This is a genomic window from Halobaculum sp. P14 (genome assembly GCF_051195155.1).
GTDB lineage: Archaea > Halobacteriota > Halobacteria > Halobacteriales > Haloferacaceae > JBNTKA01.
In genome coordinates, this window is record NZ_JBNTKB010000003.1 from 1 (window position 1) to 223423 (window position 223423).

The window sequence follows — 223423 nt, forward strand, 5'->3', positions numbered from 1 at the left end:
TGCTCGGCGCCGCGCTGCTCGCGATCCGTCGCGACTAACGTGAACAACGACTGACCGGCGAAACCGGTCACTCAACTTCAGTCCGCTTCACGCGGACCTTTTCTTTCGGACGCTCCCGCCCCACAGCCGCAGCACTCGAAAACAAAGAGTCGCGAATACTGTCGACAAGATGTTTCCGGCTGCTTCCCCGGTACTACTGCTCGACTCGCCACTGATGACGCGGATGAACCCAGTCCCACGAACTGACGTCGACTTCGTCGAAGTAGTCGCCGCGGCCGGCGTAGCGAATCTCCTCAGGGGCGTCGCGGGCGAGGTCGTCGACGCCGTCGGCGTCGAAGGTCGCGGCGACGACGTGGTTCCAGAAGTAGTCCCAGTAGAGCGCGACCTCGCAGTCGTCGATGAGACCCAGCAGCTCGTAGCGGCCTTCGTCGGCGTCGGTGAGGTGGCGCGTCATGGCGAACGCGTCGCTCGGTGAGCGGTGTTCGGCGATAGTCCAGGCAAGTTCTCCTTTCAGACGGTTTCCGGTGGGAGTCGAGTACTGCGACATCAACTCAGCGGTGGGGATACGGGGTAAAAATCGCGAGCCATGGGCAGAGCGGAAGTGAAAGTAAAGCCGGCTCTCAGGGTGTTATTCCGGAGAACCGACGGACCACGTCGCAGGTTCGTAGGTGAGCGGGAGTTCGTCGGTCGCGATGATCTCGGCAATCTCCTCGGCGGAGAGGCCGCCACGGTCTTCGGCGGCGGCAAGCAGCTCGCCGATTACGCCGCGGCCGGGCTCGACTGCGTTCCCGCCGACGAGCCGGAGGTAGGCCCGGCAGGCGTCGTCGAGCGCTTTCGCCTTGGTGTTCTGGTCGGTACACGCTTCGAGGTCGTCGAGGAGTACGTCACGGCGTCCGGAGAGACGCCAGCGGAATGAGTCGGGCATTTCTGAACACAGACCCCGATTCGGTGGGGTTCTGGAGTAACGCAAACCTGATTCGCATATAAAGTATGCATCACGGCCGGCCAGATCACGCCGACTCGCCGAGCGCTGGACCGTCGCGACCGCCGAAAACTGAACACGCGGTTCTCGCCGAGTTCGCGATTCGTGTTCAGTTTCGGGGAAGCCGATGTGCGGACGTGCAACCGCGGGGAGCAGACTGGTTAGAGGTGTTTGTCAAGCCAGCCAGTATCCGGGGAATACGATTCATCCATTAGGAGTACTACTACGATCAAAATGAGGCGGAGAGAATTGTGGGAAGATCAATAAATGGAATAGAGGTGAGAAAAGTCGAGATATCTGAAATAGAAAAGAAAGCATATGGCTAACATTACTCTTCCTGGCCCTTTGTGCTTCAGTCGGTCAAGTAGTGTACTTAAGCAACGATGAAGTATGATTGAATAATCTTGTTCAGGCCACAACTCTATTCCTAATCTGAGGGGCGGATATACATAAAATAATACGATAGCTGGACCTGACAGATCGAGGGTCATAATGGCCAAATTAACGAACTTCGCAGAGAGTGATTCGGAAGCTAGCCATACGAAATATGCAAGTCCTACACAAAGAATGGCGCTGTATATATTAAAATAACTCTGTTGGACGCGCCGTTCTACCTCGGTTAATCGCTTATCATTTTGGATTATCCATTCATCTATTCCTGGCCTATCATTGAACAATCCTGTTTCAGGTTGGGCCTTTTGTTTTGATATTGGTAACATGCCGTCACTTGTTAGTGCTGCTACAGCGTCGATGACTGAATGAGAAATAAAACCAAGAATCAATAAAATTAGGAACGGGATTGTGAATCTCAACATTCTTGATGCGTACCAGATGTCGTTGCTAGCGTTCCCGGAATCACCAAGAGATCCAAAAATCAGTACATCAGCGGAAAGTTTCGGGAGGCTTCCCTGGGCTGTGGCGAGTGCGACAATAACGCTTAAAGAAATCAATACTACCCGTATTATCTGTTGAGATTGTTCTCTAAGCCTTCTATAGCTCTCGACTTGTTCTTTAAGTAGAAGTTCTCTCTCAGAGGTATTCAGCGACTCCAGATCGTCCTTCTGTAACTCCCTTTTCATGAGTAGCAAGGATTACTAGTTTCATATAAGTTTCACCATTACTGGAGGATTAGGATCGGTCTATGGTGGGGGGCAGATGTAGTTCGTCGAAAAGTACGGTGCTGAAACGAGATAGACTATGGATCTCCAGGTGTCCGAACTTCGGCGGTGTTTGATCCTTCTTCGCAGACCCAGGGGAGTTCGTCGCCGTCCTCGATGCCGAGTTCGTCGACGATCTTCGAGGGGATCGTGACCGTGACCGAGCCGTTGTGTTCCTGAACCGTCCGCGTGTCGGCGAATAGCCGGGAGATTCCGGACATAGATTATCCCCCGGGCGCCCCCCTATAATACGGTAGTCACACACGGGAGTCCCCCGGGAAGCACCCGTGTAGCCCCTATATTTTCCCGATTTGATAGGAGCGCGGTGTGTCGAGACGGTCAACGGTCGACCGTCTCGGTAGCTCCGGGTCGGCGGCCGGGAAGGCATCATGACCCGAAAACACGGGCGGAAGCGCCCGCATCCCTCCTTTTCGGAGGGGACGGGAGGCGAACAGAGCGAACGAACGAGCCGTAGCGCTCGGCAGGCGCCATGACCACGGACAGCCCGGCGTCCTCGGAGGACGCCGCAGACGAGTTCGAGGAGCACCGCGTCCGTCGCAGCGACGAGCGAGTGCTGTCGCTGTCGCTCGGCGACGTCGCACGCGTCGACGAACGCCTCGGCGACCTTGTCGGGAGGGCCGGGACGTGACCGACGTCGTTCCGGTGCGGATCTCCGAGTACGTCAACCCGGACGAAGCGGAGATCGACGACTCCGGCGACGTGCCGTACGTCACGAACCATGACGAGCTGGAGACGCGGGACGTAATCCGCGCGTTCAGCCGCGACTCGGTCGAGGCGAACAACCTCACGTCGAGAATCGTCACCGAAGACGATGCCATGTGGCGCGACGAGTTCGCCGACCTCGAACTCGGCGACGAATTCGCGGTCCACGAGGCCAGCGAGAGGGCCGAGGCGTGAGCAGCATCCTCGACGAGAAGCACGTCCATCTCATCGGCTACGGCGCGCTCGCGCTGATTCTCGGTACGTCGACGTGGAGTAGCCCGATGGGCCGATGGACCGGCGTCATGTACGGCGGCTTCGCTATCGGGGTAACGGTCGCCGCGTTCGGTATCGGCATCCGGAAGGGGCTCAGCGACGCCGCTGGCGTCGTCCGTGCGTGGCTGGGGTCGGAGGAGCAGGGCGACGAGGAGGTGCCGCAGGCGACGCCGGACGGTGGCCGTGCGGTGGAGCCGGCGACGCCGGCGGAGGTGCTGGACGCGGCCGAGGAGTACGGTATCGAGAACGTCCGCGCTGACCGCGTGACGGAGGCGCTGGAGCAGGCGGCAGAGACGGGTGGCGACCGGAACCGCCGAACGAACACATGAAACTCAACAGACAGACGTTTCTGACGCTCGCGGCCGTGTTCCTGGTCGTGGTGTCGTCAGGCGTCGCCGCAGCGGCGTCGGCATCGTACGGGACGAACCCCGAAGCAGACTCACATCCGGACACGAAGGCGGTCGAGGACCGGCTGACCATCGAAACGCACGACCGCGAAACGATGGGGTGGCTGGAGTACGAGGGAGACAACGGCAAAATCAGGCAGATCAACGCCTACGTGAACGGCACGGAGTCGGGCGCGAAGGTCAGCTACCGAGCTGACCGGATCGACGCGGAGGCGCTCGGCATGTTCCCGCGCGTCTCCGGCGAGGAGAACAACTCGGTGACGTGGCTCGACACGTCGAACTGGACGACGTCGAGCGGCGTCTCGGTCAGCGACACGGACGGCGCGACGGCGACCGGCGTCCGGTCGGTGAAGATCGCGTCGAACGGGTCGTTCGGCGCGTCGACGACCGGGTCGGCGACGTTCGACAAGCCGGCGATCACGTCGGACGCGGAGAAGCGGTACCTCCAGTTCGTCGGGAACGTCGACAGCCTCGAATCCGGCGCGGAGGTCGCGGTGCAGGTCCGTGACGGCGGCGGGGACTACGTCGAGGCCGTGATCAACTCTTCGCGTGACGCGACGGCGCAGGACGTCATCGCGAACACGACGGCGTCCGGCGTCGTCTACCAGGAGCAGCTCGGCCAGCTCGCGGTGAAGGGCTCGGGCGACGGCTCGCTGGACGCGGTGACTGAGGTGCGCGTCGTGGTTCGCGGCGGCGACGGTGCCGTGACCATGACGGGCCTGAACGTCGAGAAGAAGAGCCGCTGGGACTTCGGCGAAGAGCGCGTCCTCGACACGTCGACGGACGACTCTGGCGACTACAAGTCCAGCACGGTGTACTCGCACACCGGCGGCGAGATCAACGCGTCGAGCCTGCAGGGGCTCGGCGAGACGTTCTCCGCGGCGACCATCGGGGACCTGCAGTACCTGAACGTCGAGTACCGGATGCAGGACGACCCGGCGCACTCGGAGATCGCGTTCGAGAAGGCCGGGAACTACCCGAACTACAAGCACAAGCTGGTGCTGAGCCACCGGTTCACGATTCCGACGGCGTACGACATCACGCACGGCGAGATCGTGCTGAAGACGCGGCAGTCGTTCCTGTCGGACCGGTACCTGCGGCTCCGCTACGCCGAAGGCGTCGGTGACACGAAGGACAGCGAGATCTCGTCCGACGCGTGGATCGACCTGACCGGGTCGCTCGGTGAAGAGGGCACCTGGATCACCGTGGACAGCTCGGTGCAGCCGGGGACGTCCTACGAGTTCCAGCTGACGACGCTGCTGCTGGACGACCAGTACAAGGCGCTGCAGCCGACCGCCGGCGGTGGCGGCGGGTTCTGGGGGTCGTCGAGCGGCGGCGGCAACCCGTTCATGAGCCTCTACAACTGGATCGCGGGCGGGGTCGTCGGGCTGATGACGATGCTCGGCCTCGCGAAGGCTCGCGGAGGGTAATCGTATGGCAAACGGACCGCGGCTGGATCAGGCGAAGTCGTACATCTCGCTGGCGAACTCGTACGGCGGGTTTGCGGAGTCGTTCGTGAACGGCGCTGGCGGGCTGGTCGTGGCGTTCTTCACGATCGCTATCGGGATCGGGGAGGCGTTCGCGAACCTGATCATCAACCCGGTGGACGCGTTCGCGTTCGTGACGGGGCAGTCGATTCGGGCGATCTTCGGAGGACCGGCGCGGTTCCTGCAGAGCGCGTGGAACACAGCGGCGGCGTCGCTGGGGATGGACCCGTGGACCAGCCTCGGGCCGTTCGTGGTCGTCGTGGCGGTCCTCGCTGCGATGATCGCGCTGGGGATCGTCGTGTGGGGGCTCGACGCGGCGAACTTCGACACGCCGACCGGGATGGACCTGCCGTTCATCAACCTCGACGAAGGGGGCGACCAGGACGACGAACAGTAACCATGCTCAGGAGCCCCACACCACGGAGGTCGACGTAGATGCCGCCCCGGACACGAATCGGAGCCGGCGGATTCGAGGTCAAGCCGGGCGATTTCATCGGCTCTAACGGCATCATGATCGGCAAGCTGGTGTCGACGCTGCTGGGGGCTCTCTGGCTGGTGTTCGCAGCCGGCTGGATTACTCTCATCCGCGCGATTGTCCGGCTGCATCTGGTACCGATCAACGCCGCAGCAAGCCTCTACGCCGGCATCATACGGACTCTCGGCGGTCAAGCGTCACAGACGGCGCGGCTCGCCTGGGGCGAGGCGTTCCGGGCGGCTGTCGAAGCGTCTCCGATTCTCGCGCCGGCGATCATGAGCGCGGAGATTATCGTCGTCGTCCTGATCCTCGCTGCTGCGCGGCAGAGGTGGGGACTGTGAGTGCCCAGAGTTCCGGCGGGAGCAACCTCCCCGCTTGGGCGGCACCCCTCGGGGGTGCGACTGCGGGCGGTGTGACGCTCCTGTCGAACCCGGAACTGTGGGTGAAGACGATTCTCCGGAAGTGGGTCGTCGGCGGCATCCTCGACGCCGCGACGTACGTGCTCGGCTGGCTCGTGTTCGGCTACGAGAAGTCGACGAACATCATCCTGGACGCGGTGCCGATTCTGCGGACGCCGTACCAGCTGGTCGAGTCGGCGATCACGGGCGCGATTGTCACCGTGTTCGGCGCGGTTCGGTCGGTGGTCGAGCTGACCGGGCTCGCCGGGCCGCCGGCGGTCGCGGTGACGGTCGTGCTGCTGGTGTCGATCGTCCTGGCGCTCGGCTGGGGTCTGTTCTCGGTGATTCCGGGGAGCGACGCGATCGAGGACGGAGTCGGGGTGTTCACGAAGTGAACTCGAAGCATATCGCGGAGGTCGCGACGGCGCTCGCCGGGAATCTGTGGGCGTGGTTCGCGGCGACGGAACAGATCTGGTTCCCGACGGTCGGGGCGTACGTCCGGTGGATCGCGCCGGCGTACAACCTGCCGGATCTGCGCGGCCCGCTGGCGTTCCTGACGCTGTGCTACATCGGGCTGCGGCTGGGGGACCTGTGGAGTAAAAACGACAGTCTGGAGGACCTGGTATGACAGAACAACGGAGACCGAGACGTATCGACAACGGAGGTGAGGCGTGATGCCGGTGGACGTCGTCGGCTGGGTCACGTCGCACGTCACGCTCGTCGTCACGGCGCTGCTGGCCGTCGTGGTGCTGTACTGGCTGGCGGAGGCCGTCGACGAGGCGGAGGACCACCTGGAGGCCGCGTCTGGCTTCGCAGGCCGCGCGAAGCAAGGGACGGGCGGCACGCTGAACGTGCTGCTGGTCGCGTTCGTGTCGGTCGTCGGGTGGGCTGCGACGACGTTCAGCACCGCGGCGGAGTTCTGGACGATGCTGGTCGACGTCGCGCCGCAGATGCCGGTGCTGACGGCGTCAGTGATCACGATCGGGCTCGGAGCGGTCGGGCTGAGCGACGTGATCGTGCTGGAGCCGCTGCACTTCATCGGCATCTCGGCGGTGCTGGTGGCGCTCGGCCTCCTGTACCGCCGCGGATTCGGCCGTGACCGGGGTGATCTCGGGTGAGGCGCGCCGCCGCGGTCCTGCTGGTCGTGCTGCTCGTCGGCGGCGCCGTCGCACCTGCCGCGGTCGCTCAGTCTGACGGCGGGAGCGCGGCGGCCCGTAACCTCACGCTGGAGGAGCTGGTGCCGGGCGGGACGAAGCCGGCGAACGCGCCGGCGTCGATCCGGCAGAACGGCCGCTACGGCGAGTTCGCAGTGAAGAACCTGCCGACGGGTCTGCTGGTGAACGAGGCGGAGGACAGCCCGTCGTGGCGGTACATGGAGCCCGGGACGACGGTGAACCGGAACTACATCCAGCTGTGGTCGAAGCGCCCCTACGGGGCGGACAGCGAGCAGTACGTCGTCGAGATCGCTCACTACCGGGTCGGGCAGGAGACCGTGACGGCCGAGGACGGCTCGACGTCGACGCGGAAGGCTGCGGTGAACGTGACGCGGTACAGCCGTACCGTGGACTTCAGCGGCGGCTACGACTTCGCGAAAATCAGCCTGAACGACCACTACAACCAGAAGGTGCGGACGGTGATGTGCGTCCGCGGGCCGAACGAGCCGAGCTGCCTGGAGAACCCGGGCGACACGCGCTGGACGTTCTACCACAAAAGCTCGAAGGCGACGCTGCCGATCGAGACGAACAGCGCTGGCGCGCGGCTCGCCTGGGGGATCACGGCGCTGCTGCTGCCGTTCTTCGGGGCGACCGTGACGACGCTGTACGGCGGCCGGAAGGCGGTCGAGCGAGCGAAGGCCGGCCCGCAGATCAGCGCGATCTGGTGGGTGCTGACCGCGGTCGCGGGGATGCTGTTCCTCGTGCTGGCGTGGGACTGGCTGTCGGCGACGCTCATCCGGGCGCCGTACCTCGTGAGCGCCGCTGGCGGCATCCTGCTCGGCGTGATCGCGGTCGAGTGGTTCGGCCGGACGACGTACGGAGCCGGGTTCCTCCAGTTCCACCTGGACGACGGCTTCGACCCGACGGACCCCGAGTCCGTCACTGAGGCGGTCGAGGACGGCGGGCACGCCGAGGCGGCCGAGGAGGCCGCAAAGAGCGGCGACCCGCAGGAGGCGCCGGGCGTCCTGAAGGCGACGTTCACGGTCGCGAAGTTCGCCCGCGGCGACACCGGCGAGCGCTCGTCGATCAGGAAGGGCCTCCGGAAGTTTTGGGCGCGGGCACGCGGCGCGTCGTCGGACCTGGAGACCGACGGGAACATGCAGACGCGGATCGACGTGGACGGCCCGATCGAGGAGCTGTACCTGCTCGACCCGGAGGACGACGACCCGCTGGAGTACGAGCCGGAGCATCACTCGATCGAGTTCCCGGACCTCGTGACGTACGAAGAGACCGAGGACGGCGAGACGGTCCGGAAGCTGCATCCCGTGCCGTGGATCGCCGGCGGCGCAGCGCTCGGGTTCTCCTGGCTCGCGGGCGCACTCGCGGCCGGAAGCGGGCTTCTCGGCCTGTTCGTCGGCGGCCTGTCGCTGTTCGCGTTCAAGATCGCGAAGCCGCGCGACGGGAAGCTGGCGGCGAACCTCGCGCCGATTCACTACCACCACGCCGTCGCGTCGATGCTGACGCACGCCCGCGGGCTGGCGGACGCCAAGTCGTGGGACGACTGGTACCGCCGGTACACCGAGTCCGAGGCCGACTCGCACGCTGACCGGAAGGAGCTGCTCGACGACCGGAGCGAATCGCAGATGGAGCAGCTGTTCGACCGGTACGTGAACGACGGCGCCGGCGACGACCCGATTCGGGAGTCGGCCGACGGCGAGGAGGCGCCGGCCGATGACTGAAGCGGCGGTCGACGTCGACGGCGTCGAAGGGCCGGCGGACGGCCTGCGAGCTGTCTTCGAGGCCGTCGAGGACGCGGACGCGTGGGGTGGTGACGAGCAGCGCCGCGCGCTGCACGACCGGCTGGAGGACGCCGGCGTGGACCATCCGACGCGGCCGGCGACGGCGAAGCTGACGCACGACCAGATGGATCTGCTCGTCGACCTGCTGAATGGCTTCGGGAGCCGCGGGGAGCTGCTGGAGTGGCAGCAGGACCTCGTGATTCAGACGGTCGGGCAGCTGGAGGACAGCTGGTACTCGCGGGTGGCGTCGAGCGCGCCGACGGTGTCCGCGCTGCTCGGCGAACCGTGGGGGACGACGGACGACATGCCGCCGGCGCTCGCCCGCGAGGTGCGGCGCGGAATCGCGGCGAAAGACCTGCTGCCGGCGTTCCACGCGGGGCACGCGGTCGCGCGGTGGGCGGCGGTCGAACGGGTCGACCACCTCGACGACGACGGCGAGGGCGACGACATCGACCCGATTGACCCGCGAGAGCAGCAGTACCCGCTGATGCGGCCCGCCTTCGGCGAACTGGACGGGCAGCAGGAGGCGGCGCTGGCGGATCTGCTGGAGGGGTTCGAGACGGCGGAGGAGTTGCTGGCGTGGGCGCATCGCGTCACGTCGGCGAGCTACGCGGAGATCGAGCGGTCGACGGTGACGGCGCCGTACTTCGAGCAGCCGCTGCGGCGGCGGCTGCTGGGGACGTCGCCGACGCCGGAGGAGACGTTCGTCCGGGAGTCGTGGGCGTCCGAGTACCTGCTGCCGGCGTTCAACCGCGCGGCTGACGCGCTGGGGAAGCGCGCGCAGGAGGTCACGGCCGCCCGCGGGTTCCGCGGCGAGACTGGATCTGGATCTATCACATGAGCACGAACGAACCGGAGCCGGCGTCTGTTACCGGCACGACGGAGGAGTACAGCATGCTGGAGGTCGTTCAGGACCCGGACCTGCTGAAGGCGCGGGTCGAGGGAGCAGCGGCGCCCGGCATCGAGAAGACGCGGGAACTGACCGGTGACGACCGTGCGCACAGCGTCGGCGAGAACATGCGGCGGGCGTTCGGGTTCCGGTGCTGGTCGAACGTCTTGGAGGACCTGGAGCACATGGATCATCCGGCGATCGAGGACGGCAGCCACCCGATCATCCATCATCCGCGGGCGTTCCTGGACCACCTGGTCCACATCGACGACATGGACAAGCTGCGGCTGGAGCACGACGACCTCTCCGGGCTGAGCAAGGAGCGGCAGGCGATGTTCCGGTGGCTCCAGGAGCACCCTGGAATCGTCTCGGACCTCCGGATCGGCGGGACGGACTGGGGCGCGTTCGGGCCGAAGGGGAGCGGGAAGTCGACGATGGCGATCGCGCTGCCGGTGATCCGGAACCTGGAGATCAATCAGGACGCCGTGGTGTGGCGCGGCAGCTCCGCGCGGTCAGAGTGGCTGCCGGTCCGCGCCTGGACGCGGCTGTGCCTCCCGGCTGGCATCGAGGTGGAGGCGACGCTGGAGCCGCCGAGCGACCAGATGGAGCCGATCGAGATCGACCTGGAGGAGATGGTGCACGAGGTCGTCCGGTACTCGTCGATTCGGGAGCTGAACCACGAGGTGCTGAAAGAGGGGATGCTGCACGTCGTGTATCCGGACCCGCGGTTCCGCGGCGCGACGCAGGCGTACCGGGAGGCCGACGAGATTCAGGAGGTCGAGCACGTCAGCGCGTGGGACGTCGCACGAGGCTCGCCGGACGACGACGAGGACCTCGGGCCGCAGGACGTGACGCCGTCGGAGATGTGGTGGTTCGCGTGGGCGATCGACAAGATCGACAACGGGCCGCCGATCTGGACGACGCTGCTCGCCGACGAGATCGGGAACTGGATGCCGGAGCACGCGAGCAACGAGTACCACCGGCTGCACGACCGAATCAGCGCGTACCGGGACAAGTACGTCGACGCCCGGAGAAACAAGTTCAGCCAGTTCGGGATCGGCCACGACCCGGAGGATCTGCACAACCTGATGCGGAAGAAGATGCGCTGGCAGATCACTATGGCCGGCGCCGACAACCCGACGGGGAAGACGGTCGGGATGGGCGAGGCGCCGATGGAGCGGAACTACGCGAAGCGGATGCGGCTCGGTCAGGCACTGTCGTGGAACAGTCAGAACTACGCGGAGTTCAGCTGGTCGGATATCCCGTCTCAGTTCAAGGTGCCGGGGCAGCTACACATCCGGTTCCCGGAGGTTCAGGAGGTGCTCGCCGGATGCTGACCGTCGGGATACCCCGGGTTTCGCCGGTCGGGGCGGCTGCTGGAAAGGATTCCGCGCAGGTCCGCCGGATTCGGCGGCGTCGGTGGTTCTCTACGGCGCTGACTGAGAATCTGCGCCGTCGGTCGCCTGCAGCGACTACGCGCCCGCGCGTAGAAAAGGGAATACAGTCAACCCCCCACCCTGGTCAGAGGTGGTTGGCGTGAACCCGCGCCAGGTCGCCTCGGTCGTCGCTGCGGTGCTGCTCGTCGCGACCGCGGCGCTCGGCCCGATCGGCTTCGCAGCGTCGGCGGCAGCGGCGCCGGACGGGTTCGTGACGCTGCCGGACAGCAACGTCCAGGAGGACCTGCCGGTCGGCACGTCAGCGTCGCTGCGCGCGTCCGACCTGGAGGGCTCAGTCATGGCGTCCAGCCACGCGTCGAGCCTCCAGGTCGTTGTGACGACGCCGGATCGGGCCAGCAGCTACGTCAACGGCACGACGGTCGGCGGCGGTGGCGGCGTGGCGCTGATCTTCATGGACGACACGAACCACCAGGGCCGCCGGGTCGCGGTCCCGGCGGACGCGGTTCGTGAGGCGGTCGGGCACGTTCCGGAGGTCGTGCACGGCGTCCACGAGGACGGTTCCTCTTGGACGTCGCCGGTGGACGCGCGGAACGGCCTGCTGATCTTCGAGATCCCAAAGTTCTCCGCGAACTCGGTGACGTTCGAGGGGACCGCGTCGATCACGGCGTCGCCGGCGGTCGACGGGTCGAGCTACAGTTACGAGCTGGGCAGCCCGGACATCGTCGACGACTACCAGATCAACGTGACCGGGTCGACGGCGACCGCGTGGGACAACGAGTCCGCGACGGCGCTCAGTGACGGCGATACGATGTCGTTATCGGTCGGCGGTGACGGTGAGCCGACCGGGCCGAGTGCTGGCGAACCGGTCGTTCGGTTCACAGGCCGTTCCACATCGGTCAGTGATTCGTTCAGTGGAACGGGGGCGCAGGACGGAGATACCACGTCGTTCAGTATCTCTGGAGATGATGTTACGAATGGGAAGGTCACATTCACGGGGAAGGTGACGACGAGCAACGGCGACGTCTCTGGGTCCGGAGTCTCGCCGGGTGAGACGGTGTCGGTCGCGAACCCTGGCAATATCGCTCCGACCGGTCCCGGGCCGAACGGCGATCCGGAGTTGACACTGACGGCGCAGTCGGGCACGCAGACCGTCCCATCGCTCAACGAGGACAGCTACAAGGCCGTGCTGGGGGCCGACCGGAGTGGCGAGGTCCAGATTAACAACGTAGGGGGTGTGATAACAGAGGTACGGATTAACGTGTTCTCGGGGTCGACAGGCGCTTACTCGGATATTTACATCGTAAAAGGTGAGGGCGTCGACGGGACCACCGGCGAGGGGACGCAGGTTGCGAGCGACGTTCAGTTTGCGTCGTCCGGTTGGACGACTGTGGACGTGCAGGACGTGGTCGTCGGCAGCTCGCAAACCGTGACCGTCGAGTTCCGACCTGGGGCCTCAGCTTCCGACCTGGCGCAGATCTGGACTGATTCCTCGTCGTCGACGTCGACGATGTCGGCCGGCACGGCGAGTGACCCGAACCTTCAGAACGCGTGGGGGCATGTTCGGCTGACGACTGGCCCAACGGTGTCAGCGACGGTCGACGGGACGACTCACAGCTACGGTGCGGTTGCCCCTGGACAGTCGGAGACGCTGGAGGTGCCGCTGGCGGCATCCACGTCATCCATCGATTTCACGGGCGCCGGGACAGCGTTCAATTGGACGCTCGCCAAAACCGATCGGAACGCGACCGAGAACCCTGGAGTGGATCTGGACGGCGATGGGAGCCCAGAGGGTCAGTACACGGGCGTGTTGCGACAAGGGGATACAGCGACCGTTGCACTGAGCGGCCTGACTACCGGGTCACAGACCGCGACGTTCCTGTCTGCTGGAGCTGGGTTCGACTGGACGATCGCGTTCGACCGGCTGGAGTTCAGCGAGAACCCGGGCGTCGATATCGACGGTGACGGGACGCCGGACGCGAACTATCAGGGCATCCTCGAACCGGGGGAGACGGCGACGGCGGACCTGAGCGGGCTGTCGACGTCGACGACGCAGCTCACCGTGCAGACCGCGGGGAGCACGATTGTCGACACGGCGGTGCTGTTCGAGGAGCGGACGCTAACGACGAATCCGCGGGTGATCGTGAACGGGCACGAGACCGGCGGTGCGGCGGTTGGGACGCTGGCTGACGGGGAGACGGCGAGTCTCGACACGGATACGTCGTGGATCGTGGACGGGACGAACAACGTCTCGGTGCAGGTTGGCGACGGGACGCTGTCGAGCGACGCGCCGACGCCGCAGGTCGGGCTGAACTACTCGCACAGCGCGGAGGTGCTGGTGTCGACGAGCTACGTGGGCGGGTCGTGGGTCGAGCGGTACAACGTGAGCTACACGTTCAGCGGCGACCGAGAGGACCCGACCGTGACGGTGCCGTTCTCGAACACCATCTACGACATCCGGACCGTCGAGCAGCGCGTCGGCGACGGCGCGTGGACGTCCGTGCCGTCGTCGGACTGGACGCTGCAGAACGGGACGACGCTGGTCGTGCACGTGTCGGACGCTGACGGGTCGACGGGCGTCGAGGCGGGCGACACGATCGCGCTCCGGACGACCGGCTACAAGGCGAACGCGGTCGACGGGTCGATCACCGTCACGGACCCGACGACGCCGGCGGACGCGACGCTGGACGCCGGTATCCGGATCGACAGCGTCGGCGACCAGTTCCGGATCGGCGTCGGCGGCACCGAGTTCGGAGACCGGCTGCACTACGCACACAGTGAGAGCTGGAAGTCGCCTGCTGAGACTGCGGTAATCGGTGCTGACGGGACGCAGGCGCTGTTCTTCCCGAACGCGAAGGCTGGCGGGTCGGCGCGGATCACGACGCTGCCGGTGAAGCCGATTCCGGCGAACGGCGATGTCGGCGTGTCTGTCGTGGATGCTGACGGGCCGGTGCTCGCGGTCGGCCCGGGGAACGCCGGCGCCGGGTCGGAGGTGACGTTCCGGTACCTGGGGTCCAGCGCTGGCGAGACGTACGGACTGTACTCGCTGGACGCGAAGCGTTACGTGGACAAGTCGGAGGCGGGGGCGGCGTTCGTGGACCTCGTGGACGACGACAGCGAGGAGCAGCTGGCGATCAAGCAACCGTCCAGCGACGGCCTGTCGGGTACCGGGTCCGGCGGCGGCGTCGGCGGCAACGTGGACGTCTCGGGCTCCGGAATCTGGAGTGAGGACGGCCCGGGCGTCCTGTTCCGAGAGATCGCGGTGGTCGTGGCGTGGGCGGCGCTCGTGCTGCTGCTCGTCGCGGCAACTGCGCGGTCGAGCCTCACGGGCCGGCGCCGGTGGGCCGCGGTCGGAGTGGTTTCGCTGGCGTCCGGCCTGTTGTCGCTGGAGATCCTCCGGCCGGGAACCGTGTCGAACGCGGTCTCCGGCGGGCTCCAGGAGATCATTCCGCTCGCCGGGCTCGCCGCGATCGGGATCATCGGCTACTCGATCGTGTCCTGGTGGCAGGCGCGGCAGGCGGAAGCCTCGACGCCGGAGACGAAGGTGTCTCTGAACCTCGGGAGGTTGAAGTAGGATGCTGGAGGATGTCGCTGCTCGGGTGTTCGAGGCGCTGGGTCTGCGAGGCGTCTCGACGGTCGCGCTGGTGCTGCTGGTGTCGGTGGTGCTGTACGCGCACAAGGCGGCCTCAGCGGGCCGCCGGGTCGTCCACGTGGGTTCGACGGCGCAGCACGATGCGAAGGTCGTGGCGGGCGTCCTCGCGCTGCTGCTGGTGGCTGGCGTCCTGTCGGCGGACCTGGAGCGTGGGCAGGAACTCTTGCGGCTCGGTCGAGAGCATCTTCGTCGAGCCCGGCTGCTCCAGCGGCTCGTGGAACTCGTGTCCTGAGTTTCTCGCTGACTCGTTATTCGCGTCCGCACGAGGGCACGGAAGTCCCGTTCAGGTTACCGAGATGTTGGTTCACGTGGCAGCTACGAGTTCAAATGAGTTTCATCAGGACAAGATGTTATTAGATTCCAATGTCAGATGTGGGCCATGGACCCCGAAGATGTCGTTTCAAGATTTGCAAGGCTATATGAGGAAAAGAATGAGTACATCTTGGAGAAAAATTTGATAGCGTATGAAGATAGGCCAATTCTACCACTGAGAGAGGCAATCCGGACTCGCAAGCAGGACGACTCGACGGGTCTTCTGATTCAGGGTCTCCAGATTGGTGACGGAAGATTTCAATTCACTAAGCGTGATGATCTTCCGGGTATCTCAGATCTAAGTATCGAGAACTTGGTTGAGCTCCCTGTCTCTCTACTCATAGATTTGCAAAGTTCCGTTTCAGGTGATGCTCGCGTATATTGGGAACATACGTATTCAACGTTCGATCGAGCTATACACTTGGGAAGAAGAACGGCTCCATTAGAGTTAGATATCTGGTTGGAAGTCAAATACTTATTTGACCTGGCACTCTGCGACATGGAGGTTTCCGGATACTCTCATGCAGAAAATGTTCTGGGGAACTCTGAGAATATTGCGGCATATCTATCATATCCAATATTAGAAGGACTACTCAAAAATTTGCTCAGTTGTGTAGACCAAAACGGATGTGTAATCGATTCTAACACTATTGAAAGGGTTAGTCAGGGAGGTGGGTACTACGACGCAGGGGACGAATGCCACAATCTGACCGACCTTCTTTGCCACTATGAATTCAACTATGCCCCCGGCCTTGTCTGTGAGGCACTTTCAGAATTTAGGAGCAACTTGTCAGAATTTGACAAGGAAAACGGAGAAGATGAGGCATACGGTATAATTACTGATTGGCGGGGTTCTGCGATGCACGGGGAATTAGTTACTGACGTACAATATGGAATACTCATAAACCTGATTTGTATGATACTATGGGGGGAGGTAATACAAAATTAGACCTCCATCGGCTGCACGGGTTTACTTCGGACATAGCGGACTTTGTCGGCACCGCGGCCGCCGCGACGGTCGAGAAAGCCGTTCTCTGCGAGTACAGTGAGGTGCTGGCGGACGGTGCGTTCGCCTGCTCCTGCTTCGTCAACGATCTCGTCGACGGTGAAGGGTTCCGGCCGGCGGAGCGCGACGATCCAGATTCGGTCGGTGATGCTCGGCTCGACCATGTGCGGCCCGACGGTGCGTCGTCACTTAGTGGTATCGCATATATCTGCAAAGGGTTGCTGATTTGGGCGCGGTGGCCGAAGGGGTGCGGTCTGTATTTTTGCTTCCCCCCGTAGGGGGGTGCCCTTAGGCACACTCCCTAAGGGGTGCTGCCCGCCGGGCGAAAACACCGGTCAGTTGACACTGCTGTTGCTCCCTGAACCTACCACGAATCGGATGCTTCTGAGGGGATTACTGTCGCGTCAGGCCGAAAAGAAGGGTCGAACGGTAGTGATGCCTCTCACGAGGGCCGCTTCAGCCGGGGATCTCGAACGTCTTCACGGCGTGCTCCTCAACGTCGATATCGAAGCCGGCGCGCTCGACGGCGGCCTGGATCTGTTCGGGAGTCCAGGAGGAGCCCGCTTCGATCATGCGGCGCACCTGCTCGATCGCGTCGACGACCGTCTGGCCGCGGAACGTGCGGGCGAGCTTCTCGATCGCCTGCTCGGTGGCCTCGCTCGGGTCGTGTCGGAGCAGCGTGTTCGCGTCCTCGATGTGCTCGGTGCCGGACTCGTCGTTCCAGCGGACGCGCTTCGGGAAGTGACCGGGCGCCTTGCCGGCCTTCCGCCACGCCTCGAAGCCGTCCGTGGTCACGTCGCCGGCGGTGACGGGAGCGTGCGTTCCCTCTTCGGGGTGCGGGAGGCAGGAGCCGAGGTGCAGCTCGTGGCCGTCGTTCTCGACGACTGCGTCCCACTTCTCGCGCCAGTTGTCGAACGGGTCTCCGGCGGTCCGCTGGTACGCGTCCTTCTCCAGCACCGTATCGGCGGCTCGGACGGCGTGGTCAACAGCGTTCTCGACGGTCGTCACGGTTCGACCGAGGATCTCCTCGAACTGTTCGCGAAGATGCGCCGAGTTGAACGAGATAACGCCATTCTGGGACTCGATCGCGTCGCCCATCCGGCTGAGCCAGCGGTAGACCGTGGTTTCGCTGGTCTCGGACTGCTCAGCGAGGTCGTCGTATCGGGCGCGGCCGCCGTCCGCGACGAGCTGCTCGGTGAGCGAGAGATCGGAGGTGGTCATGCGCTGGAAGGACCGGACCAGCATCGACTCCTGGGAGCGCTCGATCTGGGGCGTCGGGTCGTCGGCGAGGTCGACGTCGAACCGGGTAGGGCGTGGCGAGAAGTGCCAGTCCTCGACGAACGCCGGGACCTCGTCGTTTGCTGTTCCGGGTGCGTTCGGGTCGATCGGGATGCCGGACCACGCCAGGAGGTTCACGAGTCGCTCGTGGAGCTGTTCGCCGAGGTCGTGCCGCCGGCTCCAGGGGACGGTGCTGTCGTTGATTCGGTGGTTGCTGACCTTCCGCTGGAATAGGGCGCCAAACTTCGGGTGGTACAGCGGGTCGTCGGGGTCGGAGTGCTCGTGTTCGGGGTGGTAGGACTTGATCTGCGTCCCCCAGTTGTGGCCGGGAATCAGGATGTTCGCGCCGGCCTGGTCGATGAACAGCCGGTGCATGTAGCCCTGCACCTCGCTGTTGTCCCACAGGTACGCGCCCTCAGTCCCCTCCTGGTCGGAGAGCAGCATCGCGAGCTGGTGGAAGGCGCCGCCCATCCGCGTGAGTTTCTCCGAGAGCGACCGGGAGAGCCGCAGATACCGCTCGTACGTGCTGATGTTCGAGGTCGGAAGCGGCTGGGTGAAGTAGTCCTCATCCCAGTCCTCGCCGGCGACCTCCGCGAGGACCTGGCACGCACAGCGGAGGAGGTGCGGGTACTCGTCCGGTTCGAGGTTCGAGCCGTCAGCGTGCACGTTGAAACCGCGGTCCGGCTGATGGTCGTGGTCGAACGGCGAGCGGATTCTGTTTCCGGTGTCGACGTGCGTCATCTCTGCGTACCGCGGTCGGACGTGGAACCCGACGCTCCGTTCTCCGATGCCGTCGACGTGGATGCGCGGCTCCCACATGCCGCGGTCTTGGTCGAGGCCGAAGTCGGGGTGCGGCGCGATCTTGCCCGCGGGGTTCCCGTCGTCGTCGGTTCCGTAGTAGAGCGAGACCTCGACCTCTTCGCGCGGGTCGTCGTCTGCTGGGTCCGCTTCGGAGATCGGGTGCGGCTCGACGCCGTCGAGCCACGGGATGCGGGCCTCGAAGGTGCCGCCGCCGTCCAATTTTCGGATGAACTTACAGAGCGCCCAGTACGGCGCCATGTTGTCGGCGAGCGAGCCGGCGGTCGCGAAGTTCAAATCCGCCGTGACCTCGTGCGGATTCGTCGAGACGACCGGCGCGTCGGGGTTCGGACGGGTCGTCATTCCGCGTCCCCTCCGTCGGTCGCGACAGCGTCCGGCGTCGCGTCTCCCTCCGTCTGTTCAGCATCGTCGGAGCGTTCCCACGCGGGGATTCCGACCCGTTCAGCCCAGCACGGGAGGTCTCTCTCGGGCAGGTCGTCCCATTCGGGGTGCTGGTCGCGGATCGAGTCCGCCGCCGCCTGGAGCTGCTCGCGGCTGGGGCGTTCCCCGTTGGCTTCGAGGTCGTCGATCCGGTTCTCCAGGAGCGAGATCACGGCGTCGCGAGGCCCGCGGTCCAGCGCGCGCTCGACGGCGATCCACGCTCGGGCGGTTGCGATGCTGTCGATGCCGCGGATTCGGGCTTTCGCCAGCATCATCGCGTCCGGTCCGCCGAGTTCGTCGCGGTCGAGGAACCGCGCGGGGTCCTCGCCGAGATCGTCTCGGAGCCGCGGGAACTCCTCGCGGTCGTCGTGGTCGGCTGGGGAGTTCTCACTCGGCATGTTCGCCTCCGTTGAGCAGGCGCTCGCAGCTCGGGCAGGCAGGGACGCCGGCGACGAGACGAAGGTTCTCGGTTTCGCCGCAGCCGCGACAGACGCCGTCGACCTCGGTCACCAGTCGTCACCTCCGAACACGGAGGGCCAGCCGAGTTTGGCGACCTGTCCGTCTGTGTTGCCGCTGTCGTACCACCGTCCTCGGAGCAACTCGTCGACGAGCGACGCCGGGACCAGGACGACGTCGAGGAGGACGCGGTTCAGTCCCTCGCGGTAGACCGCGAGTGCGTAGTAGGCCGCGTCCTGGACGAGGGACGCGTGCTGTCCGGTGTCGCCTCCGCGGAAGTACCAGCGTCCGGGGGTGTTGACGGAGCCGTTGCTGGTCTGCTCGCGCGCGGCTTTGATCTCGACCTCGGCGCCGCGCGGTAGCAGCGGCGTTCCGCCGAGGCGGGTACCTGCGTGGCCGTCGATGACCTGGACGGCGACGGCGTCGTAGTGTTCAGCAGCCGAATCAGGGACGGCGCGGAGAGCCTGGACGGATTCGACGACGAGCGCCTCGACGTCGGTGCCGATGCGCTTCGCAGCGGCGAGCGCGGGGGAGTCGTCGTCGGTGCTCACCGCTGCTCACCTCGGAGATGCTGGACCGACGCGTGAACGCTGTACGTGGCGTCGTCAAGTGAAATGACGGTGACGAGCGTGTCGTCTTTCCGGATGAGGACGGTGCTGGAGGGGTCGTGGTACCGGACCTCGTCGCCGTCGAGCCCGTGGCGTCGGACGGGCGTGGCTTCGAGCCACGCACCGTGCGGGTCGAGGCGCGCGTCTGCGGTACGTTCGAGCCACCGGGTCCGGGCGTGTTCGGAGACGCGGAGGCTCACTCGTCCACCTCCTCGCCGCCGTCGGCGGCGATCTCGGAGTAGTAGTGGCCGCCGCCGTCAGGGAAGCGCTCGGGGCGACGTGGGCAACCGGCGTGGTGGCCGAATTCGCCGGGGAGGCTGCTGGACTGTGATTCGGTGCAGCGTGCGCGGCAGTGCGGGCAGCGGAACTCTCCGTCGCCGTCGGTCCCGAGCGTGGCTCGGTTGCGGCTGGAGAGTTTCACGCCAACCCCTCCGTGAGCGAGTCGCTGGTCGGCGTTTTATCCGGAGGGTTACCTCTCGGGAATGATAAGAAACGGCTAAGATGTGGATGGGGTCGGAGGGATTTGAACCCCCGATTGACTGATATCTCCGGTCGCGCCTCGGTCCTCCAGAGGGTCGTCGTCGCGGCCGATGATCAGTCGGTCGCTCGGTATATCAGTCTGGAGTTCGTCACCGGGCGGTCTGCCTCTGGAGTCAGTCGCCATACCTGGCTTGGCCACGACCCCGCTCGCGTCTCGTCGTTGGCCGGAGCACCCTAAAGGAATTTCGATTGTGTCGGGCGGTCAGTCGCGGTCGGTGTCGCTCCAGCCGCAGTCTTGGCACTTGTAGCCCGTGACGAACTCGGTGACTGACGGCATGTAGCCGACCTGGAGGACGTCGCCGCCGCAGTCGGGGCAGTCGCGGTCGGCGTCATCGATGGCTTCGGCTTCCATGACGGAGCCGTCTTCGATGAGTTCGGCGAGCTTTTTCGGCGTGACCATGCGGCCTTCGACGACGCGGTTGCTCATGCGGGTTCCGTGGCGGCGCGGCGCCTAAAACTCGCGGGTCTCGCCGTCCGGCGGCGGAGTCCCGACCGGGTCAACTGGGTTGGTCGTGGCGGCCAGGTCGGCCGAGTCAGTTCCGGCCGGCTACAGCCACGGTGCGCGGGACGGCTGGTCGCTGCTCTGGTCGTCGTCGGCGTCGACGGGGTCGATGCCGGCGTTCGGTTCGGGAGTCGGGTCGGCCGTGTCGACTGCGGCGTCGGCTGCGGGGTCGTCGGCGCCGCCGTCGGTGGTCGCGACGCCGTCGGCGTTCGTCGGGGCGCCGGGCGGCGCGGAGTCGGGTGACGGGTCGTACGAGAAGACGGCGGTGACGCAGAGCACGGCGAGTGCGACCGGCGCCTCCGTGTCGATGCCGACGTTGGCGATGGTGAGTGCGAGCGTGCCGAGCGCGACGGCGGAGCCGAACCGGAACCGGTCGATGTCGACGTGGTCGCGGAGCCGGTCGCCGGCGAGCGCGACGGCGAGCGCGAATCCGACGCCGACCGCGGCGGCCGCGGCGGCGCGCAGCAGCAGTCCGAGTTCCGGCTCGAAGATGAGCTTCGCGCCGGCCGGCTGGACGGAGGCGAGCAGCCCGAGGCCGATGATGGCGCCGGGACGCGGCAGGTACTCGCCGATCTCTGCGCTCGCGGTCTTCGCGGCGACCGCGACGATGACGAGCGCCGCGAACCGGTGGAACACGACCGGGTCGATGAACGTCCGTATCGACTGGGCGAGCGCGGCTTCGACGGCGGCGACCGGAATCAGGACGGCGCCGAGCAGCAGAATCGACAGGGCGTTCTCGCGGGGCGTCCCCTCCATCTCGGCGAGGACGACCGCGACGGTGGCGGAGCCGCCGAAGATGAGGACGCCGGTCTCGACGATGCCGAACGGGACCGTGAGCGCGCCGGCGATGACGAGCGCCGGGAAGATCCCGTCGACGAGCGGGAGCGCCATCACGGTCGCGAGCAGCCGGGTCGGGCCGCTGACGTGCCGTTCGAGCCGGAGGGCGACTGGGTGCCGTGAGGTGCTCATCTCAGCGGGCGGGGCGGGCCTCACCGGCGGCCTGACGGCGATCGGGATACGAGTCCGCGTGCGCGTGTGAGCGGAATCCGAACCCGAAGAGCCAGCAGCGGCCTTCGATTCCGAGGTTCCCCTGCGGTTTGGTCTGCCGGGTAAATGTGGAGAGCGCGGCGTCGACGCTCACCTGACCGACAGTACCGGTACCGTAGCGGGACTCGGAGTCCATACACGAAACACGTTCGACTGACACAATAAGCGTTGCGTGGGACACGGCCGCACAGCACACGAAGAACGACGGAGGGATTTAAAAGTGAGGTATCGATTTTCAACTTCTCGTCCGGAATCGGCGTCGAACAGTCGGCCATCGGCACCGATTCGGGCAACCTTTGCACCGGTCGTCGGTCGCGCGCGGCTGTGACGCCGTCCCGTGCGAGAACGTGGCGTAGCCGCCGGCGCTCGCAACGTTTTTGCGGTGGGCGCAAGCACCGTTGATATGGCGAACGACGACCGACCATTCTCGCAGAAACTGGAGGTGCCGGAGGCGCTGACGTTCGACGACGTCCTGTTGCGCCCGAAAGAGAGCCGCGTCGAGCCCGACGAGGCCGACGTGTCGACGCGCGTCTCGCGGAACGTCGAACTCAACATCCCCGTGCTGTCGGCGGCGATGGACACCGTCACCGAGAGCGACCTCGCCGCCGAGATGGCGCGCGAAGGCGGCCTCGGCGTCCTCCACCGCAACATGACCGTCGAGGAGACCGCCGCGGAGGTCGAGCGCGTCAAGCGCGCCGACGAGCTCGTCATCCGGCGGGAGAGCGTCGTCACGGCCTCCCCCGACCAGACCGTCAGCGAAGTGGACACGATGATGGGCCGCGAGGGCGTCTCCGGCGCGCCCGTCGTCGACGACGACGACCGCGTGCTCGGCATCATCTCCGCGACCGACATCCGGCCGTTCCTCGAAGTCGGCGAGTCCGACGCCGTCAAGGAGGCGATGACGGACGAGGTCATCACTGCCGGCGAGGACGTCACCGCCCGGGAGGCGCTCGAACTGATGTACGACCACAAGATCGAGCGCGTCCCCGTCGTCGACGACGACGACCGGCTGGTCGGCCTCGTCACGATGCAGGGCGTCCTCGCCCGCCGCGAACACGAGAACGCCGCCCGCGACGACGACGGCGCGCTGCTCGTCGGCGTCGCCGTCGGCCCGTTCGAGGAGGAGCGCGCCGTCGCCGCCGACGAGGCCGGCGCCGACGTGCTGTTCATCGACTGCGCGCACGCGCACAACCTCAACGTCCTCGACTCGGCGCGCGCCATCAAGGACACCGTGGAGGCGGATGTCGTCGTCGGCAACGTCGGCACCCGAGAGGCCGCCGAGGCGGCCGTCGACTTCGCGGACGGCCTCAAGGTCGGCATCGGCCCCGGCTCCATCTGCACCACCCGCGTCGTCTCCGGCGCCGGCATGCCGCAGATCACGGCGGTCTCGGAGGTCGCGGACGTCGCCGCCCCCGAGGGCGTCCCGGTCATCGCGGACGGCGGCATCCGGTACTCCGGCGACGCCATCAAGGCCATCGCCGCCGGCGCCGACGCCGTCATGCTCGGCTCGTACTTCGCCGGCACCGACGAGGCGCCGGGCCGCGTCATCACGATGAACGGGAAGCGCTACAAGCAGTACCGCGGCATGGGCTCCGTCGGCGCGATGTCCGAAGGCGGCGGCGACCGCTACCTCAAGGACGCCGAGGAGGACGAGGAGTTCGTCCCCGAGGGCGTCGAGGCGGCGACGCCGTACAAGGGGCGGCTCTCCGACGAACTCCACCAGCTCGTCGGCGGCATGCGCTCCGGGATGGGGTACGTCGGCGCCGAGACGCTCCCCGGCTTCAAGGAGCGCGCCGAGTTCATCCGCGTCTCGCAGGCCGGCCAGACCGAAGGCCACCCGCACGACGTCACCATCACCGACGAAGCACCGAACTACACCCCCGAGTAGCGCCGCGTTCGGGCCGCCCTCGGGCCGCGTCCGGTCGTGTCGCATCCGGCGTTCTGCCGCGGTTCGGTCGAGCCGTTCGCCGCCGGAGCCTCAGCCTGGTTCGGCGTCGACTGACGCCCGAATCCCCCGCGTTCCCGGCTGGCGTCCCGGGCCGCGAGAGTCGAACGCTTTTCAGGGCGACCCGCCTACGTCCGGTAATGGCCGCGATTCCGTTCCACTACGTCGACCTGCGGGCGTTCTGCTACGCGACGGAGGACGAAAAGCGCGTAGAGGACGCGCTCCGGACGTTCCTCCCCGAGGAGTACGACGTGGAGCGCGTCGAGAACGAGGGACACCACGGCGACCGCATCGTCGTGCTGTCCGCGCGCGTCGAGAACGCCGACGACGTCCGGCACGTCCTCTCGGTGCTCTCGGCGCTCCCCGAACTCGACCGGGTGCAGTCCGAACTCGACGAACGCGTCGACCAGAACAACTCGCTGTTCTTGCGGCTCGACAAGCAGGCCGCGTTCGGCGGCGAGCCCCGTCTCGGCCCGGGAATCACGCTGCGCGCGAAAGTCGAAGCGTACCCGGCGAAACACGAGGCGGCCGTGGAGAACGCCCGCGACACCCTCGAACTGCTCGCCGAAGAGGACGGGCCGCGCCGCGACGCCGAGGCGTAGCGCCGGCTCGGTTCGACCCGGAGCGCCGGCTCAGTTCTTCCACTTGATGGAGCAGCCGCGGCTCGGCATGTCGTCGTGGCTCACGTCGTCGCCGGCGAGCACCGCGTCGATGGCGTCGCGGACGTAGACGTGCTCCGGTTCGTCGTCGGGGTTCAGCGCGTCGTCCAGCCGGCCGTGGTACGCCAACTCGAAGCCGTCGCCGGTGTTCCGGAACAGGAACGGGTCGGGGGTGCAGACCGCGCCGTACGCCGACGCGACGGCCTGCGACTCGTCGCGGAGGTATGCGTCGTAGTCGACGCGGCCCGACTCGACGTACTCGCGCATCTTCTCGAAGGAGTCCTCCGGGTAGGCGTCGTCGTCGTTCGGATTGATGCCGACGACGGCGCAGTCGTCGTACTCGTCGGCGAGGCGGTTCAGCAGGTCGAACTTCGCTTGCGCGTACGGGCAGTGGTTGCAGGTGAACACGACCAGCAGCGCGTCGCTGCCCGCGAAGTCGTCGAGGGAGTGCCGTTCGCCGTCGACGCCGGGCAGTTCGAACTCCGGCGCCGCGTCGCCGCGGCCGAGCTCCGAGTCGGACTCGGTCAACACCATACCGCCGTGTTCGTTCGAGCGCACGAAAACCTTCTCGCCGACCGGTCACCGGGCGCCAGTCCGGACAGTCGCCGGACGCCGCCTCGGTTGTTCGCCGTCACAGAACTATTCGCCGGCGACGAGGACGACGGCGACGGCGGCGAGCGCGATGCCGGCGAGTTTCCGCGCCGTGACGGGCTCGTCGAGCGCGACGATGCCGACGGCGGCGGAGGCGACGAAGAACATCGCGAACACCGGCGCGACCAGCGACACTGGCCCCATCGACAGCGCCCGGTAGTACGACAGGATGCCGACCGCGAGACAGAACCCGGCGGCGACGACGTAGCCGATCTTCGGGTCGTCCAGGTACGTCATCAGCCCCTCGCCGCTGACGGTGATGACCGCGAACGTCGCGACGACGAGCACGACGTTCGCGACGAGCGCCGCGACGTTGCTCGGAATCGGGTTCGTTCCGCTGGTCGCGACCCGCATCAGCGGCGCGACCATCGAGTACGACAGGAAGGCGACGACGGCCCACGGGAGGTAGTTCATCGGTTCGTGGTCCACGGCGACGACTGAAAGCCGTTCGGAGTCGGCCGGAGCCGCGCCGCACAGCCGCGCCGGACAGCGGCGTCGCACGCGGCGCGGCGTCCGCGGCGTCCCCGCCCCGCGTCCACCCGGTCGTCGCGTCGGGGCCGAACAGTTGCGCCGGGCGAAACCGCTTTCCCCGGGGGCGGATACCCGGAACCATGGACGAGCAGACGCGCTCCTTGCTCGACGCCCTGGCCGCGAACGCCCGCGAGTCCGCCGCGGACCTCGCACGGCAGACCGACCTCGACGAGGCGGAGGTCGAAGCACGCCTCGACGAACTGGAGGCGGCGGGCGTCCTCCGCGGCTACGCGGCGCTCATCGACTGGGACCGGACGGACCAGCAGCGCGTCGCCGCCATCGTTGAGGTGAACGTCCAGCTCGACCGCGAGACGGACTACGACGACGTCGCACGCCGCATCGCCGAGTCCGGCTACGTCGACTCGCTCCGGCTCATGTCCGGCGACTACGACTTCGCCGTCCACGTCTCCGCCGACTCGATGGGCGAGGTGTCGCGGTTCGTCTCCGAGGAGGTCGCGCCGCTGCCGGCGGTGACGAAGACGGTGACGCACTACGTGATGGAGACGTACAAAGAGCGCGGCGTCCCGTTCACCGACGGGGGCGACGACGACCGGCTCTCAGTGACGCCATGACCGGCGACCCACCGCGCCGCGCCGACGGCGCCGGCGTCGGCGAGGCGGCCGGCAGCCGGTTCACGCCCGCCGACCGCGTCACGCAGGTCGCGCCATCGGGCATCCGGAAGTTCTTCGAAATCGCGGAGACCCGCGACGACGTCATCTCGCTGGGCGTCGGCGAACCCGACTTCACGGCGCCGTGGCCCGCCCGGTCGGCGGCCATCCAGTCGCTCGAACGCGGCCAGACGAGCTACACCGCGAACCGCGGCACCCGCGAACTCCGCGGCGCCGTCGCCGAGCGCGTCGCCCGGTACGGCCACGACTACGACCCGGACGAGGAAATCCTGGTGACGACCGGGGCGTCCGAGGCCGTCGACCTCGCGCTGCGGGCGTTCGTCGACCCCGGCGACACCGTCGCGCTCCCCGGGCCGACGTACGTGTCGTACGAGCCAGGCGTCCGGTTCGCCGGCGGCGACCCGCTGACGGTGCCGACGTACCACGACGACGACTGGTCGCTCACCCCGGAGGCCCTCCGGGACGCCGGCGCCGACGACGCCGACGCGCTGGTGCTGTGTTACCCGAACAACCCGACCGGCGCGACGATGTCCGCCGACGAGATGGACGCGGTCGCGGAGTTCTGCGTCGACAACGACCTGCTGGTGCTGTCGGACGAAATCTACGCGGCGCTCACCTACGGCGGCGACCACGAGTCGGTCGCGACTCGGCCCGGGATGCGCGAACGCACCGTCGTCGTCAACGGCTTCTCGAAGGCGTACGCGATGACCGGGCTCCGGCTCGGCTACGCGATGGCGCCGCCGGACGCCGTCGAGGCGATGACGAAGGTGCACCAGTACGCGATGCTGTCGGCGCCGACCACGGCCCAGCACGCCGCAGTCGCCGCCATCGAGCGCTGCGACGACGAGGTCGCGTCGATGCGCCGCGAGTACGACCGGCGGCGGCGCTACCTCACGTCCCGGCTCCGCGAACTCGGCCTCGACGTCGCGGACGCCGGCGGCGCCTTCTACGTGTTCCCGAGAATCACCGACGTCCACCCCGACGGCGACGACGAGGCGTTCGCGGAGACGCTGCTGCGGGAGGCCGGCGTCGCCGCCGTCCCCGGGTCGGCGTTCGGCGAGACCGGCGCCGGCCACCTCCGGCTGTCGTACGCGACGTCGATGGACGGCCTGAAGGAGGCGACCGCGCGGCTGGAAGCGTTCCTCGACGACCGCGGGGACTGAGGCGACGCTGCGACGGCGGCCGCGGTTCGTCCGTTCCCGGAACCGGCGCGGCGACGGCGGCCGCGGAACGCACGTCGCCGGAGCCGACGCGGAGCCGTCCGCGGCCGAACAACCGCTGACTCGATGTTCAGCGTTCCACCGGACTTACGACGACCGCCGCGTGATCTGTTCACATGGAGTTCGCGCTCAGCGACGAGCAACGACAGCTCAAAGAGGAGGTCCGGCGGTTCGCGGAGAACGAAATCGCGCCCGTCGCCGCCGAACACGACGCCGAGGAGTCCTACCCGACGGAGGTGGTGGAGAAGGCGGCCGACATGGGGCTGTTGGCGCCGCACGCGCCGGTCGAGTACGGCGGCGTCGGCTACGACGCCTTCGAACTCGCGCTCATCACGGAGGAGCTGTTCGCCGTCGACCCCGGCATCGGCCTCTGCGTCTCCTCGGCCGGCTTCGGCTCGGAGGCGCTCGTCGCGTTCGGCACCGACGAGCAGAAGGAACGCTTCCTCCGCCCGGTCTGCGAGGGCGACGCCGTCATGGGCGCCGCCATCAGCGAGCCGCACGCCGGCTCCGACGTGTCGTCGGTGTCGACGCGCGCCGAGAAGGACGGCGACGAGTGGGTCATCAACGGCACCAAGATGTGGATCACGAACGGCTCCGTCGGCGACCACTTCGTCGTGCTCTGCGAGACGGACCCCGACCAGGACGACCGGTACCTCGGCTTCTCCCAGATCGTCGTCGAGGCGGACCGCGACGGCTTCGAGGCCGACAAGATCACCGGGAAGCTCGGCATCCGCGCGAGCGACACCGCGGAGCTGCTGTTCGACGACGTCCGCGTCCCCGAGGAGAACCTCGTCGGGTCGCGCGGCATGGGGTTCCCCCAGCAGATGCAGTTCTTCGACGAAACCCGGACCGCAGTCGCCGCACAGGGCGTCGGCATCGCCCGCGGCGCCGCCGAGCGCGCCCTCGAGTACACGCAGGAACGCGAGCAGTTCGGCCGCCCGGTCGCCGAGTTCCAGGCGGTGCAACACGAACTCGCCGAGGCGTTCACCGACCTGCGCGCCGCCCGGAACCTCACCTACGAGGCGGCGTGGAGCGTCGACAACGACGCCGAGAAGCTCACGCGGCTCGCGTCGATGGCGAAGGAGTACGCCTCCCGCGTCGCCGTCGACGTCGCCGACACTGCCGTCCAGCTGCACGGCGGCGCCGGCTTCGTCAACGACCACGACGTCGAGCGGTTCTACCGCGACGCGAAGATCACGCAGATCTACGAGGGCACCACGCAGATACAGAAGAACATCATCGCCCGCGAACTGCGCGAGAACGGTCCGTAACGCCGCACGCCAGTCCTATTCGCGACCGCGATTCGGTTCGGTCGCCTCAGAAGTCGAACGTCGGGCCGCCGTCTTCGCTGTCCTCGTCGCCCTCGCTTTCTTTGTCGCCGTCTTCGCCGTCCGTCTCCGCGTCCTCGCCGTCGGCCTCCTCGGCGTCCGTGCCGATGTCGCGGAACATGCGCTCGAAGTCGCCGTGGTCGCCGAGTTCGTCGACGGTCTGGTCGAGCTCCTCGCGGAGCTCCTTCACCCGGTTTTCGAGTTCGCGGTACTCCTCGGAGTTCTCGAGCGCTGTCCGGCCCTTCTCGGACTCCAGGACGGCTTTCTTCGAGGCGATGGCGAACAGTTCCTGGACGCGGGAGTCGTACTGGCTGCGGCGCAACAGCCCCTCGACGGTGTCGACGAGCGCCTCCCGCGTCACCGGCTTGACGAGGTAGTCGTCGAACCCCATCGCGACGATGTCGAAGTCCGGCTCGACGGCGGTGACCATCGCGACGCGGCAGTCGATGCCGCGGTCGCGGACCGCGACGAGCACCTCGTCGCCCGACAGCCCCGGCATCCGTCGGTCGAGGAGGACGGCGTCGACGTCGTCGTCGAGCTGTTCGAGCGCCTCGCGGCCGCCGTAGGCGGTGCGGACTGTGTACTCGTCGCCGAGCCACGCGGCGTAGAGGTTCGCGAGGTCCGGTTCGTCCTCGACGACGAGGACGACGGGCGAGTCGGTCGACGCAGGGCCTTTCTCACTCATGATACGGCGGGGCGGTTCGTACGGTTCTGACAGACCGGGACATATCAAGATACCCCTTGGGCGTCGCTCCGACGCCGGCCCGCAGCAACCGACCTTGTTCGCTTCGCCCTTCCATCACGTGTCTCCTTCCCCTCCCGGTACGTAAATCATGTCCCTCGCCGGGTCAGTCCGTACAGAATTACCGGCACCACTGTCCGACTCCGAGACGCGTCCGCCGTCGGTCGGACGACCGCACGGTGACGACGTCGGTTCCGTTTACGGGACGGGTCGCTGCGCGGTCTGCGGAACTGCGCCGCTGTTGCCGGTCTGCGGAACTGCGCCGCTGTTGCCGGTCTGCGGAACTGCGCCACGCCGGTCCGCGAGGCGGCGTCGCTCCGACGGATTCGGACGGGCAGGAAAAGCGCGGTGCGGCGCTACTCTTCGTCTTCGTCGGCGGCTTCGAGCTGGTCGGCGGGGACGCCCTGCTCTTGGCCCTCCTCGAAGCTGACCGTGTAGGTGGCGTCGCCGAACATCGTCTCCATGACCTGCGTCACGGTCCCGGTTTCGCCGTCGTGTTCGCTGTGCTCGTCGTGCAGGACGACTCGGTCCTCCTTGTCGAACTCGGTCATACCTCCCGCTTTACGGCCGCCGTACAAAAGGCCGCTGAAAGGCGTCGGCACGGCCCGAGGCGCGCCCCGGCACTCCGCTCGGCACTCTGTCCGTCCGGCGGCGGAGTCCGCCGGCGTCGAAGCCTCTTTTTCCGGCCGGAACGAACCGCAACGTATGCGTCCAGTACAGCCGACCGACCACCCTCCGGCGACGCCGCCGCCATGACCGGGCTCGACGACCTCTGGTTCCTCGCGGACGAGGCGCGGCAGACAGCCGAGCGCGCCGCCCACCGCCTCGACGCGGAGTACGACGACTACCTCAGGTGGGAGCGCAGCAGGACCGTCTCGCGCGCCCGGTTCCGGACGCTCGCCGACCGCGTGAAGCGGACCGGCGCCCCGTTCGGCGCGCACACCGTCGTCTACCGGTCCGACGGCGACCTGCTTCTGGTCCGGCACGACGGCGTCGACAAGTGGGTCGTCCCCGGCGGCGGCGTCCGCGACGACGAGACGTTCCGTGAGGCCGCCGAACGCGAACTCGCCGAGGAGGCCGGCGTCGACGCGGAGTACGACGGCCTCGCCATCTGCAACCGCGTCGCCGTCGCGTGCGACGACCACGAACTGTGGGGGGTCCTCCCGGTGTTCGCCGCTGAGGCCGACCCGGACGCGACGCCGGAGGTGCGCGACCCGGACGACGAAATCTCGGCCGCGTCGTGGTTCTCGACGCTCCCGGCCGACACGCGCGACCGCGCCGACCTCCAGGCGTGGCGCGAAAAACAGGGGTTCGCGTAGCCGCGCCGCGCCGTCAGTCCGCGGTCGACGGCGCCCGGTGGAACGGCTGGGCGGCGATGGACTCGCGGAGCTCCGGCAGCGACCCGCGGCCGTGGTCGGACATCGCGGTGACGACGGCGAACACCTCCTCGCGGCTCACCTTGACGCCCTCGCCGTTGACCGCGCGTTCGGGGTGCGCCGACAGCTCCCGGAGCGTCCCGACCGACAGCAAGAACGGGATGGCCCACGCCTGCAGCGTGTTCCCGTCGACCAGCGGGACGTGTTCGAGGTACGTCTGGGCGTCGTCGAGACAGCTCCGCGCGAACGACGCGGTGCGGCCGACGACCGACGCGGCGCCGTCGCGGTGTTCCGGGTCCGTGACGGCCTCCTGCGGGACGTCCTCCTCGGCGAGCCACTCCGCGGGCAGGTAGACGTTGTTCTCCTCTTCGAAGTCGTCGTGGACGTCCTTCGCGACGTTGACGAGCTGGAGCAGCAGCCCGAACTCCTCGGCGGTCTCGGCGAGCCGGCGGGCGCGCTCGTCACGGACGTCGCCGCGGGTGAGCAGGTTCGTGATGAGGTTCCCGACGGTGCCGGCGACGTAGTAGCAGTACTCTTCGAGCTCCTCGCGGGTCCGGATGCGGAGCCCGCCGGTGTCGGCGTACCGCTCGACGAACGTCGCCATCCCGGTCGCCATCTCGCGCGCCGGCGGAACGACGGCCGCGCGGACGTCCTCGGGGAACGCCTCGAACGTCGCGAACACCCGCTCGACCTCGTCGACGGTCTCCCAGTCGGCCGAGCGGTCGTCCGCCGGCGGCAGGTGGTCGTCGATGTCGCGGCGGAAGTCGGCGGCGGTCGTGTCGTCGTCGGGGTCGAGCGCGGCGTCGTAGGTGCGCAGCAGCTCGGCCTGTTCGTCCGGCGGGATGCGGTCGGTGTCCTCGACCGTGTCGGCGATGCGGCAGACGAGGTAGCCGAGGCAGATGTACGACGACATCGGCTCGTCGAGCACGTCTACGGTCAGTGCGAACGTCCGTGAGACGCCCTGGACTGCGTCGTGACACCACGCGAGGTCGGCGCCGGGGTCGTTCACGGAGGGGCGGTCGGCGTCGGACATTCGGATGAACGTGTCTACGGAAGCAGGGTTAAAAAGTGGTGCGGGGCGACTGGCTGTCGAGCCGCTGTCACGAACGGCGGCGTCGACGCCGACTCACCGCGTCGCTCGCCGCGTCAGCGCCGCCGCAGACGGTAGTTCAGCGAGTTGCCACCTCCGGCTGCCCGGCCCGCGGCGTTCGACCGGCCCGCCGCCGACCCACCGGAAACTCCTAATCCTGGCGGGCCGCAGACACGGACATGGATTTCGGACTGTCGACGGAGCAGCAGCAGATTCGCGACGTCGTCGCCGAGTTCGTCGACGAGGAGGTCGTCCCGCGGGCGGCCGAAATCGACGAGACCGACGAATTCCCGGCGGACCTCGTCGACCAGATGGCGGAGCTCGGCCTCATGGGGATGCCGTTCCCGGAGGAGTACGGCGGCGCCGACCTCGACTACCACAGCTACGCCATCGGGCTCGCGGAGGTTTCGCGCGGCTCCGGCGGCCTCGGCACGGTCGTCGCGGCGCACACGTCCCTCGCCGGCAACATGCTGTACGCCTTCGGCGACGAGGACCAGAAACAGGAGTACCTGACGCCGCTCGCCGAAGGCGACGACGTCGGCGCGTTCGCGCTCTCGGAGGCCGGCGCCGGCTCCGACGTCCCGGCGATGGAGACGACCGCGGAGCGAGACGGCGACGAGTACGTCGTGAACGGCGGGAAGCTCTGGATTTCGAACGGCTCGGTCGCGGACACCGTGACGCTGTTCGCGAAGACCGACCCGGACGCCGGCAACAAAGGCATCTCGTCGTTCGTCGTGCGGCCCGAGGAGGACGACGGCTTCATCGTCGAAGGCACCGAGCACAAACTCGGCGACAAGGGCTGTCCGACCGCCGAACTCCGGTTCGACGACATGCGGCTCCCCGAGGACCGGCTCCTCGGCGACGAGGGCGACGGCTTCGTGCAGGCGCTCAAAACCCTGAACGGCGGCCGCATCACCATCGCCGCCCGCGGCGTCGGCATCGCCCGCGCCGCGCTGGACGCCGCCGCCGACTACGCGACCGAACGCGAGCAGTTCGGCGGCCCAATTTCGCAGTTCCAGTCCATCCAGCACAAGATCGCGGACATGGACACGAAGGTGCAGGCCGCAGAGCTGCTGATGCACAAGGCCGCGGACCTGAAGATTCGCGGGCAGCCGTTCATCAAGGAGGCCGCGCAGGCGAAACTGTACGCCTCGGAGGTGAGCCGCGAAGTCGCCAACGAAGCCATCCAGATTCACGGCGGCTACGGCTACACGAAGGACTTCCCGGTGGAGCGGTACTACCGGGACGCCAAGCTCAACGAGATATACGAGGGCACCAGCGAGATTCTGCGGAACACCATCGCGAGCGAAGTCCTCGACGAGTAGTCGGCGAACAATCACCGAGCGGTCGGCGAACAGTCACCGAGTGGTCGGCGAACGTCGCCGGGTAGTCGCTGAGCGGTCGGCGAATCGTCCGCGAGCAGCCGCGGAGCGGTCGGCGCGGCGGCGACGCCGCGCTACTCGGAGAACTCTGCGGGCGTGTTGAGTTCGACGCTGCCGGAGAGGTCCCGCTGCGGGAACGGGATTTCGATGCCCTCCTCGTCGAACCGCTCTTTGACGTTCTTCACGTACTCGGCGCGGGTCTTCACGAAGTCGGCGCGCGACGGGTTCGCGATCCAGACGCGCGACTGCAGGCCGACGTAGCTGTCGGCGAGTTCGGTGAGCCGGACGGACGGCGCCGGGTCCGAGAGGACGTCGGGGTGGCGGTCGGCCTCCTCGACGATGATTTCGGTGGCGGCGTCGATGTCGTCGTCGTAGCCGATGCCGAACACGAACTTCAGCCGGAGCGTGTCTTTCGCGACCGGGTTCTTGATGACGCCGTCGGTGAGATGGGAGTTCGGGACGGTCAGCAGTTCGTTGTCGAAGGTGCGGACGCGCGACACCCGGAACGAGATGTCCTCGACGATGCCGGAGTTGCCGTCCCACTCGATCCAGTCGCCGATGCGGAACGGCCGGTCGGTGAAGATGAAGACGCCGGCGACGAAGTTCTTGATGACGTCCTGCAGCGCGAAGCCGATGGCGAGCGTCGCCGCCGCCGCGATGGTGGCGAGCGACTGCAGGAAGTCGCCGTAGCCCGCGAAGCCGAACGCGACGGCGACGCCGACGAACACGACGGCGACGTTCGCGACCTTCTTCAGCGGCTTTTTCGCGTGGGGCTCGAGGCCGCGGCGGTCGAGCACCCGGTCGACCAGCGGAATCACGAACGTGCGGCCGACGACGTAGAACACGACGAGGACGATGAGGAACGTGAGCGCTGCGCCGAGCACCGCGGCGATGTCCACCGGGACGCCGAGGCTCCGGAGGAACGCCGCGACCGGCTCCGACGGGTTCGCGTTCCGCGACGTCGTCGGCGTCTCCGTCGCCTGCAGCAGCACGCTCATCTGTGAACGACGGCCGTGTTACCGCGGGTCTCCACGAGGTCGGCGTCGACGCGGTCGGCGAGGTCCGCGGCGAGTTCGTCCACGTCGGTGCCGCCGCGGGCCGCCCGGAGGAACTTCACTTTCACGAGGTCGGCGTCTTTCAACTGGTCGTCGAGTTCGTCGACCACGGCGTCGACGCCGTTCTTCCCGACCCACACCGTGACGTCGAGGTCGTGTGCCCGCTTCCGCAGGTCCTGGTCAGTCATACACAGTTGTTCCGCGGGCGGCGGTTTGAAACTTTACCCTCGCCGGTCGGAGCCGCGGGGATTCGGCGTTCACGGCGGACTGCGGTCGACTGCACGTCACCGTCGCGGCGGCTGCGGCTCACGGCGACGCCGCCGAGCCGGCTCGACTCACGCGCTGCGTTCCGGCCGGTACGGGTACCGAGCGGTCGCGCCGCAGCCGCACCGAATCACGACGTGGCTTCCCTCCTGCAGCCGGACGCGGCAGTTCCGGCCGGGGACCAGAAACGCGTCACACCGGTCGCAGGTGAACCGCTCGAACCGACGCGGCACGCCGCAGCGGTGCCGCTCGGCGAGGCGGCGAGCGAGCCGAACGTACTCCTTCGCACGCTCCGGCTCCCCGCCCTTCACGGCCTCCCGCGACAGCTCCGCGAGCCGGTCGATGCGCTCCTCCGCGATGTCAGCCATCTCGTCTCTACGCGTCGGCGGCGCCGCCGGATAGCGCTTGCGGGTCGCGAGAGGCAGCTTCAAGGCGGACTCCCTCGGAGGTGTGGCCGTGTTACGTTCGTTCGACGGGACGGAACCGGACGTCGCCGAGTCGGCGTACGTCGACGACGCCGCGGTCGTCATCGGCGACGTCGTCGTTGAGGCGGACGCGAGCGTCTGGCCGAACACGTCGCTGCGCGGCGACAGCGGCCGCATCGTCGTCGGCGAGGGCGCGAACGTCCAGGACAACGCCGTGCTGCACGAGGACGCCGTCCTCGAACCGGCGGTCACGGTCGGCCACAGCGCGGTCGTCCACGCCGCCACGGTCCGCGAGGGCGCGCTCGTCGGCATGAACGCCGTCGTCCTCGACGACGCCGAGGTCGGCGAAGACGCCGTCGTCGGCGCCGGCGCCGTCGTCACCGAAGGGACCGAGGTGCCGCCGGAGACGCTCGTCGTCGGCGCGCCCGCCGAGCCGAAACTGGAGCTCGACGACCCCGCGACGCGGGCGACCGCCGAGCACTACGCCGAACTCGCCGACCGGTACGAGGCGACGTCCGAGCGGCTGGAGTGACCGACTGCGGCGCGGTGCGGCCGACGCGGGTGTACCGCGGTCGACGTGGGTACCGCGGCCGCCGCCGGCGCGTCGCCGCTGCCCGCGCCAATCCAGCAGCCTCAAGGCCGGACGACGAGAACGCCGCGGCAGACACACCGTGCGCGTCCTGAACTACCTCGAACTGGAGTCGCGGCTGGAGCGCGCCGGCATCGGGACGGCGCACGACCAGCAGGTCGAGGCGCTCCGGCGGGCGCGCGACGCCGGCGCCGACGTCGACGTCGTGGAGTCGCCGTGGCGCGGCGACGGCCCGGTTTCGGGGCTGCTCGGCGGCGTCGGCGGCGCGCTCGCCGGCGACGGCGCGCTCCGCGAGTACGACGTCGCGCACTGCAACCTCATCGGCCCGGGGAGCGTCGCGGTCGCGCGGCACGCGAAGCGGCACGGCCGGCCGCTCGTGCTGCACTGTCACGTCACGAGCGAGGACTTCCGCGAGAGCTTCCGCGGGTCGAACGCCGTCGCGCCGGCGCTCCGCCGCTACCTCCGGTGGTTCTACTCGCAGGCCGACCTCGTCCTCACGCCGTCGGAGTACACGAAGCGCCAGCTCGCAGACTACCCGGTGGACGCGCCGATTCGGGCGATGACGAACGGCGTCGACCACGGCTCCGTCGCGGGCCACGAGGCGCTCCGCGAGGAGTACCGCGACCGGTTCGACCTCGACGGGACCGTCGTGTTCGCAGTCGGCTCCGTCTTCGAGCGGAAGGGCCTCACCGCGTTCTGCCGGGTCGCCGAGCGGCTCGACCACGACTTCGTCTGGTTCGGCACCGTCGACTCCGGGCCGCAGGCGTCGCCGACGGTCCGCAAGTGGACGAGCGACCCGCCGGAGAACGTGACGTTCACCGGCTGGGTCGACGACAAACCCGGCGCGTTCGGCGCCGGCGACGTGTTCTTCTTCCCGACGAAAGAGGAGAACCAGGGCATCGTCGTGCTGGAGGCGATGGCGTGCGGGAAGGCGTGCGTCCTCCGGGACATCCCGGTGTTCCGCGAGTACTTCGAGGACGGCCACGACTGCGTGCTCTGCGAGGACGAAGACGAGTTCGCGGCGGCGCTCGACCGGCTCGCCGCAGACCCCGACGAACGCGAGCGGCTCGGCGCGAACGCCCGCGAGACGGCCGCCGAACACAGCCTCGACCGCGTCGGCGACCGCCTCGTCGACACCTACGCGGAACTGCTCGACGACGCCTGACGACCGACACGCGCCGCGCGGGCCGCCGTTCGCCGCTTCGCCGTTCACCGTTTTCCGTTCGCCGTTCGCGCCGCCGGAGCCGTCGCGCGCCGCGAAGACGCAAGGCATTACCTCCCGCTCTGAAAACCTGGAGTGAATGCAGACCGTCGCCGCCTTCACCGACACGTATCTGCCGACGGTGAACGGCGTCACCTACACCATCCAGACGTGGCGCGAGCGGTGGGAGGACCGCGGCGGCCGGATGGACGTGGTCTACCCCGGCACCGACGAGTACGACCCGGAGTCCGGCGAGCACCCGGCGCGCAGCGTCCGGTTCCCGTTCTACGAGGGGTTCCGGGCGGCCGTCCCGAGCGTCCCGTCGGCGGTCCGCGACGCCGACGTCGTCCACGCGCACACCCCGTTCGCGCTCGGCCTGTCGGCGCTGTACCTGTCGCGCCGCATCGACGCGCCGCTGGTCGCCTCCTACCACACCCCGACGGCCGAGTACGCCGACTACCTCGCCGGCGGCCCGGCGGCGACGGCCATCGAGGGCGCGGCGAAGCGCTACGAGCGGCTCTACTTCGCCCGCGCGGACGCCGTCGTCGTCCCGAGCGACCCGGCCGGCGACCACCTCCGCGATATCGGCGTCGACACCCGAATCGAGGTCGTCCCGAACGGCGTCGACGTCGACACCTTCCGCCCGGTCGACGACGCCGGCTTCCGCGAGACGTACGGCCTCCCGGACGGCCCGCTGGTCGGTTACACCGGCCGGCACGGCTTCGAGAAGGAACTCCCGGACATCATCCCGGCGGTCGCCGCCGCCGACACCGACGCGACGCTCGTGTTCGGCGGCGACGGCCCCGCCCGCGACGCGCTCGAAGCCGCGGCCGCCGAACACGACGTCGACGCCCGGTTCCTCGGCTTCCTGCCGCGGGAGGACCTCCCGGCGTTCTACTCGTCGCTCGACGCGTTCCTGTTCCCGTCGCCCGTCGAGACGCAGGGGCTCGTCGCGCTGGAGGCGAACGCCTGCGGCACGCCGGTCGTCGGCGTCGACGCCGGCGCGCTCTCGGACACGGTCGTCGACGGCGTCACGGGCTACCGGTTCCCGCCGGGGGACTCTGCCGCGTTCGCGGACGCCATCGACCGGACGCTCGCCGAACGCGACCGGCTCTCGACGAACTGTCTCGACCGACGGGACGCCGTCAGCGTCGAACACGCCGTCGACCGACTCGGCGACGTCTACGACGGCCTCTGAGCAGCAAAAGTGGGTGCGGTTCGGCGGGTCGCAGCCGGCAGCCGCGGTGGCCGGTCGCGACGCCGCGTCGTCAGTCGTCTTCGACGGCCTGCGCGATGCGCTGCAGCTGCCGGGTCACGTCGCGGACCTCGTCGCGGAGCTGACGCACCTCGCGGACGAGTTCCTCGTTGCCGGCGCTCTCCTCTTCGCCGCCGGGGCCGCCGCCCATCCCGGGCGGACCGCCGCCCATGCCGCCGGGGCCGCCTCCGCCGCCGCCCATCATGCCGCCCATCATCTGCGCGAACGGGTTGCCGCCGCCCATGCCGCCGCCGCCTCCGCCGCCCATCATCTCCTCGGGGCTCGGGGCGCCGCCTTCGCCCTCCTCGCGCTCCTGTTCGCGTCGCTCGCGAATCTCCTCGACGCGCTCGCGGAACGACTTCTCCTCCTCTCCGGACTCGGACTCGGATTCCTCGGGCTCGTCGTCTGCCATGCGTCCCGGTTTGTGCGGAGCCCCGAAAAGGGTTGTCTCTCCACCGCTCGCCGCCGCCCGAACCACCACCACTCACCCCTGCTCGCCGCCCCGCGCTGCGCCTCGACCCCTCGGCTGGCCGCCCGGTTCGTCGGCGTCGACGGCGCAGACCGGGTGGCTGTCACAATCCGTGTGTTCTTCCCTGTCGACCCCTGAGGTCGCTGCGTGTTCACGGACCGGTCCGCGGACGTCGCCGACCGAACGCCGCACCGAGGCTACGGCGCGGCCGTGACGCCGGGCGTCGACGGGCCCTGCGTCCTCGTGACCGGCTACGGCGACGAGAACCGGCTGCTGACGTGGCGCGACGGCGCCCTCCGGGACGTCGCGTCGTCGGCCGTCGCTGACCCGGGCCGCCACGCCATCGGGGTCGCCGCGGCGGACCTGGACGCCGACGGCGACGAGGAGCTGTACGTCCACAACACCGACGAGTTCGGCGGGCACACCCGCGATACGGACCTGCTGCTCGACCCGGTGGACGGCTTCCCGGACGCCGACGGCGCCCGGTGGCGCGACCTGTTCGGCCTCGGCGTCAACGCCGACCGCGGGAACTTCCGCGCCGGCCGCTCGGTCGCCGCGCTCGACCGCTACGGCACCGGCCGGTACGGCGTCTTCGTCGCCTCCTACGGGGCGCCCTCGCGGTTTTACGAGCTGGGCGACGACGGCGAGCTCTCGGACATGGCGTCCGCCGTCGGCCTCGACGTCGACGCCTGCGGCCGGTCGCTGCTCGCCGGCCCCGTCGTCTCCGACCGCATGGACCTGTTCGTCGGCGTCGAACGCGGCCCGAACCGGCTGTTCCGCAACGACCGCGGGCACTTCGAGGACGTCGCCGCCGCCGCCGGCGTCGACGACCCGGACGGCGACGCGCGCGGCGTCACCTACGCCGACGGCGGCGTCGCCTGCGGCAACTGGGAGGGGCCGAGCAGGCTGTTCACGCCGGACGCAGACGGCGGTCCCGCCGACGGCGGCCGCTTCGTCGACGCGGCGCCGCCGGCGTTCGCCGCGCCGACCCGCGTCCGCACCGTCGTCGCCGCCGACTTCGACAACGACGGCCGCGACGAACTGTTCGTTCACGCCATCGGCGCCGAAAACAGGCTGTTCCGCCGCGAACGCCCCGTCGACGCGGACGCCACCACCGCCGGTGCCCCCGACGCTGCGGACACCGACGGCGCGTCCGGCGGCTGGACCCGCATCGACGCGGGGCCGGCCGCGGAGCCGAGCGGGCTCGGCACCGGCGCCGCCGTCGCCGACGTCGACGGCGACGGCAGCCTCGAACTCCTCTTGGTGCACGGCGAACTCGCCGCGCAGCCGCTGACGCTGTTCGGCGCCGACGGCGACGGCGACTGGCTGCGAATCCGGCCGACGACGCAGTACGGCGCCCCGGCGCGCGGCGCCGCGGTCACCCTCGAAACCGACGCGTGGACGAAGACCCGCGTCGTCTGCGCCGGCTCCGGCTACCTCTGCCAGATGGAGCCGGTCGCCCACTTCGGCCTCGGCGACGCCACCCCGGAGCGCGCCACGGTTCGGTGGCCCGACGGCCGCGAAACCGAGCTGTCCGCGCCGACGCCGCGGCGGGAACACGAGATTCCTCACCCGATGGCGCCGCGGTTCTGACGGCGCCGGCGGCGACGGACGCCGTTCGCGGCGCGTCCGGGCCGCTATCACCACCGTTTTGCGGTCGCCGACCGGAGCGCCGGTATGGACGACGGCGACCGGCTCGGCAAGGCGGACCGGGGCTTCTTCGACGACGTGGTGTACCCGAACCTCGGCGCCGACCGCGACGACGTCGCGCTCGGCCCGCAGCACGGCGTCGACTTCGGCGTCCTCGACGTCGGCGGCCGCGCGCTCGTCGCCGCGACCGACCCGCTGTCGGTGCTCCCCGACCTCGGCTTCGAGCGCGCCGGCCGGTTCGCCCTGGCGTTCGCGCTCGCGGACGTCGCCGTCGCCGGCGTCGCGCCGACCCACATCTGCCCGTCGTTCGCGCTCCCCGCCGGCATCACCGACGATGAGTTCGCGGCGCTGTGGACCGCGATGAGCGACGAGTGCGCCGACCTCGGCGTCGCCGTCGCGACCGGCCACACCGCGCGCTACCCGGCCGCGTCGTACCCGTGGGTCGGCGCCGCGACGGTGCTCGGGGTCGCCGACCACGACGACCTGGTCCGGCCCGACGGCGCCCGGCCGGGCGACCGCGTCGTCGTCACGAACGGCCCGGCGGTCGAGACCGCGGGGCTGCTCGCGACGCTGTACCCCGAGGCGTTCGCGTCGCTCGACGAGTCGACGCTGCGGGACGCGCAGGCCTGCCTCGACGAGGTCGGCGTCGTCCGCGACGCGCTCGCCGCCGCCGACGCAGGCCGCGCCGCGTCGACCGATTCCGACGGCGACTCCGGCGGCGTCACCGCGATGCACGACGCCACGGAGGGCGGCCTCCGCGGCGCGCTCTGTGAAACCGCCCGCGCCGCCGGCGTCCGGTTCGACGTCGACGCCGACGCCGTCCCGTCGCTCCCCGGCGCGGTCGCCGCCTGCGAGGCGCTCGGGCTCGACCCGTGGAACTGCACGACGTCCGGGACGCTCATCGTCACTGTGCGCCCCGGCGCCGCCGACGCCGTGGTCTCGGCGCTGACCGACCGCGGGACGCCGGCCGCCGTCGTCGGCGACGTCTCCGCCGGCAGCGGCGTCTACGTCGACGGCGACCGCGTCGAACCGCCCGCCGAGGACGAGTCGTGGGCGGCGTACGAGGCGCTCAGCGGGCAGCGATAACGGCCGGACGGCTGCGGCTCACGGCGCTCTTACTCGCGCCGCCAGTCATCCAGGTACGCGGCCTGTTCGTCGGTGCGGTCCTCGACGGGAACGCCGACGGCGTCGGCTTTCTTCCGGGCGACTTCGCGGTCGAGCCGGTCCGGGACGGCGTGGACCGCCGGCGACAGGTCGGCCTCGACGAGTTCGCGGCCGGCGACCGTCATCATGGCGAACGTCGAGTCCATCACGGCGGCCGGGTGGCCCTGGCTGTACGGGCCGCTGAGGTTCACGAGGCGCCCCTCGGCGAACAGGTTCAGCCGGCGGCCGTCCGGCAGGTGAAACCGGGTGACGCCGGCGCGCGGCGTCGACGTCGACTCGGCGAGGCCGCGGAGGGCGTCCACGTCGATTTCGACGTCGTAGTGCCCGGCGTTCGCGAGCAGCACGTCGTCGTGCATCTCCCGGAAGTGCTCCTCGCGGACGACGTCCCTGACGCCGGTGGCGGTGACGAACACGTCGCCGTCGGCGGCCGCGTCGGCCATCGACGCGACCCGGTGGCCGTCCATGTGCGCTTCGAGCGCCTTCCGCGGGTCGACCTCGACGACGACGGTGTGCGCGCCGATTCCGCGCGCCTTCTCGGCGACGCCGCGGCCGACGTGGCCGTAGCCGGCGACGACGACGGTCTCCCCGGAGACGATGCGGTTCGCGGTGAGCTGGACGTTCGAGACGGCGGACTCGCCGGTGCCGTGGACGTTGTCGAACCGGCGCTTCATCGGCGTGTGGTTCACGGCGAACGCCGGCACGGCGAGCACGTCGTCGGCCGCCATCGCTTCGAGCCGGTGGACGCCGGACGTGGTCTGCTCGGCGACGCCGACCACCGAGTCGAGCGCGTCGCCGTGGCTGTCGTGCAGTTTCGCGGCGAGCACGCAGCCGTCGTCGAACAGCAGGTCCGGCTCCCGGTCGAGCAGCCGGTGGTGCTGTTCGTCCAGTTCCGCCTCGGTCATCCCCTCGGCGGCGAACGCTTCGAGCCCCGGCTGGTCGTCGAGGTGGTCGATGACGGCCTCGTGGCCGCTGTCCGGGTCGCTGCCGGTGAACAGCACGTCCGCGCCGCCGGCCGCGACCGTCTCGATGAACACCCCGGTCTTCGGTTCGAGATGCGACGCGACCGCCGCCGTCATCCCCGCGAACGGCTCCGCCCGCCGCAGGTCGTCGGCGAGTCCGCGGAGCAGCGGCGTCGACTCGCGCGTCCACGCCAGCGGGTCCGCGCCCTCCGGGCCGGTGAGCTCCACCTCCTTCATCGACGGGGCGTACGCACGGTTCCGTGGTAAGACTGCGGGCTGCTGCGAGCCCCGGCGCGAGCGCGCGCCGCGGGCGACCCGGCCGCCGGTCAGTCGGCGTCGAGTTCGCAGAGCCGCGCGGCGAGGCTGCGGAGCTCGGCTTCGACGCCGAGTTCGTTCAGCCAGCGCGGCGGGAGCGCGTCGGCGCCGAACCGGGCGCCGGCGACCGCTCCGGCGACGGCGGCGACGGTGTCCGCGTCGCCGCCGCGGCTCGCCGCCCTGGCGATTGCGTCCTCGGCCGAGTCGGCGGTGAGGCCGTCGTGCAGCGCGGTTTCGAGCGTGTGGACCACGTAGCCCGAGTTGTCGAGCGACACGGCAGCCGGGTCGTCGGCGGCGGCGAGCGCGTCGCGGATTTCGGTCGGCGCGTCGCGGTCGGCGGCGAGCGACAGCGCGGTGCCGAGCGCCGCCGCCGGCGCCGCGCCGGACAGCAGGTCCGCGACGACGGCGGTGAGCGCGACGCACGACTCGACACAGCGCGGGTCGGCGTGCGTAATCGCCGACGACGCGGCGGCCGCCTCGGCGAGCCGGCGTCGGTCCGACCGGAACGCGACGGCGTACGGCGCACAGCGCATCAGGCTGCCGTTCCCGGCGTTCTGCCCTTCGGGCCGGTCGGCCCAGACGGCGTCGCCGGCGTCGCGCCAGTCGGCGCCGTCGCGGATGCGGCCGAGCGCGTCGGCGGTCATCCCGCCGACGTCGAACGGGTCGCCGTCGAGCCAGTCGACGAACCGGCGGGCGACGTCGGCGCCGTCGAAGCCGCCGTTCTCGGCGAGCGACCGCGCGATACACAGCGCCAGCTCCGTGTCGTCCGTCACCGTCCCGGCCGGCTGGCCGTGCGTTCCGTCCCCGAGCATCTCGGTGACGCGGCCGTGTTCGGCGGCGACGCTGGACTGCGTCCGGAACTCCACGGGCCGGCCGAGCGCGTCGCCGCACGCCAGTCCGAGCAGGCAGCCCGCGGCTCGCCGCTCCGTCTCCGTGTCGGTCATACTCGGCCGGTCGCTCCGCCCACAGAAACCGGTTTCGCGCCGCCGGCCGGCCACTGCCGGGACGCGTTCGCCGCCGGGCGGGTCGGCTCAGGCGCCGGCGGCGACGAGCAGGGCGCCCGCGGCGACGCCGACGATGGCCGCGCGGCGCGAGACGGCGTCCTCGGCGGCGAGCGCGACCGCGCCGACCGCGACGGCGACCCCGACGGCGGCGACGACGCCCGGCCACGCGCCGCCGCCGAACACTCCGGCCGGTTCAGTCGTCGGCGCGTGGCCGGGGTGCGCCGCGGCGACGCCGACCGCCCAGCGCGCCGCGGCCGCCGCGACAGCGGCGACTGTGGCGACTGCCGCGGTCGCTGCTCCGACGCGGGCACAGGTCGAGCCGCCTGCGGCGTCGTCGCCGCCGGAGTCACCGCCGTCGGGGTCGAGTCTGCGCATGGCGGAGAGGAGCGGAACGAGCCAAATGAATCCGTCGACACCGCGGAATCCGGGGTCGCCGGCGCCTCGGCCCCGGCGTCGTTCCGCCCGGGCCGTCGGGTGGCGAACCAAACAACTTTGGCTAAACGACTTTCCCCGTTCTCGACCGAACGCCGAATTACACTGGCTCACGCCGGGTGAGCCGGTGACGCAGCGTGGAATGCGACGGCATCGTGGGTCGAACGGGCGGTGACGGGCGAGGGCACCGAACTGTGCGCGTCGAGACGCGGGGGCGACGCTCCCCCGACGCCCCGGCGTCGGATTTCCCGGAGAGAACCGCGCTCCGGCCGTGTCTGCGTCTCGGGCGGCGGCTAGTCGTCGGCCGGGTCCGCGCGGAGCCGGCGTTCGACGTACGTGTCGAGTTCGGCGCGGACGGCGGCGACGTCGCTGGTCGTCGTGGTGGTGCGGCGCGTCATGCTGCCGAGCAGCGTCGTCACCAGGAACACCGCGGCCCGGTCCGGGTCGACGTCGTCGCGGAACGCGCCGCTGTCGACGCCGTCGGCGACGATGTCGCTGAGCCGGTCGACGAGGAGGCCGTCGTGTTCGGTGAACAGGTCGCGGAACTCGTCGTCGTGGGCGGCCTGCGCGCGCAGCTCCGTCATCGCCTCCAGGAAGCCGATCTGGTCGTCGTCGACGTCCTCCGCGAGAATCCGGTCGAACACCGTTTCGAGCCGCGCCTCCGGGCCGTCGGCGTCCGCGTCGGGGACCGACGCCTGAAAGCGGTCGAGCGTGAACGACAGGAAGTCGAGCAGCAGGTCGTCCTTGCTGTCGTAGTGGTGGTACAGCAGCGACTTGCTCTTGTCGAAGTGGTCGCCGATCCGCTGAATCGTCAGGTCCGCATAGCCGTGTTCACAGAGCGCGAAGAAGGTCGCCCGCATGATGGCCTCGCGGGTGTTGGCGGGGTCGCCGAGGAACGAGTTGCTCCCATCCATACTAACTAACTATTCAATCAGGCCAGCAAAAGGGTTTTGATGGTTCCTGCGGCCCGAACGGGCCACCGACGCCGGTCGACTCACGCTCGGCGTCGCGAGCGGAAAACCCTTCTCACCGCGGACAGCGACGCCGCTGTCGGTGCAACGTGGCTCTGCGGTTCGTGAAACGGCGCACCGGCTCCTGCTCAGCCCCGGACCGCGACGGCGACGCTGTGACACGCCAGCGCGACGGCGCCGACGGCCGCAGCGCCGAACAGCGCGGTCGACGCGGCCGCCGGAACCGGAAGCAGCAGCGCGAGCAGGCAGCCGACCACGGCGAGAGCGACCACAGAGTCGACCGTTTCCGGCGGTTCGACGCGTTCGCGGAGCCGGCTCAGCGCGGCGCGGCCGAGCACGGCGACCGGGAGGGTGACGCCGACCGCGGCGGCGACGTGGACCGCGACGACGCCGACGGCGTCGACGGTCGGCGCGGCGGCGCCGACGACGGTCCCGGCCGCGTAGGCGCCGAGCAGCGCGAGCAGCAGCGTCGCGAGCGCGCGCTCCGTGCTGCGGGCGGACGGGACGACTGCGGCGGCGACCGCGGCGGGGGACTCGTTCCGGGCCATACCGCCCGGTTCGTCGTCGTTCACCTTATTGTTCGGCGGTTTCCCAGTTCTCGGGAATCCGCCGTTCGTTCATACCCGCTCCGGGCCGACTACGCGTGACAACGACTCACAGCCGGCGGACGCGACGCCGGCAGCCCCAAAGCGATGAACGAAACACTCACCACGTCGACCGACCGCGACCGCGCCCGAACCGACCCGGAGACCGACTCGACGCGCCGAACCCGGGCGACGTGCCCGGAGTGTGACGGCCCCGTCAGAGCCGACGAGGAGCGCGCCGAACGCACCTGCCAGGACTGCGGGCTGGTGCTCGACGCCGACGAGGTCGACCGCGGCCCGGAGTGGCGCAGCTTCGGGGACGAACCGGACTCCGACCGCCGCCGCGTCGGCGCCCCGGTGACGACGCTCATGCACGACAAGGGGCTCAGCACCACCATCGGCTGGCAGGACAAGGACGCCTACGGCCACCGGCTCTCCGAGCGCAAGCGGACGCAGTTCCAGCGGCTCCGCCGGTGGGACGAGCGGTTCCGCACGAAGAACGCCCAGGAGCGGAACCTGAAGCAGGCGCTCGGCGAAATCGAGCGGATGGCGTCCGCGCTCGGCCTCCCCGAGAGCGTCCGCGAGACCGCGAGCGTCCTCTACCGGCGCGCGGTCGACGAGGAACTGCTGCCGGGCCGCAGCATCGAGGCGATGACCACCGCCTGCCTGTACGCCGCCGCCCGCCAGCACGGCGTCCCGCGGACGCTCGTCGAGATGGCGACGGTGAGCCGCGTCGAGAAGCTCCCGGTGCAGCGCGCGTACCGCTACGTCTCGACCGAACTCGGCCTGGAGATGGAGCCGGTCGACCCGACGCAGTACCTCCACCGGACCGCCTCCGACCTCGGCGTCTCCGACGAGACGGAGCGGCTCGCCCGCGACGTCCTCGAAACCGCCGTCTCCGAGGGCGTCCACAGCGGGAAGAGCCCGGCCGGCCTCGCCGCCGCCGCCGTCTACGCCGCCGCCCGGCTCACGAACGAGTCGCTCACGCAGGACACGGTGAGCGACGTCGCCAGCGTCAGCACCGTCACCGTCCGGAACCGGTACCAGGAGCTGCTGGAGGTGTACGGCGAGCGCGAGGCCGTGTAGATGCCGCGGTCGACCGCCTCGGCGACCCGGTCGGTGTCGGCGGCGAGCGCGACGCGGCCGGGCCGTGACGCCGCGGCGACCCACCGGTTCGTTGATGATGCCGGCTGACCACCGTTCTCAGTGATGGTCGACTCCCCGGCGACCACGGCGGACGACCCGGCGCTGCAGGACGTCCTCGACGCGCTGGGCGACCCCGACTGCCGCGCGATCCTCCGCGAGACAACTGACCCCATGACCGCAACCGACCTCGCCGACGCCTGCACGATATCGAAGTCGACGCTGTACCGCAAACTCGACCTGCTCAGCCGCGCGTCGCTCGTCCGCGAGTCCATCGAGGCCGGCCCGGACGGCGGCCGCGTCTCCCGGTACGAGCGCGACGTCACCGACGTCACCGTCTCCATCGAAGTCGACGGCGACGATTCCAACGGCTCCGACGACTCCGCCGCCGGCGGCGACGCCGACGAAGCCGGGTTCGCCGTCACGGTGTCGCGGCCGGCGCGCGCCGCGGACGAACGCCTCGCTGACATGTGGTCCACGATGGGTGACGAGCTGTGAGCGTCGCCGTCGACACCGCCATCGTCGCCGTCAAGACCGTGATTCTGCTGCTCGGCAGCGCCGTCACCCTCATCGCCTACCGGGCGTCGCGCCGCACGAAATCCGCGTCGCTCCGGCTGCTTTCGGTCGGATTCGGCGTCATCACGCTCGGCGCGCTCCTCGCCGGCATCGCGAACCAGTTGCTGTCCGTCTCCATCCAGCAGGGCGTGCTCATCAACAGCCTGCTCGTCGCCATCGGCCTCTCGGTCATCCTCTACTCGCTGTACCACGAGCGGTGAGCGGCCGCCGCGAACCAGCGGCCCTCCTCAAACTCGACTCGGAGTACGGCGTCCACTCGGTACGCCGTCCACTCGATTCGGCCGTGGCACGAACTCGGCGAACCGGAACGCGGCGGCGACGGCTGACCGGCGGCGGCCACTCACCGCCGGAGCTGCCCCGGCGCGTCGCCGGCGGGGAGCGCCGCGAACAGAAGACCCAAACGGCCGTCCGGCCTCCGGCCGGTATGGCTGTCATCTCGAAGCTTCTCTACATGCTGGCGCTGCTCGGCGTCGGCATCGGCGGCCGGTACGTCGGCGTGCTCACGGAGACGTGGACCGACCGGCTCACCTGGTTCGCCTTCTACGTCGCGCTGCCGGCGCTCGTCTTCCGGTCGACGTTCAGCCAGCCGCTCGGGAAGGTGCTGTCGCCGACGCTCGTCGTCGGGCTGTGGGCCGCGCTGCTCGGCGTCGCGCTCATCAGTTGGGTCGTCCACCGCCGGAAGGCGTCGCGGGCGACCCGCAGCGTCGCCGTCGTCCAGTCGTACCACTGCAACTTCGGCTTCCTCGGGCTCCCCATCGTCGCGATGACGTTCGGCGACCTCGCCACCGCGAAGGCCAGCATCCTGCTCGGCATCGGCGCGCTGACGCAGGTGCCGCTCACGATTCTGCTGCTCGTCACCATCAACAACGCCGACGCGTCGCTGCGCGACGAACTCGGCGGCATCGCCCGGAACCCGGTCATCGCGGCGCTGGTCGTCGGCCTCGCGTTCTCCTCGTTCGGCCTCGGCGTCCCGGCGCCGGTGCTGGCCGGGCTGGACGCGCTGTCGACGCTGGCGCTCCCCATCGCGCTGCTGTCGGTCGGCGCGTCGTTCTCGCTCGACCTCGGCGCCATCGACGTGCCGACGGTGAGTTCGGTCGTCGCGCTGAAGGTGTTCGTGATGCCGGCCATCGCGCTCGCGGCGTTCACGCTGCTCGCCGCCGACCCGACGACGCTCCGCGCCGGCGTCGTCATGCTGGCGATGCCGACCGCCGTCTCGACGTTCATCTACGCCTCGGAGCTCGGCGGCGACGCCCGGCTCGCCTCGACGAACGTGTTCGCGACCACCGTCGTCTCGCTCGGCACGGTGCTGGTCCTCCTCCAGTTCCTCGGCTGACCGGCCGCTCCCCGAATCTCTCATTCGTCTTCCAGTAAATATCCGCGCCGAACCGCCCCGCTTTACCTTCCGGTGTGCGAACGGGCGGCCATGTCACTGTCCGAGTACGTCGACGAGTTCGAGCGCCGTGACTGGCAGACGACCACCGACGGCACGGTCCGGTTCGCGCTAATCGGGCTCGGCTGGTGGACGGTCGAGGAGGCGATTCCGGCCATCGCCGAGTCGGACCACTGCGAGACGACGACGCTCGTCACCAGTTCGACCGCGAAGGGCGAGGAGGTCGCCGCCGACGTCGACACCGTCACCGACGTGGTGACGTACGACGAGTTCCACGACGGCGCCGCCGCGGACGCCTACGACGCCGTCTACATCTGCACGCCGAACGCCTACCACCTCGATTTCGCTCGGACCGCCGCCGAACTCGGAAAGGACGTGCTGACCGAGAAGCCGATGGAGGCGACCGTCGAACGCGCCGCCGAGATGGTCGCGGTGTGCGACGCCAACGACGTCACGCTCGCCGTCGGCTACCGGATGCAGACCGAGCCGATTGTCCGCCGCGTCCGCGAACTCGTCCAGTCGGGCGCCATCGGCGAACCGTGTCACGTCCACGGCGCGAACACCCAGCGGCTCCTCGACATCTTCGACGACCCCGACCAGTGGCGGCTCGACCGTGACCGCAGCGGCTACGGCACCTCCGTGATGGACCTCGGCATCTACCCCATCAACACGGCGCGGTTCATCCTCGACGCCGACCCCGTGGCGGCGCAGGCGACGATGCGCTCGGAGCACGAGGCGTTCTCCGACGTCCCGGACGAACACGCCGCGTTCACGCTTGAGTTCGACGACGGCGTCCTCGCCGCCTGCACCGCGAGCCAGAACGCCCACACGACCACGCACCTCGAAATCACCGGCACCGAGGGCCGCGTCCGCATCGAACCGGCGTTCCACCTCGACACCGAACTGACCGTCACGCTCGGCGACACCACCCTCGATTTCGACACGCCGAAGGTGAACCAGATGACAGAGGTGTTCGACTACTTCGGACACGCCGTCGTCACCGACGCCGACGTGGGTCTCGACGGCGAACACGGCCTCGTCGACATGGAGACCATCGCCGCAATCCACCGCTCCGCCGACACCGGCGGCCGCGTCACCATCGAGTAGCGCGCCGCGGCCCCCGATTCTTCCTGGTCGTCGACCGCGAACGAAAGTTCCGCCGAGGCAACATTTAACAGACGGTGCGACGACTCCGGGCACAACGTGTCTGCTCGCTGTACGTATCGGTTCGACCCGGCGGAGCACGGGGGAGACGACGGCGCGGCGACCGCGGTGACCGCGGTGACCGCGGAGTGGTCGTGTCCGCACGAGGCGCACGGCGACGCCGACTTCTGCGTGTTCCACCTGCCGGTGGAGGAGCGCGCCGAGCGCGGCGTCACCGACGGCGACGTGGCGGCGGCGCTCTGCGAACTCGCCGGCGCCGGCGGCGCCGAGGCGAAACAGGTCGTCGGCGCCCGGTTCGGCGACCTGACGCTGGACCACGAGGTGCTGGAGGCGCCCGACACCCACCCGGTCGACCTGCGGCACGCCCGCGTCGCCGGGACGCTGTCGCTCGCGAACGCCGACGTCCGGCAGCCGCTCGACCTGCGCGGCGCCGACGTCGAGGCGTTCGACGCGACGGACGCGACGCTCCGGGCCGACGTCGACGTCAGCGGCGCCGACGTCGCCGGCGAGTGCACGCTGCGGGAGGCGACGTTCGACGGCGACGTCGACTTCCAGCACGCGACGTTCGGCGGCGCGGTGGCCGCCGAGGAGGTCCGGTTCCACGCCGACACCTGCCTCCGCGACACGGAGTACGCCGGCCCAGCCCGGTTCGACGGCGCGGAGTTCCAGGGCGACGCGAACCTGCTCGACGACGACGCCTGCTTCGAGCGCGCCGTCTTCCGCGACGACGCCAGCTTCACGAAGGCCGCGTTCCGGTACGCCGACTTCGTCGACGCCGTCTTCGAGGCCGACGCCGGCTTCGACGAGGCGACGTTCGACGGCGACGCCGAGTTCACCGACGCCGACTTCGGCGGCGCCGCGACGTTCCGCGGCGCCGAGTTCCGCGGCGACGCCAACGTCATGCTCGACGACGCGACGTTCGAGCGCGCCCGGTTCGCCGCGGACGCCGACTTCGAGCGCGCGGAGTTCTCGTACGTCACGTTCGCCGACGCCGCGTTCGAGGCCGACGCCGGCTTCGACTACGCCGCGTTCACCGACGACGCCGACTTCGCGGCGGTCGACGTCGCGGGCGACGCCCGGTTCACGGAGGCGCGGTTCGGCAGCGACACCGACTTCTCGGGCGTCCGCGTCGACGGCGACGCCGTCTTCGCCGGCGCCGAGTTCCGCGGCGGCGACAACGTCGAGGACGACGACCTGACGTTCGCGGACGCGACGCTCTCTGGGCACGCCGACTTCCGGCGCGCCGCCTTCCGGGTCGCGAACTTCCGCCGCGTCGACGCCGCCTCGATGGACTTCGACGACGCCGTCTTCGACCGCGACGCCGCCTTCGACGCGGCCGCCGTCGACGGCGAACTGACGTTCGACGAGGCGCGGTTCCACGGCGACACGTCGTTCGCCGACGCCGCGTTCGCCGCCCCGGTGTCGCTCCGCGGCGCGGAGTTCACCGGCGGCGACAACGTCGAAGACGACGACCTGACGTTCGCGGACGCGACGTTCACGGCGTCGCTCGACTGCTTCGCCGCCGAGTTCGCGCTCGCGACGTTCGCCGGCGTCGCCGTCGACGGCCCGGCGACGTTCGCCGAAGCGAGTTTCCACGACTCCGTGACGATGACCGGCGCCGAGTTCGGCGACGAGGTGACGTTCGAGGAGGCCCGGTTCCACGACGACGCCGCCTTCGACGGCGTCTCCGTCGCGCTGCGGGCGACGTTCCGCGGCGCCGAGTTCCACGGCGGCGACAACGTCCGCGACGACGACGCGACCTTCGAGGACGCGCGGTTCGCCGACGACGTCGACTTCCGGCGCGCCCGGTTCGAGCAGGCCAGTTTCGCCGCGGCCGCCGTCGGCGGCGCCGCCGCGTTCGACGAGGCCGCCTTCGAGGGGCCGTCGACGTTCGACGACGCCGCGTTCGCCGGGGAGGCGCGGTTCGACGAGGCCCGCTTCAACCACGACGCCTCGTTCGCGGCAACCGAGTTCGACGGCGCGGCGGCGTTCCGCGGCGTCGAGTTCGACGGCGGCGACAACGTCCGCGACGACGACGTCACGTTCGCGGACGCGGCGTTCGCCGACGTGGCGACGTTCCGCCGCGCCGAGTTCCAGCGCGCCGCGTTCACCGGCGCCGTCTTCGGCGGCGAGACGACGATGGTTGCGGCCCGGTTCGACCGCGACGCGGCGTTCGACGGCGCCGAGTTCCGCGGCCGCGCCGACTTCTCGGAGGCCCGGTTCGAGACCGACGCCGACTTCGACGGCGTCGCGTTCGGCGGCGACGCCGTGTTCACGGGCGTCGAGTTCGAGGGCGGCCACCACGAGGACGACGACGCCGCGTTCAACGACGCCGTCTTCGGCGGCGACGCCGAGTTCCGGGAGGCCGAGTTCCGGGAGGCCGGCTTCGACGACGCCGTCTTCGAGGCCGCCGCGACGTTCGAGCGCAGCGCGTTCGAGAGCGCGCACTTCGAGCGCGCGACGTTCCGCGGGCCCGCCGACGTCTCGTTCACGTCGTTCGCGGACCAGACGACGTTCGCGGACGCCACGTTCGAGGCGGCCGCCGACGTCGACGAGGCGCGGTTCGACGGCGACGTCAGCTTCGCCGACGTCGACTTCGAAACCGGCGGGAGCTTCCGCGGCGCCGAGTTCAACGGCGGCGCGCACACCGTCGACGACGCGGACTTCGAGGCGGCGACGTTCGGCGGGAGCGCGAACTTCGAACTCGCGGAGTTCCGCCACGCGGACTTCCTCGGCGTCGAAATCGACGGCGACGCCGTCTTCGTGGACGCGACGTTCGGCGAGCGCGCCGAGTTCAAGAACGCCGCGTTCGGCGGCGCGGCGCTGTTCTCCCGCGCCGTCTTCGCGGACCGAACCGACTTCTCCAGCGCCCGGTTCGGCGGGGAAGCCCACTTCGACGAACTGCAGTTCCGGAAGGACACGACGTTCGCCGACGCCGAGTTCAGCGACGACGCGACGTTCCGCGCCGCCGAGTTCGAGGGCAGCGCGAACATGCACAACGACGACGCCAGCTTCCAGAGCGCGACGTTCCACTCGACGGCGGACTTCGACAAGGCGAGCTTCCTGTTCGCGAACTTCACCGAGACCGTGTTCGCGGCCCGCGCGACGTTCAGCGAAACCGACTTCGAGAAGTCCGTCCGATTCCGGCCGGAGCCGGACGGCGAGGAGACGCTGGTCGACCTGCGGCGCGCCCGCATCCGCGGCGGAACGCTCGGCCAGCCCGAAGACGGCAGCGTCTTCTACGACCTGACGCGCAGCAGCGTCAACGAGGTCGAACTCGACGACGCCGACTGCGACCACGAGCTGTTCGACCACTTCCGCTTTTGCAACACGGACTTCGAGGAGTTCGACTTCACCGCCCACAAGGCGCATCTCGCCCGCAGCAACTGGGTCATCCACGAGTTCGCCGTGAGCGAGGAGACGCTGCCCGCCGAGGAGGCGGGCATCGCGGACCCGGCGACGCTGGAGAACACGTACCTGAAGGCGAAAAACTGCGCCAGCGAGTTCGGCGACCGGAAGGCCGCCGCGGAGTTTTTCATCAAGGAGATGTACTACCGCCGCCGGAAGAACTGGGACATCGCGCGGAACCGCGACGCCACCGCCGACCACGACGTCTCCGTCCCGAACCGCCTGAAGGCGCTCGGAAAGTGGGGCGGCAACAACGTCCTCCACCAGACGTGCGGCTACGGCGAGCGGCTGTGGCGCTCCGTCTACGTCTCCGCCGTCGTCATCGTCGTCTGGGGGCTGCTGTACGCGACCGTGACGAAGGGGACGCGCGGCTCCAGCGGCCTGACCACGCAGGGACTGGAGAGCTTCGCGCAAGTGACGACGCCGCGCGGCTGGCTCATCATCGGGAAGAACATGTACTTCAGCATGGTGACGTTCACGACGCTCGGCTACGGCGACATCCAGCCGGTCGGCGCGTCCGCCCGGACGCTCGCCGGCATCGAGGCGTTCATCGGCGCGATGCTGGTCGCGCTCGTCGTGTTCGTGCTCGGCCGCCGCGTCGCCTGGTGAGCCCCCGCGGCGCTCCGGCACGCCGACAGTTCGGCCCGCAGAACGACGCCTCGCCGCCGTCAGTTTCCGCTCCCGGCACTACCCCCGGCTCCGCTGCCGTCACCGCCGCGGCCCGCGCTGCCGCCACCGCTGCCGCCACCGCTGCTGCGACTCGCGCCGCCGGCGTCGCCGCCGCGGGATTCCCTGTCGTCGTCGCCGTGGGTTCCGCCGTCGACCGCCCAGTCGACGTAGTGGATGATGGCGAACGCGGCGACGAGAAACAGCAGCAGCAGGCCGTACGTGAGCCCGCCGAGCAGCGCCTCGCTCGCGGACTCGTACTTCCCGGTGCGGAAACTGATTATCTTCCGCGCCATCGCGATCATGCCGACGTTGACGACGATGGGCAGGATCTCCTTGTCCTCGACGTACGCGATGACGGTCCGGTATATCTCCACGATGATGAGCAGCAGCAGCACCGTGTCGATGAGCTTGATGACGCTGCGCGCGCTCGTGATGGCGCCGGACTGAATCATCCCGGCGAGCTTCAAGCCGAGGTCGAAGACGCCGACGGCGAACAGGAACACGAGCACCAGCGCCGTCACCAGCTCCAGCATGTCCATCACCGACTCCGACCCCGTCGCCAGCGAGTCGGCGAGGGATTCGAGGGCCGGCTCGTCTCGGTCGCTCATTCGCCCCGAACAGGGACGTGCCGCCAATTAAATCATGTCCCACGCTGACAGGTGCGGCCGGGAGCGGGACCGGGTCGCCGCCGAGCCCGACGCCGCCGGCGACGTCGCGGTCGACGGCGACGCCGCACTGTCCCGTCCTGATACCAGCCTGGCCCGCCGGCGCGGGGGCCACTCCGCGCTCTGAGACACGCTTTTGAGGCCGCCGCGACAATACAGCACCGTGACAGAACAGACGGACCCCGACGGCGACGACGACTCGCTCTCCCGGCTCGGCCGCGTCGCGCTCGGGCTCGGCCTGGCGCTGCAGGCCACCGAGGACTTCCGAGACATGGACGACACCGTCTCGTACGCCGAATCGGCGGGCGTCCCGATGCCGGACGTCCTGGCGCCGCTGGCGTCCGGCACCATGGTCGCCGCCGGCGTCGGTATCGCGGTCTGGCGGCTCCCGCGGCTCGCCACCGGCGCCGCCGCGACGTTCCTCGCCGTCGTCACCGCCACGATGCACGACTTCTGGAACGCCGACGAGGACGACCGGGGCGGCGAACGGCTCGCCTTCTTCGGCAACCTCGCCATGCTCGGCGGCGTCCTCGTCTTCCTCCGCAGGGCGTTCGAGTGAACGCCGGCATCGACGCTGACGCCGGAACCGACGCTTCCGTCGATACTGGCACCGACGTGATGGGTAGCTATTACTGGATTCGGTTCGTTCGGCCGGCGTGACACTCCGCCAGGAACTCACGTCCGTCGAATCTGTCCACGACAGCGGGTCGTGGCTGTTCACGGTCATGGACACGTACGGCCGCGAACAGGAGTTCATCCTCGTCCCCTGCGAGGACGGCGTCGAGGCGTGGCGGAACCAGTGCACCCACGAGCCGCAGCGGTTCGACCGCGGGAACGGCGCCGCGGTCCGCGACGGCGAACTCGTCTGCCCGCGTCACGGCTCCATGTTCGACACCTGTTCGGGCTACTGCGACAACGGCAAGGCCGCCGACACGACCCTCGGAAGCGCCGACGTCGACTGCGAGGACGGCACCGTCTACCTCACCGACGACGCCTACGAGTTCGCGCACGCCGGCGGCGTCGACGCCGGCGACGACGACAGCGGCCCCAGTTCGACGTCCCACCTCTCATTCTGACTCGAAGCCGGTCGCCGCCGAGGTGGGCCGAGCGCCGCTCGGCTCACAGCAGCGCGACGAGTAGGACGGTGACGGCGGCGGCGAGCGCGACGCTGACCACCGTGATTTTCGCGGCGAACATCCGGTCGGCCTGCTGGTGGGACGGGTCGGTCACGTCGCCGCGTTCCGCCTCGTCGCCGTCGTCGCTGCAGAAGTTGTAGCGGCCGAGCAGCGCGAGCCGCACGCAGAACGCCTCGTACGCCTGGAACGCCCACTCGAAGCCGACCGACAGCGGGACGAACACGGCGACGAGCAGCTCCTCCGGGATGCGGCCGACGAGGTAGGCGGCGACGATGGCCGCGGCGGCGACGAACGACACCGCGGCGACGAGCGCTCGCTTGCGTCGCTGGCGCCCGCCGATGTTGCACCGGCCGGGCTGGTATCCACTCATGTCGCCCCCTAGGGGGACGACTCGGTTCACGCTTGTGACTCCGGAAGCCGGGCCGGGGCGACGGCGCTGGTTCGAGCGACTTCCCTCCGATTCCCGGCGCACCCGTCAGTTCCCCCGATTCCGAGCCGCGAGAAGCGAGATGAGTTAGTCCGTCTCCTCTGTGGCGTCCGCGGCATCCGTGGCGGTGGAGACGCCGGAGATGTCGAACCGCGCGCCGCCGTCGCTGTGCGAAGCGACATCGACGGTCCAGCCGTGGCCGTCGGCGATGCGGCGGACGATGCTGAGACCGAAGCCGGTGCCGTGCGCGGCGGTCGAGTAGCCCGACTCGAAGACGCGGTCGCGCTTCTCCTCCGGGATTCCGGGGCCGTCGTCGGCGACGAAGAAGCCGTCGGGCCGGTCGCCGACGGTCACCGTGACGCCCGGGCCGCCGTGGTCGACCGCGTTCCGGAACAGGTTCTCGAGGAGCTGCTGGAGCCTGTTCGGGTCCGCCTCGACGACCCGGTCGGTGTCGACGGTGAGCGAGGCGCTGCCGGTGTCGACGGTCCCCCAGCTCTCCGCGGCGACGTCGGCGAGCGACACCGGCTCCAGGTCCGTGACCTCGTCGCCCTCCTTCGCGACCGTCAGCAGGTCGTCGATGAGCGTCTCGATGCGGTCGTGCGCGTCGGCGACCGCCGCGAGCTGGTCGCTGTCGCGCTCCTCCCGCGCCAGTTCGAGCCGGCCCTGCGCGACGTTCAGCGGGTTCCTGACGTCGTGTGAGACGATGCGGGTGAACTGTTCGAGCCGCTCGTTCTGCCGGGTCAGCCGCTCTTCGCGCGCACGGCGTTCGGTCACGTCGCGGCCGACGCCGACCAGCCCCGCGGGGTCGCCGGCGGCGTCAGTGAGCACCGACCCGCTGAGTTCGTACGGGATGCGGCGGCCGTCCTTCGTTTCCACCGTCGTCTGGACCGTCGTGGTGCCGCCGTCGTAGACGTCGGCGATGGCCTCGACGACCCGGTCGACGTCGTCGTCGACGACGAAGTCGGCGGGCGTCATCGACGCGATTTCGTCGTCGGTGTAGCCGGTGACCTCGCGGAAGGTGTCGTTCCAGCGGTGCATCGTGCCGTCGAGGCCGACGACGTAAAACGGGTCTTCGAGCGCGTTCAGCGCCTGGTCGAAGAAGACGCGCTCCGCGCGGAGCGCGGACTCCCGGGAGGCTCTCACGAGCGCCGCCTCGGTGTTCGCCGCGAGGATGCGCGCGAGCGACACGTCGCGGTCGTCGAACAGGTCGGGCTCCCGCGACCCGAAGTTCAGGACGCCGAACTCGCCGAGCGGCACGATGACTTCGCTCCGGATCGCGGTTTCGCCGTTGTAGCGTCCGTCGACGGTTGACACGTCGCCATAGACGTGATGTTCGCCGGACTGGAACGCCTCCCACGCGAGGCTGTCGCCGCCGCGGAACGTCGGCTGGTCGCCGACCGTCACGGCGGCCTGCTCGGTGAACGCCGCCGGGCGCAGCACGTCCTCGTCGTCGTCGTACAGCCAGCAGCCCGTGATCGGGATGCCGAGCAGGTCGTGGGCCGCGTCGACGGCGATGCGGGCGATGTCGTCGTCGGACTCGGCGCTCATCAGCCGGCGGCTCGTCTCGTGGAGCGCTTCGAGCGTCCGCTCTTGCTGTTTCCACTCCGTGATGTCGCGGGTGAACCCGACGATGCGGACCACGTCGCCGTCGGCGTCCCGAATCGGCTGCGCCTGCACCCACACCCAGCGGCCGAACGACTCCGCCGGGTTCACCCGGTACTTCAGGTCCGCCGTCTCGCCGGCGGAGAGCCGCGCCATCGCGTCTCGGACCGCGTCGCGGTCGTCGGGGTGGACGGCGTCGAGGAAGCTCGTCGGATCCGCCGCCAGGTCGTCGACGGAGTGGCCGTAGATGCGCTCGTACGGCGAGTTCACGAACAGCAGGTCGCTCCAGTCCCCGGTGAACATCCACAGCACCTGCGTCGTGTTCTCGGCGAGTTCGCGGAGCCGCTGCTCCACCCGGGTGGCGGTGCGCTCCGCGCGGTGCTGGTCGACGGCATTGACGATGCGGTTCGCGAGCAGGTCGAACTGCTCGGTCCCCGCCCCCTTCCGGAGGTAGTCCGTGACGCCGGCGGAGATGGCGTCGCTGGCGATCTCCTCGCTGCCCTTCCCGGTGAACAGGATGAACGGGAGGTCCGGGTCGGCCTCGCGGACGGTTTCGAGGAATTCGAGGCCGTCCACGTTCGCCATGTCGTAGTCGCTGACGACGCAGTCGACGTCGACGTCGTCGCCGGCGAGCACGTCCGTCGCGGCCGCGGCGCTGTCGGCGGTGGTGACGGTGAGCCGGTCGTTCAGCCGTTCGAGCGACAGCGCGGTCAACTCCGCGAAGGCGTGGTGGTCCTCGACGTGGAGCACGTCGATGCCGCGACCCGTCGCTGTCGAGACGGGGCCGATGCCGTCCTGCTCGAACGGCGACTCGGTCATTCGACTGGAGTACCGGGTCTGCGAGTAAAAGCGTAGTGGGCGGAATCGGGCGACTCGCCGCGGAAAACGGTTGAAATTACGGGAACAGAGGAGAAATTCGCCGCGGAGGCGTTCGGCACGTCGCGGTTCGTCGCCGTCACGCTTCGTCGAGCGGCGCTTCGAGGCTTGCGACGTCGACGACGACCTCGTTGGCTGCGGCGTCGACCGACTGGACGACGCCGCCGAGCACGAGCTTCGAAATCGGGGTCGGCCCGACGAGAATCGCGTCGCCCTCGTCGAACTGCTCGACCGGCTCTTCGAAGTGGAGGCGCGCCTCGCACTCGTCGGGGTCGTGGACGTTCGTGAAGTCGATCTCGTCGACCGTGACGTCGACGTGGTCGTACTCGCGGGCCAGCATCACCGTCTCCGGGTTCTCCAGCGACTGGTAGTCGAGGACGTTGTACGCGTTCGCCGTCGCCTTGTAGCCGCCCTTCGGCCCGGGGATGCCTTCGACCAGATTCAGCGCCTTCAGGCTCTGCATCTGGTTCCGAATCGTCCCCGGGTTCCGGTCGACGTCCTCGGCGAGCACCTCGCCGGTGACCGGGGACTCCGACGTCTGGTACCTGTCGACGAGCGCAGCGAGCAGCTCCCGCTGGCTGTCGGTCAGCTCGATCTGGTCCATCTACCAGCATGAACGATTCGGGCCTATAAATACTGCCTGCCTGCCTGCCACGGACCGCACTCTTCCCGCGGGATTCCAAACGCGTCCGCAGTTTTCCGGCTCAGTTCTGGTAGTCTGGTCGCTCCGCGTACTCGATGGGGTCGCGGACGCCGGCGCGCTGGAACGCCTGCAGCCGGAACGCGCAGGCGTCACACGTCCCGCAGGCCGGGGCCTCCGCCCGGTAGCACGACCACGTGTGTTCGAACGGGACGCCGAGGTCGACGCCCTGCTCGACGACGTCGGTCTTCGACCACTCGGCGAACGGCGCCTCGACGGCGACGTCCGTCTCCGGCTTCGTGCCGACGTCGACCATCGCCTCGAACGCCTCGAAGAACTCGGGGCGGCAGTCCGGGTACCCCGAGAAGTCCTCCGAGTGCGCGCCCATGTAGACGGCCGCACAGCCGTTCGCCTCCGCGAGCGACACCGCCATCGCGAGGAGGTTCGCGTTCCGGAACGGGACGTACGACGAGGGGACCTCCTCGGCGTCCACGTCGGCGTCGGGGACCGCCATCGAGTCGTCCGTCAGCGACGACCCGCCGATTCGCTGCAGGTGGTCCGTCTCCACGTGGAGGAACGACGCCGCGTCGAACTCGTCGGCGAGCCGCTCGGCGCACCGCCGCTCTTTCGCCTCCGTCCGCTGCCCGTACGACGTGTGCAGCAGGTGCAGGTCGTGGCCGCGCTCCCGCGCCAGCGCCGCGGCCGTCGCGCTGTCCATCCCGCCCGACAGCAGCACGACTGCGCCGCCGCTGTCGCTGCCGGGGCTGCTGCTCGGGCCGCCGTCGTCGCGTCCGGCGCTCGGTTCGCCGGGGTCGTTCGCGTCGCTCATGCTCGCCGTTCGGCACCGGCGGCCGTGTGCGTTTCGCTCCGAGCGGCGGCGCCCGAAGCGGCGCGGTTCACGCGCCGTCGAAGGTCGCCGCGGCCTCGTAGACGGCTCCCTCGTAGCGGAACCGGAAGCGCCCCGGTTCGTAGCCGCCGGTCCGCGCCCCTCGCGAGACGGTGTTGCGGTCCGTGACGAGCGAGACGGCCGTGACGCCGTCTTCGATGTACGGCAGCGTGTTCCGGAGCGCGGCGTTGTGCGGCTGCATCACCTGCTCCGTGATGAGGCGGGCCTCGGCGGTGTCGCCGGCGCCCGCTCGGGTCAGCGTCAGCGTCGCCCGCGGCACCTCGTCGGCGCGGCGCGGCCACCTCACGCGGATCCGCGAGCCGTCGCGAGTCACGGTCAGGCCCTCGGTCGGCTCCAGCGTCGCCGCCGGCGCCTCGACGTCGAGCAGCGCGGCGTTCGTTCTGCGTTCGCGGCCGACGCCGACCTCGAAGGCGTACCGGCCGCCGCCGAGGTAGCCGACCGTCGACGACGCCCCCGTGTCGATGGCGTGTTCGTCGAACGCCGCGAGCGTCCACGTCTCCGTCCCGCCCGGCGGAACGAACGACAGCGGCACCGGCCAGCCCCGCGGCGCGACGTGGAACCACCGGCCGTCGACGAGCTTCCACAGCCGCCAGAAGTACGGATTCCCGGCGAGCCGGCTCCGGCCGTGGTTGACGAGCGTGTAGTCGACGCTCGCCGGCAGCTCCACCCGCTCGGACTCCGGCCGGAGGAACGACGTCGTCGCCGCGTCGGCGCCGTGGTACCACGCCATCCGCGTCGCCTCCGGGAGCGCCGGCGGCGACGCGCCCGCGAACCGGGAGTCGCCCGTCGGCCCGGGGTGGTCGGTCGACCAGACCGCGACGTCGACGGTGCGGTCGCCGTGCCCGTCGAACCGGTAGCGGGCCCGCGGGAACCCCGAGCCCTCGCCGCGGCCCACCAGCGCGTACTCGATTCGCACGGACTCGCCGGGGCCGAGCCGGGCCTGCTCCGGGAACCACGGCCCGTCGACCGGATCGTCGAGCCGCCACCGGCCGTCGTCGGCCAGCGCCACCGCCGGCGTCGCCGTCGCGAGGTCGTGGTCGGCCGTCGGCGCCAACACGAGTTCGTCGCGGTACGTGTACCGTTCGCTCCGCGGGCGGCCGCCGGGCCACGCCGACGGGACAGACTGGAACAGCGGGAGCGCGTGCAGGTCGAACGTGTTCGCGGCGTCGTTCCGGTTCGTGAACGTTCCGCGGAGCAGCGCGGGGCCGTCCGCGGTGGCGGTTCGAGCGAACTGCATCGCGACGGAGCCGTCGTCGCGCGTCCGCGACCGCGTCTCCGGCAGCGCGACCGTCACGGGGAGCGTCTGGAACGCCACGAGGCTCCAGTCCTTCTCCGGCTCCAGCGGCGACACGTCGTCGCTGTCGGCCGGTGTCGGCGTTTCGTCGGTCGAGCGAGCCGGCCGCGTCCGCGTCGCGTCTGCGGTGTCCGTCGGCGGTGAGCCGAGCGTCGAACAGCCGGCGGAGGCGGTCGAGCCGAGCAGCGCGAGGACCGTTCTGCGGCGCATAGCCGGACCGTCCTCGCCGCGCGACATACGCTTTCGGGGGACTCAAACGGCCGTTTGACCGACCGGCGGCCGGCCGTGCGGCTCCGCCGACGGAGTTCCGATGCAGGAACGCCTTTGTGGGCCCTGCGCGAGTCGGCAACCATGCGACGAAGGCGCGCCTCCGACGCCGACCCCGACGCGGTGACAGACGCGGCTCGCGGCCGAGACCACAGCTCGCTCGACCCGGTGGCCCGGAATGGCTGACGGCGGCTCCGTCTCGGTGACACGGCTGGAGTTCCCGATGGACTGGCCGCCGGGGCACGTCGCCGCGTTCCTCGTCGACGCGGACGAGCGAATCCTCGTCGACGCCGGCCTCCCGAACACCGAGGCGTCGCTCCGGGACGGGCTGGCGGCGGCCGACCTGGCGCCGGCCGACGTCGACCACGTCGTGGTGACGCATCCGCACCCGGACCACACCGGGCAGATTCCGACGCTGCTCGACGCCGGCGACCCGACGGTGCACGCGCCGGCCTCCGCGGTCGACCGGCTGAACCGCGACGCCGACGCCGTCCGCGAACGCAGCCGCGCGAACCTCGAACCGGCCGGCCTCCCCGAAGACCAACTGGACGAGGCCGCCGAGACCGCCGTCGCGTCGCTCGAGCGCGCCCGGTCGCTGCTCCCGCCGGACAGCGTCGACGACGCGGTCGACCCGGGCGAGCCGCTGCGGGTCGGCGGCGTCGAGTTCGACCCGGTTCACACGCCGGGCCACCAGGCAGACCACCTGTGTTACGCGGCGACGCTCGGCGGCGACGACGTGCTGTTCTCCGGCGACATGGTGCTGTTGCCGTTCCGCTCGGCGCTGCTGCACGACGGCTACGACGACGGCTACCGCGAGGCGGTCCCGGCGTTCTCGGACGCGCTCGACGCGCTCGCCGCCCGCGACGTCGACCGGACGTACCCGGGCCACGGCGACGTCCACGCCCGGTTCGCGGAGACGGTGACGCGGGACCGCGCGAAACTGAACGGCCGCGTCGACAAGGTCGAGGCGGCGGTCGCGGACGGCAACCGAACCGTCGCGGCGGTCGTCGACGCCATCCAGGCCGGCCACGACGTCCGGTACGTCCTCCCGGAGACGATGAACATCCTGGCGCACCTCGTGGACGCCGGGCGCGTCGAGCGGACCGTCGTCGACGGCACCGCGCGGTACACCGTCGACTGACCGCTGCAGCCGCAGCGTCGGACAGCCCTCGCGGTCTGTGGCGAACAGCGCCCCGGCGCCGGGACGCTCCGTGACGGAAACCGCCCAAAGACAGTTAGCCGGCGAGCGCGAACCCGGAACGAATGGCAAACACTGAGTCGACGCGAGCAGGCGGGTCCGAGCCCTCGCTGCTGGTCCGCGCGGTGTGGTTCGTCCTGGTCGGGTGGTGGGCGACCGGGCTCTGGCTGTCGGTCGCCTGGCTCCTGAACGTCACCGTCGTCGGGCTGCCGCTCGGCATCCGGATGATAAACACGGTGCCGAAGGTGCTGTCGCTGAAGGAGCGCGACTTCGTCGACGAGACCGGGACGCCGAGCGAACAGCCGCACGGCCTCGTCGTCCGCGGCGTCTACTTCGTGTTCGTCGGCTGGTGGGCGAGCGGCGTCTGGACCGGCGTCGCCTACCTGTTCACGCTCTCGGTCGTCGGCATTCCGGTCGCCGTCTGGATGTACAACAAGCTCCCGTACGTCGTCTCGCTGTACGAATACTGAGGCGGTCGCGAGCCGAGGCGGCTCCGCGTCGCCGGGGGCAACGGCCGACTCAGGGACTCGGCGACTCAGAAGCCGCCGTAGCGCAGCGACACCATGACGGCGATGAGGACGAGTTGGAACAGCCCCTGCACGCCGCCGAGTTTCGCGTTCTGCTGGCCGATGGCCGAGATGACCGACGGGTCGGGGTCGTCGGACACCATCTCCATGTACATCCGGACTTCGCCCGGCATCAGGAAGCCGAACCCCTGCACGGAGAGAATCGTGACGATGGCGAGCGTGACGACGATGGCCGGCGACGTCATCTGGAACTGGCCGATGGTGGTCGCGACCCACGCGAGCGACCCGACGGTGACGACGGCGGTGATGGCCTGCCAGCGGCGGTCGCGCCAGGCGTTCAGCCGCCAGCCGACCAGCAGCATCACCGGAATCAGGTTCGCGGCGGTGAACAGCGCGAGCCACGGCTCGGCGTGCGGGAACAGCCCGATTCGGATGGCGAGCGTCAGCCCCGCGGCGATCGTGAGGAACGCCATCGACGGCAGGAAAAACGAGGTCTTCGGGGTGAGCCGCTCGAACACGGCGGCGCTCTGCTCTTCGTCCAGTCCGCCGATAACCGGGCCGAGAATCCCGCCGATGAAGATGTCCGTCCCGGTCCACAGCAGCCCCGCCATGACGTGGATGTAGGTGTGCTGCTGTATCGACGCCGCCGTGACCGCGTAGCCGACCGCGGCGACCGACACCGCGACGACGCCGACGGCGAACGCCGGGTTCGCTCGCCGGCCGAGCCCCGCGACCGTCCCGCGAATCGTGTTCGTTGCCATGTGTTCCCCTCCCAGTCACGTCACCCTCCTAAGAGTTACTGCTCCGGGGGTTTTCGACCGGCTGCAGCGGGGGTCCGCGACGACGATTCGCCGGAGCGCCCGGTGCCCGTCGGGTGTCCGTGTCGCCTGCCGCCGCCCCGAGCCGGGTGCGGCGTCAGTCGGTGCGCTCCGCCTCGACCACCGCGAGCGACTCGTCGAGTTCGACCGTGAGCGACTCGTCGTCGGCTGTAAACGTCACGGCGGCGCGGAGCGGGTCGCGGCCGACGATGCGGGCGCGGTCGGTGCTGATGGTCCGGAACGCCGACAGCGGCTCGTCACGCACGTCGACGCCGTGGTCGTGGTAGAACGCGACGACGGCCGGGACGTCCAGCAGGGCGATTCCGAGGTCGCCGGCGAGCGTCTCTCCACACCGGTCGCAGGTGAACCGGAACGTCGGGACGTCCCGGTACTCCTCGGGCGGCGAGGCGTCGTCGTCGGTCGTCGCGAGCTGGTCGGCGAGCCGGGACCGCATCCGGCCGTCGCAGAACGGACAGAAGCCGCTGGCGGCCTGCTGAACCACCGTCCTGAGATACCGGTTCGCGACGGCGGGCCACTCGTCGGCGTCGTAGCCGGCGAACACGCCGGGCGGGATGCCGAAGAAACTGCCGAGGTCGCAGTCGTCGCACGTGATTTCGACCTGCTGGTCGTCGTAGTGGAACGTCCGGTCGCCGCCGCACGCCGGACACGGGTCGTCCAGCGGAACCGGGTCGACCGACCCGGTTTTGGTGTAGCGGCCGGCGAGCAGCGCGCCGCGGATCTGCCGGCCGGCGACGGTCAGCCGGTAGCTGTCGTCGGTCTTCGCGACGAACGTCCCGGTGAGCTTCTGGAGGTGGTAGTTGAACTGGCCGGAGTCGCGCATCCCGACCGCGTCGCGGAGCGCCGAGAACGTCGCCTCGTCGCCGTCGGCGTCCGCCAGCGCCCGGAGGATGGCGAGCCGCGTCTCGTCCGCGAGCGCGGCGAACGCCTCGTCCGGGTCCGTCGCGTCGACAATCGGCTCACTCATGCGGGGCTGGTAGTCTGACGGCCGTATAGAGGTATCGACGGCCGCCGACCGGGCGCCGGCGTCCTGGGTCGCCGTCCGCGGTCGGCGTCGTCGGCCGGCGTCACCGGTCGGCTTTGAGCACCGCGGTGACGTACTCGTCGGCGGTCTGCCGGGCGTCGGTGAGCGTCTCCTCGGTGTCGAGCAGCGCCGCGCGGGTCCGGGCGCCGTCGACGATGGTCATCAGCGACCTGGCGGCGTGTTCGGCGTCGACGTCCGCGAACGCGCCCCGGTCGATGCCGTCGCTGATGACGGTGCGGAGCATGTACCGGATGTACTCCTCGTTCGCCTCGAACTGCGCGTCGAACTGCTCGTTGTGGGGCGCCTGCGCCCGCATCTCGAGCATCGCGACCAGGAAGTCCCGGCGGTCGACGTGGTCGAGCAAGAGCCGGTCGAGGAGCAGGTCCAGCCGTTCGTCGGGGTCGGTGACGTCGACGCCGTGGACGGTGTCGACGAACCGGTCGAGCAGGTAGTCGAGGAACGCCGCCAGCAGGTCGTCTTTGGTGTCGTAGTGGTAGTGGATGGCGGCCGTCGACTTGCCGTACTCCTCGGCGATGCGTTTCACCGTCAGGTCCGCGTAGCCGTACTCGCACAGCGCTCGGTAGGTCGCCTCCATGATCTCCTCGTCGACGTCGGACTCGGGGCTCGTCTCCGAGGAATCACTCATCAGTCTCTCTTCGGAGTGACCCCGGCAAAACACTTGTGGAGCGGTCTCACGACTGCCGAGTGAACCACATGGTTAATCAGCGAAAATGGGGGATTTCGAGCCGTTTCAGGCCGCGAACATCGTCTCTCCGATTCCCGAAGGGCTTTTGACTAACTAGTCAGTCAGTATCAGGTACGCAATGAACGACGCACTGCTTCGAGCCGACTCGACGAACGGGGCCGCCGTCGCCGTGCCCACCGCGGTGGTCGGGGGATGAGCCTCCGCGGCCGCGTCGCCGCGCTGTTCAAGGGCCGCGACGAGTTCGACCTGACGTCCGGCGACATCGGCAAGCCGCTGCTGTATCTCTCGCTCCCCATCGTGGTGACGAACCTCTTCCAGACCGCCTACAACCTCGGCGACACGTTCTGGCTCGGCCAGTACAGCACCGACGCGCTGGCCGCCATCTCGTTCGCGTTCCCGATGGTGTTCCTGCTCATCTCGCTCGGCACCGGGCTCTCCGTCGCGGGGAGCGTCCTCGTCGCCCAGCACACCGGCGCCGACGAGGAACGGGCGGCCGAGTACGCCGCCTCCCAGACCATCACGTTCGCGCTCATCGCCTCCGTCGTCCTCGGCGGCGTCGGCTACGTCTTCGTCGACGAGTTCCTCGCGCTCATGGGGGCGTCCGCCGACGTGCTGCCGCGCGCGGCGGGCTACATGCAGGTCATCTCGCTCGGCCTCGTGTTCATGTTCGGCTTCTTCGTGTTCGTCTCGCTGATGCGCGGCTCGGGCGACACCATCACGCCGATGGTGGTCATGTTCGGGTCGGTCGTGCTCAACATCGCGCTCGACCCGTTCGTGATATTCGGCTGGGGGCCGTTCCCGGAACTCGGGATGCAGGGCGCCGCCATCGCCACCGTGTTCTCCCGCGGCCTCGCGATGCTCGTCGGCCTCGCGATCATGCTCGCCGGCACCCGGGGCGTCCAGATTCACCTCGCCGACATGGTCCCCGACGCGGCGTCGCTCCGGCGCCTGCTCCGCATCGGGATTCCGGCGTCGGTCGAGGGGATGGGCCGGGCGCTCTCCATCAATCTGCTGCTGGTCGTCGTCGGCACCTTCTCGACGACGGTCGTCGCCGGCTACGGCATCGGGACGCGCGTGTTCTCCGTCATCTTCCTGCCCGCTATCGCGGTCGCCCGCGGCGTCGAAACCATGACCGGGCAGAACATGGGCGCCGGGAAGCCGGACCGCGCGGAGGCCGCGGTGCGGCTCGCCTCGAAGACGCTGTTCGGCGTGCTCACCGCCGCCGGCGTCGTCGTCTGGGTCGCCGCCGCGCCCCTCGCCAGCGTGTTCACGACCGACCCGGCCGTCGTCGACGTCGCCACGGAGTTCCTCCGGTACGTCGCGCTCACCTTCGGTTTCATCGGTGTCATGCGCGCGTACACCGGGAGCTTCCGCGGCGCCGGCAAGACGCTGACCGCCGCCGCCATCTCCGTCGCGATGCTCGGCGGGATTCGGCTCCCGCTCGCGTGGTTCACCGCCGACCCCTTCGGCGAAACAGGCATATGGGCCGCGTTCGCTGTGTCGAACGTCGCCGGCGCCGCCATCGCGTACGCCTGGTACCAGCGCGACACGTGGCGCGACGCCGACGTCACCGACGCGGCGGCCGACGCACCCGGCCGCTCGCCCGACCCCGACGCGCGAACCACGGACGACTGAGACCCAGCACGCAGATGTCACGGAACCGCGACACCGACGTCGACGCGGCGCTCGAATCCGCCCTCGAATCCGCGCTCGGCTACGCCGACCGCGAGCAGCTCGCCCCCGCCCGGCGCGCCGTCCTGCGCCGTGAGCGCCGGCCGTACGGCGACCTGCTCGTCGGCACCGCCGAGGCCGTCTCGGGAGACGCGCCCGGCAAGTCGGCCGTCCGCGCCGCCGCCGCGGTCGAACTGCTCCGCGGCTACTGCCTGCTCCGCTGTGACCTCCTGGCCGACGTCCGCGCGGCCGCGGTCGACGCGGCCGGCGACGATTCGACAGCCGGCGCCGACACCACCGCGTCGCTGCTCGCCGGCGACTACCTCCAGACCTCCGCGTACTCGACGCTCGGCGCGGCCTCGACGGACCGGCTCGACGACTGCTTCGGGACGCTCGTCGCCGTCTCCCGACGGATGAGCGAGGGCTTCAGCCGGATGCACGACGCGCCGTCGCCGTCGGCCGCGGAGTACCGGTCGCTGCTCGACGCCACCGTCGGCGCGCTCGGGGAGGGCGCCGCGGTCATCGGCGCCACGCTCGCCGGCGCGGACCGCGGTCGCCGCGACCGGCTCGCTGCGCTCGGCCGGCAGTTCGGCGCGCTCCGACACCTCCAGTTCGACCGGACGGCGCCGTCCGCCGGCGCGCGGTTCGGCGTCGACGTCGACTGCGAGGCGCTCGACGACCACCGCCGACGGCTCGCGACGAACCTCGAAGACGCGCTCGGCGACCTCGCGGACGCCGCCGACGTCCGCCGGCTCCGCGCGGCCGTTGAATCGGGCCTCCCTGCCGGGTCGATTCGCTGACGGCCGGTCGGCGCCGCGAGTCGGACTCGGGGTTCGGCGCCGCGGGTCGCCGCAGCCGAGCGGAACGGCGGCTTTCGGATACCGATATCAGGGCCTTCAGATGGAGGCCTGAACCAACTCGTTTTTAAGCCGGTTGTGCAAACGGGAGCGGTATGCCGCTTCGACTCGGGACCATCGCCCGCGACCTCGGCCGGATGCTGGAGGCGCTCGCGGGGCTCGTCCTCGTCTCGGTCGTCGTGCCGCTGGTGTGGCGCGAGTGGTGGGTCCTCCCGGGGCTGGTCCTCGCCGGCGCGGCGCCGCTGCTCGCCGGAGCGGCGCTGCGCCGACGGTTCGACCGCGCCGACGACCCCGGACGGCTCCACGGCATGATGATCGCGGCGTCGGGCTGGTTCCTCGTCGCCGTCTTCGGGTCGCTCCCGTTCCTGTTCGTCGCGTGGACCGCCGCGCTCGACCCGGCGTGGCTCGGCGTTCCGGCGCGGTTCACGACGGCCGGCACCGACGCGTCGTCGACGCTCGCCGCGTTCCGGAACCCGCTGAACGGCGTCTTCGAGAGCATGAGCGGCTTCACCGGCACCGGCCTGACCATGTCGGTCCACGAGGACGCGTTGCCGCGCACGCTGCAGTGGTGGCGGTCGCTCATCGAGTGGGTCGGCGGCGTCGGCGTCATCGTGCTCACGACGGCGGTGCTCGCCCGCCCCGGAAGTGGGTCGCTGACGCTGTACCGCAGCGAGGCGCGCTCGGAGAAGATTCACCCCAGCATCGTCTCGACGGTCCGCACCATCTGGTGGATCTTCCTGCTGTTCACGTTCTTCTCGGTGCTGCTGCTGTGGCTCGCCGGGATGCCGATGTGGCACGCCATCAACCACGCGATGACGGGGCTCGCGACCGGCGGATTCTCCGTCACCGACAGCTCCATCGGGACGTACGGCAGCGTCGCCATCGACTTCGCGCTCGTCCCGGTGATGGTGCTCGGCAGCATCGCGTTCCCGATTCACTACCTCGTGCTCACCGGCGACCTCCGGAACCTCTACACGGACCTGCAGACCCGGTGGGTGTTCGTCTTCTTCGGGCTCGGCTCGGCGCTGCTGACCGCGCTGCTGTTCACGGAGCGCGTCTACGCCCCCGAGTCCGTGGCGGTCGCCGGCGTCGTCCTCCGCGGCGCCCCGGCGGCGCTGTTCCAGTCGGTGCGCTACGGCCTGTTCCAGTTCGTCTCGGCGGCCTCCTGCACCGGGTTCCAGACCGCCGGGTCGCTCGGGACGGACTGGTCGCCGCAGGCGCAGTTGACCGTCGCCGCCGGCATGGTCGTCGGCGCCGCCGCCGGGTCGACGGTCGGCGGCATCAAGCTCGTCCGGCTGCTCACGCTGACCAAGGGGACCCTGTTCCGGATTCGCGGCGTCTTCTACCCGTCGAACGCGGTGCGGACGTTCCAACTGGACGGCCGGACGCTGTCCTCCGAGGAGACCGCCCAGGAGTTCGAGGAGGCCGCAATCATCACGTTCCTCTGGTTCGTCTTCCTCGCGCTCGGCGCGTTCGTGCTGCTCGTCAGCCTCCCGACCGGCCCCAGCGGCTACTCGCTGGAGAACGTCCTCTTCGAGGTCGCCTCGGCGCAGGGGAACGTCGGGCTCTCCGCCGGCATCACCGGCCCCGGCATGCCGACCGTCACGAAGGTGATGTTCCTGTTCAACATGTGGATCGGCCGGCTCGAAATCATCCCGGTGCTGGTGCTGCTGCGCGGCGTCTTCGTCTCCACGGGGATGTACGACTGATGCGGCTCGAAGACGTCCCGGTCGTCGGCCCGCTGCTCGCCGCCGGCGCGGACGACCGCACGTTCGACGCGCTGCTCGTCGCCGGCGCCGTGCTGATTCCGCTCATCGGCGCCGTCGGCCGCAACGCCGTCACGACGGCGTTCGCCGTCGCCTACATCCTCGTCTTCCTCGGCTACGTCGCCTACAACGGCGTCCGGTGACCGACCGAAACCGCCCGGATGTTGCGGAAAGCAAGATTTAGAACGGACAAAACTGTTGGAGGCGTATGTATACTATAGTCGTCGGTGCGGGTGCGATAGGGTCGCAGGTCATCGACCTGCTCGAACGGACCCGGAACGAAATCGTCGTCGTCGAGTCCGACGCCGAGGTGGCCGAGGCGGTGAGCCGGAACCACGACTATCTCGTCATCAACGACGACGCGACGGTGAAAGAGACGCTGGTGGACGCCGGCGCGGACGACGCCGACGCCGTCATCACGACCACCGACGCCGACGCGACGAACATCATGGTGATGCTGCTCGCCGAGGAACTCGGCATCGAATCGAAGGTGAGCGTCGTGCAGAACCCCGAGCACATGGACGTGTTCCGCCGCATCGGCGTGAACGTCCTCGAAAACCCCCAGCGGCTCATCGGCGAGTACCTCGTCCGCGCCGTCCAGCGCCCCTCGGTCAAGGACTTCATGTCGCTCGCCGGCGGCGCCGAGGTGTTCGAAATCACGCTCGCCGAGTCCGCGCCGCTCGCCGAGACGACGCTGGCGGCGGCGGACGACCGAGGGCTGCTCGGCGACGACATCCTCGTCGTCGCCATCGAACGCGGCCAGGACGTCATCACCCCGCGCGGCGAAACGACGATGCACGCCGGCGACCTCGTCACGGTGTTCTCGAAGCAGGGCGTCTCCGCGGACGTGATGCGGACGTTCACCGGCGAATCGTAGCCTCGTGATTGGCCCGACCCGGCCCGACTTGACCCGACTCGACAGGGCCCGCCGCCCGGTCAGGAGTCGACGTGCGGGCGCGGTCCGCGTCGGCGTCGACCCGTCAGCGACCGCGCGTCGGCCGCGGGCGCCCCGCGTCGACTCCGCAGCTTCGTCAGCGCGGTCGCCGCGGCGGCGCCGGCGAGGCACGCGGCGGTAGGGACGGGGTAGGACGCGGCGACGAGCAGCGCCGGGACGATGCAGGTCAGCGCGAACGCGGCGGCCAGCGACCCGTCGGGGTTCGGGACGGCGCGGCCGGGTGCAGCGGACTGTCTCATGCGGCTGAACGTGGACGCCGCCACCCCAAATAGGTAATCTGAACGATACTTCTGTCCGGCGGTTTACTGAAGAACGCTTCACCGACCGGTCAGCCGAAGCCGAGGGTGGATTCACCGAAGCAGCGGTACGGTTCGCGAAACGCAGCGGTGCGGCTCCCAGCAGTCACCGGCGTCGGCGGAGAACCGACGCCCCGCCGACTTCAGCGCCGCTTCGACCTACTCCTGGGGGTCGAACACGTCGGTGTTCTCGGGGCCCTCCGCGCGCACGATGGCGAGCGCGCCCTTCCGGGCGACGCGCGAGAGCGCGTGGTCGACGAGTTTGAAGTCGCCGGGCACCGGGAACGACATCGTCGCGACGCAGGCGCTCCCGGGGAGCACCGGCGTCGTCTGGACGTACCGCATCGGGTCGCTCGCGAGCGCGCCCTGCTCCCACACCTCGTCCCAGACGCTGCCGATGGCGTGGAAGCTGCTGAACAGGTTCGGGCCGCCGACGCCGTAGAACACCCGGGCTGTCTCGCCGGTCTTGACGTTCATCTCGGCGTACTTGTCCGGCGTGATGGCGTACTTCTCGCCGTTCATCAGGACGTACGTCGGGTCCTCCATCGCCATCCGGGCGAAGTCGAACTCGTGGTGGCCCTTCTGGCCGGTGTCGCCGTTCGTGTACAGCTCGTGCTGGCCGAGGTAGAACTCGTGGTCGACCGGCGGCAGCCCCTCCTCCGGCTCGACGAGGATGAGCCCGAACATGCCGGAGCTGATGTGGTAGTCAACGTTCGCGACGGCGCAGTGGTAGATGAACGCGCCGGGGTACGTCACCTCGAACTGCAGCCGCTTCTCCTCGCCGGGCGCGACGAGCGTCGCCTCGGCGCCGCCGCCCGGGCCGCGGCACGCGTGGAAGTCCACGTTGTGCGCCATCGAGTTCCCCTCGGCGTTCCGGATGGTGAGATCGACGGTGTCGCCGACGCGGGTCCGGATGAACGGGCCCGGAATCTGGCCGTTGAACGTCATGTAGGTGAAGGTGACGCCGGGTTCGACCTCGGCGGTGACTTCGAGCGTTTCGAGTTCCACCTCGACGGTGGCGGGCGTCTTCCGCGTGATGGGCGCGGGGACGTCCCGCGGGTCCGCGGCGACCCGGTCGACGTCGACGGGCTTCGCCTCGCCGAGTTCCGCCGCGGTCGTCAGCTGCACCGGCGACGTGTCGACGTCGTTGCTCGGGGGCGTCCCGACCGTACAGCCGGCTAACGCCATGGTTCCGCCGAGTCCGGCAGCCTGCAACACCCGTCGCCGCGTCGTTGTGTACGTCATGAGTGGTCGTCTCCAACTGGTGGTATGTGGCCCGAGGGGATATATCGGAAACCCGGTTCTCACCGGCTAAGAAACGGCTTCAGTGGTTATCGGTCGGGGCCGCGTAGCCGCTCGTATGAGCACTACTCCCGCTGTCCGCGACGCTGATGCCGTCCGCGACGACGACGCTGTCCGAACCGCCGACCGCGACGCCGAATCCGCCGGCGTCGGCCGTCGCGGCTTCCTGCAGGGGACGGCGCTGCTGGCGGCCAGCGGCGTCGCGCTCGGCGCGGCCCGGCCGGCCGCCGCACAGGAGACGACGGACCTCACCGCGTGGTTCTCGAACGTCTCGAACTTCGACGGCGTCGCCGACGAGCGCGGCGCCGACACCGTCACGGTCGCCGTGGGCGCACAGGGGAACGGCGGCGGCTTCGCGTTCGGCCCCGCCGCCGTCCGCGTCGACCCCGGAACGACCGTCGTCTGGGAGTGGACCGGCGACGGCGGCAGCCACAACGTCGTCGCCGAGGACGGCGCCTACGAGAGCCCGTTCGTCGGCGACGCCGGCGCGACGTTCGAACACGTCTTCGACGCCGCGGGCGTCTCCCTGTACGCGTGCGCGCCGCACAAGGCGATGGGGATGAAAGGCGCCGTCGTCGTCGGCGACGTCGACGTCGCGGTGTCGACGCCGACGCCGACCCCCGAACCGGAGCCGGTCTTCGAGTACGTCGACCGCGAACCCGACTACGGCGACTGGTTCGACGACGTCGACAACTTCGAGGGCACCGTCGACATGCGCGGCCGCGACGAGGTCCGCATCGAGGTTGGCGCGCAGGGGAACGGCGGCGGCTTCGCGTTCTCGCCGCCCGCGGTCAACGTCGACCCGGGGACGCGCGTCATCTGGGAGTGGGTCGGCGACGACGGCCCGCACGGGTTCGCGGCCACCGACGGCGAGTACGCCAGCCCGTCGCAGTCGACCGGCGAGTTCGGCCTCGTCTTCGACGGCGTCGGCGTCAGCACCTACGCCTGCGAGCCGCACGCGGAGAAGGGGATGAGAGGCGCCGTCGTCGTCGGCGACGTCTACGAGGGCGTCTACGAGGTGTCGACGAGCAGCCTCGCGGTCGCCGGCGGCGTCGGCGCGGCGCTGCTCTCGCCGCTGGCGTTCGGCGCGTTCCTCTGGGCGCGCGGCCGCCGCGGCGGAGACCGCCGCCGCTAAGCCGGAATCGACCCGGCCCCCGAGTGCCGGGATTCCCGGGCGGCCGCGTCGTCGTTGCCGGCGTTCAGGCGACGCGAGAGAACGCCGAAGTCACTCGATTCTCGTTTCCCGCCGCTCCATCTGAATAAAACCTGGGTACGGGACCGAGACGTTTTACGGCAGGCCCCCCCGGTTCGAGGTAGCATGGACTCGTCGTCCAGCGACGCGGCGCTCCGCGCCAGAATCCGTCAGCAGGAAGTCGTCGCCGAACTCGGACAGCAGGCGCTCGAGACCGACGACCTCGACGGGCTGATGCGGGACGCGGTGGCGGCGGTCGCGGAGACGCTGGACAACGAGTACGCGAAGGTGCTGGAGCTGCTGCCGGACGGCAACGAACTGGTGTTGCGGCACGGCGTCGGGTGGCGCGACGGCGTCGTCGGCGGCGCGACGGTGCCGACGGACCGCGACTCGCAGGCCGGCTACACGCTGGCCGCCGAAGCGCCGGTCATCGTCGACGACCTCGCCGCCGAACCGCGGTTCTCCGGCCCGGACCTTCTCACCGACCACGACGTCGTCAGCGGCATCAGCGTCGTCATCGGCTCGACGGACGACCCGTGGGGCGTCCTCGGGACGCACACGACCGACCGGCGCGAGTTCACCGACGACGACGCCAACTTCGTTCAGAGCGTCGCGAACGTGCTCGCTTCGGCCGTCGAGAACCACCGCGTCCAGCGCCGGCGCGAGGAGGTGTACGGCCGCATCTCGGACGCCTTCTTCGCGCTCGACGACGACTGGCGGTTCACGTACCTGAACGACCGCGCCCGCGAACTCATCGCGCCGGAGGGCGAGTCGCTCGTCGGCACCGAGGTCTGGGAGCAGTTCCCGGCGGCCGTCGGCCGGAAGTTCGAATCGAAGTACGAGGCCGCGATGTACCGCCAGGAGACCGTGTCGTTCGAGGAGTACTACCCGGAGCCGCTGAACGCGTGGTTCGAGGTCCGCGCGTACCCCTCCGGAACCGGGCTGTCGGTGTACTTCCGCGACGTCACCGACAGGAAGGAGCGCGAACGGGAGCTCCGGCGGACCGAGCGGCGCTTCACCGCCATCTTCGAGGACCCGAACATCCTCGTCGGCCTGCTCGGCACCGACGGCACGGTGCTCGACATCAACCAGACCGCGATGGAGTACATCGACGCCGACCTCGACGACGTCACCGGCGAGCCGTTCTGGGAGACGCCGTGGTGGGGCGACGACGCGGACGTGCGGGCTGACGTCCGCGAGTGGGTGGAGCGCGCCGCCGACGGCGAGTACGTCGACTTCGAGACCCCGATCGGCCAGCCGGACGAGCGCCGCTACGTCAACGGCGTGTTCCGGCCGGTGACGAACGACGACGGCGACGTCGTCTCCGTCATCGTCTCCGACCGCGACGTCACCGAGCGCCGGCAGTACGAGCGGCGGCTCGAGGAGTCCGAGCGGCGCTACCGGGCGCTCGCGGAGTACTTCCCGAACGGGCTCGTCACGCTGTTCGACGAGGACCTGAACTACACGCTGGCGGCCGGGCAGGCGTTCGACTCCATCCCGGTAGACCCGGCGGACGCCGAGGGCGAACACGTCAGGGACGTCTGGGACGAAGCCACCGCCGACGCGCTCGTCCCGGCGTTCGAGGCGGCGCTCGACGGCGCGGAGGAGTCGGTCGAACTCGCCTACGAGGGCCGCGAGTGGGTCGTCCACGTCGTGCCGATTACGGACGAACACGGCGACGTGTTCGCCGGGATGACGATGGCGCAGGACATCACCGAGCAGGTCGAACGCCAACAGCGGCTCGAAACGCTCGTCGAGCAGCTGGAGGAGTCGAACGAGCGGCTCGAACAGTTCGCGTACGCGGCCTCCCACGACCTGCAGGAGCCGCTGCGCATGGTGTCGAGCTACCTCCAGTTGGTCGAGCGGCGGTACGCCGACGAACTCGACGAGGACGGCCGGGAGTTCATCGAGTTCGCCGTCGACGGCGCCGACCGGATGCGCGACATGATCGACGGCCTGCTGGAGTACTCCCGCGTCGACTCCCGCGGCGACCCGTTCGAGCAGGTCGACCTGAACGACCCGCTGGAGGACGCCCGCGCGAACCTGGAGGTGAAGATTTCGGAGGCGGACGCGGACGTCACGGCGGAGTCGCTCCCCACGGTCACCGCCGACCCGGGGCAGCTCCGGCAGCTGTTCCAGAACCTGCTCGACAACGCCGTCACGTACAGCGGGGAGGGGCCGCCGTCCGTCCACGTCGCCGCCGAGCGCGACGGCGACGACTGGGTCGTCTCGGTCAGCGACGACGGCGTCGGCATCGACGCGGCCGACACCGACAGCGTCTTCGAGGTGTTCGAGCGGCTCCACGGCCCCGACGAGCACGGCGGCACCGGCATCGGCCTCGCGCTGTGTGAACGCATCGTCGAGCGGCACGGCGGCGACATCTGGGTCGACTCCACGCCCGGCGACGGGTCGACGTTCCGGTTCACGCTGCCGGCCGAGGGGGACCGATGACCGACCGGCGACGCGGCGACGGCGGAGCGGACGTGCTGCTGGTCGAGGACAACCCCGGCGACGTCAGGCTCGTCGAGGAGGCGTTCGACGGCGGCGACGTCGACGCGACGCTCCACGTCGTCGGCGACGGCGTCGACGCGCTCGACTTCCTCCACCGGCGCGGCGACCACGCCGACGCCCCGCGGCCGGACCTCGTCGTCCTCGATTTGAACCTCCCGCGGAAGAACGGCGACGAGGTGCTTCGGGAAGTCCGCGAACACCCCGATATCGACTACGTTCCGGTGACGATTCTGACGAGTTCGACCGCCGACGAGGACGTGCTGTCGTCGTACGAGCACAGCGCGAACGCCTACCTGACGAAGCCGGCCGACCCCGACGAGTTCATCGAGAACGTCCGGTCGCTCGAACGGTTCTGGCTGTCGCTCGTCCGCCTCCCCGACCACGGCGGCCACGGAACGGCCGCCGAACAGTGAGTCGCGGACGAAGCGTCGACGCTCAGTGACGCGGTCCCCGTGCTCCCGAGACGAACGCGTCCGGCGCTACCCGAGGAAGTAGCGCGTCCACGGGTAGCGGTCGACGAGCGCCTGCCCGTCGAGTTCGTACTGCTCGATGTACTGGTCGAGCCCGAGGATGCGTCCGGCGCCGAAGGCGGCGACCGAGAGGAACACGAGCATGTACGCGAAGTCGCCGTTGATGTAGCCGTGAGCGACGTCCCAGTTCCCGAGGTAGAACATGAGCATCATGAACGCGCCCCAGAAGGCGGCGACCGGGCGAGCGCTCCGACGAGCAGCCCGAGGCCGATGAGCAGTTCGCCCCACGGCACCGCGACGTTCACGAAGTCGACGAACCACGGCGTGTTCCCCATCGCGACGAACAGGTCCGCCGCGGGGCTGCCGCTGGCGGGCACCGCGCCCGTCAGGTAGCCCTTCGCGCTGAACTCGCCGGAGAGAATCTTGTCGAGGCCGCTCTGCAGGAACGCGAGCCCCATCATCAGCCGAAGCGCGAGGATGAACCAGACGCTGAGCGTGTGCAGTTTCCCGTTCGCCGTGAATCCGCCGACCGTGCTCCGAAGCTGGACCTCCTGTGAGGACATACCGTGCCGTCGGGTCCGAAACGAAGTTAAAGATGTTCGCCGGCCACGACGGCGCTGCGTTTCGTCACTCCGTCCGCGTCGGCGCCGGATTACCGTGTCGACGCCGGGGTCGCCGCGGACGCCGAAGTTCCCCGTCGACCGCCGGATTCGCCGCGAAACCCGGGCGGCGCTACGGTTTTGGTGTCCGCGCCCAACAGTCGGCCGATGTACGCGAGCGTCCTCCTCCCGACGGACGGCAGCGAGGCGTCGAACGAGGCCGTCGCGGTCGGCCTCGACGTCGCCGCCCGGTTCGACGCCGCGGCGCACGCGGTGTACGTCGTGGACGAACGGTTCGTCGCCGCCGAGTACGACGCCGCCGTCGAGGGAGCCGAACGCGACGGCGAGCGCGCGCTCGACGCCGTCGGCGACCTCGCCGCAGAGCGCGGCGTCGCCGTCGAGAAACACCTGCGGCGCGGCGTCCCGCACCGCGAAATCGTCGACGCGGTCGCGGACTACGGCGCCGACCTCGTCGTGATGGGGACGCACGGCCGCAGCGGCCTCGACCGGCTGGTCCACCTCGGCAGCACGACCGAGCGCGTCGTCCGGGCCGCCCCCGTCCAGGTGCTCACGGTGCCGGCAGACCCGACCGGCGACCGGAGCCGCTCCGAGTAGCGCCGCTGTTCGCGCACCCCGGCGGCGTCACCACTGGCCGCGCGGCGGGGGACTCAGTTCCTCGACGCCGCAGTCCGGACAGGTGAGGTACGCGTCGCCGTCCGCGTCCGCTTCGGGCCGCATGCCGTCGTGGCCGCAGTCGGGGCAGACCCGCGGCACCCGTATTTCGCCGCCGTCCCGCGGCGCGCCGACGGCGAGCACGACTGCGTCGCGGTCGGCGGCGTTCCGGCCGGACTGGTACTCGCCGGGCGCGAACCGGACCGCCTCGCCGCCCCCGACCGTCACGGTTCCGTCGGGCGTCTCGAACGCCACCGACCCCTCGACGACGACGAACACCTCCTCCTGGTCCGTGTGGGCGTGCAGTCCGCTGGAGAGGCGGTCGTCCGGCGCGAGCAGGTAGTGGTTGACGGCGAGGTTCGCCGCCGCCAGCGGGTCGGTGAGCGTCCGTCGCTGTACCCCCGTCTCGGTCGGCGTCGGCGCCACGGCGTCGATGTCGACGGTTTCCATGCCTCCGAATGTGCGTCCTCCGACAAATGCGTTGAGGGGCGGCGCGCCGGCCGCCGGACCCGACTCGTCGCCGGCGACGGACTCCGAGTCGCTTCGCGGAACTCGGGTCGTTGGGGGCGTCGACGCCGGAGTACCGACGGCCTCTCACGCTGAACATATTGTCACCCAAACCTTTTCATCCGGGAATCATATCAGTCGGTCGTCGGTCGGATCGGAGCGACACGTCCGAATGGCACCCGGCCGGCAGGCCGCCAGCCACGCATCACCACCGTCTCTCGGAAGCGGCACCCAACACCACCTGCGCTTTCGTGGGCAGTGGCTGGCGCCCATCACCGTTCTGAACGGCCGACGACGCCGACCCGACGGCAGACTCGCCGCTGACCCCGTGACCGCGAGGAAAGCACCTTTGGGTGCGGCCGTCGAACCCGGATGCATGTCGTACGCGACGGTCAACTACGAGGACGTCGACGCCGTGGGCGGTGGACTGCACTTCCTGCGGGAGGCGCTGGACTGTGAGAACCTCGGCGTGAGCGTGCTGGAGTGCGACCCGGGCTGGGAGGGGATGGCGCACGACCACGCCGACGACGGCCAGGAGGAGGTGTACGTGCTCGTCGACGGCGCCGCCACGGTCACCGTCGAGGGCGACGACGTCGAGATGGAGGCCGGCGACGCGCTCCGCGTCGACCCGGCCGACGAGCGGCAGATTCACAACGGCGACGCCGAGAGCACGTTCGTCATCGCCGGCGCGCCCTGAACCGCCCCCGCTCGCCTCGCGCGTCGTACCGAGGCGAGAAACCAGCAAGCACCGCCTGATTCGGCGGCGGCCGCCCGGCTACTTTCTTGTATCCGCACCACGACGCGCCGACGAGGCACGCATCTCGATGGACGCCAAGCCGTCGCTCGGTGAGCACCCCGGACTGGTCGTGAGCATCCTCTGTACGTCGGTCGCGGCGGGCGCCTACGAAATCGTTCCGTCGAGCACGGCGCCGCTGTTGGCCGACCAGCTCGGCGCGACGCCGGTCCAGGTAAGCTGGCTCGTGAGCGTGATGCTCGGCGTGGCCGTCGTCGGGAGCCTGCCGGCGGGCGCCATCGTCGACCGGTTCGGGGTGCTGGGAAGCGTCGCGCTCGCCACCGCCGTCTTCGTGGTCGGCGGCGCCGTGAGCTGGTACTTCGCGGCGCGCGGCGCCTACTGGCCGGTGCTGTGGTCGCGGGCCGTCGCCGGCTTCGGGTTCGTGCTGCTGTGGAACACCGGCCTCACCGCGGTCGGCCAGTTCCGGAACGCGGCGACAGCGACCGGCCTGTACACCGCGAGCGGCCCGGGCGGGTTCGCGCTCGGCCACGTCACCGGTCCCGCCATCGCCACCGCGTTCGCCCCGCAGGCAGTCTTCCTCGTGTATCCGCTGCTACTGGTCCCGGCCACCGTCGGCGTCGCGGCGTTCTGGCCCGCCGACCTCGAACGCGGCGGCAGCGGCGAACTCCCGTCGGCCGGCGAGTTCGCCGCCGTCGCCCGGAACCGGTCGGTGCTGCTCGTCTGCCTCCTCGGATTCGTCTCGTACTCGCTGTACCTGTTCGTCAACAGCTGGGTGCCGACGTACCTGAACAGCCGGCTGACGCTGTCGCTCGCCGAGAGCGGCGCGCTCACCGCGCTGTTCCCGCTGCTCGGCGCGGCGTCCCGCGCCAGCGGCGGCGTCGTCACCGACCGGCTGTTCGCGGGCCGCGCCCGCCCCGTCGTCGTGGTGTCGCTCGTCGCCTCCGGCGTGGCGCTCACCGGCGTCATGCTGTCGTCGACGTACCTGCTGCTCGCGGGGTTCCTCCTGGTCGGCGGCTACTTCGTCCAGCTCAGCCTCGGCGTCTTCTACGGCGTCGTCCCGGCGACCGTCGACGACGACCACGTCACGACCGCGGTCGCGCTGCTCACCAGCGTCGGCCTGTTCGGCGCGTTCACCGCGCCGCTGCTCGCCGGCGAAGCCATCCAGGCGACCGGGTCGTACACGGCGGCGTTCGGCTACGGCCTCGCGCTCACCGCCGTCGGCCTCGTCGTCGCGGTACGCTGGTTCGACCTGTGAACGCGGCGTAGCCGTGACGACTCGGGCGACGTGTAGCCTTTTGGGCGCTCGCCGCAACCGCCGGATATGACCGACGAGGAGACTGGAGCTGACGGCGGCGCCGGCGAATCGGGAGACGGAGCGGACAGTGCAGCGGCCGGCGAGAGCGGAGCCGAAGCACCTGGCGGGAACAGGCCGCCGTTCACCGAAGACTGGAGCGTCAACTACGCCGACTACGACGAGGCGGCGGTAGCGGAGACGCTGCGGACGGAGTGGAGCCGGGACCTACTGCTCGCCGACTACGAGAGCGCCGGCGACGACGCCCGGAACAAGGAGACGCTGCTGATTCAGTCGTTTTACGTCTCGCTGGCCCTGTTCGGGCTGCTGCTCGACGTCGCGAACGGACTCTACTGGAACGGCCGGCACCGCGAACTGCTGGCGGTGTCGCTGCTCGGCGCGTTCCTGTTCTTCCTGCTCGGCAACTGGTCGGCGCGCTACCGGCAGGGACGGGACGCCGCGTGGGACCGCCGGAGCGAGATCGAGGACTTCGCCGCGCGCGTCGACGGCCACCTGCTCCGCAGCAACGACTCGAAGTTCAAGCGGCTCAGCCGAACCGACGACGGCGCGTACAGAACCGACGGGCAGGCGTGGTACGAACTCGGCTCCATCGCGGACCTCGTCGTGCTGACGGAGTGCGGAATCGGGGTCCTCTGGGTCGGCGTCGCCGTCGTCGCCCTCGCGGCGTAGCCGCCGAGCGACCAGGCACTGGCCGGCGGGTCGCTGTCGGCTCGGCCTCGATTAGTCGAACAGTCCGTCGCCGCCGGTTTCGAGGTAGTCGACGACCCACTCGACGTCGGCCATCGTCGCGTCGCTGCCGCGCTGAATCGACACCATGACGCCGGACTTCTTCGGGAGGCGGTCGGTCCACGACACCACCCAGGCCTCGTCGAACACCCGGACGAGCGCGTGCAGTTCGCCGGCCTTGAACGCGGTTTCGGTGTCCGCGAGGTTCAGCTGCGTGACGATGGTGTCGTCTATCATCTCCCGTTTCTCCCTGTCGCTGTACTGCGGCTCCACGTCGCCCCGCTTTCGGGTCTCGTAGCCGTCGACGTCGTAGCGAGTGACGGCTCTGAGGTCGTCGCCGACCCGCGCCGAGACGTCGTCCCATATCCGGTCCACGAGAGAGCCACTCATGGCCGCCCCGTCTCACAGCGACGTGATATTTCCACCGGCTGGAACATCGCTGCCGGTCCCGAAACCTGCGGGCCGAACGACAGTTACCGCCGCGAGCGCCGGCGGCCGAGAAGCGCCAGCGCGACCGCCGCGACCGCGGCTGCCGTCGGCGCGGCGCCGAAGCCGGGGCTGCGGACCGCTGTCCGAACGTCGTTCAGGCCGGGCCGTCCGCCGTCGCCGCCCGTCGCCGTCGCCGTGTCGGCGGGCGTCGGCGTCGCGGCTGCGGTCTCGCCGCTCGACCCGGTCGTCGGCTGCGCCGTCGGCGTCGGCGACGCGGTCGCGGTCACCGGGTCGCCGCGCACCGTGACCGTGGCTTGCGCGGTGGCGCGCCGGTCGTCGCCGTCGGTGAGCGTCGCGGCGATGGTGGCCTCGCCACTGACGTCCGTAGAGACGGCCAGCGTAACGGTGAACTTCTTCACCTCGCCAGCGTCGAGCGTGGTCCAGAGCCACTCGTGCGTGGAGCTCCGGTAGGTCGCGTCCGTTCCGGCCCACGACGCGACGGTCCACCCGGCGGGCAGCTCGCCGAGGTCGAACACCGGCGCGGGGCTCTGCGCGTCGCCGACGTTCTTCACGGTGACGCCGACCTGGACGGTCTCGCCTGGCGCGATGGTGTCGCGCACCGGGTTCAGCGACGCCGTCAGCCCGGACGACTGCGCGCTCGCCGTCCCGGCCGCCGCGCCGAGCGGAACGGCCAGCACCGCCGCGACGGCCACCGCCGCGACCAGCCACGCGCGTCCCCGGTCCGCGTCGCCGCGGCTACGCATCGCCGCCTCCGTTCGCGTCGACCCACTCAGTCACGAGCCGCTGGATCGTCTCGGTGTCGACGGTCTTTCCGCCGGTGCCGGGCACCGGGCTGTCGTCCGCCCAGTAGCTGATTGCGTTCCGGACGTCGGTCGCGTCCAGCGCGCCGCCGTCGCTGCCGACGATGGCCTCCCGGACCGTGTCGGCCGTCTCTTTCACCGTGAACGACTCGTTCAGCGACTCCACGGTCGACCTGTCCGCCTGCAGCGACAGCGTCACACTGTGCGTGCCGGCCGACCGCCCCGTCAGCTCCACGTCGAGCCGCCTGCGCGCACCGCCGGCGAGCGGACCGACGCCGTACGACGACTGCCCGGGTTCGAGGCCGTCCTCGGTGGAGACGGCGAGCGACAACGGGCCGCTCTCCGCGTCACCGACGTTGCCGACGGTGACGGTCAGCGTGACGCTCGTCCCCTGCGTGAGTTCGTCGGGCGCGCTGCTTCCGAGCAGCCCCGGCGACGCCGTGATGTCGGCGTTCGACGCGGTCGACGTCGCGGCCTCCGAGGCGCTGTCGATGTTCTGTTCGGCCTGCTTCACCCGCTTCGTCGTCTCGACCAGCGACGACTCGCCCACGTCGCCCTCGAAGAAACTCACCGCCTCCACGAGGAAGCCGGTCCGGCTGAGGTTCGTCTGGGCGGCGTTCCGCGTGAACTGCAGCAGCTGCTCCCGCTCGGACTCGGTCAGCGTCCCCTGTTCGACCGCCGCCATCGCCCGCTGCACCTTCGCTTCGAACTCCTCGCCGCCCCGCTCGTACGTCTCCGAAATCTGGCCGAGAATCGTCCGCGCCAGCTGGGTTTCGCCGTTGTCGACCGCGGTCACGAAGTCAGTCAGCAGCGAGTCGACCGACGCCTCCGCGTCGTCGATGCGGACGGCTGCTTCGACTGCGGCGGGCAGGTCCTCGCGCGCCAGCGCGTCCCGGAACTCCTTGAACAGCGCCGGGACGTCGGTGTGTGTTTCCTGCATGGTCACCCCCGTATGACGTCGAACAGCCCGAGGTGATGCGTCGTGTTGATCTTGATGAGCGCGCCGATGCCGGCGCCCGTCGCGAACGCGTTGACGACGCCGCCGGCGACGAACAGGACGACCGAGCCGATGGTTTTCGCGACGTTCCACAGGTTCGGGTCGTTCCACAGGTCGAAGACGGCCTGCGTCAGGCTGAACGACTGGCCGAACTCCTTGGCGTCCTGAATCAGCCCCTGCGTGTCTTCGGCCTCGCTCGCGATGGACATGCCGGCCTGGTTCGCCGCGGACGTCGCGGCGTTCGTGTCCCCGCGCAGCCCGTTTTTCACGACGCGGTCGGGCGACAGGAACTCGTACAGGAACAGCACGCCGGCGTACAGCGACCCGGCTGTCGAGCCGACGAACGTCCCGGTCATCGTCGCGATACCGGTCGACATCCCGACCTCGTCGTACCGCTGCAGCGACTTCCCGACCTGGTTCGCGAGCCGGTCGCTCGCCTCCTCGACGGCTTCGTTCACCGCCTCCACCGTGTCGAGCGTCCCGTCGATGATTTTCCCGACGATGGTGTTCGCCTCGTAGTCGATCTCGGCCATCGCGTCGACCGCGCGGCCCAGCATGCCCTTCAGAATCGTTTTGACGGCGTCCGTCGCCTTCGACTTCGCGGTAGCCAGCACGGCCTTCGTCCCGATACCGACGCCCTTCGCGACCTTCTTCGTGATGGAGACGACCGTCAACAGCAGTTCGAGCGAGGTGCTGATGGTCGGCCGCGCCATCTCCTGTGTCAGGTCGACCTGGTTCGCGGACAGCTCTTTCCCCGGGCCGACGTGTTCGAGCGCGTCCTCGGTGACGCTGAGCCCGTAGTCGAGCCGCCTGATCGCCTGCACGGCGACGTCCCGCTTCAGGTCGCCGCGCTCGACCGCCGCCGTGAACCCCTCGTTCGCCGATTTCGCCTTCGCGGTCACGTCGAGGTTCGTCACCGACAGGTCCTCGACGCGCTTCGCCGTCTTCAGATGCGCCTGCTTGAGCGACGTGAACGGGCTCTCCGAGACCGTGACGGTGCCGCGCGACGTCGCCGTGGCGCCGTCGTCGTCGACGACGGTGAGCGACACCGTGTACTCCCCGGTCTCCTGGTAGGTGAACTCGACCGTCTCCCCGGTCGCGTCGCGGCTGCCGTCGCCGGTGAGGTCCCACCGGTACCGCTCGATGCTGCCGTTCGGGTCGCTGCTGGCGGCCGCGTCGAACCGCACCGTTTCGCCGACCTGCGGGCTCGGCGTCGACACGTCGAACACCGCCGACGGCGGCTTGTTCTTCGGCTCCGCGACCGACACGGCGCGCTCGACGACGTCGGTGGCGCCGTCGTCGTCCGTGACGCGGAGCCGGACGGCGTACTCGCCCGCCTCGCCGTAGGTGTGTTCGACGGTGCTTCCGCTCGCCTCGTAGCTGCCGTCGCCGTCGAGGTCCCACTGGTACCGGGCGACGGAGCCGTTCGGGTCGCTGGCGGTCGCCTCGAACGTCACCGGCTCGCCCGCGGTCGGGCTGTCGGTCGCGACGTCGAAGTCGGCGGTCGGCGCGTCGTTCTCCGGCGTCGACACGGAGACGACCCGGCTCGTCGTGTCGGTGGCGCCGCTGCCGTCGGTCACCCGGAGCCCGATGGTGTACTCGCCGGCGTCGCTGAACGTCCGCTGGACGGCTTCGCCGGCGACGTTGTAGTCGCCGTCGCCGTTGAGGTCCCAGTCGAAACTCGCGATGGAGCCGTCCGGGTCGCTCGACGGCGACGCGTCGAACGACACCGATTCGCCGGCGGCCGGGTCGGTCGGCGAGAACTCGAACTCCGCCGTCGGCGCGCTGTTCCCGGAGCCGACCCGGACGGTCGTGGTCGCGACGTCGGTGGCGCCGTCGTCGTCGGTGACGCGGAGCGCGACCGAGTACTCGCCGCCGTCGTCGTAGTTGTGCACCGCGGTTTCGCCGGAGGCGTCGTAGTCGCCGTCGCCGTCGAAGTCCCACGCGTACCCGGCGATGGAGCCATCCGGGTCGCCCGCGTCGGCGGCGTCGAACACGACGTCGTCGTCGACGGTCGGGGCGTCCGGGACGTACTGGAAGTCCGCCGTCGGCACCTGGTTGCTGCCGCCGACGCGCTTCACCGTGAGGTTGTCCCAGTACGCCGTGAAGTCGCCGCTGCGGAGCGCGAGATACGACAGGTCGGTCTCCCAGTTCGGCGCGTCGACCGTCGCCGACCCGGTGGCGCTCCCGCCGTCGATGCTGTACTCGAGCGAGACGGTGCCCTGCCCGTCGTACTCGTACCGGACGTCGTACGTCACCCAGTCGCCCGGCGAGAACGACCCGAGGCTGACGCCGCCGGCGCCGGAGATGGTGCCGTCGCGGTCGAAACTGAGCAGGTTCCGGTGTGACCCGTCGGACCACCCGCCCGCCGACGTTCGGAGCTGGAGCCGCCCGTAGTACTTGTCGTGGCAGCCGAACGACCCCGCCGCGCCCGGCTTGATGCTCCCGGTGAGCCGGATTGCGTCGGTCCCGGGGTGGCCGCCGAGCGGTGCGTTCGCGATGGCCTGCCAGCAGCCGCCGTGGTCGCCTTTCACTTTCAGCGACCGGCCGCCGCTGTGTGCGACGCCGTCCACGACCTGCTGTGTGTTCGCCCCGTTCTTCGTCCACCCCGACGGGTAGCTGCCGGGGGTGAGCGACTCGAAGTCCTGGTCGATTCCGGAGAACGCGGCGCTGGCGACGCCCGCCCCCCGGAGCGCCAGCGACGTTGACGCGCCGAGCCCCAGAAACATCCGTCTGCTGAAACGACCGCCCATGTCTAACGACAGACAGGAACGCGGTAAGTAGCTGGTAATCGCGGAAAGAATTGCTGCGGCAGGCGGCGTCGCGCCGACGGTGCGGTGGCCCGGTTGACCTCACCGACGACGGCCCGGCCGTCGTTTCCTGGGTCGTCGGGTCAGCGACCGCTCCGTGGACGACTCGTATCGGTGTCACTGACTGCCGAACGAGAGATTGGGATGGGGCAGGGGTCCGCAGACCCCGGCGTGGGGCGTAGGTCGACCCGCTGCCCGCCCAACGAACCATGAGAAAGCACAGCCAGTGCCGGAGGCTGCTGCCGCCGCTCGTGTGGGCGCCGTCACGGATGGTGCGGTCGGCGCCCGTCGAACCTACCGAAGGTCGCTGAAGGCCAAGACGTTTGCAGGTGTCGCGTGTGGTGTGTTACTCTGATCACCTCGTGACGACCGATGTCTGGGCGACTTGCCACATAAATCTTTCCGGGAATGACGTATTAACAGTCAATACACTAGGATAGACGGAAACTAAATTGAACGAGAGAGTCAAATACCGGTGAGAATATGTGGTTTTCCCGCGTATCTGTCGAAAACTGCGTTCTGCCGGGTGTTCTCGGCGACGGCTGCGCGGATTCTCTGTCGTCGAACGGTCACTTAAACGAGATTCTTCCCCAAACTCCGGTGATTCTCGGCGATGACCATGCAAAGAGTTATAGAAATATTAGGGATGCCGGTGTGTTCGGGCGGAATACTTTTCACCAACAGTCCGGTCGTTTCACCCGTTCAAATGCTGACGCACGCCGCATTCTCGACCGGTCGCTGTCGTGTGGAAACGCGCTCCGAGCCGCTCGCCGAACGGGGCGGGTCATGAGTCGGCCCGCGGCGGCCGGCGAGCGGTTCGCGACGGACGCGGCCGAGGTCGCGTCGCTCCGGGACCACCTGACGGCGTTCGTCGCGGAGTACGTCGACGGCGCCGGGGCGACCGAGGTCGTGGTGAACATGAGCGGCGGCGTCGACTCCACCGTCGCGGCGACGCTGGCGGTCGAAGCGCTCGGCGAGGAGAACGTCTACGGGCTGCTGCTTCCCTGTAACCTCGGAACCGCCGCGGAGCAGCAGGACGCGCTCGTCGTCGCGGAGTCGCTCGGTATCGAGTACAGCACGCTGCAGCTCCAGCCGCTGTTGAACCAGTTCCTCGACCAGATATCCAGCGAGGTGGAGACCAGAGGGGAGCGAATCGCGCTCGGGAACGTGACGGCCCGGTTCCGGATGGTGTGTGCGTACTTCGTCGCGAACGTCCGGTCGTCGCTCGTCCTCGGCACGACGAACCGGACGGAGTGGCTGCTCGGCTACTTCACCAAACACGGCGACGGCGGCACGGACTTCCTTCCGCTCGGCGACCTGTACAAGGTGGAAGTCCGGGCGCTCGCCCGCGAACTGGGCGTCCCGGACGACATCGTGGAGAAGCCGGCGACCGCCGGGCTGTGGGCCGGGCAGACGGACCGCGACGAACTCGGCGTCGAGTACGACACCGTCGACCGGGTGCTCCGGGCGCTCGTCGACCGCGAGTGGAGCGTCGACCGCGTCGCCGCCGAACTGGCCGTCGACCACGACACCGTCGCGGACATCGTCGCAACCGTCCGGCAGACCCGGCACAAGCGCCGGCCGAAGCCGACGCCGTCGAGCGGCCCCGTCGCCGACCGGTCCATGCCGAGCCACCGTCGGTAGCCGGCTTCTCACATCGACTCTCCGCTGAGGCCGGTCCGGCGAGACGGTTCGCCGGACGGTCCAGGGCCGTATCCACAGTTTGATGCCGGGCGGACCGCGCCACGTGGGTATGGTACGGCCGCTCTTCGCGCTGAATCTGCTGATGTCGCTGACGGCGCTCGCCGCCGCGTTCGTCGACGCGTATCCGTCCCGCGAGCGGCTCGCGTTCCTCGCGCTCGCGGTGCCGTACGGCGTCGCGCTCGAACAGCTCGTCATCCTCCGGTTCGCCCGGTACCGCTACCCGGTCGACGACTTCCTGTTGACGGTCGCGGACGTCCCGCTCGTCATCGGGTTCGGGTGGGCCGCGATACTGTACGCCGGCTACCGGACCGCAGAGCGGCTCGACGTTTCGCCGGCCCGTCGGCCCTTTTTCGTCGGGCTGTTCGCGCTCCACGTCGACGTCGCCATCGACGCCGTCGCCATCCGCGCCGGCTTCTGGTCGTGGACGCCGCCGGGCGTCTGGTTCGGCGTCCCGCTCGGCAACTTCCTCGGCTGGTTCCTCGTCGCCGCCCTGTTCACCGCCGCCTGGGTCGGCCTTCGCGACCGGATTCGGCGGCCCGCGGTTCGCGCGTCCGTGAGCGCGGTCGCCGCGCTGGCGGGGCTCATCGCCGGCCTCCAGCTGTGGACGTGGGGCGCGACGACGACGCCGCGTCGCGTCGCGGTGCTCGGCGGGCTGCTGGCCCTCTCCGGTGTCGTCGTCGCGACGGACGACCTCAGTTTCCGGCCGATTCCGCGGCTCGTGGGCAGCGTTCCGGTGCTGTATCACGGCTTCTACCTGGCGCTGCTGTTCGGGCTGGGAATCTTCCGGACGGAGCCGGTTCTGGTCGCGGTCAGCCTCGCGATGCTCGGCGTCACCGCTGCGCTCCACGCCGGGCGGCTGCCGTCGTCGCTCGTCACGCGGACGCGTTCGCGGTCCGACTGACGAGCCGTTCCGCGGGGTCTGACCCGGCGTTCCGTGGGGCCGGTTCGTCACTCTCGATTTAGGGTCGCCGAAATTCCGAAAGCACTATCTCTGTTTAGGCTGGCCTAATCACCATGGCACGAGATTCGCGGTCGGAGTCGACGCGGCGTCGGTTCCTCGAAGCGAGCGCGGCAGTCGGCGTCGGCGGCCTCCTCGCCGGCTGTTCCGGCCAGACGGACGAGTCGTCGACGCCGACCGAAACGGCCACCGAGTCGCCGACCGAGACGCAGAGCACGCCGACGGAGACCGCGGCGTCGACGCCGTACTCCGTCTCGATGGAGCCGGTCGGCACCGTCGAGTTCGACGCCGTCCCCGAGACGTGGGTGCCGTACACCGCCGACTGGGCCGACATGGGCGTCGCGCTCGGGCAGAGCGACGGCCTCGAAGCAATCGGCGTCAAGGCCCGATTCGGCACGTACCTCTACGACGAACTCCAGGACGTCTCCGTCGACAAGTCGGCGCTCACGGAGCTCTGGCAGGGTAGCACCGGCAAGGAGGTGTTCTACGAACTCGACGCGGACGTCCACGTCATCGACCCGAACTTCATGATCAACAGGCTCCAGTGGAGCCAGAGCGACGTCGACGAGGTCCGCGAGAACGTCGCGCCGTTCTTCGGCAACACCATCTTCTCGCACGTGTACGGCTGGCACGACTACCGGTACTACTCGCTGTACGAGGCGTTCGAGAAACTCGCCGAGGTGTTCCGCGAACGGGAGCGCTACGAGGCGTTCGCGTCGTACCACGACGAGGTGATGGCAGACGTCGACGCCCGCGTCCCGTCGGAGACGCCCGACGTCGCCGTGCTGTACCCGGCGAGCATCCCGCCGGAGTCGTTCTACCCGTACCTCATCGGCGAGGGCACCCAGTCGAAGCAGTGGCGCGACCTCCAGGTCGGCGACGCGCTGGCGAAACACGGCGTCACCGACGCGCAGGCCGGCGGCGGCACCATCGACTACGAGACGCTGCTCGAAATCGACCCGGACGCCATCGCCGTCCGAATCCAGGGCGAAATCACCGACGAGTACTTCCAGAAGAACGTCGTCTCTCACCTCGAAAACCACGACGTCGCGAGCCAGCTCTCCGCCGTCCAGAACGACCGCGTCATCTACGGCGGCCTCACCTACCAGGGCCCGATCATCCACCTGTTCCAACTCGAACGCGCCGCACAGGGACTCTACCCCGACGCCTTCGGCGGCGAGCAGCTGTTCGACCGCGGACGCGTGAACGACATCGTCACGGGGTCGTTCTGACGTGACCGCCCGCAGCCGCGAGGTCCGACGATGACTGGAGACGGCGGCACCGACGCCGACGTGGACGCAGACGCCGGAACCGATGCCGACGTAGACGCCGACGCCGGAACCGACGCCGACCGCGACTCCGCCCGCAACGCCGACCGCGCCGTCGACGTCGTCGTTGTCGGCGGCGGCCCGACCGGGAGCGCCGCGGCGGTGTTCACCGCCCGGTACGGCCTCGACACGGTCGTCTTCGACCGCGGCCCGGCGGCGCTCCCGCGCTGTGCGTACCTGGAGAACTACCTCGGATTCCCGGCCGGCATCGACGTCGAGACGTTCTCGGACCTGCTGTCCGCGCACGTCGCGGACGCCGGCGCCGACCTCGTCTCGGACATGGTCGAGTCCGTCCGGCACACCGACGGCGACGACGCGAGGTTCGTCGTGGAGACGCAGGAGGGGCGCAGCGTCTCGGCGCGGTTCGTCGTCGCGGCGGCGTGGTACGACGGCTCGTACCTCCGCCCGGTCGTCGGCGACGACCCGTTCGAGCGGCACGAACACGACGGCGACGTGCACGAGCACTTCGACGGGGAGTACGCCGACGCGGACGGCGGGACGCCGGTCGACGGGCTGTTCGTCGCTGCGCCGGCCGGCGAGCGGAGCGCGCAGGCGGTCGTCGCCGCCGGCAACGGCGCGCACGTCGCCCGCGGCCTCATCGCCGACCACCGCCGAGACCAGGGCTACCCCGACGGCGTCGCCCCGCACTACGACTGGCTCCGGAGCGAGGCGGAGTTCGCCGGGGACTGGAGCGACCGCGACCGGTGGCGCGACTGGTACGACGACGAGGCCGGCGACGACCACGGGCTCGACGACGAGCGGTACGTCGAACTCCGCGAGCGGTACATCGACCGGGCGTTCGACACGCGCGTCACCGACGAGGAAGCGGACGCCCGCTCCGAGCGCGGCCTCCGGCGCCTCGTCGACACCCTCGGCACCGAGCGCGTCCTGGACGTCGTCGGCGACGACGCCATCCGGGAGTACCTCGCCGACTGAGCGACGCGCGCCGCGCTGGCGGTCGGGTCGGACCGGTGACCGGTTCCGGGTGGGACCGAAACGGCTACATGGTTTTAGGTCGGCCTAAAATCATGGTGCGTGACTCACAGCGCGACGGCGGCACGACGCGGCGCGACTACCTCAAGTACGGCGGCGCGGTCGCCGGCGGCGGCTTCCTCGCCGGCTGCGCCGGGAACTCGGACGGCGCCGGCTCGCCGACCGAGACAGAACAGTCGACGGCGACGCGGTCTTCGACCCCCGACGACCCCGACCCGTACACGGTATCGATGGCGCCGGTCGGCGACGTCACCTTCGAGTCGGTACCGGAACGCTGGGTCGCGTACGACGGCGGCTTCGCCGACATGGGAGTCGCGCTCGGCCAGGGCGACGGACTGGTCGGCCTCGGCGGAATCGACCGCTACTACACCTACCAGTACGACGAACTCCCCGGCGTCGGCGTCGACCGGAAGAGGCTGGAAGCGAACTCCGACGTCCGGACGAAAGAGCAGTTCTACGAACTCGACTGCGACGTCCACGTGTACGACCCGCAGATGCTCGTCAACTGGTTCGACTGGGACGACGACGACGTCGACGAAATCGCCGGCAACGTCGCGCCGTTCTTCGGGAACCTCATCTTCCGCCGGTCGGACGAGTGGCACGACTACCGGTACTACACGCTCTACCAGGCGTTCGGGAAGCTCGCCGCGCTGTTCCAACAGCAGGAGCGCTTCCGGGCGTTCGAGGCGCTCCACGACGAGTTCATCGCGCGGCTCCAGGCGAAGCTGCCGCCGGCCGAAGAGCGGCCGAGCGTCTTCCTGACGTACGAAGGGACGAACGAACCCGAGACGTTCTCGCCGTACCGCCTCGTCGACAAGGGCACCAGCAAGAAACAGTGGCGCGACCTCGGCGTCACCGACGCGCTCGCCGGGACCGACATCGAGAACCTCAGCACCACGAACCGCGGGGAGCTCGACTACGAGAACCTCCTCGAAATCGACCCGGAAGTGATGCTGATCCGCGGCCACGAACGGAAGTCCGCCGCCGAGTTCCGCGACACGGTGCTCGCGTTCATGCGGAACCACCCGGTCGGCAGCGAACTGACGGCCGTCCAGAACGGCCGGGTGTACCGCGGCGGCTACCTGTACCAGGGCCCGATTCAGAACCTCTTTCTCACCGAGCGCGCCGCCAAACAGCTCTACCCCGACGTGTTCGGCGCGGTGACCAGCGACACAGAACTGTTCGACCGCCGGCGCGTCGCCGACATCGTCACCGGCGACTTCTGACCGGCGGCCCTCGCTTCGGCCCGCCGCTCCGCAATTCGGCCCGCTCACTCGCCGTCGTCGCGGCCGTGAATCGGTCCGTCCCGCTGGCTGAGGTGGCCGGGCGTCCGGTCGTTCGCGACCGCGAGCAGCTCCGCGACGATGCTGTGTGCGATCTGGTAGGGCGTGTCGCCGCCGAGGTTCAGCCCGATTGGGGTGTAGATTCGGTCGCGGTCGGCGGCCGTGAGCTCGCGGCCCTCCTCGTCGAACGCCTCGCGCATCTCGTCGAACCGGGCCTCGGGGCCCATCAGACCGACGTACGGGACGGGCGTGTCCAGCAGCGCGTCGAGCGCGAGCCGGTCGTCGACGAAGTTGTGGCTCATCACGACGACGTAGCTGCGGTCGTCCCAGTCGAACCGGTCGGCGACGTCCCGCGGCGACACCGACACGACGTCGGCGGCGCCGGGGAACCGGTCGGCGTCCGCGTCGCCGCCGCGGAACGACGCGACCGTGACCCGGAAGTCCGCGAGCGCGGCGAGTTCGACGACCGGCGCGACGTCGTTGCCGGAGCCGAACACGACGAGTTCGGGCGGCGGCCGGACGGCGTCACAGAACACGTCCGCGGCGCCGTCGGCGGTGTCGACGGCCACGGTTTCGCTCCCGCCGTCGGCGACGAGCGACCGCAGCGCGTCCGTCAGTTCCGCGGCGGCGCCTTCCGGGAGGTCGCCGCGGTCGAAGCCGTCGCCGGGCCGGAGGTAGCCGCGGGCGCCGACCGGGGCCGCGTCGCCGCCGACGACGGTCGCCACGCCGATGAGGTCGCCGGCGCCGCGGGCCGCCACGACCGGCCGGAAGGAGTCGTCGAGGGGTTCGAGCAGCACGGTGATGACGCCGTTACAGCCGACGCCGAGCCCCCAGACGTCGTCGTCGCCGGTGAGGTCCCAGGTCTCGACGCGGGGGGCGCCGTCGTCGATGACGTCGGCGGCCAGCGCGCGCACCTCGTCTTCGATGCAGCCGGCGGTGATGCTGCCGGCGCCGCCGCCCGCCGCGTCGAGCAGCATCTTCGCGCCGGGGCGGCGGTAGGCGCTGCCCTCGACGTCGACGACGGTCGCCAGGACGGCGTCGTCGCCGGCGTCCAGGGCGTCGCTGATTCGGTCGAATACGGCCGTTTCGGGGGCGCTCCAGTCGGGTGAACTCATGTGTCTCTCGGTGGCGCAGTCGGCGGTCGGTTCGGCCCGGGGGCGGCGCCGGCGCGGCGCTCGTAGCCGAGGAGGCCGGCGGAGCCGGTGCCGTATCGGGCGAGCTGTGCGGCCGCGTCGGCGACGTCGTCGGGGCCGGTGAACGCGAACAGGCCGTCGACGTACGGGAGCGCCGCGGCCATCCCGCGGGCGGTCGGCTCGTACGTCGCGGCGGCGGCGAGCGGATTCAGCCACAGCACCCGCGGCGCGCGGCGGGCGACCCAGGCGAGCCCGCGCTCCAGTTCGTCGACGTCGCCCGTCTCCAGGCCGTCGCTGACGACGAACACCGTGGTTCGGCGGTCGACGGCGTCGGGCGCTCGCTCCCGGAGTTCCGCGAGCGCGCCGCCGATTCGGGTTCCGCCGCCCCACGCGGCTTCGGCGGCGTCGAGCGCGTCCATCGCGGCGGCCGCCGACGGCGCGTCGACGGCGGCGGTCACCTCCCGCAGCGACTCGTCGAAGAAGAAGACGCGGACGTCCCGCCAGTCCCGGCGGGCGCGCCGCAGGAAGTCGACGAGGAAGCCGCGGTCGACGGTGTCGAGGACGGACCGGCTGACGTCCACCAGCAGCACCGCGCTGACCGCACTGCGGCGACGGCTCCGCGTCGGCACGCTGACGACGGTGCCGCCGGTGCCGACGCTGCTGCGGAGCGCCCGGCGGACGTCGACCCGGTCGCCGCCGGCGTCGAATCGGCGGCCTGGAAGCCCGGCGAGCGCGTCCGTCAGCGCCCGGAACGACGCGTCCAGGCCGACCGGGTCGGCGACGCCGTGGCCCCGGACCGGCTCCGCCGAGCCGGCCGGGCTGTACAGCGCCGTCTCCGCCTCGTCGTCGCCGGCCGGGTCGTCGTCGGCCGCGTCGAGGTCGAACAGTTCGCCGCCGGCGGACCGTTCGTCCAGGGTCGCACCGTCGTCGCTTCCGCCGTCGCCGTCGCCGCCTTCGTCCTCGACGGACGCCGACTCCTCGCGGCCCGTCTGGTCGAGCGGTGCGAGGCCGCCGTCGACGTCCTCCACCAGCCCGGCCATGCCGCCCGGCCCGCCGGCGAGGTCGTGCCAGAACGACGTGAACAGCCGGTCGAACGACTCGAAGTCACGGCGGTCGGTGAGAAGCGCCGCGCGGAGCGCGTCGCGTGCGCGGTCGCGGTCCGCGAGCCCGACCTCGACGAGCGCCCGCGCGGCCGTCCTCGCCGCGTTCGCCGGGACGGCCGCGCCGTCGCGGCGGAGCGCCCGGACGAACGCGACGAGCGACTCCCGGACGTGGTCGTCGACGGCGACCGCTCCGTCCGCGCCGTCGCCGCCGGGTGCGGACGCGCCGTCGTCGGCGGCGTCCCCACAGGCTGCGTCGCCGTCGGCGGTCACCGGTTCGCCTCCACGTCGCTCGCTGCGGACGATTCGTCGGTTCTCTGGTTGTCCATCGCCTCGTCGTCAGCGACAGCTTCGGCGGCGTCGGCCGCGGCGTCTTCGGCGGCGTCGAGCAGCGCAGTGAGCAGGTCGTCGTCGACGCGCTCGACGTCCTCCACCTCCTTCAGCAGGCAGCCGAGCGTGTTCCGGACGACGTCGCGGGTCAGCACGGGCCCGTCTCCGGCGCCGTCGCCGTGCTGTGAGACGTTCGCGACGGCGCGCGCCCAGTCGATTGTCTCGGCGGCGCCCGGCGGCTTCCGCAGCGGCTCCTCGCGCAGCCGTGCGACGGCCGCACACAGCTCCGCCGCGACGACGCCGTCGAGTTCGGGGACGCGCCGCCGCAGGATTTCGCGCTCCTTCTCGAACGACGGCGGCGACACGTGCAGGTACAGGCAGCGCCGCTTCAGCGCGTCGCTCAGCGCCCGCGTCCGGTTCGACGTGACGACGACGATGGGCGGCCGGTCGGCCGCGACGGTGCCGAGCTCCGGAATCGACACCTGGAAGTCGGACAGCACCTCCAGGAGCAGCGCCTCGAACTCGGCGTCCGCCCGGTCGATCTCGTCGACGAGCAGCACCGGCGGCCGGTCGCCGTCGCCGCGGAGCGCGGCCAGCAGCGGCCGCTCCAGCAGGTACTCCTCGCTGAACACGGACGGCTCCGCGTCGTCGCCGCTCTGCACCGCCAACAGCTGTTTCGTGTAGTTCCACTCGTACAGCGCGTGCTCCGCGGTCAGCCCCTCGTAACACTGCAGCCGAATCAGTTCGGAGCCGAAGCCGGCGGCGAGCACCTTCGCCAGTTCGGTCTTCCCGGCGCCCGGCTCTCCCTCGACGAGCAGCGGCTTGCCGAGCCGGAGCGCCAACTGCACCGTCGTCACGATCTTGTCTTCGGCGACGTACGCGGCGGCCTCGAAGGCTTCGCGGACGTCGGATTCGGTCACGTCGGGGTGCGCCGTCGTCGGTCCGTCCTCCATGTGTAACTCGGTGGTCTCGGTTGGTCCGTGGGTAGTCCGCACGGCGGTCGGTTCGGCGGCGCCGCCGGGAACTGCACCCGAGGGCGGCCGCGGAGCGATGCGTCGGATTCGGTCGGCTCAGTCGGCCGCTGCGGCCGCGGAGACCCGGTCGGCGGCGTCCTCCAGCGCCCGCTCGGTGTACACCTCCAGAAGCTGCGCCCGGAAGTCGGCGGACGCCTGCAGGTCGTCCATCATCATCGCGGTGTCGAGGTCGTCGGTTGCGCGGCTCGCCGCGGCCGAAATCGCGTCGCCGTCCAGCCGCTCGCCGGCGAGCGCCTCTTCGACCGGGTGGAGCCTGACGCCGTGGTCCATCACGCCGTTCGCGCCGACGCGGACCCGGTCGACGGTGCCGCCGTCGGCGTGCAGCAGCACCGACACGCCGACCATCGGGTAGCCCGACGACGGGCTCGGCTTCTTCGCGTACGTCCCGACGGCGTCCGGTTCGGCCGGCACCTCGACGCGCGTCACGAGCTCGCTCGGCCCGAGGTCCGTCGCGTACATCCCGAAGAAGAACTCGTCGGCCGGGACGGTCCGCTCGCCGGTCGGGCCGGCGACGACGACGTCGGCGTCGGAGGTGAGCGCCGCGCCCGGCAGGTCCGACGCCGGGTCGGCGTGCGCGAGGTTGCCGCCGACGGTGCCGCGGTTCCGCACCTGCCGGTCGCCGACCTCCGCGACCGCAGCCGTCAGCGCCGGCGCCAGCTCGCGGGCGGCGTCCGCGTCCAGCAGGTCGCTGTACCGCGTCATCGCGCCGACGACGACGGTATCGCCGTCGGCCGAGACGCCGTGGAGCTCGTCGACGCCGCCGAGGTCGACGAGGACGTCCGGGCTGGACAGCCCCGTCTTCATCGCCGGGAGCAGGCTGTGTCCGCCCGCCAGCAGCTCGGTTTCCGCGTCCGCGTTCGCTTCGAGCAGGTCGATGGCCTCCTCGACCGACGCCGCCTCGTGGTAGTCGAACTCGTCGGGGAACATCAGCGCTCACCCCCGTCGTCCACGGCGGCATCCGGCGCGCCGTCCGCGTCTGCGTCGCCGTCGCGGTTCCGGTCGCGGTCTCCGTCGCGGTTCGGCTCGGTACCGCCGTCGGTCGCGGCGCTGCCGCCGGTCGCGTTCCAGACGGTTTCGGCGGTCATCGGCATCTCCAGGTGGTCGACGCCGAACGGCTCCAGCGCGTCCACGACGGCGTTCATCACGGCCTGCGGCGCCGCGATGGTGCCGGCCTCGCCGACGCCTTTCACGCCGAGCGGGTTGTGCGGGCTCTCCGTCACGGTCGACCCGGTGTCCATCTCCGGGATGTGCATTGCTTTCGGCACCGCGTAGTCCTGCATCGACCCGGTGAGCAACTGGGCGTTGGCGTCGTACTCGGCGCCCTCGTAAAGCGCCTGACCGACGCCCTGTGCGACGCCGCCGTGCACCTGCCCCTCCACGATTTTCGGGTTGATCTGGTTGCCGACGTCGTCGACGGCGACGTACTGCTCGAACTCGATTTCGCCGGACGCCGGGTCGACTTCGACGACCGCGACGTGCGTCCCGAACGGGAACACGAAGTTGTCGGGGTCGTAAAACGACGTGGCCTCCAGCCCCGGCTCCATGTCGTCGGGGATGTCGTGTGCGAGGTACGACTGCTCGGCGAGCGCCTTGATGCCGACCGACCGGTCGGGCGCGCCGGCGACGTGGAACTCGCCGGCGTCGAACTCGACGTCCGCCGGGTCGGCTTCGAGCTGGTGGGCGGCGAGTTCGCGCGCCTTCTCCACCAGTTTCTGCGAGCTCTTCACGAGCGCGCTGCCGCCGACCGCCGCCGACCGGGAGCCGTACGTCCCCATCCCCTGCGGGATTTCGTCGGTGTCGCCCTCGACGACCTCGACGTCCTCGTACGGAATCCCGAGCTCGTTCGCGACGATCTGGGCGTACGTCGTGCCGTGGCCCTGCCCGTGCCCGGAGGTGCCGCAGAACGCCGTCACCGTCCCGGACGGGTGGAACCGGACGAGGCTGGACTCCCACAGCCCGGCCTGCGCGCCGAGCTGCCCGGCGAGCTCCGACGGCGCCAGCCCGCACGCCTCGATGTAACAGGAGAAGCCGACGCCGAGGTAGCGGCCCTCCTCGCGCGCGTCGGCCTGCCGCTGCCGGAAGTCGTCGTAGCCGACCATCTCCAGCGCCTCGTCGAGCGGCTTCTCGTAGTCGCCGCTGTCGTACGAGACGGCGACCTGCGTGTCGTACGGGAAGGCGTCGTCCGGCACGAAGTTCTGCCGCCGGAACTCGGCCGGGTCCATGCCGACCTCGCGGGCGCCGAGGTGGGCGAGCCGCTCGATGAGGAACGACGCCTCCGGCCGGCCGGCGCCGCGGTAGGCGTCCACCGGCGGGACGTTCGTGTACGCGCCCGTCACCGAGCAGTGAATCGCCGGGATGTCGTACTGCCCGGAGAGCAGCGTCCCGTACAGGTACGTCGGGACGGCCGGCGCGAACGTCGACAGGTACGCGCCGAGGTTCGCCCTGGTGTCGACGCGGACGCCGGTGATGTTGCCGGCGTCGTCCATCGCGAGCTCCGCGAGCGTCCGGTGGCCGCGGCCCGGCGCGTCGGTCTTGTACGTCTCCGTCCGGGTCGCCGTCCACTTCACGGGCCGTTCGAGGTCCTTCGCGACCCACGCCACCAGCGCCTCGTCGGCGTAGTGGTGGATTTTGCTGCCGAACCCGCCGCCGACGTCCGGCGCCTTCACGCGGAGCTTGTGCTCCGGGTGGCCGATGACGCCCGACATCAGCAGCCGGTGGAGGTGCGGGTTCTGCGACGTCATGAACACGTCCAGTTCGTCCGTCCCGGGGTGGTAGTCCGCGACGGCGGCGCGCGGCTCCATCGCGTTCGCGATGAGCAACTGGTTCTCCAGGTCGAGGCTGACGGTGTGGGCGGCGTCGTCGAACGCCGCGTCGGTCTTCTCGTCGTCGCCGATTTCCCACTCGAAGGCGACGTTGCCCTCGGCGTCGTCGTGCAGCGTCGGCGCGTCGTCCGCGAGCGCGTCGTCCGGGTCGGCGACGGCGTCCAGCCGCTCGTAGTCGACGGCGACCGCGTCGGCGGCGTCGTGGGCGACGTACCGGTCCTCCGCGACGACGACGGCGACGGCGTCGCCCTGGTACCGGACGCGGTCGTCCGCGAGAATCGGGTGGTCGACCTGGCGGAGGCTGTCGAGCAGCCAGCCGACCGGCAGCGAGTACGACCCGCCGCTCGGCGTGTCCTCGCGGTGCAGGTCGTCGTGGGTGTAGACGGCGACGACGCCGTCCATCTCCTCGGCGGCCGTGGTGTCGACGTCGCGGAGGCGGGCGTGGCCGTACTGGCTGCGGAGCACCGCCATGTGGAGCATGCCGTCGAGCTGAATGTCGTCCGTGTACTCCGCGTCGCCGGTGACGAGCGCCGGGTCCTCGCGGCGCTCGATGGCCGACCCGAGGATGTCCGCGGCGTCGACGTCGTCCGGGTCGATGGAGTCGATGCTCACCGCTCGTCACCTCCGTCCGGCCACCGCACTTCGCCGCCGTCAGCGACCGCGCCGCCGTCCATCGACTCCGCGGCGTTCTCCACCGCGTTGACGATGTTCTGGTAGCCGGTGCAGCGGCAGAGATTCCCCTCCAGTCCCTCTCGAATCTCCTCGCGGGTCGGGTCGGGGTTCTCCGCGAGCAGGTCCGTCGCGGCCATCATCATCCCGGGGGTGCAGTAGCCGCACTGCAGACCGTGCTCCTCCTGGAACCCGGTCTGAATCGGGTGGAAGTCGTCCCGGCCTCCGAGCCCTTCGACGGTTTCGACGGTGCCGCCGTCCGCCTGCACCGCCAGCACCGTACAGGACTTGACGGCTTCGCCGTCCAGGTGGACGGTGCAGGCGCCACAGAGGCTGCTCTCGCAGCCGACGTTCGTGCCGGTGTAGCCGAGTTCGTCCCGGAGGGCGTGCACCAGCAGGGTTCGCGATTCGACCGTGAGTTCGTGCTCCGTCTCGTTGACCGTGAGCGTGATGTCGTGTTCAGTCATGGCTGTGAGTCGTTGTTCGACCGGCCGAGCACCCTGTCGACGATGCCGCGGCCGCCGCCCGATTCGTCCGCCCCGTCCCCCTCGCCGTCGCCGGCCGCGTCGTCTCCGTCGGCGCCGTCCGCGTCTCCGTCGCCCGCGTCGCCGGCGGCGGCCTCGGGGTCGCGGAGGTCGTGCAGTTCGTCCTGTACCGACGAGAAGAACCGCTTCACCACCCGGTTCGCGACCGGGTTGACGACGCGCTGACCCATCTGGGCGACCTTCCCGAACACCTCGGCGTCGGTCTCCCAGTCGACGTCGACGCCGCCGTCGGCTGCCGCGAGCGTCATCCCCGACGACAGCTCGAACGAGCTGTTGCTGGACGAGCCCTCGCCGGACGCTGACATCTCCGGGAACTCGCGGCGGTCGACGGTGACGACCGTCTCGAACGTCGGGTTGATGGGGCCGACGCTGAGCTGCAACAGCGCGGCGTAGTGGCCGCCCTCCTCGAAGGCGCGCTCCTCGATGACGGCCGGGTCGGCGGTCGGCGCGACGGTCCTGTCTGCGGTCTCCTCGCGCAGCGCGTCGAAGTCGACGTCCGTGTCGTCGACGCGGACGAGGAACTGGCAGCCGGGAAGCGCGCGCTCTATCAGCACCGGGTCCGACAGGGCGAGCCACACGTCCTCGGGCGTCGTCTCGTCGAGGTGGAATGTTCCGCTGAAGTTCATGGTCTGTGGTTCGTGCTACCCTCCGACACACTACAATGATATTATGTAATCATAGTTCTTTGCATACTAGGGATGCCAACTAACCTGCGGAAGCCGAACAGGCCCCGCGCCGCCCGCACCGACCGGGCCGAGTCGAACCGCACCGCAGCGCCCGTCGACAGGCCGCCATGAACCGCTCCCCGGGCGTCTCGACCCGACTCGGCGCGCGCCGCGAACCGTCCCACTGCGAGGCGTCGCCGTGACCGACACTGACACAGACACCGACCTCCCCGTCTACGACGCCGAACGGATTCCGACGCCGGACCGGTCGGGAGACGCCGCGCCGTCGGTCGTCGGGGTGCTGCTCGCCGCAGGGACGAGCAGCCGCTTCGGCGACGCGAACAAGCTCCTCGCAGAACTCGACGGCCGGCCGCTCGTCCGACACGCCGCACGGACGCTGCTCGACGCGGACCTCGCGGCCGTCGTCGCCGTCGTCGGCTGGGAAGCCGGCGCCGTCCGCGACGCGCTCGGCGACGCCGCAGTTCGCGTCGTCGAGAACCCCGACTACGCCGACGGACTCGCCAGCAGCGTCGCCCGCGGCGTCGAGGCCGCCGCCGACCTCGACGCGGACGCCGCGGTGTTCCTCCCGGGAGACATGCCGACCGTGGCCTCCTCGACCGTCCGGCGACTCGTCGACGCGTACCGGGCGGACGTCGGGACGGCGCTCGCCGCCGCCCACGACGGCGTTCGCGGGAACCCGGTGCTGTTCGACCGTGCGCACTTCGATTCGCTCCGCCGCGTCGACGGCGACGTCGGCGGCCGCGCCGTCCTCCGCGGCAGCGACGCGGCGGCGCTCGTCGACGTCGGGGACGCCGGGGTCGTCGTCGACGTCGACACGCCGCAGGACCTCACGCGCGCGGCTGACGCCGACCGGGACGCGGAGACGAACGGGTGAGTCCCCGGAACCGCGGAAAAACGGCCGAGTTACGGTTTCTGTGGCGAATCGGGCTGGAGCGTGGCGCCGATGACGGTGCTCAGGCCCCGCCGGAGCCGCTCGTTCAGCGCCTGGTCCGAGACGCCGAGTTCCTCGGCGAGTTCCGCGAGCGTGATCTTCCGCGGCACCTCGAAGTAGCCCTCGTCGTACGCGCGGACGAGGAGGCTGTGTTGGGCCTCCGTCAGGTCGCTGGTGTCGACCGAGTGCGGCTCGATGGGGTTGAACAGCCCCTCGACCGTGACGTCGATGCCGCGTTCCCGGCAGGCGGTGTGAAACGACGAGAGGGCGTGCGCGTCGGGGAACCGGAGCTGGAACAGCCACGAGTCGGCGTCGCCGTTGGCGTCCTGCAGCACCGCGTCGTGCTCTACGATGGTCTGGACGAACGTGTCGACGGACCGGTCCCACTCGACCCGGTAGAGGGTTCTGTCGTCGAGTTCGTCGACCGCCTCGAACGTCGACAGCGCCGGTTCGGACGTGAGGACGGCCTCGAACTCCGACCGGCCCTCGCCGACCACCCAGAAGTACGGAATGGTCGTGTCACCCGTCGGAATCATCTTCTCGAGTTCGATGGAGAGCCCGGCGGTTTGCGTCAGGGCTTTCCCGAGGATGAACTCCTCGGCCGCCACCGAGAACTCGGCGATGACGCTCACCCTCACACCCCCGTTCGCGTGTAACTGCAGAAACTCGTGTCCGTCATCAGTGTGGATACGGTAGGAGGGGAATTCGGGTAACCGTTTGGTTGGGTATCAAAGCCCTTTAAACAGAAAATCCGCGGCAGGGCGCCGGGGGCGAGCCGCGGTTGCCGACCCGCGAACCACCCGGCGGCGCGGAGCGGCCGGTCGGGTCAGTCGTCGTCGTATTCGACCCTGGAAATCTGGACGTCCCAGTGGAAGTCGCCGTTCCCGTCGATGGAGCACTTCCAGCCACCCTCGATGTTCGTGCCGTTCCTGTAGGCGCGTTCGATGAGTCGCGTCAGTGCGTCTTCGAAGCCGGAGTCGCCGCTGAAGTCGGGTACGTCGGACATGAATGTCTCCTGGACCGAGAATACAGGAACCAGGTTCCGGGTCGAAGCCGGGGGGTCAACGTCTGCGGTCGACCAGCGAATCCAAGGCGATTTCACCTCCACGTGGGCTTGTATCTCTTGCCGTGATAACACGTCCCGCCCGGAAAGGTCTACTGTTTTTTAACGCCCCTCGATACCGAGGCAACTGGGCCGGCCCGACGCGCCACGTCGCCACTGCGGACCGCCGGACGACGCGGGGAAACAGTTCCGTCCCTCGCGGTTCACCTCGCCAGGGCGGGTCCCGGAACGCGGCGGTGGTCAGCCCGCCGAGTCACCGGTCCGGGGACAACGAATATGCCCCGAGCGAACGACCGGGACCACGTGAGCTCCGCAGCAACCGGGCCTGATTCGACGGACCGACTCCTCCGGCTGGCAGTCATCGCGCTCGGCGTCGTCGTCCTGGCGCCGCTGCTGCTGATGGCGGTCACGATGCCGATGATGGGAATGATGAGCTGGGGCTGGAGCGGCATGATGAACGGCGGCATGATGAACGGCGGCATGATGGGCGGCGGAATGACTGGGGCGTCGCCGCTGTGGGGACTCGGCGTACTCGTCGTCTGGGTGCTCCTGCTCGCCGGACTCGGCTACGCGCTCTACCGCGGCTTCGCCGGCCTGCGGACCGGGACCGGCCGGGACCGCGCGCTGGAGGAACTCCGACTCGCGTACGCCCGCGGCGACCTGACGGACGAGGAGTTCGAGGAGCGACGCGAGCGGCTTCGCGACGACCGGTAGCCACCCAGCCTGCGCTCCGACGGCTCACTCGTCCGTGCTTCCTGCTGCGAGCGACGACCACCACACAGCCCGTCTCAGAAAATTGTTCTTCTATCACGTTATATTATCAGAAAAGAGTAAAACAAAGCGAATAGATATGTATCGCCAGGCATAAAATCTCCATTTTGCCTCTAAACAAGATATTATCGAGCATATAGCAAAATTCGGAGAATAATTACGGCTCCAGCATTAATTCCTCCTCCTTATTGAAGATCAGACTTTTATTATGTATTCTGAGTAGTGAGCCGGTCGAGATATGGATACACGCGGCAAACTGCCCACAAAATCCCGATTTAGCGATTACTGTCTCTGTCCGCTATTAATGATAAAAAGAATGGGTATATTCCAATGCTTAATTATTGTTGTCATATGGGTTGCGGGGTGGAACTGCTGGGCTATCTCTTCGCTCCCACCGCTGGAATCGCCACAACGTTTTATGTACCGCTGTGAGCATCTGCGGCCATGACGGTTCTGACAGCGGTCGACGGGGAGACGATTCCGAGCAAGCCGGTCCGGGAGGGGCAGACGCTCGCAGACCAGTTCGGCGAGGAGCACGTCGTGGTCCACGTCATGCCCCAGGACGTCTTCGACGACTTCCGAGAGTCGACCGGTGAGCGGCCGCCCAAGTATCCGTTTCAGTCCTCGGCGTCGTACGGCGGCAGCGACCGGGGCGGGCAGTCACACGCCGCCGGGAGTGACGGCTACTCCATCGACGACGGCGAACGGCACGCCGCCGGCGTTGCGCGCGACGTCGTCCGAGGGACGCTCGACGCCGACGGTGCGGTGACGCTGCAGGGCCGCGTCGGCGAGCCAGTCGAGGAACTCCTCGCGGAGGCCGAACGCCGGGACGCCCGCTATCTCGTCATCGGCGGCCGCAAACGCACCCCCGTCGGGAAAGCCGTCTTCGGAAGCACCACGCAGTCCGTCCTGCTCACGGCGGACCAGCCGGTGCTGACGGTGATGTCGGAGTAGCCGACCGACCGACCGCATCACCCCGTGCGGCGAGTGTCTGCGGCGTCACCTACTTATCGCCGCGCCGAATCCGGGTGCGTATGGGCGCAGACCGGAACCACGACGACGAACTGCTCGACCCGTCGTTCGAACACGTCATGGACCTCGACATCGAGGTCGCCGACCCGATCGAGATCGGCGAGACCGGCGACGGGCAGCGACGCATCATCGAAATCACGAGCGGCACCGTCTCGGGTCGCGTCGACGGCGAAATCCTGCCCGGCGGCGCGGACTACCAGCTGTACCGAACCGAGCGGCCCACCGAACTCGTCGCGAAGTACGCCTTCGAGACGGACGACGGCGCCCGCGTCTACGTCGAGAACCGCGGCATCCGCTGGGCGCCGCCGACGGTCAGCGAACGCATCCGCGACGGCGAGTCGGTCGACCCGGCGGAGGTGTACTTCCGGTCCGTCCCGGAGTTCGAGACGGCCGACCCGGACCTGCAGTGGCTCACGCGCAGCATCTTCGTCGCGACCGGCGTCCGCCAGCCGAACGGCGTGAAACTCGCCGTCTTCCGCGTCGCCTGAGCCGACACCGTCCCGCCGACTGCCGCGCTGGCCGCGAACCCGGCGACCGCGGCGCGGCAGACGCGGACGACCGGCAGGCATAAACGAGGCGGGCGAGACGTGTGCGTCATGGCAACGGACACCACGACGCGGTTCGCGTCGGCGCTCGAAACCGCGGGCGTCGAGTGCACGCGGACCGAGACGGCCGGGTTCGAGTCGGCGCTGGCCGACGCCGTCGAGGGGACGGCAGTCGGCGCGCCGCTCGGCATCGACGGCGTCTCGCTCGACGGCACCGCGGTGACGACGCCGCCCACGCCGCGGCTCCTCCAGGAGGCGGACACCGGCGTCACCCGCGTCGGCGGCGGCGTCGCGGAACACGGCTCGTTCCTGATTCAGTCGGACGCCGCCGGCACCGAACCGGTGAGCCTCTACCCGCGGAAACACGTCGGCGTCGTCCGCGCGAGCGACGTCCACGACACGCTCGACGACGCGCTGACGTGGCTCGGCTCGGAGTTCCGCGCCGGCCGCGACTCCGCAATCGTCGCCACCGGAGTGAGCGCGACCGCGGACATGGGGGAACTGGTCGAGGGCGTGCACGGCCCGCAGGCCGTTCACGCGCTCGTGCTCACGGACCGCTAACCATGAGCGGAAGCAAAGACCGGCGGGCGAAGGCCGACCGCATCCGACACCTGCTGGACACCGAAGGCGACGCCGTCTTCGCGAACGCGACCCACATCAACCAGGGGCGCTACGAGGCGAACGCCCGCCGCGACGACATCGAAGAACTCCGCGCTGAGTCCCGCCGCATCAAGGAGGACGCCATCGAGCGGCTCCCCGAACTCATCGAGACGGTCCGCGACAGCGTCGAGGCGAACGGCGGCGAAGTGTACCTCGCGGACGACGCCGCCGACGCGAACCGCTACATCACGGAGGTCGTGGAGGCGCGCGGCGCCGACTCGGTCGCGAAGTCGAAGTCGATGACGACCGAGGAGATCGAGGTGAACGACGCGCTCGAAGCCGCCGGCGTCGACGTCACCGAGACGGACCTCGGCGAGTTCGTGCTGCAGGTCGCCGACGAAGCGCCGTCGCACCTCGTCGGCCCGGCGTTCCACAAGTCGCGCGAGGAGATCGCGGACCTGTTCAACGCCCACTTCGACACCGACGAGCCGCTGCGGACCGCCGAGGACCTCACGCAGTTCGCGCGCGACCACGTCGGCGAACGCATCCGCGAGGCCGACGTCGGCATGACCGGCGCGAACTTCGTGGCCGCCGAGTCCGGCTCCATCGCGCTCGTCACGAACGAGGGGAACGCCCGGAAGTGCGCCGTCACGACCGACACGCACGTCGCGGTCGCCGGCGTCGAGAAACTGATTCCGAGCGTCGAGGACCTCCCGGCGTTCGCCGAACTCATCGCGAAGGCCGGCGGCGGACAGGACGTCGCGACGTACCTGTCGGTGTTGACGCCGCCGGTCGACTCGCCGACCATCGACTTCGACGCGCCCGACGAACCGCTCTCCGGCGGCGGCGACGACCGCGAGTTCCACCTGGTGCTGCTCGACAACGGCCGGATGGAGATGCGCGACGACGACGACCTCCGCGAGACGCTGTACTGCATCCGGTGTGGCGCCTGCGCGAACTCCTGTGCGAACTTCCAGCACGTCGGCGGCCACGCGTTCGGCGGCGAGACGTACACCGGCGGCATCGCGACCGGCTGGGAGGCCGGCGTCCACGGCCTCGACTCGGCGGCCGAGTTCAACGACCTCTGTACGGGCTGTTCGCGCTGCGTCGACGCCTGCCCCGTCAAGATCGACATCCCGTGGATAAACACGGTCGTCCGCGACCGCGTGAACCGCGGCGCCGACCCGGACCGGTTCGACTCGCTCGTCGAGGGCCTCACCCCCGACGACGACCCCGGCGGCGTGGACCCGCAGAAGCGGCTGTTCGGGAACTTCGGGACGCTCGCCCGCCTCGGCAGCGCCACCGCGCCGGTGTCCAACTGGGTCGCCGACCTCGGCCCGGTGCGCGCCGCGGTGGACCGGCTGCTCGGCGTCGACCGCCGCCGCGACCTCCCGTCGTTCCGGCGGGAGACGCTCCGCGACTGGTTCGCCGGCCGCGACGCGGACGCCGGGTCGGCCCCGGCCGATGGACCGGACCGCTCCGTCGTGCTGTACCCGGACGCGTACACGAACTACGTCCTCGTCGACCGCGGGAAGGCCGCCGTGCGGACCTTGGAGGCGCTCGGCGTCGACGTCGAACTCGCGCCGTGTCACGAGAGCGGCCGCGCACCGCTGTCACAAGGTATGATAGAAACGGCGCGGGCGAACGCCGTCCGCGTCGCCGACTCGCTCGACCCGTACCTCGACGACGGCCGGGACGTCGTCGTCGTCGAACCGTCGGACCTCGCCGCGTTCCGACGCGAGTACGACCGGCTGCTCCCCGCCGACCGCGCCGACCGAATCGCGGACAACAGCTACGAGGTCATGGAGTACGTGTTCGGCCTGCTGGAGAACGGCGCGGACGCGTCCGCGCTGACCGGCGGCGGCGCCGTCGCCTACCACAGTCACTGCCAGCAACGAACGCTCGGGCTCGACGCGCACACCGAGGCCGTCCTGACCGAACTCGGCTTCGACGTCGTCACGTCGGACGTGGAGTGCTGCGGCATGGCGGGGTCGTTCGGCTACAAGTCCGAGTACTACGAACTCAGCGTCGACGTCGGCGAGACGCTGCGCGACCAGTTCGTCGACGCCGGCGTCGACGACCGCGAACTGGTGGCGAGCGGCGCGTCGTGTCACGAACAGCTCGGCGCGCTGTTCCCGCGGGACGCCACCCACCCGGTCGAACTCGTCGCGCCGAAGTAGTTCCTCGCGCCCGACCGCCAGGCCACCGCGGTCGGACCCCGCTGGTCGCCGCAGACCGAGCCGGCGGTCGTCGCGGCGGCGGCCGATTACCTCCGTACCGTCTCCTCCGCTGCACTGCGCTGACAGGTCGGTCTGTCCTGAACAAACCTTTTTCTCGTCGCCGCCGTCGGGGTACTCGGAGAACTCGCGCTCGATCTTCCCGTAGTTGAATCGGTTCCCCGTCGACGCCGGGAAGAACGCGCTCAGGTTCTGTTTCACGCCGGTGCCGCCCCAGCCGCTCTTCTGGAACTTCGTCTTCCACGGCTCGGGCATGTACGGCGCGACCTGCTCGAACGTGTCGGCGTAGTGCCAGTCGCAGTCCACCACCAGGCTGTCGGCTGGGTCGATCATCGGCGGACCAGCTCCGGGTTTCCAACTGCCATGAATGACCGTACCAAACTGTCTATAATAAACCTTTGCCCAGGACCGAGGAGCGGCCCGGAGGCTGCCGGATTCGCCGGGCTGAGCGGCGGCTCCGCCACCCCCGACTTTATTACCGGCTACGCACAACAGGTCGTCCGTCGAATGAGCGATAGACCGTCAACCGACCCGACCCCTCCCGACCCGGGGAGTGGCGGCGAGGCGCAGTACCTCACGCAGGCTGACCTCGACGTCCCGACTCACCAGATCGTCGCCGCGGACGGGAGCTACGACGAGGACGCAGTCCCCGACCTCACCGACGAGGAGTTCCGAGACCTGTACCGCTGGATGGTGACCGACCGCGTGTTCAGCCGCCGCATGGTGAGCATCCAGCGGCGCGGCGAACTCGGCACGTTCGGCTCGACCCGCGGCCAGGAAGCGAGCATCATCGGCAGCGCGTTCACGCTGCAACCGGACGACTGGCTGTTCGTCGGCCGCGCCTGGACCCCGTTTTTCATGCGGGGCGTCCCGATGAAGGACATGATCCTGTTCTGGCGCGGCATCGAGGAGGGCCAGCAGTCGTTCGCCGAGCACAACTCTCAGGTCGCCATCTCCATCGGCTCGCACCTCCCGCTGGTGTCCGGCCTCGCCTGGGGAATGGACGTCGCCGGCGACGACGCCGTCGCCACCGCCTACCTCGGCGACGGCGCGACCAGCACCGGTGCGGCCCACGAGGCGCTGAACCTCGCGAGCGCGCTCGGCCTCCCGGCGCTGTTCTTCTGTCAGAACAACCAGTACGCCATCTCGATGCCGTTCGACCAGCAGACCGGGTCGGACACCATCGCCCAGAAGGCGCTCGCGTACGGCATGGACGCCATCCGCGTCGACGGCCAGGACGTCCTCGCCGTCTACGACGCCGTCTCGCGGGCCCGCGACCGGGTCCGCGACGGCGACCCGGTGTTCGTCGAGTCCGTGACGTACCGGCTGGACGCACACACCACCAGCGACGACCCGACGCGGTACCGCAGCGACGAGGAGGTCCAGCAGTGGGAGCAGCAAGACCCCATCGAGCGCTACCGCGAGTTCCTGAAAGCCGAGGGGCTGTGGGACGACATCGACCACGACGCGGTCGTCGAGGACATCGAAGCCGAGTTCGACGCGGCGCTCGACGCCGCAAACGAGTTCGCCGAGCGGAGCGTCGCTGAGCTGTTCGCGTACGTGTACGCGGAGATGCCGCCGGAGCTCCGCCGGCAGCTCGAGGAGTTCGAAGACCTCCTCGACCGGCGACCCGAGATGGACGACTACATCGAACAGCGACCCAAGGGATGACCATGCAGGCTACTATCGTGGAGGCGGTCAACGACGCATTGCACACCGAGATGGCGGCCGACGAGCGCGTGCTCGTCTTCGGCGAGGACGTCGCCCGCAGCGGCGGCGTGTTCCGCGCCACCGACGAGCTGCTCGAGGAGTTCGGCGAGGACAGAGTCGTCGACACGCCGCTTTCGGAGATCGCCATCGTCGGCGGCGCCGTCGGCCTCGCGATGTACGGCTTCCGGCCGGTCGCCGAAATCCAGTTCTCCGGCTTCCTGCCGCCGGCGTTCGACCAGCTCGTCACGAACGCCAGCCGAATCCGGTGGCGCACCCGCGGGGAGCTGTCCGCGCCGATGGTCGTCCGGATGCCGTACGGCGCCGGGGTCCGCGCGCTCGAACACCACTCCGAGAGCCTCGAAGGCGCCTACTCGCACATCCCCGGGCTCAAAATCGCGATTCCGAGCACGCCACACGACACGAAGGGGATGCTGCTGAGCGCCATCCGCGACCCGGACCCGGTGCTGTTCATGGAGCCGAAACGCATCTACCGGTCGTTCCGCGAGGAGGTCCCGGAGGAGGACTACGAGGTCCCGCTCGGGGAAGCGGCGGTCCGCGAAGAGGGGAGCGACGTCACGGTCGTCTCGTGGGGGGCGATGATGCCGCCGACGCTGGAGGCGGTCGAGGAGCTCGACGCCGACGCCGAGGTCATCGACCTCCGGACCATCTCGCCGATGGACACGGAGACGGTCGTCGAGTCCGTGAAGAAGACCGGCCGCGCCGTCGTCGTCCACGAGGGCGCGCGCAGCGGCGGCGTCGGCGCCGACGTCGTCGCCCGCATCAACGACGAGGCGCTGATGTACCTCGAAGCCCCCGTCGAGCGGGTCACCGGCTTCGACACCCCGGTTCCGCTGCTGTCGATGGAGGACTACTACTTCCCGCATCCGCCGCGCATCCTCGACGGCATCGAACGCGCGCTCTCCGTCTGACCGCGCCCGATTTTCTGCGACGACGCGTCGCCGTCAGGGAAACACTGAAAGGGCGTTGCGTCGAGTGTGACTGCATGGCCGAGCGAACGTTCGAGCTGCCGGACCTCGGTGAGGGCATCGCCGAGGGGGAGCTCGTCTCGTGGACCGTACAGCCCGGGGAGCGCGTCGAGGAGGACCAGGTCATCGCGGAGGTCGAAACCGACAAGGCGCTCGTCGAGGTGCCGAGTCCGTACGACGGCACCGTCGTCGAACTGCACGCCGCGGAGGGCGAGATGGTTCCGGTCGACTCCGTCATCGTGACGTTCGACGTCGACGGCGCGGAACCGGCGGCGGACACCGACGCCCCGAGCCAGGATGGAGCGGAGGAGACCGACCGGAACTCGGCGGCGCAGTCGGCGGCCGCCGAGCCGGATGAAGACGAGGCCGATGGGGCAGCGTCGTCGGCTTCGAGCGAGTCAGCCGCGGCAGAATCGCCGGGCGGCCGGGTGTTCGCGTCACCGAGCACTCGGTCGCTCGCGCGGGAACTCGGCGTCGACCTCGACGCCGTCGCCGGCTCCGGACCGGGCGGTCGGGTCAGCGCCGCAGACGTGCGTGCCGCCGCGGATTCAGCGGCGGACGAACCGGACGAGGAGCCGCCCGAGCCCAGGTCCGTCTCCGGCGGCGAACCCGCGGTCTCCGAACGCGACGCGGCCGGAGACGCCGAACCGACGCCCGAACCCGTCGAGAGCGATGGGGCAGCGCGCGACCGGACGCTGGCGATGCCGGCGACGCGGCGGCGCGCCGCGGAGGCCGGCGTCGACATCAACGACGTCCCGGCGAGCGAGGCGCGCGACGGCGAGGCGTTCGTGACGCCGGCGGACGTCGAGGCGTACGTCGAGTCGGCGGCCGAGGCGGCGGACGACGAATCGGCGGCGTCGAACGAGGCGACGTCGTCTCCGGCTGCTGCGGAGGAAGGCGGCGCTGTCGCCGGTGCTGCCGACGCCGCCGGGACTCCAGACGCGGAGGCTACGCCGTCGACGGGCGGTGAGGCGTCCGGCGAGCGCGTCCCGTACAAGGGCGTCCGCCGAGCCATCGGCGAACAGATGGCGCGGTCGAAGTACACCGCGCCGCACGTCTCCCACCACGACCGGCTCGACGCCGCCGAACTCGTCGAACTCCGCGAGGAACTGGCCGCCGTCGCCGCCGAGGAGGACGTGAAACTGACGTATCTGCCGTTCGTCGTGAAGGCGGTGACGGCGGCGCTCGAACAGTTCCCGTACCTCAACTCCAGCCTCGACGAGACGGCCGACGAGATCGTGCTCCACGACGAGTACAACGTCGGCATCGCGGTCGCCACGGACGCCGGCCTGATGGTTCCCGTCGTGAAACACGCCGACAGGAAGGGTCTGAAGCAGCTCGCCGTCGAAATCGACGACCTGGCGACGCGGGCGCGGAACCGCGAACTCTCACCCGACGAGATGCAGGGCGGGACGTTCACCATCACGAACATCGGCGCCATCGGCGGAGAGTACTCCTCACCCATCATCAACCACCCCGAAGCCGCGATTCTGGCGATGGGCCCCGTCGAAAAGCGGCCGTGGGTCGTGGACGACGAGGTCGTCGCCCGCGAGACGATGACGCTGTCGATGTCCGTCGACCACCGCCTCGTCGACGGCGCCGAAGCGGCTCAGTTCTCGAACCGCATCAAGGAGCTGCTCAGCGACCCGACGCGGCTCCTCCTCGAATAGCGACCGTCGCCGCTGACGCCGCTGCGGCTCGGTCTCCGCGGACGACGCAGTCCCCCGCGGACGCTCCTGTCTGCCGCGCCGCGGTTGAGCGGCTATCGGGCGACCATCCGGCCGCCGTCGGTGGACGCTGCACGAACGGATGGACTTTTGCCGGGGGAGCGCGACGGAGCGTCCATGGTAATGGGTGACATCGCGACCGGGACGGACGTGCTCGTCATCGGCGGCGGTCCCGGCGGCTACGTGGCCGCTATCCGCGCGGCCCAGCGCGGACTCGCAACGACGCTCGTCGAGCGGGACGCCTACGGCGGCACCTGCTTGAACCACGGCTGCATCCCGTCGAAGGCGTTCATCACGGCCGCCGACGTCGCACACGACGCCGGCGGCGCCGAGGAGATGGGCGTTCACGCCGACCCGGTCGTCGACGCCTCGGCGATGGCCGACTGGAAGGACGGCGTCGTCGACGAACTCACCGGCGGCGTCGAGACGCTGTGCGAGGCGAACGGCGTCGACCTCATCGACGGCACCGCGGCGTTCGAAGACGAACACACTGCCCGCATCGCCCACGGCGGCGAAGGGCAGGGGATGGAGACCGTCGAGTTCGAACACGCGGTCGTCGCGACCGGGTCGCGCCCCCTGTCGATTCCGGGATTCGACTTCGCTGACGACCCTGTGTGGTCCTCGCGGAACGCCCTGTCGACCGACGACGTCCCGGACCGGCTCGTCGTCGTCGGCGCCGGCTACATCGGGATGGAGCTGTCGACGACGTTCGCGAAACTCGGCGCCGACGTCACGGTCGTCGAACTGCTCGACGACGTCCTCCCCGGCTACGAAGACGACCTGTCCGGCGTGGTTCGCCGCCGCGCGGAGCGTCTCGGTATCGACTTCAACTTCGGGGAGAGCGCCGCCGAATGGACCGGCGGCGCCGACGGCATCACCGTCCGGACGGAAACCGAGGACGGCGAGGAGTCCGCGTACGACGCCGACCGCGTGCTCGTCGCCGTCGGCCGCGAGCCGGTGACCGACACGCTCGAACTGGAGTCGGTCGGCCTGACTCCCGACGACGACGGGTTCCTCGCCACGGACGAGCAGATGCGGACGGCCCTCGACCACGTCTTCGCGGTGGGCGACGTCGCCGGCGAACCGATGCTGGCGCACAAAGCGAGCGCGGAAGGCATCGTCGCCGCCGAAGCCGCCGCCGGCGAACCTGTCGCGTTCGACCACCGAGCGATCCCAGCCGCCGTGTTCACCGACCCCGAAATCGGGACCGTCGGCCTCACGGAGGCCGAGGCCGCCGACCAGGGGTTCGACCCGGTCGTCGGCGAGACGCCGCTCCGCGCGAACGGCCGGGCGCTGACGCTGAACGACACCGACGGCTTCGTCCGCGTCGTCGCGGAGGCCGACGCCGGCTTCCTGCTCGGCGCGCAGATCGTCGCCCCCGAGGCGTCCGAACTCGTCGCGGAGGCCGCCCTCGCCATCGAGATGGGCGCCACGCTCGAAGACGTCGCGGGCACCGTCCACACCCACCCGACGCTGTCGGAGGCCGTCGTCGAAGCCGCAGAGCACGCCCGGGGCGAAGCCATCCACACCCGCAATCGGTAATCACCTCGACCGCTCGGCCGACGACCGCCTTCCTGCCGCGGGCACACGAAGGGTATGCGAGGAGTTATCTGGCCGCACGGACAGACAGTGGCTATGTCGCGAGAAGGACCGATTCGACGCGTCGCGATTCACGACTGGGGAACCCATCCGTGCCCGCCGCGGGAACTGCAACGGCTGCTCGACCGGACGGCGGGAATCGACTGCGAGTTCACGGTGCGGGACGCCGACACACTCGCCGACTGCGACGCCGTCGTCACCCTGTTCCACCACGACGAGTTCCTCGAGGAGGTCGAGTGGGTGCACAACGTCCGGTCGGGCTACGACGACTTCCCGCTCGACGCGTACCGCGACGCCGGCGTCACGATGACTAACAGCACCGGCGTCGCCGGCGACCTCGTCGGCGAAACCGCGGTGACGTTCATGCTGACGTTCGCGAAGGGGCTCCACCGGTTCCGCGACCAGCAGAACACGACCACGTGGCGCCGGCTCCCCGTCGACCGGCCGTTCGAACTGGGAACGGCCGAAGCGTGCGTCGTCGGCCTCGGCGAACTGGGCGGCAGCGTCGTTTCCCGCGCCGGCGTGCTCGGGATGGACGTCGTCGGCGTCGACGTCCGCCCGGTTTCGAACCTCGGACTGGACCGCGTCTACGACGTGAACCGGCTGACGGACGCGGTGGGCGACGCCAGGTTCGTCGTGCTCACGACGCCGCTGACCGACCAGACCGAGGGGCTGGTCGGGCGAGACGTGTTCGAGGCGATGCGTGACGACGCCTACCTCGTGAACGTCAGCCGCGGCGAAGTCGTCGACCAGGACGCGCTGGTCGACGCGCTGAAGAACGACGAAATCGCCGGGGCGGCGCTGGACGTCTTCCACGAGGAACCGCTTCCCGGGGACTCGCCGCTGTGGGAGCTGGACGACGTCGTCGTGACGCCACACGCCGCCGCACAGGCCGACAACTACGGCGACAAGATCGCCGACCTCGTGGAAACGAACGTCGCGCGGCTCAACGACGGTCAAGAGCCCTGGAACCGGGTCGTGTAGGCTGCCCCGGCGTCAGTCGTTTCGTCCACTCCTTCCACTACCCGTACGCCGTCGAACGGTCCGCACAGTCTTGGTACTCAGACACGCACGCTCCGGGCCTCGACTCCTTCGTCGCCCCGCAGCGGCCGCTCCGGATATAGCGAACGACACTTCGTACATCTCGAACACCTGAAGTTCGATATCAGCAACTCCGGACGGATGTTCGCGAACGACGAACAGATGCCGGACGCACACCGTTCGAACTCCCGTGGTCCTCCGGGTTGCTCCCGGCTGATATCGGCCGATACGGGGGCGGTTCTCCCGTTCCGAGCGTACGCTCCCAACCCCGTCTATGGTATTACAAATCTAATGTTGTAATACTCGCGGCTCGCCCCCGTGTCGGTCGCGAGGCGCGTCGAACGACGCTCGGAGCCGACTGACAATCGACAAACTGTGGGGCCATGTGGCACGAAACGCAGCGGTCCGGATTCTGGTCGGTTCGAGTCGACGCGGACACACCGACGCGGGCGTTCTCTTTCACCCGCGTTCGGCTCTCACGAACACGCCGGGCTCGGAGGGGAATCGGCTTCGGGACGGAAGAGCGGCTCGCTGGCGGTCGTCGCGCGTCAGGAGTGGGTCTGATTGAGTTCGATGATGTTCGCGGCGTGGCGGAGCTGCGGGAGGATGTCCGTCTCGATGCGGTCGTCGTCCATCCGGCTGGTCGGTCCGGAGACGCTGACCGCGCCCGTGATGCGGTCGTCGCTCAGAATCGGGACCGCCACGCACCGCAGTCCCTTGATGCGCTCCTCGCGGTCGTACGCGACGCCCTGCTGGCGGATTTCAGCCAGCTCCGCCTCCAGTTCGTCCCGGTCCGTGACGGTCCGCTCGGTCTTCCGCTCGAGCCCGTGTCGGTCGATGATTTCGTCGACGCGGTCGTCCGGCAGGTGGGCGAGAACGGTCTTCCCGAGCGCAGTCGTGTGGAGACGGACGCTCTGGCCGGTGTACGAGTCCAGGCTCACCGCGTCTTCGCCCTGCGCGCGGCACAGGAAGATGCCGAGCCCGTGCTCTTCGACGAGCAGATTGGCGTGTTCGCCCGTGTTCTCGGCGACCGTCTCCAGCTCCGGGCGGGCGACGTCGTACAGCTGCTCTCGCGTTCGGGCGTACGCGCCGAGGTCGAGGAACCGAAGGCCGACCTCGTACTGCTGGCCGCTCTTGACGAGGTACCCCTCGTGTTCGAGCGTCTGCAGGTAGTTGTGGGCGCTGCTCTTCGGCATGTCGAGGTGAGCGGAGAGCTCCGTGACGTTCGCCCCGTCGAGCTCCTTCAGCGCCTCGATGACTCTGAAGGTCGTCTGCGCGGTCTTCACCGGCGACGCCAGCTCCGTGGTGTGTGTGTCCATACCGCCCGACACGGCGTTCGGCGTAAAGTAGTTGTTGTTCACCATAACCGGATCTAAGTTCAGTTGAGGCGGACTCAGACACGGCGGGACACTTAACTAAAAACTGATAGTTGAAAAAACTTTAGAAATACAAAACTTTGGCTATACTCTCAATAGAATAGTAGTATTTAAACTAATCACTCTTTTTAGTGCGTCTATAATGGCGTATAGCAGGTAATACTGGATAATAAAAAATCTTCTAGTTCTGATCCAGTATCCGAAAAATGATACTCATAACGGCATCTCGACTTGACGAGGAAATCTACTGAACACGGATAATAACGCCAGTAACTCTTTTTGACAGAGGCTCACAGAGATAGGTGCCCGGTAGATGAAAGAATAACTACGGAAATTGGTTTTTACTTATTCGATGATTATTTCTCGCCCCGGCCGCTATCCGTGCGGAGCGTACGTCCCGGTGAGCCGCGCCTGTTCCACGACGTGACCTTCGATGGCGTCGGTGAGTTCCGGTTTGCCCGCGGAGCGGGGGAGGTCGAGCGTCGTGTCGAGCGCGAACAGCGTGAAGCGGTAGGTGTGTTCGCGGTCCGGCGGCGCCGGGCCGCCGTAGCCGCGCTCGTCGAAGTCGTTGACGCCCTCCGTGGCGCCGCCGCCCGGCGACCAGTCTTCCGGGATGTCGGCGTCCGGCGGGACGTTCCAGACGACCCAGTGCACCCAGATTTTCCCGGCGGGCTCCTGGGCGTCCGGGTCGTCCACGAGCAGCGCGAGCGACGCCGCGTCGTCGGGGACGCCGGAGACGGTCAGCGGCGGATTGACGTCGTCGGCGCCGCGGCCGTACCTGTCGGGAATCGACTCGCCGTCGTCGAACGCGGGACTGGTGAGTGTGAGGTCGTCCATGGCGTGTCCGCCGGAGTTTCCCGGCGGTCGCGGCGTCGACCGCCGCGGACAAAAGCGCGGTGTCCGTTTCGGCTCGGCTCGCCGCCGGTTCGTCGTCGCGCGGACGCCCTACTCCCCGTCGTCGGTGTCGGCGCCCTCGTCCGTCTCTTCGGTGACGGCGCGGACGACGAACACCGGGCCGAGCGCCTCGGTGGCGACGCGGGCTTCGAGTTCACCGAACACCCACTCGGAGAGCGTCGGCTTCGGCTCGCCCATCACGACCGCGTCGAAGTCGACGGCGGCCTCCGCGATGGCGTCGACGGGGCTGCCGGACGGCCCGGTCTCCGTGGTGAGCTGCGGCGGGGAGAGCCCGGCGTCCGCGAGCGCCGACTCGATTTCGTCCGGCGTCAGCGACTCGTCGAGGCCGAACACCGTCACGTCGATGTCGCGGCCGCCGACGAGCTCCGCGACGAACGCGGCGACCCGGTCGACGTCCGCCTGCCCGACGAGCGGGACGAGCAGCCGGTCGACGTCCATCGCCGCTCCGGGGTGGACGACGGCGTCGACGGCTTCCTCCGCGGCGATGCGTCCGATTGTCTGTTCGGCCTCGCCGGTGTACACCATCCGGGTGTCGGCGGTCGCGCCGGCCGCCTCGAACGCCGCGCGAACGTCGTCGAGTTTCGCCTGCGCGCGGTCGTCGAACTGGTCGCGGGCCGCCTCCGGCGGCGTCTGGTCCGGTACCTCGTAGTAGCCGAGCACCAGCACGTGCGTCGGCGACAGGAACTCGAACAGCCCCGCGGCGACCGATTCGTCTTCGAGCACGCGGAGCGGCAGCAGGACGGTTGCGGTCATCTAGAGTACCCCCTTGAGCGTGACGTCACGGGCGTAGTAGTAATACCATCCGGCCGCGGCCACCATCAGCACGGCGCCGATGACCTGTGAGGCGGGCTGCATGAACGCGATCAGCCCGAAACTCGCGACGGCGCCGGCGCCGGCGACGAGCGGGTACGCCGGCACCCGGAAGTCCGGGTCGTACCACTCCGGCGTCCGGCGGCGCAGCGCGACGAGCGCGACGCAGATGAGTCCGTACATCACGAGGTGGAGGAACGACGCCACCTCCGCGAGCACGGCCGTGCGGCCCGACGCGACCAGCAGCAACACCGGGACGCCGGCCAGCATGAGCGCCACGTGCGGCGTCCCGTAGGTGAGGTTCACCTCGCCGGCCTTCTTCGGGAGCAGCGCGTCGCGGCTCAGCGCGAAGACGGCGCGCGAGGAGGACATGATGGACGCGTTCGCGCTCGAAACGGTGGCGAGCAGCCCGGCGACGAGGATGGCGACGACGCCCGGCACCCCGAAGAACGTCTCCGCGACCTCGACCATCGCAGTCTCCTCGAACCCGGCGAGGGTCGCGCTCGGGTAGGCGCTGGTCGCGACGAAGATGGTGGCGACGTAAAAGACGGTGACGATGAGTACGGAGCCGACCATCGCCACCGGGAGGTTCCGGCCGGGCTTTTTGATTTCGCCGGCGACCGTGGCGACCTGCGCGAACCCGAGGTACGACGTGAACACCAGCGCGGCGGTCGTGATTATCGGCGTCGTGCCGAACGGCGCGAACGTCTCCGGCGCCGACGACCGGCCGAACACGCCGAGTGCGTCGAGCCCGCCGTAGCCGAGGAACACCGACAGGATGACGAGCAGCAGTGCGACGACGCCGTTCTGGAGTTTCGCGGTGTTCTCGGTGCCGGTGAAACTCATCCCGGTGAGAGCGGCGCCGAAGACGAAGCCCAGCGCGGTCGTCGGCGGTACCGGCCACGACAGCGCGATTCCGACGCGCGCCAGCAGCTCAACCGCGTAACTTCCGAAGCCGACGAGGTAGAACGCGGAGGCGAACACTAGGCCGAGCCAGAGGCTGATGCCGACGACGGTGCCGGCGAGCGAGCCGAGCGCCCGCGAGATGAAGTAGTACCCGCCGCCGCTCCGCGGCATCGCGGTCGCCAGCTCCGACGCCGGCAGCGCGACGAGCAGCGCCACCAGCCCGCCGATGGCGTACGACGCGGCGGCGGCCGGCCCGGCTTTCCCGGCGGCGATTCCGGGGAACACGAAGATGCCGGCGCCGATCATCGTCCCGACGCCGATGGCCAGCCCGCCGACCAGCCCGATGGTCCGTTCGAGCTGGACGCCGCCCTCGTGGACGGTCGCCTCGTCCGTCGTCTCTCCCACCTCGTCGCTGCTCGGCCGTTCCCCGCTCCGGTTCACGCCGGTTGGCTGCGGGGGGGCGTCTGAGGCACCCATCTGTCGCCCCGTCAGCCGGCAGATGCAAAGGCGCTGGGGGCGACGCGGCCGGACGCAGTCTGTCCTGGCTTCGCGGACGCCAAGCGTTTATGCCGCTCTGCCCGCACGTTCGAGCTATGTGTTCTTCGGGCTCGGCGTCCGCCACGCGGGAGGACGTCCGCGGCGTGTTCTCCCGGCTCAGTCCGCCGTCCGCGCCGCTCACCGCCGCCGAGGTCGCGGCGGACCTGGACTGTTCGGCCGAGGCGGCGCGCGGAGTGCTGGACGGCCTCGCCGACGCCGGCGAACTGCGGACGAAGCGGGTCGGCGACGATACCCGGGTCTGGTGGCGGGATTCCGCGTCGGAGGGGACGCCCGACGCGACCGACGAGACGGAGTTCGCCGCGTTCGTGAGCGCCGTCCAGGACTACGCCATCTTCACGCTCGACGCCGACGGCGTCGTCGCGAGCTGGAACGAGGGCGCCGAGCGAATCAAGGGGTACGAGGAGGACGACATCGTCGGCGAGCACTTCTCGACGTTCTACACCGACGCCGACGTCGACGACGCGGTGCCGGAGACGAACCTCCAGACCGCGGCGGTCGACGGCCGCGTCGAAGACGAGGGCTGGCGGGTGCGCGCCGACGGCTCGACGTTCTGGGCGAACGTCGTCATCACCGCGGTGTACGACGACGACGGGGAGCTGGAGGGGTTCACGAAGGTCACGCAGGACCTCACGGAGCAGCGCGAGTACGAACAGCAGCTCCGCCGCGAACGCGACCTCACCGAGCAGATACTCGAAACCGTCCCGGTCAGCATCTGCGTGCTCACCGGCGACGGCGAGTTCGTCCGGGCGAACCAGCGAATGCTCGACCGGCTCGGTATCGAGAGCGACGACGTCTCGCAGTACGGCGTCGAGGAGTGGCAGCTGTACGACGCCGACGGCGACCCGATTCCCGTCGAGGAGTGGCCGTTCACCCGGGTCGCAGAAACCGGCGACTCGGTGTACGACTACCAGTGTCAGGTCGACGTCCCCGACGTCGGCCGGCGCTGGCTCTCCGTCGACGCCGCGCCGCTCGACGCCGGCCAGGTCGACGACACCCGGGTCGTCGTCTCAGTCGACGACATCACCGAGCGGAAAGACCGCGAACGCCGGCTTCGACGCGAGTCCGAGCAGACCGAACAGCTCCTCCGGACCGCGCCCATCGCCATTGCGGTCCAGGACGCCGACGGCGACACGGTGCTCGCGAACCAGCGCGCACAGGACGCGCTCGGGCTCACCGAGCAGGAACTCATCGAGGACTCCCACGACGAGGCCGGCTGGAGCGTCTACGACGCCGACGGGGAGCCGGTCGACCCGAGCGAAACCCCGTCGGCGCGCGTGCTCGAAACCGGCGAACCCGTGTTCGACGAGGAACTCGTCTTCGACGGGCCGGACGGCGACCGGCTGCACCTCCGCGTGAACGCCGCGCCGCTGTTCGGCCCGGACGGCACGGTCGACCGCGTCGTCACCGCCGCCGAAGACATCACGGCGCTGAAGCGCCGCGAGGCCGAACTCGAACAGCGGAAGTCGGCGCTCGAAACGGAGCTGAGCGACATCCACGGCCGCATCTCCGAGGCGTTCTACGCGGTCGACGACGAGTGGCGCCTCACGCACCTCAACGACCAGGCGGCCGACCTCCTCGGGCGCCCCCGCGAGGACCTGCTCGGCCGCGAACTCTGGGCGGTGCTGCCCGAGTCGACCGACGACGCCTTCCGCGACCGACTCGAAACCGCGCTCCGGACCCAGGAGGCCGTCACGCTCGAGGAGTACGTCGACGGCGCGGACGCCTGGCTGGAGTTCAACGTCTACCCGTCCGAGTCCGGGCTCTCCATCTACTTCCGCGACGTCACCGAGCGGAAGGAGTACCAGCGGAAACTGGAGGAGTCGAACGAGCGGCTCGAACAGTTCGCGTACGCGGCCTCTCACGACCTGCAGGAGCCGCTGCGGATGGTGTCGAGCTACCTGTCGCTCATCGAGCAGCGGTACGCCGACGAACTCGACGAGGACGGCCGGGAGTTCATCGAGTTCGCCGTCGACGGCGCCGACCGGATGCGCGACATGATCGACGGCCTGCTGCGGTACTCCCGCGTCGACACCCGCGGCGACCCGTTCGAGCCGGTCGACCTCGACGCGGTCCTCTCGGACGTCCGCGACGACCTCCAGATTCGAATCGCGGACGCCGACGCGACGCTCACCGCCGAGCCGCTGCCGCGCGTCGACGGCGACCCCGGGCAGCTCCGACAGTTGCTCCAGAACCTCGTGGAGAACGCCATCGAGTACAGCGGCGAGGAGCCGCCGGAGGTCCGCGTCGCCGCCGAGCGCGACGGCGACGACTGGGTCGTCTCGGTCAGCGACGACGGCATCGGCATCGACCCCGAGGACACCGACCGCGTCTTCGAGGTGTTCGAGCGGCTCCACGGCCACGACGAGCACGCCGGCACCGGCATCGGGCTCGCGCTCTGCCGCCGCATCGTCGAGCGCCACGGCGGCGACATCTGGATCGACTCCGCCCCCGGCGACGGCACCACCGTCTCGTTCCGCCTGCCGGCCGCGGAGGAAGCCGATGACTGACCGGGACCGCCCGAAGGAGCCGGCCGACGTCCTCCTCGTCGAGGACAACCCCGGCGACGTCCGCCTGACCAAGGAGGCGTTCGCCGACGGAAGCATCGCGAACACGCTCCACGTCGTCGGCGACGGCGTCGACGCGCTCGACTTCCTGAACCAGCTCGGCGGCTACGCGGACGCCCCGGAGCCGAGCATCGTCCTGCTCGACTTGAACCTCCCGCGGAAGGACGGCGACGAGGTCCTCGAAGCGGTGAAAGCCGACCCGGAACTGGCGCACATCCCGGTCGTCGTCCTGACGAGTTCGTCGTCCCGAGAGGACGTCATCGCCTCCTACGAGCGGAACGCGAACGCCTACCTCACGAAGCCGGTCGACCCGGACGAGTTCATCGAGACGGTCGAGCAGTTCGAACGGTTCTGGCTCTCCATCGTCGAACTCCGCGACGACTGACCCGCCGGGTCACCCGTGTTGAAGCCGCACCCACTGCTCGCCGCACCTGTCACAGAGGTAGCCGGTGAACCCGTCGACGTCGTACCGCTCGACGTCCGTGTCGTCGCCGCACCGTTCGCAGTTCATCGGTTGGTCCCGTGTCGGCGGCTCCCGCGGAAAGCACTCGCTGTAGCGCGGCCGAGACGGCCGGTCTCCCGTCGCCGAAGGCGGGACTCCGCGCCACTGGAGGGGCCGCGACGGGTCGAACGCGGAGCCTCCAGCGTCGACCCTCGCGGGGCGGGAGCGTGTGACACTCCACCTTGGATACCCAAGGCGAACGACACAAGCGTTTCGGCCATCCGGCGCAGCAGGCCCGCAGCGGAGAGACAGGCGGGCGTTACGCTCGTGCCGCTCCCTCATACTCCACCGGCGGGGCTGCGGGGTAGAGCCAGTGGAACCGAAGCCGAGTACCGAGAATTCAGTGAAGCGGAACCGCTCCTCTAATTCGAAAATACCAGATTCGAATATATTCTATAGAGATGTTATTCATCGATTTTCGGCCGGTAGGTACTGGATGAACAACGACATGTTGATAACTTCTTCATCTGTGATTAGATCACCTGTAAAACTCTTTGAGGAGATAAAACCTCGAATGCGGTCACCACTTCTACGGAGTGTTGCTCGGAGAATGCTGAGCAGTACGTCGACGCAAACACGCGAGAAATTGGTGGTATAGACCGACTCTGGCCAAACTATTGCCCATGACCGACTACGGCCAGCGTCTCGTCACGGCGTCGGGTTCTCGGACTCCACAAAAATAACTGGAGATTGGTATACGTCGTTAAGTATGAGGAGTGAGTGATATCTTGTGCTATCGGGGTGAGCGAGAATACGGGTGGCCGTCTGCGACTATTCCGACTCTGGAATACGGTTTCCGCTTCTCGCTGTCCCGCGGCCTAACTGCGGCGCTACCGGGTACTCCGTAGACTGTCGCTGCGGGACGGCTGTCCCCGGTTCCCGGGTGACTCTGTGAGTGAATTCAGGCCGTTGCGAGGGTGATGTACCCGTCGTAGTTCAGGATGACGCGCTGCGTGACGTCTCCGAAGATCGCTTTCTGTGTCGGGGTTCTTCGCCGGCCGAGCAGGAACGCGTGGTCGCACTCGTGCTCGTGGCCCATCTCGATAATCGCTTCCGCCTTGTCGTCGGTCGAGACCGCCATCGAGTCGAAGGGAACGTCGAATTCGTCGAGCACGTCCCGGGCCGCTTCGCCCAGGTCGTCCGCGGCGGCGGAAAGGACAGTTTCAGCGTCGTAGTGGGCGTGTTCGACCTCCCCGATGGAGGAGAGAATCTCGACGTCCTCTTCGATGTCGTCAGGGTCGATGGTCGCGAGCAGCAGCAGCGACGCGTTCGACCCCGACGCGTGTTCGGCCGCCTCTCGGAGGAGTTGCCGATGGCTTTCACTATCCTCGAATACGACGAGTCCTCGGTCCATACCGGAAACGGGTGGGAATCCATCATAAATCCACCGCCTCCTCGGACTCGGATGAACAGGCGAAACTCCGAGACGGGTCGCCGTGGGGGACACGCTGCGGTTGTGGTGTCGACGCAGTCCGCTCGGCCCCCGGCAGGCCCGGCGTCGCGTCCGACGGGTCGGTGTCGCGAAAGCGTTAATGGACGGTGGTGAGTGCTCCCGGTATGCCTTCCACGCAGCCGAATATCCTCTGGATATCGTTCGAGGACACGAGTCCGCGCTTCGGATGCTACGGCGACGAGGTGGCGGACACACCGAACGTCGATGCGCTCGCCGACGACGGCCGCACCTACACGAACGCCTGCGCGACAGCCGGCGTCTGCGCCCCGTCGCGTGCCTCCGTCATCACGGGCCGGTATCAGACGAGCATCGGCGCGCACCACATGCGCACGAAACACACCAACGAGGACACACCGGACCTCCCGACGCCGTACTCCGCCGTTCCTCCGCACTACGTCACTGCATTCCCGGAATATCTTCGCGCGGCGGGCTACTACTGCACGAACAACTCGAAAACCGACTACCAGTTCGACAACCCCGGCGAGACGGACCACGATTTCACCCCGCCGGTCTCCATCTGGGACGACTGCGGCGAGGATGCACACTGGCGGAATCGGCCGGACGACGACCAGCCGTTCTTCTCGGTGTTCAACCCGGTTCGGACGCACGAGAGCGGGATGTGGGAAGACTCCTTGCTCAGCGTCGGCGGCGAACCGGACACGGACCCCGCCGAGGTGACCGTCCCTCCGTACCTGCCGGACACCGAGGACGTCCGGAAGTCCATCGCGCGGCAGTACGACAACATCGAGCGTTCGGACGCCGAGGTCGGACGGCTGCTCGACCAGCTCGAAGCGGACGGGCTCAGAGAGGACACCGTCGTGTTCATCTGGAGCGACCACGGAGAGGGGCTTCCCCGGGCGAAGCGGAGCCTCTACGAGTCGGGCGTGAACGTCCCGCTGGTCGTCAACTGGCCGGGGGAAGTTCCGGCGGGAGAGACGACCGACCGACTCGTGAGTCTGCTCGACCTGGGTCCGACCGTGCTCTCGCTCGCCGGCGTCGACGTCCCGCAGTGGATGCACGGCCGGCCGTTCCTCGGTGACGACGCCGAACCACGGGAGTACCTCATGGCCGCCCGCGACCGTATCGACGAGAGCTACGACATGGTCCGAACCGTCCGGAACGACCGCTACAAGTACGTCCGAAACTACGACCAGTCGAACCCGCCGCTCGCGTGGGTTCCGTTCCGCGCTCGCGGCGAGGCGATGCAGGACATGCTCCGCCTCCACGCGGAGGGGGAACTCCCGCCGCATCAAGCCCGCTTGCTCTCCGGGGGTCGGCCGGCGGAGGAACTCTACGACCTCCACGAGGATCCGCACGAAATCGACAACCTCGCTGACGACCCCGACCACGCGGAAGTCCTCGCGGAGCTCCGCTCCGAGATGGACGACTGGCTCGACAGAATCGGCGACTGCGGCCACGTCGACGAGTCGCAGATGGTAGAGCAGATGTGGCCCGACGGCGAGCAGCCGGTAACCGCCACGCCGACGTTCGTTCCGAACGCCCCGGAAAACCGGATGACTGAGGCGACACCCGACGGAGGAACGTTCACCGCACCCGCGACGCTCACCCTGCACTGCGACACGCAGGGAGCCTCTCTCGTCTACGCGACGGGGTCGGAGTCGCCCCGGCGGTGGGAGCTCTACTCCGGGCCGATTTCTCTTCCGGTCGGCGAGACCACGGTTCGTGCGAAAGCCATCCGCTACGGCTACGAGGAGAGCGCCGTCCAGGAGGCGACGTTCACGGTCACCGACTGAACCGAAGCGGGTCGCGGCGTCCCGCCGCGTCGACTCGGCCGACTTCCGGCCGACGCTACGTGTCCGGCTTGTTCAGTTCTTCCCACCCGAACGCGGCTTCCAGCCCGTAGTCGTCGTCGTACTGGCTGATCGCGTCCCGGAGCTTCCCGTGCATCTCCGCGGCGACGTCCTCGTACTCCGGGTCGTCGACGAGGTTGTGTTGTTCGTACGGGTCCGCTTTCAGGTCGTACAGCTGCCACGGTTCTCCGCCGCTGGTGAACGCGCCCGGACTGAGGCTGTCGAACCCCTTGACCGTGTACTTGTAGCGCTCCGTCCGGAAGCCGCGCCACGTCTCGTCGTGGTACGGCTGGGACGGCCGAATCTCGCGGACGAACTCCAGTAACACGCCGTCGCGGTCGAGGCTTTCGCGCTCCCCCCGGAGCAGCGGAGTGAGGTCCACGCCGGGGAGCTCCGACTCCGGTTCGAGGCCGGCCAGCCCCAGCAGCGTCGGCAGGAAGTCTTCGGTGCAGACCGGCTCGTGTATCTCCGCTCCCGAATCGATACCGGCGTCCGGATACGAGACGATGAGCGGGATGCCGACGGACTCCTCGTACGGGTGCTGTTTCATCATGCGTCCGTGAGACCCAAGCAGTTCCCCGTGGTCCGAACTGAAGACGACCGCCGTCTCGTCACGGATTCCGCGGCGTTCGAGTTCGTCGAGCAGCTTGCCGACGTTCTCGTCCAGGTTCTCGACCATCGCGTAGTATTTCCGCATCTCCTCAAACACGGTCTCTCCGTGATACGGGTATTCCTCGTACAACTCGTCTGTGCTCTCCTCCGGATTCCCCCACTGTTCGTACTGATCCCCGGTGATTTTGTCCGGCGGCTCTGCGTCCGGGTACGGCACGTTCGGCCGTAACTCGAGCGGCCGGTCTTCCCAGCGTTCGAGGTTAGATTCCGGGGCGATGAACGGTGGATGCGGCGGTTCGACCGAGAGCGTGAGACAGAACGGGTCGTCGTCGGACTGGTGGTCGTCGATGAACTCGCGTCCGAGGTCGAAGATGCCGTCCGTCTGGAACGTGTCGATCGAGTGCGGCTCCGGGTCGCCGTCGACGTAGTACGACGTGTCGAACGGCTCGTTCTTCAGTTCGAATCCGCGCCAGTGCGTGAAGCCGCCCTGAAGGTGCTCGGGGACCGGTCGGTCACGCCCGACGTCAGCGAGGTGCCACTTCCCGACGTAGCCGGTCTCGTAGCCGGAGTCGCTGAACTCGTGGCCGTACGTCCGCTCTTCGGGGGACATCCGCCAGTGGTGGTGGGCGTTCCTCGTGTGCGGATGCTGTCCGGTCAGTATCGAGAACCGCGACGGGACACAGATCGGCGCCGTCGCGGAGGCGTTCGTGAACCGGGCTCCGTTCTCGGCCAGCCGGTCGAGGTTCGGCGTCGAGACGTTCGGGTCGCCGGCACAGCTCATCGCCTGTCGCCGCATCTGGTCACACAGAATGAAGACGACGTTCGGGCGCGCTCGCTCGGACATGTACCCTGCCATGTTCACTCGAACCACATAAGCTCTCTCTGTGTTCGGGCGAAGATTCCGCCGACCGTAGGTGAACATCGGTACACGATACAGCGGACGGAGTCCCGGTACTCCCGGTCCCTGAGCGGTCGAACGGGCGGAACGGTTCCCGAAGCGGCTCTGTATTCTGGCGCTGCGAATCAGGTGCGACTGCCGACCCGGTCGCGACCGACCGCGGGTCTGTGCGGCGACACGGGGCGCGACGCAGTCATCTCGGCTTCAGATACGTTTATAGGGGCGTAGCAGACGAATTACTGCATGCGGATCCTGTACATCGACGCGGACTCCCTGCGCCCAGACCACCTGGGGTGTTACGGGTACGAGCGAGACACCTCGCCGACCATCGACGAAATCGCGAACGAGGGGCGGCGGTACACGAACTACTACACGTCCGACGCACCCTGTCTGCCGTCGCGGACGGCGTACTTCTCCGGCCGGTTCGGCATCCACACCGGCGTCGTCGCACACGACGGCATCAACGCCGACGTCCGCCACCGAGGCGACGCACGCGGGCACGCCAACACCGGCGACTACCGGACCCTCCCGAACGCGCTCAGAGAGGCAGGCCACCGAACCGCGTTCATCAGCCCGTTCCCGCAGCGGCACGGCGCCTGGCACGTGGTCGACGGGTTCGAAGAGTGGGTCGACACCGGCGGCTTCGGGACGGAGCGAGCCGAGGTCGTCTACCCGTACGCCGAAGAGTGGCTCGACGAGCACGCCACCGAGGAGGACTGGTACCTCCACGTCAACTTCTGGGACCCCCACACGCCCTACGACACGCCCGAGGAGTACGGCAATCCGTTCGCGGACGACCCAGCGCCGGAGTGGCTCACCGAGGACCACATCGACGAACAGTACGAGAGCTACGGCCCGCACAGCGCCCGCGACCTCCACCACGGCTACCTGACCGGTGACGGCGCCGCCGACCTCGACCGGACCCCTGACGAGATAGCCGACCGCGAGGACTTCCGGCAGTGGATCGACGGCTACGACGTCGGCATCCGCTACATGGACGACTACGTCGCGAAACTGGTCGACCTCCTCAAATCGGAGGGCGTCTACGAGGACACCGTGATCGTCGTCTCCGCCGACCACGGCGAGAACCAAGGCGAACTCAACGTCTACGGCGACCACCAGACCGCAGACGACGTCACTTGCCGCGTCCCGCTCATCGTCAAGGGGCCGGGCGTCGAACCCGGCGTCGACGACGACCTCCACTACCACCTCGACTTCTCCGCCACGCTCGTCGACCTCGTCGGCGAGGACGTCCCGGCCGGCTGGGACGGCCGCTCGTTCCTGCCGTCGCTCACCGAGGGCGAGTCGTCCGGCCGGGACTTCGTCGTCACCGGCCAGGGCGCGTGGGCGTGTCAGCGCGGCGTCCGCTGGGACGACTGGCTCCTCCTCCGAACCTACCACGACGGCTGGCGGGAGTTCGAGCCGGTCGAACTCTACAACCTCGCTGAAGACCCTCACGAGGTCGAGAACGTCGCCAACGACTACCCCGAGGTCGCAGACCACGGGATGACGCTCCTCGACCGCTGGCGCAGCCAGCGCACCCTCGACGCGGCCGTCGGCAACGACGGCGGAAACCCGGATGCTCCGCGCGCCCTCGTCGACCCGCTCTTCGAGGTGATTCGCGACGGCGGCTCCGTCTACCTCAAGGGGAACGAGGAGACCTACGCGAAGCGTCTCCGCGAGACGGGGCGGGACGAGCACGCGGAAACGATCGAGTCGGGCGACGGCCTCGTGACCCAGGAACCCGGCGCAGACGACCGCTGAATCGGTCCGCTCGCTGGCACGACCCTCCGCAGTCCCGTCCCTCCGAAGCCCCGACCCGACCAGCAGAATTATTGTGTGACTCGCTCACTGACAGACGATGCCAACCAGCCGTCCGAACGTTCTCTTCGTCCTCACGGACCAGCACCAGGCGCAGGCGCTCGGCGCGGTGAACGACGCGTTCCACACGCCCGCGCTGGACGACCTCGCGAGCGACGGGACGCTCTTCACGAACGCGTACTGCACCCATCCGCAGTGCTCCCCGTCGCGGTCGTCGCTCGTCACCGGCAAGTTCCCGCACCAGACCGGCGTCCGAGCGCTGTCGAACTGGGGACCGTACGAACTCGACCCGGACTCGAACAGCGTCGGCCGGACGCTCAGCGACGCGGGATACGAGACGCTGTGGGCTGGCCGCTGGGACCTCGGCGTCGAAAACACCTCGAAGCTCGGCTGGGAGTTCACGCGGAACCTCGACGTAACCGGGACCGACGGCCCTCGGAGCCTCCAGCGGGACGGCGCGACGGCGACGGAAGTCGCCCGATACGTCCGCGAATACGACGGCGACGAGCCGTTCTTCGCCACGGCGTCGTTCAATCTGCCGCACCCGCCGTACTTCGAAGACGAGGCGTTCAGCGAGTACTACGACCGCGACGACATCTCGCTCCCGGCGAACCACGACGACGACCTCTCGACGAAGCCAGAGTTCCACCGCGAACGGGCGGACTCCGAAGAGTGCGACCTGACGGAAGCGGAGTTCCGCGAAATCGCATACCAGTACCGCACGATGGTTTCACACGTCGACGCCCTCATCGGAGAGCTCCTCGACACGCTTCGAGCGGAGGGGCTCTACGAGGACACCGTCATCGTGTTCACCGCGGACCACGGCGACATGCAGGCCGCACACGGCCTCAACAAGAAGGGGGTCGTCGCCTACGACGAAATACTTCGCGTGCCGCTCATCGTCCGCCACCCCGGACTGGAGTCACAGCGCGACGTGATTCCTGACCTCGTGTCGACTGCAGCGGTGCCCGGAACCATCGTCGAAGCCGCGGGCAAACCGGTCGCCGAGGAGTTCACGGGAGGGAGCCTCCTCCCCGCGATGCGCCGCGAGACTCCTCCGGAGGAGGACCGGGTGTTCTTCGAGCACAACGTCGCCTACTGGGGACACCATCCGTATCGCGGCGTGCGAACGCCGCGCTGGAAGCTCGTCGAATACCTCAAGGACGACGACGGAGAGCTCTACGACCTGGACGCCGACCCGGGGGAGACCACCAATCTGTACGGCGACCCCGACTACGCCGACGTCACGGACCGTCTCCACGCCGACCTGGAGGACTGGTGGGCCGCGACGGACGGCGACACCGACGAGTGGGTCTCGGAACCGTCGTTGTCCTTCCGCGCCTGACCGCCGCTCACACCGACCGAGACCGACGCGCTTCTCGCCTTCTGTCCGACGCCACGGCCCGTTTCGAGCCCGTCGCTATCCGGTGCTACCGACGACAGCGTCGACGAGACAGCCGCGGTCTTCGGCCAGCGCGGATGCCGTCGCTCCCTGTTCGGGCGGAGCGGCGAAAAAATCCGGCTCGGGGTTAGTCTGCCTCTGTCGGGTCGCTCGGCTCGGCGATGTCGTCCGACAGGTCGTCGGTGATGTCCGGGCTGTCCCAGTACTCCTCGTCGTCCATCGCCCGGAAACAGGCGGCGGTCGTCTCGGCGTCGTCTCCGAACGACAGCTCCGGGTGTCGCTCCGTGCAGACCTCGCGGGCCTCCGGGCACCGCGTGTGGAACCGGCAGCCGCTCGGCGGATTGACGGCGTCGGGGATGTCGATACTCCGGATCGGCATCTCCTCGCCCGAATCGTCGAAGCCGTGCAGCTCCGGGGTCGCCCACTTCAGCACCTCGGTGTAGGGGTGAGACGGGTCCCCGATTACTTCCGAGGGCGGCCCGAACTCGACGAGTTCGCCGAGATACATGATGCCGATGTAGCCGTCGGTTTTCTCGGCGAAGTAGCGGGCGTTCGAGAGGTCGTGTGAGATGGTGAGGAACGACGTCCCGATGAGGTCCTGCAGTTCGATCATCAGGTCCATCATCTCGATTCGCAGCGAGACGTCGAGCGCGCTGATTGCCTCGTCGGCGAGGATCAGGTCCGGGTTCATCAGCAGCGCCCGGACGAGCGCGACGCGCTGTTTCTCGCCGCCGCTCAGCTGGTGCGGGTAGCGCTCCGCGTAGTCACGCGCGGGCGACATCCCGACGCGTTCGAGCATCGAGAGGATGCGGGTCCGCTTCTCCTCGTCGTCGAGGTCAGGGTACCACCGCCGGAGCGGCTCGAGCAGGCTCGCCATGACCACGCGGTTCGGGTTCAGCGAGCTCCCGGGGTCCTGGTGGATAATCTGGAGCGAGCGACGGATCTCCTTGTACGGGATGTCCCCTTTCCCCTTCCGGGCCTCCCAGATGTCCTGTCCCCGGTACTCGATGGTTCCGGCGGTCGGCTTCTGCAGGCCGATCGCCGTCTTGCCGAGCGTCGTCTTCCCGCAGCCGCTTTCGCCGACCAGGACGACGACCGTGTTCTCGGGGATGTCGAGCGAGACGCCGTCGACGGCGTGGACGGTGTCGTCGCTCGCGAAGGGGTTGAGCGAGTCCGACCGCTTGTCGAAGTGGACGCTCACGTCGTTCAGGCTGACGACCGGCTCGTCGGAGTCACTCATCGGCGGCCCCCTCCTGTGTCGCCAACGGAATCTCCTCGCTCGCCTGCTCCCAGTGGAAGCACGCCGTCTCGTGGTTCTCCGAGACGGATTCGAGGGGCGGCTCGTCTCTGCGGCACTGCCCGTCGGCGAGCGGGCACCGCGGATGGTACGAGCAGCCATCCGGCGTGTTGACCGGGTCCGGCGCCGACCCTTCGACCGGACGCATCTCCTCGACCGGCGTGCTGATGTTCGGCGTCGCGTTCAGCAGCTCGCGCGTGTACGGGTGCGCGGAGTTCGTCAGGACCTCCTTCGTCGGCCCCTTCTCGACGAACTCGAACGCGTACAGGACCGCGAGGCGGTCCGCGAGGCGGGCGACCAGCGGGAGGTCGTGCGTGATGAACACCATCGTCAGGTCGTACTTGTCCCGGATTTCCCGCAGCAGCTTGATGATGGACCGCTGCATGAGGAGGTCGAGCGCGGCGGTCGGCTCGTCCATGACGAGAATGTCCGGGTCGAGCACCAGGCTCAGCGCGATGAGCGCCCGCTGTTTCATCCCGCCGCTGAGCTCGTGCGGATACGAACTCAGGACGCGCTCCGGGTCGAGGTAGAGGTCGCCGAGGAGCTGGCGTGCGTGCGACATCCCCTCGGTCTTGTCGGCGCCGTGCGCACTCAGCGTCTCCTTGAAGTGCGCGCCAATGGTTTTCGTCGGGTTGAACGCGCTCAGCGCGCCCTGGAACACCATCGAGATGTCTTCCCAGCGGCACGCGCGCAGGTCCTCACCTTCGAGTTCCAGGACGTCGACGGACTCGCCCTCCCGGTTCGTGTACGTGATTTCGCCCGTCGCGACCCCCGGCTCGACGACCGCGTTCAGCAGCGCGTCGGCGAACATCGACTTGCCGCTGCCGGATTCGCCGACGATGCCGACGATTTCGCCGTCGTAGATGTCCATGTCGACGCTGTTCAGGACCTTGGACGTCCCGCGGTCCATGTCGAACGTCACGCTGAGGTCGCGCGCGCTGATGATCTTGCGACGATCCGCTGTTTCGCGTGATTCCGTTGCGTGAGTACTCATTGTCGTTTCGTTAGTCACTGGTGCTCACCTTCTTGCTCTGCATCTGGCTGTCCGACTGCGACTCCTCACTGGAGTGATGATCCTGGTGTTTCGCGCGGATGCGCGGGTTGAGCAGCCGGTCCGTGCCCTGCGCGAACAGGATGAACCCGTAGTTCAGCAGGATGATCGCGAGCATCGGGAGGAACAGCCAGTAGGCGAGGTCCATCGTCAGGAGCGCGCCGCTGGTGTACGCGAGCTGCATGATCACACCCCAGTTCTTCAGGGTGTACGGGAGCGCCCCGAGGAAGTAGAGCCCGACCGACGCGAAGATGACGCGCCGTCCGCTCCCGACGAACTTGATGAGGACGAACGAGAGCAGGTTCGGAAGGATCTCCTTGTAGAGGAGCCGCGGCGACGGAATCCCCATCACCTGCGCCGCCTCGACGTAGCTGTGGTTCCGGATTTTGATGGTCTCCGACCGGATCTGCCGCGCGATGCCTCCCCACGCATTCACCGTGATGAGAAGCCCGACGAGCGCGGGATTGGTTGGTTCGAAGACGACGCCCAGCACGATTGCGAGCGGAATCCCGGGAATCGCGAGCGTGATGTCGGAGACCGTCATCAGGACCTTGTCGATCACGCCGCCGGCGTACCCGGCGACGATCCCGATGAGCGTCGCGACCGACGTCGCGAACGCCGCGCCGACCAGGATCATCTCGAGCATCGGGGCGGTCGCGTACACGATCAACGACAGCAGGTCGCGGCCGCTCGGGTCGGTTCCGAACGGGTGTGCGAACGACTGGAACGCCTGCATGCCCCGCGGCGCCTGCCCCTGAACGGGGGCGGAGAGGACGAGCGGGCCGATGAGGCCAACGGCGACGTAACACAGGATAATCGACATGCCGATGCGGGTCCGCCAGTCCTCCCAGAGGATTTCGGCGGTGACCACCGCCTGCTCGCGCAGACTCTTGCTTCCCTTGACGTACTCGTCGGTTTTGTCGACGGTGGTATCGACGGCTCCGCCCGTGAGCGACTCCGAGGCGTCGGCGCGCGTCACTTCGTTGCTGACAGGCGCATCACCGCTGAGGCGGCGACGGAGGTTGTTCAGCGTGGACTCGGCCTTGATGCGGAGTTCCTCGAGCGTGATGTTCGCCTGCGAACTCATGCCGTCCGTCGTCGGGTCGAGGAGCCGGTACGTCAGGTCCGCGATGTAGACGCCGGCTACGACCGTCGTCGTGATGGCGATGAAACACCCCATCATCAGCGGGTAGTCCCGGGCGCTGATCGCCTTGAACATGTAGTACCCGAGCCCCTCGTAGCCGAAGATGCGTTCGATGATGACGGTGGTGCCGAGGAGGCGGCCGATGGAGATCAGCAGCCCGGTGTACATCGGCAGTATCGCGTTCCGACCGACGTACTGGAGCGCGACGGTGCGCTCGGAGAGCCCGCGGAGCTGTGCAACGCGCACGAACTCCTCGCCGAGCACGCTGATGCTGTTTCCGCGCATCGTGAGCGCCCGGAACCCGAACCCCGTGATGACGAACGCGGCGACCGGGAGCGCCATGTGCTGGATGACGCCGGCGATGAACGGGTAGTTCAATCCGGCTGTCGTACCCGGCGTAACTTTCCCGCCGGCCGGGAACACACTCCACTGGTAGCCGAGCAGGTAGATGAACACGACGCCGGCGACGTACGACGGAATGGAGTTCAGGACGCTAGCGATGGACGAAACAGCCGTATCGAAGCGGCTTCCCTCCGTGTACGCCATGATGGCTCCGAGGGTGATCCCGATTCCGTAGATGAGCGCCAGGGAGACGACGACGAGCAGCAGGCTCCACGGGAGCGCCTCGCCAACGATGTCGGCGACGGGCCGATCGTACCACATGGACCTGCCGAGGCTCCCGTGTGCGATTGCGACGAGGTAGTCGATGTACTGCTGGAGGAGCGGCTTGTTCGGCTGAATGTTCGTGTACGCCTCCATCAGCTCGGCGACGTCCGTGTTCCCGGACGCCTGCGTGAGGAGCTGTGAGCGCAGATACGCCATCGGGCCGCCCGGAAGGAGCCTGACGAGGCCGAAGGTGAGCGTGGTCACGGCCCAGATACTGAGGACGGCCTGGAAGAGCCTGACCACGTGCCTCCGAAGTGAGTTACTTGCCATCTATGCTCACCAGACTACTTTGCGCTGACTTCACCCTTGTGAATCATGAACGCAATCGGGTTGATCACGTTCGTGACAGGCCCTTCGGACGGCGCCTCGAAGTTCGCCGTATTGAGGTAGCCGTAGTTCTGCGACGAGAACGCACAGTAGGTGGGAACCGTCTGGTTGTACGTCCACGACAGTTTCTTGAGCGCCTGGACGGCCTCCTCACCGCTGGTCGACGAGGCCGTATCGACGAGGTCGTTGACGTTGACGGTCTCTTTCGACCCGTCGGGGTTCCCGACCGGCATCGGCACCTCGAACTCCGCGGGATAGTTGTACGTCGGCTGGAGTACGGGGGAGCCCTCGAATTCGGATTTGAGCGTCGGAAGCGGGTGGAGAATCCGGTTCCCGTTGAACGCGGCCGCGATTTCGAAGTTCCCGCTGGGGAGCGTCTGTGAGAGGAACGTCGCGATGGTCTCGGACTTGAACGACGCGTCGATGCCGAATTCCTGGAGTTGACTCGTGGCTGTGTTCGTGCTCGTCCGCCAGGAGCCGAATCCGGAGGGCGCCTTCAGCGTAATCGAGAACTTCTCTCCGTTGGGCTTCATCCAGGTGCCGCTCTCCTTCGTGTACCCGGCGTCTCTCAGTAGCTGTGCGGCCTTCTCCTTGTCGTCGTACTGAGTGAAATTCTGGAGGTCGTCACCGAGGTACTCGCGTTTCACCTGCTCGTCGCCGTAGAACCCGGTGTCGAACTCCATCGCCTCCTTCCCCAGCGCGGACATGTTCTTGATCATCGCGGTGCGGTCGAACACGTGACAGAGCGCCTGCCGAACGCGGACGTCCTGAAACTCCTTGACGCCGTGGTTGAACGCGAGCACCATCCCCAGTCCGCGAGCGAAGGGGTAGTTGACGTACGAGTCCGGGAGCTGTTCGGCGACGGATTTCGTCGGGATCATCGGCCCGCCGTCCATCCGGCCGGAGAGCGCCATCTGGAACCGCTGCTGGTTGGAGTTCACGTACTGCAGCGAGATGTTCGAGAAGTTCAGTTTGTCCGCGACCGGGTGGTCTTCGAACTTCGTCAGCTCGATGGACTGCCCGGTACGGCGGTCGAACTCGAACGGCCCCCACGCGACGGGCTCCGTGACCTTGTACTGGAGCAGCTTCTCCAGCTGGTCTTGGTATTCCGCGTCAGGATTCCCGAGTTCGACGCCCTGAACGTACTCTTTGAACAGGCTGTGCGGAGCGTCGATTTGCAGCGAGAGGAAGTTCTGGAACAGGAGATTCTTGTTCGTCTTCCCCTTCAGGTTCAGGACGATCGTCGTGTCGTCCGGGGTTTTCACGCCGTTGAACGACCCGAGAATCGACCCGCCGACCACCCGCTCCAAGAGCAGTTTGGTCTTGACGTCCTGAGCGGTGACGGGGTCGCCGTTGTGCCAGGTGAACTCGTCGCTGAGCGAAATCGTGAGTTTCCCGTCGGACACCGACCAGTCGGTCGCGAGGTGCGGAATCCACTCGAGGTTCTTCTGGTCGTATTTCGCGAGCGACCCGTACATCATGGCGTCCGCGATCTTGACCTGAAGCTTCGGGTTGTACGGGTTGAACTGGACGTTCTGCGGGTTCGTCAGCATGACTCCGCGGAACGTCTGGCTAGTGCTGCCGCCGTCCGAGCCGTTCGTGCTCGACCCGTTCGAGTTCGAACCGGAGTTCCCCGAGTCGCCCTGACACCCGGCGAGCAGCGCAGCCGAGCCGGCTCCGACCGCCCCTAACCAGTTCCTACGCGAGACTCTATCGTCTTGGCTGCCATCGAGTGGCATACCCAACCAACCACACTATCTATACTTATATTTTACTCTGGTAGCCGACCGTTCGAGCCGCTCATGATACGGTTTCAACACGTCTCCCGGTTCTGTGGACTGACGCGAGAGAACGCGACCGACTCGGCCAGAAAGCGACGGGCGGCGGGACCCGGGTTACAGCTCCGTCGACAGCCGCACGTCCTCGGCCGAGCGGCCAACGGCGAGCTCGAACGGCCCTTCGAGTTCGGTCCAGCCGTCGTCGTATCCGCGGAAGGCGAGGTCGTCGAGGTCGACGGTGGCGGTCACCGTCTCGCCCGCCGGGACGTGGACGGACTCGAACCCGGCCAGTTCGCGTGGCGGCCGCTTCGCTCCGGTGGACTCGGCGGGGCTCGCGTACACCTGAATCACTTCGCGTCCCGCCCGCTCGGCCGTGTTTTCGAGGGTGACCTGAACGCGGCGGTCGTCGACCACGTCGACCGAGCGGTACGCGAACGTCCCGTACGAGAGGCCGTGCCCGAAGGGATACGCCGCCTCGGCGTCGTTCGCGTCGAAGTGACGATAGCCGACGAAGTAACCTTCGTCGTACTCGACCGTCCCGTCGCGCCCCGGGAATGCGGCGGCGCCGTCGGTCGGATACTCGGACTCGGCCGCGAACGTCACCGGGAGGCGACCGCCGGGGTCGGCGTCGCCGAACAGGACCGTCGCGAGCGCGTCGCCGTCCGACTGGCCCGGATACCACGACTCCAGCACCGCGTCCACGTCGTCACGCCACGGCAGTTCGACCGGGCCGCTCGACTGAACGACGACGACGGTCCTGGCACTCGCGTCGGCGACGGCTTCGACCAGTTCGTCCTGGTCGCCGGGGAGTTGCAGGCTGTCGCGGTCGGCTGCTTCGGTCGCCGCGTCCTGCACGACGACGACGCTGACGTCGGCCGCACTCGCGGCATCGACGGCGGCCTCGATACTCGGCTCGGGGCCGACGTCGCTTCCGCGTTCGTCTTCTCCGCCGCCGAAGAAGGAGACCTGGTCGATTTCCGGGACTCCTCGCGCGTCGCTGACGTCGCCGTCGGCGCGTCCGCGGATGCCGTCGACGGCCGAGACAGCGTTCAGCGCCTCGATTTCTGACGAACCGCCGCCGCCGGTCTTCGCCTCGTGGATGCCCGGGCCGATTACGGCCACGTCCGCGTCGTCCGAGAGCGGAAGCACGTCCTCGTTTTTGAGCAGAACCGTCCCCCGTGCGGCGATGCGTTTCGCGAGCGTTCGGTGCGCCGCCTCGTCCGCCTGGTGGCTGGACCGACCGCCTCCGAGGAGTCCGATGCGGCTCATCTGTCGGAGTACGCGCTCGACCATGTCGTCGAGCCGTGACTCCGGAACGTCGCCGGACTCGACGGCCTCGGCCAGCGGTTCGGCGAAGAGTCCGGACCGGCCGGTGTCCGGCATCCCCTCCGACAGGTCTTCGTCCTCGCCGAACACCCCGTCGTCGGACTCTTCGATACCGAACGCCTCCCACATCTCCTCGCGGTCGATGCCGGGCATTTCGAGGTCGAGGCCGCCGTTGGCGGAGCCGACCGTGCTCTTCGTTCCGAACCAGTCCGAAACCACGTAGCCGTCGAACCCCCATTCCCCTTTCAGAACGTCCAGGAGGAGTCTCCGGTGCTCGCTCATCGGGGTGCCGTTGACGCCGTTGTAGCCGGTCATCACCGAACCGCTCCCCGCGTCGACCGCGGCTTTGAACCCGGGCAGATAGCACTCTCGAAGGGCCGCCTCGCTCACGTCGACGTCGATGGAAGCGCGCTGGGTTTCCTGGTTGTTCGCGACGTAGTGTTTCGGCGTCGCGATGACGTCGGTCGACTGGATGCCCTCGACCATCGAGGCCGCGAACGCGCTCGTGAGCATGGGGTCCTCCGAGTAGTACTCGAAGTTCCGTCCGCAGTGCGGGACGCGAATGAGGTTGACGCCGGGGCCGAGTAGAGCGTCGATGTTTCGCTCTCTCGCTTCTCGCCCCATCGCAGCGCCCTGACGCTGTGCGAGCTCCGGGTCGAACGTCGCTGCCAGGGCGATCGATGCCGGGAACGCCGTCGCGGGCTCGCCGTGAGACCGGACGCCGAGTGGACCGTCCGCTAGCCTGAGTTCCGGGATGCCGAGGCGTTCTACGCCCGGCAAGTAGCCCGTTGCCGCCCCGGACGGGTCCGATGCTCCGTGGACGAGACGAATCTTCTCGTCGAGCGTGAGTTCCTGCAGTAGCTTGCCAATATCGGCGCTGGCAGTTTCCATGACAAACCGGATTTTCGCGATGTGATATAAACTTAGCTGCAATCACACCGGTAATACTCGTGATTCCCTTCGGGCGGACGCCGTCCGTTCAACCCCTGGAGTCGCCGCAGCAGCACCGCAGCGGACCGAATCTGCGTTCCGTGGCCTTCACACGAGAAACAGGCAGCCGCGTCGCGTACTGGCGATTCGGTCGGTGTGAACTGATGTTGACCGTCTCTCCGGACACTGGGTCTTACTAGTATTACTAATAATAGTGCAGTATCGAGGGGGAAGGGTACCAGAAGTGCCCGAGTGCCCGGTCGGAAGCACGGGGACGACGTCGCCGGTAGTCGGACGCGCAACTGCGAACCTGCGTGCTACTCGCTTCCACTCGTTCGTCGTCCCCGCTCTACGGATTCTTCGAGCCCCCACCATCTGTTCGAGACCTTCGACGGAGAACAGTTCGGCCTCCATTCTATTACAAAACTACAATTGTAATGGTAGGGCGGGCGTGTTGCTGTTGGCTCTGTGGGAGACGTACGGGGAGTTGAACTGCTACAGCGCACGACGGCGCCGGTGTAATACTGGTATTACTGAAGGTCGAGTTTCTTCGACAGGTTCTCCACGTACAGTTCGAACGACGCCGGGTCCCGGGTTCGCGACCCGTCCGGTCTCGTCGTCGCGAACGCACTCGGAGGGAGGTCGAAGCGAACCGTGGCGGTTTCGCCGGAGTCGAGGGTCACTCTTTCGAAATCGAGCAGTTCGCGTACGGGCGTTACGACGGAGCTCAACAGGCACTGCCCGAACAGCTGGACGGTCTCCGTCCCTCGCCGCTCACCGACGTTCGTCACGGTCACTTCTACGGTGGTCTCCTCCCGTGCCGATACCGGCCGGTCTGGGACTTCGAGTGATTCGTAGTCGAATTCGGTGTAGCTCAGCCCGAACCCGAAGTCGAACAGTGGGTCGTACGACGGCGGATGCTCCTGACTCCCGATCGGGTTCGGGTGCGGGAGCCAGTCGTGGACGACCGGCAGGTCACCGGTCGAACGAGGGAACGAAATCGGGAGGCGGCCGGACGGGTTCTCCGCTCCGAAGAGGAGTTCTGCGATCGCTGTCCCCCCTTCGATACCGGGGAAGAACCCGACGAGGACGGCGTCAGTCCACTCCAGCACGTCGGATAGCACCAGCGGTCGGCCCGTCACGAGGACGAGAACCGTCGGGGTCCCCGTTTCGCTCACCGTGCGGAGGAGCTCTTTCTGGTTCTCGGGGAGCTGCAGCTCGTTTCGACTTGGGAAGCTCCCGTCGGAATCGATCACCGACTCCGGGCCGAACTCGTGGAGGTACCACGGCTCCCCGAGAACGACGACGGCGGCATCGGCCTGCTCCGCGTTTCTCGCGACCTCGTCCAGTTGGAGAGTCAGGTTGCTCACCGTCCCGGGGTCGTACGCGACGTTCGTCGACGGCCCGGCTACGTGTTCGATGCCTTCGGCGACAGTTCGCCCCCGTGAGGAATCGAGGCCGAAGACGGTCCACCCGCTGAGAAGGTTGTCGAGCGACCCCGCGTTCGGGCCGGTGACGAAGACCTCGTCCGGGTTCTCCAGCGGGAGGGTGTCGTCGCGGTTCCGGAGTAGCGTCACCGACTTCAGCGCCGCTTCGTGCGCGACTTCCCGGTGCTCGTCAGAGCCGACGGTCTCCGGGGCGAGCTCCGCCGGGACGTACGGGTCGTCGAACAGCCCCAGTTCGAATTTGAGTCCGAGGATTCGGCGGACACTCTCCTCGATGCGGCCCTCGTCGAGCCGGTTCGATTCCACCAGCGACCGCAGGTCCTCGGCGTGCTGTGGCCCTCCGACCGATGCGACGTCCAATCCGGCGTCCGTCGACAGCTCGGTGGCGTCCCGAAGCGTCTCCGCGACCTGGTATCGCTCCGCGAGGAACGCGACGGCGAACCAGTCCGAGCAGACGATTCCCTCGAACCCGAACTGGTCCCGGAGCATCTCGGAGAGGTAGAACTTCGAAGCGTGTGCCGGTTCGTTTCCGATCGCGTTGTACGCCGGCATCAGTGCGGCCACGCCGTCGTCTATGGCACGCTCGAACGGCGGCAGGTAGACGCGGTGCAACGTCGCCTGCGAGACGTCGATTCGGGCGGTGTCTTCGCCTCGCGCTGGTCCTCCGCTCCCCGGGTAGTGTTTCACGGTCGCTGCGACCGCCGTCGAATCGCTGAGGTCGTCTCCCTGAAGCCCCTGAATCTCCGCTGACACGAGCTCTTCGACGAGCGTCGTCGATTCGCCGTACGTCTCGTACGTCCGCCCCCAGCGAGGCTCGCGAGCGACGTCCGCGGTCGGCGAGTAGTTCTGGTTCGCGCCGGTCGCCGACATCTCCGTCGCCGTCACCCGCGCGGCGCGTTCGACTAGGTCCGGGTCCCACGTCGCCGCCATCCCGAGGTTGTGTGGGAAGACCGTGCTCCCCTCGATGTTCGCGTGTCCGTGAACCGCGTCGACAGGAATGAGCAGCGGGATGCCGAGCCGCGTCTCGTTCATGGCGACCCGCTGGAGCCGGTTCGCGATGCGCCCCGCGACTGCGACGTTATTGTACCTCGAAACGCCCGTCCCGAACGGAGTGACGGTCCCGATGTACTGTTCCCGGATGGCCGCTTCGACGTCCGGGACTGAGTTGGTCTGCTTGCCTCGGCGGTCCTGATTGATGAACGACCCGACCTGCATCCCAACCAGCTGCCCGACCTTCTCTTCGAGCGTCATCCGCTCCATCAGGTCGTCGATTCGCACCTCGGTTGACTCGGTTGGGTCCGTGTACGGGGGGTCGGCGGTCATGCCCCTGATTTTGCAGGATTCGCTAATGAAGGTACCCCTTCGGAGAAGGATTTATGCCGGGTGAGACGAATCTGGTAATACAGGTAATACCATGATGGATTCAGCGTGCGGGACCGACAATCGGGCCACAGACGGAGGGAGCGACGATGAGTGACGAGTCGTCCGAACCCGAAGGGACCAGCGCTCTCGACCACGGTGAGTCGAGCACCGACCACGCGAAACACTGGTCGAACAAGGCCGACCAGGGGGCGACGCTTCCGGCCGACGACGTCGACGTGAAGTCCGACTGGGTCGGCATGACGATCTACCTGCCCGAGGACCTCCGAGAGGAGTTGGAGCTAGTGTTTCAAGAGCACAACCTGGAGTGCAAGCGGTCGAACAGCGTCGACCTCAAGAAACTCCGATACTACTACCCCCTCGTCGTCGCGCTCGGCCTCGAACGCGTCAAGAGCACCAGCACCGACGACATCCTCCCGCTGCTCTCGTACATCACCGACGAGTACGAATAGTCCGGCCCGCTGTCACCGAGATTGGGAAGGCGCTGTGCGAGTGCCCGGCGAAACGGTTTTTGTTACGTGAACCGGACTCTGCGGTATGGACGGCGATAGCGCTCCGTGCTGTGCGGGGTCGAGGCGTGAAGGAGAGTCGGAGACGAGGGACTGTCCAGACTCCCCCCGGACGACGGAGCCGGCGGACTCGGCCGACGACCGCACCAAACGAATGCTCCGACTGGAGCCGGATTCGTTCCTCATGGGCACGGATTCCGGAGTCGGATTCCCGGAGGACGGAGAGGGGCCCGTTCGCGAGGTTTCTCTCGAACCGTACTACGTAGACAAGTACGCGGTGACGAACGCCGAATTCCTGGAGTTCGTCAGAGAAACCGGGTACACGACGGACGCGGAACGGTTCGGGTGGGCGTTCGTCTTCGAGGACTTCGTCTCGGCGGAGGACCACGACTCGGTGCTCCAGTCCGTTCCGTCGGCGCCGTGGTGGGTCGCTGTCAGCGGCGCGAACTGGCTCCGGCCCGAGGGGCCGAGTTCGGACGTCCGCGAGTCGAGGCTCACCCACCCGGTTACACAGGTGTCGTGGCGCGACGCCGCCGCGTACGCGGACTGGGCGGGGAAGCGGCTGCCGACGGAAGCGGAGTGGGAGTTCGCGGCGCGCGGCGGACTCACCCAGAAGACGTACCCCTGGGGCGACGACCTCCGGCCGGACGGGGAGCACAGGTGCAACATCTGGCAGGGGGAGTTCCCCGAAACGAACACGTGCGACGACGGCTACGCGGCGACGGCCCCGGTCAACGAGTACGAACCGAACGGGCACGGCCTGTACAACGTCTCGGGGAACGTCTGGGAGTGGTGTTCGGACTGGTTCAGCGCGGAGTACCACACCACGGACGCCTACGATACTCACGACCCGCAGGGGCCACAGTCGGGCGAGCAACGAGTGATGCGCGGCGGGTCGTACCTGTGTCACCGGAGCTGGTGCAACCGGTACAGAGTCGCGGCGCGCTCGAAGAACACGCCGGACAGTTCGACCGGGAACATCGGATTCCGCTGCGTCGTCGACGCGGCGTAGCGCGGCGTCACCGCTGCGGGACGGCGCTGTCTCGACCGCACAAAGAGCACCGTGGTGCGGTGCTCGACACGAAGGGTCCCGATGGTCTCGTCGGAACTCGTCACGGCACCTCGGTACAGTGCCGCTGCTGCCGTGACTCGCTGCCGGCAAGACTGCTGGCCTCGCTGGCAGGTACCCGTATGTGACTCACTCAGTATAAAATTGTTGTGGCCGTATTCGAGGAAAGGAGGCGAGCGGCACGAACGGATGGCTTCGGCTCACTGGTCGGAGCGACCAGATGGACAGCGGCGACTACAGCGACCCAGGGGCGACCGGAAGTGAACACCGACGGCGACGACCGACCGTCGATGCCCTAAACATCAACATTCGATATAGTATCAGAAATTGATGTGTATGGATATTCTTCGACTGTTCCTGACGGACTGGCGGAACGGAGATAACTGCGGTCAGCAGCCGACCGAACCCGGACTACGCCGTCCTCGATGGGAGTCCTCTCCGGTAAAACCGAGATTCAGTGGCTTTCTGGTCATCGTGACCGCATCCAAGCGCCTACGTCACACGGCCGTTCCCCGACGAGAGCAGTCGCACCGTCCTCGGAGTTCCGCGGCGGACGAGTCCCCGGAGAAAACGCCGTTAAACGGCCGTCGGACGCGGATAGGGCTTTTCGACCTCCAATTCAGACACGGAGGTCCCGCGCTCGGCCCCGAATCGTGCGAGTTCGGTTGCAGATTCGCTCCTCGGGTTCCAAAAATATATGTTAATTGATGGTATAGGGAAAAGACAATCTATCGTACTGTTTGTCTGTCGGGCCAATCAGTTCGAGTACCGATTCGTCGGACCCGACTTCACACAGGATTCGCGTCACTCCCCGTCGCTCGTTCGGCGCAACAAATCGATTCGGAGAGGAACGCGCTCCGCCGGACCCGGTGGCCCGACGGCGGTCAGACGGCGTAGTAGTACGGCGACTGGTCCTCGGGCGCCTCGAAGATTGCGAGGTACGGCGACCCGGTTTCGGTGTCCGGACACGAGGCGGTCCGCTCGACCGGGAACGACTCACCGGTGAGGTTCGCGCCCTCGATGCGGAGCGTCACGGTGTACTGCTTCTCGTTGAACCCCATGACGTGGTCGTTGTACCGGTCGTCGATGTAGAGGTTTGCGTGCACGTCCCGCTTCGGCTCCGGCGGCTCTGTCGGCCGCCTGTACGCGCTCCAGTTGCCGGCGGTGCAGACGGCGTACTGCGGCGTGTCGACGCGCTCGGGGAACGGCGTCGGGTTCTCGACGACGAGCGTTCCGACCTGAACCGGCTCGTGACCGTCGCCCGGAACCTCGACCTGGCTCTGCGTCTGGAGTTCGTAGGTGAGTCCGCCGGTGGCGACGTCGACGGCGAGCACGGCGACGGTGAGCACGGCGACCACCGCGAGCGCGGTCCGGGCCTGCCGGCCGGTGACGAAGTGGTTCTCCTCGTCGAGCCGGCCGCGCAGCACGAACAGCACGGACGCGATGACGAGCAGCCCGGCGACGGTCAGCGTGTTCCCGACGGAGAACGTCGACGTCAGGTCGAAGAACAGCGCGAGCACGGACGTGACGATGACGCCGTAGCCGAACAGCGTCAACTGGTGGTCGTCGCTTCGCTGTGTGATGACGAACACGCCGGCGAGGAACGCGACGACGAGCGCGACTTTCGACACCGGCGAGTAGCCGAAGTCGACGTTCGTGACGAAGAACACGACCGCGATGGTCGCGACGATGGCTGCCGCCGCGTTGAACAGCGTCTCCGAGTCGATGTCGACCATGGGAGCCACTGCGCGGCCGCACACCAAGAACCCCTCCCTTGACACAAAGAGCCGGTTCACCTTCCCGGCGGGTCGCCGCCCGATTCGCGGGAGGCTGCGGCGCGTCAGTCGCGGTCCATCCAGGTCGGCGCGGCGTCGAACTCCTGGGGCGAGTGGCTGTGGAGTTCCCTGATGAGCTGGTTCACGAACGACGTGAGGTCGGTCGCGGCGTCCGGGTCGAGCGATACGAGCGTTCCGACGTCGTCGCGCTGGAGGATGTGGAGCGTCACCGCGCCGTCGTACATCCGGACGTCGCAGTGGAGCCGCCCGATTTCGCCGAGCTGTTCGAGGACGTCGTCCCGCGGTCCGGACGTGCGGAGCGCGTCGAACAGCGCCTCGAAGTCGGTGTCGGAGTACCGGTCCGCGACGTCGTCGCGGAGGTACAGCGTGTAGTAGTCGTCGTGGTTGTACTGCCACGCGCCGCGGAGCAGCGGCCCGGCGGCGGTCTCCAAGAACGCCACGACCGGATTCCGCTCTCGTGTGTTCATACCTCGCAGACTCCCCGAGCAGTATTAGCTACGTTGGTGCTGCGGGTCGGGCTCACACCTGTTCGAACTCGCTGCTGCCGCACGAACAGGTGCCGGCGGCCGTCCCGATGGGGCGGAAGCCGCCGTCGTCGCCCCGTTGGGCTGGGTAGGTGTTGCCGCACTCCGCACAGCGAACGACCAGCTCCGGCTCGCCACCGACGTCCGGGTCGTCGGACATGGTCGATGCGCCGGTGAGGGCGCAACCGATAAAATACTTTGACATCGAGGCAACCCGTTCGCGGGACGCGCGTCGCCTGGTCGCCCGGATAGCGGCCCGGAGGTCGGGCGGCCAGTCGAGGCCCGCGTTGGCGTTGTCGCCGTTACAGGACGTACGGGCCGCGCTGGCGAATCTCCTCGCCGTGCGGCCGGCCGGCGACGGCGACGACGCGGAACGACTCGCCGCGAAGCGTCACGGAGCCGCCGTCGGTGACCGTGTAGACGTCCCCGTCCGCGAACTCGTCGCCGTCGACCGCGCCCGCGCCGGCGACGCCGTAGACGAACCCGGACCACGACTCCGGGACGTCCCAGGTCCACTCGCCGTCGACGCGGACGTCCAGGTACTCCATCGGCGTCTCCAGCGAGAGCGGCGAGCCGTCGCCGACGACCGTCGTGACGGTCGCGCCGTCGCGCTCCTCGGTCGGGAGTTCGTCGGCGTCGGCGTCCGCGTAGTCGGCGTCGATCTCCTTCTTCTCGCGCGGCAGATTCACCCACAGCTGCAGGCCGTTACAGCCCGCGCCGTCGGCCGGGAACTCCGAGTGCCGAATCCCGCCGCCGGTCGTGATGCGCATCGCGTCGCCCTCCGTCGCCGTGTGGGTCACGCCGAGGGAGTCTTCGTGTTCCATGCCGCCGTCGAGCATGTACGAGACGATTTCGAAGCCGCGGTGCGGATGCATCGGGAACCCCTTGTCGGGGTCGATGTAGAACCGCTCGAACAGGACGAACGGGTCGAGGTTGCGCGGGTACTGGTTCGTCAGGAACGCCCGGTTCGAGTTCACGCCGGTGCCGTGCTGGACCGTCTGGCCGGCGACCGGGCTGTTCGTCGCGTCTTCGGCTGTGTCGTCGGGTTCCATTAGCCGCTCTAGTCGCTCGGGACTGATAACCGCCCGGGCTCCGGAACCGGCGGTGTTCAGATAAGGATGAAGAGTGAGGCGGAGCGATCTTCTAGTGGTTCATGCCAGAAATCGCCCGCCTCATCGGAGGTAGCGACTGCTTCGAATTAGATTTTCTGGAGCGAGAGGCGACACCCGAGCCCGCGATGAAGCTTGGTATCCGACTCCATCTGGCTTGACTATCACTTTCGGATACCGTTTCGATTCTCGATAGGTTGGGTGTCGAACGCTGCCGAACGACCGTTCACAACTGGGTGCACAAGGCCGATCTACAGCCGATCGATGGCGCTGATCCGGATCACGTCGCGGTTGACGAAACCGTGATCCAGCTCAACGACGAACGGTTCTGGCTGTACGCTGCTGTCGATTCCGACACGAACCGCTTGCTGCATGTCAAGCTCTCTCCGGCGAGAAATCAAGCGATTACCGAGATGTTCCTCGCCGAACTCCGCGACAAACATCTCGTCGATGATGCAGTCTTTCTCGTCGATTCAGCACCGTGGCTGCAAGCAGCTCTCCACCGCCACAGCCTCGATTACAGATACGAGAAACACGGTAATCGAAACAACGTCGAACGTGTCTTCCGAGAACTAAAACGACGAACCAACCAGTTTTCAAACTGTTTCAGCCACGCCGAAGCAAACACCGTCGAAAATTGGCTGCAAGCGTTCGCCTTCGCATGGAACCAGCTTATCTGAACACTACCCCGGAACCCTCCCTCGGAACCCGCTTGGTCGCCCGCTCGCTGGCAGAAACAGCGTGCCGCGGCGTCGGTGGCCCGGGGGCGTGTCCGGCCGTCTCGGACACCGGCAAGTGTGACCTCGCGTATATCTCATAAGTCCCTCCGCGCCGAAGACCCGACCATGGGTGACGATACCGAGGACCAGTCGTTCGCGACAGACTCGCTGCACGCGGGACAGGAACCGGACCCGGCGACGGGCGCCAGGGCCACGCCGATCTACCAGACGACGTCGTACGTGTTCGAAGACGCCGCGGACGCGGCCGAGCAGTTCGCGCTGGAGAAGCCGGGGTACATCTACTCGCGGCTGATGAACCCGACGCTGGAGACGCTCCAAGAGCGCGTCGCGACGCTCGAAGGCGGGGTGGGCGCCGTCGCGACCGCGTCCGGGATGGCGGCGCTCGACCTCACGACGTTCCTGCTCGCGTCGGCCGGCGACAACGTCGTCACCGCGTCGTCGCTGTACGGCGGGACGTACACGTACTTCACGCACTCCGTGGAGCGCCGCGGCATCACCGCTCGCTTCGTCGACACGCTGGAGTACGACGCCTACGACGACGCCATCGACGAGGACACCGCCTACGTCCACCTCGAAACCATCGGGAATCCCGCGCTCGACACGCCCGACATCCAGCGCGTCGCCGACATCGCCCACGACCACGGCGTCCCGCTGTTCGTCGACAACACGTTCGCAACGCCGTACCTCTGCAACCCCATCGACCACGGCGCCGACCTCGTCTGGAACTCCACCACCAAGTGGCTGCACGGCTCCGGGACGACCGTCGGCGGCGTCGTCGTCGACGGCGGCACCTTCCCGTGGGCGGACCACGCCGACTCCTACCCCGAAATCGCGCAGGACAACCCGGCGTACCACGGCGTGAACTTCGTCGACGCCTTCGGCGACGCGGCGTTCACGTACGCCGCCATCGCGCGCGGCCTCCGCGACCTCGGCAACCAGCAGTCGCCGTTCGACGCCTGGCAGACCCTGCAGGGCGTCGAGACGCTCCCGCTCCGGATGGAGCGCCACTCCGAGAACGCGATGGCGGTCGCGGAGTTCCTTCAGGACCACGACGACGTGTCGTGGGTCACCTACCCCGGCCTGGAGTCGCATCCGACCCACGACAACGCGAGCCGGTACCTCGACGGCGGCTACGGCGGCATGCTGACGTTCGGCGTGGAGGGCGGCTACGACGCCGCGCGGGCGACCGTCGAGTCGACGGAGCTCGCGAGCATGCTCGCGAACGTCGGCGACGCGAAGACGCTCATCATCCACCCGGCCAGCACCACCCACCAGCAGCTCACCGAGGCCGAACGGGAGGCGTCCGGCGTCACAGACGACCTCGTCCGGCTCTCGGTCGGCATCGAAGACCCCGCGGAAATCGTGGCTGACCTCGACGCCGCAATCGAAGCCGCCACCTGAGACCGGCTCTTCGGCTCTTCGACTCGCCGTCTCGGCGGTCGACGCGCGCCGCGTCGACGGATTCGTCGGCCGCTGTGCCGGGGCGCCTGTGGCTCGATGAAAGGGGTTATGCGTCGCGGAACCGTCCACTGACCGTGACGATTGCTACCGGCGATTCTGTGACGCTCGAGTACACCGGACGACTCGACGACGGAACCGTTTTCGACACCTCCCGAGCGGAGGTCGCAGCGGAGGAGGGGCTCGCGGAGGCGCAGCCCGACCGCGAGTACAGCCCGCTGACGGTCGACGTCGGCGCCGGCCAGGTCATCGAAGGCATGGAGGAGGGGCTCGTCGGCCTCGAAGCCGGCGAGACGACGACGCTCACCATCCCGCCCGAGGAGGGCTACGGCGAGTGGACCGAAGAACACGTCCAGGAGTTCGACACGCCGGAACTGGAGGAGATGCTCGGCGGCCAGCGCCCGGAGGAGGGCGCGTACCTGGAGGCGCAGAACGGCCAGCAGGGCGAGATCACCCACGTCGACGACGAAACCGTCCGCGTGGACTTCAACCCGGAACTCGCCGGCGAGACGCTGGAGTTCGACGTCGAAATCGTCGACGTCAACTGAGGCTCCGGGACGGCCCGCGGATTCTTTCGCTCCCGTTCGCCCGCCGAGTCGACGCCGCCGTTCGGCCGCAAATTTCGCCTCGACTCGCCGCTGAGTCAATTTCGTCCGAGCCCTGGTCTTAACGATTGGCGAGCCTAGATGTTCCGCCGGCGAGGCCCGGCTTCACCGCGGGTGCTCGCCGCCACCCATGGCTAGCGAACAGAAATCCGTCTCCGTTGGTTCGGACGACACCGCTCCGTGGTACAGCACCGTCGCCGCGTCGCTCCTCGACGCCGGCGACCGAACGAAACGGGTCTTGATGTACAGCACGGCGTACCTCGTCGTCATCGCCGCAGTCGAAGCCGCGCTCGTCGTGGTCGGTCTGTCGCTCCCGCCGAGTCCGGCGCCGCTCGTCGTCGCGCTTCTCACCTTCGCGGTGTACGCCGGCGACCGCATCGCCGACGTGGACGCCGACGAGGCGACGAAGCCCGGCCAGGCCGCGTTCGTCCGCGCGCACAAAACAGCGTTCTCCGTGCTCACGGCCGCCTCGTACGGACTGGCGATCACCGTCTCCGTCACGGGCGGCCCCGACGCGCTCGTGCTCGCGCTGCTCCCCGGCGCCTTCTGGGTGCTGTACGCGTCGGACTGGCTGCCGTCGCTCGGCGCCTACTTCCGGCGGCTGAAGGACGTCCTCGTCGTCAACTCCGTCGTCGTCGCGCTCGCCTGGGCGCTCACGCTCGTGATGCTCCCCCTGGCGTTCGCCGACGCGGCGGTCACGCCGGCGGCCGCCGCCCTGTTCGTCTACTTCCTCGTCGACCGCTTCATCAACACCGAGATACCGAACGTCACCGACCGCGCCGGCGACGAGGCCGTCGGCGTGTCGACGCTGCCGGTCGTCCTCGGCGTGCGGCGGACCCGGCAGGTGCTGTACGTCCTCACCGCCACCCTGGCCGGCTTCCTCGCTGCGGCGTACGCCGCGGGCCTGCTTCCGGCGGCGCTGACGGCCGCGCTCCTCGTCGGCTCGGCGTACACGCTCGCCGTCACAGCCGCAGTCGGCCGCACCGACAAGCAGACGCGGCTCAGCGTCGCGAGCGAGGCCAAACACCTGGTCGTGTTCGCCGTTCTCATTATTACTCTGACACTCGGTCCGTGACGTCCGTCCCCTCCTGAAGCGGGCGGATGTCACCGGGAACACTTTACGCTCGGCCGGGTTTTATTCCATGACTACTCGCCGGTAACGGTGAGGTGATCACGACGAATGTCATCGGTGTCTCTGCTGAACCCGCTGGTACTGGCGTTGTTCCTTTCGGTCGCTGTCGGAGCCGCCGCGACGATTCTCGCGTGGCGACAGCGGCCAGATCCCGGGGCGACACCGCTCGTCGCGCTGCTCGGCGGGCAGACCTGGTGGTCCGTATGTCTCGTCTTCAAGCTCCAGATGGCCTCGACGGGCGCGAAAGTCCTCTGGACGTGGCTCGCCCTCCCGGGCGTCGTCGTCGTTCCGGTCGCGTGGCTGCTGTTCGCGCTGGCGTATACCGGGCGAGACCGGTTCATTCAGGCCGAGAACGTGGCGCTGCTCGCCGTGGTCCCCGTCGTGACCGTCGCGCTCGCGGCGACGAACGACTACCACGACCTGCTGACCGTCAGCCGGCAGGTGACGGCGACCGGCGAGGTGGTGCTGGTCGAAGGCGGACCGTGGTTCTGGGTGCTCGCCGGCTACACGTACCTCCTCGGCGTCCTCGGCATGATTCCGCTGTTCGGCCTGCTCACGAGCGCCGCCGACCTGTTCCGTCGGCAGAGCGCGACGCTGCTCGTCGCCATCCTGATGCCGTGGGCGACGAACGTGCTGTTCCTCGCCGGCGTCTTCCCGTCGCCCGGCATCGACCCGACGCCCATCGCGTTCTCCGTCTCCGGGGTCGCCTACCTCGACGCGATGTCCCGCCACCGGCTGTTCGGGACGACCCCGGCGCCGACGACCCGCGCGCGGCAGTACCTGTTCGACCAGACGGAGACCGGCGCGGTCGTCGTCGACCGGAACGGCTACGTCGTCGACGCGAACGACACGTTCCTCGACATCGTCGACCGCGACGAACAGTCCGTCCTGGGAGCGCCCGCCGCGGACGCCGTCCCCGAGTACGACACCTTCCCGGAGCAGGGCGCGCGGAAGACGCCGCTCTCCGTCGGCGACGACCTCGGCCGCAGGTCGTACGACGTCACGGTCGCCCAGATTCACGACGTCCGCGGCGTCCTGCTCGGCCGCGTCGTCACGTTCCACGACATCAGCGAGCACGTCCGCCAGCAGCAGCGGCTGACCGTACTCAACCGCGTCCTCCGGCACAACCTCCGGACGGAGACGAACATCATCGCCGGCCACGCCGAGTCGTTCACCGGCGAGGCCGCCGAAACCGTCCGGGAGCGCGCCATGCGAATCGCCGAACTCGGCGAGAAAGGCCGGGAGGCCATCGACCTGTTCGACGAGGCGCACGGCCGAACCGAACCGCGGTCGCTCGCCGCGCTCCTCGAAGACGCCGTCGCGGACGTCCGCGACAACTACTCGGTCCCGGTCGACCTGGAACTGCCGGCCGGCGACGTCCGCGTCCCCGCGGTGCTCGCGCCGGTGTTCGCGAACCTCGTCGAGAACGCCGCCGAACACGTCTCGGGGGTCGACGGACGGGTCCGCGTCACCGCCGGCGTCGCGACCGACGCCGTCCGCGTCACCGTCGCCGACAACGGCCCCGGCATCGACGAGTACGAACTCGCGGTGCTCGAAGCGGGCACCGAGACCGCGCTGAAACACGGCAGCGGCCTCGGCCTCTGGATCGTCAAGTGGGGCGCCGAAATCGCCGACGCCGACGTCAGTTTCCGGCCGAACGACCCGACCGGCTCGGTCGTCACGCTCGACATACCGCTGTTCGACGAGACCGACGGACACACCGAAAATCGCGGACGCACCGAAAACGGCGGACGAGGTGAGACAGCGACGAGCGCTCACGCCCCGGGTCGCCTACAGGGTTCGCCGGGCCGTTAGTCGTCGAACACGACCGGGACGTCGTCCGGGACGACGAACGACCCCGTGTCTCCCTGCTCGATGGGCGTCTCGCGGCCCTTCACGACCACCGTAATCGGGTCGAGGCCGGCGGTTTCGGGGTCGACGACGTACTGGGTCTGGTCGCCCTGGAAGTACCGCTCGACGACCTCGCCTTCGAAGCTGGGGGTTCCGCTGTCGGAGATTTCGATGTCTTCGGGCCGAATCGAGACGGTGACGTCGCCGTCGGCGGCGTCGCCGGCGGGGAACGAGAAGCCGCCGTCGCCGACCGTGACGGTTCCGCCGTTGACCGTCCCGGCGACGAGGTTCGTGTCCCCGATGAAGTCCGCGACGAACGGCGACGCCGGCTCCCGGTAGATCTCCTCGGGCCGGCCGACCTGTTCGACGCGGCCCTCGTTCAGGACAGCCATCCGGTCGGAGAGCGTCATCGCGACCTCCTGGTCGTGGGTGACGTAGAAGAACGACCCGTCGACTTTCTCGTGGATTTCGCGCAGCTCCACCTGCATCTGCTTCCGCAGTTTGCGGTCGAGGCTCGACAGCGGCTCGTCGAACAGCAGCACGCTGGGTTCGTTCACGAGGGCGCGGGCGAGCGCGACGCGCTGCTGTTGGCCGCCGGAGAGCTCGTTCGGTTTCCGGTCGTAGTAGCCGTCGAGGTCGACGAGCGAGAGGTACTCCTCGGACTTGGACCGTCGCTCATCGGCGTCCATCCCCGACTTCTTCAGGCCGTACTCGACGTTCTCGCCGACGGTCATGTGCGGGAACAGCGACAGGTGCTGGAACACGAGGTTCGTGTCGCGTTCGTTCGGCGGAACGGCCTCGGAGTCCCGGCCGTCGAGCCGAATCGTCCCGTCCGTCGGCCGCTCGAACCCCGATATCATGCGGAGGGTCGTGGTCTTCCCGCAGCCGGACGGGCCGACGAGGGAGAAGAACTCGCCGCGGCGGATGTCGAAGTCGACGCCGTCGACGGCCGTGACGTCGCCGTACTCCTTTCGCACTCCGTCGAGTTCGACGAGCACGTCGGTCGGACTGTCTGTCATGGAGTCACGTATCGCACGCCCTGTCTAAACTGTTGGGAAACCGCTCTGGACTCGAAAGGAGTGTTCATCTGTTGACTATACCCGCCCGGATTACGGGCATCCGGTATGTTTTTGGGTGAGTATGGTAGTCAATGGTGCATGGCAAAAACTGACAGTGACCGTGTGAGTCGTCGCGGCTACCTGAAAACCGCGGGGGCGGTCGGCGGCGCCGGCCTGACAGGCCTCGCCGGCTGCCTGGGCGGCGGCGGCAGCGGAACCACCATCAACATCCTGACGTGGGAGGAGTACTCCCAGCTCAAAGAGGAGATCGAGTCGAACCTCGATGTCACCGTGGAGTTCACGAAGTCGACGTCCTCCTCGAAGATGTTCTCCTCGTGGCAGGCGGGGAAGGACTCCCAGTACGACATCGCGGTTCCGAACAACAACTACGTCCCGAAGATGATGGACGCGGGGCTGGTCGCCCCGGTCCCCGAGGACACTGTCAGTAACTATTCGAGCCTGTACGGGCAGTTCAAGCAGTTCGCCGACCAGCAGTTCACCTCGGGCGGGTCGATGTACGGCGTCCCGATTCGGTTCGGCTGGTACGGCTACTCGTACAACAGCGACACCGTCCCGGACCACGAGGAGTCCTACAAGGCGCTCTTCGAGCCGGAGTACACCGGGAAAGACCTCTCGGGCAGCCTCATCATGTACGACAACCACTTCAAGGCGATGAGCGCCGCAGCCCTCTACCTCGGCTACCGTGACTCGTTCTCCGGGAGCAAGGTCACGCTCTCGCAGTCGCAGATCGACGACGTGAAACAGACGATGATCGAGCAGAAGGACGTCCTGCAGGGGTACATCGCGGCCGACCCCTCCTACATCAAGTCGTTCAAGCAGGGGAACTTCGCGCTCGGGCAGTCCGGACGCAACGAAATCGTCGAGATGTGGACGAACGGGACGGACTGGCCGAAGATGGCGACGCCGAAGGAGGGGTCGCTCGCGTGGTTCGAGTCCGCGGTCGTCTCGAAGAAATCCGAGAACAAGGACACGGCGTGGCAGGTCGTCAACGAGTTCATCGCGCCGAAGCTCGGCGCGAAACTCGCGAAGGCCGGGTTCTCGCCGTCGTGCAACCCGAAGACCCAACAGCACCTCACCAGCGAGCAGAACGACATGTACGGCGCCATCAAGCCGTCGCGCCTCGAGGCAATGATTCCGTTCAAGGCCGTCGAGAACGAGGACGCGTGGCTGAGCGCGTGGGAAGAGATCAAGTCGGCGTAGGCCCCCACCCATGTCTTCCGAACCACCTTCACACTCGTATCGCCAGCGTCTGCTCAGCGCCGCCGCCCGGTATCGCCAGCGCCTGCTCGGCGCCTTCGAAACCCGGCGGTCGAAGCTCGCGATAACCGTCGGGCCGAGCGTCGTCTGGCTCGCGCTCCTGCTGCTCGCGCCGCTGATGTTCATGGTGACCGTGAGCTTCCTCCAGGTGAACGACGCCTACCAAATCATCTGGAGCAACCCGACGCTGTCGAACTACGGGGCGCTGTTCGCCGGAGGCGGGCCGTTCTGGGAGACCGCGTTCTTCCAGTCGCTGGTGCTGTCGTACAAGCTCGCCGCCGTCACGACCGTCATCTGCCTCGTCGGCGCGTTCCCGCTCGCGTACCTGCTCGCGACCCGGAGCGGCCGGATGTTCAAGGTCGTCATCTTCCTCGTGCTGCTGCCGTTCTTCACGATGTACCTCGTCCGGGCGTACTCGTGGTACCTGATGTTCGGCCCGCACGGCGTCATCAACAGCACGCTGCTGAAACTCGGGCTGGTCGGCAGTCCGGTGGCGCTGTTCGGCTACGGCGAACTCGCCATCGTCGTCGGGCTCGTCCACGCCTACTTCCCGTACATGCTGCTGTCGCTGTACGCGAGCCTCGACGGCATCGACTTCTCGCTCGTCGAGGCGGCGCGCGACCTCGGCGGCAGCCGAATCGACGCGCTGAAAGACGTCATCGTTCCGCTCACGCTCCCCGGCATCATCAGCGGCGGCCTGTTCGTGTTCGTCCCGAGCATCGGCGCGTTCATCACGCCGAAGTTCCTCGGGCAGGGGAAGGTGCAGATGATCGGCCAGCTCATCGAGCTCCGCATCTCCTCGCAGTACGCCATCGACTACGGGAGCGCCGCCTCGATGTTCATCGTGCTGTCAATCGTCGTCGCGTTCGTGCTCGCGTTCCGCTACGTGAGCGTCGAAGACCTCGGAGGGATCTGACATGGCGATACTCTCACCCGTGGCCCGCGAACGCGGGCTCAAGTACGGACTGTACGGAATCGCGGTGCTCACGCTCGTGTTCCTCTGGACGCCGCTCGCGGTGATGGGCGTGCTCTCCTTCGCGGAGAACGCCAGCACGATATTCCCGTTCGAGGGGTTCACGCTCGGGAACTACGCCGCGACGCTCGCCGACACGGGCCTGTTACGCTCCGTGTTCGTCAGCGTCCAGATCGCGACCATCTCCGCCGTCATCGCGACCGTCCTCGGCGTGCTCGCCTCCTTCGGGCTCGCCCGGTTCGACTTCCCGTACAAGGAGGCGTACCGGACCTTCGGAATCCTCCCGATGGTCATCCCCGGTATCGTCCTCGGTATCGCGCTGCTCATCTTCTTCCGGACCGTGGTCGGCATCGGCACGAGCTTCTGGACGGTCGTCCTCACCCACAGCGTCTACGGCCTCCCGTTCGTCCTGCTCCCGGTCACCGCCCGCCTCTACTCGTTCGACCGGAGCCTCGAAGAGGCCGCTCAGGACCTCGGAAGCGACCGAATCTCGACGTTCGTCGACGTCACGCTCCCGATAATCATCCCGTCGGTCGCGGCCGGCTTCCTGTTCGCGTGGATTCGGTCGTTCGAGGACTTCATCCGCGTCTACTTCGTGAAGGGGAGCTTCGACGTACTGACCACCTCGATGTTCAGCATGATCAAGTACGGCGCCGCCCCGAAGATGAACGCGATCTCCACGCTCATCGTGTTCGTCATCGCCGTCGCGCTCGCCGTCGCGATGAACGCCGGGAACGTCAGCGGCTACGTCGCCGGAAACGAGGGCGACGAATAACCGCTCCCGGTCACCGCTTTTCACCGACACGACCGCTTCAACGTGGGCCGGTGACGCCGACACCGATTCTGACTCGCCCAGCGACTGCAACGGTGACGGCGGTATCGACGGCGACGTCGACCGCGCGACCTCGATTCTCAGCTCCCGCCATGGTCCCCGCGACCCCGGGCGGCGAACTGTCGGACGACTGCCGCCTCCGCCTTCCGCACCAGTTCGCCGGCGGTGCTCGTCGAGCAGTCGAGGGCGTCGGCGACGTCCGCGACGCTGCCGGTCCGGGGGACGTCGTAGTAGCCGGCGCTGACCGCCTCGTCGAGTGCGGCCCGCTGGCGAGCGGTGAGTTCGGCTGGGGCGCGCTGCCGGTCGAACGCCGCGACCCGTTCGATACGGAGGTCGCCGAGGTCGGACAGCGCGTCGGCGAGCGCGCCGAGCGCCGCGGCGTCCCCGACGGCGTCGAACCGGACCGCGCCCGATTCGAGGAACGTGACCGGCGGCACGAAGACGACGCGGGCGTCCTCGACCGCCGCCAGCACCGCGTCGGGGAACTCGTAGGCGGACTGCCGGAGGAACACGTAGGTCCCGTCGGCCGTTTCGACGACGGACCGCGTCTGCAGCGAGTCGACGGCGTCGACGACGGACCGAGTCGCCGCCGGGTCGCCGTCACACCAGAACAGCGTCGTCGCGTCCGGCGTCGGACTCCACATCAGCAGGTCGGCCCGCGACACCGACGACTTCGAGACGAGCCGCCGGTGGAATGGGTGGCGGAGCCGGTCCGGGTAGCGGACGGAGAACGTGGTTCGTTTCATGCCGCCTCCTGCGGGCGTTCGCTGCCGACGCATTTCAATCGAGCCGATGTTCACCGACACCGTCGAGGACGTCCGGCGTCGCGCTGAGCAGGGTTCCGAGGTGGTCGGCGCCGTCGACGACGTGCAGCTCCGCGGCGGGGAGCGTCGATGCGAGGCGGCGGACGCCGTCGACGGGGACGTTGGTGTCGGCGTCGCCGTGCCAGAGGCGGACGTCGACGCCGATTTCGTCGAGCGCGATGCCCCACTCCGAGGCGGCGTTGCGGAGTTCGGTGACGGTGCCCGACCGCGACTCCGCCAGCGCCTCCAGAAAGTCCGTCTTCACGGCCGACGCGGCGTCGTCCGGGACCGGCGCATCGCGGTCCGACGCGGTGTACTGCCCGACGACGAACGACGGGTCGCGCCGCGCGGCGAGCCACGACTGCCCGCGCAGCAGCGCGCGGAGCACGGCCGGTGCCGTGGTCGCCGCCCACGCGAGCGCTCGCTGAACTGGCGGCGTCCGCTCGGCGACCTCCGGCGGCGTGGCGCCGGCGACGCAGTCGACGCGGCTGACCCGGCCGGGGTCCGTCGCGGCGGTCGCCAGCGCCTGTGCGGCCCCGCCGGAGAACGCGACGACCGGCGCCGCCCCGACGCCGGCGTCGTCGAGGACCGCCGTCAGGAACGTCCCGGCGTCGGAGACGGACCGGGTCGGCCACGGCGCGGAGCGCCCGAACCCCGGGCGGTCGGGGGCGAGCAGCCGAACGCCGCGCTCCCGGGCGTCGGCGTCGAACAGCGCCCCGAGTCGCCGAGAGCCGGGCGTCCCGTGGAGAAACAGGACCGGGTCGCCGTCGGGGTCGCCGTACTCGGCGTACGCGAGGCGCCGACAGTCGCCGTCGCCGCCATCGCGGCCGCTCCCGCCGTCACCGCCGCCGCCGTCCTTCCCCTGCTCGTTCGTCGCCGAGTACCGGCACCGCCGCGGAGCGGAACCGGGGTCGCTGGTCGCCATCGGCCGGATAGTCGGTCCCGGCGCGGGAGAGGATGGTGCCGGACTGGTCCGGGGCTATAAGTTGCGGCTACGACTGCGGCGTCGCCGGGTCGAACTCGCCGGCCCTGAGGCCCTCCCTGACCGGTGCGTGCTCCTCGTCCGTCGGCGGCGGCGCCGTCACCAGCAGCGCCTCAAGCCGCTGGCCGTCGTCCGCTTTCACGCCGCGGTCGGTCCCCGCCTCGACCACGACGACGTCGCCCGGCGCCACGTCGTGCTCCTCCCGGCCGTCGCGGACCACCGCCGACCCGGACTGGACGTCGATGACGACGTCGCTGTCCGGGGCGTGCACCGGGATGAACTGCCCCGGCTCGAAGTACCCCAGCACGACCTTCAGCCGCGGGCTCTCGAAGACGGTCCGCGCCGAGAACCGCTCGTCGTCGTAGCTCCGCTCCGACCCGAAGTCCGTGCGGACCATCAGTCGGCCTCCGCGTCGACGGCGTCCAGCAGTTCGGCGTACGGCGGCTCGTCCGTCGGGTCGTCCGCCACCCACCGGTAGGTGACGGTCCCCGCCTCGTCGAGGACGAACACCGCCCGGTTCGCGATGCCGAACAGCCCGAGCTCCGGGATGTCCATGCGCAGCCCGTACTGCTCGGTCGCCGTCCGGCTCATGTCGCTCACGAGGTCGAACTCGACGCCGTGCTCGTCGCGAAACGCCCCGAGACAGAACGGCGAGTCCACGCTGACTCCGAGCACCGCGGCGCCCGCCTGGCGGAACCGGCCGAGTCGCTCCTGGAGCGCCACCATCTCGTTGGTGCACGGCGGCGTGAACGCCCCCGGGAAGAACGCGAGGACGACGGGGCCGTCGCCCAGCCTGTCCGCGAGTTCGAACGGTTCGTGGTCGCTCGTGCCCAGCGTCGCCGAAAACCGCGGTGCGGAATCTCCTACGGAGAGCATCGTCGGAACCGAGGGGCGGTTCGACGGTAAAGCCGTTCGCGAACATGAACGGGTGGCCCGCCCGACTGGCGTGTCGCCTCCGCGTCCCTCGGCGGGCGAGCGCTCGTCGCTCCTCGCACGAAAATCAGGCGGGCGTCGGTTGTCGGACGATGCTGTCGCGCCGGACGGTGCGGTACCGGAGGCCGAGTGGCTGTGGACGGCGACCGTCCCCGACGCTAGCGGGTCACGGCCAGAGGCCTCGGGCGTCGTGCGCCTCCGCGATGCGCGAGAGCGCGACGACGTACGCGGCGTCTCGCCACGTCACGCCGCGGGAGTCGACCTCGTCTCGCACGACGTTCCAGGCCGTCAGCATCTCCTCTTCGAGTTCCTGCTGGACCCGTTCGAGCGACCAGGCGCGACGGTTGATGTCCTGGAGCCACTCGAAGTAGCTCACGGTCACGCCGCCCGCGTTGGCGAGGATGTCCGGAATCACGGGGACGTCGTTCTCGGTGAGAATCCGGTCGGCGGTCGTCGTGGTCGGCCCGTTCGCCCCCTCGACGACGATGTCCGCGTCGACGGCGTCCGCGTTCTCCTCGGTCAGGACGTTCCCGACGGCCGCCGGGATCAGCACGTCGACGTCGAGTTCGAGGAGCGCTTCGTTCGTCACGGACTCCGGCGCCGGGTGATTCATGACGGCTTCCGGCTCCTCGTGGTGTGACGGAATCGAGTGCGTGTCCAGCCCGTTCGGGTCGTAGATGCCGCCGTTCACGTCGCTGATCGCGACGACGTTCGCCCCCCACTCGTCGAGCAGGCGTGCGGCGTTCGACCCGACGCTCCCGTAGCCCTGAATCGCGACCGACGTCTCTTTGATGTCCTTGTCGTAGTAGTCGATGGCTTCGCGGGCGATGATGGCGACGCTGCGGCCGGGCGCGCTGTCCCGGCCCTTGCTGCCGCCGACGACCGGCGGTTTCCCGGTGACGACGCCGGGGATGGTTTCGCCCTCCTGCATCGAGTAGGCGTCCATGAGCCACGCCATCGTCTGCGGGTCGGTCCCCATGTCCGGCGCGGGGATGTCGATGGTCGGCCCGATGACGTCCCGAATCTCCTCGGCGAACCGCCGGGTGAGCCGCTCCTTCTCGTCGTCGCTGAGCGCCTTCGGGTTCACGGCGATGCCGCCTTTCGCGCCGCCGAACGGGAGGTCCATCACGGCGCACTTCCACGTCATCCACATCCCGAGGCCGACGCACTCGTCGCGGGTGACTTCGGGGTGGTACCGCAGCCCGCCCTTGTACGGGCCGCGGACGCTGTCGTGCTGGGCGCGGTAGCCGGTGAACACTTCGACGGAGCCGTCGTCGCGTTCGATGGGCACCGTGACCTCGTGGACCTTCTTCGGGTGTTTGAGCCGCTCGACGATGTTCGGTTCGATGTCGAGGTGCTCGGCGGCGTCCTCCAGTTGTCGACGCGCCGTCTCCAGGGCGGTTTCGGGTTCGGTCGGCTCGTCCGGTACGTCCTCCGCGTCGTCGTGGGCTCCGCTGGGTGTCGACGCCATCTTACTCTATCGGGGTCCGGCGATTACGCATCGCGCCCGCGCAGTCCGGACACGACCCGGGGTGGTCCTCGGCGACGATGATGCTTCCGCAGTCGAAACACTCGTACGGTGTCTCGTCCACTGACTCTTGGTCGACGTCTTTCATTGTTACTCGCGAGTACCGTCAGACAGACCGCAGGCACTCTATTAATCTGTAATGGGGATATAAGGGAATATGTCGGGGTTCACTATCGAACCATCCCGACTCCGGGGGGTTGACTACCGAATCAGTCCGCGGCGTCGCGGGCGGGTCCGCCGTGCTCTTCGAACATCGCGGCGAACAGTTTCCGCTGGACCGCCCGCGAATGCTGGTAGAACGCCGACGCCGAAATCCCGAGCGTCTCCGCGACGTCCTCCCCGGAGCTCTCCCGCGGCGACTCGAAGAAGCCGCTGTAATACGCCGTCTGCAGCACTTCGAGCTGCCGGTCCGTCAGCGCCTCGAAGAACCGCGACGACAGGTTCAGTTCGGTCCCCAGGTCACGCCGCTGCTTCGAGCGGAGTTCGACGGCGCCGACGGCGTCCTCGGTGAGTTTCGTGACGTGCCTGACCGTGACGCTCTCGGGGATGTCGACGACGAGCGTCGTCGCCGACGGCGTCACGGACGCGCTCCGGAAGACGGCTCCGTGGTTCGCCAGCGTCTGCGCCAGGAACGGCTCCGAGAGCTGCAGCCGGAGCACGCCGCCCGAACTGTCCGCACTGATCTGCTGGGCGTCGTCGACCGCGACGAGGCTCCGCGCAGCCGCCGCCACCGCGTCCAGCGACGCGTCCTCGACCGTCACGAACACGGTGCTCCCTGTTTCGGTCTGCTGTGCGCCGCCCTGATACGACAGCGTGCACTCCGCGTCGCGGGCCAGCCTCGACAGCACGAACGACGCGTCGGCGGCCTCGAACTCGACGCGGGTCATCGCGGTCGTCAGCAGCGCGTTCTTCCGCTCGATTCCGCTGATGGCCGACGCGATGGTCTCCCCGAGCTCTTCGAGCACCTCCCGGGTCATCGCCTCGAACTCGTTTTGCGTCTCCGCGTACACCGTGAGGACGCCGTACGTGAGGTTGTTGTAGACGAGCGGAATGCTCACCACGGAGAGGTAGTCGCGCGACAGCGCCTCCTTGCGCCACGCCTCCTCCCGGAGCCGCGCCGACACGTCGTCGATTATCGTCAGCTCGCCGGTCGCGGCCGTTCGACCCGCAGGCTCGACGCCGGACGGCCCGACCGAGAACGGTCGGCTGTCGAGGTAGCCCCGCTCGTCGCCCGCCCACGCTTCGGGCGTCACCGTCTCCGTCCGTGCGTCCCGGGTGCCGACCCACGCGAAACTGAACCGGTCGTCCGCTGTCAGGCGGTCACAGACCGTGTGGTGAATCTCCTCGCGCGTCTCCGCCTGGACGAGCGCCTGGTCGATCTCCCGAATCGTCTCGTTCACCCGGTTCAGCGCGGTCAGCCGGTCGTTCTGCTGTTGGAGCGCTCGGTCCTGTTCGCGGAGCCGGGACTCTCTCGTGACGCGGTCGAACGCCGCTTCGGCGGTCGCCGCGAGCAGGTCCGCGAGCTCCCGCGTCACCTCGTCGAAGGCGTCGACGTCGGCCGACCCGGAGACGAACACGCCGTGGTCCCCGAGCGGGATGTACGCGGTGCTTCGAAGCTCCGTGGCCCGGTTGTCGAGCCGGTCGGCGTCGTGGACGTCGTCGAAGAACAGCGGCTCGTCGTTGACGAAACTGTAACTCGGCAGCGTCTCGCCGGTCGCGTGCACGGACGGTACCGGCCCGTTCAACTCCCGCATCGTCGGGGAGGACGCCGCCGGGTCGAGGTCGTTCGTCTCGGCGTCGAAGAGGTAGACCGCGCTCGCGTCGAACCCGAGGACGCTCGCGGTGTCCTCGACGACGTGCTGTGCGATCTCCCGGTGCGTCTCGGCGTACAGGAAGTCCCTGGCGGTCTCCTGAAGGGTCGCCAGCGCCTCTTCGCGCTGTTTCCGCTTGGTGATGTCGCGGCAGCTGTACAGCAGCGTTCCGTCCTGAATCGAGACCTCCCGGACGTTCACCAAGAGCGTGTGTTCGCGCCCCGCCTTGTCCGTCACCGTACACTCGATGTTCTTCAGCGAGCCCTCCTCGGCGAGCTCCTCCCGGTCGAACAGGTCACTTCCGAGCAGCGCGTCGATGGTCCCCAGTTCGCGTATCTCCTCGACGGTGTAGCCGAAGATGAAGTGGACGTTCGGGCAGACGTAGGTGTACGCGCCGTCCTCGTCGGTCATGAGGACGGTGTCCGTCATGTTGTTGAGCGTGACCCGGTGGAGCTCCTCGGACTGCCGGAGGTCCTGCTCCAGTTCGACCCGGTTCGTGATGTCGACGCCTTCGACGACGAGCGAGACGAGCGCGCCGTGTTCGTTCTCGACCGGGCGCACCGAGAGTTCGACGACCCGCGGGGAACTGCCCGGGGAGCGCATCACGACGGCGTTGCCGAACTCGCCGTCGATGGCCGTCTCGACGATTCGTTTCACGTCGGTCTGGAGGCCGTCCGGGCGGCTCCAGCAGGGGAGCGTCCAGAACGGCTCCCCGACCAGCGTCTCCGTGGCCGCGTCGGCCATCCCTCTCGCCGTCTGATTCATGCGGACGAGTTCTCCGTCGGGCGAGAGCACCCACGTCGCGGTCCGGGCGTCGTGGAATATCGAGTCGAACTGCCGCGCCCGGTCGCGTTGGGTGTGCCGCCGACGGGCCGACCGGACCGCCTGCTCCGCCCGTTCGAGCAGGTCCGGGACGTACTCCTCGGGCGGCCCGTCGACGGCGACGTACTCGGAGACGCCGGCGGCGATGGCGTCGCTGGCGACCGATTCGTCGCCGGCTGCGGTCGCCAGTACCACCGGGAGCGTCGTCGTGTCCTCCCTGATTGCGCCGAGCAGCTCGACGCCCGTGCCGTCCGGGAGTGCGTACTCGGAGACGACCGCGTCGACGGGGCGGTCGGCGACCGCTTCGCGTGCCGCCGCTGCGGTTTCGACGGTCTGGACTGCCGCCCCGGTCCGCGTTTCGAGCGCTTCGGCGAACGGCTCGACCCACTCCGTCGACCCGACGAGGAGCAGCCGCGTCGAGTCGAGCGTCCCGGACTGCATGGTCATCGCCCCCGAGTAGTGGCCGGACCCGGTTCAACGCACCGACACGGCGACCCGCCCGGCCCGACCTGCCCGACCGGTCTGCACGGAGCGCAGTCAGTCGCGTCGGAGCCGCTCGACGAGGCCGGTGAGCCGGTTCACGGAGGAGCTCGTGAGCAGGTCGACGAGCCGCTGGCTCCGGTCGTACATCTGCTCCATCTCCCGTATCTTCTCCAGGTCGCGGTCGGCCTGCTCGTCGTCGAGCGATTCGAGGCGGTCCTCGGCGGTTTCGAGCGCCGCGGTCATGGTGCTGATTTCGCGGCTCACCTCCCGCCGGAGGAACGCCTGGACGACGGTCCAGAAGTCCCGTTCGGCTTCGAAGTACGCCTTCTTCCCCTCGCCGGGGACGGACCGGCGGTAGACGAGGTGGAGCCGCTCCATGTTCTTCATCGCGGTGCTGACGGTGGATTTCGCGTAGCCGCTCTCGTCGACGAGGTCGTCGAGCGAGACGGGGTCGTCGGCGAAGAACAGCAGCCCGTACAGTCGGCCGTAGCTCCGATTCAGCCCGTAGATGTCGGCTGACTGCTCCATCGCGTCGAGGACCGTCTCGCGGGCGTCGGCGATTTCGTCGCGGACCGCCAGCTGGTTGGATCGGTCGTCGTCGTCATCGTCGCTCATGACCGAGTGTACGTCCCGAAAGGTATAATGCGTTTTGTTCAGAACATTCGGCATATGGCGAATATAGGTTCCCGTGGCGACGGCGACTCCGACGGCTCGGTCGTCCTCCGCGCGACCGGGCTCGAAAAGACGTACCGCTCGCGAATCCCGTTCGTCGGCCAGACCGTCGAGGTGCTCACCGGCGCGGACGTCGCGCTCTCGGAGGGGGAGATCGTCGGCATCGTCGGCGGCAACGGCTCCGGGAAGTCGACGCTGATGAAGCTGCTCGTCGGGACGCTCCGCCCCGACGCCGGCGACGTCACCCGCGAGGCGGACGTCGGCTGGTGCCCGCAGGAGTCGCTGCTGTACGACCGGCTCACCGTCAGCGAGACGTTCGACCTGTTCGGGGAGGCCTACGGACTCTCCGACGAGCGGGTCGCCGAGCGCCGAGACGAACTGGCCGAGCGGCTCGACTTCGCCCGGTTCCTCGACTACCGAATCGACCACCTCTCGGGCGGGAACCGGCAGAAAGTCAACCTCGCGGTGGCGCTCCTCCACGACCCCGACGTGCTGTTGCTCGACGAGCCGTACACCGGCTTCGACTGGGAGACGTACCTCGCGTTCTGGGAGCTCACCGAGTCGCTCGTCGACGACGGCGTCGCCATCGCGGTCATCTCCCACCTCATCAGCGAACGCGAGCGGTTCGACCGCATCCTCGAACTCGAAGACGGGACGCTCAGCGAACAGGACAGTCCGCCCCAGGAGGCCCGGTCGACGGCGCACGGACAGCGGGACGGCGAGCCCCGCGAGCAGGCGACGGAGGCGGAGACGGCGGAGCCAGCCGAGACGACGGAGCCAACGGAGGCGACGTGACGTGGGGCGGCTCGTCACCGGGACGCGGCTCCGGCTGACCGAACTGGCCCGCCAGCCGCTCACGCTCGTGATGCTGCTCGTCCTGCCGCCGGTCGTCATCGAACTGTACGCCACGGCGGTCGCGTCGTTCCCGCGGCTCCCGACGCTCGGCGCGGCGCCGGCCACCGTCGGCCGCATGACCGGCGCGCTGTTCTCCGTCGCGTTCCTCGCCGGGCTGGTCGGGCTCTTCCAGGTCATCAGCGCCCGCGGCGGCGACGAGCGCGCCGCTGTCGCCGGGTTCCCGCGCTGGGCGATGCTGACGACCCGGCTGCTGACGATGTGCCTGCTCGCGCTCGCCGGAGCCGCGGTCGCGTTCGGCGCGTTCAGCCTCCACGAACAGGTCGCCTCACCGGCTGAGGCGTTCGCCGCGCTCGTCCTCGCGGCGCTCGTCTACGGCCTGCTCGGCGTCGTCATCGGGTCGCTCGTCCCGAAGGAACTCGAAGGGTCGATCATCCTCGTGTTCGTGGCGGACATCGACAACGCGCTCTCCTCGGGGCTGTTCCCCGTCGAAGCGTCGATGTCGCTCCCGGTCGTCGGGGCGGTCGGCGTCACCGACTTCGTCCCGCTGTACCACCCGCACGAACTGTTCACGGCGGCGGTGCTCGACGGCGCGCTCCCCGCGTCCCACCTCGTCCCCGCGGTCGGCTGGGTCGCGGCGCTGCTCGTCCTCGCGTTCGCCGCGTACGGCCGCGCGACCGGCGCCGGAACCGGCGGGGGACGCGGAGGTGCGCGGTGACCCGAATCGGCGCGGCGGTGCGGAGCGGCGCGGCCGAACTCCGCCGCACGCCGCTGCTGCTCGCCCTGCTGGTCGTCGCCCCGGCGTACGTCATCTACGTGTTCACCGCGGTCGCGCCCGCCGGAACCGCCGTCGTTCACGTCTCCGGCACCACCGTAGCCACGCCGCTGAAGCAGGCGTTCCCGGCGTTCACCACGCCGATGACCGCGGCGCTGCTCACCGGCATCACGGGGCTGTTCGTGATGCACTCCGCCGCGGCGGCCGACGCCCGGCTCGTCGCCGCCGGCTACCGCGCTCACCAGGTCGTGCTCGCTCGACTCGGCCTGCTCGTCGGCGTGACCGCCGTCGCGACCGGCGTCTCTGTCGCCGTGATGCTCACCGCGTTCGACCCGGCGCACCTGCCGTGGTTCGTCGTCGGCACGGCGCTCACCGCGCTCGTCTACGGGATGGTCGGCGCGCTCGCCGGCGTCCTGTTGAGCCGGCTGCTCGGCGTCTACCTCGTCCTGTTCGGGTCGATGATCGACCTGTTCGTCTTCCAGAACCCGCTGGCGACCGACGCGCCCGCGCTCGCCCGGCTCCTCCCCGGCCACTACCCGCTCCAGGTCGCGATGCAGGCCGGGTTCGTCGGCTCCGTCGACGCCGGCGCGGTCGGCGGAACGCTGCTGGCGCTCGCCGTGCTCACGGCCTGTACCGCCGCGGCGTTCTTCTCCGAGATGCGGGTCGACTGACCTCGGGCGGCGTGCTGTGAACAGCACTCGGGGCCGGGCGTCGCGAGCCGTTCCGCGTCCGCCGTCGGCTACTCGGCCGGTTCGAGCGTCACGCGTTCGGCTTCGACGTCCTCGACGAACGCGCCCTTCCCGCCGACGCTCACGGTTTCGCCGTCGACGTCGACGAGCAGCGAGTTCTCGACGGGGAACGTGTTGTTCCGCGGCTCGACGAGTCCCTGCCGGACGCCGGTCACCGCGCCGGTGAGGGTGACGTCGCTGCCGTCGCCGACCCACGACCCCGCGACGCGGGCGACTATCTCGGTCTCCTGCCGGAGGTGGAGCGCGCTCTGGAGGATGGCGGCGCGGAAGTCCGTGTACGTCGCCGGGAGCGGCTCGGGGTCGGCGACGAACACCTCGTCCGCCATCGGCCAGTAGTTCCCGAAGAACGAGCCGACGATGACCGGGGCGAGCTGCTGTTGGGTGAACGCGATGGCGCGCTTGCCGCTGTTCGACCGGGCGACCATCTCGGCGGGCGCGACCAGCCCGGAGCGCCGGTCGACGGTCAGCATCGTCGGCATCGGCTCGCGCCACGCGCGGACGGCGTGCGCCAGCCCGTCGAAGTCGTACGACTCCGGGTCTTCCACGTTCGTGACGACGAGCAGGGCGGTGGCGCCGCGCTCCACGGCGGCGCGGAGGGCGTCTGCGACCTCGTCGAGGTGGGCGGCGGGAATCGACAGCGTCACCTCCTCGTCGGCGGTGGCGATGCGTTCGGAGATGCGTTTCAGCACCGTGACGCGCGCCTTGATGACCTCGAACTGCTCGGACTCGGGGGCCGCCGCAGAGTAGCGCTCTTCGAGGGCGGGCTGCATCGACTCGACCTGGTCGGTGAGCGTCTCGACGACCTCGCCCGGCGGGTTCGCGCGGATGGTCGTCGGCACGACGTGGTCGTTCACCTCGACGAAGCCGCGCTCTTCGAGCTTCTCGCTGATGGAGTAGACGTACCGCTTGGAGACGCCGGCGTCGTCGGCGACGTCGCTGGCTTTCGCTTCGCCGTGTTCGAGCAGCGTCAGATACGTGTCGATTTCCTTCTCGGAGAGCCCGAGCCGGCCCAGTAACTCGGAGAGGGAGCCGTCGTCCATTACGGGAGTGTAGGGCGGACGGCCGCCTTAATTACTCGGTTCGGAGGACTACGGCGTCGGAAACGGCGACTGACCGCTCGCCGGTCGCGACGTCGTCGCCGCTCAACAGGTCGGTGCCGTCGACCGGCTCCGGCAGCGTGACCGACGCGGCGTCCGCGGCGAAGTTCAGCGCGACGACGACCCGGTCGTCGCCGTCGTCGCGGGCGAACGCCACCGCCGAATCCGGCGCGTCGTAGTCGATGCGTTCGACGTCGCCGTCGCGGAGCACGTCGTGGTCGTCGCGCAGCGCGCCGAGGTCGCGGTGGAACTCGGTGAGGTCGGTGTCGCCGTCGTGCCACGCCATCGGGCCGCGGTACTCGGTCATGCCGCGCTCCTGGCCGTAGTAAATCATCGGCGCGCCCGGGAGGACGAACGGCGTCGCCGCGGCGGCGCGGAGCGGCGCGGCGCCGCACTCGTCGAGGTAGCGGTCCTCGTCGTGGTTCTCGACGTAGCGCAGGTGGACGGCGCCGTCCGGGAAGCCGACGGCGCGGGCGTCCTCGACGGCGTCGAGCACGGCGTCGGCGGGTTCGTCGCCGGCGCCGACGTCCCGGAGCGCCCCGTACAGCGTCGTGTCGTAGTGCATGTGGAACTCGGACTCGTGGTACGCCGGGTCGCGCGGAATCGTCTCGTCGAGCAGCAGGAAGTCCGCGGGGGTGCGGTCGTGGACCTCCTTCCAGAAGCCGTGCGGGACGCCCCACGCGACGTCGCAGCGGAAGCCGTCCACGACGCCGCTCCACTCGTCGACGACGTCGAGCAGCCAGTCGCGGACGGCGAGCGACCCGAAGTTCAGGTTCGGGATGTGCGTCCAGTCGAAGTAGTACTGTGCGCCGACGTCGTTGTCGCGCGGCAGGTAGTAGTCGTCGTAGTCGTCGACGCCGGCGGCGAAGAACTGGAAGAACGGGTGGTCGCGGGAGGTGTGGTTGATGACGAGGTCGAACACGACGCGGATGCCGGCGTCGTGGCAGGCGTCGACGAACGACTCGAACCCCGCGCGGGAGCCGAGGTCCGAGGCGGTCTCGAAGTAGTTCGTGACGTGGTAGCCGTGCGTCGTCGGGCTCTCCAACACCGGGGTGAGCCAGACGCAGTCGACGCCGAGCGACTCCAGGTACGGGACGCGCCGCTCCAGTTCCGCGAACGTCGTGTCGGGCGTCTCGCCGGCGAATGACCGCACGAATATCTCGTACACGGTCGGTGACGCCGCCCACTCCGGCGGGTCGTTCGGCCGGACGACCGACGACTCGCTCCCGGTCGACTCGTCGCCGGGGCGGACGTCGACGGTGTCGGCGACGCTGTGGCGCTCACCGACCGCGACGCCGTGGACGCGGAGCCGGTCGGGCGCCTCGTCGACGGGGACGCGGAGCGTCCGGCCGTCGACGGTCGCCGCGTCGGCCGGCAGCGAGTCCCGGTCGTCCACGAAGAACTCCACGTCGACGTCGTCGTCGCCGCGGTCGCTGTCGACGGCCGCCGACGGCTCCGCCGTGACGACGACGTGGTCGCCGTCGACCGTCGCGTCGAGCCGGACGCGGGGGCGGCCCGGGCCGGGGACGGTGAGGTCGTCGCGCACCTGGTCGTGGAGGTCGTCGTCGATGCAGAAGCCGTACGGGTAGTGGCCGGGCGGCAACTCGGTTTCGAACGCCCACGTGTCGCCCTCGCGGACGGGGCGGTCGGCGCCGACGAGCCGTTCGTTGAAGTGAGAGACGAGACACAGCGATTCGAGCTCCGAGGCGGGCACCGGCAGGTCGTCGACGTGGAGTTCGAACCGGGCGGGTCGGCGTTCGTCGGGGAAGACCCGGACGGTCTGGGTGAACGACCGGGTCGGGCCGTCGAGTCGGAGCCGGTACGTCCCCGGCTCGGCGGGCGCGAACTCGACGACCGGGTCGTCGGGCACGGAGGCGGCGACGCCGTCGGGCGCGTCGGCGACGGTCCAGGTGTAGTCGGCGTCCGGGTCTGGCGCACGCGGGGCGAGTTCGACGGGCTCGCCGACCGACGTGAATCGCGGCGGGCCGGGGTGTCGCATACGGTGTGGCGTGGCCCCGGACTACTTGACCGTTCCCCTTTCGGTGAATCTGTGAACTAATAGTATACCAAATTTTATAGCGACGTGTTCCCTCCGCGTTCGTGATGCAGCTTCGCGACGCCCTCGACGACTACAAGCGGCACCGGGACGCCGCCACGCGGTTCCCGGGCGAGCGCCGCAGCACGGCCGGGTTGCTCACCGGGCAGCGCGGCCGGCTCGTCCACGTCGGCGCCAGCGGCCGCGTCCGCGACTACAGCTACCCGCTGGTCGGCCTGAACGGAATCGAACGCTCGCGGTTCGCGGTCCGGACGGACGGCCGCCTCCGCTGGCTCGACGACGCCGACGCGACCCAGCACTACCACGCCGACACCGACCTCGTCGTCACCGAACACGCGCTCCCCGAGGGCGACGTGACCCAGTACGACCTCGCGGTGGACGCCGCACACCTCACCCGGTTCGAGACGGAGCTCGACTGCACCGTCGTCGCCTACTACGGGCTCGCGCCCGACCGGCAGGAGACCCAGATCGGGCAGCTCCGGCACGACCGCAGCGTCGAGGTGTACCACGCCGACGAACACGACTACCTCGCGAGCACCCGGCCGTTCGAGGCGGTCACCGGGCAGACCCCGGCGCAGTTCGCGGAACTGCTCGGCGACGACCCGGTGACGCACCCGCGGCCCGTCGCCGACGGCCGCTACGAGGAGGGCCGGCTCAGCGGCGACGTCGTGGTCGAAGTCGACGCCGACGGCGGCGCGACGCTCTGTACGCTCCTCACCGACGTCACCGACACGCCGCGCGAGGCCGCCGTCGACGCCGTCGACGCGAAGCTCGCCCGGTTCGACGACGCCGCCGCGTTCGTCGCCGCCGCCGAAGACCGCCGCGTCGCCGTCCCGGACGACACGCCGGACCGCGACGCCGTCGTCGCCGACCTGCGCGTCCTCGGACTGCTGTCCGCGCCGAGCGGCCGCCGCATCGCCGGCCCCGACTTCGACCCCTTCTACGCGTACTCCGGCGGCTACGGCTACACCTGGTTCCGCGACGACGCCGAAATCTCCGGGTTCCTCCGGGACGCCGCCGAGGCCTTCGACCTCCCGCTCGACGACTGGCACGCCCGCAGCGCCCGCGGCTACCTCGACACGCAGCGCGCGGACGGCTCCTGGCCGCACCGCGTCTGGCCGCACGACGGCCGGCTCGCCCCCGGCTGGGCGAACGCCCGCATCGAGGGCGGCGACGACGCTGACTACCAGGCGGACCAGACGGGCAGCGTCGTCGCGTTCCTCGCGGACTACCTGCCGGACGCGCCGCCCGACCTCGCGTCGGACATCGAGGACGCGCTGGTGACGGCCGTCGACAGCCTCGACGACACGCTCGCCGCCGACGGCCTCCCGGTGTCGTGTCAGAACGCCTGGGAGAACATGACGGGGCGGTTCACGCACACCGCCGCGACGTTCCTCGAAGCGTACAGCGCGGCCGCGGCCGCGCCGCTCCCGGACGACGTCACCGCCCACGCGCGCACGCAAGCCGACCGCGTGTACGACGCGCTCGACGACCTCTGGGTGGCCGACCGCGGCGTCTACGCGCTCCGGCTGGACGACGGCGCGCTCGACGAGCGGTACGACTCGGCCGCGCTGTCGCTCGCCGCCGCACACGAGGCGTACGCCGCCGTCGGCGACGTCGACGCGGCGCGCCGCGACCGCCTGGTCTCACACATCGAGGGGACCGTCGACGGGCTTCGCCGCGACCCGTCCCCGGCCGTGGGCGGCCTCGTCCGGTACGAGGGCGACGAGTGGCGGCGCCGCGAACAGCCGGCCGAGAAAATCTGGACCGTCTCCACCGCGTGGGGCGCACACGCCGCCGCGACGCTCGCGGCGCTGCTCCGGGACGCCGGCGACGACCGCGCCGACCGGCTGGAGCGCCGCGCCGAATCGCTGCTCGACGACGTCGGGACCGACGGCCCGCTCGCGACCGCCAACGGCTACCTCCCCGAGCAGGTGTTCGACGACGGCACGCCGGACAGCGCGACGCCGCTCGGCTGGCCGCACGCGATTCGGCTCGCCACGCTCGCCGCACTGCGCGCCCGGCCCGCCGCGGTCTCCGAGCGAGTCACGAACTAAGTCCGCGGAACCCGCGGAGGCCGCGTCGCCGTCGCGGTCGCCGTCGCGGCTGCGTTTCGAATCCGCGGCTCGAACCCGGATTCAGGCTCGGTTTAGCCGTAGCTCCGGCTCTGTTCGGATTCGGCGTGAGGGCGGTGGAGAAGCGTCGTCGCCGCGGCGTTGCGGCCGCCTGGTCAGACCGTCGCGGCCGGCTCGGCGGGTTCGGTGAGCGCCTCGCCGGTGGCGCTGTCGAACAGGTGGAGGCGGTCTTCGTCGAACGCGACGGTGATGGAGTCGCCCGGGTCGGGGTCGACGTCGGCGGGGACGCGGGCGATGAACTCGTCGGCGACGTCGAGGTGGAGGTAGTTGTCGGAGCCGATGGGTTCGACGACTTCCACGGTCGCGGTGACGGCGTGGTCGTCTTCGGGGTCGGCGGGGTGGACGTCCTCGGGGCGGACGCCGAGCGTGAGCCGGTCGTCCGTTTCGAGCGGCGCGGCCTTCGCGTCCGAGAGCCGGTAGCTGAACGGGTCGTCGACGCCGTCGAGGACGCCCGCGCCGGAGACGGTGACGTCGAGGAAGTTCATCGACGGGCTGCCGATGAAGCCGCCGACGAACCGGTTCACCGGGTTCCGGTACACCGCGGTCGGCTCGTCGACCTGCTGGAGGTCGCCGTGGTTGAGGATGACGATGCGGTCGCCCATCGTCATCGCCTCCTCCTGGTCGTGGGTGACGTAGACGGCGGTGATGCCGAGTTCGTTCTGGAGCCGCTGAATCTCGGTCCGCATCGTCGTGCGGAGCTTCGCGTCGAGGTTCGACAGCGGCTCGTCGAACAGGAACACGTCGGGTTCGCGGACGATGGCGCGGCCGAGCGCCACGCGCTGTTTCTGCCCGCCGGACAGCTCGTCCGGCTTGTCGTCGAGCAGCTCCTCGATGCCCATCATCTCGGCGGTCTCGCTGACGCGCTCGCGCCGCTCCTCCTTCGTGAGGTCGGTGCTCATCCGGAGGCCGAACGCCATGTTCTCCATGACGGTCTTGTGCGGGTACAGCGCGTAGTTCTGGAACACCATGGCGACGTCGCGGTGTTTCGCGTGCGTGTCCGTCACGTCCTCGCCGTCGATTTTGATGGTGCCGCCCGTCGGCGTTTCGAGCCCGGCGATCATGCGGAGCGTCGTGGTCTTCCCGCAGCCTGACGGGCCGACGAGCGTGACGAACTCGCCGTCTTCGATGTGTAAATCGAGGTCGTCGACGGCGACGATGTCGCCGCGGTCGAACTCCTTGCGGAGTGAGTCGAGCCGGAGGTCTCCCATGAACGTGTGTGGGCGTTTGGCGCAGTATAGTTCTTTCTCCTTCTGACGAATCTGTGAGGCGAAATTTCATAGCAAATTTTCGCCGCGGTATTTCGGCGGTATTAGACGGCTCGAGCCCCGAAAACGTTCGATTTCGGTCGTTCCGTCGACGAGAAACGTCACGAACATCCCTAACTATTAAATAGGTAAGGAAATATCTCGTAATAGATTACGACGATGGTGCATGACCGCAGACAAGTCGTGAAGCAGATCGGCAGTATCGCCGCGGTTGGAACGCTCGCTGGCTGTGTCAACGTCAGCTCCGGCGGCGACCAGACGCCCACCGGGTCGAGCGACGACGCCGGCGACTCGTCGACCCCGACCGACACCGGGGCGAAGGCGTCGCTGTGGCACGCGCGCTCGGAAGGGCCGCAGGAGACCCTGAAGTCGAACGTCGCCACGTACGAGGAGTCGTCGCCGAACACGGTGGCGCTGTCGAAGATCTCCGACCTCGAAAAGAAGACGACCGCGACCATTCCGGCCGGCAACGGCCCGCACACGTTCGACTGGGCGCACGACTGGGTCGGCCGCTACTCCGAGAACGGCTTCCTCAGCGACCAGTCCGGCTCGCTCGACATCACGCCCTCCGAGGAGTACACCGGCACCGCCGTCGACGCGGTGAAGTACAAGGGCGGGCTGTACGGGCTGCCGTACGCCGCCGAAACCGTCGGGCTCGTCTACAACACCGACCTCGTCGACGGCGCGCCGAAGACGCTCGACGAGATGGAGCAGGTCATGAAAGACCATCACGACCCGGCGAACGGGAAGTACGGGCTCTCCTACCCGATGAACCCCTACTTCTGCTCGGCGTGGGTGCACGCGCTCGGCGGCTTCTACTACGACGAGGAGAACGACGAACTCGGCCTGACGAACGACAGCACCGTCGAGGCGTTCAAGCTCATCCGCGACCGCCTCTACAAGTACTCGCCCGACTCCGTCAAGTACAACGCGCAGGCCGCCGCGTTCGCCGACGGCAACGCCCCGTTCGCAATCAACGGTCCGTGGTTCGTCGGCACCGTCAAGGGGAACGTCCCCGTCGGCGTCGACGGCTTCCCGACGGTCGGCGGCGACGCGCCCGCGCCGTTCACCGGCGTGAAGATGCTGTACTTCACTACGCGGATGGGCAGCGACCCCGAAGCCGCCACCGCCGCCCGCGACTTCGCGCAGTGGTACACGACGAACACGTCCGTCCTGAAGGGGCTTGCGAACGACCACGGCTACGTCCCGGTTCACACGTCGCTCACCGGCTCCGACGACCTGCCGGCGACCGTCAAGGGCTACTCGAAGGCCGTCCAGCAGGGGACGCCGACGCCGACGGCGCCGAAGATGGCCGACGTCTGGGACCCGGTCAAGAGCGCGATTCAGAGCATCATGACCGGCAACAAGGACGTGAAGCCGGCGCTCGAAACCGCGACCGAGCAGATCACCTCCGCCTGGGAGTAAGGCCATGACCACTGGGCTCTCTGCGGTCGAACGGCTCGAAACCCTCGCCGGGGACGTCTTCGACAAGGACGACCTGCCGCTGCTGCTCGTCCTGCCGGGGCTGTTCCTGTTCGCCGCGTTCCTGTTTTACCCCATCGCGTACTCGGTGTACCTGTCGTTCACGAACGCCGGGCCGACGACGATTTTCGCCGGCAACATGCAGTTCGTCGGCCTCCAGAACTACGCCGAAGTGCTCGGCGACCCGCTGTTCTGGTACTCGATGGGGAAGACGTGGCTGTTCGTCGCGGTCAGCGTCACCTCCAAGATCGGGCTCGCGATCGGCGTCGCGCTCGTCCTGACGAGCCGGTTCGTCGTCGGCCGCCGCGTCTACCGGTCGCTCATCATCGTCCCGATGGGGCTGCCCGCCATCTTCACCATCACCATCTGGCAGGGCATCTTCAGCTCCGCGAACTTCGGGCTCGCGAACCAGGTGCTCGCCGCCGCCGGCTTCGGCGCCGTCGGCTGGCTCTCCGGCGAGTGGACCGCCTTCGCCGCCTACGTCGTCACCGAGGTGTGGCTGGCGTACCCGTTCATGGTCATCATCATCGTGAGCGCGCTCCAGGGCGTCCCCGAGGAGCTGCACGACGCCGCGAAAGTCGACGGCGCCGGCTACCTCCACCGGTTCGTGCACGTGACGCTGCCGGCCATCAAGCGGCCCGTGCTGTTCGCGTCCATCCTGACCGCGGCCGCGTCGTTCCAGCAGTTCCTCATCCCGTTCGTGTTCAACGACGGCGGCCCCGGACGCACCAACCAGCTGCTGCTCGTGTACGGCTACAAAGAGGCGTTCCGGTTCGACAAGTGGGGGAAGGGCGCCGCCATCATGGTCGTCACGCTGCTGTTCATCGGTGCGTTCATGTTCCTGAACGTCTGGAAGGGCCGGCTCGCTGAGGGGGTGGACGACGCATGAGCGGCGGCATCACCGGCCGCGTCGTCGCCGACCTGCGCCGCGTCGCCACCGCCCCCGGCCGCGCGGCCCGCGAACTCCGCTACGTCGCCGTCGGCCTCGCGACCGGCGAGGTGTCGCCCGGCGAACTGCTCCGCCGCGTCGTCGCCACTGCCGGCGCGCTCGGCGTCGTGAGCGCCCTGCTGTTCCCGCTGTACTGGGTGTTCCTGGCGTCGCTGAACCCCGGCGACTCCTCGCTGTTCTCCACGGACGGATTCACGCTCGTCCCGACCGACCCGTCGCTCGACGCCTACCGGTGGGTCATCGGCGGCTTCGAGATTCCGTCGTTCCAGGTCGGCGTCGGCGCGCTCGGCTACCGCGTCACGGTGACGACGCCGGCCGTGTCGTCCGCCGTGAACTGCGCACAGTTCGACACCGGCTGCTCGCAGTTCCCGCTGTTCCTCTGGAACAGCATGACGGTCGCGATTCCGACCGTGATTCTGGCGATGTGCGTCGTCGTCCCGGCGGCGTACGCGCTCTCGCGCCGCCAGTTCATCATGCGGTCGAAAATCCTGTACGGCTACGTCCTGTTCACGCAGGTCGGCGGCGGACTCGGCATCGCGGCGCTCATCGCGCTGTACGCCCTGTTCGTCCAGTTCGGCCTGACGAACAACAAGCTCGCGCTGGCCGCGTACTACGCCGCGACGGCGGTCCCGTTCAACACGTGGCTGCTCAAGACGTACATGGACAACATTCCGACGTCGTACGAGGAGGCCGCCCTGATGGACGGCGCGCCGTCGTGGCGCGTCGTCTGGGAGGTCATCCTCCCGCTGTCGAAGCCGGGGCTCGCGACCGTGTTCATCTTCACGTTCCTCACCGGCTGGACGGAGTTCATCGTCGCCCAACTGCTGCTGTCGACGGACAAGTACACGCTGCCCGTCGGGCTGTTCGGCATCGTCGGCCGGTACTCCATCCCGTGGGCCCGGTTCGCGGCGTTCGCGCTGACGTTCGCGCTCCCGATCATGCTGGTGTACCTGTTCGCCCAGCGCTACATCGAAGAAGGGCTCTCCTTCGGTGGAATGGAAGGCTAGGCGCGCCCGGACTCACGTCCTCCGTGTCACTTCTTCTCGCCGCCGTTCACTGCCGTTCCGATACCCTCCGACAGCAGTCTGCACGAGCGCTGCCCGAAATCCGCGACGAATCGGAAGTTAACACATATATCCGACCACCGCGTGTTCCCATTTCGTATGCAGTTCTGCGACGAGTGTGGTTCGGTGATGCACACGGAGGGCGACACGTGGGTGTGCCGCTCCTGTGAGCACGAGGAGCCGCGGGACTCACACGCAGAAGCGTCGATGACGACCCTGGACGGACAGCGGGACGACGGGGCACCCGCCGTGGCCGACGCGACCCAGGGGTCCACCGAGACCGTACAGGAGCCCTGTCCGGCGGACGACTGCGACAGCGACCGGGCCGACTACGAGATGCTGCCGAAGCCGGGCGGCTCCTACGAAGTCCGGCTGTTCACCTGCGTCGAGTGCGGCCACAAGTGGCGCGAGTCCTGACGGCGCATCCAGCGAACCCGAAACAGTTGATTCACCGACTCAGCGACCTGTTCAACATCTCCGGCACGGAAGGGAGGAAGCCGCTGTGGTGCGTCGAACCTCCGTACTCAGCACGAAGTTTGTATCACTTTTGAGGGTTTCAACAGGGCCTTCTGTTCCGCTCGCGCTCCTGTTCCGCTCGCGCTCCTGTTCCGCTCGCGCTCCTGTTCCGCTCGCGCTCCTGTTCCGCTCGCGCTCCTGTTCCGCTCGCGCTCCTGTTCCGCTCGCGCTCCTGTTCCGCTCGCGCTCCTGTTCCGCTCGCGCGACGACGTCGCTTCCGTGGCCCGCCGTGCCGTCCGCTCTGTCCGCCCGTCTGCCCGCTTCGCCTATCGGTTCTGACTGCGGTGCGCTCCGCCGGCCGAAAAACACAGGCCGCCCCCCGTCGATGGTGTCGGCGTGTACGACGACATCCTGCTGCCGGCCGACGGGAGCACCGGCGTGGACGCGGCGATTCCGCACGCGAACCGGCTGGCGGAGGCGTTCGACGCGACCGTCCACGTGCTGTACGTGGCGGACACGAACCTCGACAGCGTCATGACCGGGCCGGAGGGCGCCGTCGACGTACTGGTCGAGGAGGGCGAACGGGTCACGGACGACGTCGCGGACGACGTCGCCGCCGGCGTCGACGTCGTCACCGAGGTCCTGCAGGGCGACCCGTACCGGACCATCGTCGACTACGTCGACGAGTTCGGAATCGACCTGGTCGTGATGGCGACGCACGGCCGCGAGGGCCTGAACCGCTTCCTGCTCGGCAGCGTCACCGAACGCGTCGTCAGAACCGCGGACGCGCCGGTGTTGACGGTGCGGCACGGCGACGAGGCGTGACGGTCGGTGCGAGCGCGCAGTCGGAGTCAGGTGCCGAACTCGAAACGGCGACTACTGCCGTCGGTCCGCGGCGGCCGACAACGTCGCCGCATCCGGTTCGCCGGCGCTACTGCAGGTAGGAGGGGTCCTCGGCGTCGCAGTTCTCCTCGTGCTGTTTCGCGTCGGTTCGGTCGTCGAACAGCAGGCCGCAGGCGTCACACTGGTACCAGGTCATGTCGTCGCGCTCCGTCTCCGAGACCATGCGTGCCACTGTGTGCCGTGGCGGTAAATCGGTACCGGCGGTTCTCGGCGCCGCCGAGTCACCTCAGAAGTCGGGGAGGTCGTCGGGCGCTTCGAACTCGCTCTCCCAGTCGACGTAGTCGGCTTTCAGCACCTCACAGACCTCCTGGCCGAACTCGGTGAGGCCGGCGTTGATGGCGGACACCTGCGACCACCGCTCCAGGTCCGGGTGGAGGTCGCGCTCCTTCCAGTCCTCCGGGATGCCGGGCGCGTGGTAGCCGACGCGGTCCGCGAAGTCGTCCCAGAAGAAGTCGAACCGCTCGACGAGCCCGAGGTCCTCGACGATTCGCCACTCCGTCTCGTCGACGGCGGCGGTGGCGGCCCACTGCTCGAACGCCTCTTCCCACGCGCCGTCGCGGAGGAACTCCTCGAGGTCGGCGCGGTGGTACTCGTCGCCGCCGACCTCGGTGTCGTCGTACTCGCTGGGGTCGACCGTGTTCAGCGTCGGCGGGTCCGGCGGCGCGACGTCGAGACTCATGGCCGCGGCTAGCCGCCCGCCGGCCAAAGGCCTGCCGGGTCCGCAGGCGGGCGACGCGCCCCCGCCGACGGCCGCGGCCGCGAGCGCCGGAGTTAACCACGGCGCGGCGAACCGACGGGTATGCCTTCCAGACGCGAGTTCCTCGCGGCCGTCGGCGCGGCCGGCGCCGCCGGCGCGGCGGGATGCGTGCGAATCGGCGGCCGAACCGGCTCAGGCGCCCCGGTCAGCGGCGCAGACGTCGACGACTCGGCGACCGCGGCCGTGTACGACCGCGTCGTCCCGTCCGTCGTCGGCGTCCGCGTGTACGACGACTCCGGGCCGCTCGCCAACGGCTCCGGGTTCGTCACCGACGACGGCGTCGTCACGAACCAGCACGTCGTCGCGGGCGCCAGCCGCGTGAAACTCCGGTTCCACGGGAACGTGTGGCGCGACGCCGACGTCGTCGGCACCGACGCCTACAGCGACCTCGCGGTGCTCTCGCCGGCGGACCGCCCCGCGTCCGCGACGCCGCTCGGCTGGGTCGACACGTCCCCGGAGCCGCCCGTCGGCACCGACGTGCTCGCCATCGGGACGCCGTACGGCTACGACGGCTCGGCGTCTTCGGGCGTCATCAGCGGCGTCGACCGCCTGCTCCCCGGCCCGAACGACTTCCAGATCGCCGACGCGGTGCAGACGGACGCCGCGCTCAACCCCGGGAACAGCGGCGGGCCGCTCGTCACCATGGCCGGCAGCGTCGCCGGTGTCGTCAACTCCGCCGGCGGCGAGAACATCGGGTTCGCCATCTCCGCGGCGCTCGCCAAGCGCGTCGTCCCGGCGCTCGCCGCCGACGGCGACTACGACCACTCCTACATGGGCGTCCGGCTGCTGGAGGTGTCGCCGACCGTCGCGGCCGCCTACGGACTCGAAGACGTCGGCGGCGTCGTCGTCACGCAGGTCGCAGACGGCGGCCCGTCCGCCGGCGTCCTCCGCGGCAGCGACGGCACCGACGTCGTCGACGGCGTCCGCGTCCCGACCGGCGGCGACGTCATCGTCGGCATGGCCGGCCGCGACGTGGAGACGCAGGCGGACCTCTCGAACGTCCTCGCGCTCCGCACGTCGCCGGGCGAGACGATTCCGGTCCGCGTCCGCCGCAGCGACGCCGCCACGACGGTCGACCTGACGCTCGGTGCCCGCCCGGAACCCTGACCGCAGACGCCCCCGACGCGACCGTCGCAGCCGACGGTCCTGCCGGCGCGCCGTGACGAACGACTATTGTGCTGGCCGGCGAAGCCGCCGCTCGTGCGCACGCTCGCCGACCTGGAGGAGACGTTCTGGCAGCGGCACGCGAACCCGAAGAGCGGCTGGAGCCGGGTGCTCGTGCTGCCGGTGCTGCTGTACGCCGTGTATCGGCAGCGCTGGCGGCTGGCGGTCGCCGCGGTCGCGTTCACGCTGCTGAACCCGTTCCTGTTCTCGCCGCCCGAGACGGACGACGCGTGGATGACGCGCGTGGTGCTCGCCGAGCGCTGGTGGACGGCGGAGTCGGACGCCGGCCTGTTCGACGCCTCCTACCCGAACGTCCTGAACCTCCTGAACGTCCCGGCGTCCGGCTACGCGCTCGTCGCCGCCGCCCGACGCCGGCCGATTCGGGCGGCCGCCGCCGGCGCCGCGTCGATGCTGCTGAAGTTCTGGTACGTCGCCGAACTCGTCCGCCGCTACGACGCGGAACACTGACCGCTCGGAGCGCAGCGGTTCGTCGGTCCGCGAAAATCCGGGTCGTCGTCGCGGTCGCGGCCGCAGTTCCGGCCGCGGTCAGCGTCGGCCGCGGTTTCGGCCGCGTCCGCGTCGGTTACCGGCCGCGGTCGTCTGCGCCGCCGTCGGTCGCCGCGGCGGAGGTGTCGCCGTCGAAGTCGAAGGCGGTTTCGCCGGTTCCGTCCGGCACGTCCGCGCCGCCGTCGATGTCGCCGTCGACGAGGTCGTCGATGTCGTCGGCGCCGGCGGCGTCAGCCTCGAACTGCCGGGTGAGTTCGCGGAGCGCGCCGGCGCGCCGGGCGACCCGGTCGACCTCCTCGCTCACCTGACTCAGCGAGGCGGCCTGCTCTTCGGCGGCCGCGGAGACGGTCTGCGCCTCGGAGGCGGTCTCCTCGCTCACCGTCGCGACCTCCTCGGTCATCGTGACGACCTCCTCGGTCGAGGCCGCCTGGTCGTCGGCGGCGGTGCTGATGGACTGCACGCCGTCGTTCGCCTCCTCGACGCGCTCGACGACGTTCGACAGGGCGCCGAGCCCGGTTTCGACGGTTTCGGCGCCGTCCTCGATTCTCGAACGCATCCCCTCGATGTCGTCGACGGCCTCGTCGCTGGACGCCTCGACGCGCTCGATGAGGTCGGCGATGCGCTGAGTCGCCTCGCGGGTCTCCGTCGCGAGCGACTTCACCTCCTCGGCGACGACCGCGAAGCCGTCGCCCTCGGCGCCGGCGCGGGCCGCCTCGATGGAGGCGTTCAGCGCCAGCGTGTTGGTCTGCTCGGCGATGCCGTCGATGAGGTCGACGATCTCGCCGATTTCTGCGATCTGCGAGTCGAGGCTGTCGACGGTTTCGACGGTGTCGACCGCCGCGTCCTCGATTTCGCTCATCTCGTCGAGCGCCTGGTCGGCGAGTTCTTCCCCCTCGACGCCGGTCTCGGCGGCGCTCTCGGACAGCGAGGCGACCTCGTCGGCGGTCGCGGCGACCTCCTCGACGGCCGCCGACAGCTCCGACATCTCGTTGTTGACCTCGGTGAGCCGCTCGGACTGGGAGCCGGCGCCCGCCGAAATCTCCTCCGTCGAGGAGGCGACCTCCTCGCCGGCGCGTTCGACCTCGGCGACGCCCTGTTCGGCTTCGACGCTGGCCTCCGCGACCTCCTCGGCGACGCGGTCGACGTGGCCGACCGTCGCTTCCAGCTCCGTGAGCATCTCGTCGAAGGCGTCGGCGACGTCAGTCATCGTCTCGTGGTCCGCGCCGCCCATCCGGACGGTGAGGTCGCCGTCTGCGGCGCGCTGCATCGCCCGGTCGAACGACTCGGCGTCGCGCTGCAGCGTCTCGTTGGTCTCCTCCATCTCCGCGATGAGCGACGACAGGTCCGCCCGCATCGACGCGAGCGACGCGCCGAGCCGACCCGGGACGTCCTCGTCGAGCACGTCCGCGTCGAAGTCGTTGTTCGCGACGGCGTCGGCCTGCGCGGACGCCGTCGAGAGGTACGAGGCGACGTCGCCGAACGCCGTCTGGACCTGCCCGACCTCGTCGATGCGGCCCGTCTCGCCGCCGGCGACGTCGTCGGTTTCGCCGTTCGCGAGCGCCGTCGCGCGGTCACGGAGCCGCCGGAGCGTCCGCGCCGTCGTCCGCCCCATCGTCGCGCCGACGAGCAGGAAGCCGCCGAGCGCGATTCCCGTCAGAATCAGGAAGCCCTGCGTCACCGTGTCGCTGAGCGCGTACGCCGACTCGGTGGGCCGCGTCTCGACGACGACCCAGTCGGTGCCGGAGACCGGGGCGTACGCCATGACGTTCCCCGTCGACTTCGTCTCGTGAACGCCGACGCTCCCGGCGCCGCCCGCGTTGACCGCGTAGGAGTCCTTCCCCTTCTGGTAGGGGTCGCCGATGAGCGAGGAGTCCGCGGCGAGGTGGACGTTGCCGCCGGTCGAGTCGACGACGAAACTGCTGTGGCCGTCCGAGCCGCGGAGCATGATGCCGGCCTCGATGGCGTTGTACGAGACGACGACGGCCTCGTTCGTTCCGGGCACCTTGCTGGCGAAGGCGATGCGCTGGGCGCCGTTGTGCATGAACGACTTGGAGACGATGGCGCCGTCGGTCGGAGCCGTCTGGAGACCGGCCGGTCCGGTTTCCGACTCCGTGTTCTCCCACGTGAGGTAGTCGAGTTGCTTCCCGGCTGCGCCCGCCGTCGTGCTCGCGAGCACCTCCTTCGAGTCGACGTCGACGTAGTGAACCGCGTCGACGCTCGCGGGGAGCCGCTTCGACTCCGCCGACAGCAGCGACTGGACCTCGCTACCGTTGCGTTCGGCGGCGAGCTCCGAGAGGAACCTCGTCGTCTGTTTCTGTGAGTCCAGCCACTTGCTCAGCGTGTCGGCGGACTGCATCACCGACGACTGCATCTGGTTGTTCACGTCGTGGCGCAGCTCTTGGTCGACGTTCGACTGCAGAACGAAGCCGGCACCCGCGACCGCGACCAGCGCGACCACCGTGAGAACCGCGAACTTCCGCAAGTACGTCCGCCGAATGATGTCGGGAGCGATTCGCATGGCTGCTGATTCTCCTTCGGTGGTTTACGTGCTACTCCCCGATTCTCAGTACCGAAACCTACGCGCGTTTCGGTTTCCCCGCTCCTATCGGGAACAAACAAAGTGACAGGGACTCACATTATCGTCGCTTAATACCGAACCACCACCACAGACTCTTGCGGCGTGAAGGCGCCCGTCCGTCCGGCTATTCGTCGAGCCGGTCGGAGATGTCCCGGAGCTGTTCGCGCCGCGCCTCGACCGCCTCCTGCCGCAGCGCCTCCTCCTCGGGCGACGGACACTCGATGTCCGGCACCGGCGTCGGCGTGCCCTCGTCGTCGAGCGCGACGAACGTGAAAAACGACGACGTGGTCTGCCGCTCGTCGCCGCTCAGCGGGTCCTCCGCGCGGACGTCGACTTTCACGTCGATGCTGGTCCGCCCCGTGTTGAACGCGTACCCCTCGATGACGGCGACCTCGCCGAGGTCGATGGGGGCGATGAAGTCGACGTGGTCCATCGACGCCGTGACGCACTGCTTGCTCGAAAACCGCATCGCGGAGATGGCGCCGCAGATGTCCATCCAGTGGAGCACCGCGCCGCCGAGCGCCCGCCCGAGGAAGTTCGTATCGTTCGGCAGCAGCAACTCGGTCATCTCGGTGTACGACTCCGACAGCGAAACCGTGGCCGCCTCGCTCATGCGGCACCGTTCTGTCGCCACCGATTTCAACCCCGGCAATCCGCCTCGACTCGCCCGCCCGCCGTCACCAGTAGTCGTCGCCCAGGTCGTCGTCTCCACCGTCTCCGCCGTTCCCGCCGTCATCGGCGTCGTCCGGGTCGCGTTCGCGGTCAACGTCGGCGTCGACGTCCCGGCCGAGTCCGCGGTCGACGTCGTCGGGTTCGCCGAGGCGGCTCGGGCCGTCGGGCGCGTCCGGGCCGTCGAGTTCGATGGCGTCCGCGGGGCGCGCGGCGTCGTCGAGCACCTCGTCGGCGACGAGAATCGGGCACTCGACGCGGGTCGCGATGGCGATGGCGTCGCTCGGCCGGACGTCGAAGACGAACGGGTCCGGCTCGCCGTCCTCGTAGCGCTCCGCGTCCAGTTTCCCGTAGAAGGTGCCGTCGGCGAGGTCGTCGATGCGGACGGCGTCGAGCGCGCCGCCGAACTCCGTCACGACCTCGACGAGCAGGTCGTGGGTCAGCGGCCGGTCGAACTGGTCGCCCTCCAGCGCCTGCCGAATCGACCGCGCCTGGTCGGGCGTGACGAAGATCGGGAGGTACTCGTCGCGCGCCCGCAGCAGCACGACGGGGACGTCGTCACCGCGGGGACCCGCTCCGACTCCGATGCCGACGACCTCGGCCTCGTGGTTCATACTCGGTGTTTGTCGCGACGGTACGAATAGTTGGCGCGCTGGGCGGCGCTACGGCGGCGCGACGACGTGGACGCGGAGGTCGTTCACGTTCGTCCCGGTCGCGCCCGTCCGGACGACCGCGCCGCCGACCGATTCGAGCAGCGACAGCGAGTCGCTGTCCGCGAGCGCCGCGTCCGCCGCAGCCGCCCCGACGCCGCTGAGCGTGTCGCCGTCGACGACTGCGCCCGCGGCGTCGGTCGAGCCGTCCCGGCCGTCCGTGTCGACCGCGGCGACCGCGATTCGCGCGCCGACGTCACCGTCCCGGTCCGGGTCCGCGCCCGCCAGGTCGCGTGCGGCGGCCAGCGCGTACTCGGTGTTCGGGCCGCCGCGGCCGTCGCCGGTGACGGTCACGGTGGTTTCGCCGCCCGTGAGCAGCACGGTCGCTCCGCCGTCGGCGGCGTCGCCGCAGGCGGCGACCGACCGGGCGAGCGCCGCTCCCTCGCGTCCCCGCCTGCTCGCCTCGCCGACGACTCGTTCGGAGACGATTCGGGCGTCTGCGCCGCGGCTCCGCGCTGTTTCAGCCGCGGCGGCGAGCGCCGTCCCCGCGTCCGCGACGACGACGTTCCGTACCCGGTCGAACGCGCTGCCGTCGGCGCTCGGCGGCGGCTGCGCGTCCCGGAGGTGACGCCTGACCGCCGGCGCGTCGACGCCGTGCCGGTCGAGCGCGTCGACAGCGTCGGCGGGCGCCGAGCCGTCGGGGACGGTCGGGCCGCTCGCGACGACCGCCGGGTCGTCGCCGACGACGTCGCTGACGAGCAGCCCGACGACCGCCGCCGGCGCCGCTGCGGCGGCGGCCCGGCCGCCCTTCACCGCGGAGAGGTGCCGCCGGACCGCGTTCACGTCGCCGATAGGGGCGCCCGCGTCGAGCAGCGCGCGCGTGACGTCCGTCACCGCATCGAGACCGAGGCCGGCCGCGGGGGCTTCCAGCAGCGCGCTGCCGCCGCCCGTAATCGGCGCCAGCACAAGCGTCCGGTCGTCCGCCGCGCGGAGCACGTCGAGCGCGCGCTCGGTCGCGCCGACGCCGGCCGCCGTCGGCGTCGGATGACCGCCGGGCGCCAACTCCACCGGCCCCGCCCGCCCCGCTTCGTCCGCGGGGACGACTACGACGCCGTCGGCGACGCGGCCGTCGAGGGCGTCGACGAGCGCCCGCGTCAGCCCCGCCGCGGCCTTTCCGCCGCCGACGATGACGACGTCGTCGAACGCGCCGAGGTCGTAGGTCGCGCCGTCGACGCGGAGCGCGTCGCCGTCGACCGAGACGGCTCGCTCGACGGCGCGTCCGGGGCGGGCCGCGCGGACCGCGGCGTCGACGCACGCCAGCGCCAGTTCGCGGGCGTCGGTGCCGCCGAGCGAATCGCGGTTCCGAATCACGGCCGTCGCTGCGGGCGCGCGGCGGATAAATCGCGCGCCGACGCGGATTCGTCGCGCGGTGTCACCGCGCCGCCTGCCGGCCCCGTCGGTCCGAGTTCACGAACCGTCGGGGTCGGCGCCGTATCGGCTGAGCGCCGCGAAGTAGAGTTCGTACAGCAGGTAGATCGGGAGCCACCAGATGAGCACCAGGGCGACGACGCCGGTCGCTGTGCCGAGCAGGCCGTCTCCACCGGGTGCTGTGCGGACGAACAGCAGGACGACGAACCAGAGCGTCAGCGCCTGGAAGAACTGCCATCGGTTCATGGAGGGTGAGCCGTCGTTTCGCCGCCGCTGACAAAACGCTTCTTCAACGGGTCGCCGCTCTCGTTTCGCGGCGCAGACGCCACGCTGTCTCGCCGGGTCGGCGGCGAGCGGAGCGTTGACACTCCGACACACGTAAACAGAGCGCCGCGAAACCACGGGGCAATGAGTGACGAGGCCGCCCCCGACCCGGTGCCGTCGCCGCCGGAGCCCTCCGAAGCCGCCGGCGAGGGCAGCGTCAGGGTCGTCGGCACCGCCCACGTCTCCGCCGACTCCGTCCGGGAGGTGGAGGAGGTCATCGACGAGGAACGGCCGGACGTCGTCGCCGTCGAACTCGACGAGGGCCGCTACCGGCAGATGAAAGGCGAGACGCCGGACGACCTCGACTCCGGCGACCTGCTGTCGGGCAACACCGTCTTCCAGTTCCTCGCCTACTGGATGCTGTCGTACGTGCAGACGCGGCTCGGCGAGCAGTTCGACATCGAGCCGGGCGCGGAGATGCTGGCCGCCGTCGAGACCGCCGAGGACCTCGCCATCGACGTGGCGCTCGTGGACCGAGACATCCAGACGACGATTCGGCGGTTCTGGACGCGGCTCTCCGTGCTGGAGAAGTTCCGCATCGTCGGCGCGCTCGCGTTCGGCGTCACCGACCCGCGGGTCGCCGGCGTCGTGTTCGGCGTCGTCGTCGGCGTGCTGCTCGGCCCCGCTATCGGGCTGTTCGGCGGCAGCGTCGGCCTCACCGGCGCCGTGCTCACCACCGTCGGCGCCGCCGTCGTCGTCGGCGGCGTCGCCGGCTACGTCGCCGCGGAGGTCGGCCGCATCTTCGCCGACGGCACCACGGGGCTCGTCGCCGGCGTCGTCGTCGGCGTGACCGCGCTCGCCGGCGTCGTCGTCACCGGCGCGTTCGTCGACTCGCTCGCCGGGCTGCTCTCCGGGTTCGCGCTGCAGACCGTCGGGAGCCTCACGCTCGGCGTCGTCGTCGGCGTCGCGGTCGGCGGCGCCGCGGCGGTCGTCCTCGACGCGCTCGGCGTCGGCCTGTCCGCCGACAGCGACGTGGAGGACCTGGAGGGGTTCGACCCGGCGGAACTCACCGACGCCGACGTCGTCACCGCGATGATGGAGGAGTTCCGGCAGTTCTCCCCCGGCGGCGCCGAGGCGCTCATCGACGAGCGCGACGCCTTCATCGCCCACCAGCTCGTCGGGCTCCGCGACTCCGGGTTCCGCGTCGTCGCCGTCGTCGGCGCCGGCCACCGCGAGGGCATCGAACGCTACCTCGAACAGCCCGAGACGCTGCCGCCGATGGAGTCGCTCGTCGGCGACGCCGACGCCGGCGGCCTCCCGTGGGGGAAAATCGCGGCGTACGGCGTCTCCGCCGTGTTCGTGGCGTTCTTCGTGCTGCTCGCGATGGCGGGGCTCCGCAACGGCCTCGTGTTGCAGCTGTTCGCCGCGTGGTTCCTCATCAACGGCGCGTTCGCCGCGGTGCTCGCGAAGCTCGCCGGCGCGCGCTGGACGTCGGCGGGGCTCGGCGGCGCCGTCGCGTGGATGACGTCCATCAATCCGCTGCTCGCCCCCGGCTGGTTCACCGGCTGGGCCGAACTGAAACACATGTCGGTGAACGTCGCCGACATCGGCCGGCTGAACGAACTGCTCTCCGACGAGACGCGGCCGGTCCGCGACATCTTCGACGACATGCTCGACGTCCCGCTGTTCCGGCTCATCATGGTGGTCGCAATGACGAACGTCGGCAGCATCGTCGCGTCGACGCTGTTCGTCCTCTACGTCATCCCGCTGTTCGCCGCGAGCCTCCCGCCGACGGTCTGTCAGGACGTCCCGACGCTGTTCGGGATGCAACTGGCGGGCGGCCAGCCGCCCGGCGAGAACAACCCGGTCCGGTGCCTGATGGTGAAGGGCGCGGCGAACAGCGCCGAAATCATCTGGGGGGCGCTGACGTGAGCGCCACCGTCTCGTTCAGCCGACGCGAACTCCGCGACCTCGTCGCGTCGTGGCTCGCGCTCGGCGTCGCGTTCGCGCTGTTCTTCCTCGGCGGCGGCTCCGCGGCGGCGTCGGCGCTGACGGCCGGCGCAGTCGGCCCGCTGGTGACGGCGCTGCTCGTCAGCCTGTTCACCGCCGGCATCGGCTTCCTGCTGCACGAACTCGGCCACAAGGTCGTCGCGGTCCGGTACGGGCAGCGCGCCGCGTTCCGCGCCGACTACGGCATGCTGTTTCTGGCCATCGCGGCCGCGCTCGCCGGCTTCCTGTTCGCCGCGCCCGGCGCCGTCCACCACCAGGGCCGCATCACGGAGCGCGAACACGGCCTCATCGCGCTCGCCGGCCCCGCCGTGAACCTCGCGCTCGCCGTCTGCTTCCTCGCGGTTCTGGTCGCGGGCGTCGCCGTCGGCGCACCGCTGGCCGCCGGCGTCGGCGGCCTCGGCGTCACCGTGAATCTGTTCCTCGCGGCGTTCAACATGCTGCCGGTCGGCGCGCTCGACGGCGCCACCGTCAAGTCGTGGTCGACGCCGGTCTGGGCGGTCGTGTTCGTCGTCAGCGTCGTGCTCGCGGTCGGCGCCTGGCTCGGCGGACTCGGCTTCGGTCTCCTGTAGCCGGGACGCGGGCCGGCCGGTCGTCACAGCCAGCGCGTCGCGGTCGGCTGGGCGGCCGTGGTCGGTGCGCTTTTCTCCCCCGACGCCGCCCGCTCGGTATGGACGACGACGCCTCAGCCAGCGGTGACGGGACCGACGACGTCGGCGCCGACGCCGACGAACGCGGCGGCGAGGAGGGCTTGACGTACGCCGACGCCGGCGTCGACATCGACGCGAGCGAGGCCGCGACCGCCGCGCTCGTCTCCGCGGTCGGCGAGAGCGAAGGCGACTACGCGGGCCTGCTCGACATCGGCGACCGGTACCTCGCGCTCGCCACCGACGGCGTCGGCACGAAACTGCTCGTCGCGGAGGCGCTCGGCGACTACTCGACGGTCGGCATCGACTGCATGGCGATGAACGTCAACGACCTCGTCGCCGCCGGCGTCGAACCGGTCGCGTTCGTCGACTACCTCGCCGTCGACGAGCCGAACGAGGCGTTCTCCGAGCAGGTCGGCGACGGGCTCCGCCGCGGCGCCGAGGCCGCCGGCGTCGAACTGGTCGGCGGCGAAACCGCCGTGATGCCCGAGGTCGTGAAGGGACTGGACCTCGCGGGCACCGTCGCGGGGCTCGCACCGAAAGACGCCGTGTTCGACGGCGCCGCGGCGCCCGGCGACGCGCTCGTCGGCTGGGCGTCCTCCGGAATCCACTCGAACGGGCTGACGCTCGCCCGCGAAGCCGCGACGCGACGCCACGACTACACCGACCCGTGCCCGTTCGGCGACTACGACACCGTCGGCGCGGCGCTGCTGGAGCCGACGAGCATCTACACGGACCTGCTCGGCCCGATGCGCGACCACGGCGTCCGCGGCGCCGCCCACGTCACCGGCGGCGGCTGGACGAACCTCGAACGGCTCGGCGACCACCGCTACGTCGTCGACGACCCGTGGCCCGCCCAACCCGTCTTCGAGTTCGTGCAGACCGAAGGCGGCGTCTCCGACGCCGAGATGCACCGCACCTTCAACATGGGGACCGGGTTCGTCGCCGCGCTCCCGCCGGCGCAGGCGGACGCCCTCGCGGACGCGACCGACGGCCGCGTCGTCGGCCACGTCGACGACGGCGACGGCGTCGCGATTCGCGGACTGGAACTGTAACGAAAGGGCCGGGTCGACGCCGCTCCGTGCGCCGGACCGCGGCGCCGACTCGTCCGTGATAAAGGTGCGTGGCGGTCGCGGTCGCTGCCACCTGCCGTGCGGACGGTGCGTTTACGTCGTGGTGCGGCGTTGATTCAGCGACATGGACCGACGGGGACTTCCGGGGTTCGATAGCGACGGAGTCGTCGGCGTACTCGGTGCACTCGGAGCGGGACTCGGCGTCCTCCTCAGTGTGGTGCTCGACGGGAATCCGCTGCTCCGGGCGTCCGCTGGCGGCGTTGCCGGCCTGATAGTCGGCCTCCTCGCGGTCGAATCGAGCTGAGCCCGGTCGACACCTCGCCTTCGTCCGAGCCGAACGACGGAACTCCGGTTTCAGGAGAGCTGTGCGGCGAGGTCGGCTTCGGTGATGATGCCGACGGCCTCGCCGGCGTCGGTGACGATGACGGCCTTGTAGTGGTCGAGGAGGTTCCGGATTTCGTCGACGGTGGCCGTCGGGCTGACCGTCGGGAACGACTCCGACATCACCTGGCTCACCGGGAGTTCGCCGGCGTCCTCGCCGGCGTGGATGACGTCGGACTGCGAAATCGAGCCGACCGGGACGCCGTTCTGGATGACGGGGAGCTGGGAGTACGCTTCGGCGTCCATCCGGTCGACGGCGTCGCGGACGGCGTCGTCGGGCGCGACGTGAATGACGTCCTCGTGCATCAGGTCGCGCGCGCGGACGACGTCGCCTTCGGCTTCCTCCAGCGCCTCGACGATGCGGCGGAGCGTCGACAGCCGCGGGTCGACGTCGCCGCCCTCGATGCGGGCGATGAGTGGCTGGGAGACGTCCGCGTCGTCGGCGAGTTCGCTCTGGGTGAGCCCGAGCGACGTCCGGCGTTCGCGGAGGTCCTGTGGCGTCGGGAGCTCCATACTCGCGATAACCCTTGGTTATTAATAAGCGTTCGGGGTCCGCGGTTCAGCGACTCAGACTCGGCTCAGAAGCCTCTGAACACCCGTTTCGGGCCGCTGACCGGGGGAACGGACTTACGACAGAGACGTGACCTCGTCGGGAGTTGCTGGCGCGGGAGGCGTCGCTGTCGTGCTGCAGGAACAGGAGGGTCAGCATCGAAGCGAGTCCGAGCGGGCGGCTGTCCGGCGGCGCTGCCGGCTTACCGTTCCTCCTCGTCCTCCTCGTCCTCTTCGGTCATGACGACCTCGATGACGTCCAGCGGGACGTCGCGGAGCGCGCCGCCGATTTCGCTCTTCGCGATGCGGGTGGCGTGCTCCTCGCTGTCGGCGTTGAAGATCTCGATTTCGAGGACGAGCCCGACCAGCGCGGTCGACGCCGCGATGAACGCCGAGTCGAACGGCTCGCCGCAGGCCGGACACGGCGTCGCACCGACCTCGACTTCCACGTACTCTTTGTCCTCCTCGTTGAGGCGCCGCCCCGCCTCGCTGACCGCGACGCCGATGGCGTCGTCGATGTCTTCGACGTCACGAACCAGCCAGGCCGCTTCCAGCGCGACGAGGTAGTTGCTCATGGGCGATTCGACGAGCCGCGGGGGTTCCAACCTTGTGGTTCGCGTCTCCCACCGTGACGGCGTGGCACGCTGACCGGGCGGCGCGGCCGGCCCGTCCGCGTCAACCCCGGCTGGTCGCCGCGCCGGGAGGAACGGGGACGACATCTGCGGCTTTCTCGTAAGTTACGAGGATTACCCGTGTGTGCGCCGTCGAACCCCCGATTCTCGAAGCGGAGGTTTGCAGCGACGGCCGCCGCGACGCCGAACGCGGGAAACCGCAGTACGTCGGACGAATACCCGGATTCCGACGACCCGGTACAGTTATATACGGCGACGGGTTTCGACGCAGGTACGCAATGACCGCGCTGCACGTCAGACGGGCCGCCCGCCACACCGGGCTGTTCGCGCTCCACCAGCTCACCGTCCTCGCGGGAATCCTGCTGTTCCCGCTCGCGCTGCTCGGCCGCCGCGCAGGGGTCGTCGTCCCGCTCAGCCGCGTCGTCGACCGCATCCACGCCGCATACGCCGCGTACGCGTCCGAGGACGCCGAGACCGACGGATAGCGTCGACGTTCACCGAGTTCCCGAAGGAATGGCTTTATCAGCGGCGCCGCCTAACCGTGTGGTAATGCGACCATCGAGCGACCTCGGCGACGCCGACCCGCTGCGTGGTGACGAGACCGTGTTCGGGCCGGAACTCGGCGAGTTCCCGAACGCCGACCAGCGGGCGCAGGCCATGGAGGACGGAGAGGCGATGAAAACCGGGACGACGACGGTCGGTATCCGCACCGAAGACGGCGTCGTGCTCGCGACCGACATGCGCGCCTCCCTCGGCCGCATGGTGTCCTCGAAGGACGTCCAGAAGGTGGAGCAGGTCCACCCGACCGGCGCGCTCACCATCGCCGGCTCCGTCTCCGCCGCCCAGAACCTGATTCAGACGCTGAAAGCGGAGACGAACCTCTACGAGGCTCGCCGCGGCAAGGACATGAGCATGCAGGCGCTCTCGACGCTCACCGGGAACCTGCTCCGCTCCGGCGCCTTCTACATCGTCCAGCCCATCCTCGGCGGCGTCGACGACGACGGCACGCACGTCTACTCCATCGACGCGGCCGGCGGCATGACCGAAGAGGAGTACACCGTCACCGGTTCCGGCAGCCAGTACGCGCTCGGTGTGCTCGAACAGGAGTACGACGACGACCTCACCGTCGACGACGCGAAAACCGTCGCCGCCCGCGCCATCGAGTCCGCGGTCGAACGCGACCTCGCCTCCGGCAACGGCATCAACGTCGCCGTCGTCACCGAGGAGGGCGTCGAGGTCACGAAACACAAGGACTTCGGCGACCTGCTCGCCGAGTAACGCCGACCGCCGACCGACCCGGCCGGGTTCTCCGTCCGCTTCCGTCTTCGCGACCTGTTTTCACGCCGCCAAGCGACGGCTCCGGCCGCGAGTCAGTTCCGGCCGCCGGGCGTCACCACTCGCCGAAGTGGCCGTCGACCAGCGACTCGGTCTGCCGGCCGATGTACTCGCGCTGCATCCCGGTGACGGCGTCGGCGAAGTCGGCGCCGTCGTCGAGCCGCTCGCGCACCTCGTCGACTTTCCAGCTCGCAGGCGTGACGCCGTTCTCGGCGCGGTACCGCAGCGGTTCGAGGTAGCGTTCGGCTTCCGCCTCCGAACAGCCGGCGTCCTCCAGCCCCGCCTCGGCGTGCGAGAGGACGTCGTCGAATATCTCGTCGCTGTCCCCGGTTTCGGCGCCGTCGGTCGTTATCCAGTCGAGGTCGGCGTCGACGCCGTCCTCGACGGCGCTGTAGAAGTTCTCCTCGGCGACGCCCCAGTCGAGGTCCCACACCGGGTGTCGCCGCCGCGGCAGGCTCTCCATGAGGCCGGCGAACGCCGCGAGGAACGCGACCGAGTCGCGGACGGTCGGCTGGCCGGGGAGCGGCCGGAACTCGATGCGGGCGTTCGCCGCAGACCGGGTCGCGCCGTCGAACACCGGCCGCACCCACCGCCAGTACGTCCCGTGTTTGGTGCGGAGCGTCGCGAACGCGTCGTCGAACCGGTCGCCGCCGTCCACCGGCATCGGGACGACCGTGTCGTCGGCGGCGACGCGGTCGACCGCCTGCTCGACGGTGTCGAGGTCGCGCGGGAACCGGACCTTCTCGCTGCCCGGCTGGTTCAGAACGGACTCGAAGACGGCGACGCGGTTCTCCTGCCAGCCGTCCCGGAGCACGTCCTCGGCGGTCGCATCGGCGGCGTACAGGTCCGGCGGGAAAAACGGGCTGTTGACGCCGAGCGCGAGCAGCGGCGCGGCGACGCGCAGCGCGAAGTTGTGGTACACCGGGATGTCCTCGGCGTTCGGGAGCTGGTAGTGCGGCTGAATCGACGTGATGAGGCTCTCCGGCATCACGGTCTCGGCGGTCAGGTCGACGTGCGGCGCCTCCACGGAGAACCGGTCTGCGGACTCCTCGCCGTTCGCCATCGCGTGGTACCGGACGGCGTCGCTCATGTTCGTCGCGACGCGGACGCCGTCGTCGCTGATGCTGTCGGCGAGGTAGTCGCGCGCGGACTCGCCGACCGGCGGCACCGTCCACATCGCGTCCGACACCAGCCGCATCCCCTCGGCGCTCGTCGTGTCCAGCGCCGCCGCGAGCCGCGCGCGGACCTCGGACACCTGCGCGCGCAGCCCGTCGGGGTTGAGCGGCTGCGGACTCGTCGTCATCTCGGCGTTGTGCAAGCCGAGCTCCTTTTCGAACCCGATGAGTTCGAGGAGGCGACGCGGCACCCGGGTGAGCGCGTACGGCTCCGCGGAGCCGTTGTCGGCGCCGCGCCACCGCCCCTCGGAGACGGCGTAGAACTCGTACTCCAGCCCGACGATGGACTGGTGGTTGTCGAACGTCCCCTCGTGCAGCTCCGACTTCACCGTCTCGGCGTCAGCCTCCGCCCGCTGACGGAACGCCTCCGCGTCGACGTCCAGCACGTCGTCGACGCGGTCCGCCAGGTCGGCGTCACTGTCGGCCATACCCCTCTCTGGCGCGGGCGACTCCTTGAAGCCGTCGGGCGGCAGTCACCGCGCTGACGAGTCCGCGTCTCGCCGCCGCCGGACGTGAAACGTGTCGGCGCACCGCCTCGAATATCGGCCGACTCCCCCGGTGACGGAACGACTAAGTTACCGACTACGGAACCGCCGCCATGAATTCGCTCGGCCTCGTCCAGGGCGGCGCCTGCCCGTTCAGCGGCCGCGGCCGCGCCGAAGACCGCTACGCGACGGAGTTCTTCTCGCTGAAGGCCGACCTCGCGGCGCACGTCTGCGACCAGTGGTTCGTGCTCTCGGAACGCCACGGCGTCGTCGCGCCCGACGAGGAAGTCGACGGCGTCGACCGCGCGTTCACCGACCTGCAGCCCGGCGAGCAGGCGCGCTGGGCGATGGACGTCGTCAGCGACGTGGCGTCTCGCGTCCGGAAACGGGAGTACGAGCGCGTCCACGTTTTCGCCGACCGGCCGATGCGGGAGGCGCTGAAAGAGCGCGGCGGAATGCTGAGCCGCGTCTCGGCGGCCGGCGCGGAAACCACGGAGCCGCTCGCCGGCATCGGCGGCCAGGACCGACAGGAGCAGTGGCTCCGCGAGCAGCTCGACATCCGCCGCGGCGACGACGCCGAGGAGGCGCCGGACCCCGCGGCGGAGTGGAGCGACTGACCGCGCCGAGCCGGAGGGAACTGGGCCAGTCGGGTAGGGCCGGGCTCCGCCGGGCGCGACGCAGACGGCGGCTGGAGTGTCGCGTCCTACCGCGGCAGCGACGTTCCTGGCACCGACGCCAGCCGACACCGACGCCAACGCTGACGCCGCCCTGACCCTGACGCAGACACCGGTGCCGACGCCGACATCGACCCCGACGCCAACGCCGACATCGACGCCGATACAGTCACCGGTGCCGACGCCGAGTCGGCGGACTTATTCGCGGCGACGGACTCCCGTCAGGCATGCAATTCGCCTCGTTCGCCGAGCGTGCCGACGACGTCGAGGCCGAGGACGCCGACCTCGCCACGGTCGAACGGGTCGCGGCGCTGCTCGCCGACGCCGACGAGGACCTCGCCACGGTCGCCCGGTTCCTGCAGGGCCGCGTCTTCCCGGGGTGGGACACCCGGAAACTCGCGGTCGGCCCGGCGCTGTGTTACGAGGCCATCGCCCGCGCCGCCGGCCCGAACGTCACCGCCGCCGACGTCGAAGACCGGCTCGCGGAGCGGGGCGAAATCGGCGCGGTTGCCGCGAGCTACGACTTCGGCGGCCAGACCGGGCTCGCAGCGTTCGGCTCGGGCGACTCGGCGGACGACCTCACCGTCGCCGAGGTGTACGAGACGCTGACCGACGTCGCGGCCGCGGAGGGCGCGGGCAGCGAGGACACCCGCCGCGACGTGCTGTTCGGGCTGTTCAACCGCGCGTCGCCGACGGAGGCGAAGTACCTCGCGCGGCTCTTGCTCGGCGAGATGCGTATCGGCGTCGGCGAAGGGTCGATTCGCGACGCGACCGCCGCGGCGTTCCTCGACGCGGCAGTCGTGACGCCGGCGGACGAGCGGGCAGAGGACGACGACACCGACGAACTGGTCGCGGCGGTCGAGCGGGCGCTGCAGGTGACGAACGACTACGGCCGCGTCGCCGAAATCGCCCGTGACGACGGCGTCGACGGGCTCCGGGCCGTGTCGCTGACGGTCGGCCGCCCGGTCCGCGCGATGCTCGCACAGGCCGGCACGGTGACCGACGCGCTCGACGCGTGGGACGAGGCGGCCGTCGAGACGAAGTACGACGGCGCACGCGTCCAGCTCCACGTCGACGGCGACGACGTCTCCGTGTTCTCGCGCAACATGGAGGACGTCACCGACGCGCTCCCGGAGCTCGTCGAGCACGCCCGCGAGCACGTGTCGGTGCCCGCGATCATCGACGGCGAGGCGGTCGCGGTCGACGACGACGGCGACCCGCTGCCGTTCCAGGAGATTCTGCGGCGGTTCCGCCGGAAACACGACGTCGACCGGATGCGCGAAAAGGTGACGGTCGAACTCCGGGCGTTCGACTGCCTGCACGCCGACGGCACCGACCTGCTCGACGCGCCGCTCGTCGAGCGGCACGACCGGCTCACCGACGTGCTCGACGTCGGCGTCTCCGAACTGCTCGTCTCCGACGACACCGCCGAAATCGAGGGGTTCGAGGCGGACGCGCTCGCCGCCGGCCACGAGGGCATCATGCTGAAAGACCCGGCGTCGACGTACTCGCCGGGGAAGCGCGGCCGGAACTGGCTGAAGCGGAAGCCCGACGTCGAGACGCTCGACCTCGCCGTCACCGGCGCGGAGTGGGGCGAGGGCCGCCGCGCGAACGTCTTCGGGACGTTTCTGCTGTCCGCCCGCGACGCGGACGCCGACGGCGACGACGCCTTCGAGACCATCGGGAAGGTCGCGACCGGCATCACCGACGAGCAGCTCGTCGAGCTCACCGAGCGGCTGGAGCCGCACGTCGTCGCCGAGGACGGCACCGACGTCGACGTCCGGCCGGCGGTGGTGTTCGAGGTCGGCTACGAGGAGATTCAGGCGTCGCCGACGTACAGCTCCGGGTACGCGCTCCGATTCCCGCGGTTCGTCGAGGTGCGCGAGGACAAAGACGCCGCCGAGGCGGACACGATGGAGCGCGTCGAACGGCTCGCCGAACAGCAGTGACGCGGCGCGACCGCGACGCTCGCCACGGCAGGCCGGCGGCCGGCGACTGAACCGAGGCGAGTGGCAAGACACTTCGCCGCGCCCGCGAAACCGTCGGCCATGAACGTCCGCCGCTTCGTCGCCGCCTACCCGGTGCCGGTCGTGCTGACGCTCGCTTTCGCCGTCGCCGTCGTCGCGACAGCCGTGTCGGCCGCGGCGGGGGCGGCCGGGGATGCGCTCCGGTTCGGCGCGCTCGCCGCCGTCCTGTTCGTGTTCGCCGCCGGGTTCTGGCTCGGCCCCGCCGAGGAGCGGTACCTGTAAACCGGGCCGCGACCCAGCACCGCCTATGACGGTGCACCACGACGGGCTCGACGTGACGTGGTACGGCTACGCGACGGCGCGGCTGGAAACCGACGACGGATTCGTCGCGTACGTCGACCCGGGCCGATACGGCGTCCTCACCGGGGAGTGGACGCCGCCGGGCGGCGGCGACCCGACGGAGGCGGCGCATCCGCGCGCCACCGACCACCGACCGATGGACGCCGACTTGGTCTGCGTCACCCACGACCACCACTACGACTCCGACGGCGTGGAGCGCGTCGCGGCCGACGACGCCACCGTCGTCGCCTTCGACGGCATCGACGCCGCCGGAATCGACCGCGACGTCCGGCCGCTGGCGGACCTGCCGTTCGACGTCGTCCGAGTCGGCGACGCGGACCACGTCGCCGTCGGCGACGCCGACGTCTGGACGGTGCCGGCGCACAACGACCCGGACGGGCCGCACGCGGACCGCGACGGTTCCGTGCCGCATCCACCCGGCACCGGCGTCGGCTTCCGGCTGGCGCTCGGCGGCACCTCCGTCTTCTGGCCCGGCGACTCCGACGCGCTCGACGCGTTCGCCGAACTGGACGTGTCGCTGTTCCTCGCGAACATCGCCGGCTCCGTCTGCATGAACGAGCGGGAGGCGGCCGACCTCGCCGAACGGATGCAGCCGGACCTCGTCCTGCCGATTCACTACAACACGCTCGAACTGCTCGAAGCCGACTCAGCGGCGTTCGCCGCGGACGTCGCGAAACGCGGGATTCCGGTCGTCCTCGACGAGTCGACGTAACGCGACGGACCAGCCGGAACGGCGCGGGCAGAGTGGAAAACCGAGGGGGCCCGGCCGACGGAGGCCGGCCGAATCGGTGCGGCGCTGGCCGCTTAGAGGACGCCCATTTCGGTGAGCCGCTCGGGCAGGTAGGTGTCGGTCACGAAGTCGAGGCCCTGCGCGGCGAGCGCCTGCTGCTCCGCCTTCTTGTTGATGTCGAGTTGGAGTTCGATCTGTTCCTCCCAGTAGTCCGTCTTGAACCGCGGGTCCTCCAGTTCGGACTCCAGCGCGTTCACGTCCGAGTCGGACAGCGGGTCGGTCGGCAGTTCGTAGTCCACGATGTCCTGCGGCCGGATGCCGACGAACTGCGCCTCCGGCGTCGCCAGGTACTCAGAGAGGTGCGCGGACTTGATGGAGCCGTACGCGACGGAGCCGAAGATGCGGTACGACCACGGGTCGCCGTCAGTGAACACGACGACCGGCAGGTCGAGTTCGTCGTGCAGCCGCTTCGTGATGCGGCGAGTGGCGCGCGCCGGCTGGCCGCCGAGGTGGACGACCAGCGCGTTGTAGTCCGTGTCGAACCCGTTTTCGACGAGGCGGTCGCGCATCCCGCCGGTCTCCACGCAGAGGACGAACTCGGCGTCGTTCTCCAGGAACTCGATGGTGTCGGGGTTGTTCGGAATCTGGTAGCCGCCCTGCCCGACGTCCTCTTGGCAGTGGATCTCGCGGTCGCCACGCCGGGTCTGCTCGCGGAGCAGCAACGGCCCCATCACCTTCGCACCGGACTCCTCGGGCCGCATGTGGAAGTCCTCGCGGCTGACCTCAGAGACGATTTCGAGGTCCTCGACGAGCTGGTTCGACTCGTCTTGCGTGTTGAACTGCGCCTCCTCGGAGTCCCACGACTCCGAGAGGTAGTACAGTTCACGCAGCGTGGACGAGCGGTCCTCGTCGAGCTGCTGGGCCAGGAACTCGACGGTGTACACCGCCTTCAGCAGCTTCCTGGCGCCGCGGACGGAGTTCGCCGACCGCGACGACGTCCGGTCGCCGTACACCCAGACGCCGGCGTCCTCGTCGAAGACGATGTTGCTCTTCGTCCGGGTCGGCAGCGTCATCTCGGGGATGTCGCCCTGGTCGAACTGCTCGTAGAACTCCTCGGCGAGTTCGATGAGCCGGTCGCGCGCTTCTTCGTCGGTCAGGTTCGTGTTGAGGTCGCTGTCAGTGCTCATGTTAGGCGTTCACCGTGAGTTTCTCCGTTTCGACGCCGTCGACGTTCACGTCGAAGTCGGCGTCGGCCGACACCGCGTATTCGAGGACCGCTTCGTCGCCGCCGGAGACCGAGGGGTTCCACTTCACGAACCACTCGCCGTCGAGGTCGACGACGGTGGCGTCGTCGGGGACGTCGGTCGGTTCGGCGGAGACGATGTCCGTCACGTCGAGCTCTTCGGTCCGGTCCGAGTGGTTCTCGACGACCAGCCGCACCGTCTCGCCGTCGCGTTCGCGTTCGACGGAGACGTTGTTCATGATGCGCGCCATCGCGGCGTCGATGTCGGGGCGGTCCCGGCCGCACACCTCCGACACCTTGTCGGCCATCTCCGGGAGGATGCGGCCGAGGACGTCCTGTTTCTCCCGGCGCTTCTGCATCGACCGGCGCTTGTTCAGGTACGACTTCAGGTCGCGGGCGGCCTCCCGAATCGCCAGTTCGATTTCGTCTTCGATGGCGGGGATGTTCGCGAGCGCGTCCTTCGACTCGGAGGTGAACGGGACGTTCGTGGAGGCGACGTGAATCATGATGACCGCCGGCCCGGTCGGCATCCCGGAGCCGCCGGGCTGGTCGAGCCCGTAGTTCCGCCAGCCGATGGACTTCACGACGTCGGTGGTGGCGCAGGCGCCGCGCTGGTAGACCAGCGGGACGCGGTTCGCGAACCGGAGCAGTTCGACCTGCCCCTCGGCGTCGATGTCGCCGCCGTAGGCGATGCCGGCCTCGACGATGAACGGGTCGCCGCCGTGCACCTCGGCGTCCCGGGTCGCCGCCGCGTAGAAGTCCGCGTCGAACTCCTTTTTCAGCCCGGCCTCGACCAGTTCGTCGGTGATGGGGGCGAGACAGTCGGTCGGCGGCGCGAGGATGTCGGTTTCGCGCATCGCCTCGAGCAGCGCGGAGGCGGTGTCGCGGTCGCCGGCGACCTCCCGGACCTTCGGGACCTCGCGGTCGACCGTCACCATCCGGCTCCACAGCGCGTCGACGACGTTCTCGCGGGCGGTGTCGCCGAACGTGACGTCGTCGAACTCCTCGGTGTCGTCGGCCGCCTCGTCGACGTAGCCGCGGAGCGTCCGCAGCGTCGCGTGGTGGTGGTCGTCGCCGTTCGCGAACCGCCGGGCGAGCCGCTCGGCGACGCCGTGGACGGCCGCGTCGTCCTTCCGCGTCGACGTCGCGTCGTCGACGAGTTCGTACAGCGCCGGCGTGAGCCGGTCGACGCCGTCACCGTCGTCGGCTTCGCCGTCGGGGTCGTAAGCGGTGAGTTCGGCCCACGCCGCCTCGACGGCGTTCTCGCGGACGGTGTCGCCGAACGTGACGCCGTGTCGCTCCTCGGCGGCGTCGGCGACGTTGTCGACGATGGAGACCAGTTCGCCGTGCGCGGTGCGCTCGCGGGCGCCGAGCGTGTCGGCGAGTTCGTCCGCGAAGAACGCCGTCGCCTCCGCGCCCTTGTTCGAGACCGCCTCCGAGACGGCGTCGCGGACGGCGTCCTCGTCGGCGGGCCAGCCGAGCGCCCGGCCGAAGTGCCGGTCGCGGAAACTGTCACACACCTTGTCGGCGGTCTTCTTGCCGACGCGCGTGAACTCCTCTTGGAGGAACCCGGACACCGAGTACGACTCGGTCGCGTCGAGCATCTTGATGAGCGTCCCGAGTTCGACGCCGTGGGGGTGCGGCCGGATCTCCTCGGTCTCGTCGGGGAGCTGGTCGGTGCCGCGCTCGAACTTCATCGGTTCGTCCAGCCCCGGTTCGCGGAGTTCGAGCCGGGCGTGCGGGTTCACGACGGCGGTGTGTTTGACGTAGTCGTGCAGCTGGCTGCGCGCCCGCATGTTCCCTTCCATCTCCATCTCGATGCGGGTGCCGTGCGGCCGGTCCCACGACGTCGTCTCGTCGACGCTGATTTCGGGTTCGTTCGTGTCCGTGTCGATGATGAGTTCGTAGTACTGTGCGTCGGATTCGCCCTTCGGCCGGCTCGTCACCTTCGCGGGCTTCCCGGAGGTGAGCTGAGAGTAGAGGACGGCGGCGGAGATACCGATTCCCTGCTGACCGCGGCTCTGCTCGCGGGCGTGAAACCGCGAGCCGTACAGCAGCTTCCCGAACACCTTCGGGAGCGACTCCTTGGTGATGCCGGGGCCGTTGTCCTCGACGACGAGCCGGTAGTAGTCGCCGACCTCCTGAATCTCGACGTAGATGTCGGGGCGAATCCCGGCTTCCTCGCAGGCGTCGAGGGCGTTGTCGACCGCCTCCTTGACGGCGGTGACCAGCCCGCGGGCGCCCGAGTCGAAGCCGAGCATGTGCTTGTTCTTCTCGAAGAACTCGGCGATGGAGATCTCGCGCTGGCTCTCGGCCAGCTCGTCGGCGATCCCGGGCTCGTCGCCGATTGTCGACTGGAACGACGTCATTCTGGTGGGTATGCGTATCCGGCCGGGGCATAAAACGGTGTCCACGGCGAGGTGAAAGTGAAAACCGCCGGGAAGCGGCCCGATTTGACCGCCGCAGACGGCGAATTCGTCCCGGAGAATCGTCCGGCGCGTTCGGTCCGCGGCGGTCGCGGCTCCGCGGCCGCGGTCGTGTCGGTCTGCTTACTCGCTTCGCGCGCGCGTGGGAGGACTTATACGTGGGGCCGCGCTAATCCGAGTAAGGTTCCTATGTCAGACTCAGGGGAGAGTGAGTACGGCGCCGGGCAGATTCAGGTCCTCGAAGGCCTGCAAGCCGTCCGCAAACGTCCGGCCATGTACATCGGTTCTACGGATTCTCGCGGCCTCCATCATCTGGTCTACGAGGTCGTCGACAACTCCATCGACGAAGCGCTCGCCGGCTACTGTGACGACATCGACGTCACGATCCACGACGACGACTCCGTCAGCGTCTCCGACGACGGACGCGGCATCCCGGTCGACACCCACGAGAAGTACGACCGGCCCGCGCTCGAAGTCATCATGACGGTGCTGCACGCCGGCGGCAAGTTCGACAACAAGTCGTACCAGGTGTCCGGCGGCCTCCACGGCGTCGGCGTCTCCGTCGTGAACGCGCTCAGCGCCGAACTGACAGTCGAAGTGAAACGCGACGGCGCCGTGTGGCGACACCGCTTCGAGCAGGGCGAACCGCAGCCCGACGGCTTCGAACGGGTCCGCGACATGGAGCCGGACGAGGAGACCGGGACGTCGATGCGGTTCTGGCCCGACGACGAGATCTTCGAGACGACGGAGTTCTCGTTCGACACGCTCGCGACGCGGCTCCGCGAACTCGCGTTCCTCAACAGCGGCGTCAACATCTCGCTGCGCGACGAACGCGACGGCACCGAGGAGACGTACCACTACGAGGGCGGCATCCGCGAGTTCGTCGAGTACCTCAACGAGACGCGGACGCCGCTGCACCGCGAAGTCGTCTACTTCGACGCCGCAGAGGAGGTCGACGACGGCACCGTCACCGTCGAGGTGGCGATGCAGGCGACCGACGAACTGCAGGGGTCGGTGCACGCGTTCGCCAACAACATCAACACCCGCGAGGGCGGCACGCACCTCACCGGGTTCAAGACGGCGCTCACCCGCGTCGTCAACGACTACGCGAACGAACACGGCCTCATCGGCGACATCGACGGCAACCTCAAGGGCGAGGACGTCCGCGAGGGGCTCACCGCCGTCATCTCCGTGAAACACCCCGACCCGCAGTTCGAGGGGCAGACGAAGACGAAACTCGGCAACAGCGAGGTCCGCGGCGTCGTCGAGTCCGCGGTCCACGAACACCTCGGGACGTACTTCGAAGAGCACCCGGACGTCGCGGAAGCCATCGTCGACAAGGCGGCGGAGGCGGCGCGCGCGCGGAAGGCCGCGAAGAAAGCCGAAGAGCTGACGCGGCGGAAGTCCGCGCTCGAATCCACGGCGCTGCCCGGGAAGCTCGCGGACTGTCAGTCCCGCGACCCCGAGGAGTCCGAGCTGTTCATCGTGGAGGGCGACTCCGCCGGCGGCTCCACGAAGCAGGCGCGGAACCCGGAGAACCAGGCGGTGCTCCCCATCCGCGGGAAGGTGCTGAACGTCGAGAAGCACCGGCTCGACCGGGTGCTGGAGAACGACCAGATTCGGAACATCGTCACCGCCATCGGCACCGGCATCGGCGACGAGTTCGACATCGAGGACGCCCGCTACCACAAGATCATCATGGCGACCGACGCCGACGTCGACGGCGCGCACATCCGGACGCTGCTGTTGACGTTCTTCTACCGGCACATGCGGCCGCTGCTCGAAGCCGGCTACATCTACGCGACGAAGCCGCCGCTGTACCGCATCCGGTACCGCGGCGACACGTACGACGCGATGACCGAAGCGGAGCGCGAACGCATCATCGAGGAGAAGTGCGACGGCAACCCGACGCGCGTCCAGCGGTTCAAGGGGCTCGGCGAGATGAACCCGGAGCAGCTCTGGGAGACCACGATGAACCCGGAGAACCGCATCCTGAAACAGATCGACATCGAGGACGCCGCGGCGGCCGACCGCATGTTCAACGTCCTGATGGGCGACTCGGTGGAGCCGCGGAAACAGTTCATCAAGGACCACGCTCCGGAGGCGGAGTGGGTGGACATCTGAGGTGATTCGATGAGTTCAGACGCACCTGACGCGAACGACGACGTCGCGGCGGCGCGAGTAGAGCACGTCCGCATCGAAGACGAGATGGAGCAGTCGTACATCGACTACGCGATGTCCGTCATCGCGGGCCGAGCGCTCCCGGACGTCCGTGACGGCCTGAAGCCGGTGCATCGCCGCATCCTGTACGCGATGCACCAGATGGGCGTCACGTCGAACACGAGCCACCGGAAGTCCTCCTCCATCGTCGGGGAGACGATGGGTGATTACCACCCGCACGGCGACTCCGCCATCTACGACACGCTCGTCGGGATGGCCCAGGAGTTCTCGATGCGGTACCCGCTCGTCGACGGCCAGGGGAACTTCGGGTCGATGGACGGCGACCCGGCGGCGGCGATGCGGTACACGGAGGCGCGGATGTCGCGCATCTCCGAGGAGCTGCTCGCGGACATCGACCGCGACACCGTCGACTTCTCCGCGAACTACGACGACCGGCTCGAAGAGCCGGACGTGCTGCCGGCGGCGTACCCGAACCTGCTGGTGAACGGCTCGACCGGCATCGCGGTCGGCATGTCGACGAAGGTGCCGCCGCACAACCTCGGTGAGGTCGTCGACGCCACCATCGAACTCATCGACGACCCCGAGGCCTCCGTCTCGGACCTGATGAAACACGTCAAGGGGCCGGACTTCCCGACCGGCGCCAACATCGTCGGCCGCAACGCGGTCCGGCAGGCGTACTCGACGGGCCGCGGCCGCATCCGCGTCCGCGCCGAGTTCGACGTCGAGGAGTTCGGGAACGACCGCGAACGCATCGTCATCACGGAGCTGCCGTACCAGGAGAACAAGGCGCGCATCGTCGAACGCATCGCAGAAGACGTCAACGAGGGCGTCATCGAGGGCGTCTCCGACCTGCGCGACGAGTCCGACCGCGACGGCGTCCGCGTCGTCGTCGAACTGAAGCGCGGCGCGAACGTCGAGGTCGTGAAGAACCAGCTGCTCGAACACCACCTCGAATCCACGTTCGGCGTCATCAACCTCGCGCTCGTGGACGGCCAGCCGAAGGTGCTGACGCTGAAAGAGACGCTGGAGCACTACATCGACCACCGGAAGGAGGTCGTGACGCGGCGCTCCGAGCACGAACTCGACGAGATGGAGGACCGCGCGCACATCCTCGAAGGCAGGCTGAAGGCGCTCGAAAACGTCGAGGACGTCGTCGAGACCATCCGGAACAGCGAGGACCGCGACGAGGCGCGCGCCGCGCTCCGCGACCGGTTCGAGTTCAGCGAGGCGCAGTCCGAACACATCGTCCGGATGCAGCTCGGGTCGCTGACGTCGATGGAGGCCGCCGAAATCGAGTCGGAGTACGAGGAGGTGCAGGCGCGCATCGAGCGGCTCGAAGAGATTCTCGGCTCCGAGTCCGAACTGCTCGAGGTCATCAAGTCGGAGCTCCGCGAAATCAAGTCGGAGTACGACGACGACCGCCGCACCGGGTTCGTCGAGGACACCGGGACGGTCACCCACGAAGACCTCATCCCGGAGGAGGAGACGGTCGTCGTCGTCTCCGAGGACGACTACATCAAGCGGATGCCGGCCGCCGAGTTCACCGCGCAGAACCGCGGCGGGAAAGGCATCATCGGCGCCGACCTGAAGGAGGGCGACCGGGTGTCGTCGGTGTTCCTCGCGTCGACGCACGACTACCTGCTCTGTTTCACCACCCACGGCCAGGTGTACCAGCTGAAGACGTACCAGGTGCCGGAGATGGGCCGGACCGCCCGCGGGAAGTCCGCCGTGAACGTCCTCGACCTCGACGAGGGCGAGGAGATCACGTCGGTCGTGAACTGCGACGACCTCGACGAGGACGACTACCTGACGATGGTGACCCGCGGCGGCTACGTGAAACGCACCACCGGCGACAACTTCGACAACATCCTCTCGACCGGCATCCGCGCCATCAAACTGGAGGACGGCGACGCGCTCGCCGACGTCGAAGTCACGGACGGCAGCCACGACCTCGTCATCGGGACCCGTGGCGGCATGGCGATTCGGTTCGACGAGTCCGAGGTTCGGCCGATGGGGCGGTCTGCGCGCGGCGTCCGCGGCATCGACCTGGAGGGCGACGACCGGGTCGCCGGCGTCGCCGCGGTCGACCCGGACGCGCACGACTGGGTGCTGACCGTCACGAAGAACGGCTACGGGAAACGCACCGAACTCGCCGAGTACCGGACGCAGAGCCGGAACGGGAAGGGGCTCATCGACATCAAGACGAACGACCGGAACGGCCCGGCGTGCGCCATCGAGGCGGTGTCGAGCGGCGACCACCTGTTCGTGATGAGCGAGGCCGGCCAGATTATGCGGACCCGCGTCGAGGACCTCTCGACGGTCGGCCGTAACACGATGGGCGTCACCGTGATGGACGTCGAGGCTGGCGACAAGGTCGCCGCCGTCGACGTGCTTCCGTCCGACCGTGTCGCCGCCGACAACCAGCAGTCCGGCGACGACGAGTAACCCCGACGCCGCAGAACCCTCCGTCTTCTCCACACCGCCACGTCACTGCGGCGCGCCGCCTACCGAACCGGCGTCGTCGCGTCCGCGTTCGCGGCTGCGTCCGCGTCTGCGTCGCCGACGCGGCTACAGGATTCGTTTTCCGAACGCGGACGCCGCGAGTTCGGTGGCGAGCTCCGCGGTTTCGTTGTGCTGGTCGAGCACCGGGTTCACTTCGACCAGCTCCATCGACCGGAGGACGTCGGCGTCCGCGACGCGCTCCATCGCGTAGTGGGCTTCGCGGTAGGTGACGCCGCCGCGGACCGCGGTGCCGACGCCCGGCGCGATGCTCGGGTCGAGCCAGTCGAGGTCGAGGCTGACGTGAACGCCGTCGACGCCGTCGGCGGCGACGGAGAGCGCCGCTTCGACGACATCGGTGATGCCGCTCTCGTCGATGTCGCTCATCGTGTACGCCGTCATCTCGGAGTCGCGGATGGCGTCGCGCTCGGCCGAATCGAGCGACCGGAGGCCGACGTAGACGACGTTCTCCTCGCGGAGGCCGTCGGCGTTCGCCCAGTCGACGCCGGCCCACTCCGCGTAGCCGAGCGCCGCGGCGAGCGGCATCCCGTGGACGTTCCCCGACGGCGACGTCGTCGGCGTGTTGTAGTCGCCGTGCGCGTCGAACCAGACGGCGCCGACGTCGGCGTCGCGGGCCGACCCGCGGAGCGACCCGATGGCGATGCTGTGGTCGCCGCCGAGGACGAGCGGCCGGTCGCCCGCGGCGATGGCGTCGGCGACCTCGTCGGCGAGCCGGTCCGTCACCGCCTCGATTTCGCGGAGGAACTTCGCGTTCCCCTCGGCGGGCATCCGGTAGTCCGGGTCGCGCTCCTCGGCGCGCGGCACCGGCAGGTCGCCGGCGTCCACGCAGTCGATGCCGGCGTCTTCGAGCGCCGACGAGAGCCCGCCGTACCGGATTGCCGACGGCCCCATGTCGACGCCGCGGCGGTCCTGGCCGTAGTCCGTCGGCGCGCCGATGACGCGGACCCGTCCGCCGCCTCCGTCGTGTCCGTCGTCTCCATCGCGTCCGTCGTCTCCGTCGTGTCGGCCACCTTCGTCGCGTCCGCCGTCGGTCGTTGCTGCGGCGTCGCTGCTGTCGGTCATGGCCGAGGGTTGGCCCGCGAACGATTTGAAACCGCGGGGGTTACGACGCGGGGACGACCCGGGTTCCGGCGTCGCCGTCGAGCGCGTCACGGAGCCGTTCGGGGGACGTGATGAGGGCGGTGCCGCCGGTGTCGGCGACGAACGCCGCCGCCGCCTCGACTTTCGGCCGCATCGTTCCGGCGCCGAACTCGCCGGCCGCCAGCAGGTCCCGAAGCGTCGCCGGCGTCGCCTCCCGAATCGGCTCTTCGTCGGCGGTGCCGAAGCCGCGGTAGGCGGCGTCGACGTCGGTGAGAAACAGCAGCGAGTCGGCGCCGACGGTCTCCGCGAGCAGCCGCGTCGTCCGGTCCTTGTCGACGACCGCGGCGACGCCCTCGTACTCGCCGGGCCGGCCGTCCCGCCTGACGACCGGGACGCCGCCACCGCCGCCGCAGATGACCGGGCCGTCGGCGGCCTCCGCGAGCCGCCTGATTCGGTCCGCTTCGAGCACCTCCACGGGGTCCGGTGACGGGACGACGCGCCGGTACGCCCGCCCGTTCGCGCCGTGGACCTCGGTGACCGGGAACGACGCCGCCGACGGGTCGAGGTCGGTGTACTCGGGGCCGACGGGCTTGCTCGGGTCGTCGAACCCGGGGTCGTCCGGGTCGACGCGCGTCCGCGTGAGCACCACCACCGGCCGCCCGCCGAAGGCGTCGCCCAGCCCGAGCTGGAGGTGGTAGCCGATGCGCGCCTGCGTCTCCGCCACAAGCACGTCCAGCGGCTCCGGCTCGCCGGACGCCTTCGTCTCCGTCAGCAGGCGCGCGCCGACCTGCGGGCCGTTCCCGTGCGTGAACAGCAGGTCGTGCCCGTCGTCGTGAAGCGGCCGGAGCTCCGTCCGCGTCTCCCGAATCCGGCGGCGCTCCTCCTCGACGGTTCCCTCGCCGCCGCGGAGAATCGCGTTGCCGCCGAGCGCGACCGCGGTCCGCGTCATACCGGGCCGTGTCGCCCCCGGTCAATGGTGGTTGTGGCCGGCCCCGCCGACCGGGGGTTCGACGCGACGCGGCTACTTGTACGGTTCGCAGACGCGGCGGATGCCCTCCTCGAAGCTGATTTCGGGCTCCCAGCCGGTCGCGTCGTTGATCTTCGAGTAGTCGGCGCAGGTGTGGTAGACGAACTTCTCCTCGGGAATCGGGTTCTCGACGTACTCCGGTTCGAGGTCCGTGCCGAGTTCGTCGTTCAGCATCTCCACGACGTCGTCGGCGCTGTACGCGTCGCCGGTGCCGAGGTTGTAGACGCCGGTGAGTTCGTGGTCGGCGGCCAGCTCGATGCCGCGGACGATGTCGTCGACGTGCGTGAAGTCGCGGGTGTGGCCGCCGTCGCCGTACACTTTCGGTCGCTCGCCGTTCGCCATCCAGTCGGCGAACTGCGCGATGATGTTCGCGAACTCGCCCTTGTGGCCCTCGGCGCCGCGGGCGCCCTGGTACACCGAGAAGAACCGCATCCCGGCCATGTTCATGTCGCGGCCGTTCGCGTAGTACTCGGCGTACCGCTCGCGGGCGAGTTTCGACGCCTCGTAGCCGGTGTGCGCCTCGACGTCCATCGACTCCGGCGACGGCTCGGTCCGGCTGCCGTAAATCGAGGAGGTCGTCGCGTAGACGACGGTGTCACAGCCGTTCGCCGCGACCTGTTCGACGGCGTTGACGAATCCTTCGACGTTGACGCGCGCGCCGCGCTGTGGGTCCTCCTCGTGCATGTTGAGCGAGGAGAGCGCCGCGAGGTGGAACAGCACGTCGACGTCCGCCGGCAGGTCGTCGTCGAGGACGGACGCCTCGACGAACTCCACGTCGTCGTCGAGGTTCTCCGGCGTGCCGAGGTAGAGGTCGTCGACGGCGACGACGTCGTTGTCGGCGGCGAGGTGGTTCGCGAGGTTCGAGCCGATGAAGCCGGCGCCCCCGGTGACGAGGACACGCTTCCCTTCCATGTCCCACCGACGCCGCCCCGTCGCCTAAGCCGTGTCGGTCGGCGCCGACACCGGGAACCGCGTCGTTCCGCCTCATCGCCCCGCGAATCCACGCTGTCCGTCGAACTGCGGGACCGCGTTCCGTGGATTTATGCACGTTCACCGGGTATCCTTCGTCATATGTCGTCCATCGAGCTCACCGACAGTCAACGCAAAATCCTGAACGAACTGGTAAACCTCTACCGCGAATCCGAGGACGCCGTCAAGGGCGAGACCATCGCGGAGGCGGTCGGCCGGAACCCCGGCACCATCCGCAACCAGATGCAGAGCCTGAAGGCGCTCCAACTGGTCGAGGGCGTCCCCGGCCCGAAAGGCGGCTACAAGCCGACGTCGAACGCGTTCGAGGCGCTCGACCTCCAGAGCCTCGACGAGCCGGCGGCGACGCCGCTCTCACACGAGGGCGAGCGGCTGGAGAACGTGAACGTCCAGGAGATCGACCTGACGTCGGTCCACCACCCCGAGCTGTGCCGCGCCGAGATTCAGCTGCAGGGCTCCGTCCGCGACTTCCACGAGGGCGACTCCGTCACCGTCGGCCCAACGCCGCTGTCGAAGCTGCTCATCCGCGGCACCGTCGACGGCAAGGACGCGTCCAGTTCCGTGCTCATCCTGAAACTGGAGAGCATGGAGGCGCCGGCCGAGGAGCCCGAGCACTGACCGCGGACCCGCCGACGACGAGGCGAGTCCGGCCGAGCCGAGCCGCGACGCGCTCGCTGGACGACGACTGTCGGTGCGTTCTCTCCGTCTCTCGCTCTCTCATTTTTCCAGAGGCGCCTGCCGCGGACGCCGCTCGGTGCCGCAGCCGTTCGCGGCCGACCGTCACCGCTACGCCGCCGCTGTTCGGGCAGCCGCAGACTCAGTCGCCGCTGCTCCGGCGGGTCCGCGCACGAACTCGGTCGGCTGCCGACGCCGACGATGGCCGAGCGGGAGCCGGCGGCGGCGCTCTCGGTTCGGCGTGACGCGACGAAAATACCGGAGTCGGTCAGTTCGGAGTCGACGTGGCGGCGGTCAGCCGCCGTCGCTCACATGTCGCTCCAGGCGTTCAGGCCACGGCCGATGGTCGTGATGTCGGCGATCCACCGCGTCGCGACCGCCTTCTTCAGGAACTTCGCGCCGGTGCCGCCGAACGTGTTCATCGGCACGCCCTGGACGTTGTGGGCGACGGCCTCCTCGCCGACCGAGATGAGCGTCCCCTTGTCGGTGTGGCTCCACGACTGCAGCGGCGCGCCGCGGACCGCTCGGGCGAGGTTCTCCCCGGCGACGTCCGCGGCCTGCCAGGCGGCCTGCGCGGTCGGCGGCGCGACGTCGTCGTCGCCCTGGTCGACGAGCGCGGTGTCGCCGATGGCGAACACGCGGTCGTCGCTGGTCTCGAACGTCGACTCCGCGGTGATGCGATTCGACCGGTCGTCCTTGTCGAGGTCGACGTCCGCGAGCTCCTCCTGGCCGGTGATGCCGCCGGTCCACAGCAGCACGTCGTACGGGAGCTCTTCGGCCTCCTCGTCCTCGCCGCCGCCGAGGTAGACGGCGTCCTCGTCGGCCTCCGAGATGAAGTCGCCGGTGAGGATGTCGACGTCTTTCGCTTCGAGCCGCTTCCGGATGGCGCCCTGCACCTCGGGGTCGTTCCCGGGGAAGACGTTGTCGAGCCCTTCGACCAGCTTGATGTCGATGGGGGCTTTGGTGTCGTCGCGGTACTCCGCGATTTCGCCGGCCGCCTGGATGCCGGAGAGGCCGGCGCCGCCGACGACGACCTGCGCCGGGTCGGTCGTCGTCGCCTCCTCGCCCGCCTCCTTCACCTGCTGGTGGATTTCGCGGGCGTCGTCGAGGCCCTTCAGGGTGAGCGAGTGCTCTTTCAGCCCGTCGATGCCGAAGAACGCCGTGGCGGAGCCGACGGCGACGAGCAGGTAGTCGTAGTCGATTTCGTCGCCGTCCTCGGTGACGACGGTGCGGTCGTCGACGTCGACGTCCGTGACGCGCCCCTTCACGAACGACGTCTCGTCGGACTTGATCTCCTCGACCGGAATCGCGATCTTCGATTCGACGGACGGCTTCCGGATGACGCGGTGCGCCTCGTGGAGAACCAGGTGGTAGTCGTTCTCGGACACCCAGGTGAGTTCGGCTTCGCCGGGTTCGATGGCGTCCTCGAACGACTTCACTGCGCCAGCCCCGGCGTAGCCGGAGCCGATGACGACGACGTTCGTGCTCATGCGGTCTGGTTCCGACCCATCCGATAAATGCGTGTTGAAACCGACAGAGCCGCGCCCGGGGTTTCCGCGGCCGCGACGCTACAGGCTGAGGCCGGCGTGCCAGTGGTCGACGCCCGCCTCGGCTTTCACGCGGTCCATCCGGGCGAGCAGCGCGGCGGCGAGGCTCGCGGTTTCGGCGGCGCGCGACTCGCCTTCGGTGCGGAACTCGCCGGTGATGCGGTTCGCGTAGACGGTGCAGACGGCGCCGGCGCGCAGCCCGTAGACGTTCGCGACCGTCATGATGGCGGACGCCTCCATCTCGATGTTCTTCACGTCGACGTCGCGGAGCGCCTCCACCAGCTCCTCGGAGCCGGCGGCGCGGAAGCCGTCGAGCCCCGGCCGGCCCTGGCCGGCGTAAAACGAGTCCGCGGACATGGTGACGCCGACGTGGTAGTCGTAGCCGAGCCGCTCGGCGGCGGCGACGAGCGCCGACACGACCTCCTGGTCTGCGACCGCCGGGTAGTCCTCGCGGACGTACTCCTTGCTGGTGCCCTCCTGCCGGACGCCGCCCGAGGAGATGACGAGGTCGCCGACCTCCATCCCTTCCTGAAGCGCGCCGCAGGAGCCGACCCGGATGAACGTCTCGACGCCGGCGCGCGCCAGCTCCTCGACGGCGATGGCGGCCGACGGCGACCCGATGCCGGTCGACGTCACCGACAGCGGCTCGTCGTCGTACGTCCCGGTCGCCGTGCGGTACTCGCGGTGCTGTGCGACCTCCTCGGAGTCGTCCCACAGCGCCGTCACCTTGTCGACGCGCTCGGGGTTCCCGGGGAGCAGCACCGTCTCGGCGACGTCGTCCGGGCCGACGGCGACGTGGTACTGCTTCTCATCGTTCGGGTCCTCGCTTGCGTCAGTCATGCCACGGGGTTCGCCGACCGGCCTTGTAGTTCCATCCGTTCGGCGCCGCTGAACTCCGCGGAAGCGAACGCGGGTGAGCGGCGCCCGGTCGATGCGCGACGCTACTCCGCAGGTCCTTCCGACGCTCCGAAGCGCCTGTAGAGCCCGACGAACACGCTCGCGAGCAGGAGGCCGCCGCCGGACGTGACGAGCCAGTTCGAGACGTCCAGCCACCAGAGCCGGAGCGATTCCGGGGTTAGCGCCCCGAGAATCGTTACAGTAGCCCGACCCAGAACAGTTCGTTGCGCCGGTACAGGCCGCCGAGCCGTTCCCGCATAGCGGCCGTCGCCTCCGTTCGGCAATGACTCTTCGCATCCCGAGAGGCTCACGCTCCGGGCCGCCCGGTCGCCCGGTCACCCGGTCGCTGGGCCGGCGGTTACTCGTCGAGGTCCGCGGGCGGTTCGGTGACGTCGGCGGCCGGTTCGCCGACGGCGGCGCCGTCCTGTTTCCGTTCGGCCTCCTCCAGCGTTTCGAAGCTGATGGTGTTCGGGATGAGGTCGCCGAGGGCGTACCGGGCGAGCGAGTCGCCCTCGTCGCAGACGACCGGGGTGTCCTCCTCGCAGAACTCCGCGAGCGTCTGCCGGCACATCCCGCAGGGCGTGACGCCGTCGCGGGCGGCGGACGTGACCGCGATGCGGGCGAACGAGTCGTGGCCGTCCTTGACGGCTTCGCCGATGGCGACCTCCTCGGCGTGCAGCGAGTTCGAGTAGTTCGCGTTCTCGATGTTGCAGCCGACGTAGACGGTTCCGTCGGCGGTTTCGACGGCGGCGCCGACCGCGTACTCGGAGTACGGGACGTAGGCGTTCTCGGCGGCGTCGCGCGCTGCGGCGACCAGCGGGTCGTCGCTCGGTGAATCGCTCATACAGACGGGTTCGCGTCCCCCCGGGATAAATCCCGAAAGTCCCGACAGAGCCTTACCGCCGCGCCCGGAAGGTCGGCTGTGACTGACTTCGACGACCGGCGCGGCGCCGACGCGGACGGCCCGGCGGAGGCGACCGTCGAGGCGGGCGACGACGGTGCGCGCTACTTCCTCGTCGCCGGCGCGGTCGGGACGCTGTTCGTCGCCGCCGCGGGCTACGTCGTCGCCGCGAACAACGCCGTCGCCGCCGTCGACGTGTTCGGCGTCGTGACGCTCCCCGGGTCGCCGGCGGCGATGGCGGCCTACGGCGCGACGCTGTCCGTCCTCGTCCTCGCCGTCCTGTTCGGACTCGTGTCGATGGCGTCCCGCGTCGACGACGACGCGGTGTGACCGACCTCTGCCCGCGACGCTGCAGCCGCGGCCGTCGCTGTCGCCGCTGTCGCCGCTGTCGCGGTCACTGCGGTCGCCCGGCCCGTCGAGCGGGCGGCTTTTATCGCGGCGGTCCCGACAGCCGATATGTCGACGACGCTCGGCCCGGACGCCGACGAGGGGGGACGGAACCGGAAACGCGGCGTGCTCGCGACGGCGCCGTTCCTCGCCATCGGCCTCGCGGACGTCGTGCTGCTGCTATACTGGGGCATCAATCCGCTGTGGGGGTTCGCGATTCTGCCGCCCATCCTGTTCTGTTCCGTGCTCGCGTACATCGTGTTCTCGACGGACTTCCTCGACGACCGGACGTGACGCGCCGCGGCTCGGCCGCCCGGCGGAGCGGAGGAGCGGGAGAGCGCAGAAGCAGGGCAGTCACCCGGTGTCGTACTTGTACGTCGTCTCGTCCGGGTCGATTCCGAAGTCCTCGGCGGTCTCTTCGATGGCGACGTCGCCGTCGCGGCCGTGCGGGCTCGCCTGCTTGAACCGCTCGCGGTGCCGGTCCGGTATCTCCAGGTCGTCGACGGCGAGCCGAACCGGCTCCACGGAGTCGTCGTCGCCGCGCTTCGCTTCGAACCGCTCCGCCAGCGGGTCGGGGAGCGACGCCGGCTCCACCCGCTCGAAGCCGAACTGCGTCAGGTAGGCGGGGTTGTCCGTGAAGCAGTACACCTCCTCGAACCCCTCGTCGCCCGCCTCTTTCACCAGCCGCTCGACGACGTGCGCGCCGACGCCCTGGCCGCGCCACCGCTCGAGGACGCCGACGCAGGTGAGTTCGCAGTAGTCGCCGTCGTCGGTCTTGTGGAGGCGGATGCGGCCGAACCCGGCGTGTTCGTTCGACTCCTCGTCGACGGCGATGACGTAGTCCCGTGAGCGGAACGAGGTCTCGTCGAACCCCATCTCCTCAATCCGGTCGAGCAGCCAGACCTCGTCTCGGTTTTTCGCGTCACGGACGTACATGGGCCTCTGTACGCACCCCCCCGAAAAGTGGTTTGCGGGGCGATACGTCGCGGTCGCGACCCGGCGGCGAACCTGGTTCGGCCCGGACCGAGTCGGACCGGGCCGGTCTGATTTGAACGGTTTCGGTTCGAGCAAGATTCAGGAAACCTACTTACCGGCGGCGGCCCCATCGGCGGAGTAGCATGCCCCCAACGGAGGCCGACACCGACGAGGTAGTCCACGTGCCCGACGAGGCGTTCGCGGAGGCGACGAACGTCCGGCGGTTCATGCGCGAGTACGGCATCGACGACTACGACGACCTCCTCGCGCGCACCTGCGGCGACGTCGACGGCGTCGACGCGTCCGGCGTCGACTGGTTCTGGGACGAACTCGTCGACTACCTCGGCGTCGACTTCGACGAGCCGTACGACGCGGTGCGCGACGACGCGGACGGCCCGCAGTTCACGGACTGGTACCCCGGCGGCGAACTCAACGTCGCCCGGAACGTCCTCGACCGGCACGCCGCCGCCGGCGCTGACTCGCGGAACCGGGTCGCGTGCATCTGGGAGGGCGAACCGGGCGACGAGCGCCACGTCACTTACCACGACCTCCACCGGCAGACGAACCGCGTCGCGAACTACCTCGAATCAGTCGGCGTCGAAACCGGCGACACGGTCGGCCTCTACATGCCGATGGTCCCGGAGGTCATCAGCATCCTCTACGGCTGTTTCAAGGTCGGCGCCATCGCCGTCCCCATCTTCTCCGGGTTCGGCACCGACGCGACGGCGACCCGCATCAGCGACTCCGAGTGCGCCGTGCTGTTCACCGCCGACGGCTTCTACCGCCGCGGCGACGAGGTGACGCTGAAACCGACCGCCGACGACGCCATCGCCGAGGCCGGCCACGTCGACGACGTCGTCGTCTACGACCGCCTCGGCGACGACCGCGACGACCCGGTGCCGTGGACGGAGGGCCGCGACGGCTGGTGGAGCCACGAAATCGAGACCCGGCCCGCCGACTACGACTCCAAGTCGCTGCCGTCCGGCCAGGAGTCGATGCTGCTGTACTCCTCCGGGACGACCGGCGAGCCGAAAGGCATCGTCCACACGCACGCCGGCGTCCTGCTGCAGTGCGCCAAGGAGATTCACTTCGGCTTCGACCGGAAGCCCGGCGACCGGTTCTTCTGGGTGTCCGACATCGGCTGGATGATGGGGCCGTGGACGCTCATCGGCAACCACGCGTTCGGCGGCACCGTCGTCATGTACGAGGGCGCCCCCGACCACCCCGGCCCGGACCGCTTCTGGGACATGATCGACCGGCACGACGTCACCCAGTTCGGCATCTCGCCGACCGCGATTCGCGCGCTCCGCAAACACGGCGACGAGCACGTCGACCGACACGACCTCTCCAGCCTCCGCATCCTCGGGTCGACCGGCGAGCCGTGGGACCCCGAGAGCTGGCTGTGGTTCTACGACCGCGTCGGCGGCGGCGACACGCCCATCATCAACATCTCCGGCGGCACCGAAATCTGCGGCTGCTTCCTGATGCCGATGCCGGACCAGCCGCTGAAGCCGTGCACCCTCGGCGGTCCCGGCCTCGGCATGGACGTCGACATCGTCGACGAGGACGGCGAGTCGGTCGCCGACGACCACGAACGCGGCTACCTCGTCGCGCGCGACTCCTGCCCGAGCATGACCAAGAGCCTCTGGCAGGGCGACGACCGCTACCTCGAAGAGTACTGGTCGACGTTCACCGACCCGCCGCTGTGGAACCACGGCGACTGGGCGCAGAAGGACGAGGACGGCTTCTGGTTCCTCCACGGCCGCGCCGACGACGCGCTCAACGTCGCCGGCCGGAAGGTCGGCCCCGCCGAAATCGAGGGCGTCCTCATCGACCACGACGCCGTGAACCAGGCGGCCGCGGTCGGCGTCCCGGACGACACGACCGGCACGGCCGTCGTCGCCTACGTCGTCCTCGAACCGGACGCCGAGCCGAGCGACGACCTCCGCGAGGAGCTCCGCCGGCTCGTCGGCGAGGAGCACGGCAAGCCGTTCCGCCCCCGCGAACTCCTGTTCGTCGACGAGTTCCCGAAGACGCAGAGCGGCAAAATCGTTCGGCGCGCCATCGGCGCCGTCTACCGTGGCGACGACCCCGGCGACCTCTCCTCCATCGAGAACCCCGACTCGCTCGACGCGCTCCAGGACGCCCGGTAGCCGGCCAGCCGCACACCTTCGCCTCCGCCTCCGCCTTCGCCTCCGTCGCTATTCTCCCGGGTTCTGCGACGACGACAGCGGCACGTCCGCGACCGAGAGCGTCGCCGCCGCGGACCCGGCGGCGGACTCGGACGCGGCCTCCGAGACGACCGCCGCCGTCCACTCGCCGGCGTCGTCTCGGTCGTCGCCGAGCAGGACGACGGCGCCGCCGACGAGCAGCGGCGCGACGACGCCGGCGGCGACGGCGCGCGGGTCCGAAAGCGGCGCGCGCAGCGCGACCCCGCTGTCGGCGTCGAGCCCGAGCCGGTCGGCCGCGTCGCGAGCAGCGGAGAGAACGTCGGTGTGCGAGTAGGAGGCTGCGTCGTCGCTGCCGCGGAGCACCGGCGCGTCCGGGTCGTGGTCGGTCGGCGGGAACGCCGGGTTCTCGCTCCACACCTCCGTCTCCCAGTGGGTCGTGTCCGACCGCGACGGCTCGCCGCCGAAGACGCACAGGCGGCTGCCGCCGTGCAGGTCGAACGCGGCTTCCCGGTCTGCGTGCGCGACGACGGCGCGGGCGTCGGCGTCGGTGTCGGCGGTGAACTCGGTCTCCGCGCCGAGCAGCGCCGCGCCGAGGAACGTCAGGAGCGCCGGCGGCGTCGCGCGCGGCTCGACGGCGACGCGGTCGGTGGTGCGGACGCCGAGGTACCGAAGCACGTTCCCGGCCTTGTACGCCGTCGTACAGAGGTCGTAGTAGCTTCGCTCGCGGCCCGCCGCGACGTCCACGAGCGCCGCCCGGTCGCTCCGCCGGTCGCGCGCGACGAGTTCGGAGAGGTCCGCGAACGCCGTATCGCCGGTCATAGCTCCCCTTCGTCCGGCACCGGAATGAGTCCAGCGGGTCGCGTCGGTGAAATCCGTGTTTCAGAAACACTTTCGCCGGCGGCTCCGCTCATCCCGGTTCATGGAGACGAACGACTCCTCCGGCGTCGCAGACGCCGCCCTCCAGCGTACAGCCGCCGCGGCTCGGTGGCTGCGCGGTGCCGCGGTGACGTGGACGCTGTCGGCCGCGTACCTCGCCGTCGTCGTCGCCGTCTGCTTCCCGGTCATCGTCGGTACCGTCACGCTCGCCTTCCGGCTGTGGACGTTCCTGTCGCTCGACGGCGTCGCCGGCACGCTGTACTTCTTCGGCATCGGCTTCCTCGTGTTCGCGGAGTTCACGCTGCTGAAGCCGCTGATGGACGCCGCCGGCGACCTGATTCTCCGCCCGGAACAGACCCCGACGGCGCCGCGGCACTGACCGCCCGCAGGTGCCATCCGGCGTCCCGTGGCCGCTCGGCGAAACTGGCTTCTCCGCCGGCCGCGACGGGGATGTATGACCGACGGCCGCGACGACACGGACCGACCGACCCGAGTCGGCGGCGACTCCAGCGAGGAGGCCGGCCCGGAGCCCGACGCAGAAGCCGACGTGGGAACCGATTCGGAGGCCGACCCAGAGACCGACGCGGAGAACGGGACGGATTCGCCGTTCGACGGAACCGCCGGGATGTGGCTCGCGGTCGGTGTCGGCGTCGGCGCCGCGGTCGGTGTGGCGACCGGCGACCTCGGAATCTGGGTCGGCGTCGGGGTCGCCGTCGGCGCCGCGATGGCCGCCGCTTCCTCGAACCTGGGCGAGGACTAATCCGGCGCGAACCGCGGTCACAGAGCGGTCTGCGCCGGTCCGCTAGAACGAGTTCTTGATCTTCTCGAAGAAGCCTTCGCTGACCTCGATGTGTTCGCCGCCGGCCTCGGCGAACTGCTTGAGCGCCTCGCGCTGCTCGTCGTTCAGGTCGTCCGGCGTGGCGACCTGCACCTGGACGTAGAGGTCGCCGCGGCCGCGGCCGCGGAGCCGCGGCATCCCCTTCCCCTGCAGCCGGAACGTCTCGCCGCTCTGCGTCCCGGCGGGCACGTCGAACTCGACGGCGCCGTCGAGGGTGTCCAGCGTGACGGTGTCGCCGAAGACGACCTGCGGGAACGACACCGGCTCGGTGAGGTGGAGGTCGTCGCCGTCGCGGTCGAACCGGTCGTCTGACTCGACGCGGACGTCGATGAGCAGGTCGCCGTCGCGCGCGCCGCGTTCGCCCGGCGCGCCCTCGCCGTCCATGCGGAGCGTCTGGCCGTCGCGGATGCCGGCCGGGACGTCGACGGTCAGCGTCGACTCCTCGCGGGTGACGCCGGTGCCGCCGCACTCCGAGCAGTCCTCGGAGTACAGTTCGCCCTCGCCCTCACAGCGCGGACACGCCGTCGCCTGCTGGACGCGGCCGAGCGGCGTCTGCTGCACCTGCGTCACCTGCCCCTGCCCGTTACACTCCGGGCAGGTCTGGACGTCCGCGTCCGGCGGGTGGCCCGCGCCGTCACACTCCGAACAGCGCGTCGGCCGCGCCGCCGTGAACTCCTTCGTGACGCCGTCGAACGCCTCTTCGAGCGAGATTTCGAGGCTCGTCCGCAGGTCCTTCCCGGGCCGCGGGCCGCCGCGGCCCCCGCCGCCGCCGAAGAACTCCTGGAACAGGTCGCCGAGCCCGCCCATGCCGCCGGCGCCGCCGCCCATGCCGCCACCGCCGCCGAACGGGCCCTGTCCGCCCATGCCGCCGGCGCCGCCGCCGACGCCGCCGCGCTTTTCGGCCTGCTCGAACTGCTCGTGACCCATCTGGTCGTACGCCTGCCGCTTCTCCTCGTCCGACAGCACCTCCTTCGCCTTCTTGACCTTCTTGAACTTCTCCTCGGCGTTCGGGTCGTCGCTGACGTCCGGGTGGTACTCGGTCGCTTTCTGCCGATACGCCTGCTTGATCTCGTCCTCGGAGGCGTCCCGCGAGACCCCCAGTACCTCGTAGAAGTCCTCGCTCATTCAGTATCGTAGTATAGACCGTTCGGAGTATTTGAAACGCGTGGCTTGGCGGCCGACGGCGACCGTCTCCCGTGGACCGCGCCACCTGGCTTCGAGGGAGCGCAGTGGAATCGGAGCCGTTCGGCCGGCTTACTCGTCGTCTTCGTCGTCGTCGACGTCTTCGAAGTCGGCGTCGACGTACTCGTCGTCGCCCTCGCCGGCGTCGCCGCCCGCTGCACCGCCCGGGCCTGCCTGGCCGCCCATGCCGCCCATGCCGCCGGGGCCGGCACCGCCCGCTGCGCCGCCCGCGCCGCCCGGACCGGCCTGCGCCTGCTGGGCCTCCTGCTGGTACATCTGCTTGCCGATCTCCTGGAGTTCGTCGCTGAGCTCCTCGGTCGCCGCCTCGAGTTCGTCGGCGGTCGCGTCCTCGTCTTCGAGCACCGCCTCGACGTCCTCGATTGCGGCTTCGACGTCCGCTTTCACGTCGTCGTCGACGTTCTCCTCGTTCTCCTCGAGCAGCGTCTCGGCGCGCTGCACCGCGGACTCCGCCTCGTTGCGGGCCTCGATGCGCTTCCGGCGCTGTTCGTCCTCCTCGGCGTGCGCTTCGGCCTCCTGCTGCATCTCCTCGATCTCCTCGTCGCTGAGGCCGGCGCCGCCCTCGATGGTGATGGACTCGGCGTTGCCGGAGCCCTGGTCCTCCGCTTCGACGTTGACGATGCCGTTCTCGTCGATGTTGAACGACACCTCGATCTGCGGGGTGCCGGCGGGCGCCGGCGGGATGCCGGTCAGCTGGAACTCGCCGAGCAGCTCGTTCTCCTCGGCGATTTCGCGTTCACCCTGGAAGACGCGGACCTGCACCGACGTCTGGTTGTCGGCGGCGGTCGTGAAGATCTTCGACTCCTCGGTCGGGATGGTCGTGTTCTTCTCGATGAGCCGCTCGAACAGGCCGCCTTTCACCTCGATGCCGAGGCTGAGCGGCGTCACGTCCAGCAGCACGAGGTCGTCGACGTCGCCGGAGAGCACGCCGCCCTGAATCGCCGCGCCGAGCGCGACGGCCTCGTCGGGGTTGACGTTCTTCTTCGGCTCGACGCCGAGCAGCTCTTCGACCTTCGCTTGGACCTGCGGCATCCGGGTGGAGCCGCCGACCAGAATCACTTCGTCGATGTCGCCCTTGTCGTAGCCGGCGTCGTCCAGCGCCTGCTCCGTCGGCCCGACGGTGCGGTCGATGAGGTCTTTCGTGATCGACTCGAAGGTGGCGCGGGTCAGCTCGGTTTCGAGGTGGACCGGGCCGGAGTCCGTCGCCGTGATGAACGGCAGATTCACCGTGGTCTGCTTCCGCGAGGAGAGCTCGATTTTGGCCTCCTCGGCGGCGTCTTTCAGCCGCTGGAGCGCCTGCCGGTCCTCGCGGAGGTCGATGCCGTGTTCGTTTTCGAACTCGTCGGCGAGGTGGTCGATGATGGCCTGGTCCCAGTCGTCGCCGCCGAGGTCGTTGTCCCCGTTCGTCGCGACGACCTCGTAGACGCCGCCGCCGAGGTCGAGCACGGAGACGTCGAACGTGCCGCCGCCGAGGTCGTACACGAGGACGGTCTGGTCGGACTCGTCGTCGAGCCCGTACGCCATCGCCGCCGCCGTCGGCTCGTTGACGATGCGTTCGACCTCGAAGCCGGCGATTTCGCCGGCGTCCTTCGTCGCCTGCCGCTGCTTGTCGTTGAAGTAGGCGGGCACCGTGATGACGGCGCGTTCGACGTCGTCGCCGAGGTACTCCTCGGCGTCCCGCTTGATCTTCTGGAGGATCATCGCCGAAATCTGCTCCGGCGTGTACTCCTCGTCGTCGATGTCGACGGTGTACCCCTCCTCGCCCATGTGGCGCTTGATGGACTGGATGGTCCGGTCGGGGTTCTGCACCGCCTGGTTCTTCGCCGGCTTCCCGACGAGCCGCTCGCCGTCGTCGGCGAAGCCGACCACGGACGGCGTCGTCCGGTCCCCTTCGCCGTTCACGATGATTTCGGGGTCGTCACCCTCCATGACCGCGAACGCCGAGTTCGTCGTCCCGAGGTCGATCCCGAGAATCTTGTCGGTCGCCATGTTGTCCTGTTCTACGCGGCCGGACTCCGTTAAACGTTACTAGACAGGGCCGCACACGGCCGACAGCTACCTCGACGCCGTACTGCGATTTCGGGTTTCCCGCCGAATCGGAGTGGCAACGCTTATCACGAACCGCGGCGCCAGTCGCCGC

The 223423-nt window shown here is 69.1% G+C and carries 211 protein-coding genes, 1 tRNA gene and 3 pseudogenes; 110 read left to right on the plus strand and 105 right to left on the minus strand.

The window, feature by feature from the left end; genetic code table 11:
- Nucleotides 1–193: 193 nt before the first annotated feature.
- From ACQUS7_RS07035 to ACQUS7_RS07050, 4 genes are all read right to left on the minus strand, one after another.
- Nucleotides 194–547 (minus strand): hypothetical protein, encoded by a 354-nt coding sequence (locus ACQUS7_RS07035; RefSeq protein WP_435145900.1) that lies wholly within the window; start codon nucleotides 545–547, stop codon nucleotides 194–196.
- 81 nt (nucleotides 548–628) lie between these two features.
- A complete protein-coding gene (locus ACQUS7_RS07040; protein WP_435145902.1) occupies nucleotides 629–925 on the minus strand; it encodes a hypothetical protein in 297 nt (98 codons plus the stop codon).
- A 317-nt stretch (nucleotides 926–1242) separates the two neighbouring features.
- Nucleotides 1243–2061, minus strand: coding sequence for a hypothetical protein (locus ACQUS7_RS07045; protein WP_435145904.1), 819 nt, complete (start codon nucleotides 2059–2061; stop codon nucleotides 1243–1245).
- Between the two features lie 116 nt (nucleotides 2062–2177).
- Nucleotides 2178–2360, minus strand: a complete 183-nt coding sequence (locus tag ACQUS7_RS07050) for an AbrB/MazE/SpoVT family DNA-binding domain-containing protein (protein WP_435145906.1) — start codon at nucleotides 2358–2360, stop codon at nucleotides 2178–2180.
- A 269-nt stretch (nucleotides 2361–2629) separates the two neighbouring features.
- Here ACQUS7_RS07050 and ACQUS7_RS07055 point away from each other — a divergent pair, with 269 nt between their 5' ends.
- From ACQUS7_RS07055 to ACQUS7_RS07125, 15 genes are all read left to right on the plus strand, one after another.
- On the plus strand, nucleotides 2630–2788 hold the full coding sequence (locus tag ACQUS7_RS07055) for a hypothetical protein (protein WP_435145908.1): 159 nt from the start codon (nucleotides 2630–2632) through the stop codon (nucleotides 2786–2788).
- Nucleotides 2785–3057: a hypothetical protein gene (locus ACQUS7_RS07060; RefSeq protein WP_435145910.1), complete on the plus strand. Its 273-nt coding sequence runs from the start codon at nucleotides 2785–2787 to the stop codon at nucleotides 3055–3057. Before ACQUS7_RS07055 ends, ACQUS7_RS07060 begins: the two co-directional genes overlap by 4 nt.
- Nucleotides 3054–3464 carry a hypothetical protein gene (locus tag ACQUS7_RS07065; protein WP_435145912.1) on the plus strand — a complete coding sequence of 137 codons (411 nt, stop codon included), beginning with the start codon at nucleotides 3054–3056 and terminating at the stop codon, nucleotides 3462–3464. Before ACQUS7_RS07060 ends, ACQUS7_RS07065 begins: the two co-directional genes overlap by 4 nt.
- The gene (locus tag ACQUS7_RS07070) at nucleotides 3461–4972 is read left to right on the plus strand and encodes a hypothetical protein (RefSeq protein ID WP_435145914.1); all 1512 of its coding nucleotides are present in this window, start codon (nucleotides 3461–3463) and stop codon (nucleotides 4970–4972) included. Before ACQUS7_RS07065 ends, ACQUS7_RS07070 begins: the two co-directional genes overlap by 4 nt.
- 4 nt (nucleotides 4973–4976) lie before the next feature.
- Nucleotides 4977–5426, plus strand: a complete 450-nt coding sequence (locus ACQUS7_RS07075; RefSeq protein ID WP_435145916.1) for a hypothetical protein — start codon at nucleotides 4977–4979, stop codon at nucleotides 5424–5426.
- 38 nt (nucleotides 5427–5464) lie between these two features.
- Entirely contained in the window at nucleotides 5465–5845 is a 381-nt protein-coding gene (locus ACQUS7_RS07080) for a hypothetical protein (protein ID WP_435145918.1), read from the plus strand.
- 71 nt (nucleotides 5846–5916) lie between these two features.
- Complete coding sequence (locus ACQUS7_RS07085) at nucleotides 5917–6297, plus strand: hypothetical protein (protein WP_435145920.1); 381 nt, start codon at nucleotides 5917–5919, stop codon at nucleotides 6295–6297.
- Nucleotides 6294–6530 carry a hypothetical protein gene (locus ACQUS7_RS07090; RefSeq protein ID WP_435145922.1) on the plus strand — a complete coding sequence of 79 codons (237 nt, stop codon included), beginning with the start codon at nucleotides 6294–6296 and terminating at the stop codon, nucleotides 6528–6530. The genes ACQUS7_RS07085 and ACQUS7_RS07090 overlap by 4 nt, the downstream gene beginning before the upstream one ends.
- 46 nt (nucleotides 6531–6576) lie before the next feature.
- Nucleotides 6577–7020 (plus strand): hypothetical protein, encoded by a 444-nt coding sequence (locus ACQUS7_RS07095; RefSeq protein WP_435145924.1) that lies wholly within the window; start codon nucleotides 6577–6579, stop codon nucleotides 7018–7020.
- Complete coding sequence (locus ACQUS7_RS07100; protein ID WP_435145926.1) at nucleotides 7017–8795, plus strand: hypothetical protein; 1779 nt, start codon at nucleotides 7017–7019, stop codon at nucleotides 8793–8795. Before ACQUS7_RS07095 ends, ACQUS7_RS07100 begins: the two co-directional genes overlap by 4 nt.
- Nucleotides 8788–9696, plus strand: a complete 909-nt coding sequence (locus ACQUS7_RS07105; protein WP_435145928.1) for a hypothetical protein — start codon at nucleotides 8788–8790, stop codon at nucleotides 9694–9696. The genes ACQUS7_RS07100 and ACQUS7_RS07105 overlap by 8 nt, the downstream gene beginning before the upstream one ends.
- Nucleotides 9693–11081: a hypothetical protein gene (locus tag ACQUS7_RS07110; RefSeq protein WP_435145930.1), complete on the plus strand. Its 1389-nt coding sequence runs from the start codon at nucleotides 9693–9695 to the stop codon at nucleotides 11079–11081. The genes ACQUS7_RS07105 and ACQUS7_RS07110 overlap by 4 nt, the downstream gene beginning before the upstream one ends.
- A 235-nt stretch (nucleotides 11082–11316) precedes the next feature.
- Entirely contained in the window at nucleotides 11317–14712 is a 3396-nt protein-coding gene (locus ACQUS7_RS07115) for a hypothetical protein (RefSeq protein ID WP_435145932.1), read from the plus strand.
- Between the two features lies 1 nt (nucleotide 14713).
- A complete protein-coding gene (locus tag ACQUS7_RS07120) occupies nucleotides 14714–15022 on the plus strand; it encodes a hypothetical protein (protein WP_435145934.1) in 309 nt (102 codons plus the stop codon).
- A gap of 147 nt (nucleotides 15023–15169) precedes the next feature.
- Nucleotides 15170–16051, plus strand: coding sequence for a hypothetical protein (locus ACQUS7_RS07125; protein ID WP_435145936.1), 882 nt, complete (start codon nucleotides 15170–15172; stop codon nucleotides 16049–16051).
- Here the strand turns inward: ACQUS7_RS07125 and ACQUS7_RS07130 are convergent.
- The 11 genes from ACQUS7_RS07130 to ACQUS7_RS07180 form a co-directional block, all read right to left on the minus strand.
- Complete coding sequence (locus ACQUS7_RS07130; RefSeq protein ID WP_435145938.1) at nucleotides 16048–16272, minus strand: helix-turn-helix domain-containing protein; 225 nt, start codon at nucleotides 16270–16272, stop codon at nucleotides 16048–16050. The genes ACQUS7_RS07125 and ACQUS7_RS07130 overlap by 4 nt on opposite strands.
- 292 nt (nucleotides 16273–16564) lie before the next feature.
- A complete protein-coding gene (locus ACQUS7_RS07135) occupies nucleotides 16565–18547 on the minus strand; it encodes a hypothetical protein (RefSeq protein ID WP_435145940.1) in 1983 nt (660 codons plus the stop codon).
- On the minus strand, nucleotides 18544–19023 hold the full coding sequence (locus ACQUS7_RS07140) for a hypothetical protein (RefSeq protein ID WP_435145942.1): 480 nt from the start codon (nucleotides 19021–19023) through the stop codon (nucleotides 18544–18546). The genes ACQUS7_RS07135 and ACQUS7_RS07140 overlap by 4 nt, the downstream gene beginning before the upstream one ends.
- Complete coding sequence (locus tag ACQUS7_RS07145; RefSeq protein WP_435145944.1) at nucleotides 19013–19135, minus strand: hypothetical protein; 123 nt, start codon at nucleotides 19133–19135, stop codon at nucleotides 19013–19015. The genes ACQUS7_RS07140 and ACQUS7_RS07145 overlap by 11 nt, the downstream gene beginning before the upstream one ends.
- A complete protein-coding gene (locus ACQUS7_RS07150) occupies nucleotides 19132–19632 on the minus strand; it encodes a hypothetical protein (protein ID WP_435145946.1) in 501 nt (166 codons plus the stop codon). The genes ACQUS7_RS07145 and ACQUS7_RS07150 overlap by 4 nt, the downstream gene beginning before the upstream one ends.
- Nucleotides 19629–19889, minus strand: a complete 261-nt coding sequence (locus tag ACQUS7_RS07155; RefSeq protein WP_435145948.1) for a hypothetical protein — start codon at nucleotides 19887–19889, stop codon at nucleotides 19629–19631. The genes ACQUS7_RS07150 and ACQUS7_RS07155 overlap by 4 nt, the downstream gene beginning before the upstream one ends.
- Nucleotides 19886–20110 (minus strand): hypothetical protein, encoded by a 225-nt coding sequence (locus tag ACQUS7_RS07160; protein WP_435145950.1) that lies wholly within the window; start codon nucleotides 20108–20110, stop codon nucleotides 19886–19888. The genes ACQUS7_RS07155 and ACQUS7_RS07160 overlap by 4 nt, the downstream gene beginning before the upstream one ends.
- Before the next feature lie 87 nt (nucleotides 20111–20197).
- Nucleotides 20198–20374 (minus strand) — tRNA-Trp (locus ACQUS7_RS07165).
- Nucleotides 20375–20431: 57 nt separating this feature from the next.
- A complete protein-coding gene (locus ACQUS7_RS07170; RefSeq protein WP_435145952.1) occupies nucleotides 20432–20656 on the minus strand; it encodes a DUF5795 family protein in 225 nt (74 codons plus the stop codon).
- Nucleotides 20657–20776: 120 nt separating this feature from the next.
- On the minus strand, nucleotides 20777–21700 hold the full coding sequence (locus tag ACQUS7_RS07175) for a DUF5794 domain-containing protein (protein ID WP_435145954.1): 924 nt from the start codon (nucleotides 21698–21700) through the stop codon (nucleotides 20777–20779).
- A gap of 1 nt (nucleotide 21701) precedes the next feature.
- Nucleotides 21702–21914 (minus strand): hypothetical protein, encoded by a 213-nt coding sequence (locus ACQUS7_RS07180; RefSeq protein WP_435125472.1) that lies wholly within the window; start codon nucleotides 21912–21914, stop codon nucleotides 21702–21704.
- Between the two features lie 267 nt (nucleotides 21915–22181).
- On the opposite strand from ACQUS7_RS07180, the gene guaB reads away from it, so the two are divergent.
- Together guaB and ACQUS7_RS07190 are read left to right on the plus strand one after the other, a co-directional pair.
- Nucleotides 22182–23666, plus strand: coding sequence for an IMP dehydrogenase (gene guaB / locus ACQUS7_RS07185; protein WP_435125473.1), 1485 nt, complete (start codon nucleotides 22182–22184; stop codon nucleotides 23664–23666).
- Between the two features lie 197 nt (nucleotides 23667–23863).
- A complete protein-coding gene (locus tag ACQUS7_RS07190; RefSeq protein ID WP_435145956.1) occupies nucleotides 23864–24325 on the plus strand; it encodes an RNA-binding protein in 462 nt (153 codons plus the stop codon).
- Nucleotides 24326–24355: 30 nt separating this feature from the next.
- Here the strand turns inward: ACQUS7_RS07190 and ACQUS7_RS07195 are convergent, their stop codons facing one another.
- Entirely contained in the window at nucleotides 24356–24916 is a 561-nt protein-coding gene (locus ACQUS7_RS07195) for a thioredoxin family protein (protein ID WP_435145958.1), read from the minus strand.
- A gap of 105 nt (nucleotides 24917–25021) precedes the next feature.
- Entirely contained in the window at nucleotides 25022–25447 is a 426-nt protein-coding gene (locus tag ACQUS7_RS07200; RefSeq protein ID WP_435145960.1) for an EamA family transporter, read from the minus strand.
- Nucleotides 25448–25644: 197 nt separating this feature from the next.
- Here ACQUS7_RS07200 and ACQUS7_RS07205 point away from each other — a divergent pair, with 197 nt between their 5' ends.
- The 3 genes from ACQUS7_RS07205 to ACQUS7_RS07215 all read left to right on the plus strand — a co-directional run bounded on the left by ACQUS7_RS07205 (nucleotide 25645) and on the right by ACQUS7_RS07215 (nucleotide 28684).
- Nucleotides 25645–26136: an Lrp/AsnC family transcriptional regulator gene (locus ACQUS7_RS07205; RefSeq protein ID WP_435145962.1), complete on the plus strand. Its 492-nt coding sequence runs from the start codon at nucleotides 25645–25647 to the stop codon at nucleotides 26134–26136.
- The gene (locus ACQUS7_RS07210; RefSeq protein ID WP_435145964.1) at nucleotides 26133–27356 is read left to right on the plus strand and encodes a pyridoxal phosphate-dependent aminotransferase; all 1224 of its coding nucleotides are present in this window, start codon (nucleotides 26133–26135) and stop codon (nucleotides 27354–27356) included. The genes ACQUS7_RS07205 and ACQUS7_RS07210 overlap by 4 nt, the downstream gene beginning before the upstream one ends.
- Before the next feature lie 173 nt (nucleotides 27357–27529).
- Nucleotides 27530–28684 (plus strand): acyl-CoA dehydrogenase family protein, encoded by a 1155-nt coding sequence (locus ACQUS7_RS07215; RefSeq protein ID WP_435125488.1) that lies wholly within the window; start codon nucleotides 27530–27532, stop codon nucleotides 28682–28684.
- A gap of 46 nt (nucleotides 28685–28730) precedes the next feature.
- Here the strand turns inward: ACQUS7_RS07215 and ACQUS7_RS07220 are convergent, their stop codons facing one another.
- Both ACQUS7_RS07220 and ACQUS7_RS07225 read right to left on the minus strand, forming a co-directional pair.
- On the minus strand, nucleotides 28731–29426 hold the full coding sequence (locus ACQUS7_RS07220; protein WP_435125490.1) for a response regulator transcription factor: 696 nt from the start codon (nucleotides 29424–29426) through the stop codon (nucleotides 28731–28733).
- Nucleotides 29427–29839: 413 nt separating this feature from the next.
- Nucleotides 29840–30034 (minus strand): DUF1918 domain-containing protein, encoded by a 195-nt coding sequence (locus tag ACQUS7_RS07225; RefSeq protein WP_435125493.1) that lies wholly within the window; start codon nucleotides 30032–30034, stop codon nucleotides 29840–29842.
- 201 nt (nucleotides 30035–30235) lie between these two features.
- Between ACQUS7_RS07225 and ACQUS7_RS07230 the strand changes: the two genes are divergently transcribed.
- Complete coding sequence (locus ACQUS7_RS07230; protein WP_435125496.1) at nucleotides 30236–30802, plus strand: NUDIX domain-containing protein; 567 nt, start codon at nucleotides 30236–30238, stop codon at nucleotides 30800–30802.
- 13 nt (nucleotides 30803–30815) lie between these two features.
- Here the strand turns inward: ACQUS7_RS07230 and ACQUS7_RS07235 are convergent, their stop codons facing one another.
- Complete coding sequence (locus ACQUS7_RS07235) at nucleotides 30816–31892, minus strand: phytoene/squalene synthase family protein (protein ID WP_435125498.1); 1077 nt, start codon at nucleotides 31890–31892, stop codon at nucleotides 30816–30818.
- 236 nt (nucleotides 31893–32128) lie between these two features.
- Between ACQUS7_RS07235 and ACQUS7_RS07240 the strand changes: the two genes are divergently transcribed.
- A complete protein-coding gene (locus tag ACQUS7_RS07240; protein ID WP_435145968.1) occupies nucleotides 32129–33274 on the plus strand; it encodes an acyl-CoA dehydrogenase in 1146 nt (381 codons plus the stop codon).
- Nucleotides 33275–33405: 131 nt separating this feature from the next.
- On the opposite strand, the gene ACQUS7_RS07245 is transcribed toward ACQUS7_RS07240, so the two are convergent.
- The 3 genes from ACQUS7_RS07245 to ACQUS7_RS07255 all read right to left on the minus strand — a co-directional run bounded on the left by ACQUS7_RS07245 (nucleotide 33406) and on the right by ACQUS7_RS07255 (nucleotide 35018).
- On the minus strand, nucleotides 33406–34329 hold the full coding sequence (locus tag ACQUS7_RS07245) for a mechanosensitive ion channel family protein (RefSeq protein ID WP_435145970.1): 924 nt from the start codon (nucleotides 34327–34329) through the stop codon (nucleotides 33406–33408).
- Entirely contained in the window at nucleotides 34326–34574 is a 249-nt protein-coding gene (locus ACQUS7_RS07250; RefSeq protein ID WP_435125504.1) for a YhbY family RNA-binding protein, read from the minus strand. Before ACQUS7_RS07250 ends, ACQUS7_RS07245 begins: the two co-directional genes overlap by 4 nt.
- Nucleotides 34575–34721: 147 nt before the next feature.
- Nucleotides 34722–35018, minus strand: coding sequence for a ribonuclease P protein component 4 (locus ACQUS7_RS07255; RefSeq protein WP_435125506.1), 297 nt, complete (start codon nucleotides 35016–35018; stop codon nucleotides 34722–34724).
- Between the two features lie 88 nt (nucleotides 35019–35106).
- On the opposite strand from ACQUS7_RS07255, the gene ACQUS7_RS07260 reads away from it, so the two are divergent.
- The 3 genes from ACQUS7_RS07260 (at nucleotide 35107) to ACQUS7_RS07270 (ending at nucleotide 38063) form a co-directional block, all read left to right on the plus strand.
- Nucleotides 35107–35607: a gamma carbonic anhydrase family protein gene (locus ACQUS7_RS07260; protein WP_435125509.1), complete on the plus strand. Its 501-nt coding sequence runs from the start codon at nucleotides 35107–35109 to the stop codon at nucleotides 35605–35607.
- Between the two features lie 139 nt (nucleotides 35608–35746).
- Nucleotides 35747–36829, plus strand: coding sequence for a glycosyltransferase family 4 protein (locus ACQUS7_RS07265; RefSeq protein ID WP_435145973.1), 1083 nt, complete (start codon nucleotides 35747–35749; stop codon nucleotides 36827–36829).
- Between the two features lie 136 nt (nucleotides 36830–36965).
- Nucleotides 36966–38063: a glycosyltransferase gene (locus ACQUS7_RS07270; RefSeq protein ID WP_435145975.1), complete on the plus strand. Its 1098-nt coding sequence runs from the start codon at nucleotides 36966–36968 to the stop codon at nucleotides 38061–38063.
- A 70-nt stretch (nucleotides 38064–38133) separates the two neighbouring features.
- Here ACQUS7_RS07270 and ACQUS7_RS07275 read toward each other — a convergent pair whose 3' ends face one another.
- Complete coding sequence (locus ACQUS7_RS07275) at nucleotides 38134–38532, minus strand: hypothetical protein (RefSeq protein WP_435125514.1); 399 nt, start codon at nucleotides 38530–38532, stop codon at nucleotides 38134–38136.
- A 204-nt stretch (nucleotides 38533–38736) separates the two neighbouring features.
- Here ACQUS7_RS07275 and ACQUS7_RS07280 point away from each other — a divergent pair, with 204 nt between their 5' ends.
- Both ACQUS7_RS07280 and ACQUS7_RS07285 read left to right on the plus strand, forming a co-directional pair.
- Nucleotides 38737–40182 (plus strand): ASPIC/UnbV domain-containing protein, encoded by a 1446-nt coding sequence (locus tag ACQUS7_RS07280; RefSeq protein WP_435145977.1) that lies wholly within the window; start codon nucleotides 38737–38739, stop codon nucleotides 40180–40182.
- Between the two features lie 84 nt (nucleotides 40183–40266).
- A complete protein-coding gene (locus ACQUS7_RS07285) occupies nucleotides 40267–41325 on the plus strand; it encodes an AIR synthase family protein (protein WP_435145979.1) in 1059 nt (352 codons plus the stop codon).
- Nucleotides 41326–41354: 29 nt separating this feature from the next.
- Here the strand turns inward: ACQUS7_RS07285 and ACQUS7_RS07290 are convergent, their stop codons facing one another.
- The 5 genes from ACQUS7_RS07290 to ACQUS7_RS07310 all read right to left on the minus strand — a co-directional run bounded on the left by ACQUS7_RS07290 (nucleotide 41355) and on the right by ACQUS7_RS07310 (nucleotide 45632).
- Nucleotides 41355–42599 (minus strand): adenosylhomocysteinase, encoded by a 1245-nt coding sequence (locus ACQUS7_RS07290; RefSeq protein WP_435145981.1) that lies wholly within the window; start codon nucleotides 42597–42599, stop codon nucleotides 41355–41357.
- Nucleotides 42600–42688: 89 nt separating this feature from the next.
- The gene (locus tag ACQUS7_RS07295) at nucleotides 42689–43621 is read right to left on the minus strand and encodes an ADP-ribosylglycohydrolase family protein (protein WP_435125525.1); all 933 of its coding nucleotides are present in this window, start codon (nucleotides 43619–43621) and stop codon (nucleotides 42689–42691) included.
- Nucleotides 43622–43708: 87 nt separating this feature from the next.
- Nucleotides 43709–44056 (minus strand): hypothetical protein, encoded by a 348-nt coding sequence (locus tag ACQUS7_RS07300; RefSeq protein WP_435145983.1) that lies wholly within the window; start codon nucleotides 44054–44056, stop codon nucleotides 43709–43711.
- 350 nt (nucleotides 44057–44406) lie between these two features.
- Entirely contained in the window at nucleotides 44407–45027 is a 621-nt protein-coding gene (locus ACQUS7_RS07305; protein ID WP_435145985.1) for a TetR/AcrR family transcriptional regulator, read from the minus strand.
- Between the two features lie 185 nt (nucleotides 45028–45212).
- The gene (locus tag ACQUS7_RS07310) at nucleotides 45213–45632 is read right to left on the minus strand and encodes a hypothetical protein (RefSeq protein ID WP_435145987.1); all 420 of its coding nucleotides are present in this window, start codon (nucleotides 45630–45632) and stop codon (nucleotides 45213–45215) included.
- Nucleotides 45633–45776: 144 nt separating this feature from the next.
- On the opposite strand from ACQUS7_RS07310, the gene ACQUS7_RS07315 reads away from it, so the two are divergent.
- From ACQUS7_RS07315 to ACQUS7_RS07340, 6 genes are all read left to right on the plus strand, one after another.
- Complete coding sequence (locus tag ACQUS7_RS07315) at nucleotides 45777–46754, plus strand: transcription initiation factor IIB (RefSeq protein ID WP_435125536.1); 978 nt, start codon at nucleotides 45777–45779, stop codon at nucleotides 46752–46754.
- 123 nt (nucleotides 46755–46877) lie between these two features.
- A complete protein-coding gene (locus ACQUS7_RS07320; protein ID WP_435145989.1) occupies nucleotides 46878–47309 on the plus strand; it encodes a helix-turn-helix domain-containing protein in 432 nt (143 codons plus the stop codon).
- Entirely contained in the window at nucleotides 47306–47587 is a 282-nt protein-coding gene (locus tag ACQUS7_RS07325) for a DUF7521 family protein (protein ID WP_435145991.1), read from the plus strand. Before ACQUS7_RS07320 ends, ACQUS7_RS07325 begins: the two co-directional genes overlap by 4 nt.
- Nucleotides 47588–47811: 224 nt before the next feature.
- Nucleotides 47812–48720 carry an AEC family transporter gene (locus ACQUS7_RS07330; RefSeq protein WP_435125544.1) on the plus strand — a complete coding sequence of 303 codons (909 nt, stop codon included), beginning with the start codon at nucleotides 47812–47814 and terminating at the stop codon, nucleotides 48718–48720.
- Nucleotides 48721–48810: 90 nt separating this feature from the next.
- Nucleotides 48811–49884 (plus strand): D-xylose 1-dehydrogenase Gfo6, encoded by a 1074-nt coding sequence (gene gfo6, locus ACQUS7_RS07335; protein WP_435125547.1) that lies wholly within the window; start codon nucleotides 48811–48813, stop codon nucleotides 49882–49884.
- Between the two features lie 96 nt (nucleotides 49885–49980).
- Nucleotides 49981–53958, plus strand: a complete 3978-nt coding sequence (locus ACQUS7_RS07340) for a pentapeptide repeat-containing protein (protein ID WP_435145993.1) — start codon at nucleotides 49981–49983, stop codon at nucleotides 53956–53958.
- 59 nt (nucleotides 53959–54017) lie between these two features.
- Here the strand turns inward: ACQUS7_RS07340 and ACQUS7_RS07345 are convergent, their stop codons facing one another.
- Complete coding sequence (locus ACQUS7_RS07345) at nucleotides 54018–54626, minus strand: phosphate-starvation-inducible PsiE family protein (RefSeq protein ID WP_435125553.1); 609 nt, start codon at nucleotides 54624–54626, stop codon at nucleotides 54018–54020.
- A gap of 220 nt (nucleotides 54627–54846) precedes the next feature.
- On the opposite strand from ACQUS7_RS07345, the gene ACQUS7_RS07350 reads away from it, so the two are divergent.
- Nucleotides 54847–55242: a DoxX family protein gene (locus ACQUS7_RS07350; protein ID WP_435125556.1), complete on the plus strand. Its 396-nt coding sequence runs from the start codon at nucleotides 54847–54849 to the stop codon at nucleotides 55240–55242.
- 97 nt (nucleotides 55243–55339) lie between these two features.
- Nucleotides 55340–55759: a Rieske (2Fe-2S) protein gene (locus ACQUS7_RS07355; RefSeq protein ID WP_435125559.1), complete on the plus strand. Its 420-nt coding sequence runs from the start codon at nucleotides 55340–55342 to the stop codon at nucleotides 55757–55759.
- Between the two features lie 43 nt (nucleotides 55760–55802).
- Here the strand turns inward: ACQUS7_RS07355 and ACQUS7_RS07360 are convergent, their stop codons facing one another.
- The 5 genes from ACQUS7_RS07360 to ACQUS7_RS07380 all read right to left on the minus strand — a co-directional run bounded on the left by ACQUS7_RS07360 (nucleotide 55803) and on the right by ACQUS7_RS07380 (nucleotide 61775).
- Nucleotides 55803–56189: a hypothetical protein gene (locus ACQUS7_RS07360; RefSeq protein WP_435125562.1), complete on the minus strand. Its 387-nt coding sequence runs from the start codon at nucleotides 56187–56189 to the stop codon at nucleotides 55803–55805.
- A gap of 144 nt (nucleotides 56190–56333) precedes the next feature.
- The gene (locus tag ACQUS7_RS07365; protein ID WP_435145996.1) at nucleotides 56334–58667 is read right to left on the minus strand and encodes a PAS domain S-box protein; all 2334 of its coding nucleotides are present in this window, start codon (nucleotides 58665–58667) and stop codon (nucleotides 56334–56336) included.
- Between the two features lie 136 nt (nucleotides 58668–58803).
- A complete protein-coding gene (locus ACQUS7_RS07370) occupies nucleotides 58804–59328 on the minus strand; it encodes a TrmB family transcriptional regulator (protein ID WP_435125567.1) in 525 nt (174 codons plus the stop codon).
- Nucleotides 59329–59428: 100 nt separating this feature from the next.
- Nucleotides 59429–60193: a 7-cyano-7-deazaguanine synthase QueC gene (gene queC / locus ACQUS7_RS07375; RefSeq protein WP_435145998.1), complete on the minus strand. Its 765-nt coding sequence runs from the start codon at nucleotides 60191–60193 to the stop codon at nucleotides 59429–59431.
- A gap of 67 nt (nucleotides 60194–60260) precedes the next feature.
- Nucleotides 60261–61775, minus strand: a complete 1515-nt coding sequence (locus ACQUS7_RS07380; protein ID WP_435146000.1) for a hypothetical protein — start codon at nucleotides 61773–61775, stop codon at nucleotides 60261–60263.
- A gap of 235 nt (nucleotides 61776–62010) precedes the next feature.
- On the opposite strand from ACQUS7_RS07380, the gene ACQUS7_RS07385 reads away from it, so the two are divergent.
- Together ACQUS7_RS07385 and ACQUS7_RS07390 are read left to right on the plus strand one after the other, a co-directional pair.
- The gene (locus ACQUS7_RS07385) at nucleotides 62011–62973 is read left to right on the plus strand and encodes an MBL fold metallo-hydrolase (protein ID WP_435146002.1); all 963 of its coding nucleotides are present in this window, start codon (nucleotides 62011–62013) and stop codon (nucleotides 62971–62973) included.
- Nucleotides 62974–63095: 122 nt separating this feature from the next.
- The gene (locus tag ACQUS7_RS07390; RefSeq protein ID WP_435125578.1) at nucleotides 63096–63500 is read left to right on the plus strand and encodes a YccF domain-containing protein; all 405 of its coding nucleotides are present in this window, start codon (nucleotides 63096–63098) and stop codon (nucleotides 63498–63500) included.
- A 65-nt stretch (nucleotides 63501–63565) separates the two neighbouring features.
- Here ACQUS7_RS07390 and ACQUS7_RS07395 read toward each other — a convergent pair whose 3' ends face one another.
- The 3 genes from ACQUS7_RS07395 to ACQUS7_RS07405 form a co-directional block, all read right to left on the minus strand.
- The gene (locus ACQUS7_RS07395) at nucleotides 63566–64318 is read right to left on the minus strand and encodes a hypothetical protein (RefSeq protein ID WP_435146004.1); all 753 of its coding nucleotides are present in this window, start codon (nucleotides 64316–64318) and stop codon (nucleotides 63566–63568) included.
- 154 nt (nucleotides 64319–64472) lie between these two features.
- The gene (locus tag ACQUS7_RS07400; RefSeq protein WP_435146006.1) at nucleotides 64473–65360 is read right to left on the minus strand and encodes an ArsR/SmtB family transcription factor; all 888 of its coding nucleotides are present in this window, start codon (nucleotides 65358–65360) and stop codon (nucleotides 64473–64475) included.
- 100 nt (nucleotides 65361–65460) lie between these two features.
- On the minus strand, nucleotides 65461–66063 hold the full coding sequence (locus tag ACQUS7_RS07405; RefSeq protein WP_435125586.1) for a TetR family transcriptional regulator C-terminal domain-containing protein: 603 nt from the start codon (nucleotides 66061–66063) through the stop codon (nucleotides 65461–65463).
- A 252-nt stretch (nucleotides 66064–66315) separates the two neighbouring features.
- On the opposite strand from ACQUS7_RS07405, the gene ACQUS7_RS07410 reads away from it, so the two are divergent.
- The 5 genes from ACQUS7_RS07410 to ACQUS7_RS07430 all read left to right on the plus strand — a co-directional run bounded on the left by ACQUS7_RS07410 (nucleotide 66316) and on the right by ACQUS7_RS07430 (nucleotide 71294).
- Nucleotides 66316–67758 (plus strand): MATE family efflux transporter, encoded by a 1443-nt coding sequence (locus tag ACQUS7_RS07410; protein ID WP_435146009.1) that lies wholly within the window; start codon nucleotides 66316–66318, stop codon nucleotides 67756–67758.
- Between the two features lie 14 nt (nucleotides 67759–67772).
- Nucleotides 67773–68594, plus strand: coding sequence for a hypothetical protein (locus tag ACQUS7_RS07415; protein WP_435146011.1), 822 nt, complete (start codon nucleotides 67773–67775; stop codon nucleotides 68592–68594).
- Nucleotides 68595–68746: 152 nt separating this feature from the next.
- Nucleotides 68747–70360 carry a TrkH family potassium uptake protein gene (locus ACQUS7_RS07420; RefSeq protein ID WP_435146013.1) on the plus strand — a complete coding sequence of 538 codons (1614 nt, stop codon included), beginning with the start codon at nucleotides 68747–68749 and terminating at the stop codon, nucleotides 70358–70360.
- Complete coding sequence (locus ACQUS7_RS07425; protein WP_435146015.1) at nucleotides 70360–70560, plus strand: hypothetical protein; 201 nt, start codon at nucleotides 70360–70362, stop codon at nucleotides 70558–70560. Before ACQUS7_RS07420 ends, ACQUS7_RS07425 begins: the two co-directional genes overlap by 1 nt.
- A 65-nt stretch (nucleotides 70561–70625) precedes the next feature.
- On the plus strand, nucleotides 70626–71294 hold the full coding sequence (locus ACQUS7_RS07430) for a potassium channel family protein (RefSeq protein WP_435125599.1): 669 nt from the start codon (nucleotides 70626–70628) through the stop codon (nucleotides 71292–71294).
- Between the two features lie 59 nt (nucleotides 71295–71353).
- On the opposite strand, the gene ACQUS7_RS07435 is transcribed toward ACQUS7_RS07430, so the two are convergent.
- Both ACQUS7_RS07435 and nirK read right to left on the minus strand, forming a co-directional pair.
- Nucleotides 71354–71611, minus strand: a complete 258-nt coding sequence (locus ACQUS7_RS07435) for a hypothetical protein (RefSeq protein ID WP_435146017.1) — start codon at nucleotides 71609–71611, stop codon at nucleotides 71354–71356.
- A 216-nt stretch (nucleotides 71612–71827) separates the two neighbouring features.
- On the minus strand, nucleotides 71828–72913 hold the full coding sequence (gene nirK / locus ACQUS7_RS07440) for a copper-containing nitrite reductase (protein ID WP_435146019.1): 1086 nt from the start codon (nucleotides 72911–72913) through the stop codon (nucleotides 71828–71830).
- Between the two features lie 115 nt (nucleotides 72914–73028).
- On the opposite strand from nirK, the gene ACQUS7_RS07445 reads away from it, so the two are divergent.
- The 3 genes from ACQUS7_RS07445 (at nucleotide 73029) to ACQUS7_RS07455 (ending at nucleotide 77086) form a co-directional block, all read left to right on the plus strand.
- Entirely contained in the window at nucleotides 73029–74105 is a 1077-nt protein-coding gene (locus tag ACQUS7_RS07445; RefSeq protein ID WP_435146021.1) for a halocyanin domain-containing protein, read from the plus strand.
- A gap of 183 nt (nucleotides 74106–74288) precedes the next feature.
- A complete protein-coding gene (locus ACQUS7_RS07450; protein ID WP_435146023.1) occupies nucleotides 74289–76613 on the plus strand; it encodes a PAS domain-containing protein in 2325 nt (774 codons plus the stop codon).
- Complete coding sequence (locus ACQUS7_RS07455) at nucleotides 76610–77086, plus strand: response regulator (RefSeq protein ID WP_435146025.1); 477 nt, start codon at nucleotides 76610–76612, stop codon at nucleotides 77084–77086. Before ACQUS7_RS07450 ends, ACQUS7_RS07455 begins: the two co-directional genes overlap by 4 nt.
- A 66-nt stretch (nucleotides 77087–77152) precedes the next feature.
- Here ACQUS7_RS07455 and ACQUS7_RS07460 read toward each other — a convergent pair.
- Nucleotides 77153–77706: pseudogene (locus ACQUS7_RS07460) on the minus strand (DoxX family membrane protein).
- Nucleotides 77707–77910: 204 nt separating this feature from the next.
- Between ACQUS7_RS07460 and ACQUS7_RS07465 the strand changes: the two are divergent.
- Complete coding sequence (locus ACQUS7_RS07465; RefSeq protein ID WP_435146027.1) at nucleotides 77911–78357, plus strand: universal stress protein; 447 nt, start codon at nucleotides 77911–77913, stop codon at nucleotides 78355–78357.
- A 27-nt stretch (nucleotides 78358–78384) separates the two neighbouring features.
- Here the strand turns inward: ACQUS7_RS07465 and ACQUS7_RS07470 are convergent, their stop codons facing one another.
- Nucleotides 78385–78864, minus strand: a complete 480-nt coding sequence (locus ACQUS7_RS07470) for a cupin domain-containing protein (RefSeq protein ID WP_435146029.1) — start codon at nucleotides 78862–78864, stop codon at nucleotides 78385–78387.
- 433 nt (nucleotides 78865–79297) lie between these two features.
- On the opposite strand from ACQUS7_RS07470, the gene ACQUS7_RS07475 reads away from it, so the two are divergent.
- The 3 genes from ACQUS7_RS07475 (at nucleotide 79298) to ACQUS7_RS07485 (ending at nucleotide 81656) form a co-directional block, all read left to right on the plus strand.
- Nucleotides 79298–79618 carry a cupin domain-containing protein gene (locus ACQUS7_RS07475; RefSeq protein ID WP_435125619.1) on the plus strand — a complete coding sequence of 107 codons (321 nt, stop codon included), beginning with the start codon at nucleotides 79298–79300 and terminating at the stop codon, nucleotides 79616–79618.
- Between the two features lie 127 nt (nucleotides 79619–79745).
- Nucleotides 79746–80930: an MFS transporter gene (locus ACQUS7_RS07480; protein ID WP_435146031.1), complete on the plus strand. Its 1185-nt coding sequence runs from the start codon at nucleotides 79746–79748 to the stop codon at nucleotides 80928–80930.
- Nucleotides 80931–80996: 66 nt separating this feature from the next.
- Entirely contained in the window at nucleotides 80997–81656 is a 660-nt protein-coding gene (locus tag ACQUS7_RS07485) for a hypothetical protein (RefSeq protein WP_435146033.1), read from the plus strand.
- 51 nt (nucleotides 81657–81707) lie between these two features.
- Here ACQUS7_RS07485 and ACQUS7_RS07490 read toward each other — a convergent pair whose 3' ends face one another.
- From ACQUS7_RS07490 to ACQUS7_RS07505, 4 genes are all read right to left on the minus strand, one after another.
- Complete coding sequence (locus ACQUS7_RS07490) at nucleotides 81708–82103, minus strand: hypothetical protein (RefSeq protein ID WP_435125626.1); 396 nt, start codon at nucleotides 82101–82103, stop codon at nucleotides 81708–81710.
- An 83-nt stretch (nucleotides 82104–82186) separates the two neighbouring features.
- Nucleotides 82187–82906, minus strand: a complete 720-nt coding sequence (locus ACQUS7_RS07495; protein WP_435146035.1) for a hypothetical protein — start codon at nucleotides 82904–82906, stop codon at nucleotides 82187–82189.
- The gene (locus ACQUS7_RS07500; protein WP_435146037.1) at nucleotides 82899–83903 is read right to left on the minus strand and encodes a CARDB domain-containing protein; all 1005 of its coding nucleotides are present in this window, start codon (nucleotides 83901–83903) and stop codon (nucleotides 82899–82901) included. The genes ACQUS7_RS07495 and ACQUS7_RS07500 overlap by 8 nt, the downstream gene beginning before the upstream one ends.
- Before the next feature lie 2 nt (nucleotides 83904–83905).
- The gene (locus ACQUS7_RS07505; protein ID WP_435146039.1) at nucleotides 83906–86713 is read right to left on the minus strand and encodes a PKD domain-containing protein; all 2808 of its coding nucleotides are present in this window, start codon (nucleotides 86711–86713) and stop codon (nucleotides 83906–83908) included.
- 843 nt (nucleotides 86714–87556) lie between these two features.
- On the opposite strand from ACQUS7_RS07505, the gene ACQUS7_RS07510 reads away from it, so the two are divergent.
- The 5 genes from ACQUS7_RS07510 (at nucleotide 87557) to ACQUS7_RS07530 (ending at nucleotide 92979) form a co-directional block, all read left to right on the plus strand.
- On the plus strand, nucleotides 87557–88414 hold the full coding sequence (locus ACQUS7_RS07510) for an NAD+ synthase (protein WP_435146041.1): 858 nt from the start codon (nucleotides 87557–87559) through the stop codon (nucleotides 88412–88414).
- A gap of 109 nt (nucleotides 88415–88523) precedes the next feature.
- Nucleotides 88524–89375, plus strand: a complete 852-nt coding sequence (locus ACQUS7_RS07515) for a carotenoid biosynthesis protein (protein ID WP_435146043.1) — start codon at nucleotides 88524–88526, stop codon at nucleotides 89373–89375.
- A gap of 113 nt (nucleotides 89376–89488) precedes the next feature.
- Nucleotides 89489–90664, plus strand: coding sequence for an ABC transporter substrate-binding protein (locus tag ACQUS7_RS07520; RefSeq protein ID WP_435146045.1), 1176 nt, complete (start codon nucleotides 89489–89491; stop codon nucleotides 90662–90664).
- Nucleotides 90665–90694: 30 nt separating this feature from the next.
- The gene (locus ACQUS7_RS07525) at nucleotides 90695–91696 is read left to right on the plus strand and encodes an FAD-dependent monooxygenase (RefSeq protein ID WP_435146047.1); all 1002 of its coding nucleotides are present in this window, start codon (nucleotides 90695–90697) and stop codon (nucleotides 91694–91696) included.
- A gap of 92 nt (nucleotides 91697–91788) precedes the next feature.
- The gene (locus ACQUS7_RS07530) at nucleotides 91789–92979 is read left to right on the plus strand and encodes an ABC transporter substrate-binding protein (protein WP_435146049.1); all 1191 of its coding nucleotides are present in this window, start codon (nucleotides 91789–91791) and stop codon (nucleotides 92977–92979) included.
- Between the two features lie 44 nt (nucleotides 92980–93023).
- Here ACQUS7_RS07530 and ACQUS7_RS07535 read toward each other — a convergent pair whose 3' ends face one another.
- The 7 genes from ACQUS7_RS07535 to ACQUS7_RS07565 all read right to left on the minus strand — a co-directional run bounded on the left by ACQUS7_RS07535 (nucleotide 93024) and on the right by ACQUS7_RS07565 (nucleotide 101295).
- Nucleotides 93024–94151, minus strand: coding sequence for an XdhC family protein (locus ACQUS7_RS07535; RefSeq protein WP_435146051.1), 1128 nt, complete (start codon nucleotides 94149–94151; stop codon nucleotides 93024–93026).
- The gene (locus ACQUS7_RS07540) at nucleotides 94148–95542 is read right to left on the minus strand and encodes a VWA domain-containing protein (RefSeq protein ID WP_435146053.1); all 1395 of its coding nucleotides are present in this window, start codon (nucleotides 95540–95542) and stop codon (nucleotides 94148–94150) included. Before ACQUS7_RS07540 ends, ACQUS7_RS07535 begins: the two co-directional genes overlap by 4 nt.
- Nucleotides 95539–96552, minus strand: a complete 1014-nt coding sequence (locus ACQUS7_RS07545) for an AAA family ATPase (protein ID WP_435146054.1) — start codon at nucleotides 96550–96552, stop codon at nucleotides 95539–95541. The genes ACQUS7_RS07540 and ACQUS7_RS07545 overlap by 4 nt, the downstream gene beginning before the upstream one ends.
- Before the next feature lie 117 nt (nucleotides 96553–96669).
- Nucleotides 96670–97560: an FAD binding domain-containing protein gene (locus ACQUS7_RS07550; RefSeq protein WP_435125660.1), complete on the minus strand. Its 891-nt coding sequence runs from the start codon at nucleotides 97558–97560 to the stop codon at nucleotides 96670–96672.
- Nucleotides 97560–100067 (minus strand): xanthine dehydrogenase family protein molybdopterin-binding subunit, encoded by a 2508-nt coding sequence (locus ACQUS7_RS07555; protein ID WP_435146056.1) that lies wholly within the window; start codon nucleotides 100065–100067, stop codon nucleotides 97560–97562. Before ACQUS7_RS07555 ends, ACQUS7_RS07550 begins: the two co-directional genes overlap by 1 nt.
- Nucleotides 100064–100591 carry a (2Fe-2S)-binding protein gene (locus ACQUS7_RS07560; RefSeq protein ID WP_435125665.1) on the minus strand — a complete coding sequence of 176 codons (528 nt, stop codon included), beginning with the start codon at nucleotides 100589–100591 and terminating at the stop codon, nucleotides 100064–100066. The genes ACQUS7_RS07555 and ACQUS7_RS07560 overlap by 4 nt, the downstream gene beginning before the upstream one ends.
- A complete protein-coding gene (locus tag ACQUS7_RS07565; RefSeq protein ID WP_435146059.1) occupies nucleotides 100588–101295 on the minus strand; it encodes a CoxG family protein in 708 nt (235 codons plus the stop codon). The genes ACQUS7_RS07560 and ACQUS7_RS07565 overlap by 4 nt, the downstream gene beginning before the upstream one ends.
- A 238-nt stretch (nucleotides 101296–101533) precedes the next feature.
- On the opposite strand from ACQUS7_RS07565, the gene ACQUS7_RS07570 reads away from it, so the two are divergent.
- On the plus strand, nucleotides 101534–102229 hold the full coding sequence (locus tag ACQUS7_RS07570; protein WP_435146061.1) for a nucleotidyltransferase family protein: 696 nt from the start codon (nucleotides 101534–101536) through the stop codon (nucleotides 102227–102229).
- 29 nt (nucleotides 102230–102258) lie between these two features.
- Here ACQUS7_RS07570 and ACQUS7_RS07575 read toward each other — a convergent pair whose 3' ends face one another.
- Both ACQUS7_RS07575 and ACQUS7_RS07580 read right to left on the minus strand, forming a co-directional pair.
- The gene (locus ACQUS7_RS07575; RefSeq protein ID WP_435146063.1) at nucleotides 102259–102924 is read right to left on the minus strand and encodes a bacterio-opsin activator domain-containing protein; all 666 of its coding nucleotides are present in this window, start codon (nucleotides 102922–102924) and stop codon (nucleotides 102259–102261) included.
- Nucleotides 102925–103112: 188 nt separating this feature from the next.
- The gene (locus tag ACQUS7_RS07580) at nucleotides 103113–103292 is read right to left on the minus strand and encodes a hypothetical protein (protein WP_435146065.1); all 180 of its coding nucleotides are present in this window, start codon (nucleotides 103290–103292) and stop codon (nucleotides 103113–103115) included.
- A 360-nt stretch (nucleotides 103293–103652) separates the two neighbouring features.
- Here ACQUS7_RS07580 and ACQUS7_RS07585 point away from each other — a divergent pair, with 360 nt between their 5' ends.
- The 11 genes from ACQUS7_RS07585 (at nucleotide 103653) to ACQUS7_RS07635 (ending at nucleotide 115540) form a co-directional block, all read left to right on the plus strand.
- Nucleotides 103653–104063: an SHOCT domain-containing protein gene (locus tag ACQUS7_RS07585; RefSeq protein ID WP_435146067.1), complete on the plus strand. Its 411-nt coding sequence runs from the start codon at nucleotides 103653–103655 to the stop codon at nucleotides 104061–104063.
- A 501-nt stretch (nucleotides 104064–104564) separates the two neighbouring features.
- On the plus strand, nucleotides 104565–105074 hold the full coding sequence (locus tag ACQUS7_RS07590; RefSeq protein WP_435125682.1) for a universal stress protein: 510 nt from the start codon (nucleotides 104565–104567) through the stop codon (nucleotides 105072–105074).
- 80 nt (nucleotides 105075–105154) lie between these two features.
- On the plus strand, nucleotides 105155–105640 hold the full coding sequence (locus ACQUS7_RS07595; RefSeq protein WP_435146069.1) for a DUF3237 domain-containing protein: 486 nt from the start codon (nucleotides 105155–105157) through the stop codon (nucleotides 105638–105640).
- Between the two features lie 108 nt (nucleotides 105641–105748).
- Nucleotides 105749–106258, plus strand: coding sequence for an LUD domain-containing protein (locus tag ACQUS7_RS07600; RefSeq protein ID WP_435146071.1), 510 nt, complete (start codon nucleotides 105749–105751; stop codon nucleotides 106256–106258).
- Nucleotides 106259–106260: 2 nt separating this feature from the next.
- Nucleotides 106261–108477, plus strand: coding sequence for an LUD domain-containing protein (locus ACQUS7_RS07605; protein WP_435146073.1), 2217 nt, complete (start codon nucleotides 106261–106263; stop codon nucleotides 108475–108477).
- Between the two features lie 205 nt (nucleotides 108478–108682).
- Nucleotides 108683–108823 (plus strand): hypothetical protein, encoded by a 141-nt coding sequence (locus ACQUS7_RS07610; protein WP_435146075.1) that lies wholly within the window; start codon nucleotides 108683–108685, stop codon nucleotides 108821–108823.
- A gap of 218 nt (nucleotides 108824–109041) precedes the next feature.
- Entirely contained in the window at nucleotides 109042–110205 is a 1164-nt protein-coding gene (locus ACQUS7_RS07615; protein WP_435125693.1) for a thiamine pyrophosphate-dependent enzyme, read from the plus strand.
- A gap of 2 nt (nucleotides 110206–110207) precedes the next feature.
- The gene (locus tag ACQUS7_RS07620; RefSeq protein ID WP_435125696.1) at nucleotides 110208–111173 is read left to right on the plus strand and encodes an alpha-ketoacid dehydrogenase subunit beta; all 966 of its coding nucleotides are present in this window, start codon (nucleotides 110208–110210) and stop codon (nucleotides 111171–111173) included.
- Nucleotides 111174–111247: 74 nt separating this feature from the next.
- Nucleotides 111248–112900, plus strand: a complete 1653-nt coding sequence (locus ACQUS7_RS07625; protein WP_435146078.1) for a 2-oxo acid dehydrogenase subunit E2 — start codon at nucleotides 111248–111250, stop codon at nucleotides 112898–112900.
- Between the two features lie 174 nt (nucleotides 112901–113074).
- A complete protein-coding gene (lpdA, locus tag ACQUS7_RS07630; RefSeq protein WP_435146080.1) occupies nucleotides 113075–114499 on the plus strand; it encodes a dihydrolipoyl dehydrogenase in 1425 nt (474 codons plus the stop codon).
- Nucleotides 114500–114592: 93 nt separating this feature from the next.
- The gene (locus tag ACQUS7_RS07635) at nucleotides 114593–115540 is read left to right on the plus strand and encodes an NAD(P)-dependent oxidoreductase (RefSeq protein WP_435146082.1); all 948 of its coding nucleotides are present in this window, start codon (nucleotides 114593–114595) and stop codon (nucleotides 115538–115540) included.
- A gap of 605 nt (nucleotides 115541–116145) precedes the next feature.
- On the opposite strand, the gene ACQUS7_RS07640 is transcribed toward ACQUS7_RS07635, so the two are convergent.
- The 4 genes from ACQUS7_RS07640 to ACQUS7_RS07655 all read right to left on the minus strand — a co-directional run bounded on the left by ACQUS7_RS07640 (nucleotide 116146) and on the right by ACQUS7_RS07655 (nucleotide 120081).
- Nucleotides 116146–116916 (minus strand): IclR family transcriptional regulator, encoded by a 771-nt coding sequence (locus ACQUS7_RS07640; RefSeq protein ID WP_435125707.1) that lies wholly within the window; start codon nucleotides 116914–116916, stop codon nucleotides 116146–116148.
- Between the two features lie 432 nt (nucleotides 116917–117348).
- Entirely contained in the window at nucleotides 117349–117810 is a 462-nt protein-coding gene (locus ACQUS7_RS07645; RefSeq protein ID WP_435125710.1) for a YbhB/YbcL family Raf kinase inhibitor-like protein, read from the minus strand.
- Nucleotides 117811–117918: 108 nt separating this feature from the next.
- Complete coding sequence (locus ACQUS7_RS07650; protein ID WP_435146084.1) at nucleotides 117919–118641, minus strand: universal stress protein; 723 nt, start codon at nucleotides 118639–118641, stop codon at nucleotides 117919–117921.
- On the minus strand, nucleotides 118642–120081 hold the full coding sequence (locus tag ACQUS7_RS07655) for an APC family permease (protein ID WP_435146086.1): 1440 nt from the start codon (nucleotides 120079–120081) through the stop codon (nucleotides 118642–118644).
- Between the two features lie 116 nt (nucleotides 120082–120197).
- Between ACQUS7_RS07655 and ACQUS7_RS07660 the strand changes: the two genes are divergently transcribed.
- Both ACQUS7_RS07660 and ACQUS7_RS07665 read left to right on the plus strand, forming a co-directional pair.
- The gene (locus ACQUS7_RS07660; protein WP_435146088.1) at nucleotides 120198–122669 is read left to right on the plus strand and encodes a PAS domain-containing sensor histidine kinase; all 2472 of its coding nucleotides are present in this window, start codon (nucleotides 120198–120200) and stop codon (nucleotides 122667–122669) included.
- Nucleotides 122662–123111 carry a response regulator gene (locus tag ACQUS7_RS07665; protein ID WP_435146090.1) on the plus strand — a complete coding sequence of 150 codons (450 nt, stop codon included), beginning with the start codon at nucleotides 122662–122664 and terminating at the stop codon, nucleotides 123109–123111. Before ACQUS7_RS07660 ends, ACQUS7_RS07665 begins: the two co-directional genes overlap by 8 nt.
- A gap of 1018 nt (nucleotides 123112–124129) precedes the next feature.
- Here ACQUS7_RS07665 and ACQUS7_RS07670 read toward each other — a convergent pair.
- The gene (locus tag ACQUS7_RS07670) at nucleotides 124130–124582 is read right to left on the minus strand and encodes a universal stress protein (RefSeq protein ID WP_435146092.1); all 453 of its coding nucleotides are present in this window, start codon (nucleotides 124580–124582) and stop codon (nucleotides 124130–124132) included.
- Nucleotides 124583–124785: 203 nt separating this feature from the next.
- Between ACQUS7_RS07670 and ACQUS7_RS07675 the strand changes: the two genes are divergently transcribed.
- Entirely contained in the window at nucleotides 124786–126435 is a 1650-nt protein-coding gene (locus ACQUS7_RS07675) for a sulfatase-like hydrolase/transferase (protein ID WP_435146094.1), read from the plus strand.
- 55 nt (nucleotides 126436–126490) lie between these two features.
- Here ACQUS7_RS07675 and ACQUS7_RS07680 read toward each other — a convergent pair whose 3' ends face one another.
- On the minus strand, nucleotides 126491–127960 hold the full coding sequence (locus ACQUS7_RS07680) for a sulfatase family protein (RefSeq protein WP_435146096.1): 1470 nt from the start codon (nucleotides 127958–127960) through the stop codon (nucleotides 126491–126493).
- A gap of 285 nt (nucleotides 127961–128245) precedes the next feature.
- Here ACQUS7_RS07680 and ACQUS7_RS07685 point away from each other — a divergent pair, with 285 nt between their 5' ends.
- Nucleotides 128246–129766, plus strand: coding sequence for a sulfatase family protein (locus ACQUS7_RS07685; protein ID WP_435146098.1), 1521 nt, complete (start codon nucleotides 128246–128248; stop codon nucleotides 129764–129766).
- A 97-nt stretch (nucleotides 129767–129863) separates the two neighbouring features.
- Entirely contained in the window at nucleotides 129864–131168 is a 1305-nt protein-coding gene (locus tag ACQUS7_RS07690) for a sulfatase family protein (protein ID WP_435146100.1), read from the plus strand.
- A 184-nt stretch (nucleotides 131169–131352) separates the two neighbouring features.
- Here the strand turns inward: ACQUS7_RS07690 and ACQUS7_RS07695 are convergent, their stop codons facing one another.
- From ACQUS7_RS07695 to ACQUS7_RS07720, 6 genes are all read right to left on the minus strand, one after another.
- The gene (locus ACQUS7_RS07695) at nucleotides 131353–132465 is read right to left on the minus strand and encodes an ABC transporter ATP-binding protein (RefSeq protein ID WP_435146102.1); all 1113 of its coding nucleotides are present in this window, start codon (nucleotides 132463–132465) and stop codon (nucleotides 131353–131355) included.
- On the minus strand, nucleotides 132458–133516 hold the full coding sequence (locus tag ACQUS7_RS07700) for an ABC transporter ATP-binding protein (RefSeq protein WP_435146104.1): 1059 nt from the start codon (nucleotides 133514–133516) through the stop codon (nucleotides 132458–132460). Before ACQUS7_RS07700 ends, ACQUS7_RS07695 begins: the two co-directional genes overlap by 8 nt.
- Before the next feature lie 10 nt (nucleotides 133517–133526).
- Nucleotides 133527–135587, minus strand: a complete 2061-nt coding sequence (locus ACQUS7_RS07705) for an ABC transporter permease subunit (protein ID WP_435146106.1) — start codon at nucleotides 135585–135587, stop codon at nucleotides 133527–133529.
- A gap of 80 nt (nucleotides 135588–135667) precedes the next feature.
- A complete protein-coding gene (locus ACQUS7_RS07710) occupies nucleotides 135668–137263 on the minus strand; it encodes an ABC transporter substrate-binding protein (RefSeq protein WP_435146108.1) in 1596 nt (531 codons plus the stop codon).
- Nucleotides 137264–137605: 342 nt separating this feature from the next.
- A complete protein-coding gene (locus ACQUS7_RS07715) occupies nucleotides 137606–139705 on the minus strand; it encodes a beta-glucosidase (protein ID WP_435146110.1) in 2100 nt (699 codons plus the stop codon).
- 569 nt (nucleotides 139706–140274) lie between these two features.
- Nucleotides 140275–142512, minus strand: coding sequence for a glycoside hydrolase family 3 N-terminal domain-containing protein (locus tag ACQUS7_RS07720; RefSeq protein ID WP_435146112.1), 2238 nt, complete (start codon nucleotides 142510–142512; stop codon nucleotides 140275–140277).
- Nucleotides 142513–142658: 146 nt separating this feature from the next.
- Between ACQUS7_RS07720 and ACQUS7_RS07725 the strand changes: the two genes are divergently transcribed.
- The gene (locus tag ACQUS7_RS07725) at nucleotides 142659–143021 is read left to right on the plus strand and encodes a hypothetical protein (protein WP_435146114.1); all 363 of its coding nucleotides are present in this window, start codon (nucleotides 142659–142661) and stop codon (nucleotides 143019–143021) included.
- A 211-nt stretch (nucleotides 143022–143232) separates the two neighbouring features.
- Nucleotides 143233–144090 carry a formylglycine-generating enzyme family protein gene (locus ACQUS7_RS07730; protein WP_435146116.1) on the plus strand — a complete coding sequence of 286 codons (858 nt, stop codon included), beginning with the start codon at nucleotides 143233–143235 and terminating at the stop codon, nucleotides 144088–144090.
- A gap of 941 nt (nucleotides 144091–145031) precedes the next feature.
- On the opposite strand, the gene ACQUS7_RS07735 is transcribed toward ACQUS7_RS07730, so the two are convergent.
- The 4 genes from ACQUS7_RS07735 to ACQUS7_RS07750 all read right to left on the minus strand — a co-directional run bounded on the left by ACQUS7_RS07735 (nucleotide 145032) and on the right by ACQUS7_RS07750 (nucleotide 147519).
- Nucleotides 145032–145883 carry a hypothetical protein gene (locus tag ACQUS7_RS07735; protein WP_435146118.1) on the minus strand — a complete coding sequence of 284 codons (852 nt, stop codon included), beginning with the start codon at nucleotides 145881–145883 and terminating at the stop codon, nucleotides 145032–145034.
- Nucleotides 145884–145987: 104 nt separating this feature from the next.
- Nucleotides 145988–146410, minus strand: a complete 423-nt coding sequence (locus tag ACQUS7_RS07740) for a hypothetical protein (protein WP_435125724.1) — start codon at nucleotides 146408–146410, stop codon at nucleotides 145988–145990.
- Nucleotides 146411–146462: 52 nt separating this feature from the next.
- Entirely contained in the window at nucleotides 146463–146627 is a 165-nt protein-coding gene (locus ACQUS7_RS07745; protein ID WP_435146120.1) for a hypothetical protein, read from the minus strand.
- A gap of 142 nt (nucleotides 146628–146769) precedes the next feature.
- A complete protein-coding gene (locus ACQUS7_RS07750) occupies nucleotides 146770–147519 on the minus strand; it encodes a pirin family protein (protein ID WP_435146122.1) in 750 nt (249 codons plus the stop codon).
- A gap of 101 nt (nucleotides 147520–147620) precedes the next feature.
- Here ACQUS7_RS07750 and ACQUS7_RS07755 point away from each other — a divergent pair.
- The 5 genes and pseudogenes from ACQUS7_RS07755 to ACQUS7_RS07775 all read left to right on the plus strand — a co-directional run bounded on the left by ACQUS7_RS07755 (nucleotide 147621) and on the right by ACQUS7_RS07775 (nucleotide 153326).
- Nucleotides 147621–148256, plus strand: a pseudogene (locus ACQUS7_RS07755) (IS6 family transposase).
- A gap of 165 nt (nucleotides 148257–148421) precedes the next feature.
- Nucleotides 148422–149717, plus strand: a complete 1296-nt coding sequence (locus tag ACQUS7_RS07760) for an O-acetylhomoserine aminocarboxypropyltransferase/cysteine synthase family protein (protein WP_435146124.1) — start codon at nucleotides 148422–148424, stop codon at nucleotides 149715–149717.
- Between the two features lie 134 nt (nucleotides 149718–149851).
- Complete coding sequence (locus ACQUS7_RS07765) at nucleotides 149852–150322, plus strand: FKBP-type peptidyl-prolyl cis-trans isomerase (RefSeq protein ID WP_435125734.1); 471 nt, start codon at nucleotides 149852–149854, stop codon at nucleotides 150320–150322.
- A gap of 187 nt (nucleotides 150323–150509) precedes the next feature.
- Entirely contained in the window at nucleotides 150510–151454 is a 945-nt protein-coding gene (locus ACQUS7_RS07770) for a UbiA family prenyltransferase (protein WP_435146126.1), read from the plus strand.
- Nucleotides 151455–151559: 105 nt separating this feature from the next.
- Complete coding sequence (locus tag ACQUS7_RS07775; RefSeq protein WP_435146128.1) at nucleotides 151560–153326, plus strand: histidine kinase N-terminal 7TM domain-containing protein; 1767 nt, start codon at nucleotides 151560–151562, stop codon at nucleotides 153324–153326.
- Here ACQUS7_RS07775 and ACQUS7_RS07780 read toward each other — a convergent pair.
- A complete protein-coding gene (locus ACQUS7_RS07780) occupies nucleotides 153323–154381 on the minus strand; it encodes an ABC transporter ATP-binding protein (RefSeq protein ID WP_435146130.1) in 1059 nt (352 codons plus the stop codon). The genes ACQUS7_RS07775 and ACQUS7_RS07780 overlap by 4 nt on opposite strands.
- 138 nt (nucleotides 154382–154519) lie before the next feature.
- Here ACQUS7_RS07780 and ACQUS7_RS07785 point away from each other — a divergent pair, with 138 nt between their 5' ends.
- From ACQUS7_RS07785 to ACQUS7_RS07795, 3 genes are read left to right on the plus strand one after another with little or no spacing between them, the layout of a single operon-like run.
- Nucleotides 154520–155641: an ABC transporter substrate-binding protein gene (locus tag ACQUS7_RS07785; RefSeq protein ID WP_435146132.1), complete on the plus strand. Its 1122-nt coding sequence runs from the start codon at nucleotides 154520–154522 to the stop codon at nucleotides 155639–155641.
- Between the two features lie 10 nt (nucleotides 155642–155651).
- The gene (locus ACQUS7_RS07790) at nucleotides 155652–156614 is read left to right on the plus strand and encodes an ABC transporter permease (RefSeq protein ID WP_435146134.1); all 963 of its coding nucleotides are present in this window, start codon (nucleotides 155652–155654) and stop codon (nucleotides 156612–156614) included.
- Nucleotide 156615: 1 nt separating this feature from the next.
- Nucleotides 156616–157446 carry an ABC transporter permease gene (locus ACQUS7_RS07795; protein ID WP_435125746.1) on the plus strand — a complete coding sequence of 277 codons (831 nt, stop codon included), beginning with the start codon at nucleotides 156616–156618 and terminating at the stop codon, nucleotides 157444–157446.
- Between the two features lie 137 nt (nucleotides 157447–157583).
- Here the strand turns inward: ACQUS7_RS07795 and ACQUS7_RS07800 are convergent, their stop codons facing one another.
- From ACQUS7_RS07800 to ACQUS7_RS07835, 8 genes are all read right to left on the minus strand, one after another.
- Nucleotides 157584–158249 carry a helix-turn-helix domain-containing protein gene (locus ACQUS7_RS07800; protein WP_435146136.1) on the minus strand — a complete coding sequence of 222 codons (666 nt, stop codon included), beginning with the start codon at nucleotides 158247–158249 and terminating at the stop codon, nucleotides 157584–157586.
- Between the two features lie 34 nt (nucleotides 158250–158283).
- Complete coding sequence (locus tag ACQUS7_RS07805; protein WP_435146138.1) at nucleotides 158284–159231, minus strand: alpha/beta fold hydrolase; 948 nt, start codon at nucleotides 159229–159231, stop codon at nucleotides 158284–158286.
- A gap of 67 nt (nucleotides 159232–159298) precedes the next feature.
- A complete protein-coding gene (locus tag ACQUS7_RS07810; protein WP_435146140.1) occupies nucleotides 159299–159685 on the minus strand; it encodes a cupin domain-containing protein in 387 nt (128 codons plus the stop codon).
- Nucleotides 159685–160164: a redoxin domain-containing protein gene (locus ACQUS7_RS07815; protein WP_435125754.1), complete on the minus strand. Its 480-nt coding sequence runs from the start codon at nucleotides 160162–160164 to the stop codon at nucleotides 159685–159687. The genes ACQUS7_RS07810 and ACQUS7_RS07815 overlap by 1 nt, the downstream gene beginning before the upstream one ends.
- Before the next feature lie 223 nt (nucleotides 160165–160387).
- On the minus strand, nucleotides 160388–161692 hold the full coding sequence (gene gdhB / locus ACQUS7_RS07820; RefSeq protein WP_435125756.1) for a glutamate dehydrogenase GdhB: 1305 nt from the start codon (nucleotides 161690–161692) through the stop codon (nucleotides 160388–160390).
- A 1-nt stretch (nucleotide 161693) separates the two neighbouring features.
- Entirely contained in the window at nucleotides 161694–161837 is a 144-nt protein-coding gene (locus ACQUS7_RS07825) for a rubrerythrin-like domain-containing protein (RefSeq protein ID WP_435125759.1), read from the minus strand.
- A gap of 121 nt (nucleotides 161838–161958) precedes the next feature.
- Nucleotides 161959–164829 (minus strand): bacterio-opsin activator domain-containing protein, encoded by a 2871-nt coding sequence (locus ACQUS7_RS07830; protein WP_435146143.1) that lies wholly within the window; start codon nucleotides 164827–164829, stop codon nucleotides 161959–161961.
- Between the two features lie 90 nt (nucleotides 164830–164919).
- Complete coding sequence (locus tag ACQUS7_RS07835) at nucleotides 164920–165480, minus strand: GbsR/MarR family transcriptional regulator (RefSeq protein WP_435146145.1); 561 nt, start codon at nucleotides 165478–165480, stop codon at nucleotides 164920–164922.
- A 54-nt stretch (nucleotides 165481–165534) separates the two neighbouring features.
- Between ACQUS7_RS07835 and ACQUS7_RS07840 the strand changes: the two genes are divergently transcribed.
- Genes ACQUS7_RS07840 through ACQUS7_RS07850 form a run of 3 tightly spaced genes read left to right on the plus strand, consistent with a single transcriptional unit; the run spans nucleotide 165535 to nucleotide 167835 of the window.
- Nucleotides 165535–166332: an ABC transporter ATP-binding protein gene (locus ACQUS7_RS07840; RefSeq protein WP_435146147.1), complete on the plus strand. Its 798-nt coding sequence runs from the start codon at nucleotides 165535–165537 to the stop codon at nucleotides 166330–166332.
- A 1-nt stretch (nucleotide 166333) separates the two neighbouring features.
- Nucleotides 166334–167107: an ABC transporter permease gene (locus ACQUS7_RS07845; protein ID WP_435146149.1), complete on the plus strand. Its 774-nt coding sequence runs from the start codon at nucleotides 166334–166336 to the stop codon at nucleotides 167105–167107.
- The gene (locus ACQUS7_RS07850; RefSeq protein WP_435125772.1) at nucleotides 167104–167835 is read left to right on the plus strand and encodes a hypothetical protein; all 732 of its coding nucleotides are present in this window, start codon (nucleotides 167104–167106) and stop codon (nucleotides 167833–167835) included. Before ACQUS7_RS07845 ends, ACQUS7_RS07850 begins: the two co-directional genes overlap by 4 nt.
- 68 nt (nucleotides 167836–167903) lie before the next feature.
- On the opposite strand, the gene ACQUS7_RS07855 is transcribed toward ACQUS7_RS07850, so the two are convergent.
- Complete coding sequence (locus ACQUS7_RS07855) at nucleotides 167904–168953, minus strand: TrmB family transcriptional regulator (protein ID WP_435125774.1); 1050 nt, start codon at nucleotides 168951–168953, stop codon at nucleotides 167904–167906.
- A gap of 31 nt (nucleotides 168954–168984) precedes the next feature.
- The gene (locus ACQUS7_RS07860; RefSeq protein ID WP_435146152.1) at nucleotides 168985–171009 is read right to left on the minus strand and encodes an alpha-amylase family glycosyl hydrolase; all 2025 of its coding nucleotides are present in this window, start codon (nucleotides 171007–171009) and stop codon (nucleotides 168985–168987) included.
- A 104-nt stretch (nucleotides 171010–171113) separates the two neighbouring features.
- Between ACQUS7_RS07860 and ACQUS7_RS07865 the strand changes: the two genes are divergently transcribed.
- The gene (locus tag ACQUS7_RS07865) at nucleotides 171114–173123 is read left to right on the plus strand and encodes a glycoside hydrolase family 15 protein (RefSeq protein WP_435125779.1); all 2010 of its coding nucleotides are present in this window, start codon (nucleotides 171114–171116) and stop codon (nucleotides 173121–173123) included.
- 173 nt (nucleotides 173124–173296) lie between these two features.
- Here ACQUS7_RS07865 and ACQUS7_RS07870 read toward each other — a convergent pair whose 3' ends face one another.
- Nucleotides 173297–174409: an ABC transporter ATP-binding protein gene (locus ACQUS7_RS07870; protein ID WP_435146154.1), complete on the minus strand. Its 1113-nt coding sequence runs from the start codon at nucleotides 174407–174409 to the stop codon at nucleotides 173297–173299.
- Nucleotides 174410–174625: 216 nt separating this feature from the next.
- On the opposite strand from ACQUS7_RS07870, the gene ACQUS7_RS07875 reads away from it, so the two are divergent.
- The 5 genes from ACQUS7_RS07875 to ACQUS7_RS07895 all read left to right on the plus strand — a co-directional run bounded on the left by ACQUS7_RS07875 (nucleotide 174626) and on the right by ACQUS7_RS07895 (nucleotide 179242).
- Nucleotides 174626–175891: an extracellular solute-binding protein gene (locus tag ACQUS7_RS07875; protein WP_435146156.1), complete on the plus strand. Its 1266-nt coding sequence runs from the start codon at nucleotides 174626–174628 to the stop codon at nucleotides 175889–175891.
- A 4-nt stretch (nucleotides 175892–175895) separates the two neighbouring features.
- Nucleotides 175896–176837, plus strand: a complete 942-nt coding sequence (locus tag ACQUS7_RS07880; protein WP_435125786.1) for a carbohydrate ABC transporter permease — start codon at nucleotides 175896–175898, stop codon at nucleotides 176835–176837.
- The gene (locus tag ACQUS7_RS07885) at nucleotides 176834–177904 is read left to right on the plus strand and encodes an ABC transporter permease subunit (RefSeq protein WP_435146159.1); all 1071 of its coding nucleotides are present in this window, start codon (nucleotides 176834–176836) and stop codon (nucleotides 177902–177904) included. Before ACQUS7_RS07880 ends, ACQUS7_RS07885 begins: the two co-directional genes overlap by 4 nt.
- Before the next feature lie 156 nt (nucleotides 177905–178060).
- Nucleotides 178061–178378, plus strand: a complete 318-nt coding sequence (locus tag ACQUS7_RS07890) for an RPA12/RPB9/RPC11 RNA polymerase family protein (protein ID WP_435125792.1) — start codon at nucleotides 178061–178063, stop codon at nucleotides 178376–178378.
- Nucleotides 178379–178813: 435 nt separating this feature from the next.
- Nucleotides 178814–179242 (plus strand): universal stress protein, encoded by a 429-nt coding sequence (locus tag ACQUS7_RS07895; protein WP_435125795.1) that lies wholly within the window; start codon nucleotides 178814–178816, stop codon nucleotides 179240–179242.
- A 106-nt stretch (nucleotides 179243–179348) separates the two neighbouring features.
- On the opposite strand, the gene ACQUS7_RS07900 is transcribed toward ACQUS7_RS07895, so the two are convergent.
- Together ACQUS7_RS07900 and ACQUS7_RS07905 are read right to left on the minus strand one after the other, a co-directional pair.
- Nucleotides 179349–179483 (minus strand): DUF7128 family protein, encoded by a 135-nt coding sequence (locus ACQUS7_RS07900; protein ID WP_435125797.1) that lies wholly within the window; start codon nucleotides 179481–179483, stop codon nucleotides 179349–179351.
- A 63-nt stretch (nucleotides 179484–179546) separates the two neighbouring features.
- Nucleotides 179547–179999 (minus strand): hypothetical protein, encoded by a 453-nt coding sequence (locus tag ACQUS7_RS07905; RefSeq protein WP_435146162.1) that lies wholly within the window; start codon nucleotides 179997–179999, stop codon nucleotides 179547–179549.
- A gap of 120 nt (nucleotides 180000–180119) precedes the next feature.
- On the opposite strand from ACQUS7_RS07905, the gene ACQUS7_RS07910 reads away from it, so the two are divergent.
- Both ACQUS7_RS07910 and ACQUS7_RS07915 read left to right on the plus strand, forming a co-directional pair.
- Nucleotides 180120–181184: a S1C family serine protease gene (locus ACQUS7_RS07910; RefSeq protein WP_435146164.1), complete on the plus strand. Its 1065-nt coding sequence runs from the start codon at nucleotides 180120–180122 to the stop codon at nucleotides 181182–181184.
- A 93-nt stretch (nucleotides 181185–181277) separates the two neighbouring features.
- Entirely contained in the window at nucleotides 181278–181709 is a 432-nt protein-coding gene (locus tag ACQUS7_RS07915; protein ID WP_435146166.1) for a DUF6653 family protein, read from the plus strand.
- Nucleotides 181710–181824: 115 nt separating this feature from the next.
- Here the strand turns inward: ACQUS7_RS07915 and ACQUS7_RS07920 are convergent, their stop codons facing one another.
- From ACQUS7_RS07920 to ACQUS7_RS07940, 5 genes and pseudogenes are all read right to left on the minus strand, one after another.
- Complete coding sequence (locus ACQUS7_RS07920; protein ID WP_435146168.1) at nucleotides 181825–184266, minus strand: methyl-accepting chemotaxis protein; 2442 nt, start codon at nucleotides 184264–184266, stop codon at nucleotides 181825–181827.
- 184 nt (nucleotides 184267–184450) lie between these two features.
- Nucleotides 184451–184939, minus strand: coding sequence for an acyl-CoA thioesterase (locus ACQUS7_RS07925; protein ID WP_435125807.1), 489 nt, complete (start codon nucleotides 184937–184939; stop codon nucleotides 184451–184453).
- 217 nt (nucleotides 184940–185156) lie between these two features.
- Nucleotides 185157–185609 (minus strand): annotated as a pseudogene (locus ACQUS7_RS07930) (bifunctional nuclease family protein); the annotation flags it as partial.
- A 48-nt stretch (nucleotides 185610–185657) separates the two neighbouring features.
- A complete protein-coding gene (locus ACQUS7_RS07935) occupies nucleotides 185658–187013 on the minus strand; it encodes a glycerate kinase type-2 family protein (protein WP_435146400.1) in 1356 nt (451 codons plus the stop codon).
- Nucleotides 187014–187112: 99 nt separating this feature from the next.
- Nucleotides 187113–187319 (minus strand): hypothetical protein, encoded by a 207-nt coding sequence (locus tag ACQUS7_RS07940; protein ID WP_435146170.1) that lies wholly within the window; start codon nucleotides 187317–187319, stop codon nucleotides 187113–187115.
- Nucleotides 187320–187481: 162 nt separating this feature from the next.
- Between ACQUS7_RS07940 and ACQUS7_RS07945 the strand changes: the two genes are divergently transcribed.
- The 4 genes from ACQUS7_RS07945 (at nucleotide 187482) to ACQUS7_RS07960 (ending at nucleotide 191368) form a co-directional block, all read left to right on the plus strand.
- Nucleotides 187482–189269: a TraB/GumN family protein gene (locus ACQUS7_RS07945; protein ID WP_435146172.1), complete on the plus strand. Its 1788-nt coding sequence runs from the start codon at nucleotides 187482–187484 to the stop codon at nucleotides 189267–189269.
- Nucleotides 189266–189916, plus strand: coding sequence for a metalloprotease (locus ACQUS7_RS07950; RefSeq protein ID WP_435146174.1), 651 nt, complete (start codon nucleotides 189266–189268; stop codon nucleotides 189914–189916). Before ACQUS7_RS07945 ends, ACQUS7_RS07950 begins: the two co-directional genes overlap by 4 nt.
- A gap of 98 nt (nucleotides 189917–190014) precedes the next feature.
- Nucleotides 190015–191046: a phosphoribosylformylglycinamidine cyclo-ligase gene (gene purM, locus ACQUS7_RS07955; RefSeq protein ID WP_435146176.1), complete on the plus strand. Its 1032-nt coding sequence runs from the start codon at nucleotides 190015–190017 to the stop codon at nucleotides 191044–191046.
- 142 nt (nucleotides 191047–191188) lie between these two features.
- Nucleotides 191189–191368, plus strand: a complete 180-nt coding sequence (locus tag ACQUS7_RS07960; protein ID WP_435146178.1) for a hypothetical protein — start codon at nucleotides 191189–191191, stop codon at nucleotides 191366–191368.
- Nucleotides 191369–191418: 50 nt separating this feature from the next.
- On the opposite strand, the gene ACQUS7_RS07965 is transcribed toward ACQUS7_RS07960, so the two are convergent.
- Both ACQUS7_RS07965 and ACQUS7_RS07970 read right to left on the minus strand, forming a co-directional pair.
- Nucleotides 191419–191958 (minus strand): CBS domain-containing protein, encoded by a 540-nt coding sequence (locus ACQUS7_RS07965; protein WP_435125819.1) that lies wholly within the window; start codon nucleotides 191956–191958, stop codon nucleotides 191419–191421.
- Nucleotides 191959–192197: 239 nt separating this feature from the next.
- Nucleotides 192198–192569 carry a DUF555 domain-containing protein gene (locus ACQUS7_RS07970; RefSeq protein ID WP_435125821.1) on the minus strand — a complete coding sequence of 124 codons (372 nt, stop codon included), beginning with the start codon at nucleotides 192567–192569 and terminating at the stop codon, nucleotides 192198–192200.
- A gap of 335 nt (nucleotides 192570–192904) precedes the next feature.
- Between ACQUS7_RS07970 and ACQUS7_RS07975 the strand changes: the two genes are divergently transcribed.
- Together ACQUS7_RS07975 and psmB are read left to right on the plus strand one after the other, a co-directional pair.
- A complete protein-coding gene (locus ACQUS7_RS07975; protein WP_435125824.1) occupies nucleotides 192905–193111 on the plus strand; it encodes a hypothetical protein in 207 nt (68 codons plus the stop codon).
- 64 nt (nucleotides 193112–193175) lie between these two features.
- Nucleotides 193176–193904 (plus strand): archaeal proteasome endopeptidase complex subunit beta, encoded by a 729-nt coding sequence (psmB, locus tag ACQUS7_RS07980; protein ID WP_435146181.1) that lies wholly within the window; start codon nucleotides 193176–193178, stop codon nucleotides 193902–193904.
- Nucleotides 193905–194016: 112 nt separating this feature from the next.
- Here the strand turns inward: psmB and ACQUS7_RS07985 are convergent, their stop codons facing one another.
- Nucleotides 194017–195564, minus strand: coding sequence for a hypothetical protein (locus ACQUS7_RS07985; RefSeq protein WP_435125827.1), 1548 nt, complete (start codon nucleotides 195562–195564; stop codon nucleotides 194017–194019).
- Between the two features lie 170 nt (nucleotides 195565–195734).
- On the opposite strand from ACQUS7_RS07985, the gene ACQUS7_RS07990 reads away from it, so the two are divergent.
- From ACQUS7_RS07990 to ACQUS7_RS08005, 4 genes are all read left to right on the plus strand, one after another.
- Nucleotides 195735–196238, plus strand: a complete 504-nt coding sequence (locus ACQUS7_RS07990) for a DUF6884 domain-containing protein (RefSeq protein ID WP_435125830.1) — start codon at nucleotides 195735–195737, stop codon at nucleotides 196236–196238.
- A 284-nt stretch (nucleotides 196239–196522) separates the two neighbouring features.
- Nucleotides 196523–198244 carry an ATP-dependent DNA ligase LigA gene (gene ligA, locus ACQUS7_RS07995; protein WP_435125833.1) on the plus strand — a complete coding sequence of 574 codons (1722 nt, stop codon included), beginning with the start codon at nucleotides 196523–196525 and terminating at the stop codon, nucleotides 198242–198244.
- A 99-nt stretch (nucleotides 198245–198343) separates the two neighbouring features.
- Nucleotides 198344–198544 carry a hypothetical protein gene (locus tag ACQUS7_RS08000; RefSeq protein ID WP_435125836.1) on the plus strand — a complete coding sequence of 67 codons (201 nt, stop codon included), beginning with the start codon at nucleotides 198344–198346 and terminating at the stop codon, nucleotides 198542–198544.
- Between the two features lie 25 nt (nucleotides 198545–198569).
- Nucleotides 198570–199334 (plus strand): MBL fold metallo-hydrolase, encoded by a 765-nt coding sequence (locus tag ACQUS7_RS08005; protein ID WP_435125839.1) that lies wholly within the window; start codon nucleotides 198570–198572, stop codon nucleotides 199332–199334.
- A 92-nt stretch (nucleotides 199335–199426) separates the two neighbouring features.
- On the opposite strand, the gene ACQUS7_RS08010 is transcribed toward ACQUS7_RS08005, so the two are convergent.
- Nucleotides 199427–200539 (minus strand): DNA topoisomerase IV subunit A, encoded by a 1113-nt coding sequence (locus ACQUS7_RS08010; RefSeq protein WP_435125840.1) that lies wholly within the window; start codon nucleotides 200537–200539, stop codon nucleotides 199427–199429.
- 1 nt (nucleotide 200540) lies between these two features.
- The gene (locus tag ACQUS7_RS08015; RefSeq protein ID WP_435146185.1) at nucleotides 200541–202964 is read right to left on the minus strand and encodes a DNA topoisomerase VI subunit B; all 2424 of its coding nucleotides are present in this window, start codon (nucleotides 202962–202964) and stop codon (nucleotides 200541–200543) included.
- Nucleotides 202965–203210: 246 nt separating this feature from the next.
- On the opposite strand from ACQUS7_RS08015, the gene gyrB reads away from it, so the two are divergent.
- Both gyrB and gyrA read left to right on the plus strand, forming a co-directional pair.
- On the plus strand, nucleotides 203211–205145 hold the full coding sequence (gene gyrB / locus ACQUS7_RS08020) for a DNA topoisomerase (ATP-hydrolyzing) subunit B (protein ID WP_435146187.1): 1935 nt from the start codon (nucleotides 203211–203213) through the stop codon (nucleotides 205143–205145).
- A 9-nt stretch (nucleotides 205146–205154) separates the two neighbouring features.
- Nucleotides 205155–207647 carry a DNA gyrase subunit A gene (gene gyrA / locus ACQUS7_RS08025; protein WP_435146189.1) on the plus strand — a complete coding sequence of 831 codons (2493 nt, stop codon included), beginning with the start codon at nucleotides 205155–205157 and terminating at the stop codon, nucleotides 207645–207647.
- A 123-nt stretch (nucleotides 207648–207770) separates the two neighbouring features.
- On the opposite strand, the gene rocF is transcribed toward gyrA, so the two are convergent.
- The 3 genes from rocF to ACQUS7_RS08040 all read right to left on the minus strand — a co-directional run bounded on the left by rocF (nucleotide 207771) and on the right by ACQUS7_RS08040 (nucleotide 210741).
- Nucleotides 207771–208784 (minus strand): arginase, encoded by a 1014-nt coding sequence (gene rocF / locus ACQUS7_RS08030; protein ID WP_435146191.1) that lies wholly within the window; start codon nucleotides 208782–208784, stop codon nucleotides 207771–207773.
- Between the two features lie 40 nt (nucleotides 208785–208824).
- On the minus strand, nucleotides 208825–209751 hold the full coding sequence (locus tag ACQUS7_RS08035; RefSeq protein WP_435146193.1) for a carbamate kinase: 927 nt from the start codon (nucleotides 209749–209751) through the stop codon (nucleotides 208825–208827).
- 72 nt (nucleotides 209752–209823) lie between these two features.
- Nucleotides 209824–210741 carry an NAD-dependent epimerase/dehydratase family protein gene (locus tag ACQUS7_RS08040; protein ID WP_435146195.1) on the minus strand — a complete coding sequence of 306 codons (918 nt, stop codon included), beginning with the start codon at nucleotides 210739–210741 and terminating at the stop codon, nucleotides 209824–209826.
- A 159-nt stretch (nucleotides 210742–210900) separates the two neighbouring features.
- Between ACQUS7_RS08040 and ACQUS7_RS08045 the strand changes: the two genes are divergently transcribed.
- On the plus strand, nucleotides 210901–211434 hold the full coding sequence (locus tag ACQUS7_RS08045) for an HTH domain-containing protein (RefSeq protein ID WP_435125859.1): 534 nt from the start codon (nucleotides 210901–210903) through the stop codon (nucleotides 211432–211434).
- 365 nt (nucleotides 211435–211799) lie between these two features.
- Here ACQUS7_RS08045 and ACQUS7_RS08050 read toward each other — a convergent pair whose 3' ends face one another.
- The 3 genes from ACQUS7_RS08050 to cdd form a co-directional block, all read right to left on the minus strand.
- Entirely contained in the window at nucleotides 211800–212981 is a 1182-nt protein-coding gene (locus tag ACQUS7_RS08050) for an NAD(P)/FAD-dependent oxidoreductase (protein ID WP_435125860.1), read from the minus strand.
- 78 nt (nucleotides 212982–213059) lie between these two features.
- A complete protein-coding gene (locus ACQUS7_RS08055) occupies nucleotides 213060–213878 on the minus strand; it encodes a nucleoside phosphorylase (protein WP_435146198.1) in 819 nt (272 codons plus the stop codon).
- A gap of 415 nt (nucleotides 213879–214293) precedes the next feature.
- Nucleotides 214294–214779 (minus strand): cytidine deaminase, encoded by a 486-nt coding sequence (cdd, locus tag ACQUS7_RS08060; RefSeq protein ID WP_435146200.1) that lies wholly within the window; start codon nucleotides 214777–214779, stop codon nucleotides 214294–214296.
- Nucleotides 214780–214857: 78 nt separating this feature from the next.
- Between cdd and ACQUS7_RS08065 the strand changes: the two genes are divergently transcribed.
- Together ACQUS7_RS08065 and ACQUS7_RS08070 are read left to right on the plus strand one after the other, a co-directional pair.
- Nucleotides 214858–215166 carry a DUF7520 family protein gene (locus ACQUS7_RS08065; protein ID WP_435146202.1) on the plus strand — a complete coding sequence of 103 codons (309 nt, stop codon included), beginning with the start codon at nucleotides 214858–214860 and terminating at the stop codon, nucleotides 215164–215166.
- 126 nt (nucleotides 215167–215292) lie between these two features.
- Nucleotides 215293–215517, plus strand: a complete 225-nt coding sequence (locus ACQUS7_RS08070; RefSeq protein WP_435125872.1) for a hypothetical protein — start codon at nucleotides 215293–215295, stop codon at nucleotides 215515–215517.
- Between the two features lie 60 nt (nucleotides 215518–215577).
- On the opposite strand, the gene ACQUS7_RS08075 is transcribed toward ACQUS7_RS08070, so the two are convergent.
- Nucleotides 215578–216159, minus strand: a complete 582-nt coding sequence (locus ACQUS7_RS08075) for a GNAT family N-acetyltransferase (protein ID WP_435146204.1) — start codon at nucleotides 216157–216159, stop codon at nucleotides 215578–215580.
- 182 nt (nucleotides 216160–216341) lie between these two features.
- Between ACQUS7_RS08075 and ACQUS7_RS08080 the strand changes: the two genes are divergently transcribed.
- Nucleotides 216342–218351 (plus strand): AMP-binding protein, encoded by a 2010-nt coding sequence (locus ACQUS7_RS08080; protein WP_435146206.1) that lies wholly within the window; start codon nucleotides 216342–216344, stop codon nucleotides 218349–218351.
- Between the two features lie 48 nt (nucleotides 218352–218399).
- Here ACQUS7_RS08080 and ACQUS7_RS08085 read toward each other — a convergent pair whose 3' ends face one another.
- Nucleotides 218400–219188: an acetyl-CoA synthetase gene (locus ACQUS7_RS08085; RefSeq protein ID WP_435146208.1), complete on the minus strand. Its 789-nt coding sequence runs from the start codon at nucleotides 219186–219188 to the stop codon at nucleotides 218400–218402.
- Between the two features lie 100 nt (nucleotides 219189–219288).
- Between ACQUS7_RS08085 and ACQUS7_RS08090 the strand changes: the two genes are divergently transcribed.
- Both ACQUS7_RS08090 and ACQUS7_RS08095 read left to right on the plus strand, forming a co-directional pair.
- Nucleotides 219289–219624, plus strand: a complete 336-nt coding sequence (locus tag ACQUS7_RS08090; RefSeq protein WP_435125883.1) for a hypothetical protein — start codon at nucleotides 219289–219291, stop codon at nucleotides 219622–219624.
- Nucleotides 219625–219699: 75 nt separating this feature from the next.
- Entirely contained in the window at nucleotides 219700–220005 is a 306-nt protein-coding gene (locus tag ACQUS7_RS08095; RefSeq protein ID WP_435146210.1) for a hypothetical protein, read from the plus strand.
- A gap of 42 nt (nucleotides 220006–220047) precedes the next feature.
- Here the strand turns inward: ACQUS7_RS08095 and dnaJ are convergent, their stop codons facing one another.
- A complete protein-coding gene (gene dnaJ, locus ACQUS7_RS08100) occupies nucleotides 220048–221208 on the minus strand; it encodes a molecular chaperone DnaJ (RefSeq protein ID WP_435125887.1) in 1161 nt (386 codons plus the stop codon).
- 129 nt (nucleotides 221209–221337) lie between these two features.
- Nucleotides 221338–223272: a molecular chaperone DnaK gene (gene dnaK / locus ACQUS7_RS08105; RefSeq protein ID WP_435146213.1), complete on the minus strand. Its 1935-nt coding sequence runs from the start codon at nucleotides 223270–223272 to the stop codon at nucleotides 221338–221340.
- Between the last annotated feature and the right edge of the window lie 151 nt (nucleotides 223273–223423).

What these genes read in the sequence shown, in the direction of transcription:
- ACQUS7_RS07790 (WP_435146134.1), top strand. Translation starts at nt 155,652, where the DNA reads ATGTCTTCCGAACCACCTTCACACTCGTATCGCCAGCGTCTGCTCAGC.
- ACQUS7_RS07110 (WP_435145930.1), top strand. Translation starts at nt 9,693, where the DNA reads ATGAGCACGAACGAACCGGAGCCGGCGTCTGTTACCGGCACGACGGAG.
- ACQUS7_RS07615 (WP_435125693.1), top strand. Translation starts at nt 109,042, where the DNA reads ATGAGCGATAGACCGTCAACCGACCCGACCCCTCCCGACCCGGGGAGT.
- ACQUS7_RS07480 (WP_435146031.1), top strand. Translation starts at nt 79,746, where the DNA reads ATGGACGCCAAGCCGTCGCTCGGTGAGCACCCCGGACTGGTCGTGAGC.
- ACQUS7_RS07940 (WP_435146170.1), bottom strand. Translation starts at nt 187,319, where the DNA reads ATGAACCGATGGCAGTTCTTCCAGGCGCTGACGCTCTGGTTCGTCGTC.
- ACQUS7_RS07080 (WP_435145918.1), top strand. Translation starts at nt 5,465, where the DNA reads ATGCCGCCCCGGACACGAATCGGAGCCGGCGGATTCGAGGTCAAGCCG.
- ACQUS7_RS07365 (WP_435145996.1), bottom strand. Translation starts at nt 58,667, where the DNA reads ATGACCGAGTCGCCGTTCGAGCAGGACGGCATCGGCCCCGTCTCGACA.
- ACQUS7_RS07655 (WP_435146086.1), bottom strand. Translation starts at nt 120,081, where the DNA reads ATGGGTGCCTCAGACGCCCCCCCGCAGCCAACCGGCGTGAACCGGAGC.
- ACQUS7_RS07745 (WP_435146120.1), bottom strand. Translation starts at nt 146,627, where the DNA reads ATGTCCGACGACCCGGACGTCGGTGGCGAGCCGGAGCTGGTCGTTCGC.
- ACQUS7_RS07250 (WP_435125504.1), bottom strand. Translation starts at nt 34,574, where the DNA reads ATGACTGACCAGGACCTGCGGAAGCGGGCACACGACCTCGACGTCACG.
- ACQUS7_RS07620 (WP_435125696.1), top strand. Translation starts at nt 110,208, where the DNA reads ATGCAGGCTACTATCGTGGAGGCGGTCAACGACGCATTGCACACCGAG.
- ACQUS7_RS07700 (WP_435146104.1), bottom strand. Translation starts at nt 133,516, where the DNA reads ATGAGTACTCACGCAACGGAATCACGCGAAACAGCGGATCGTCGCAAG.
- ACQUS7_RS07985 (WP_435125827.1), bottom strand. Translation starts at nt 195,564, where the DNA reads ATGGCCGACAGTGACGCCGACCTGGCGGACCGCGTCGACGACGTGCTG.
- ACQUS7_RS07445 (WP_435146021.1), top strand. Translation starts at nt 73,029, where the DNA reads ATGAGCACTACTCCCGCTGTCCGCGACGCTGATGCCGTCCGCGACGAC.
- ACQUS7_RS07835 (WP_435146145.1), bottom strand. Translation starts at nt 165,480, where the DNA reads ATGAGCGACGATGACGACGACGACCGATCCAACCAGCTGGCGGTCCGC.
- ACQUS7_RS07205 (WP_435145962.1), top strand. Translation starts at nt 25,645, where the DNA reads ATGGACGAGCAGACGCGCTCCTTGCTCGACGCCCTGGCCGCGAACGCC.
- ACQUS7_RS07360 (WP_435125562.1), bottom strand. Translation starts at nt 56,189, where the DNA reads ATGAGTGGATACCAGCCCGGCCGGTGCAACATCGGCGGGCGCCAGCGA.
- ACQUS7_RS07470 (WP_435146029.1), bottom strand. Translation starts at nt 78,864, where the DNA reads ATGGAAACCGTCGACATCGACGCCGTGGCGCCGACGCCGACCGAGACG.
- ACQUS7_RS07870 (WP_435146154.1), bottom strand. Translation starts at nt 174,409, where the DNA reads ATGGGAGACCTCCGGCTCGACTCACTCCGCAAGGAGTTCGACCGCGGC.
- ACQUS7_RS07780 (WP_435146130.1), bottom strand. Translation starts at nt 154,381, where the DNA reads ATGACAGACAGTCCGACCGACGTGCTCGTCGAACTCGACGGAGTGCGA.
- ACQUS7_RS07875 (WP_435146156.1), top strand. Translation starts at nt 174,626, where the DNA reads ATGGTGCATGACCGCAGACAAGTCGTGAAGCAGATCGGCAGTATCGCC.
- ACQUS7_RS07770 (WP_435146126.1), top strand. Translation starts at nt 150,510, where the DNA reads ATGGCTAGCGAACAGAAATCCGTCTCCGTTGGTTCGGACGACACCGCT.
- ACQUS7_RS07920 (WP_435146168.1), bottom strand. Translation starts at nt 184,266, where the DNA reads ATGCGAATCGCTCCCGACATCATTCGGCGGACGTACTTGCGGAAGTTC.
- ACQUS7_RS07505 (WP_435146039.1), bottom strand. Translation starts at nt 86,713, where the DNA reads ATGGGCGGTCGTTTCAGCAGACGGATGTTTCTGGGGCTCGGCGCGTCA.
- ACQUS7_RS08090 (WP_435125883.1), top strand. Translation starts at nt 219,289, where the DNA reads ATGGAGACGAACGACTCCTCCGGCGTCGCAGACGCCGCCCTCCAGCGT.
- ACQUS7_RS08080 (WP_435146206.1), top strand. Translation starts at nt 216,342, where the DNA reads ATGCCCCCAACGGAGGCCGACACCGACGAGGTAGTCCACGTGCCCGAC.
- ACQUS7_RS07970 (WP_435125821.1), bottom strand. Translation starts at nt 192,569, where the DNA reads ATGAGCAACTACCTCGTCGCGCTGGAAGCGGCCTGGCTGGTTCGTGAC.
- ACQUS7_RS07795 (WP_435125746.1), top strand. Translation starts at nt 156,616, where the DNA reads ATGGCGATACTCTCACCCGTGGCCCGCGAACGCGGGCTCAAGTACGGA.
- ACQUS7_RS07045 (WP_435145904.1), bottom strand. Translation starts at nt 2,061, where the DNA reads ATGAAAAGGGAGTTACAGAAGGACGATCTGGAGTCGCTGAATACCTCT.
- ACQUS7_RS07855 (WP_435125774.1), bottom strand. Translation starts at nt 168,953, where the DNA reads ATGGACGACGGCTCCCTCTCCGAGTTACTGGGCCGGCTCGGGCTCTCC.
- ACQUS7_RS07040 (WP_435145902.1), bottom strand. Translation starts at nt 925, where the DNA reads ATGCCCGACTCATTCCGCTGGCGTCTCTCCGGACGCCGTGACGTACTC.
- gyrB (WP_435146187.1), top strand. Translation starts at nt 203,211, where the DNA reads ATGTCAGACTCAGGGGAGAGTGAGTACGGCGCCGGGCAGATTCAGGTC.
- gyrA (WP_435146189.1), top strand. Translation starts at nt 205,155, where the DNA reads ATGAGTTCAGACGCACCTGACGCGAACGACGACGTCGCGGCGGCGCGA.
- ACQUS7_RS07380 (WP_435146000.1), bottom strand. Translation starts at nt 61,775, where the DNA reads ATGCGCCGCAGAACGGTCCTCGCGCTGCTCGGCTCGACCGCCTCCGCC.
- ACQUS7_RS07860 (WP_435146152.1), bottom strand. Translation starts at nt 171,009, where the DNA reads ATGCGACACCCCGGCCCGCCGCGATTCACGTCGGTCGGCGAGCCCGTC.
- ACQUS7_RS07410 (WP_435146009.1), top strand. Translation starts at nt 66,316, where the DNA reads ATGAGCCTCCGCGGCCGCGTCGCCGCGCTGTTCAAGGGCCGCGACGAG.
- ACQUS7_RS07345 (WP_435125553.1), bottom strand. Translation starts at nt 54,626, where the DNA reads ATGAGCGACCGAGACGAGCCGGCCCTCGAATCCCTCGCCGACTCGCTG.
- ACQUS7_RS08015 (WP_435146185.1), bottom strand. Translation starts at nt 202,964, where the DNA reads ATGACGTCGTTCCAGTCGACAATCGGCGACGAGCCCGGGATCGCCGAC.
- ACQUS7_RS07215 (WP_435125488.1), top strand. Translation starts at nt 27,530, where the DNA reads ATGGAGTTCGCGCTCAGCGACGAGCAACGACAGCTCAAAGAGGAGGTC.
- gfo6 (WP_435125547.1), top strand. Translation starts at nt 48,811, where the DNA reads ATGTCACTGTCCGAGTACGTCGACGAGTTCGAGCGCCGTGACTGGCAG.
- ACQUS7_RS07070 (WP_435145914.1), top strand. Translation starts at nt 3,461, where the DNA reads ATGAAACTCAACAGACAGACGTTTCTGACGCTCGCGGCCGTGTTCCTG.
- guaB (WP_435125473.1), top strand. Translation starts at nt 22,182, where the DNA reads ATGGCGAACGACGACCGACCATTCTCGCAGAAACTGGAGGTGCCGGAG.
- ACQUS7_RS07695 (WP_435146102.1), bottom strand. Translation starts at nt 132,465, where the DNA reads ATGAGTGACTCCGACGAGCCGGTCGTCAGCCTGAACGACGTGAGCGTC.
- ACQUS7_RS07490 (WP_435125626.1), bottom strand. Translation starts at nt 82,103, where the DNA reads ATGAGTGGCTCTCTCGTGGACCGGATATGGGACGACGTCTCGGCGCGG.
- ACQUS7_RS07125 (WP_435145936.1), top strand. Translation starts at nt 15,170, where the DNA reads ATGGACCCCGAAGATGTCGTTTCAAGATTTGCAAGGCTATATGAGGAA.
- ACQUS7_RS08035 (WP_435146193.1), bottom strand. Translation starts at nt 209,751, where the DNA reads ATGACGCGGACCGCGGTCGCGCTCGGCGGCAACGCGATTCTCCGCGGC.
- ligA (WP_435125833.1), top strand. Translation starts at nt 196,523, where the DNA reads ATGCAATTCGCCTCGTTCGCCGAGCGTGCCGACGACGTCGAGGCCGAG.
- ACQUS7_RS07670 (WP_435146092.1), bottom strand. Translation starts at nt 124,582, where the DNA reads ATGGACCGAGGACTCGTCGTATTCGAGGATAGTGAAAGCCATCGGCAA.
- ACQUS7_RS07290 (WP_435145981.1), bottom strand. Translation starts at nt 42,599, where the DNA reads ATGAAGGAGGTGGAGCTCACCGGCCCGGAGGGCGCGGACCCGCTGGCG.
- ACQUS7_RS07545 (WP_435146054.1), bottom strand. Translation starts at nt 96,552, where the DNA reads ATGGAGGACGGACCGACGACGGCGCACCCCGACGTGACCGAATCCGAC.
- ACQUS7_RS07550 (WP_435125660.1), bottom strand. Translation starts at nt 97,560, where the DNA reads ATGTTCCCCGACGAGTTCGACTACCACGAGGCGGCGTCGGTCGAGGAG.
- ACQUS7_RS07530 (WP_435146049.1), top strand. Translation starts at nt 91,789, where the DNA reads ATGGTGCGTGACTCACAGCGCGACGGCGGCACGACGCGGCGCGACTAC.
- ACQUS7_RS07180 (WP_435125472.1), bottom strand. Translation starts at nt 21,914, where the DNA reads ATGGACTCCGAGTCCCGCTACGGTACCGGTACTGTCGGTCAGGTGAGC.
- ACQUS7_RS07310 (WP_435145987.1), bottom strand. Translation starts at nt 45,632, where the DNA reads ATGGCCCGGAACGAGTCCCCCGCCGCGGTCGCCGCCGCAGTCGTCCCG.
- ACQUS7_RS07270 (WP_435145975.1), top strand. Translation starts at nt 36,966, where the DNA reads ATGCAGACCGTCGCCGCCTTCACCGACACGTATCTGCCGACGGTGAAC.
- purM (WP_435146176.1), top strand. Translation starts at nt 190,015, where the DNA reads ATGGACGACGACGCCTCAGCCAGCGGTGACGGGACCGACGACGTCGGC.
- ACQUS7_RS07905 (WP_435146162.1), bottom strand. Translation starts at nt 179,999, where the DNA reads ATGAGTCTCGACGTCGCGCCGCCGGACCCGCCGACGCTGAACACGGTC.
- ACQUS7_RS07495 (WP_435146035.1), bottom strand. Translation starts at nt 82,906, where the DNA reads ATGCGTAGCCGCGGCGACGCGGACCGGGGACGCGCGTGGCTGGTCGCG.
- ACQUS7_RS07055 (WP_435145908.1), top strand. Translation starts at nt 2,630, where the DNA reads ATGACCACGGACAGCCCGGCGTCCTCGGAGGACGCCGCAGACGAGTTC.
- ACQUS7_RS07675 (WP_435146094.1), top strand. Translation starts at nt 124,786, where the DNA reads ATGCCTTCCACGCAGCCGAATATCCTCTGGATATCGTTCGAGGACACG.
- ACQUS7_RS07170 (WP_435145952.1), bottom strand. Translation starts at nt 20,656, where the DNA reads ATGAGCAACCGCGTCGTCGAAGGCCGCATGGTCACGCCGAAAAAGCTC.
- ACQUS7_RS07455 (WP_435146025.1), top strand. Translation starts at nt 76,610, where the DNA reads ATGACCGACCGGCGACGCGGCGACGGCGGAGCGGACGTGCTGCTGGTC.
- ACQUS7_RS07510 (WP_435146041.1), top strand. Translation starts at nt 87,557, where the DNA reads ATGAGTCGGCCCGCGGCGGCCGGCGAGCGGTTCGCGACGGACGCGGCC.
- ACQUS7_RS07515 (WP_435146043.1), top strand. Translation starts at nt 88,524, where the DNA reads ATGGTACGGCCGCTCTTCGCGCTGAATCTGCTGATGTCGCTGACGGCG.
- ACQUS7_RS07925 (WP_435125807.1), bottom strand. Translation starts at nt 184,939, where the DNA reads ATGAGCGAGGCGGCCACGGTTTCGCTGTCGGAGTCGTACACCGAGATG.
- ACQUS7_RS07225 (WP_435125493.1), bottom strand. Translation starts at nt 30,034, where the DNA reads ATGACCGAGTTCGACAAGGAGGACCGAGTCGTCCTGCACGACGAGCAC.
- ACQUS7_RS07665 (WP_435146090.1), top strand. Translation starts at nt 122,662, where the DNA reads ATGACTGACCGGGACCGCCCGAAGGAGCCGGCCGACGTCCTCCTCGTC.
- gdhB (WP_435125756.1), bottom strand. Translation starts at nt 161,692, where the DNA reads ATGGCGTCGACACCCAGCGGAGCCCACGACGACGCGGAGGACGTACCG.
- ACQUS7_RS07580 (WP_435146065.1), bottom strand. Translation starts at nt 103,292, where the DNA reads ATGTCCGACGTACCCGACTTCAGCGGCGACTCCGGCTTCGAAGACGCA.
- ACQUS7_RS07525 (WP_435146047.1), top strand. Translation starts at nt 90,695, where the DNA reads ATGACTGGAGACGGCGGCACCGACGCCGACGTGGACGCAGACGCCGGA.
- ACQUS7_RS07420 (WP_435146013.1), top strand. Translation starts at nt 68,747, where the DNA reads ATGCCGCTTCGACTCGGGACCATCGCCCGCGACCTCGGCCGGATGCTG.
- ACQUS7_RS07865 (WP_435125779.1), top strand. Translation starts at nt 171,114, where the DNA reads ATGCAGCTTCGCGACGCCCTCGACGACTACAAGCGGCACCGGGACGCC.
- ACQUS7_RS08045 (WP_435125859.1), top strand. Translation starts at nt 210,901, where the DNA reads ATGTCGTCCATCGAGCTCACCGACAGTCAACGCAAAATCCTGAACGAA.
- ACQUS7_RS07560 (WP_435125665.1), bottom strand. Translation starts at nt 100,591, where the DNA reads ATGACTGAACACGACATCACGCTCACGGTCAACGAGACGGAGCACGAA.
- ACQUS7_RS07565 (WP_435146059.1), bottom strand. Translation starts at nt 101,295, where the DNA reads ATGAACTTCAGCGGAACATTCCACCTCGACGAGACGACGCCCGAGGAC.
- ACQUS7_RS07390 (WP_435125578.1), top strand. Translation starts at nt 63,096, where the DNA reads ATGGCAAACACTGAGTCGACGCGAGCAGGCGGGTCCGAGCCCTCGCTG.
- ACQUS7_RS07105 (WP_435145928.1), top strand. Translation starts at nt 8,788, where the DNA reads ATGACTGAAGCGGCGGTCGACGTCGACGGCGTCGAAGGGCCGGCGGAC.
- ACQUS7_RS07710 (WP_435146108.1), bottom strand. Translation starts at nt 137,263, where the DNA reads ATGCTGACGAACCCGCAGAACGTCCAGTTCAACCCGTACAACCCGAAG.
- ACQUS7_RS07785 (WP_435146132.1), top strand. Translation starts at nt 154,520, where the DNA reads ATGGCAAAAACTGACAGTGACCGTGTGAGTCGTCGCGGCTACCTGAAA.
- ACQUS7_RS07395 (WP_435146004.1), bottom strand. Translation starts at nt 64,318, where the DNA reads ATGGCAACGAACACGATTCGCGGGACGGTCGCGGGGCTCGGCCGGCGA.
- ACQUS7_RS08050 (WP_435125860.1), bottom strand. Translation starts at nt 212,981, where the DNA reads ATGAGCACGAACGTCGTCGTCATCGGCTCCGGCTACGCCGGGGCTGGC.
- ACQUS7_RS07520 (WP_435146045.1), top strand. Translation starts at nt 89,489, where the DNA reads ATGGCACGAGATTCGCGGTCGGAGTCGACGCGGCGTCGGTTCCTCGAA.
- ACQUS7_RS07830 (WP_435146143.1), bottom strand. Translation starts at nt 164,829, where the DNA reads ATGACCATGCAGTCCGGGACGCTCGACTCGACGCGGCTGCTCCTCGTC.
- ACQUS7_RS07500 (WP_435146037.1), bottom strand. Translation starts at nt 83,903, where the DNA reads ATGCAGGAAACACACACCGACGTCCCGGCGCTGTTCAAGGAGTTCCGG.
- ACQUS7_RS07485 (WP_435146033.1), top strand. Translation starts at nt 80,997, where the DNA reads ATGACCGACGAGGAGACTGGAGCTGACGGCGGCGCCGGCGAATCGGGA.
- ACQUS7_RS07945 (WP_435146172.1), top strand. Translation starts at nt 187,482, where the DNA reads ATGAGTGACGAGGCCGCCCCCGACCCGGTGCCGTCGCCGCCGGAGCCC.
- ACQUS7_RS07800 (WP_435146136.1), bottom strand. Translation starts at nt 158,249, where the DNA reads ATGAAACGAACCACGTTCTCCGTCCGCTACCCGGACCGGCTCCGCCAC.
- dnaJ (WP_435125887.1), bottom strand. Translation starts at nt 221,208, where the DNA reads ATGAGCGAGGACTTCTACGAGGTACTGGGGGTCTCGCGGGACGCCTCC.
- ACQUS7_RS07775 (WP_435146128.1), top strand. Translation starts at nt 151,560, where the DNA reads ATGTCATCGGTGTCTCTGCTGAACCCGCTGGTACTGGCGTTGTTCCTT.
- ACQUS7_RS07640 (WP_435125707.1), bottom strand. Translation starts at nt 116,916, where the DNA reads ATGGACACACACACCACGGAGCTGGCGTCGCCGGTGAAGACCGCGCAG.
- ACQUS7_RS07200 (WP_435145960.1), bottom strand. Translation starts at nt 25,447, where the DNA reads ATGAACTACCTCCCGTGGGCCGTCGTCGCCTTCCTGTCGTACTCGATG.
- ACQUS7_RS07435 (WP_435146017.1), bottom strand. Translation starts at nt 71,611, where the DNA reads ATGAGACAGTCCGCTGCACCCGGCCGCGCCGTCCCGAACCCCGACGGG.
- ACQUS7_RS07605 (WP_435146073.1), top strand. Translation starts at nt 106,261, where the DNA reads ATGAGCGGAAGCAAAGACCGGCGGGCGAAGGCCGACCGCATCCGACAC.
- ACQUS7_RS07400 (WP_435146006.1), bottom strand. Translation starts at nt 65,360, where the DNA reads ATGAGTGAGCCGATTGTCGACGCGACGGACCCGGACGAGGCGTTCGCC.
- psmB (WP_435146181.1), top strand. Translation starts at nt 193,176, where the DNA reads ATGCGACCATCGAGCGACCTCGGCGACGCCGACCCGCTGCGTGGTGAC.
- ACQUS7_RS07255 (WP_435125506.1), bottom strand. Translation starts at nt 35,018, where the DNA reads ATGGCTGACATCGCGGAGGAGCGCATCGACCGGCTCGCGGAGCTGTCG.
- ACQUS7_RS07095 (WP_435145924.1), top strand. Translation starts at nt 6,577, where the DNA reads ATGCCGGTGGACGTCGTCGGCTGGGTCACGTCGCACGTCACGCTCGTC.
- ACQUS7_RS07475 (WP_435125619.1), top strand. Translation starts at nt 79,298, where the DNA reads ATGTCGTACGCGACGGTCAACTACGAGGACGTCGACGCCGTGGGCGGT.
- ACQUS7_RS07130 (WP_435145938.1), bottom strand. Translation starts at nt 16,272, where the DNA reads ATGGTCGAGCCGAGCATCACCGACCGAATCTGGATCGTCGCGCTCCGC.
- ACQUS7_RS08005 (WP_435125839.1), top strand. Translation starts at nt 198,570, where the DNA reads ATGACGGTGCACCACGACGGGCTCGACGTGACGTGGTACGGCTACGCG.
- ACQUS7_RS07230 (WP_435125496.1), top strand. Translation starts at nt 30,236, where the DNA reads ATGACCGGGCTCGACGACCTCTGGTTCCTCGCGGACGAGGCGCGGCAG.
- ACQUS7_RS07965 (WP_435125819.1), bottom strand. Translation starts at nt 191,958, where the DNA reads ATGGAGCTCCCGACGCCACAGGACCTCCGCGAACGCCGGACGTCGCTC.
- ACQUS7_RS07285 (WP_435145979.1), top strand. Translation starts at nt 40,267, where the DNA reads ATGGACGACGGCGACCGGCTCGGCAAGGCGGACCGGGGCTTCTTCGAC.
- lpdA (WP_435146080.1), top strand. Translation starts at nt 113,075, where the DNA reads ATGGTAATGGGTGACATCGCGACCGGGACGGACGTGCTCGTCATCGGC.
- ACQUS7_RS07890 (WP_435125792.1), top strand. Translation starts at nt 178,061, where the DNA reads ATGCAGTTCTGCGACGAGTGTGGTTCGGTGATGCACACGGAGGGCGAC.
- ACQUS7_RS07235 (WP_435125498.1), bottom strand. Translation starts at nt 31,892, where the DNA reads ATGTCCGACGCCGACCGCCCCTCCGTGAACGACCCCGGCGCCGACCTC.
- ACQUS7_RS07275 (WP_435125514.1), bottom strand. Translation starts at nt 38,532, where the DNA reads ATGGCAGACGACGAGCCCGAGGAATCCGAGTCCGAGTCCGGAGAGGAG.
- ACQUS7_RS07740 (WP_435125724.1), bottom strand. Translation starts at nt 146,410, where the DNA reads ATGAACACACGAGAGCGGAATCCGGTCGTGGCGTTCTTGGAGACCGCC.
- ACQUS7_RS07960 (WP_435146178.1), top strand. Translation starts at nt 191,189, where the DNA reads ATGGACCGACGGGGACTTCCGGGGTTCGATAGCGACGGAGTCGTCGGC.
- ACQUS7_RS08095 (WP_435146210.1), top strand. Translation starts at nt 219,700, where the DNA reads ATGACCGACGGCCGCGACGACACGGACCGACCGACCCGAGTCGGCGGC.
- ACQUS7_RS07650 (WP_435146084.1), bottom strand. Translation starts at nt 118,641, where the DNA reads ATGACCGCAACCGTCCTGCTGCCGCTCCGCGTGCTCGAAGACGAATCG.
- rocF (WP_435146191.1), bottom strand. Translation starts at nt 208,784, where the DNA reads ATGACCGACAGCAGCGACGCCGCAGCAACGACCGACGGCGGACGCGAC.
- ACQUS7_RS07990 (WP_435125830.1), top strand. Translation starts at nt 195,735, where the DNA reads ATGAATTCGCTCGGCCTCGTCCAGGGCGGCGCCTGCCCGTTCAGCGGC.
- ACQUS7_RS08040 (WP_435146195.1), bottom strand. Translation starts at nt 210,741, where the DNA reads ATGGAAGGGAAGCGTGTCCTCGTCACCGGGGGCGCCGGCTTCATCGGC.
- ACQUS7_RS07725 (WP_435146114.1), top strand. Translation starts at nt 142,659, where the DNA reads ATGAGTGACGAGTCGTCCGAACCCGAAGGGACCAGCGCTCTCGACCAC.
- ACQUS7_RS07660 (WP_435146088.1), top strand. Translation starts at nt 120,198, where the DNA reads ATGTGTTCTTCGGGCTCGGCGTCCGCCACGCGGGAGGACGTCCGCGGC.
- ACQUS7_RS07735 (WP_435146118.1), bottom strand. Translation starts at nt 145,883, where the DNA reads ATGGTCGACATCGACTCGGAGACGCTGTTCAACGCGGCGGCAGCCATC.
- ACQUS7_RS07175 (WP_435145954.1), bottom strand. Translation starts at nt 21,700, where the DNA reads ATGAGCACCTCACGGCACCCAGTCGCCCTCCGGCTCGAACGGCACGTC.
- ACQUS7_RS07190 (WP_435145956.1), top strand. Translation starts at nt 23,864, where the DNA reads ATGGCCGCGATTCCGTTCCACTACGTCGACCTGCGGGCGTTCTGCTAC.
- ACQUS7_RS07635 (WP_435146082.1), top strand. Translation starts at nt 114,593, where the DNA reads ATGTCGCGAGAAGGACCGATTCGACGCGTCGCGATTCACGACTGGGGA.
- queC (WP_435145998.1), bottom strand. Translation starts at nt 60,193, where the DNA reads ATGAGCGACGCGAACGACCCCGGCGAACCGAGCGCCGGACGCGACGAC.
- ACQUS7_RS08000 (WP_435125836.1), top strand. Translation starts at nt 198,344, where the DNA reads ATGAACGTCCGCCGCTTCGTCGCCGCCTACCCGGTGCCGGTCGTGCTG.
- ACQUS7_RS07305 (WP_435145985.1), bottom strand. Translation starts at nt 45,027, where the DNA reads ATGGATGGGAGCAACTCGTTCCTCGGCGACCCCGCCAACACCCGCGAG.
- dnaK (WP_435146213.1), bottom strand. Translation starts at nt 223,272, where the DNA reads ATGGCGACCGACAAGATTCTCGGGATCGACCTCGGGACGACGAACTCG.
- cdd (WP_435146200.1), bottom strand. Translation starts at nt 214,779, where the DNA reads ATGAGCGATTCACCGAGCGACGACCCGCTGGTCGCCGCAGCGCGCGAC.
- ACQUS7_RS07900 (WP_435125797.1), bottom strand. Translation starts at nt 179,483, where the DNA reads ATGGTCTCGGAGACGGAGCGCGACGACATGACCTGGTACCAGTGTGAC.
- ACQUS7_RS07715 (WP_435146110.1), bottom strand. Translation starts at nt 139,705, where the DNA reads ATGGAAACTGCCAGCGCCGATATTGGCAAGCTACTGCAGGAACTCACG.
- ACQUS7_RS07535 (WP_435146051.1), bottom strand. Translation starts at nt 94,151, where the DNA reads ATGAGTTCACCCGACTGGAGCGCCCCCGAAACGGCCGTATTCGACCGA.
- ACQUS7_RS07590 (WP_435125682.1), top strand. Translation starts at nt 104,565, where the DNA reads ATGACGGTTCTGACAGCGGTCGACGGGGAGACGATTCCGAGCAAGCCG.
- ACQUS7_RS07430 (WP_435125599.1), top strand. Translation starts at nt 70,626, where the DNA reads ATGTATACTATAGTCGTCGGTGCGGGTGCGATAGGGTCGCAGGTCATC.
- ACQUS7_RS07120 (WP_435145934.1), top strand. Translation starts at nt 14,714, where the DNA reads ATGCTGGAGGATGTCGCTGCTCGGGTGTTCGAGGCGCTGGGTCTGCGA.
- ACQUS7_RS07805 (WP_435146138.1), bottom strand. Translation starts at nt 159,231, where the DNA reads ATGGCGACCAGCGACCCCGGTTCCGCTCCGCGGCGGTGCCGGTACTCG.
- ACQUS7_RS07240 (WP_435145968.1), top strand. Translation starts at nt 32,129, where the DNA reads ATGGATTTCGGACTGTCGACGGAGCAGCAGCAGATTCGCGACGTCGTC.
- ACQUS7_RS07450 (WP_435146023.1), top strand. Translation starts at nt 74,289, where the DNA reads ATGGACTCGTCGTCCAGCGACGCGGCGCTCCGCGCCAGAATCCGTCAG.
- ACQUS7_RS07730 (WP_435146116.1), top strand. Translation starts at nt 143,233, where the DNA reads ATGCTCCGACTGGAGCCGGATTCGTTCCTCATGGGCACGGATTCCGGA.
- ACQUS7_RS07885 (WP_435146159.1), top strand. Translation starts at nt 176,834, where the DNA reads ATGAGCGGCGGCATCACCGGCCGCGTCGTCGCCGACCTGCGCCGCGTC.
- ACQUS7_RS07465 (WP_435146027.1), top strand. Translation starts at nt 77,911, where the DNA reads ATGTACGCGAGCGTCCTCCTCCCGACGGACGGCAGCGAGGCGTCGAAC.
- ACQUS7_RS08055 (WP_435146198.1), bottom strand. Translation starts at nt 213,878, where the DNA reads ATGACTGACGCAAGCGAGGACCCGAACGATGAGAAGCAGTACCACGTC.
- ACQUS7_RS08010 (WP_435125840.1), bottom strand. Translation starts at nt 200,539, where the DNA reads ATGAGCACTGACAGCGACCTCAACACGAACCTGACCGACGAAGAAGCG.
- ACQUS7_RS07910 (WP_435146164.1), top strand. Translation starts at nt 180,120, where the DNA reads ATGCCTTCCAGACGCGAGTTCCTCGCGGCCGTCGGCGCGGCCGGCGCC.
- ACQUS7_RS07645 (WP_435125710.1), bottom strand. Translation starts at nt 117,810, where the DNA reads ATGGACGACCTCACACTCACCAGTCCCGCGTTCGACGACGGCGAGTCG.
- ACQUS7_RS07035 (WP_435145900.1), bottom strand. Translation starts at nt 547, where the DNA reads ATGTCGCAGTACTCGACTCCCACCGGAAACCGTCTGAAAGGAGAACTT.
- ACQUS7_RS07625 (WP_435146078.1), top strand. Translation starts at nt 111,248, where the DNA reads ATGGCCGAGCGAACGTTCGAGCTGCCGGACCTCGGTGAGGGCATCGCC.
- ACQUS7_RS07195 (WP_435145958.1), bottom strand. Translation starts at nt 24,916, where the DNA reads ATGGTGTTGACCGAGTCCGACTCGGAGCTCGGCCGCGGCGACGCGGCG.
- nirK (WP_435146019.1), bottom strand. Translation starts at nt 72,913, where the DNA reads ATGACGTACACAACGACGCGGCGACGGGTGTTGCAGGCTGCCGGACTC.
- ACQUS7_RS08075 (WP_435146204.1), bottom strand. Translation starts at nt 216,159, where the DNA reads ATGTACGTCCGTGACGCGAAAAACCGAGACGAGGTCTGGCTGCTCGAC.
- ACQUS7_RS07320 (WP_435145989.1), top strand. Translation starts at nt 46,878, where the DNA reads ATGGTCGACTCCCCGGCGACCACGGCGGACGACCCGGCGCTGCAGGAC.
- ACQUS7_RS07810 (WP_435146140.1), bottom strand. Translation starts at nt 159,685, where the DNA reads ATGGTCCGCACGGACTTCGGGTCGGAGCGGAGCTACGACGACGAGCGG.
- ACQUS7_RS07425 (WP_435146015.1), top strand. Translation starts at nt 70,360, where the DNA reads ATGCGGCTCGAAGACGTCCCGGTCGTCGGCCCGCTGCTCGCCGCCGGC.
- ACQUS7_RS07685 (WP_435146098.1), top strand. Translation starts at nt 128,246, where the DNA reads ATGCGGATCCTGTACATCGACGCGGACTCCCTGCGCCCAGACCACCTG.
- ACQUS7_RS07815 (WP_435125754.1), bottom strand. Translation starts at nt 160,164, where the DNA reads ATGCTCTCCGTAGGAGATTCCGCACCGCGGTTTTCGGCGACGCTGGGC.
- ACQUS7_RS07075 (WP_435145916.1), top strand. Translation starts at nt 4,977, where the DNA reads ATGGCAAACGGACCGCGGCTGGATCAGGCGAAGTCGTACATCTCGCTG.
- ACQUS7_RS07840 (WP_435146147.1), top strand. Translation starts at nt 165,535, where the DNA reads ATGGCGAATATAGGTTCCCGTGGCGACGGCGACTCCGACGGCTCGGTC.
- ACQUS7_RS07680 (WP_435146096.1), bottom strand. Translation starts at nt 127,960, where the DNA reads ATGGCAGGGTACATGTCCGAGCGAGCGCGCCCGAACGTCGTCTTCATT.
- ACQUS7_RS07750 (WP_435146122.1), bottom strand. Translation starts at nt 147,519, where the DNA reads ATGGAACCCGACGACACAGCCGAAGACGCGACGAACAGCCCGGTCGCC.
- ACQUS7_RS07295 (WP_435125525.1), bottom strand. Translation starts at nt 43,621, where the DNA reads ATGACCGACACGGAGACGGAGCGGCGAGCCGCGGGCTGCCTGCTCGGA.
- ACQUS7_RS07595 (WP_435146069.1), top strand. Translation starts at nt 105,155, where the DNA reads ATGGGCGCAGACCGGAACCACGACGACGAACTGCTCGACCCGTCGTTC.
- ACQUS7_RS07415 (WP_435146011.1), top strand. Translation starts at nt 67,773, where the DNA reads ATGTCACGGAACCGCGACACCGACGTCGACGCGGCGCTCGAATCCGCC.
- ACQUS7_RS07140 (WP_435145942.1), bottom strand. Translation starts at nt 19,023, where the DNA reads ATGCCGAGTGAGAACTCCCCAGCCGACCACGACGACCGCGAGGAGTTC.
- ACQUS7_RS07600 (WP_435146071.1), top strand. Translation starts at nt 105,749, where the DNA reads ATGGCAACGGACACCACGACGCGGTTCGCGTCGGCGCTCGAAACCGCG.
- ACQUS7_RS07220 (WP_435125490.1), bottom strand. Translation starts at nt 29,426, where the DNA reads ATGAGTGAGAAAGGCCCTGCGTCGACCGACTCGCCCGTCGTCCTCGTC.
- ACQUS7_RS08085 (WP_435146208.1), bottom strand. Translation starts at nt 219,188, where the DNA reads ATGACCGGCGATACGGCGTTCGCGGACCTCTCCGAACTCGTCGCGCGC.
- ACQUS7_RS07135 (WP_435145940.1), bottom strand. Translation starts at nt 18,547, where the DNA reads ATGACGACCCGTCCGAACCCCGACGCGCCGGTCGTCTCGACGAATCCG.
- ACQUS7_RS07720 (WP_435146112.1), bottom strand. Translation starts at nt 142,512, where the DNA reads ATGACCGCCGACCCCCCGTACACGGACCCAACCGAGTCAACCGAGGTG.
- ACQUS7_RS07825 (WP_435125759.1), bottom strand. Translation starts at nt 161,837, where the DNA reads ATGAAAGACGTCGACCAAGAGTCAGTGGACGAGACACCGTACGAGTGT.
- ACQUS7_RS07245 (WP_435145970.1), bottom strand. Translation starts at nt 34,329, where the DNA reads ATGAGCGTGCTGCTGCAGGCGACGGAGACGCCGACGACGTCGCGGAAC.
- ACQUS7_RS07760 (WP_435146124.1), top strand. Translation starts at nt 148,422, where the DNA reads ATGGGTGACGATACCGAGGACCAGTCGTTCGCGACAGACTCGCTGCAC.
- ACQUS7_RS07370 (WP_435125567.1), bottom strand. Translation starts at nt 59,328, where the DNA reads ATGGACCAGATCGAGCTGACCGACAGCCAGCGGGAGCTGCTCGCTGCG.
- ACQUS7_RS07975 (WP_435125824.1), top strand. Translation starts at nt 192,905, where the DNA reads ATGACCGCGCTGCACGTCAGACGGGCCGCCCGCCACACCGGGCTGTTC.
- ACQUS7_RS07315 (WP_435125536.1), top strand. Translation starts at nt 45,777, where the DNA reads ATGAACGAAACACTCACCACGTCGACCGACCGCGACCGCGCCCGAACC.
- ACQUS7_RS07300 (WP_435145983.1), bottom strand. Translation starts at nt 44,056, where the DNA reads ATGCGCAGACTCGACCCCGACGGCGGTGACTCCGGCGGCGACGACGCC.
- ACQUS7_RS07330 (WP_435125544.1), top strand. Translation starts at nt 47,812, where the DNA reads ATGGCTGTCATCTCGAAGCTTCTCTACATGCTGGCGCTGCTCGGCGTC.
- ACQUS7_RS08070 (WP_435125872.1), top strand. Translation starts at nt 215,293, where the DNA reads ATGTCGACGACGCTCGGCCCGGACGCCGACGAGGGGGGACGGAACCGG.
- ACQUS7_RS07210 (WP_435145964.1), top strand. Translation starts at nt 26,133, where the DNA reads ATGACCGGCGACCCACCGCGCCGCGCCGACGGCGCCGGCGTCGGCGAG.
- ACQUS7_RS07385 (WP_435146002.1), top strand. Translation starts at nt 62,011, where the DNA reads ATGGCTGACGGCGGCTCCGTCTCGGTGACACGGCTGGAGTTCCCGATG.
- ACQUS7_RS07405 (WP_435125586.1), bottom strand. Translation starts at nt 66,063, where the DNA reads ATGAGTGATTCCTCGGAGACGAGCCCCGAGTCCGACGTCGACGAGGAG.
- ACQUS7_RS07880 (WP_435125786.1), top strand. Translation starts at nt 175,896, where the DNA reads ATGACCACTGGGCTCTCTGCGGTCGAACGGCTCGAAACCCTCGCCGGG.
- ACQUS7_RS07050 (WP_435145906.1), bottom strand. Translation starts at nt 2,360, where the DNA reads ATGTCCGGAATCTCCCGGCTATTCGCCGACACGCGGACGGTTCAGGAA.
- ACQUS7_RS07690 (WP_435146100.1), top strand. Translation starts at nt 129,864, where the DNA reads ATGCCAACCAGCCGTCCGAACGTTCTCTTCGTCCTCACGGACCAGCAC.